The 228959-nt window shown below is 60.5% G+C and carries 207 protein-coding genes, 1 other RNA gene and 1 pseudogene (2 of these 209 cut by a window edge); 129 read left to right on the plus strand and 80 right to left on the minus strand.

Features of this window, described 5'->3' with window-relative positions:
- On the plus strand, positions 1–694 hold the 3' portion of the coding sequence (locus IV109_RS00960; protein ID WP_296691007.1) for an acyl-CoA dehydrogenase family protein. It extends 581 nt beyond the left edge of the window; the window shows 694 of its 1275 coding nt (coding positions 582–1275); its start codon lies off the left edge, out of view; the stop codon is at positions 692–694.
- Between the two features lie 24 nt (positions 695–718).
- On the opposite strand, the gene IV109_RS00965 is transcribed toward IV109_RS00960, so the two are convergent.
- From IV109_RS00965 to IV109_RS01000, 8 genes are read right to left on the minus strand one after another with little or no spacing between them, the layout of a single operon-like run.
- Entirely contained in the window at positions 719–1147 is a 429-nt protein-coding gene (locus IV109_RS00965) for a nuclear transport factor 2 family protein (protein WP_296691010.1), read from the minus strand.
- The gene (locus IV109_RS00970) at positions 1144–1914 is read right to left on the minus strand and encodes an SDR family NAD(P)-dependent oxidoreductase (RefSeq protein ID WP_296691012.1); all 771 of its coding nucleotides are present in this window, start codon (positions 1912–1914) and stop codon (positions 1144–1146) included. The genes IV109_RS00965 and IV109_RS00970 overlap by 4 nt, the downstream gene beginning before the upstream one ends.
- 2 nt (positions 1915–1916) lie before the next feature.
- Positions 1917–2462, minus strand: coding sequence for a DUF3833 domain-containing protein (locus IV109_RS00975; RefSeq protein WP_296691014.1), 546 nt, complete (start codon positions 2460–2462; stop codon positions 1917–1919).
- Complete coding sequence (locus tag IV109_RS00980) at positions 2459–3745, minus strand: MFS transporter (protein ID WP_296691016.1); 1287 nt, start codon at positions 3743–3745, stop codon at positions 2459–2461. The genes IV109_RS00975 and IV109_RS00980 overlap by 4 nt, the downstream gene beginning before the upstream one ends.
- Positions 3746–3763: 18 nt before the next feature.
- Positions 3764–4312: a chalcone isomerase family protein gene (locus tag IV109_RS00985; protein WP_296691018.1), complete on the minus strand. Its 549-nt coding sequence runs from the start codon at positions 4310–4312 to the stop codon at positions 3764–3766.
- Positions 4309–5550 carry a cyclopropane-fatty-acyl-phospholipid synthase family protein gene (locus IV109_RS00990; protein ID WP_296691019.1) on the minus strand — a complete coding sequence of 414 codons (1242 nt, stop codon included), beginning with the start codon at positions 5548–5550 and terminating at the stop codon, positions 4309–4311. The genes IV109_RS00985 and IV109_RS00990 overlap by 4 nt, the downstream gene beginning before the upstream one ends.
- Positions 5551–5597: 47 nt before the next feature.
- Positions 5598–6389: a DUF1365 domain-containing protein gene (locus tag IV109_RS00995; RefSeq protein ID WP_296691020.1), complete on the minus strand. Its 792-nt coding sequence runs from the start codon at positions 6387–6389 to the stop codon at positions 5598–5600.
- Positions 6386–7708, minus strand: coding sequence for an FAD-dependent oxidoreductase (locus IV109_RS01000; protein WP_296691022.1), 1323 nt, complete (start codon positions 7706–7708; stop codon positions 6386–6388). Before IV109_RS01000 ends, IV109_RS00995 begins: the two co-directional genes overlap by 4 nt.
- 122 nt (positions 7709–7830) lie before the next feature.
- Between IV109_RS01000 and IV109_RS01005 the strand changes: the two genes are divergently transcribed.
- Together IV109_RS01005 and IV109_RS01010 are read left to right on the plus strand one after the other, a co-directional pair.
- Positions 7831–8457 (plus strand): TetR/AcrR family transcriptional regulator, encoded by a 627-nt coding sequence (locus IV109_RS01005; RefSeq protein ID WP_296691023.1) that lies wholly within the window; start codon positions 7831–7833, stop codon positions 8455–8457.
- A 138-nt stretch (positions 8458–8595) separates the two neighbouring features.
- Positions 8596–12117, plus strand: a complete 3522-nt coding sequence (locus tag IV109_RS01010; protein WP_296691024.1) for an EAL domain-containing protein — start codon at positions 8596–8598, stop codon at positions 12115–12117.
- An 11-nt stretch (positions 12118–12128) separates the two neighbouring features.
- Here the strand turns inward: IV109_RS01010 and IV109_RS01015 are convergent, their stop codons facing one another.
- Complete coding sequence (locus tag IV109_RS01015) at positions 12129–13193, minus strand: alpha/beta hydrolase (RefSeq protein ID WP_296691027.1); 1065 nt, start codon at positions 13191–13193, stop codon at positions 12129–12131.
- A 50-nt stretch (positions 13194–13243) separates the two neighbouring features.
- A complete protein-coding gene (locus IV109_RS01020) occupies positions 13244–15190 on the minus strand; it encodes an acyl-CoA synthetase (protein ID WP_296691030.1) in 1947 nt (648 codons plus the stop codon).
- Positions 15191–15373: 183 nt separating this feature from the next.
- Between IV109_RS01020 and IV109_RS01025 the strand changes: the two genes are divergently transcribed.
- Positions 15374–16354, plus strand: a complete 981-nt coding sequence (locus IV109_RS01025; protein ID WP_296691033.1) for a tripartite tricarboxylate transporter substrate binding protein — start codon at positions 15374–15376, stop codon at positions 16352–16354.
- A gap of 18 nt (positions 16355–16372) precedes the next feature.
- On the opposite strand, the gene IV109_RS01030 is transcribed toward IV109_RS01025, so the two are convergent.
- A complete protein-coding gene (locus IV109_RS01030) occupies positions 16373–17134 on the minus strand; it encodes a 16S rRNA (uracil(1498)-N(3))-methyltransferase (RefSeq protein WP_296691035.1) in 762 nt (253 codons plus the stop codon).
- 55 nt (positions 17135–17189) lie between these two features.
- Entirely contained in the window at positions 17190–18287 is a 1098-nt protein-coding gene (locus IV109_RS01035) for a phosphotransferase (protein ID WP_296691037.1), read from the minus strand.
- Between the two features lie 90 nt (positions 18288–18377).
- Here IV109_RS01035 and IV109_RS01040 point away from each other — a divergent pair, with 90 nt between their 5' ends.
- From IV109_RS01040 to rsmA, 3 genes are read left to right on the plus strand one after another with little or no spacing between them, the layout of a single operon-like run.
- The gene (locus IV109_RS01040) at positions 18378–20756 is read left to right on the plus strand and encodes an LPS-assembly protein LptD (protein WP_296691038.1); all 2379 of its coding nucleotides are present in this window, start codon (positions 18378–18380) and stop codon (positions 20754–20756) included.
- Positions 20757–20762: 6 nt separating this feature from the next.
- A complete protein-coding gene (locus tag IV109_RS01045) occupies positions 20763–22136 on the plus strand; it encodes a peptidylprolyl isomerase (protein WP_296691039.1) in 1374 nt (457 codons plus the stop codon).
- Entirely contained in the window at positions 22133–22942 is an 810-nt protein-coding gene (rsmA, locus tag IV109_RS01050; RefSeq protein ID WP_296691040.1) for a 16S rRNA (adenine(1518)-N(6)/adenine(1519)-N(6))-dimethyltransferase RsmA, read from the plus strand. The genes IV109_RS01045 and rsmA overlap by 4 nt, the downstream gene beginning before the upstream one ends.
- A gap of 103 nt (positions 22943–23045) precedes the next feature.
- Here the strand turns inward: rsmA and IV109_RS01055 are convergent, their stop codons facing one another.
- The 4 genes from IV109_RS01055 to IV109_RS01070 all read right to left on the minus strand — a co-directional run bounded on the left by IV109_RS01055 (position 23046) and on the right by IV109_RS01070 (position 26589).
- Positions 23046–23189 (minus strand): hypothetical protein, encoded by a 144-nt coding sequence (locus IV109_RS01055; RefSeq protein WP_296691041.1) that lies wholly within the window; start codon positions 23187–23189, stop codon positions 23046–23048.
- A 56-nt stretch (positions 23190–23245) separates the two neighbouring features.
- On the minus strand, positions 23246–23695 hold the full coding sequence (locus tag IV109_RS01060; protein WP_296691043.1) for a barstar family protein: 450 nt from the start codon (positions 23693–23695) through the stop codon (positions 23246–23248).
- Between the two features lie 35 nt (positions 23696–23730).
- Entirely contained in the window at positions 23731–24123 is a 393-nt protein-coding gene (locus IV109_RS01065) for a ribonuclease (RefSeq protein ID WP_296691045.1), read from the minus strand.
- Positions 24124–24279: 156 nt separating this feature from the next.
- Complete coding sequence (locus IV109_RS01070; protein ID WP_296691046.1) at positions 24280–26589, minus strand: NADP-dependent malic enzyme; 2310 nt, start codon at positions 26587–26589, stop codon at positions 24280–24282.
- 450 nt (positions 26590–27039) lie between these two features.
- On the opposite strand from IV109_RS01070, the gene IV109_RS01075 reads away from it, so the two are divergent.
- Together IV109_RS01075 and IV109_RS01080 are read left to right on the plus strand one after the other, a co-directional pair.
- Positions 27040–27822, plus strand: coding sequence for a hypothetical protein (locus IV109_RS01075; protein ID WP_296691049.1), 783 nt, complete (start codon positions 27040–27042; stop codon positions 27820–27822).
- Positions 27819–28751 (plus strand): hypothetical protein, encoded by a 933-nt coding sequence (locus IV109_RS01080; RefSeq protein WP_296691051.1) that lies wholly within the window; start codon positions 27819–27821, stop codon positions 28749–28751. Before IV109_RS01075 ends, IV109_RS01080 begins: the two co-directional genes overlap by 4 nt.
- Before the next feature lie 45 nt (positions 28752–28796).
- On the opposite strand, the gene IV109_RS01085 is transcribed toward IV109_RS01080, so the two are convergent.
- The 6 genes from IV109_RS01085 to IV109_RS01110 form a co-directional block, all read right to left on the minus strand.
- Positions 28797–29957, minus strand: coding sequence for an FAD-dependent oxidoreductase (locus IV109_RS01085; protein WP_296691053.1), 1161 nt, complete (start codon positions 29955–29957; stop codon positions 28797–28799).
- Between the two features lie 36 nt (positions 29958–29993).
- Positions 29994–30158 carry a rubredoxin gene (locus tag IV109_RS01090; protein WP_296691056.1) on the minus strand — a complete coding sequence of 55 codons (165 nt, stop codon included), beginning with the start codon at positions 30156–30158 and terminating at the stop codon, positions 29994–29996.
- A gap of 27 nt (positions 30159–30185) precedes the next feature.
- Positions 30186–30668 carry a rubrerythrin family protein gene (locus IV109_RS01095; RefSeq protein WP_296691059.1) on the minus strand — a complete coding sequence of 161 codons (483 nt, stop codon included), beginning with the start codon at positions 30666–30668 and terminating at the stop codon, positions 30186–30188.
- Positions 30669–30880: 212 nt separating this feature from the next.
- Complete coding sequence (locus IV109_RS01100; RefSeq protein WP_296691061.1) at positions 30881–32341, minus strand: efflux transporter outer membrane subunit; 1461 nt, start codon at positions 32339–32341, stop codon at positions 30881–30883.
- Positions 32334–35483 (minus strand): multidrug efflux RND transporter permease subunit, encoded by a 3150-nt coding sequence (locus tag IV109_RS01105; RefSeq protein ID WP_296691063.1) that lies wholly within the window; start codon positions 35481–35483, stop codon positions 32334–32336. The genes IV109_RS01100 and IV109_RS01105 overlap by 8 nt, the downstream gene beginning before the upstream one ends.
- A gap of 14 nt (positions 35484–35497) precedes the next feature.
- Complete coding sequence (locus tag IV109_RS01110; protein ID WP_296691064.1) at positions 35498–36757, minus strand: efflux RND transporter periplasmic adaptor subunit; 1260 nt, start codon at positions 36755–36757, stop codon at positions 35498–35500.
- Between the two features lie 96 nt (positions 36758–36853).
- Between IV109_RS01110 and IV109_RS01115 the strand changes: the two genes are divergently transcribed.
- On the plus strand, positions 36854–37492 hold the full coding sequence (locus IV109_RS01115; RefSeq protein ID WP_296691066.1) for a TetR family transcriptional regulator: 639 nt from the start codon (positions 36854–36856) through the stop codon (positions 37490–37492).
- 5 nt (positions 37493–37497) lie between these two features.
- Here the strand turns inward: IV109_RS01115 and IV109_RS01120 are convergent, their stop codons facing one another.
- The 3 genes from IV109_RS01120 to IV109_RS01130 all read right to left on the minus strand — a co-directional run bounded on the left by IV109_RS01120 (position 37498) and on the right by IV109_RS01130 (position 39091).
- Positions 37498–37950, minus strand: a complete 453-nt coding sequence (locus tag IV109_RS01120) for a pyridoxamine 5'-phosphate oxidase family protein (protein ID WP_366834216.1) — start codon at positions 37948–37950, stop codon at positions 37498–37500.
- Between the two features lie 283 nt (positions 37951–38233).
- Positions 38234–38758 carry an OsmC family protein gene (locus tag IV109_RS01125; protein WP_296691071.1) on the minus strand — a complete coding sequence of 175 codons (525 nt, stop codon included), beginning with the start codon at positions 38756–38758 and terminating at the stop codon, positions 38234–38236.
- Positions 38759–38815: 57 nt separating this feature from the next.
- Positions 38816–39091, minus strand: coding sequence for a DUF4242 domain-containing protein (locus tag IV109_RS01130; protein WP_296691073.1), 276 nt, complete (start codon positions 39089–39091; stop codon positions 38816–38818).
- A gap of 120 nt (positions 39092–39211) precedes the next feature.
- Here IV109_RS01130 and IV109_RS01135 point away from each other — a divergent pair, with 120 nt between their 5' ends.
- Positions 39212–40738, plus strand: coding sequence for a winged helix-turn-helix domain-containing protein (locus IV109_RS01135; protein ID WP_296691075.1), 1527 nt, complete (start codon positions 39212–39214; stop codon positions 40736–40738).
- Positions 40739–40837: 99 nt separating this feature from the next.
- Here IV109_RS01135 and IV109_RS01140 read toward each other — a convergent pair whose 3' ends face one another.
- The 4 genes from IV109_RS01140 to IV109_RS01155 all read right to left on the minus strand — a co-directional run bounded on the left by IV109_RS01140 (position 40838) and on the right by IV109_RS01155 (position 43453).
- Positions 40838–41854 carry a dienelactone hydrolase gene (locus tag IV109_RS01140; RefSeq protein ID WP_296691076.1) on the minus strand — a complete coding sequence of 339 codons (1017 nt, stop codon included), beginning with the start codon at positions 41852–41854 and terminating at the stop codon, positions 40838–40840.
- Between the two features lie 205 nt (positions 41855–42059).
- Positions 42060–42329: a DUF2798 domain-containing protein gene (locus IV109_RS01145; RefSeq protein ID WP_296691078.1), complete on the minus strand. Its 270-nt coding sequence runs from the start codon at positions 42327–42329 to the stop codon at positions 42060–42062.
- Positions 42329–42910 carry a flavodoxin family protein gene (locus IV109_RS01150; protein WP_296691080.1) on the minus strand — a complete coding sequence of 194 codons (582 nt, stop codon included), beginning with the start codon at positions 42908–42910 and terminating at the stop codon, positions 42329–42331. The genes IV109_RS01145 and IV109_RS01150 overlap by 1 nt, the downstream gene beginning before the upstream one ends.
- 42 nt (positions 42911–42952) lie before the next feature.
- Positions 42953–43453 carry a DUF2938 domain-containing protein gene (locus tag IV109_RS01155; RefSeq protein ID WP_296691081.1) on the minus strand — a complete coding sequence of 167 codons (501 nt, stop codon included), beginning with the start codon at positions 43451–43453 and terminating at the stop codon, positions 42953–42955.
- 84 nt (positions 43454–43537) lie between these two features.
- Between IV109_RS01155 and IV109_RS01160 the strand changes: the two genes are divergently transcribed.
- The 7 genes from IV109_RS01160 to IV109_RS01190 all read left to right on the plus strand — a co-directional run bounded on the left by IV109_RS01160 (position 43538) and on the right by IV109_RS01190 (position 51253).
- Positions 43538–43945 carry a helix-turn-helix domain-containing protein gene (locus tag IV109_RS01160; RefSeq protein WP_296691083.1) on the plus strand — a complete coding sequence of 136 codons (408 nt, stop codon included), beginning with the start codon at positions 43538–43540 and terminating at the stop codon, positions 43943–43945.
- Positions 43946–44024: 79 nt separating this feature from the next.
- Positions 44025–45056, plus strand: a complete 1032-nt coding sequence (locus IV109_RS01165) for an SPFH domain-containing protein (protein WP_296691086.1) — start codon at positions 44025–44027, stop codon at positions 45054–45056.
- A gap of 39 nt (positions 45057–45095) precedes the next feature.
- A complete protein-coding gene (locus tag IV109_RS01170) occupies positions 45096–46622 on the plus strand; it encodes a DUF4178 domain-containing protein (RefSeq protein WP_296691089.1) in 1527 nt (508 codons plus the stop codon).
- Positions 46623–46683: 61 nt separating this feature from the next.
- On the plus strand, positions 46684–46905 hold the full coding sequence (locus IV109_RS01175; protein ID WP_296691090.1) for a DUF350 domain-containing protein: 222 nt from the start codon (positions 46684–46686) through the stop codon (positions 46903–46905).
- A complete protein-coding gene (locus IV109_RS01180; RefSeq protein WP_296691093.1) occupies positions 46902–48458 on the plus strand; it encodes a polyamine aminopropyltransferase in 1557 nt (518 codons plus the stop codon). Before IV109_RS01175 ends, IV109_RS01180 begins: the two co-directional genes overlap by 4 nt.
- A complete protein-coding gene (locus IV109_RS01185) occupies positions 48458–50071 on the plus strand; it encodes an FAD-dependent oxidoreductase (protein WP_296691094.1) in 1614 nt (537 codons plus the stop codon). The genes IV109_RS01180 and IV109_RS01185 overlap by 1 nt, the downstream gene beginning before the upstream one ends.
- Before the next feature lie 36 nt (positions 50072–50107).
- The gene (locus IV109_RS01190; protein WP_296691095.1) at positions 50108–51253 is read left to right on the plus strand and encodes a M14-type cytosolic carboxypeptidase; all 1146 of its coding nucleotides are present in this window, start codon (positions 50108–50110) and stop codon (positions 51251–51253) included.
- Here IV109_RS01190 and gshA read toward each other — a convergent pair.
- Together gshA and IV109_RS01200 are read right to left on the minus strand one after the other, a co-directional pair.
- Complete coding sequence (gshA, locus tag IV109_RS01195; protein WP_296691097.1) at positions 51244–52806, minus strand: glutamate--cysteine ligase; 1563 nt, start codon at positions 52804–52806, stop codon at positions 51244–51246. The genes IV109_RS01190 and gshA overlap by 10 nt on opposite strands.
- Before the next feature lie 115 nt (positions 52807–52921).
- On the minus strand, positions 52922–54358 hold the full coding sequence (locus tag IV109_RS01200; RefSeq protein ID WP_296691098.1) for a serine hydrolase: 1437 nt from the start codon (positions 54356–54358) through the stop codon (positions 52922–52924).
- Between the two features lie 65 nt (positions 54359–54423).
- Here IV109_RS01200 and IV109_RS01205 point away from each other — a divergent pair, with 65 nt between their 5' ends.
- Positions 54424–55917: an AMP nucleosidase gene (locus IV109_RS01205; protein ID WP_296691099.1), complete on the plus strand. Its 1494-nt coding sequence runs from the start codon at positions 54424–54426 to the stop codon at positions 55915–55917.
- 82 nt (positions 55918–55999) lie between these two features.
- The gene (locus IV109_RS01210) at positions 56000–57628 is read left to right on the plus strand and encodes a PQQ-binding-like beta-propeller repeat protein (RefSeq protein ID WP_296691101.1); all 1629 of its coding nucleotides are present in this window, start codon (positions 56000–56002) and stop codon (positions 57626–57628) included.
- 45 nt (positions 57629–57673) lie between these two features.
- On the opposite strand, the gene purT is transcribed toward IV109_RS01210, so the two are convergent.
- Positions 57674–58900, minus strand: a complete 1227-nt coding sequence (gene purT, locus IV109_RS01215) for a formate-dependent phosphoribosylglycinamide formyltransferase (RefSeq protein ID WP_296691104.1) — start codon at positions 58898–58900, stop codon at positions 57674–57676.
- Between the two features lie 87 nt (positions 58901–58987).
- On the opposite strand from purT, the gene IV109_RS01220 reads away from it, so the two are divergent.
- Both IV109_RS01220 and IV109_RS01225 read left to right on the plus strand, forming a co-directional pair.
- Positions 58988–59911, plus strand: coding sequence for an ATP-binding cassette domain-containing protein (locus IV109_RS01220; protein WP_296691107.1), 924 nt, complete (start codon positions 58988–58990; stop codon positions 59909–59911).
- A gap of 1 nt (position 59912) precedes the next feature.
- A complete protein-coding gene (locus IV109_RS01225) occupies positions 59913–60746 on the plus strand; it encodes an ABC transporter permease (RefSeq protein ID WP_296691108.1) in 834 nt (277 codons plus the stop codon).
- A 2-nt stretch (positions 60747–60748) separates the two neighbouring features.
- Here the strand turns inward: IV109_RS01225 and IV109_RS01230 are convergent, their stop codons facing one another.
- The 3 genes from IV109_RS01230 to IV109_RS01240 all read right to left on the minus strand — a co-directional run bounded on the left by IV109_RS01230 (position 60749) and on the right by IV109_RS01240 (position 64782).
- Complete coding sequence (locus IV109_RS01230; RefSeq protein WP_296691111.1) at positions 60749–61924, minus strand: phosphoglycerate dehydrogenase; 1176 nt, start codon at positions 61922–61924, stop codon at positions 60749–60751.
- Positions 61925–61970: 46 nt separating this feature from the next.
- The gene (locus IV109_RS01235; protein ID WP_296691113.1) at positions 61971–63086 is read right to left on the minus strand and encodes a phosphoserine transaminase; all 1116 of its coding nucleotides are present in this window, start codon (positions 63084–63086) and stop codon (positions 61971–61973) included.
- A 97-nt stretch (positions 63087–63183) separates the two neighbouring features.
- On the minus strand, positions 63184–64782 hold the full coding sequence (locus IV109_RS01240) for a choline dehydrogenase (protein ID WP_296691115.1): 1599 nt from the start codon (positions 64780–64782) through the stop codon (positions 63184–63186).
- A gap of 171 nt (positions 64783–64953) precedes the next feature.
- On the opposite strand from IV109_RS01240, the gene IV109_RS01245 reads away from it, so the two are divergent.
- From IV109_RS01245 to IV109_RS01290, 10 genes are all read left to right on the plus strand, one after another.
- Positions 64954–65763 (plus strand): crotonase/enoyl-CoA hydratase family protein, encoded by an 810-nt coding sequence (locus IV109_RS01245; RefSeq protein ID WP_296691117.1) that lies wholly within the window; start codon positions 64954–64956, stop codon positions 65761–65763.
- A 93-nt stretch (positions 65764–65856) separates the two neighbouring features.
- Positions 65857–66312, plus strand: coding sequence for a MarR family transcriptional regulator (locus tag IV109_RS01250; RefSeq protein WP_296691119.1), 456 nt, complete (start codon positions 65857–65859; stop codon positions 66310–66312).
- Positions 66313–66370: 58 nt separating this feature from the next.
- On the plus strand, positions 66371–66799 hold the full coding sequence (locus IV109_RS01255; protein WP_296691121.1) for an organic hydroperoxide resistance protein: 429 nt from the start codon (positions 66371–66373) through the stop codon (positions 66797–66799).
- 92 nt (positions 66800–66891) lie between these two features.
- Positions 66892–68010: a DUF2855 family protein gene (locus IV109_RS01260; RefSeq protein ID WP_296691124.1), complete on the plus strand. Its 1119-nt coding sequence runs from the start codon at positions 66892–66894 to the stop codon at positions 68008–68010.
- A gap of 82 nt (positions 68011–68092) precedes the next feature.
- Positions 68093–68845, plus strand: coding sequence for a metallophosphoesterase family protein (locus IV109_RS01265; protein ID WP_296691127.1), 753 nt, complete (start codon positions 68093–68095; stop codon positions 68843–68845).
- On the plus strand, positions 68842–70317 hold the full coding sequence (locus IV109_RS01270) for a bifunctional serine/threonine-protein kinase/universal stress protein (protein ID WP_296691130.1): 1476 nt from the start codon (positions 68842–68844) through the stop codon (positions 70315–70317). Before IV109_RS01265 ends, IV109_RS01270 begins: the two co-directional genes overlap by 4 nt.
- A gap of 60 nt (positions 70318–70377) precedes the next feature.
- Positions 70378–71445 carry a serine/threonine protein kinase gene (locus tag IV109_RS01275; RefSeq protein ID WP_296691132.1) on the plus strand — a complete coding sequence of 356 codons (1068 nt, stop codon included), beginning with the start codon at positions 70378–70380 and terminating at the stop codon, positions 71443–71445.
- Positions 71446–71588: 143 nt separating this feature from the next.
- Complete coding sequence (locus tag IV109_RS01280) at positions 71589–72050, plus strand: hypothetical protein (RefSeq protein ID WP_296691135.1); 462 nt, start codon at positions 71589–71591, stop codon at positions 72048–72050.
- A gap of 97 nt (positions 72051–72147) precedes the next feature.
- On the plus strand, positions 72148–73632 hold the full coding sequence (locus tag IV109_RS01285) for a methyl-accepting chemotaxis protein (protein WP_296691136.1): 1485 nt from the start codon (positions 72148–72150) through the stop codon (positions 73630–73632).
- A 16-nt stretch (positions 73633–73648) separates the two neighbouring features.
- On the plus strand, positions 73649–74938 hold the full coding sequence (locus tag IV109_RS01290) for an ATP-binding protein (RefSeq protein ID WP_296691138.1): 1290 nt from the start codon (positions 73649–73651) through the stop codon (positions 74936–74938).
- 13 nt (positions 74939–74951) lie between these two features.
- On the opposite strand, the gene IV109_RS01295 is transcribed toward IV109_RS01290, so the two are convergent.
- On the minus strand, positions 74952–75356 hold the full coding sequence (locus IV109_RS01295) for an FKBP-type peptidyl-prolyl cis-trans isomerase (RefSeq protein WP_296692471.1): 405 nt from the start codon (positions 75354–75356) through the stop codon (positions 74952–74954).
- 129 nt (positions 75357–75485) lie between these two features.
- On the opposite strand from IV109_RS01295, the gene IV109_RS01300 reads away from it, so the two are divergent.
- From IV109_RS01300 to IV109_RS01310, 3 genes are all read left to right on the plus strand, one after another.
- Complete coding sequence (locus IV109_RS01300) at positions 75486–77000, plus strand: bifunctional aminoglycoside phosphotransferase/ATP-binding protein (RefSeq protein ID WP_296691141.1); 1515 nt, start codon at positions 75486–75488, stop codon at positions 76998–77000.
- An 81-nt stretch (positions 77001–77081) separates the two neighbouring features.
- Positions 77082–78266: a YncE family protein gene (locus IV109_RS01305; protein ID WP_296691142.1), complete on the plus strand. Its 1185-nt coding sequence runs from the start codon at positions 77082–77084 to the stop codon at positions 78264–78266.
- A gap of 103 nt (positions 78267–78369) precedes the next feature.
- Positions 78370–79410 (plus strand): alpha/beta hydrolase, encoded by a 1041-nt coding sequence (locus IV109_RS01310; protein ID WP_296691144.1) that lies wholly within the window; start codon positions 78370–78372, stop codon positions 79408–79410.
- Between the two features lie 57 nt (positions 79411–79467).
- On the opposite strand, the gene htpG is transcribed toward IV109_RS01310, so the two are convergent.
- Positions 79468–81438, minus strand: coding sequence for a molecular chaperone HtpG (gene htpG, locus IV109_RS01315; RefSeq protein ID WP_296691147.1), 1971 nt, complete (start codon positions 81436–81438; stop codon positions 79468–79470).
- Positions 81439–81716: 278 nt separating this feature from the next.
- On the opposite strand from htpG, the gene IV109_RS01320 reads away from it, so the two are divergent.
- Positions 81717–84269, plus strand: a complete 2553-nt coding sequence (locus IV109_RS01320; RefSeq protein WP_296691149.1) for a PAS domain-containing sensor histidine kinase — start codon at positions 81717–81719, stop codon at positions 84267–84269.
- Positions 84266–85207 (plus strand): diguanylate cyclase, encoded by a 942-nt coding sequence (locus tag IV109_RS01325; protein ID WP_296691151.1) that lies wholly within the window; start codon positions 84266–84268, stop codon positions 85205–85207. Before IV109_RS01320 ends, IV109_RS01325 begins: the two co-directional genes overlap by 4 nt.
- Here the strand turns inward: IV109_RS01325 and IV109_RS01330 are convergent.
- Together IV109_RS01330 and IV109_RS01335 are read right to left on the minus strand one after the other, a co-directional pair.
- The gene (locus IV109_RS01330) at positions 85187–86482 is read right to left on the minus strand and encodes an alpha/beta hydrolase (protein WP_296691153.1); all 1296 of its coding nucleotides are present in this window, start codon (positions 86480–86482) and stop codon (positions 85187–85189) included. The two genes, IV109_RS01325 and IV109_RS01330, sit on opposite strands and share 21 nt — an antisense overlap.
- Before the next feature lie 119 nt (positions 86483–86601).
- On the minus strand, positions 86602–87546 hold the full coding sequence (locus tag IV109_RS01335) for a pseudouridine synthase (protein ID WP_296691155.1): 945 nt from the start codon (positions 87544–87546) through the stop codon (positions 86602–86604).
- Positions 87547–87724: 178 nt separating this feature from the next.
- On the opposite strand from IV109_RS01335, the gene IV109_RS01340 reads away from it, so the two are divergent.
- From IV109_RS01340 to IV109_RS01365, 6 genes are all read left to right on the plus strand, one after another.
- Positions 87725–89248 carry a caspase family protein gene (locus IV109_RS01340; protein ID WP_296691158.1) on the plus strand — a complete coding sequence of 508 codons (1524 nt, stop codon included), beginning with the start codon at positions 87725–87727 and terminating at the stop codon, positions 89246–89248.
- A gap of 63 nt (positions 89249–89311) precedes the next feature.
- Positions 89312–89809 (plus strand): hypothetical protein, encoded by a 498-nt coding sequence (locus IV109_RS01345; RefSeq protein ID WP_296691159.1) that lies wholly within the window; start codon positions 89312–89314, stop codon positions 89807–89809.
- A 3-nt stretch (positions 89810–89812) separates the two neighbouring features.
- Positions 89813–90349: an OmpA family protein gene (locus IV109_RS01350; RefSeq protein ID WP_296691160.1), complete on the plus strand. Its 537-nt coding sequence runs from the start codon at positions 89813–89815 to the stop codon at positions 90347–90349.
- Between the two features lie 169 nt (positions 90350–90518).
- Positions 90519–92198: a CHASE2 domain-containing protein gene (locus IV109_RS01355; protein WP_296691163.1), complete on the plus strand. Its 1680-nt coding sequence runs from the start codon at positions 90519–90521 to the stop codon at positions 92196–92198.
- A gap of 12 nt (positions 92199–92210) precedes the next feature.
- Complete coding sequence (locus IV109_RS01360) at positions 92211–94202, plus strand: caspase family protein (RefSeq protein WP_296691164.1); 1992 nt, start codon at positions 92211–92213, stop codon at positions 94200–94202.
- Entirely contained in the window at positions 94199–94687 is a 489-nt protein-coding gene (locus IV109_RS01365) for a hypothetical protein (protein WP_296691166.1), read from the plus strand. The genes IV109_RS01360 and IV109_RS01365 overlap by 4 nt, the downstream gene beginning before the upstream one ends.
- Before the next feature lie 18 nt (positions 94688–94705).
- Here IV109_RS01365 and IV109_RS01370 read toward each other — a convergent pair whose 3' ends face one another.
- The gene (locus IV109_RS01370; RefSeq protein ID WP_296691167.1) at positions 94706–95440 is read right to left on the minus strand and encodes a Crp/Fnr family transcriptional regulator; all 735 of its coding nucleotides are present in this window, start codon (positions 95438–95440) and stop codon (positions 94706–94708) included.
- A 178-nt stretch (positions 95441–95618) separates the two neighbouring features.
- Between IV109_RS01370 and IV109_RS01375 the strand changes: the two genes are divergently transcribed.
- The 9 genes from IV109_RS01375 to IV109_RS01415 all read left to right on the plus strand — a co-directional run bounded on the left by IV109_RS01375 (position 95619) and on the right by IV109_RS01415 (position 106206).
- Complete coding sequence (locus IV109_RS01375; RefSeq protein WP_296691169.1) at positions 95619–97565, plus strand: AMP-binding protein; 1947 nt, start codon at positions 95619–95621, stop codon at positions 97563–97565.
- Between the two features lie 17 nt (positions 97566–97582).
- Positions 97583–98368: an ABC transporter ATP-binding protein gene (locus IV109_RS01380; protein ID WP_296691170.1), complete on the plus strand. Its 786-nt coding sequence runs from the start codon at positions 97583–97585 to the stop codon at positions 98366–98368.
- A gap of 9 nt (positions 98369–98377) precedes the next feature.
- The gene (locus IV109_RS01385; protein WP_296691171.1) at positions 98378–99307 is read left to right on the plus strand and encodes a branched-chain amino acid ABC transporter permease; all 930 of its coding nucleotides are present in this window, start codon (positions 98378–98380) and stop codon (positions 99305–99307) included.
- Between the two features lie 29 nt (positions 99308–99336).
- Complete coding sequence (locus IV109_RS01390; RefSeq protein ID WP_296691172.1) at positions 99337–100413, plus strand: branched-chain amino acid ABC transporter permease; 1077 nt, start codon at positions 99337–99339, stop codon at positions 100411–100413.
- Positions 100414–100471: 58 nt separating this feature from the next.
- The gene (locus IV109_RS01395) at positions 100472–101788 is read left to right on the plus strand and encodes an ABC transporter substrate-binding protein (RefSeq protein ID WP_296691175.1); all 1317 of its coding nucleotides are present in this window, start codon (positions 100472–100474) and stop codon (positions 101786–101788) included.
- A 113-nt stretch (positions 101789–101901) separates the two neighbouring features.
- Positions 101902–102711 (plus strand): ABC transporter ATP-binding protein, encoded by an 810-nt coding sequence (locus IV109_RS01400; RefSeq protein ID WP_296691178.1) that lies wholly within the window; start codon positions 101902–101904, stop codon positions 102709–102711.
- Between the two features lie 11 nt (positions 102712–102722).
- Positions 102723–103979: an AMP-binding protein gene (locus tag IV109_RS01405; protein WP_296691181.1), complete on the plus strand. Its 1257-nt coding sequence runs from the start codon at positions 102723–102725 to the stop codon at positions 103977–103979.
- Positions 103980–104109: 130 nt separating this feature from the next.
- Positions 104110–105093, plus strand: coding sequence for a tripartite tricarboxylate transporter substrate-binding protein (locus IV109_RS01410; protein WP_296691184.1), 984 nt, complete (start codon positions 104110–104112; stop codon positions 105091–105093).
- Between the two features lie 102 nt (positions 105094–105195).
- Positions 105196–106206, plus strand: coding sequence for a tripartite tricarboxylate transporter substrate binding protein (locus tag IV109_RS01415; protein ID WP_296691187.1), 1011 nt, complete (start codon positions 105196–105198; stop codon positions 106204–106206).
- On the opposite strand, the gene IV109_RS01420 is transcribed toward IV109_RS01415, so the two are convergent.
- Genes IV109_RS01420 through IV109_RS01430 form a run of 3 tightly spaced genes read right to left on the minus strand, consistent with a single transcriptional unit; the run spans position 106203 to position 109011 of the window.
- Complete coding sequence (locus tag IV109_RS01420; protein ID WP_296691190.1) at positions 106203–106538, minus strand: DUF1840 domain-containing protein; 336 nt, start codon at positions 106536–106538, stop codon at positions 106203–106205. The two genes, IV109_RS01415 and IV109_RS01420, sit on opposite strands and share 4 nt — an antisense overlap.
- 6 nt (positions 106539–106544) lie before the next feature.
- Positions 106545–107390: a creatininase family protein gene (locus tag IV109_RS01425; protein WP_296691192.1), complete on the minus strand. Its 846-nt coding sequence runs from the start codon at positions 107388–107390 to the stop codon at positions 106545–106547.
- Between the two features lie 4 nt (positions 107391–107394).
- Complete coding sequence (locus IV109_RS01430; protein WP_296691194.1) at positions 107395–109011, minus strand: DUF4080 domain-containing protein; 1617 nt, start codon at positions 109009–109011, stop codon at positions 107395–107397.
- Between the two features lie 145 nt (positions 109012–109156).
- Between IV109_RS01430 and IV109_RS01435 the strand changes: the two genes are divergently transcribed.
- The 10 genes from IV109_RS01435 (at position 109157) to IV109_RS01480 (ending at position 119663) form a co-directional block, all read left to right on the plus strand.
- A complete protein-coding gene (locus tag IV109_RS01435) occupies positions 109157–109342 on the plus strand; it encodes a hypothetical protein (protein ID WP_296691197.1) in 186 nt (61 codons plus the stop codon).
- Positions 109343–109446: 104 nt separating this feature from the next.
- Positions 109447–110640, plus strand: a complete 1194-nt coding sequence (locus tag IV109_RS01440; RefSeq protein ID WP_296691200.1) for a Fic family protein — start codon at positions 109447–109449, stop codon at positions 110638–110640.
- A 169-nt stretch (positions 110641–110809) separates the two neighbouring features.
- Complete coding sequence (locus IV109_RS01445) at positions 110810–111151, plus strand: DUF167 family protein (RefSeq protein WP_296691202.1); 342 nt, start codon at positions 110810–110812, stop codon at positions 111149–111151.
- Between the two features lie 52 nt (positions 111152–111203).
- A complete protein-coding gene (locus IV109_RS01450; protein ID WP_296691204.1) occupies positions 111204–113372 on the plus strand; it encodes a thioredoxin family protein in 2169 nt (722 codons plus the stop codon).
- Positions 113373–113374: 2 nt separating this feature from the next.
- On the plus strand, positions 113375–113800 hold the full coding sequence (locus IV109_RS01455) for a CoA-binding protein (protein ID WP_296691206.1): 426 nt from the start codon (positions 113375–113377) through the stop codon (positions 113798–113800).
- A 20-nt stretch (positions 113801–113820) separates the two neighbouring features.
- The gene (locus IV109_RS01460; protein ID WP_296691208.1) at positions 113821–114744 is read left to right on the plus strand and encodes a fatty acid desaturase family protein; all 924 of its coding nucleotides are present in this window, start codon (positions 113821–113823) and stop codon (positions 114742–114744) included.
- Between the two features lie 109 nt (positions 114745–114853).
- On the plus strand, positions 114854–115390 hold the full coding sequence (locus IV109_RS01465; RefSeq protein ID WP_296691209.1) for a response regulator: 537 nt from the start codon (positions 114854–114856) through the stop codon (positions 115388–115390).
- 35 nt (positions 115391–115425) lie between these two features.
- Positions 115426–116535, plus strand: a complete 1110-nt coding sequence (gene hemE / locus IV109_RS01470) for a uroporphyrinogen decarboxylase (protein WP_296691211.1) — start codon at positions 115426–115428, stop codon at positions 116533–116535.
- A 350-nt stretch (positions 116536–116885) separates the two neighbouring features.
- Positions 116886–119018: a primosomal protein N' gene (gene priA, locus IV109_RS01475; RefSeq protein WP_296691212.1), complete on the plus strand. Its 2133-nt coding sequence runs from the start codon at positions 116886–116888 to the stop codon at positions 119016–119018.
- A gap of 162 nt (positions 119019–119180) precedes the next feature.
- A complete protein-coding gene (locus IV109_RS01480; RefSeq protein WP_296691215.1) occupies positions 119181–119663 on the plus strand; it encodes a MarR family winged helix-turn-helix transcriptional regulator in 483 nt (160 codons plus the stop codon).
- Here the strand turns inward: IV109_RS01480 and IV109_RS01485 are convergent.
- Positions 119629–120315: a FecR domain-containing protein gene (locus tag IV109_RS01485; protein WP_296691217.1), complete on the minus strand. Its 687-nt coding sequence runs from the start codon at positions 120313–120315 to the stop codon at positions 119629–119631. The genes IV109_RS01480 and IV109_RS01485 overlap by 35 nt on opposite strands.
- 178 nt (positions 120316–120493) lie before the next feature.
- Between IV109_RS01485 and IV109_RS01490 the strand changes: the two genes are divergently transcribed.
- The 3 genes from IV109_RS01490 to IV109_RS01500 are packed head-to-tail and all read left to right on the plus strand — an operon-like array spanning position 120494 to position 123094.
- Positions 120494–121513: an aminopeptidase gene (locus IV109_RS01490; protein ID WP_296692476.1), complete on the plus strand. Its 1020-nt coding sequence runs from the start codon at positions 120494–120496 to the stop codon at positions 121511–121513.
- Positions 121506–121838, plus strand: a complete 333-nt coding sequence (locus IV109_RS01495; protein WP_296691220.1) for a polyhydroxyalkanoic acid system family protein — start codon at positions 121506–121508, stop codon at positions 121836–121838. Before IV109_RS01490 ends, IV109_RS01495 begins: the two co-directional genes overlap by 8 nt.
- Complete coding sequence (locus IV109_RS01500; RefSeq protein ID WP_296691222.1) at positions 121835–123094, plus strand: CaiB/BaiF CoA-transferase family protein; 1260 nt, start codon at positions 121835–121837, stop codon at positions 123092–123094. The genes IV109_RS01495 and IV109_RS01500 overlap by 4 nt, the downstream gene beginning before the upstream one ends.
- 13 nt (positions 123095–123107) lie before the next feature.
- Here the strand turns inward: IV109_RS01500 and IV109_RS01505 are convergent, their stop codons facing one another.
- Entirely contained in the window at positions 123108–123362 is a 255-nt protein-coding gene (locus IV109_RS01505; RefSeq protein WP_296691224.1) for an acyl-CoA-binding protein, read from the minus strand.
- 138 nt (positions 123363–123500) lie between these two features.
- Between IV109_RS01505 and IV109_RS01510 the strand changes: the two genes are divergently transcribed.
- On the plus strand, positions 123501–125021 hold the full coding sequence (locus IV109_RS01510) for a wax ester/triacylglycerol synthase family O-acyltransferase (RefSeq protein WP_296691227.1): 1521 nt from the start codon (positions 123501–123503) through the stop codon (positions 125019–125021).
- Positions 125022–125024: 3 nt separating this feature from the next.
- Here IV109_RS01510 and IV109_RS01515 read toward each other — a convergent pair whose 3' ends face one another.
- The 5 genes and pseudogenes from IV109_RS01515 to IV109_RS01535 form a co-directional block, all read right to left on the minus strand.
- Positions 125025–125798: a hypothetical protein gene (locus IV109_RS01515; protein ID WP_296691230.1), complete on the minus strand. Its 774-nt coding sequence runs from the start codon at positions 125796–125798 to the stop codon at positions 125025–125027.
- 22 nt (positions 125799–125820) lie between these two features.
- Positions 125821–126483 (minus strand): TetR/AcrR family transcriptional regulator, encoded by a 663-nt coding sequence (locus IV109_RS01520; protein WP_296691232.1) that lies wholly within the window; start codon positions 126481–126483, stop codon positions 125821–125823.
- Complete coding sequence (locus IV109_RS01525) at positions 126477–127736, minus strand: patatin-like phospholipase family protein (protein WP_296691235.1); 1260 nt, start codon at positions 127734–127736, stop codon at positions 126477–126479. Before IV109_RS01525 ends, IV109_RS01520 begins: the two co-directional genes overlap by 7 nt.
- Positions 127737–127896: 160 nt before the next feature.
- Positions 127897–128517: a phasin family protein gene (locus IV109_RS01530; RefSeq protein WP_296691238.1), complete on the minus strand. Its 621-nt coding sequence runs from the start codon at positions 128515–128517 to the stop codon at positions 127897–127899.
- A gap of 307 nt (positions 128518–128824) precedes the next feature.
- Positions 128825–129178: pseudogene (locus tag IV109_RS01535) on the minus strand (IS5/IS1182 family transposase); the annotation flags it as partial.
- A 474-nt stretch (positions 129179–129652) separates the two neighbouring features.
- Here IV109_RS01535 and IV109_RS01540 point away from each other — a divergent pair.
- From IV109_RS01540 to creC, 16 genes are all read left to right on the plus strand, one after another.
- Positions 129653–131527 (plus strand): nucleoside-diphosphate sugar epimerase/dehydratase, encoded by a 1875-nt coding sequence (locus tag IV109_RS01540; protein ID WP_296691240.1) that lies wholly within the window; start codon positions 129653–129655, stop codon positions 131525–131527.
- An 85-nt stretch (positions 131528–131612) separates the two neighbouring features.
- Entirely contained in the window at positions 131613–132503 is an 891-nt protein-coding gene (gene argB / locus IV109_RS01545) for an acetylglutamate kinase (RefSeq protein WP_296691242.1), read from the plus strand.
- Between the two features lie 57 nt (positions 132504–132560).
- Positions 132561–133238 carry a response regulator transcription factor gene (locus IV109_RS01550; protein WP_296691243.1) on the plus strand — a complete coding sequence of 226 codons (678 nt, stop codon included), beginning with the start codon at positions 132561–132563 and terminating at the stop codon, positions 133236–133238.
- Between the two features lie 18 nt (positions 133239–133256).
- The gene (locus IV109_RS01555) at positions 133257–134648 is read left to right on the plus strand and encodes a sensor histidine kinase (RefSeq protein WP_296691245.1); all 1392 of its coding nucleotides are present in this window, start codon (positions 133257–133259) and stop codon (positions 134646–134648) included.
- A gap of 61 nt (positions 134649–134709) precedes the next feature.
- On the plus strand, positions 134710–135375 hold the full coding sequence (slmA, locus tag IV109_RS01560; protein WP_296691248.1) for a nucleoid occlusion factor SlmA: 666 nt from the start codon (positions 134710–134712) through the stop codon (positions 135373–135375).
- Positions 135376–135378: 3 nt separating this feature from the next.
- Positions 135379–136227, plus strand: coding sequence for a fumarylacetoacetate hydrolase family protein (locus tag IV109_RS01565; protein WP_296691249.1), 849 nt, complete (start codon positions 135379–135381; stop codon positions 136225–136227).
- A gap of 113 nt (positions 136228–136340) precedes the next feature.
- Positions 136341–137054: a TetR/AcrR family transcriptional regulator gene (locus IV109_RS01570; RefSeq protein ID WP_296691251.1), complete on the plus strand. Its 714-nt coding sequence runs from the start codon at positions 136341–136343 to the stop codon at positions 137052–137054.
- 5 nt (positions 137055–137059) lie between these two features.
- Positions 137060–138856: an acyl-CoA dehydrogenase C-terminal domain-containing protein gene (locus tag IV109_RS01575; RefSeq protein WP_296691253.1), complete on the plus strand. Its 1797-nt coding sequence runs from the start codon at positions 137060–137062 to the stop codon at positions 138854–138856.
- A 54-nt stretch (positions 138857–138910) separates the two neighbouring features.
- Positions 138911–139345 carry a DUF2147 domain-containing protein gene (locus IV109_RS01580; protein ID WP_296691255.1) on the plus strand — a complete coding sequence of 145 codons (435 nt, stop codon included), beginning with the start codon at positions 138911–138913 and terminating at the stop codon, positions 139343–139345.
- A 20-nt stretch (positions 139346–139365) separates the two neighbouring features.
- Entirely contained in the window at positions 139366–141765 is a 2400-nt protein-coding gene (locus IV109_RS01585; RefSeq protein WP_296691257.1) for a 3-hydroxyacyl-CoA dehydrogenase/enoyl-CoA hydratase family protein, read from the plus strand.
- A 23-nt stretch (positions 141766–141788) separates the two neighbouring features.
- Entirely contained in the window at positions 141789–142985 is a 1197-nt protein-coding gene (locus IV109_RS01590) for an acetyl-CoA C-acyltransferase (RefSeq protein ID WP_296691258.1), read from the plus strand.
- An 87-nt stretch (positions 142986–143072) separates the two neighbouring features.
- Positions 143073–143924, plus strand: coding sequence for a thioesterase family protein (locus IV109_RS01595; RefSeq protein ID WP_296691260.1), 852 nt, complete (start codon positions 143073–143075; stop codon positions 143922–143924).
- A gap of 32 nt (positions 143925–143956) precedes the next feature.
- On the plus strand, positions 143957–144550 hold the full coding sequence (locus IV109_RS01600; RefSeq protein WP_296691263.1) for a 2-hydroxychromene-2-carboxylate isomerase: 594 nt from the start codon (positions 143957–143959) through the stop codon (positions 144548–144550).
- 14 nt (positions 144551–144564) lie between these two features.
- Positions 144565–145329 carry an enoyl-CoA hydratase gene (locus IV109_RS01605; RefSeq protein WP_296691266.1) on the plus strand — a complete coding sequence of 255 codons (765 nt, stop codon included), beginning with the start codon at positions 144565–144567 and terminating at the stop codon, positions 145327–145329.
- Positions 145330–145404: 75 nt separating this feature from the next.
- Positions 145405–146133, plus strand: coding sequence for a winged helix-turn-helix domain-containing protein (locus IV109_RS01610; protein WP_296691268.1), 729 nt, complete (start codon positions 145405–145407; stop codon positions 146131–146133).
- Between the two features lies 1 nt (position 146134).
- Positions 146135–147532: a two-component system sensor histidine kinase CreC gene (creC, locus tag IV109_RS01615; protein ID WP_296691269.1), complete on the plus strand. Its 1398-nt coding sequence runs from the start codon at positions 146135–146137 to the stop codon at positions 147530–147532.
- A 57-nt stretch (positions 147533–147589) separates the two neighbouring features.
- Here the strand turns inward: creC and IV109_RS01620 are convergent, their stop codons facing one another.
- Complete coding sequence (locus IV109_RS01620; protein WP_296691271.1) at positions 147590–149920, minus strand: penicillin-binding protein 1A; 2331 nt, start codon at positions 149918–149920, stop codon at positions 147590–147592.
- A gap of 134 nt (positions 149921–150054) precedes the next feature.
- Here IV109_RS01620 and creD point away from each other — a divergent pair, with 134 nt between their 5' ends.
- The 6 genes from creD to IV109_RS01650 all read left to right on the plus strand — a co-directional run bounded on the left by creD (position 150055) and on the right by IV109_RS01650 (position 155998).
- Positions 150055–151491, plus strand: coding sequence for a cell envelope integrity protein CreD (gene creD, locus IV109_RS01625; RefSeq protein WP_296691272.1), 1437 nt, complete (start codon positions 150055–150057; stop codon positions 151489–151491).
- Between the two features lie 68 nt (positions 151492–151559).
- Complete coding sequence (locus tag IV109_RS01630; protein WP_296691274.1) at positions 151560–152246, plus strand: TetR/AcrR family transcriptional regulator; 687 nt, start codon at positions 151560–151562, stop codon at positions 152244–152246.
- Entirely contained in the window at positions 152246–153148 is a 903-nt protein-coding gene (locus IV109_RS01635; RefSeq protein WP_296691276.1) for an SDR family oxidoreductase, read from the plus strand. Before IV109_RS01630 ends, IV109_RS01635 begins: the two co-directional genes overlap by 1 nt.
- The gene (locus IV109_RS01640) at positions 153145–154305 is read left to right on the plus strand and encodes an acyl-CoA dehydrogenase family protein (protein ID WP_296691279.1); all 1161 of its coding nucleotides are present in this window, start codon (positions 153145–153147) and stop codon (positions 154303–154305) included. The genes IV109_RS01635 and IV109_RS01640 overlap by 4 nt, the downstream gene beginning before the upstream one ends.
- A gap of 17 nt (positions 154306–154322) precedes the next feature.
- Positions 154323–155498, plus strand: coding sequence for an acyl-CoA dehydrogenase family protein (locus IV109_RS01645; RefSeq protein WP_296691282.1), 1176 nt, complete (start codon positions 154323–154325; stop codon positions 155496–155498).
- An 11-nt stretch (positions 155499–155509) separates the two neighbouring features.
- Positions 155510–155998, plus strand: a complete 489-nt coding sequence (locus tag IV109_RS01650) for a thioesterase family protein (RefSeq protein ID WP_296691286.1) — start codon at positions 155510–155512, stop codon at positions 155996–155998.
- Between the two features lie 43 nt (positions 155999–156041).
- Here IV109_RS01650 and IV109_RS01655 read toward each other — a convergent pair whose 3' ends face one another.
- From IV109_RS01655 to IV109_RS01690, 8 genes are all read right to left on the minus strand, one after another.
- On the minus strand, positions 156042–157238 hold the full coding sequence (locus tag IV109_RS01655; RefSeq protein WP_296691289.1) for an ABC transporter substrate-binding protein: 1197 nt from the start codon (positions 157236–157238) through the stop codon (positions 156042–156044).
- Between the two features lie 103 nt (positions 157239–157341).
- Positions 157342–158508 carry an ABC transporter substrate-binding protein gene (locus IV109_RS01660; protein WP_296691291.1) on the minus strand — a complete coding sequence of 389 codons (1167 nt, stop codon included), beginning with the start codon at positions 158506–158508 and terminating at the stop codon, positions 157342–157344.
- 126 nt (positions 158509–158634) lie between these two features.
- On the minus strand, positions 158635–159798 hold the full coding sequence (locus IV109_RS01665) for an ABC transporter substrate-binding protein (protein WP_296691294.1): 1164 nt from the start codon (positions 159796–159798) through the stop codon (positions 158635–158637).
- A gap of 25 nt (positions 159799–159823) precedes the next feature.
- Positions 159824–161680, minus strand: a complete 1857-nt coding sequence (locus IV109_RS01670; RefSeq protein WP_296691296.1) for a long-chain fatty acid--CoA ligase — start codon at positions 161678–161680, stop codon at positions 159824–159826.
- A gap of 4 nt (positions 161681–161684) precedes the next feature.
- Positions 161685–162482, minus strand: coding sequence for an ABC transporter ATP-binding protein (locus tag IV109_RS01675; protein ID WP_296691297.1), 798 nt, complete (start codon positions 162480–162482; stop codon positions 161685–161687).
- Positions 162479–163315, minus strand: coding sequence for an ABC transporter ATP-binding protein (locus tag IV109_RS01680; RefSeq protein ID WP_296691300.1), 837 nt, complete (start codon positions 163313–163315; stop codon positions 162479–162481). Before IV109_RS01680 ends, IV109_RS01675 begins: the two co-directional genes overlap by 4 nt.
- A gap of 8 nt (positions 163316–163323) precedes the next feature.
- Positions 163324–164400, minus strand: a complete 1077-nt coding sequence (locus tag IV109_RS01685) for a branched-chain amino acid ABC transporter permease (RefSeq protein ID WP_296691302.1) — start codon at positions 164398–164400, stop codon at positions 163324–163326.
- Between the two features lies 1 nt (position 164401).
- Complete coding sequence (locus IV109_RS01690; protein WP_296691303.1) at positions 164402–165277, minus strand: branched-chain amino acid ABC transporter permease; 876 nt, start codon at positions 165275–165277, stop codon at positions 164402–164404.
- A gap of 163 nt (positions 165278–165440) precedes the next feature.
- Here IV109_RS01690 and IV109_RS01695 point away from each other — a divergent pair, with 163 nt between their 5' ends.
- Positions 165441–166259: a crotonase/enoyl-CoA hydratase family protein gene (locus IV109_RS01695; RefSeq protein ID WP_296691305.1), complete on the plus strand. Its 819-nt coding sequence runs from the start codon at positions 165441–165443 to the stop codon at positions 166257–166259.
- Between the two features lie 71 nt (positions 166260–166330).
- On the opposite strand, the gene IV109_RS01700 is transcribed toward IV109_RS01695, so the two are convergent.
- Positions 166331–166771, minus strand: coding sequence for an acyl-CoA thioesterase (locus IV109_RS01700; RefSeq protein WP_296691308.1), 441 nt, complete (start codon positions 166769–166771; stop codon positions 166331–166333).
- Between the two features lie 41 nt (positions 166772–166812).
- Here IV109_RS01700 and IV109_RS01705 point away from each other — a divergent pair, with 41 nt between their 5' ends.
- Complete coding sequence (locus IV109_RS01705) at positions 166813–168624, plus strand: ABC transporter ATP-binding protein/permease (protein ID WP_296691310.1); 1812 nt, start codon at positions 166813–166815, stop codon at positions 168622–168624.
- A 126-nt stretch (positions 168625–168750) separates the two neighbouring features.
- On the opposite strand, the gene IV109_RS01710 is transcribed toward IV109_RS01705, so the two are convergent.
- Entirely contained in the window at positions 168751–170328 is a 1578-nt protein-coding gene (locus IV109_RS01710) for a methyl-accepting chemotaxis protein (RefSeq protein WP_296691313.1), read from the minus strand.
- Positions 170329–170446: 118 nt separating this feature from the next.
- Positions 170447–172111: a diguanylate cyclase gene (locus IV109_RS01715; protein WP_296691315.1), complete on the minus strand. Its 1665-nt coding sequence runs from the start codon at positions 172109–172111 to the stop codon at positions 170447–170449.
- Between the two features lie 198 nt (positions 172112–172309).
- Here IV109_RS01715 and IV109_RS01720 point away from each other — a divergent pair, with 198 nt between their 5' ends.
- From IV109_RS01720 to htpX, 4 genes are all read left to right on the plus strand, one after another.
- Positions 172310–173284, plus strand: coding sequence for a LysR substrate-binding domain-containing protein (locus tag IV109_RS01720; RefSeq protein WP_296691318.1), 975 nt, complete (start codon positions 172310–172312; stop codon positions 173282–173284).
- Between the two features lie 41 nt (positions 173285–173325).
- On the plus strand, positions 173326–174357 hold the full coding sequence (pyrC, locus tag IV109_RS01725; protein WP_296691321.1) for a dihydroorotase: 1032 nt from the start codon (positions 173326–173328) through the stop codon (positions 174355–174357).
- Positions 174342–175088: a DUF3025 domain-containing protein gene (locus IV109_RS01730; protein ID WP_296691326.1), complete on the plus strand. Its 747-nt coding sequence runs from the start codon at positions 174342–174344 to the stop codon at positions 175086–175088. The genes pyrC and IV109_RS01730 overlap by 16 nt, the downstream gene beginning before the upstream one ends.
- A 106-nt stretch (positions 175089–175194) precedes the next feature.
- Positions 175195–176070: a protease HtpX gene (gene htpX, locus IV109_RS01735; RefSeq protein ID WP_296691329.1), complete on the plus strand. Its 876-nt coding sequence runs from the start codon at positions 175195–175197 to the stop codon at positions 176068–176070.
- Between the two features lie 15 nt (positions 176071–176085).
- Here htpX and IV109_RS01740 read toward each other — a convergent pair whose 3' ends face one another.
- On the minus strand, positions 176086–177783 hold the full coding sequence (locus tag IV109_RS01740) for an NAD(P)/FAD-dependent oxidoreductase (protein WP_296691331.1): 1698 nt from the start codon (positions 177781–177783) through the stop codon (positions 176086–176088).
- A 36-nt stretch (positions 177784–177819) separates the two neighbouring features.
- Here IV109_RS01740 and IV109_RS01745 point away from each other — a divergent pair, with 36 nt between their 5' ends.
- Positions 177820–180246 carry a GGDEF domain-containing phosphodiesterase gene (locus tag IV109_RS01745; RefSeq protein ID WP_296691334.1) on the plus strand — a complete coding sequence of 809 codons (2427 nt, stop codon included), beginning with the start codon at positions 177820–177822 and terminating at the stop codon, positions 180244–180246.
- On the opposite strand, the gene cysK is transcribed toward IV109_RS01745, so the two are convergent.
- On the minus strand, positions 180220–181137 hold the full coding sequence (gene cysK, locus IV109_RS01750) for a cysteine synthase A (RefSeq protein WP_296691337.1): 918 nt from the start codon (positions 181135–181137) through the stop codon (positions 180220–180222). The genes IV109_RS01745 and cysK overlap by 27 nt on opposite strands.
- A 124-nt stretch (positions 181138–181261) precedes the next feature.
- On the opposite strand from cysK, the gene rnpB reads away from it, so the two are divergent.
- An RNA gene (gene rnpB / locus IV109_RS01755) (RNase P RNA component class A) lies at positions 181262–181615 on the plus strand.
- 17 nt (positions 181616–181632) lie between these two features.
- Here rnpB and IV109_RS01760 read toward each other — a convergent pair.
- Positions 181633–182148 (minus strand): Rrf2 family transcriptional regulator, encoded by a 516-nt coding sequence (locus IV109_RS01760; protein WP_296691339.1) that lies wholly within the window; start codon positions 182146–182148, stop codon positions 181633–181635.
- Positions 182149–182284: 136 nt separating this feature from the next.
- On the opposite strand from IV109_RS01760, the gene nhaR reads away from it, so the two are divergent.
- On the plus strand, positions 182285–183181 hold the full coding sequence (gene nhaR, locus IV109_RS01765; protein ID WP_296691341.1) for a transcriptional activator NhaR: 897 nt from the start codon (positions 182285–182287) through the stop codon (positions 183179–183181).
- Positions 183182–183183: 2 nt separating this feature from the next.
- On the opposite strand, the gene IV109_RS01770 is transcribed toward nhaR, so the two are convergent.
- From IV109_RS01770 to IV109_RS01780, 3 genes are all read right to left on the minus strand, one after another.
- Entirely contained in the window at positions 183184–183999 is an 816-nt protein-coding gene (locus IV109_RS01770; protein ID WP_296691343.1) for an RNA pseudouridine synthase, read from the minus strand.
- Between the two features lie 27 nt (positions 184000–184026).
- Positions 184027–184845, minus strand: a complete 819-nt coding sequence (locus tag IV109_RS01775; protein WP_296691345.1) for a M90 family metallopeptidase — start codon at positions 184843–184845, stop codon at positions 184027–184029.
- A gap of 92 nt (positions 184846–184937) precedes the next feature.
- On the minus strand, positions 184938–186593 hold the full coding sequence (locus IV109_RS01780) for an MBL fold metallo-hydrolase (RefSeq protein WP_296691347.1): 1656 nt from the start codon (positions 186591–186593) through the stop codon (positions 184938–184940).
- Positions 186594–186725: 132 nt separating this feature from the next.
- On the opposite strand from IV109_RS01780, the gene IV109_RS01785 reads away from it, so the two are divergent.
- The 5 genes from IV109_RS01785 to IV109_RS01805 all read left to right on the plus strand — a co-directional run bounded on the left by IV109_RS01785 (position 186726) and on the right by IV109_RS01805 (position 190113).
- Positions 186726–187703 carry a tripartite tricarboxylate transporter substrate binding protein gene (locus tag IV109_RS01785; RefSeq protein WP_296691349.1) on the plus strand — a complete coding sequence of 326 codons (978 nt, stop codon included), beginning with the start codon at positions 186726–186728 and terminating at the stop codon, positions 187701–187703.
- A gap of 161 nt (positions 187704–187864) precedes the next feature.
- On the plus strand, positions 187865–188578 hold the full coding sequence (locus IV109_RS01790; protein ID WP_296691350.1) for a YebC/PmpR family DNA-binding transcriptional regulator: 714 nt from the start codon (positions 187865–187867) through the stop codon (positions 188576–188578).
- A gap of 59 nt (positions 188579–188637) precedes the next feature.
- Entirely contained in the window at positions 188638–188967 is a 330-nt protein-coding gene (locus IV109_RS01795; RefSeq protein WP_296691353.1) for a DHCW motif cupin fold protein, read from the plus strand.
- Between the two features lie 4 nt (positions 188968–188971).
- On the plus strand, positions 188972–189679 hold the full coding sequence (locus tag IV109_RS01800) for a VOC family protein (RefSeq protein ID WP_296691354.1): 708 nt from the start codon (positions 188972–188974) through the stop codon (positions 189677–189679).
- A gap of 41 nt (positions 189680–189720) precedes the next feature.
- Positions 189721–190113 carry an MAPEG family protein gene (locus tag IV109_RS01805; RefSeq protein ID WP_296691355.1) on the plus strand — a complete coding sequence of 131 codons (393 nt, stop codon included), beginning with the start codon at positions 189721–189723 and terminating at the stop codon, positions 190111–190113.
- An 18-nt stretch (positions 190114–190131) separates the two neighbouring features.
- Here IV109_RS01805 and IV109_RS01810 read toward each other — a convergent pair whose 3' ends face one another.
- Positions 190132–190677 carry a carboxymuconolactone decarboxylase family protein gene (locus IV109_RS01810; protein WP_296691357.1) on the minus strand — a complete coding sequence of 182 codons (546 nt, stop codon included), beginning with the start codon at positions 190675–190677 and terminating at the stop codon, positions 190132–190134.
- Positions 190678–190722: 45 nt separating this feature from the next.
- On the opposite strand from IV109_RS01810, the gene dapF reads away from it, so the two are divergent.
- The 27 genes from dapF to IV109_RS01945 all read left to right on the plus strand — a co-directional run bounded on the left by dapF (position 190723) and on the right by IV109_RS01945 (position 219910).
- Entirely contained in the window at positions 190723–191598 is an 876-nt protein-coding gene (gene dapF, locus IV109_RS01815; protein ID WP_296691360.1) for a diaminopimelate epimerase, read from the plus strand.
- Entirely contained in the window at positions 191595–192281 is a 687-nt protein-coding gene (locus IV109_RS01820) for a DUF484 family protein (RefSeq protein WP_296691363.1), read from the plus strand. The genes dapF and IV109_RS01820 overlap by 4 nt, the downstream gene beginning before the upstream one ends.
- Before the next feature lie 3 nt (positions 192282–192284).
- Positions 192285–193250, plus strand: coding sequence for a tyrosine recombinase XerC (locus IV109_RS01825; RefSeq protein WP_296691366.1), 966 nt, complete (start codon positions 192285–192287; stop codon positions 193248–193250).
- Between the two features lie 34 nt (positions 193251–193284).
- Positions 193285–193596 (plus strand): hypothetical protein, encoded by a 312-nt coding sequence (locus tag IV109_RS01830; RefSeq protein ID WP_296691369.1) that lies wholly within the window; start codon positions 193285–193287, stop codon positions 193594–193596.
- A 65-nt stretch (positions 193597–193661) separates the two neighbouring features.
- The gene (locus tag IV109_RS01835; RefSeq protein ID WP_296691371.1) at positions 193662–194843 is read left to right on the plus strand and encodes a class I SAM-dependent methyltransferase; all 1182 of its coding nucleotides are present in this window, start codon (positions 193662–193664) and stop codon (positions 194841–194843) included.
- A 112-nt stretch (positions 194844–194955) separates the two neighbouring features.
- Positions 194956–195999: a GTP-binding protein gene (locus tag IV109_RS01840; RefSeq protein ID WP_296691374.1), complete on the plus strand. Its 1044-nt coding sequence runs from the start codon at positions 194956–194958 to the stop codon at positions 195997–195999.
- Positions 196000–196231: 232 nt separating this feature from the next.
- Positions 196232–197335 carry an RNA polymerase-binding protein DksA gene (gene dksA / locus IV109_RS01845; RefSeq protein ID WP_296691376.1) on the plus strand — a complete coding sequence of 368 codons (1104 nt, stop codon included), beginning with the start codon at positions 196232–196234 and terminating at the stop codon, positions 197333–197335.
- Positions 197336–197379: 44 nt separating this feature from the next.
- Positions 197380–199185 carry an STAS domain-containing protein gene (locus tag IV109_RS01850; protein WP_296691378.1) on the plus strand — a complete coding sequence of 602 codons (1806 nt, stop codon included), beginning with the start codon at positions 197380–197382 and terminating at the stop codon, positions 199183–199185.
- Positions 199186–199257: 72 nt separating this feature from the next.
- Positions 199258–199803: an ATP-dependent protease subunit HslV gene (hslV, locus tag IV109_RS01855; protein ID WP_296691381.1), complete on the plus strand. Its 546-nt coding sequence runs from the start codon at positions 199258–199260 to the stop codon at positions 199801–199803.
- Positions 199804–199860: 57 nt separating this feature from the next.
- Positions 199861–201192 (plus strand): ATP-dependent protease ATPase subunit HslU, encoded by a 1332-nt coding sequence (gene hslU / locus IV109_RS01860; RefSeq protein WP_296691383.1) that lies wholly within the window; start codon positions 199861–199863, stop codon positions 201190–201192.
- Between the two features lie 257 nt (positions 201193–201449).
- Positions 201450–201878 carry a division/cell wall cluster transcriptional repressor MraZ gene (gene mraZ, locus IV109_RS01865; protein ID WP_296691386.1) on the plus strand — a complete coding sequence of 143 codons (429 nt, stop codon included), beginning with the start codon at positions 201450–201452 and terminating at the stop codon, positions 201876–201878.
- A gap of 9 nt (positions 201879–201887) precedes the next feature.
- Entirely contained in the window at positions 201888–202829 is a 942-nt protein-coding gene (gene rsmH / locus IV109_RS01870; protein ID WP_296691388.1) for a 16S rRNA (cytosine(1402)-N(4))-methyltransferase RsmH, read from the plus strand.
- On the plus strand, positions 202826–203167 hold the full coding sequence (gene ftsL, locus IV109_RS01875) for a cell division protein FtsL (RefSeq protein WP_296691391.1): 342 nt from the start codon (positions 202826–202828) through the stop codon (positions 203165–203167). Before rsmH ends, ftsL begins: the two co-directional genes overlap by 4 nt.
- Positions 203164–204897 carry a penicillin-binding protein 2 gene (locus IV109_RS01880; protein ID WP_296691393.1) on the plus strand — a complete coding sequence of 578 codons (1734 nt, stop codon included), beginning with the start codon at positions 203164–203166 and terminating at the stop codon, positions 204895–204897. Before ftsL ends, IV109_RS01880 begins: the two co-directional genes overlap by 4 nt.
- Positions 204897–206414 (plus strand): UDP-N-acetylmuramoyl-L-alanyl-D-glutamate--2,6-diaminopimelate ligase, encoded by a 1518-nt coding sequence (locus IV109_RS01885; RefSeq protein WP_296691394.1) that lies wholly within the window; start codon positions 204897–204899, stop codon positions 206412–206414. The genes IV109_RS01880 and IV109_RS01885 overlap by 1 nt, the downstream gene beginning before the upstream one ends.
- Before the next feature lie 5 nt (positions 206415–206419).
- Positions 206420–207847, plus strand: a complete 1428-nt coding sequence (gene murF, locus IV109_RS01890) for a UDP-N-acetylmuramoyl-tripeptide--D-alanyl-D-alanine ligase (RefSeq protein ID WP_296692479.1) — start codon at positions 206420–206422, stop codon at positions 207845–207847.
- A 21-nt stretch (positions 207848–207868) separates the two neighbouring features.
- Positions 207869–209047, plus strand: a complete 1179-nt coding sequence (gene mraY / locus IV109_RS01895; protein WP_296691395.1) for a phospho-N-acetylmuramoyl-pentapeptide-transferase — start codon at positions 207869–207871, stop codon at positions 209045–209047.
- Position 209048: 1 nt separating this feature from the next.
- Positions 209049–210566 (plus strand): UDP-N-acetylmuramoyl-L-alanine--D-glutamate ligase, encoded by a 1518-nt coding sequence (murD, locus tag IV109_RS01900; RefSeq protein WP_296691397.1) that lies wholly within the window; start codon positions 209049–209051, stop codon positions 210564–210566.
- Positions 210563–211819, plus strand: a complete 1257-nt coding sequence (gene ftsW, locus IV109_RS01905) for a putative lipid II flippase FtsW (protein ID WP_296691400.1) — start codon at positions 210563–210565, stop codon at positions 211817–211819. The genes murD and ftsW overlap by 4 nt, the downstream gene beginning before the upstream one ends.
- Positions 211816–212910, plus strand: coding sequence for an undecaprenyldiphospho-muramoylpentapeptide beta-N-acetylglucosaminyltransferase (murG, locus tag IV109_RS01910; protein WP_296691402.1), 1095 nt, complete (start codon positions 211816–211818; stop codon positions 212908–212910). Before ftsW ends, murG begins: the two co-directional genes overlap by 4 nt.
- On the plus strand, positions 212907–214316 hold the full coding sequence (gene murC, locus IV109_RS01915) for a UDP-N-acetylmuramate--L-alanine ligase (RefSeq protein ID WP_296691405.1): 1410 nt from the start codon (positions 212907–212909) through the stop codon (positions 214314–214316). The genes murG and murC overlap by 4 nt, the downstream gene beginning before the upstream one ends.
- A 20-nt stretch (positions 214317–214336) precedes the next feature.
- Positions 214337–215329: a D-alanine--D-alanine ligase gene (locus IV109_RS01920; protein WP_296691407.1), complete on the plus strand. Its 993-nt coding sequence runs from the start codon at positions 214337–214339 to the stop codon at positions 215327–215329.
- Positions 215326–216111, plus strand: a complete 786-nt coding sequence (locus tag IV109_RS01925) for a cell division protein FtsQ/DivIB (protein WP_296691409.1) — start codon at positions 215326–215328, stop codon at positions 216109–216111. Before IV109_RS01920 ends, IV109_RS01925 begins: the two co-directional genes overlap by 4 nt.
- A gap of 35 nt (positions 216112–216146) precedes the next feature.
- Entirely contained in the window at positions 216147–217376 is a 1230-nt protein-coding gene (gene ftsA, locus IV109_RS01930) for a cell division protein FtsA (protein ID WP_296691410.1), read from the plus strand.
- Positions 217377–217519: 143 nt separating this feature from the next.
- Positions 217520–218755 carry a cell division protein FtsZ gene (gene ftsZ / locus IV109_RS01935; protein WP_296691413.1) on the plus strand — a complete coding sequence of 412 codons (1236 nt, stop codon included), beginning with the start codon at positions 217520–217522 and terminating at the stop codon, positions 218753–218755.
- A 31-nt stretch (positions 218756–218786) separates the two neighbouring features.
- Positions 218787–219710 carry a UDP-3-O-acyl-N-acetylglucosamine deacetylase gene (lpxC, locus tag IV109_RS01940; RefSeq protein ID WP_296691414.1) on the plus strand — a complete coding sequence of 308 codons (924 nt, stop codon included), beginning with the start codon at positions 218787–218789 and terminating at the stop codon, positions 219708–219710.
- A gap of 23 nt (positions 219711–219733) precedes the next feature.
- Positions 219734–219910, plus strand: coding sequence for a hypothetical protein (locus tag IV109_RS01945; protein WP_296691417.1), 177 nt, complete (start codon positions 219734–219736; stop codon positions 219908–219910).
- Here IV109_RS01945 and IV109_RS01950 read toward each other — a convergent pair.
- The 11 genes from IV109_RS01950 to IV109_RS02000 all read right to left on the minus strand — a co-directional run.
- A complete protein-coding gene (locus tag IV109_RS01950; protein ID WP_296691419.1) occupies positions 219907–220695 on the minus strand; it encodes a dienelactone hydrolase family protein in 789 nt (262 codons plus the stop codon). The two genes, IV109_RS01945 and IV109_RS01950, sit on opposite strands and share 4 nt — an antisense overlap.
- 357 nt (positions 220696–221052) lie before the next feature.
- A complete protein-coding gene (locus tag IV109_RS01955; protein ID WP_296691421.1) occupies positions 221053–221499 on the minus strand; it encodes a GNAT family N-acetyltransferase in 447 nt (148 codons plus the stop codon).
- Between the two features lie 22 nt (positions 221500–221521).
- Positions 221522–221950: a GNAT family acetyltransferase gene (locus tag IV109_RS01960; protein WP_296691423.1), complete on the minus strand. Its 429-nt coding sequence runs from the start codon at positions 221948–221950 to the stop codon at positions 221522–221524.
- 145 nt (positions 221951–222095) lie between these two features.
- The gene (locus IV109_RS01965) at positions 222096–222617 is read right to left on the minus strand and encodes a GNAT family N-acetyltransferase (RefSeq protein ID WP_296691426.1); all 522 of its coding nucleotides are present in this window, start codon (positions 222615–222617) and stop codon (positions 222096–222098) included.
- 11 nt (positions 222618–222628) lie between these two features.
- Positions 222629–223189: a crossover junction endodeoxyribonuclease RuvC gene (ruvC, locus tag IV109_RS01970; RefSeq protein ID WP_296691429.1), complete on the minus strand. Its 561-nt coding sequence runs from the start codon at positions 223187–223189 to the stop codon at positions 222629–222631.
- Position 223190: 1 nt separating this feature from the next.
- Positions 223191–224180, minus strand: coding sequence for a phosphatidate cytidylyltransferase (locus IV109_RS01975; RefSeq protein ID WP_296691430.1), 990 nt, complete (start codon positions 224178–224180; stop codon positions 223191–223193).
- A 17-nt stretch (positions 224181–224197) separates the two neighbouring features.
- Positions 224198–224809 carry a lysophospholipid acyltransferase family protein gene (locus tag IV109_RS01980; protein WP_296691433.1) on the minus strand — a complete coding sequence of 204 codons (612 nt, stop codon included), beginning with the start codon at positions 224807–224809 and terminating at the stop codon, positions 224198–224200.
- A 51-nt stretch (positions 224810–224860) separates the two neighbouring features.
- Complete coding sequence (locus IV109_RS01985; protein WP_296691437.1) at positions 224861–225619, minus strand: transglycosylase domain-containing protein; 759 nt, start codon at positions 225617–225619, stop codon at positions 224861–224863.
- Between the two features lie 13 nt (positions 225620–225632).
- Positions 225633–226472: a shikimate dehydrogenase gene (gene aroE / locus IV109_RS01990; RefSeq protein WP_296692483.1), complete on the minus strand. Its 840-nt coding sequence runs from the start codon at positions 226470–226472 to the stop codon at positions 225633–225635.
- Complete coding sequence (locus IV109_RS01995) at positions 226469–227320, minus strand: energy transducer TonB (RefSeq protein ID WP_296692484.1); 852 nt, start codon at positions 227318–227320, stop codon at positions 226469–226471. Before IV109_RS01995 ends, aroE begins: the two co-directional genes overlap by 4 nt.
- 2 nt (positions 227321–227322) lie before the next feature.
- Positions 227323–228959: the 3' portion of an RNB domain-containing ribonuclease gene (locus IV109_RS02000; RefSeq protein ID WP_296691439.1), read on the minus strand. 439 nt of this gene lie beyond the right edge of the window; 1637 of the gene's 2076 nt are visible here — the last part of the coding sequence; its start codon lies beyond the right edge, outside the window; it ends in the stop codon at positions 227323–227325.

The following is a 228959-nucleotide window of genomic DNA, read 5'->3' on the forward strand; positions in this document are numbered from 1 at the left end:
CGCTCAGCACAGCATGGTGCTGGTGCCCATGGACACGCCGGGCGTCACGTTGGTGCGCAATATTCCGATCATGCAGCATCACTCGCCGGAAGGGCATTGCGAGATTTTGTTCCGTGACGTGCGGGTGCCTTTGACGAATTTGCTGGGCCAGGAAGGCGCCGGTTTTGCCATGGCGCAGGCACGTCTGGGGCCGGGGCGCATTCACCACTGCATGCGCACCATTGGCCAGTGCGAACTGGCGCTGGCCCTCATGTGCGACCGTACGCTGGAGCGTCACGCCTTCGGCAAGTACCTGGCCGACTTTGCCAACGTGCAGGAGTGGATTGCCGAGTCGCGGCTGGAAATTGACCAGGCTCGCCTGCTGGTTTTGCGTGCCGCCTGGCGGCTGGACCAGGGTGAGCGCGCCCAGGCCAGGGTCGATGTGTCGGCCATCAAAGTGGTGGCGGCCCGCTTGCAGACGCGCGTGGTCAACCGGGCCATGCAGGTGTTCGGTGCCATGGGTTTGTCGCCTGATACGCCCCTGGCTTATTTCTGGACCTGGGGCCGTGCCATGCATTTGCTGGATGGCCCGGATGAGGTGCACCTGCGCACGGTGGCCCGCCATGAGCTGGAGCATGCGCGCGAGATTCGCGGATCAACCTCGGCGTACTTCACCTTGCCCGATCAGTTGCTGGCCGAACCGCGGATCCGGTAGCACGGGCTCAGCGAGCACCGTAGTTCAGGCGTTGGCACGTTTTTTAAGCCAGCGCATCAGGCCGCCCAGGTAGGGGATCTTTTCATACAACTCCTCGGCGGCATCCCAGTAGTCGCGGTGCAGGATGATGCGGCCATCCGGATTGAGCATCAGGTGCGAGCCACCCAGCACCACCTGCTCGACGCCTTGATGAAAACGGCGAAAGCGAAAGCGAAACTCCCAGGTGAGAAAGCACTGATGCCCCTCGACGATACGGTGGGTGATGATGAAGCGCGGCGACTCCAGGCTCACATACATATGCCGGAAGATGCGCTGGATTTCTGCCAGACCACGCACATCATTGAACGGGTCCTTGAAGCGGGCATGGGCTGCATAGAGCGTGTCCAGCCTCTCCACGCTTTCGGGCGTGAGTTGCTCGAAAGCCTGCACGATGGAGTCAACGGTGTTTTTCATAGGCGGGTGAAGCGGCGTATGGCCGCAAAGGATAAGCGATAGGGCAGGAGTTGCAGGAGCTTCATCCAGAAGGAAAATCGCTTGGGGAAATGAATCTCAAACTCACCGCGCGACCAGCCACCCAGAATTTCCTGTGCCGCCTGTTCCGGGCTGATCAGGGCCGGCATGGCGAACTGGTTTTGAGCCGTCAGCGGCGTGTCGACGAAGCCCGGCGAGATCAGTGACACGCCGATATGGGCGTCGCGCAGGTCCAGGTAAAGTGTTTCGGCCAGATTGACCAAGGCGGCCTTGGTCGGGCCGTAGGCCAGGCTTTTGGGCAGCCCGCGGTAGCCTGCCACACTGCCCACCAGGCTGATGTGGCCGGCGCTGCGCGCCAAAAAGTAAGGCAGTACAGCATCCAGCACATGCAGTGCGCCCACATAGTTGACCTGAACGTGGCGCAGCATATCCGCCAGATCCATCTTCGGCGCTGTCATTTCCCGGTAATGCCCGGCGCAGTACATCACGCAGTCCAGTGCGCCCGAGCTGACAATGCTGTGGACCGCATCCTTGACGGCCTGTGCGTCGCCGGCGTCCAGCGGCATCGCGCGTGCGCCAGGGTGCAGGGCAGCGAAGGCCTCCAGCGCGTCGGTGTTGCGGGCGGACACAATCACCGAAGCGCCGTGCGCATGCAGGGCCGATGCCGTGGCGCGCCCGATGCCGCTGGATGCCCCGATCAGCCACACGGTGCGGCCGCGCCAGTCGGTGATCGGCGGGTTCAGCGACATGCTTATCGCTTGGTGAAGGACAGCGTCACTTCACCCAGTCGCACGCCGAACTTGGACATGGTGGCTTTGTTCAGCATCACCTTGTCGTTCACCAGGTACATCCAGTCGTCAAACTGCACCTCGTAGACGCGGCCATCCACGGGCAGGGCCATGGTGTAAGTCCAGTTGAAGGCATTGCCGCTTTGCTGGCCGAAGGCGTTGCCCACCACGTCATCCGCGCTGCCGCTGTACTTGCCATCGGCCAGTTTTCGCAGGCGCCAGACCCGCCTTTGCTGCGTGCCATCGGAGTAGGTGAAAGCCTCATTCAACAGGCCCTCGTTGCCTTGCCAGCTGCATGTCATCACCACGACAAAGCGTTTCACCACCTGACCGGAGCGGTCCGTGAACAGGCCGTAGGCATCGAGCGTGCCGTTGAAGTAGTCCTGCAGTTCCAGCACCGGCTTCTCGCGCGCGTAGTCATCAAGTTTTTGCGAGCCGCAGCCGCTCAGCGCAGCGACCGAGGCGAGCAAGGCCAGAGCGCCTCGATTCAGAAGTTGACGTCGTTTCATGGTGCTCGCAGTCTTTGGGCGGGTTGAATGATGAGGGTGTAGAGCGCCAGGGCCGCGCCCGCCTTGAGCAGGCAGGGCAACAGGCAGTAAGCCGTCGTCAGGGCGGACAGGGCCTGCGCATCGCGCGCGCCAGGGGCGTAGCCGAAAAGGCTCAGCAAGGGCAGCGCCAGACCGGCGGCCAAGGCCAGATTGAGTTTGGTAGCTAGGCTCCACCAGCCAAAGTAGGCACCCTCTGCGCGGCCATGGTCGGCCGCATGGACGATCACGCCAGCCAGCATGGCGCCGGGCAAGGCCAGGTCGCTGCCCAGGGCCACACCGGACAAGGCGCACACCACGAGGAAGGCCGCAGTGTCGTTGGCGCCCAGTTGCATGGCCCACAGGAAGACGCTGATCGACAGGAGCATGCCGATGAGCCAGCAGCGTGCCAGCCCCCAGCGCCGCACGCCTTGCAGCCACAGGGGAATCGACAGCGCACCACAGACAAAGTAGCAGCCCAGAAAGGCAGGCTCCATCACGGCGGGCGCCTGCAGCCGGTCTTGCACGAAGAACAACACCAGCGTGGCCGGTATTGCACTGGCGATGCCGTTGAGCATGAACACGGCTAGCAAGCGCCGGAAGGCCTGGTTGTGCCACGGACGCCAGGTGCTGTGGGTCGGATCTGCGGCACCTGCCTGGCCACCAGAGAAGGGAGCGGGCGTCAAGGCGCGCGTCCACGCCAGCCAGCCGACCACCAGGCTGAGCACAAACAGCCCCAGCATGGCGGGCAGGCCCAGCACGGAGGGTGTCACCGCAGCCAGGATCACGCCCATCAGACCCAGGCCCTCGCGCCATGCCACAACGCGGCTGCGTTGCAACTCGTTGCCGCCCAGTCGTGCGCCCCACGATTGATGCGCAATGGTCAATGCACTGTAGGCCGCATAGGTCACCACCAGCAAGGCCGTGGCGACGACCAGCAGCGTTTGCGGGTCACGTGTGGGCGGCGAGAAAAGCAGTACAAAGCCCAGCCCCAGGACCAGGCCTGCACCTGCGCCAAATGTCAGCACGGCGCGCCGGGATCGCCGGAACAGCTTGTCGCAAACGCGCCCCAGCAAGGGGTCAATGAGGGCATCGAACAGTCTGGCGCCGAGCAACACGGCACCCAGGGCTGCCAGCGGCACACCAAACTCCCGGGCGTACAGATTGGGCAGCATCACATACAGGGGCAGGGCGCAGAAGGCCAGCGGAAAGCCCAGCAGGCCATAGCGCAGTCCCTCCAGGGTGGTCCATGGGGTGGGTGAATTCATGCGCGAGTGCCGATCCGCTCAGGGCTGCAACAGGGCCAACAGCGCCTGACGCATCCCGGGCTCGGAGGTCAGGGGCGAGAGCCAGATGCCGAAGAACAGCCGTGCCAACTCAGGGTCGCGGATGCTGGCACCGGCCTGTCCGTTGACAAGAAACTGAAGGCCCAGGCCAGGGGTATGCACCCCCGTGATCCGGTCGCCGGTTTTGACGTCGGGCAAGGCGGCCTTCAGTTGCGCGGTCCAGACCGCCTCCTTGCTGTCGCCAAGCTCGGCCTGGCGGCGCATTTCGCTGATGCTGCGTTTGGCGATGGCGTCGCCGCTCAGGTTGCGCAGATAGGCCAATTCCAGTGCGAAGCGGTGACTGGCATAGTCGCCGGCCTTGAAGCCGGGGGCAACCCACAAGCTTGCGTTGTAGACCTCCAGGCCCCATACCGTCAGCTTGGCGCGTCCCGCAAGTTCCGCCATGGGCAAGGATGCGCGCAACTCCACAGGGAGGGTGCTGGCCCCTCCGTGTGAATGAAATAGGCCCATGGCCAGCGTCAATATTGCGCTGGAAGCTATGTTTTTCATAGCGGCGGTTTAACCAGTGTGAATTGCACCAGATCAATGTCTCCGGCGTCAAACGCGGCTTCGCAGTAGCACAGGTAAAACTCCCAGATGCGCATGAAGCGTTCATCGAAGCCCAGTGCGCTCACCTCTGCACGTCGCTGCACAAAAGCAGCGCGCCAGCGTCGCAGCGTCTCCGCGTAGTCCGCGCCAAAGGTAAACTCGTCCTCGACCTGCAAGCCGGCGGCCGCGGCCTGGCGGCGGAACTCGGCCGGGCAGGGCAGGCAACCGCCCGGAAAGATGTACTGCTGGATGAAATCGGTGGACTGGATGTAGCGGGCAAACAGGGCGTCATCAATCACGATGCTCTGGATGCAGGCGCGTCCGCCCGGCTTGAGCAGGCGTGCCACGGTCTGAAAGTACTGCGGCCAGTAGGCGCGGCCCACGGCCTCGACCATTTCAATCGAGCAGATCGCATCAAAAGGCGGGTCCTGGATGTCCCGGTAGTCCTGAAGGCGCAAATCTGTTGGGTGTACCTTGCCGGCGGCAACACCCAAGCGCTTCATGCGGGCATTGGCATAGGCCAGTTGCTCGTGGCTCAGGGTGACGCCGACGATCGATGCGTCGAAATGGGTGTGGGTCTGCTCCGCCAGGGCGCCCCAGCCACAGCCGATTTCCAGCACCCGGTCGCCCGGCTTGACCCGTGCCATCCGCAACGCGCGCCGGACCTTGGCATTCTGGGCGTCCTGCATGGGCTGGGTGCGGTCACCCTCGAACCAGGCCGACGAATAGTTCATCGTGTCGTCCAGCCAGAGCTGGTAGAACGCATTGCCCAGGTCGTAGTGCGCATGGATGTTCTTGCGGCTGTTGGCGCGGCTGTTGTGGTTGAGCAGGTGCTTGATGCGGTACAGCAGCCGTCCGGCCCAGGTGCCAAAAATCACTTCGTCCATTTCACGGCGGTTGGCCGCAAATACCTTGAGCAGCTCCGTCAGGTTGGGCGTGCTCCAGTCGCCGGCAATGTAGCTCTCCGCAAAGCCGATGTCGCCGGACTTGAGCGCCGCCGCAAAAACGTTCCAGTTGCGCATCATGAGCGAGGCGGTGAGGTTGGGGTGCCCGTGTTCGCCAAAGCGCTGCACCGAGCCGTCGGGCAAGTGCAGGGTCAAGGCGCCATGGCGCAGGCGCTGCAGCAGTCGCAGGGCCGTGCGCGCACTGGCCGGGGCGTTGCGCGGAAATGACAATGGGGCGGCGGTGGCGGTGTTCATGATCGGATCAAGCCAGTAACGTGAAGGAGAGGTTTCAGCGGTCTTGCCTAGCGCGTCACAAACGCGTCGGGCGTGTCAGGTTTGCGGTGAAACCTGACCTTTTTGAGCCACAGGCGCGCGGCCTGCAAGTGAATATGGAAAACCACACCCAGCGTCATCGCGGGGTAGCGCCACAAGGCTTTGCGCAGCGCCGCACGGGTGATCGGCTCCAGCGTGCCGCTGACACTGGTCTGCAACAGCGGGCCGGTCGCATCGTCATGGTCAATGCGGACCACGGTTTTGTCACGGCCGTCACGCAGACTGCGCATGAAGCGAAACCGGTAGCCGCCCTCGACCTGGCAAAAGGGCGATACGTGAAACACCTTGGGCGCGGTCAATTCCACGCCCCAGCGAGGTGCGTCGAGCAGGTAGCAATGGCGCTCGCCAAAAGTGTTGTTGACTTCCACCACAATCGCGCGCAGCGCACCGCCCTGGTCGTTGGCCGCCCGGTGGCAGTACCAGAAGCTCACGGGCTTGAAGGTGTAGCCCAGCACGCGCGGGTAGCAGTGCAGCCAGACTTCGCCGCAGGCGTCGTCAATGCCTTCGCTGGCCAGCAGTTCGTCGATCCAGGCCAGCGCGCCACCCTGCTGCGGCGTGCGGCCATCGCCATGATCGCGGTCGAAAAAACTGATCGCCCCCGCGCGGTTGATGGCCAGTGGGCCACGGCGTACCTGCGGGTCCTGCTGCAGCGTGCGCAGGGGCAGCATCAGGAAGTAGGTCGGGTAGGCAAAGGCGTTGCGCAACGGCGCCAGGCGGGTGTGGCGCACCTGTCCGAAGCCGATCAGGGGTGTGTTGATCATGCGCAAACCTTTTGAGCCTGTCGCCTCTCACCCAGCAGTCTCTGGGCTGCTCCCCGGCCCGCTTTCAGACCATCTTCGTGAAATCCGTAGCCCATCCAGGCGCCGCAGTAGTAGGTGTCTTGCTGGCCCTGCAGTTCGGGCATTTGCCCCTGCGCCTGGAGGGCTGCCTGGTCAAACACCGGATGGTCGTAGGCGTACTCACCCAGAATGTGACGCTTGGCGATGGGACGTATCGGGTTGAGCGACACCACAACGGCTTGTTGCCACGGCAGGGGCTGCAGGCGATTGATCAGGTAGTGCAGACAGACTTCGGAGGAGGTCGCCGTGGTGGGCGCCGCGCGTTCGTAGTTCCAGGCCGCCCAGGCTGCTTTGCGTTGCGGCAGAACCCCGCTGTCCGTGTGCAGCACCGCGCGGTTGGCGTGGTACTTGATGGCGCCCAGTGTCCTGGCCTCCAGCGCTGATGGCTTGCTGAGCATGGCCAGAGCCTGGTCGGGATGGGTGGCAATGATGACCTTGTCGAAATATTCGCTGCCCTGGTCGGTGGTGATGCGAACCTCTGCACCCACGCCTGGCGTCTCGCCGCTGCGTTCGATCAGGCGCACCGGCGCGTTCAGGCGTTTGTCGCTGATCTTCGCCATGATTTTCTCGACATAGTGTTTGGCACCGCCGCGCACGGTCCACCACTGGGGCCGGTTGCTGATCTGGATCAGTCCATGGTTGTGGCAAAAGCGGATCATGGTGGAGACGGGGAAGCGCAGCATCTGCTCGGTCGGGCAGCTCCAGATGCAGGCCATCATGGGCATGAAGTACCAGTCGCAAAACTCCTTGCTGAAACGCTGCTCCCGCAGGAAATCACCCAAGGACTGCGTCATTTCTCCCTCGGTGCCACCCAGGGCGATGCGGGTGGTCAGCTTGTTGAAGCGCAGCAGGTCGCGCAGCATTTTCAAAAAGCGCGGATTGAGCAGGTTGCGGCGCTGCGTAAACAAGGTGTTGAGATTGCTGCCGCTCCACTCCAGTGCCTGTCCCGCGCGTGCGCTGTGGGCCTGGACCGAAAACGACATGTCCGACTTGGCGGTGCTCACATCCAGCTCGGCAAGCAGTCCGATCAGAAGAGGGTAGGTGCGCTCGTTCAGGACCAGGAAGCCGGTGTCCACCCCATGCGTCACATTGCCTTGGGGTGTGGGCAGGGTCACATCCACCGTGTGTGTGTGGCCACCGAAATAGCTGCCGGCTTCAAAAAGCGTCAGGTCGGCTTTGCCTGTCAATGTGTGGGCTGCGGCCAGGCCGGAGATGCCTGTGCCGATGATGGCGACCTTCATGTTGGATCCTGCGATTAAAACTTGCTTAGCTTTTTAAATACTGATTGGTAATTATTCTAACCATAAAGTATTTATTTGTCCTTGTCGTTTATTTTTTCCTCGAAACTGGCTAGAATCAAGCCATGGTCACTAGCAAGGTCGTTAAAGTTTCATTCAAGGAGCAGATGCTTCAGGCGCGTGAAGACGCCATCATCCGGGCGGTCAACCACCTGCTGGCGGAAAAGGGCTTTGATGCCATGACCGTGGATGAGGTGGCCGCTGACGTGGGCATTGCCAAGGCCAGCCTGTACAAGCACTTTCCCAGCAAGGAAGATCTGGCCGCCGCCGCCATGGTCTCGGTCATGCGCCGTGCACAGGCCTTCCTGCTTTCCCTGCCGCAGGCCGCTGCACCGATCGAGAACCTGCGCGCGACCGTGGCCTGGACCATGAGCTTGAAACTGGCGGGTGAAATGCCGTCGCTGCCCAGCCAGAATTCCAGCCTGCGCGCCACCCTGATGGGCAACAAGGACTATATGGACGGCTTGATGGAAGTCAGTGACCGTCTGGGGGCCTGGATCGAGGCCGCGCAAGCCCAGGGCGCGCTCAATCCCAAACTTCCGGCGATTGCGGTGCTCTACACCATCTTTGCGCGGGCCTGTGACCCCGTGCTGGAGTTCCTGAAAATGGGCCAACTGCACACCGATGACGAGATCATTGAACTGGTGCTGAGCACCTGTTTTGATGGTCTCAGCGCGCGCGCTGTCGCATAGGGCCATTCCTCGCGGTAATGGGCCTCCCGATGGCCCCGGTCTGGTCCATGATGGGTGGATGCTGCTATCCTAGCGCTGCGACAGTTCACGCAAGCGCTGTCGCCTCCAAGGAAATCCCACCTGCGTTGAAAAACCGGCATGAACTTTCGCATCTTTCAACCAAGGTCGCTCAAGACAAAAATTACCTTTTTCACGCTGGCCGTGTTTTTGATCAGCATCTGGTCGCTTGCACTTTACGTGAGCAAAGTGTTGCGGGACGACATGCAGCGTTTGCTGGGCGAGCAGCAGTTCTCGATTGCATCCATATTGGCCGCCGAGGTGGATCAACAGCTCAGTGACCGATTGAGCGCGCTGGAAAGCGTCGCTGCAAACATCACCCCCGAGATGCTCGGCAACCCCTCAGCCATGCAGGCGCTGCTGGAGCAACGCCCGGTTCTTCAGGGGCTGTTCAACGCGGGCACATTCACCACCGGGCTGGATGGCATTGCAACGGGGTCTGTGCCCCTGGCCGCAGGCCGGTTCGGCGTCAATTACAGTGACCGGGATTACATACAGGCGGCACTGCAGCAGGGCAAATCCACGATTGGCAAACCGGTCAAGAGCAAAGTGTTCGACAGCGTGGTGTTCGCCTTCGGGGTCCCCATTCGCGATGGGCAGGGGCGCACCATGGGTGCCCTGGCCGGGGTTGTTGACTTGGCCAAGCCCAACTTTCTGGACCGCATCGCGCAGGGTCGTTACGGGCAATCAGGCATTTATCTGGTAGCGGCGCCGCAGCATGGTGTGTTTGTCACCTCCTCCGACAAGAGCCGTATCCTGCGGCCCCTGCCTGCGCCGGGAGCCAATCCCCTGCACGACAAGTATGCAAATGGCTTTGAAGGCTATGGCTCGCTGGTGAATTTCCGCGGCGAAGAGGAGCTGACCGCAGCGAAAGGCATTCCCGTGGCAGGGTGGTTCATGGGTGTTGCGCTGCCCGCCAAGGAAGCCTTTGCGCCGATTCGGACCGTGGAGCAGCGCATGCTCCTGGCGGCACTTCTCCTCACGGTTCTGGCGGGCGGGTTGACCTGGTGGATGCTCAAACGCCAGTTCTCCCCGATGCTGGTCGCCGCCAAAGCCCTGCTGGAGATTTCCGGCACCAGCCGGTCTGTGCAACCCCTGCCCGTGACCAGCGACGATGAAATTGGTGAACTGATCGGCGGGTTCAATCGCCTGCAGGAAACTGCCGTGCAACGCGAGGCCCTGCTTAGGCAGATCCTGGATACCTCCAGCGTGGCCATTTTTCTGGTCAGCATGGAGGGACGCATCACACAGGCCAACTTGCGCATGGCCGAGATGTTTGGCTGGAACCCCGACAGCCTGGAAGGGCAGGAGTATGTGGCGCTGGTGCATCCCCGGGAGCGCGAGATTGGCAGAGAAAAAATGCTCGCCCTGCTGGGAAGTGACATTGCCTCCGTGGATCTGGATCGTCTCTATTGGCGCGCGGATCAATCGGAGTTCTGGGGCCATCTGACGGGCAAGAGTTTTTACGACGTCAATGGCAAGAAGCTGGGGCTGATTGGTGTCATTGCCGATATCACCGAGCGAAGAAACGCCGATGAAAAATTGCGTGAAAGCGAACGCAAGCTTTTTGAAATCCTGGAAAACGTCGACGCCTACATTTACCTCAAGGACATGGAGGGACGTTACCTTTTTGCCAACCGGCCCGTTCGCACATTGTTTGGTGCTTCCATGGAGCAGGTGGTGGGCCAGAGCGATGAAAAATTCTTCGATACCAAGACCGCCCTCCAGATTCGCCATAACGACCGGCAGGTTCTGGACAAGGGTGAAACGCTGAGAACGGAGGAAACCAATGTCAATCTGAAGAGCGGAGGCTCTTCAACCTACTTGAGTGTCAAACTGCCGCTGCGCAATACCGCAGGGGAAATATACGCGCTATGCGGGATCTCCACTGACATCACCACGATCAAGGACCATGAGAAGCAGCTGGAGTACTTTGCCCATTTCGACATGCTGACCAGCCTGCCCAACCGTGTGCTCCTCGCGGATCGGCTGCACCAGGCCATGGCGCAGGCCCATAGGCGTGGGCAGAGGCTGGCCGTGGCGTATCTCGATCTTGATGCGTTCAAGGCCGTCAATGACAGTCACGGGCATGAAGCCGGGGATCAGTTGCTGATCAGCGTGTCGGAACACATGAAGCAGGCATTGCGCGAGGGAGATACGCTGGCGCGCATTGGCGGCGACGAGTTCGTGGCCGTGCTGGTTGACCTGCATGACAATGCCGCGGGCGATGCCATGCTCAGCCGCCTGCTTGCGGCTGCGGCCCAGCCTGTGCCGTTCGGGAATCATGTGCTCCAGGTGTCGGCCAGTCTGGGCGTCACCTATTATCCGCAGGCCGATGAGGTCGATGCCGACCAGCTCATGCGCCAGGCGGATCAGGCCATGTACCAGGCCAAGGTGGCGGGAAAGAACCGGTGCCACGTGTTTGATGCGGTGCAGGATCTCAGCGTGCGTGGACACCATGAAAGTGTCGAGCGCATCCGCACGGCGCTGACTCAGCGCGAATTTGTGCTTTATTTCCAGCCCAAGGTCAATTTGCGGACCGGGGCGGTCATCGGTGCCGAGGCCTTGATTCGCTGGCAGCATCCGCAAAGAGGCCTGTTGTCACCGGCTCTGTTTCTGCCACTCATCGAAGATCATCCGCTGGCCGTTGACCTTGGCGAATGGGTGATCGATTCGGCCTTGACGCACATGGCGCATTGGCACGAACAGGGGTTGGTCATTCCGGCCAGCGTCAACATTGGCGCGCGCCAGCTGCAGCAAGTGGATTTCGCCGAGCGCCTGAGCGTCATACTCGCCAGGCATCCCCATGTCCGGCCGGACAACCTGGAGCTGGAGGTGCTGGAAACCAGCGCGCTGCAAGACCTGGCGCACGTGTCCCGGCTTATCGAGTCCTGCCGGCAGATCGGGGTGATGTTTGCCCTGGACGACTTTGGCACCGGTTATTCCTCCCTGACCTACCTGAAGCGTTTGCAGGTGTTTCAGCTCAAGATTGACCAAAGCTTTGTGCGCGACATGCTGGAGGATCCCGATGACCTCGCCATTCTGGAGGGTGTGATCGGTCTGGCCGCGGCGTTTCGCCGCCAGGTCATCGCCGAGGGCGTTGAAACCGTGGAGCACGGTGCCATGCTGCTGCAGCTTGGCTGCGAACTGGCCCAGGGCTACGGCATTGCGCGCCCCATGCCTGCGAGCGATCTGGTGGCCTGGGCCGCGCAGTGGCGGCCTGATCCGGCCTGGGCCGAGGTGTCCTTGCTGAAACGGGACGATTTGCCGCTGCTCTTCGCCCGCGTCGAGCACCGGGCCTGGAGCAACGGGGTTGAAAGCTATCTGCGGGGCGAGCGGGCACTGGCGCCGCCGCTGGACCGCCAGCAGAGTCATTTTGGCCGTTGGCTGGGTACAGAGGGCGTGGCCCGCCATGGGCAGCAGCCGTATTTCATCGGCATCGATACCCTGCACCGTCAAGCGCACGAACTGGCCGTTGAGCTGTGTGCACTGCGCGTTCGGGGGCAAGCGTCGGTGGCCCTTGAGCGGCTGGACGAGTTGCGCAAGCTGCGGGATGCCTTGCTGGAAGCGCTGACAGGCATCTTCCGCGAAACCCCATCCTGATTTGTTCTGGCCTAGCCGTGGGCCTGAAAAAACTTCCGGATGTTTTCCAGGGCGTCGCGTGCTTCGGGTAATTCCGGATGAAAAATGTGCCAGACATGCACCATGTCAGACCAGGTCTGCAGGGTGACGGGCGAGCCGGCTGCGACGGCCTTGTTGACGTAGCGAAGGCTGTCGTCAAACAGCATTTCCGATTCGCTGGCATGCAACAGCACCGGAGGCAGTCGGGACAGGTCGCCGTAAACCGGTGAAACCACGGGATCACTCGGTCGAATACGGGTTTGAAGCCAGGCCGCCCAGAGCAGCACTGATCGCGGAATTTTGGCCAGGGACTTGAACAGCGGACCGAGCATGGGGTCGGTTTCGATATGGTTTTTCAGGCTGGGGCTGCCCAGCGTGGCGTCGGTTGCCGGCGACAAGGCCACTGCCGCATTGGGTGCGCGCAGGCCCTGGTCGCGGACCCAGGCGATCAGTGACAGTGTGAGGTTGCCGCCGGCTGAGTCGCCAGCCACGAACACCGCGCTGGCAGGCGACAAGCCGGTCGGCCCGTTGTCGAGCAGCCAGCGGTAGCCGGTACGGCTGTCTTCAATACCGGCCATGCGCGGGTATTCGGGCATCAGGCGATAGTCGATGGCCAGCACGGCGGCATTGGCGATCTCGGAAAATTTGCTGGTCAGGCGCCGATGACTTTGGGGACTGCCCATGGTGTAGGCACCGCCATGAATGTAGAGCAGGCGCCGGCGCGGATCGGCGTTGGGCGCCAGCACCCATTCGGCAGGTACGCCGCCAGCATCCACGGCGATGATTTGTATCCCCGATTCGTTGCTGGGGAAGGCGTTGTTCATGTAGTTGCGCAGCAGCGCAATGTGCTGGCTGCGTGGCGTGCTTTGCAGGGTTGCTGCAATACCGTCAAGGGAGCTGAGCACACCCCGGTAGGCTTCGCTGGTGGCACTCCCTTGGAACCTGCCTTGGGCTGCGGGCTGGTCGAATACGCTGAGGTTTTTTCCCCGCAGGTAAAAAATCTCGATGGCCCAGATGATGGCTGCAAGGGCAAGCAGGCCCCAGATGATGTTGCTCAAGTTCGTCTCCTAAAACGAGGCATCCACCAGGGAGCCACTTGCAGGCCATGCTACTGCACTTGAACGCGTACTTTGACCGGTAGCCGCGCCAGGGTGTCATTCAAAACCGTCTGCAGTCGCGCGGCCTGTGCGCCGGCCTGGCTGGTGTGCAGTATCACACGCACGCCGTCCTGCGTGTCGGATGAAACCTCGGCACGGGTGAGATGCTCGCAGCCGGCATCGCGGTACACCTGATCGACCAGTGCGCTGACCACCGCGTGTGTCGCCAAAAGGCGCAAATCGGGCTTGTAGATTTTGCCCACGTTGGTCATGGGCATGTTTTGCAGAATGGTCACCGCCTTGGGCCGGGCCGGGGCCTCATCGACCCGTTCGCCGACAAAGGCCAGGAGTTCGGCTTCGGTGGCTGTGGTGCCGGGCACCAGCGTGACAAACACGACGGGCAACTCGCCTGCATAGGCGTCGGGTGCACCCACGGCGGCGCAAAGCTGGATGGCCGGATGCGCGCTCATGGCGTCTTCGATCGTCTTGGGGTCAATGTTGTGACCGCCGCGGATGATCAGGTCCTTGGAGCGGCCGCTGAGGTTCAGGCGGCCCTCGCTGTCAAGCCAGCCCAGGTCGCCGGTGGCGAGCCAGCCGTCGTGCGTGAATGCGCGGGCGGTGTCCTCGGGGTCCAGAAATCCGGGGATCACATTGGGTGCCTTGAACAGCACCATGCCTTGTTCGCCCGGGGGCAAATCGGTGTCGCTGGCGCCACCCGTCTCGTCCAGCGCCACAATGCGCAGGCGTCCATAGGGCAGTGGAAAACCGACGCAGCCCGAAGGCCCCACCACGCCCGGCGGCGTGACACTGGAGATACCGGCCATCTCGGTCATGCCGAAGCTCTCATGCACATGCAGGTGGAACTGGCGCTCAAAGCGCACCGCCAGCTCGGCGGGCATGGGGGCAGCACCGGTTCGGCAGTAGCGCACCGAAGAAATGTCGGCGTCGCCCACGGGCACATTGGCCAGAGCGGCCAGCACTGTGGGTACACCGGACACTGCTGTGGCCTTGTATTTTTCAACCAGACGCCAGTAGTTGGCCATGACCTCGCGGTTGCGCATCAGGGCGGTGGTGGGAATCACGGTTTCTGCACCGGCCGACAAGGCGGTGAGCGAGCCGGGCAGCACGCCCGCCACGTGAAACAGCGGGTAACCGTTGATGCCGACATCGGTCGATTTGACGCCTTGCATCATGACGCAAACCCAGGCGGTGAACACTTGGTTGCCATGGGTGTGGCGCGCCAGCTTGGGTGCGCCGGTGGTGCCGCCCGTGTGAAAGTAGGCGGCAACATCGTCTGGCTGGATATCGCGCCCACTCACCAGCCGGTCTGCGGGCTGTGTGGCGCGCAGCGCTGCAAAGTCAGCGACGCCGGCGGGCAGATCGCCAGCACTGCCTGGCGATTCATCATGCGGGGCGACGCGTAACACCGTGGTCAGCGTGGGCACTTGCGTGCGAAGGCGAAGGGCTTTGGACCAGAGGCCGGCATCGGCATCGCTGCCGTAGGCAATCAGCACCTTGGCGCGGGCCACGGTCATCAGCGACACCAGTTTTTCATCGCTGAGCAGCGGGTTCAGGGGCTGCACAATGCCAGCGGCTTCGCCACCCCACAGGGCCAGGTGGTATTCCAGGCAGCCCGGTAGCAACACCGCCACCGCGTCATTGGGGCCTACGCCCAGGCTGTTCAGCAGGTTGGCCGTCTGGTGCACATAGGACAGCAGTTCGGCGTAGGACCAGCGAATGGGCGCGTCTTCGGGGTCGGCCGTGCGCAGGAATGTCAGGGCGGGTTTGCTGCCGAAGGCGCGTGCCGAATTGCACAGCAGTTCGTAAGTGCTGCGCACGGTGAGCGTCTGCGCCAGTGGCAAGGCCTCCAGCCGTCGGACATCGGCCATGTTTCTGATCGGGGGCGGGGCGACAAAAGGCTGGGCAGAAGAAGGAACCGATGGTGTGGGGCTGTTCATGGTGTGCGCTCAAAAATCGAAAACGGGTCGTGCCAAGGCTGTGACTGGGCCGAGGCGGCTGAACTATAAACGTATCAAGCCGCAGGGGGAGTCGCCACCGTGTCCCGTGCGTGCAATCCCGAATTTACAAGCCCGTCATGAGCGACTAGGATCCGAAAATAACATCCATAGGAGCCACCTCTCATGCCTCTCAAGTCCTTTCGAAAGCTGCCCGTCGTCCTGGGCCTCTTGTTTGCCCTGGCCTTGCCTTCGGTCCATGCGCAAAGTGGTGCATGGCCGACCAAGCCCATCAAGATTGTGGTGACCTTCCCCGCAGGCGGTGCGCCCGACACGCTGGCACGGGTGCTGGCGGACAAATGGGGTCAGTCGACGGGGCAAACCGTGACGGTGGACAACAAGCCGGGTGCGGGTGGCAATATCGGCTCCGACTTTGTCGCCAAGAGTGCAGGGGATGGCTACACCCTGCTGATCGCCACCGTGGGCACCCACGCGATCAATCCGGCCTTGTATGCCACCATGCCCTACAACCACGTCAAGGATTTCACGCCCATCAGTTTTCTGGCGGCAACACCCAATCTGCTGGTGGTCAACAACACGGTGCCCGCCAAAAACGTCAAGGAGTTGATGGCCCTGGCGGCCAAGACGCCTCTGACCTTTGGCTCCTCGGGCAGCGGCACATCGATCCATCTGTCGGGTGAACTGTTCAACACCCTGGCCGGCGTCAAGATGCAGCACATTCCCTACAAGGGGCGCGCGCAAGCCGTGCCAGATTTGCTGGGCGGGCGTATCTCGATGATTTTTGACAACATGCCTTCCGCTCTGCCACTGGTGAAGTCGGGTGATGTGCGTGCCATTGCCGTGACCAGTGCGACCCGCTCCGCTGCTGCGCCGAATATTCCCACCATTGCGGAGTCGGGGTTGCCTGGTTTTGAAGCCACGTCCTGGTTCGCCCTGATGGCCCCTGCCGGCGTGCCCAAGGATGTGCTGGCCCGTATCAATGCCGAGACCGTGCGCGTGATGAGCCTGCCGGATGTGCGTGAAAAACTGACGACGCTGGGTCTGGATGTGAAGCCCGGCAGTCCGGAAGCGCTGGCTGCTTACATCCAGTCTGAAACCGCCAAGTGGGCCAAGGTGGTCAAGGAGTCCGGCGCCAAGCTCGATTAAGTGGCCTGTCTGGTGTCGTCATGACACCAGCAGCGCAGCCAGGGCCGCCAGTGCGGCCGTTTCCGAACGCAGCACGCGCGGGCCCAGCGTGACCGGCGCAAAACCACGCGCCAGCGCGAGATCTTCTTCGGCGCTGCTCAAGCCGCCCTCTGGACCCGACAGAAAGGTGATGGCTGCTTCGCGCTTGCCAAGAAGAATGCGGGTGGCTTCGTGCAAGCCCTGTGTGCCCGGCCGCAGGGACAGCAGCAGTGACAGACCCGACGCTGCTGGGTTCGTGCCCTTGGCCCAGGCGGCAAACGTCATCACCTCCTGAATCAGTGGCACCCGGTTGCCGCCGCATTGCTCACAGGCGGCTATTGCCACGCTTTGCCAATGCGCCACTTTCTTGTCTGCCCGCTCGCCGCTGAGCCGCAGTACGCTGCGCTCGGTCATCAGCGGCTGGATGCTGGCGACGCCCAGCTCCGTTGCTTTTTCCACCAGCCAGTCCATGCGGTCGTTGGCAGGCATGCCCACCAGCAGATGGACCGCCCGCGCCGCCTCACGCTCTACCGCATGGTGCGGGCCTACTTTCACTTGCACATCGCTGCGCCCCATGTGGGTGATGGTGGCCTCATATTCGCCACCCAGCCGGGTGAAGTCGCCGCCGCCCGGTCCCCCATTGAAGAGGGTGATGCTGTCCCCCGGTTGCAGGCGCAGCACCTGCACATGGCGTGCGGCACCGGGGGGCAGGTCCAGCACCGCATCGGTGGCGAGAGGGGCAGGACAGTAAAAGCGGGGCATGAGTTGTGCTATGAAAAGTGTAGCTTTTTGCGTAATATATGTGCGGGCTAGCGCACTATTTGACTGTGGGCCTATTGAAGCCGAGGGTATTGGTGGGCGCTATGCCTTCTATGTTTTCTACCAGGCGCAACAGGGGCCGGAGTTCGCGGTAGCGCGCGCAAGTGGCGCGGATGTAGCCAATGAAACGCGGTGTGTCCGCCAGGTACTGGGGCTTGCCGTCGCGCAGGGTCAGCCGGGCAAAGATGCCGGCCACCTTGAGGTGGCGTTGCAGGCCCATCCATTCCACGCCCCGGTAAAACTCGCCAAAATCATCGCCCACCGGCAGGCCGGCCTTGCGCGCCTTGTCCCAGTAGCGGATCGTGACGTCCAGGCAAAAATCCTCTTCCCAGCTTAGAAATGCATCGCGCATCAGGCTGGCAATGTCGTAGGTGATGGGGCCATACACCGCGTCCTGGAAATCCAGTACGCCCAGACGTGGCTGGGATCCCCCGGCCGAGATCATCAGGTTTCTCGGCATGAAATCGCGGTGAACATACACACGGGGCCAGGCCAGGTTGCGCTCGATGATGAGTTTGAAGGCTTCGTCCAGCGTCTTGCGCACATCGCCCTCAAGCGCCACGCCGCGGTGACGCGCCAGATACCATTCGGGAAATAATTCCAGTTCCCGTCGCAGCAGCGCTTCGTCATAGGGCGGAAGTACATCCGGTTTGGACGCGGTTTGCCAGGCGACCAGGGCATCCACGGCCTGCAGGTACAGGCCCAGGTTGGCTTGAGGGCTCTCCCGGTTGATCGCCTGCATCATGGTTTGCCCGCCCAAATCGGTGAGCAGCATGAAGCCCCGGGCCTCGTCCCAAGCCAGCACCTGCGGTACGTGGATCTGGGCCTGCGCCATCAGTTGGGCAACTTTGACGAAGGGCTGGCAGTTCTCTTTGTCCGGCGGCGCATCCATGATGATGAGGCTGCCCTGCGCAGAATCCACCCGGAAGTAGCGTCGGAAACTGGCGTCGGCAGAGGCCATTCGCACCGAATGGAGCTGCAACTGGTGAGCCGGGACCAGGCTTTTCAGCCAGGCGTTGAAATCGGCTTCGCGCTGCGCGTCAGTCCAGACGGGGGCAGCGAACGGGGTGGGTTCGGGGTGGGGGGCTTGGCTCATGGATAATCCATTCTACAAACCCGAACGCTAAAGCCTTCGTTTCCCACCTGTCCGAACAATCGATACTGTCCCTGCCCGATGCGCTTTTTGATGCTCGACCTGAAAAACAGGGCGTTCCCAGTCCGTTTTCCTCGAAGCCCGATCGCACTGGTCACATGGGCTTTGCTGCAGGGCGTGTCTGCTGGCGCGCAGCCGGCGCCAGCGGACGCCGACGATGCACCCATGCTGCTCAGAAGCAGTCCTTTGTTGCAAGAGGAGATTGCGCCCGCGACGCGCAAGGCACTGCCCACGTTCATTCAGGGCGAGCGCACGTTCGGGCGGCCCGATCTGGAAACGGTGGTCGAAGGCAATGCAGTGCTGCGCCGTGGGGACATCGTGATCAAGGCCGATCGACTCGAGTATTACCAGCCGGACGATCAGGCCAAAGCCCGTGGCAACGTCCATATCAACCGGGCCGGCAATGTGTACGAAGGCCCTTTGCTGGAGCTCAAGCTGGATGCTTTCGAGGGCTTCTTCAATGAGCCGCGCTATCACTTCATCAAGAACGATTCGCATGGCCAGGCGGATCGGGCCGACTTCATTGATGACAAGCGCATGGTCATCAAGAACGCCACGCTGACCACCTGCCGGCGCCTGCCAGGCCCGAGCTGGATGCCGGACTGGATTCTGCGTGCGGCCACCATCACCATGGACAACGAAGAAGATGTCGGCACCGCCGAAGGCGCGATGTTGAGCTTCAAAGGCGTGCCCATACTGCCGATTCCCTACCTGAGCTTTCCCCTGAGTGACAAGCGCAAGTCGGGCTTCATGCCGCCGACCCTCGGACTGGACAACGTGAATGGGGCCGAGATATCAGTGCCGTATTACTGGAACATCGCGCCGAACCGCGATGCCACCATCACCCCGTCGGTGATGAGCAAGCGCGGCTTGAATCTGGGCAGTGAATTTCGCTACCTCGAAGCGCAATATTCGGGTCAGTTGCGCCTGGATTACATGCCATCGGACAAGCTGCGCGACAGCGATCGCTGGGGTTTTGCCTATGGGCATCAGGGCACGCTGAAAAACGCCTATACGAACAGCGGCATTGGTTTGAGTTTGAATTTGAACCGCGTCAGCGATGACAATTACTGGCGCGACTTCACCCGTACGTCCACCACACTGACCCAGCGTCTGCTGGCCAATGACGCGACACTGTCCTGGTCCAATGGCGACTTCTCAAACAGCGTGCGTACGCTCAAGTGGCAGACCCTGCAGGATGCTGCTGCGCCCATTGTGCCGCCCTATGACCGTTTGCCCCAGCTGACGACACGGTATGCCCGCAACAACATCAACGGCTTCGATTACGGAATCGAAGCTGATTACACGCGTTTTCAAGCGGATCGCGTGCGCACGGGGCAAGCCAACGCCGAACGCGTTTATTCGCTCCTGCAGGTGAGCCGGCCCATATTGGCTGCTGGCGGATTCCTGACGCCCAAGCTTCAGCTTCACGTCAGCAACTACCAGTTTGATGCGCCGCTTTCCAACGGCGCGAACACCGCCAGTCGCGTGGTGCCGACCTTCAGCCTGGACAGTGGCCTGGTGTTTGAGCGTGAAACCAGCTATTTCGGCAAAGACCTTTTGCAAACACTGGAGCCTCGCGCGTTCTATGTCAAGACACCGTACCGCGAGCAGAATTCGCTGCCCAATTACGACTCAGGAGCGAACGATTTCAACTTTGCCACCATCTACACGGAAAATGCCTTTGTCGGCAACGATCGCATCTCGGACAGCAACCTGCTGACGCTGGGTGTCACCTCTCGGTTGCTGGATCGGGCGACCGGTGCGGAGTCCGCCCGGTTTGGCATTGCACAGCGTCTGCGTTTCACCGACCAGAATGTGACTTTGCCTGGCGGTGTGCCGATTGCCGATCGGCTCAGCGATGTCCTGGTGGGCGCCTCGGTGAACTGGGATTCGAAATGGGCGTTTGATTCGACCGTGCAGTTCAACCCGAAAACGGAACAGTCGGTTCGCTCCACCATTGGCGCGCGTTACAGTCCCGGCAATTACCGCACGGTGACGGCCGCTTACCGCTTCCAGCGCGATGTCAGTGAACAGCTGGATGTGGGCTGGCAATGGCCGCTGAATGACCTGTGGGGCGATCGGGGACGGGATCTGGGCGCGGGGCGCGGCCAGGGCGAAGGACGTTGGTACAGCGTCGGACGACTCAATTACAGCTTGAACGAGCGCAAGCTGGTCGATGCCGTGATCGGTTTTGAGTACGATGCGGGTTGCTGGCTGGGCAGGGTGGTGCTGGAGCGGCTGCAGACCAGTACTTCCTCCGCGACCCAGCGCATCATGTTCCAGCTTGAGTTTGTCGGTTTTTCCCGCCTGGGGGTCAACCCCCTGAAGTCCCTGAAAGACAATGTTCCCAACTACCAATACCTGCGTGAGCAAACCAGCCCACCCAGTCGTTTCAGCAATTACGATTAATCCATCATGATCCATCGCCTCGTGGCCCTGTCCCTGGCCAGCCTAGCCATTTTTGCTGCCCTGAGTTCGCAGGCGCAGGGCTTGCGTCCTGCCGCCGGTTCTGCGGCGATCCCGGCTCCGGCCCGCATGCCTTCGAGTGCGCCGCTGCAGGCGGACTACATTGTGGCCGTGGTCAACTCTGAACCCATTACCAACAACGAGGTGCGGATGGCGGTGCAGCGCATCAGCCAGCAGTTTGCGCAACAGCGCAGACCTTTGCCCGATAGCCAGCAGCTCACGCGTCAAGTGCTGGAGCGCCTCATCAATGACAAGGCCCAGTTGCAACTGGCCCGTGAGACCGGTATTCGCATTGACGATGCGGCTGTTGATCTGGCAGAGCAGAGCGTTGCGCGCCAGAATCAGATGGATGTCGCGCAGCTGCACAAAACGATTGTTGCCGACGGTCTGCAGGTCAGTCAGTTCCGCGCCCAGTTGCGGGACCAGCTGACCCTGACGCGTCTGCGTGAGCGTGATGTAGAGGCTCGCGTTCGGGTTTCTGACTTGGAGGTCGATCAGTACCTGAGCGAGCAACAGCAAAAGAGCGGCGATCCGGCCGCTCAGGAAATCCACCTGGCCCACATCCTGATCGTGGTGCCGGATGCGGCTACGCCCGAGCAGGTTGCCGTCTTGCAGACCAAGGCCCAGAAGTTGCTCGAACGGGTTCGCGCGGGTGAGGACTTTGCGACTTTGGCACGCGAACTCTCCGAGGCTTCGGACCGCGCCAATGGCGGCCAACTCGGATTGCGCTCGACCAATCGATATCCGCCTCTGTTTCTGAGTGCAACCCAAAATCTGAATGTGGGTGGTGTCTCTGAATTGGTGCGCTCGGGGGCTGGTTTTCACATCCTTAAGGTCCTTGAGCGCAAACAGGCTGGCATGCCGGCCATGACCGTGACGCAGAGCCGCGCGCGGCATATCCTGTTGCGCCTCAGTCCGCAGCTCACCGAGGTCGCTGCCCGCGACAAGCTCGGTGATCTGAAGAAACGCATCGTCGCTGGGCAAGCCGATTTTGCGGCCATGGCGCGCGAAATTTCACAGGATGCCAGTGCCGAGCAGGGCGGTGACCTGGGTTGGGCCACTCCGGGCATGTTTGTGCCCGAATTCGAAGAGAGCATGAACCGTCTCGCCCCGGGCCAGATCAGTGACCCGCTGGTGTCAAGGTTTGGTGTTCACCTGATTCAGTTGGTGGAGCGCCGCAATGTGGCAATGAGCCCGCGCGAGCAGCAGGAGACCGTGCGAGCCATGCTGCGCGAGAAGAAATTCGAGGACGCTTTTATCTTGTGGGCGCAGGATGTACGCGGTCGTGCCTACGTGGAAATACGCGAGCCACCCGCTCCATGAAACACATTCCGCGCAAGCGCTTCGGGCAACATTTCCTGGCCGACGGCGGCATCATTGACGCCATCGTCGATGCGATTGCGCCCAAGCCGGGACAGCTGATGGTCGAGATCGGGCCTGGCCTGGCCGCGTTGACGCAGCCTTTGGTCGAGCGTCTGGGTCACCTCACGGTGATTGAGCTGGATCGGGACCTGGCAACGCGCCTGCGTGCGCATCCCCAGTTATCGGTCATTGAATCGGATGTGCTGCGGGTCGACTTTGCCCAGTTGGCGCAATCGATGATGCAAGGGCGTGAGTCCGCGCAAGGGGCCGATGAGCAGTCGCCCAGGTTGCGCGTAGTGGGCAACTTGCCCTACAACATCTCGACGCCCATCCTGTTCCATTTGCTGGATTGCGTGAAGGTCATTGAAGACCAGCATTTCATGCTGCAAAAGGAAGTGATCGACCGCATGGTGGCGCGTCCGGCGACCTCGGACTACGGCCGCCTGAGCGTCATGCTTCAGTGGCGCTATGCCATGGAAAACGTGCTGTTTGTGCCACCGGAGAGTTTTGACCCACCGCCGCGCGTAGACAGCGCCGTGGTGCGTATGGTGCCGCGTCCGAACCCGGTGGATGTGGATGTCAAACTGTTGAGCGAAATTGTGCAGGTGGCTTTCAGCCAGCGTCGCAAGTTGATACGCCACACCCTTGGCCGCTGGCTGCAGGAGAAAGCCTTTTCTGGCACCTTTGATGTTCAGCGCCGGGCCGAGGAAATCCCGGTCGCTGAATACCTGGCATTGGCCGAGCAGTTGAAAGCCGCACCGGTCTAGCGTTTGTTCAGGGCAACGCCATGCGGCATTTGTATATCTGCTGAATCGTCAGGCATGAAAAAACCCACCATATGGTGGGTTTTTTGTTGAGTGGCCAATGCGCTCAGGCCGCGTTGAGCCAATATCCCGCATTGAAGGGGCTGCTCATGCGCAATGCCAGGGGAGATACATCCAACAGCTTGTCGGTTGGCATTTTTTCGCCTGACTCGGTGTTGAGTTCAATACCGGCCACGGCCTGGCTGGCCATGTCGGTGCTCTTTGCCTCGTTCGCCCGTTCTGCTTGGCTGGTGTGTGCAGAACGGGCTACAGAAAAGAATAGAAGCACCGGAAGGGGATTTTTCGATCCCCCCAGTAATCGGCTGCATCGCGGAAGATGTCCAGCAATTGCTCGCGCGCTTCCTTGTCAAACTTGGCGTTGGCAGGGATATGTTCCAGTACCGCAATAAAGCCTGGCTGAGGGCCGGATTTGTGTACGGGGTCGGTCATGCTGTCATACAGCGCGTCAAAGTTCTTGCCCACATGCACGGCCAACTTGAATTGCTGGCCGATAAGGTCGAGCACGTCCTGCTTGGTCTGGGCATTGGCCAGGTTGGCGTACAGGAAATGCTGACCCAGGGACTGGGCAGCATCCTGCAACTCCTGTACCCGGAAGGCACGGATGGATTGGACGATATTCGGACGCACGCCGCGTAGCGGCACGTCCGTTGCGGCACGCTGAGGTGCTGCAGTTTCTTGACTAAGTGACATATTCATTCCTGCTTCACTCTTCAAAATAATAAAAACCAAAATCAGGGCACGATCTTGCTGAAGCTCGCATAGTGATCGGCTGTGTAATAACAGGCGTCGGGTGTTTGGGGGACTCCCCCGCACACAATGCGCCGGGCTCCCCGGTCGCGCGACCCAGGTGTTTTGACGGTGTACTCACGGTAATAACCGCGCTTATGGATCGGCAGCAAACGCTCACGATTTCCAAATACAACGCCATCTTTCTCATGTGCAAACGGGCCACCCCGGTGAATCAGCTCATAGGTTTGCACGCCTTGCCTGGGCAATTCGGACACCGAAATCGTGGCACTGCGGGCTGCAACGACAGGCTCTTTGGCCTGGACCCAACCAGAAACTGAAACTGCTGCAAGCAAAAAGCCAGTAAGCACTAACTTTAGGCTTGTCAGACGCGACATGAAAAACACCTTCAATAACACTCCGGGTTAACCCGGAAATTTCAAGGTTCGTAGTGTCGCGTATTTAAGAGAAAAATGCAAGCACATGCTCAAAAAATAGGCAGGATAAAAGGGTCTTTTCCCGTTCTAAGTTGGCGCTAACTTGAGATTTATCAATTATCGGACGGCGTTTGCGTCCGCCACAGTCAGAGCTGTCATATTGACAATTCGACGCACCGTGGTGCTGGCGGTCAGGATATGCACCGGCTTGGCTGCACCCAGCAGCACGGGCCCGATGGCAATATTGCCGCCCGCCGCAGTTTTGAGCAGGTTGTAAGCAATATTGGCGGCATCGATGTTGGGCAGCACCAGTAAATTGGCGTCGCCGGACAGGGTGCTGTTGGGCATCAGGGTGGCGCGGGCCTTGCCGTCCAGCGCCACGTCACCGTGCATTTCGCCGTCAACCTCCAGCCAGGGGGTCTGGCTGCGCAGCAACTCCAGGGCCTGGCGCATCTTGATGGCACTGGGCTGGCAGCTGCTGCCAAAGTTGGAATGCGACAGCAGGGCCGCCTTCGGGCGGATGCCGAAACGCATCATTTCCTCGGCCGCCATGGTGGTGATTTCGGCGAGCTCTTCAGCCGTGGGGTCGTAGTTGACGTGAGTGTCCACCAGGAATATCTGGCGATCCGGCAGCATCAGGCCATTCATGCAGGCATAGGTATTCACGCCTGCGCGTTTGCCAATGACCTGGTCCAGGTATTGCAGGTGCATCGCTGTGCTCCCCCAAGTGCCGCAAATCAGGCCATCGACGTCGCCCTTGTGCAGCAGCATGCCGCCAATCAGGGTCAGGCGGCGGCGCATCTCGATCTTGGCAACCTGGGCGGTCACGCCTTTGCGCTCGGTCATGCGGTGGTAGGTTTGCCAGAAATCGCGGTACCGATGGTCTTGCTCGACGTTCACCACGCTGTAGTCAACACCTTGGCGCAAGCGCAGTCCAAATTTTTCGATGCGCTCGGCAATCACCAGGGGCCGGCCAATCAGGGTCGGCAAGGCCAGGCGTTCGTCCACCACAATCTGCGCGGCGCGCAGCACGCGCTCCTCTTCGCCCTCGGCGTAGGCCACACGCTTCTTGAGTGCTTTTTTGGCTGCTGTGAAGATCGGCTTCATCACGGTGCCGGAGGCGTAGACAAAGCTCTGCAACTTCTCGCGGTAGGCGTCCATGTCCTTGATCGGCCGCAACGCTACGCCGCTGTCGGCCGCCGCCTTGGCCACCGCCGGTGCGATCTTCATCATCAGGCGTGGATCAAAGGGTTTGGGGATCAGGTACTCGGGTCCGAAGGCCAGTTGTTCACCTGCGTAGGCGGCTGCCACCACCTCGCTCTGCTCGGCTTGCGCCAGCTCTGCAATCGCGTGCACCGCCGCAATTTCCATCTCGACCGTGATGGTGGAGGCACCGGCATCCAGCGCGCCGCGAAAGATGTACGGGAAGCACAGGACGTTGTTGACCTGGTTGGGGTAGTCAGAGCGGCCGGTGGCCATGATGGCGTCGTCGCGCACCGCCTTGACCTCTTCGGGAAGAATCTCGGGCGTTGGGTTGGCCAGGGCAAAGATCAGCGGATTGGCCGCCATCTTTTTCACCATTGCCGGCTTGAGCACACCGCCTGCCGAGAGGCCCAGGAACACGTCGGCACCTTCGATGACGTCGCTCAGTGTGCGGGCGCTTGTCTTCTGGGCAAAGACAATCTTGTCCTCGTCCATCAGTTCGGTGCGGCCTTCATAGACCACGCCGGCCAGGTCCGTCACAAAGATGTTCTCGCGCGGGATGCCCAGCTTCACCAGCAGGCCCAGGCAGGCCAGCGCCGCTGCGCCGGCGCCCGAGGTCACGAGTTTGATCTTGGCGGGGTCTTTGCCCACCACCTTCAAGCCGTTCAGAATGGCTGCACCCACGCAGATGGCAGTGCCATGCTGGTCATCGTGGAACACGGGAATTTTCATGCGTTCGCGCAGCTTGCGCTCCACATAAAAGCAGTCTGGTGCCTTGATGTCTTCCAGGTTGATGCCGCCAAAGGTTGGCTCCAGCGAGGCGATGATGTCCACCAGCTTGTCCAGATCGTGTTTTTCGTTGATCTCGATATCAAACACGTCAATGCCGGCAAACTTCTTGAACAGCACGCCCTTGCCTTCCATCACCGGCTTGGCAGCGAGGGGGCCAATATCGCCCAGGCCCAGCACAGCCGTTCCATTGGTGATAACAGCCACCAGGTTGCCCCGGCTGGTGTACTTGAACGCGTTGTTGGGGTCTTTGACGATTTCCTCGCAGGGGGCGGCAACCCCGGGCGAGTAGGCCAGCGCCAAGTCATGTTGATTGACCAGTTGTTTGGTGGCCGCAATGGCAATCTTGCCGGGTGTGGGGAACTCGTGGTACTCGAGCGCGGCGCGGCGCAACTCCGCACGTTTTTCTTCGGCTTTGGCCGTTGATAGGGGCATGTTTGTCTCCTGCTGTGATCAGTATGACCGAAAGGCCAGACCGCCAGCGGTTGGGGGAGCGAAATTGTAGACCGTTGCGCCGAATAATCCTAGTCTATGAATTTCACTTTTATATTATGAAAAAACGAGCGACTGACTACAGCACCAATTCGCTCTGCTCCGCATGCCGGGCGCAACGGTCTGCCAATCATTGGGACGCCAACACAATGGATGCAAACGGGGATATCGTTAGGAGTCGGCGGGATCGCTACCCCCATTCCCAATCCTCGGTCCGGCGGTGTACGTAGGGTGAGCGTCTACGGTACGTCATAATTATCTGGCTGTGCCGAATATTCTTGGGAAGTGGTGGCTGGCTATCAATCTCATTTGAAATGTCAGAGCACCATGCAACCAAACAATCAAGTGCGGTTTGTTCGAAACGAAATACATATAAATTCTTGGGAGTGGTCAATGTTGAAAATATCTTTGAGCCTAATGCTTGTCGCGACGGCGGCTTTTACCAGCGGATGTGCTTCCGTAAAGCAGACGCCAGTGGCTCTTTCGAAGGCCGTCGACGGACAAGCAGGTCGAGTTGGAGTTGTAATGACCGCTCTGCCGAAATTGGATACTCAATTGCCCGGTGCGGGTTGCCTGTTATGTTTGGCTGTGGCAAGCGTTGCTAACTCAAAGCTCACTGCGCACGCAGTGACGCTTTCGTATGAGGATCTTCCAAAGTTAAAGGGCGACATGGCCAGTTTGTTGCGAAAAAACGGAGCGAATGTAACTGTAATCGAGGAGCCACTGGACCTTAAAGCAGTTCCGGACTTCGCGGCCAAAGGACCCAATATTCCAAGCAAGAATTTCTCATCACTGCAACAAAAGTACCACCTTGACAAGTTGCTGGTCATTGACATTACTGCTTTAGGTTTCACACGGGCATATTCAGGATACCTGCCTACAAGCGATCCCAAAGGGCTGTTTGAGGCAACCGGATATATCGTCAACTTCAAAAGCAATACCTACGATTGGTATTTGCCGGTGAACATAGTCAAAAGCGCTGACCTGAATTGGGACGAACCCCCGAAATTTCCGGGTTTGACAAACGCCTATTTCCAATCACTTGAACTCGGTCGTGACGCCCTTTTGCGGTCATTCGTCGAGAGCGCCAAGCCAGTCACTTCACCTCAAGCTAAGGCTACACCAACCGCGTCAGTCAGTGTTAATGTCGCTCCGGTTCAGACTGCAGTTAAATGAGCAAGCGATGGCTTAGAACGATTGTTCTGGCGGCATGCGTAATTGGGGGGCTGTTGGCGACGACATTTGTATTTGCGGACGTCGTTGCCGTTGCCCGACCTCCGGCGGTCTTGCCTGGGTTCATCGCAAACTCAAAATGGCTCCTAAGGCTGCCTTTAGATGAGCCTGTTGTATATCGAGGGGTGGTCGGATTTGACGGTGCTGGTGCCAACAGCCCGTCAATTTTGTATCCTGCGCCAAACTTGGTGGGTTTGTTGGCCGCAGTGCTTACGCATGGCGCCATCATTGAATCGACGAAGAATGATCAAAAAAGTAAATTACAACAGGACGCGGATAAAGTACTTTCACCGTACCGTGACATTCTGGCCAAATTCAGTTCGCGTGACCTCTTGCGAAGGGCCTTGACTAAAACTGCAAATAGCGCCAACGGGGCTTCAATTGAGAAGTCAGAGGATTCTGGAAGCGTGGTTGTTGTCGCGAGCGATCCGGTCTTTTCTTTGACGCAGGATCAAAAGGCAATCGTGCTCGACAACACGATCGATATCCAATTGCCCGGTACGTCTTCGGTTGCAGCCTATCGAAATGTTATACGTATTGTCTCGATGCCCCTCAATGTGGCAGAGCCCTCGTCCCTTTGGTTGGCCAACGATGGTCAGCAACTCAAGGACGAGAGCGTCGAGTTGGTGGCTGTGTCAATTGACATCGCTTCCCTCGATGCCGCTATCGGCACATCTCAAGAAAGCCTCCCATATCGCACCGTTCGATATCGCGAAGGCTCTGTAGAGAAGATGGAGCGAGCTCAAATACTCAATAATCGGTGTGGAAGACTGCTCATCAGGACCTTGCGTGGAATGCTTTTGTCTGTTCCAGCTTCAGTGCAGGATGTGGATGGTGTTGCTGGTCAATGTGCACTGCGTGCGGGTTCTTAGAGCAAACAGATGAAGGAGTCTCAACTGCCAAAGTAGGCGAGTACTTCAAAACGCGGGCGACGAAATACATTTGCTCTGTTCCGCACGCCGGGCGGTCTGTTTGCCGGTCAGCACAAAGCCTCTGGTCTGCGCCTTCGGGTCGAGAAAGTGCCACAGGCCCGGCTCAATGGCGTGCCAAGCCCCGGGTGTGCCGGGGGCGGGGGGCGCCACCACAACAGGCAAGGCCGGCGTTTTGATTGCGACCGGCATCACCGGGAAGACGATGTCGGTGCGCGTGCCTGCCAAGGTGGCCGCCAGCGCTTTGGCCGCGCTCATGATGGGCATCACATAGGGCAGGGTGCGTTCGCCTGCGCTGGCGTACTGCGCGTTGTCGCCCAGAGCGAAGACGTGCGGCGCACTGGTCTGCAAGGTGGCATCGACCACAATGCCGCGTTCATGCGTCAACCCCGCAGTCTGCGCCAAGCTGGTGTCCGCTCTTAAACCGATAGCACTCAGGACAATATCGACGAGGGCCTTCTGCCCATTTGATAGCTCAACTTGAAGCCGGTCGCCATCAGCGGTGTTCACCGCCTTGACGGTGGTACCCAAGTGCCAATTCACGCCCAGACCCGTCAGTGCGTCGCGCAGGTCCATGCTGGCCTGCGCCGGCAGCAGCGCCGCCATCGGGCTGGTGGCAGGGTCCACCACCGTGACCTGATGGCCGCTGGCGGCGAGGTCATTGGCAAACTCACAGCCAATCAAGCCGGCGCCCATGATCAGCACGTGCTTGCGGGAGCTGTCCCCCGCGCCCAAGCGCGCGTGGAACAACGCAAAGTCATCCAGCGAGTTGATCGACAGCAGCTTGTCCGCCGCGTCGCCCGCCACGGGCACCCGAATGGGCTGGGCGCCTGTGGCCAGCACCAGCTGGCTGTAGCTGAACATGCCGTTTGAGCTTGCGATGGTCTTTGCCACTGTGTCAATGGATTCCACCCGGGTGTGCGCAAGGAGGGTCACGTTCAGCGTCTCGGCCATTTTGGCGGCTGGTGTGCTCACCAGTTGGGCTGGCGTGCGTTTCTGCGCGCAGGCATTGGACAGCGAGGGTTTGGCGTAAAAGTCGCCGCTGTCCAATGTGATCACCATCAGCGGCGTGTTCGTGTCCAGCTTGCGAAACTCGCGCGCCGTGGTCCAGCCGGCCAGGCCGGCGCCAATGATGATGACTGGGTTCATGACGATGGTTCCTCGTTGACGGGGCAAATGGGGGTGTCAGATTTCGACCGGTTCGAAGTCGGCCTTGGCAACGCCGCACTCCGGGCAGGCCCAAGCCTCGGGCACATCGGCCCACTTGGTGCCGGGCGCGATGCCGTCCTCGGGGCGGCCGGTGGCCTCGTCATAAATGAAGCCGCAAACAATGCAAAGATAGGTTTTCATAAGAAGTTCCAATAAATAAAAGTCAAATCAGGCGGTAACTTTGGCCAACTGGGTCTTGTAGTGGTTGGCGTGGCGCTCTTCTACCTTGGCCAGTGCGGCAAAGCGCTTTTGGGCCTTCTCCAGCGTGGCCTTGAATTGAGCGGCGTGTACTTTGCTCTCTTCGATCTGCTCGCCCATCTCGGCCACGGCAGCGGCATTGCCTTCTTCCTCGGCGGTCTTGCGAAAGCCGGGATACATCTCGGTGTATTCGTAGGTTTCACCGTCAATGGCTATTTGCAGTGCCTTGGCCGGCGTCATGGTGGCTTTGGGGTAGAGCAGATCAAGGTGGCCGAAGGCGTGCATCACTTCCTGGTCGGCGGTGGCTTCAAAGGCGCGGGCCGTGTCCTCGTCCCCCATCTCGCGGGCAATCTTTGCGAAATAGCGGTACTTGATGTGGGCCATCGATTCGCCGGCAAATGCCGATTCGAGGTTGGCCATGGTCTTGATTTCGGGTCGTTGTGTCGCACTCATCTTGGGCTCCTTTGGGTTGAATCAGTTACCGATAGCGTTTTTCGATCGGCATGGAGCGAATGATAGACCCTGTTAATTCATTTGGGTAATTGAAATTTACTAATCGATTGATAGAGGCTATCCAGAGGTGGGCCTGAAGTGGGTCGCCGGCGCCAGCACAGTGCCCGCCTGCGATGCGCGTGCACTGGGCTTCCCGGCTATCCCCCGTTCAGCTAGCTCCCCGTCTGTGCCACCACACTGCTGGCATCCCAGCCACCGCCGAGTGCCTTGTACAGGCTCACTACAGCGTTGAGCTGGCTGCGTTGCGTGTCGATCAGGCCGGACTCGGCTTGCGACAGATCGCGCTGGGCGTTGAGCACTTCCAGGTAGCTGGAATACCCGGCCTTGTAGCGCAGGTCGGCCAGGCGCAGGGTATTGCGCAGGGCGTCGATGCGCTTGGTCGTGGTGGTGCTGATTTCGCGGCCAGCTTCGACGTTGTTGAGTGCGTCATGCACATCGCGGAAGGCGTTCTGCACCGTCAGCGTGTACTGGGCCAGCGCCTGTTGCTGGCGGGCATTGGCGGCCGCCACCACGGCGTCGATGGCGCCGGCGCGGAAGATCGGTTGCGTGAGATTGCCAATCATGTTCCAGAACAGCGAGGCCGGGTCGAACAGGGTGGAGAGGTCTTTGGACTGCTTGCCAAGCCCGGCGGTGAGGCTCAGCTTGGGAAAGTAGGCGGCGCGGGCCTGTCCGATGTCGGCATTGGCGGCGATCAGGTTTTGTTCGGCGCTGATCACATCAGGGCGGCGGTTCAGTAAATCGGAAGGCAGGTTGGCTGCAATCGCCTGTCGCGCGTACAACGCGCCCAAATCGGCGCCTCGGGCCAGCTCGGGGCGGGCAATCTCCGTGGGTTTGCGACCCAGCAGCACGGTCAGCGCCGACTCGGCGTTGCGGCGGTTCTGCCGGGTGAGTTGCAGCGTGGCTTCGACACCGGCGGCTTCGGACTCGGCCTGGCGCAAGTCCAGCTCACCCACCACGCCGCCCTGGAAGCGGCGCTGTTGCAGGCGCAGATTTTCCTGGCGGGTTGTCAGGGTCTGTTCGGCCAGCACGGCTTGTGCGTCGAGTGCCCGCAGGGCGAAGTAGCTTTGCGCCACGTTGGCGTAGAGGGTGGTCAGCACCGTGCCGCGGCTGGCGGTCTGGCTCAGCAGGCGGGCACGGGCTGCTTCGTCGGCACGGGCGTATTTGCCCCAGAAATCGATCTCGTAGCTGGCACTCAATCCCAATTGGCGGTCGTTGGAGATAGGGTTGCTGCCGGGGCTGAAGCTGGCCGATGTTTCGCTGGCGCGTCGACGCGTGGCGCTCGCGTTCAGGTCCAGCGTGGGGTAGAGATTGGACTGGTTTTGATCCAGCGTGGCACGCGCTTCGGCAACGCGGGCGCTGGACAGGCGCAGGTCCTGGTTGTTGTTGGCAGCCTCAGCCAGCAGGGCGTCAAGCACGGGGTCCTGAAAGCCTTTCCACCACACCAGCGCATCGGTTGGGACCGTGGTGCTAGCGGCGCCGGGTGCCGCGGCCGGCACCTCCAGCGCGGGACGCTGGTATTTGGGACTCAGGGAAAAACTGCCGCAGGCCGACAGTGCGCAGGCCGCGATCAATGTGAGCGCGATGGAGGGATAGTTGGCGTAGCGCTTAGACATGGTGCACTCCTTCGCCGTGGGCTGGTTTGTTCAAGTATTTAAAGTCTTCAGGCTGGCTGCGGAAATGCCAGTCGTTCACCAGTTTGAAAAACAGGGGAACCAGAAACACCGCCAGGAACGTGGCCGCCAGCATGCCGCCCAGCACTCCGGTGCCAATGGATTGGCGCGCCGCTGCGCCCGCGCCAGTGGAAAACGCCAGTGGCACTACGCCCAGGATGAAGGCCAGCGAGGTCATCAAGATCGGCCGAAAGCGCAGGCGTGCGGCTTCCAGCGCAGCTGCCACGGGTGACAGGCCTTCGTGCACCTTCATCATGGCGAACTCGACGATCAAGATCGCGTTCTTCGCCGACAGGCCCAGGAGTGTGACCAAGCCGATCTGGAAGTACACGTCGTTGGCAAAGTTGCGCAGGTACACCGCCACCAGCGCCCCAAAAATACCGAAGGGCAGCGCCAGCAGCACTGACAGCGGCAGCGACCATTTTTCATACTGCGCAGCCAGAATCAGGAAAATCATCACAAAACCTGCAATGAGTGCCAGGCTGCTGGAGCCACTGCTGCGCTTTTGCTGGAAGGCCGAGCCACCCCAGTCGTAGCCCATGTCGGCGGGCAGCACATTGGCTGCTGCACGCTCCATCGCCGCGATGGCCTGACCGGAGCTGTAGCCCGGTTTGGGGTCGCCCAGAATCTTGATGCTGGGCAGGGCGTTGAAATGCTGCACCGACTCGGGGCCGGCCACGAAGGAGACATCGGCCAGCGCACGGATCTGAACCATCTGGCCTGTTTTGGAGCGCACGTACAGCGCGCCGATGTCGTCCGGCTTGGATCGGTACTGGCCTTCGGCCTGCATCAGCACCTGGTAGATGCGTCCGCTCTTGTTGAAGTCGTTCACGTAGTAGCTGCCCAGTGTGGCGGACAGGGTGTTGTAGATGTCCGCCACCGCAACACCCATGGAGCGGGCTTTCTCGGTGTCCACATTGACATAGAGCTGGGGTGAGCTGGCTTGCCACAGCGTCTTCACGCCCTGCAGCTCAGGCTGCTTGTTGGCCTCCTCCAGCAGGACCGGCAGCATTTGTGCCAGCCGCCGCACGCCGCCGTCGCCCTTGTTTTGCAGGTAAAACTCAAAGCCGCCGGTTTGGCCCAGGCCCTGGATCGCCGGGGGCGAGAAAGCCAGCGGAAGGCCCTCCTTGATTCCGCCGGTTTTCATGTAGGTTTCCTTGACCAGGTCCTTGGCGGTCTGGTCGCGCTCAGCCCATGGGATGAGCGGGAAGAACATGGTCGCGGACGATGACTTCAGGCCGCCACCGCCCAGAAAGTTCAAGCCGACCAAGCTGAACACCGTGTCAATGTTCTTGTTGGGCGACATGGCCGCTTCCACCTGTTTGACGACCTGGTTGGTACGTTCCAGCGAGGCCCCTTCGGGCAGGATCACCGCGCCCAGAAAGTAGCCCTGGTCTTCGTCGGGGACCAGGCCGCCGGGGACGATTTTGAACAGAACCCCAGTGAGCGCACCCATGGCCACGAACAACATCACGCCCAGCAAGCCACGCTTCAGGAAGAAGGCCACGCCCTGGGTGTAGTGCAGCGTAAAGCGCGCAAAGCTGCGGTTGAACCAGTCAAAGAAGGCATTCTTGCGCTCGGCGCCGGGCTGCAGAAACACCGCGCACAGGGCGGGCGTCAGGGTCAGCGCGACGATGCCCGAGAGCACCACGGCGATGGTGATCGTAACCGAGAACTGGCGGTACAACTCGCCGGCGAGGCCACCCATGAAGGCCACTGGAATGAAGGCTGCGCACAGCACCAGAACGATGGCAATCACCGGCCCCGTCACTTCACGCATGGCTTCGATGGCGGCTTCGCGCGGCGTCATGTTTTCTTCGTACATGAGGCGCTCGACATTCTCCAGCACCACGATGGCATCGTCCACCACGATGCCGATGGCCAGCACCATGCCAAACAGAGTCAGCGTGTTGATGCTGTAGCCCAGCAGGTGCAGGCCCGCCATGGTGCCGATCAGGGATACCGGCACGGCCAGCGTCGGGATGATGGTGGCGCGCCAGCTTTGCAGGAACAAATACACCACCAGGAACACCAGCACCATGGCCTCCGCCAGGGTCTTGACCACTTCGCGGATGGACTCCGTGACGAAAGGCGTGGTGTCATAGGGCGTGGAGTACGTCAGCCCCTCGGGGAACTTGGCCTTGAGCTCCACCAGGGTTTTCTCGACAGCGACGCGGGTGTCAAGCGCATTGGCGCCGGTTTGCAGGAACACCCCCACTGGGACGGCCGGGTGACCATTCACACGGCCATAGAAGTTGTAGTCCTTGGAGCCCAGTTCGACCCGGGCCACGTCCTTGAGACGCACCATGGCGCCCTTTTCGCCACTGCGGACCACGATGTCGGCAAAGTCCTCGGGTGCGAGCAGACGACCCTTGGCCGTGACGGTGAGCGTGAGTTCTTCGGAGTTGTTGGGCGGAGCCCCGATCTTGCCTGCTGCGTACTGGGCGTTTTGCTCACTCACCGCGGTGGAAATGTCACCCACGGTAATGCCGAGTTGCGCCATGCGGTCGGGGCGTAGCCAGATGCGCATGGCGTAGTCCTTGGCGCCAAAGATCTGCACATTGGTCGTGCCGGGGACGCGCTTGATGGCGTCGAGCACGTTTTGTGTCACGTAATTGGAAATGAACAGCGCGTCATACCTGTCATCCGGCGAGTAGATCGCGGCCACCGTCATGAAGCTGGCCGAACTCTTGGCCACCGTGACACCCTGGCGCTGTACCTCTTGCGGCAGTTTGTTCAACACCTGGTTGACACGGTTGTTCACGTTGACGGCTGCAATGTCCAGATTGGTGCCGACGTCAAAAGTCACGTTGATGGTGACGGCGCCATCGCCTGACGAGGTGCTGTCCATGTACAGCATCTTCTCGACGCCATTGATGGACTGCTCGATGGGTGCGGCCACTGCAGACTCCAGAACCTCCGCGGAGGCGCCAGGGTAGACCGCGCGCACGTTGACGACCGGCGGCGAAATCTCCGGGTAACGCGAGATCGGCAGTATGCGCATGGCAGCCAGACCCGCCAGCACCAGAAACAGTGACAGCACCGTCGCAAAAATCGGTCGATCAATAAAGAATTTGGAAAACATGGCTCAAGCGCTCCTTATTTGGAAGGGGCTGATGCAGCAGGGGCGGGGGCGGCGGCAGAGGGCGGCACGTAGGGCACGGGCTTGACCGTCATGCCCGGGGTATTCGCCTTGATGAAACCGTCGACCAGCACCCGCTCGCCATCGGCCAGGCCTTTGGTCACGAGCCACTGGCCCTGGGTCCAGCCGTCCAGCTCCACGGGACGGGGCACCAGTTTGTTGTCCGGGGTCACCACAAACACCATCTTGCCCATCGGACTGTCGATCACGGCGCGCTGTGGCACGCTCAGGCTGTTGGGCCGGCTCGCACCGCCCAGCAGCACACGCACAAACTGGCCGGGGCGCAGGCTGCCCTCGGGGTTGGGGATTTCGGCCCGAACGTCAAAGCTGCCGGTTTGCGGGTTGACTTTTTCGCTGGCGAAGTTGAGCTTGCCGGTGCGCGGGTAGGTGCTGCCGTCGGCCAGTTTGACGCTGACGCTGAAGCCCAGGCTGCCGTTGGCTGCGCGCTGACCGGGTACGCTGAGCAGCCCGCTTTTCACCTGCTGTGTCATGAGCAGCAAATCACGTTCCGAGACGCTGAAGTTCACATACATCGGGTTGGTCTGCACCAGGGTGGTCAGCAGGCTGTCGGCGCCCGAGACCAGGCTGCCGTCCGACTTGGTGGCTGCGCCGGTGGTGCCGCTGATGGGCGCCAGCACCTTGGTGTAGCTCAGGTTCAGTCTGGCCTCACTGGCTTGCGCCTGCACCTGCTTGAGCGTTGCTTCGGCCGATTCCAGGATGGACTTGCTGTCGTCAAACTCCTTCTGGCTGATGGCTTTTTCTGCCACCAGCGGGGCCAGGCGAGCCTGATCGCGCCGCGCCTGGTTGACCCGGGCTTGCGCCACCGCCACGGCGGCTTCGGCCGAGGCCACCTGGTTCTCAAAAGTGGCGGGGTCGATCTGGAACAAAGGCGTGCCCGCCTTCACCACCATGCCCTCCACATACAGACGCTTTTGCAGGATGCCGGTGACCCGCGCGCGAACTTCGGTTTCACGCGAGCCTGCGGTTTGCCCGGTGTATTCCATCTCCACCGGCTGTGACTTGACCTGCACCGTCACCACCGCCACCTCGGGTGGTGGCATGGCGCCACCGGGGCCACCTGCTCCGCTGCCTGATTTGCCACAGGCCACCAGCGCCAGAGGCAGTGCTGCGAGCAGCAGGGGTGTCATCCAGCGCTGGCGCAGGGCGCGAGGATTGTGAGAGTCTTTCTTGGGCGCGCCAGGCAGTGCAATTGACATAGGTCTAGTTAAATTGGAATGAGGTGCCCTAGTATTACATACATTCGTGAATGTATAATTTACTGCGACAGTAACCTGAGAACAAACCCGGATCCCATGGCCAGAAAGACAAAAGAAGACGCGGAGCGCACCTACATTGCCTTGCTGGATGCCGCAGAACAGCTGTTTTTCGACAAGGGGGTGGCGCGCACCACCCTGGCGGACATCGCCGCTGCGGCCGGCATGACCCGTGGCGCCATCTATTGGCACTTCAAGGACAAGTCTGCCGTGCTGCGAGCGCTATTCGAGCAGGCGATGCTGCCGATGGAGGCCATGCTGGCCGAACTGGACATTTGCTCCGAAGTCGATCCCTTGGGCGCGCTGCGGCATATGAATGTCCAGTCTTTGATTACCCTGGCGCAGTCACCCCGGCAGCAGCGAATTTTCAGCATCATGTTTCACAAGTGCGAGAACCTGGGCGAGGTCATGGGTGTGATGGATCACGAGGTGGCCTGTCGCGACGAATGTCAGACCCGGGTCGAGCGCCTGCTGGGAAAAGCCGTGGCCCTGGGCCAGTTGCCCGCAGATAGCGACACTTTCATGAGCCAGCAGATCATCCAGAACTTCATTGTTGGCACCATGCGCGAATGGCTGCTCAACCCGACCCGCTATGCGCTGGACAAGGCCGCGCCTGCCATGGTGGATGTGTTGCTGGCCGGCCTGCGGGCGAGTCCGCCGCGCCTTGTAACTGGCTGACAAGATCAGCACATAACGAGGTCCGTATGCCCGAAGCCCTTGGCGTAATCAAGGACGGAAATGACCGAGGGCGTTACGCGGAACACGCGAACCTGGCCAGGGCTGGGCATCTCCATTGGCAAAGGCCGTGACTCAGGGTATTTCAGCGGGAGCAGACGCAGGACTTTCTCCGCCTCGGCGCGATCATCCACCGCATGCGCGCGTGCTGCCATCGACAGGCCGGTGATCGCCATCAAATCGGCCGTGTCGTGATCAATCGTCAGCGAGAGCCGATCATCTTGCGCCAGGTTTTTGGCCTTCTGACTGTCCAGCCCGCAGAGAAAATACAGGGTCAGGCCCTCGTTCACGTAGCCGACCGTCGTTGCCTGTGGCCAGCCATCGGGCCGCAGCGTCGCAACGGTCATGATGCGATGCTGGTCCAGCAGAGCCAGGATCTTGCGTTTCATTGCATCGTCCACGAGTCACCTCCACAACCGTCATTAGCTAAAGTTTCACAACAAGGTGGGTTTGTTCAAACGCCTGGCCTGTGCCGCCATTCGGCTGCGCGCTTCAACGCCGAAATTCTGCTGCGCGAATATCGCGAACGCTTGACAATTGACAAGAAAATCTGAACGCACAGACCGGGCCGGTAGTCACTTCAGGCTGTCTACAGCTACTCAGGTTTGGCGATCATGCCTATTGAGCCTCTGTCAGTCCGAGATGCTGTAATATTTTTGTGCATCCCTTTCAGAATGGCTTACGTCAGGTATGAAACGTGGTTTGAATGGCGGGTGGAGCCTGCAGCGTTTGCCCGACCACACAGCATCTTTCTGCAGCAATGCGAAGTTTCTCCAGCATTTCGGGTGGCGTACCCTCCTTGGCCTTGAGATGGATGTCGGACGTGATGGATTGGAAGCCCACAGGGACATCCTTTTGAATGCCCATCGCTCCGCGCACATCGACAGTTGCTTTGACCTGAACCTCCAAAGCGATCAGTTCGATCCCCATCAGATTGGCAACCATTCGGACAGAGGAATCCTTGCAGGCCGCCAAGGCGGCGCACAGCAGGTCCCCAGGGCAAGGCGCATCATAGGGACCACCAACCGCACTATGTACGCCGAAGGGCACAGTAACGCCGCCTCCGTGCATCGGCGTTACCAGCGAATGAAAAGGGTCAGACAGATCGAATCCGCACGTGAGCGCTTGATCTGTGACCATGGCCAGTTCTGGTGTCTCTTTGTATTGGGCTCGCAAGGTTGCCTGGGCTTCGTATACGCTGTTTCTCATCGCAATTCTCCATATCAAAAAGTAAGGGATAGACACATCTGGCAGAAGGGGTGTGGCTCACACATCAGCCGTGGTTGGATCGATGGTTGTCACGACGCGCGCCACGCTGTCTATCGGGAATCCTCCAAGTCGGGCATGATCGCGTATCAACTGTTCACTGGCCGCGTTGTAGACGCAGTAAATCTTGTCACCTGTCACGTAGCTATGGACCCATTGCACTTCAGGCCCCAGATCGCGCAGCACGTCGCACGATTTCTGGGAAATGGCTTGAAGATCACCGGCGCTGACTGCGCCAATACTGGGGATAGTGCGTTCGATCAAATATTTGGGCATGATGATTTCCTTGAAGAGTTGGGGTGCAACTCAACAGTAAAGGACTGACCAATCCCAGTCCTTTAAAGTTGTAAAAAATCTGCTAAATGTTCCTAACGATGTCATCCTTGAAGAAGTCTCATGCAAGACCATTACCACTTTGATCGCTTTGAAGTCAGGCCGGCCGAGCGCTTGCTGCTGGTGAACGGCGTCCCGACGGTGGTTGGTGCCCGTGCTTTCGATTTGCTCTTGTGCTTGCTGGCGCACCGGGATCGGGTGATCTCCAAGGGTGAGATCCTTGAAATCGTCTGGCCAGGCCTCGTGGTGGAGGAAAACAATTTGTCGGTGCAGATTTCGACCCTTCGCAAGTTGTTAGGCTCCAATGCGATCTCCACGATTCCTGGACGAGGCTACCGGTTCTCTCTGGATGTAAGGCAGGTCAGCGTGTCACAACAGGGCGATACACATCTGCCCCGAGCAGCCGCTGTCGCCAAGCCCACGATTGCTGTTCTACCGTTCACTGTCCTGTCTGATGATCCTCATATCAACTTTCTGGCCGACGGCTTGGCTGAAGACGTCATCGCGCTGTTGGCGCGTGTCCCAGGCTTTTTGCTTATTTCTCGCGCGTCCTCGTTCGCCTTTCGTGGTCACGATGTCACCGTGCCTGAAGTCGCCCTACAGCTCGGTGTTCGTTTCGTTGTCGAGGGTAGCGTGCGTCTGAACAACGATACCCTGAGGATCTCGACTCAGCTGATCGACGCAGCATCGGGACATGTCCTGTGGAGCGGTCGCTTCGATCGCCGTCGTGATCAAGCTGTCGATTTGCAGGAAGACATTGCGCGCGGGATTATTTCGGAACTTGAACCCGAACTCACCCGTGCCGAAATTGCCCACATTCGTCGCCAGCGCCCGGAGAATCAGGATGCCTGGGCTCATTACCACCAGGCGATTGGATCGATTGCGCTTCAGGGTTGGGGCAGGGAGGCTATGGCCGAGGCGCGGTCGCAGCTTCAAAAAAGTGTTGCTCTTGACCCGGCATTTGGTCTGGGGCACGCCCATTACGCTTTGTTGACCGCCTTGTCCATGAATATCGGACTTCTGCCTGACGATGCGAGTCTGGTGGCAGGGGCGCTGGGCGCGGCCAACTATGCGATTGAGCTTGATGACGGAAGCTCTGAGGTCTTGGGCTATGCTGGCTGCGCCTTGTGTGACCTGGGACAACACGCTCGGGGCGTTGAAGTACTTCATCAAGCCCTGGAAATCGACCCCAGCAATGCGCAGGCGCATGTCGCGCTGGGCGCCTCGTTGGTCTTGACGGGAAAACTGGAGGCGGGCATTGAGAAAATGCGGTTCGGGATGAAGATCAGCCCACGAGACCGTCGCCTTGGATTTTGGGGCTGGGCGTTGGGTACTTTCCTGTTCAGGGCTAGTCGATTAGACGAGGCCCTGGTCGAGGCTCGCACTTCGAGTCGGCGTGATCCAAAGTTCCATTTCGCGCGCGTTCTTGAAGCTGCAGTTCTGGACCGTCAGGGACACCTTGTTGACGCCGGCGCCTCACTTGCGATTGCTCGCCAGTTGTGTACGACTCTCACGTTGAACGAAATAGCCTTGACCCACGGCCGTCGTGTTAGTGAGAGGATGGCTTTGCTTTGGAATTCGGTCACCTAGCATTTGTGAAATTCGGGTTGCACTTCAAAGCAGTGAGAGATCGCTGTCTCGGTCAGCAGACGTCGGGGCACCCTTCTATCCGCCGCAGCGTGCTTACCGTTATCGCAAACTCTTGTCGAAAAACGTGATCGACTCTTGTGCAACACGGTCCAGGAACGCAGCCCGGTCGAAGCCTTGCGGGTCGTGGGCCACGCTGCCGTCCGGTGAGGGCAGGTCCATCGTCGGTGTGTTCATGAACGCGTAGTGTCCTGCATTGGGCACGAGTTGCAGCGTAGCGTTGGCGCCGCGCATGTTCTGCATGACCCATTGCGCGTGGAAGCGCGGCACGAGAAAGGTGTCTTTTTCGCCCGCGTAAATGGTCACCGGCACGGTGATCGATGCCAGCGAGGACGCGCTGAACGCCACGCCCATCGGCGCCAATGCCATCACGGCACGCACGCGGGTATCGGCCTGCACCGGCTCTTCCTGCCCGTCTGCGGCAGCGCCGGCCGGCATCGAAGCTCCGCCCAGGGTGTGGGACAAGTTGCACAACACAGGATCCAGCGCCGCTTCGGTCTCGCAATGCGTGCGCATGCGCGAGAGCACCGGCTTGCCGCCTGCCAGCGCCAGTACCGTGTAGCCACCCGCCGAATGGCCCAGTGCACCGATCAGCGGCCGCCCGTCGGCACCATTGGCAATGCGTGCGCGCCATTGCGGGTCGGCGAGCAGGGTGTCGATCACACGCGAGGCCTGGCGCGGCCGCTCGGCAAAGTAGCGCACCGGCGTGGCGCGCATCGACTGGTCCTGCCAGGTATCGCCCACGTGCTCGACACTGGCGACCAGGTAGCCGTTGCGCGCCAACGCCTGTGCCAGCGTGGAAAAGCCAATCTCGGTGGAGACCGTGCCATGACTGATCACAATGAGGCCCTTGAATTTCGACTCCGGTGCCCCGTTGACTGCCACGGTCTGCGGAAACGGCCCCATGGCAATCACCCGGGCCGTATCAGGTGTCGGGTAATAAAGCGCGAAGTGGGCCGGCCTGGCATCCGCGCTGTGGGCGGCCACCGTCATCTTGCGAAAGCCCGCCTCGGCGGCGTTGGCGGCAGGCGGTAACAGCAGGGCACAGGCCGCTGTCATGACAAGCGGGAGGGCACGAAAAGCACAGATGGAACGGGCAAGCATGGATGGATACCTTTCGGGTGGGGTTGTGTTGAGGGGATGAGCGGCGAAGTATCTACGTGTGTTTGCGCGGCGTCGCGGACCGTGCGACGAAATGCCGATCAGGCGGCGCCAGATGCAGAAAACGCGCTCGAATGGGCCAAGTACTGCCGCCGCAGGCACCTCATAGTGGTCCACGCTCAAGTGGCTTTGAATGTCCCGCTTGCGCAGATGTGCTCACCAAGCGTTGCACGATGCGGCGCGTGATCGGCGCTACGAGCAAAACCAATGGAAAAGCAATCAACCAGGCCATAAGCCATGTACCCATCCAGAGTTCCAGGAGATTTACACCCGGACCGGATGCCCGAACAGTGGAAATTCCGGACACGACCAGCGACATCAGTCCCGACAGGATGAGGCCGAATAAGGCCGGGGCAAAACGTGCGGGAAGCATCAAAACACCTCCTCAAGCTGTTCGGTCATGCGTGCCAGCACACTGGCGAAGTTCTGACCAAAGGCCTCGGCTGTCCGTACGTCACCCGGTGCATAGGTTTGCCCGGCGGCCGAGTGGCCAGCCTGCGCCATCATGCCTGTCCAGGAACCGAGTCGGTTCAGTGCCTGGTCGTAGGGCACGCCATTGTGCTGTTCCGGCAGGAAGGGGTTGCCCACCCAGATCATGCCGTGCTGCATGGAAAAGGTGAGCATGGACAGCAAGGTCGTCTGTTTGTCACCGGAAGGAAGCGCCGAGACGGTAAAGCCGCAGGCGAACTTTCCTTTAAGTTGTTGGGTCCGCCAGAGCCTCCCCGTGGCGTCCATAAAGGACTTGAAGGTACCGCTGACCCCGCCCAGGTAGGTGGGTGAACCCCAGACAAAGCCGTCGAAATCCAGAAGTTGATCGGGATTGCCAGTGAGGGTGTCGGCCTTGATCAGGCTGACCTCGGTGTCGGATACGCTTTGTGCACCGGCAACAATGTGTCGGGCAAAGTGCTCTGTATTGCCTTGCGCGCTATGGAAGATCACGGCGATTTTTTTCATGGTTACTCACTCCTTTAGATGTGGTGGGGCAGAATCGGGGCTTTAAGCCCTGGCTGAAAAAGAAATGGCCCGGGCTGCGACATACAGTCCAAGCCCGAAGACCGTGTGGTTGCCCAGGCTTTTGATGCAGTTCAGGATGGGCGTCTTGGTTCGAGAGGAGGCAACCCCGGCCCCCATCGCGGGCTGCATGACGAACAGCGGAAGGATCACCGTTGCCATGCCAAAAAGCAGCGCCGGGGCCAGGGTTGGCGCACGCAGCCATCCCGGGCCAGCCACACTGGCCAGCAACGCCGTAAAAGCGAGACCGGTGGCGTAGTGGACGGCCCAGCCTAGCGCCCGTTCACCTTGCACTGGCGACGCCTGCGCGATTGCGGCATGCATCCATTGGCCACGAGGCATGTGCCCGACCCAACGTCCGAGGAGTGTGAAGTTGAGCGTGGGAACACCCGTAGCTTTGAGCAGCAGCAGCCACAGATCCATCACAGCGGTTGCCCCAATGCCGATGGTGATAACCCGCAGAAAAGTTTCGTTGAAGAGAGTCATAGAGAGCCTTTCCGGTTGACAAATTGATTTGTTGAAAGTAGTGTGCAACCTCAAGCCAACTTGAAGTCAAGACATTTTTTCAACATGGATATTTCCGAAGTTGCCAAACGATCGGGCCTCCCCGCCTCGACATTGCGGTACTACGAAGAGCGCGGACTCATAGCCTCAGTGGGCCGTCAGGGATTGCGTCGACGATTTGATCCTGAAGTCCTTGAGCAGCTCGCCCTGATTTCACTGGGTCAAGCGGCTGGTTTTTCTCTGGATGAGATTTCGCAGATGTTCTCGGCGGACAGACGCCCCAGCATTGACCGCAAGATGCTGGCGTCCAAGGCAGATCAGATTGATGCCATGATCACGCGGCTACACGCGATGAGCAACAGCCTGCGACATGCGGCGAAATGTCCAGCTCCAAGCCATATGGAATGCCCATCGTTTCGTCGATTGCTGAAGGCCGCGTCCACTGGGACACTGGGCAAACCGCAAGGTGACTGAATGCGGCTTTTGAGGGCGCAGAAATGCCGGCGCACCGGGGGGTATCATTCCACTTCCTTCTCACCTACCGGAGCTGCACATGGGACTGATGGACTTCGTCAAAAAACAGTTCATTGACATCATTCAATGGACGGAAGACTCGGATGGCACGCTGGCCTGGCGCTTTCCCATGGCGGACATGGAGATTCAGAACGGTGCCTCGCTTACCGTGCGCGAGTCGCAGATGGCCCTGTTTGTCAACGAGGGCAAGGTGGCCGATGTGTTTGGCCCCGGTACCCACAAGCTCACCACGCAGACCTTGCCGGTACTGACCTACCTGAAGAACTGGGACAAGCTGTTTGAGTCGCCCTTTAAAAGTGATGTGTACTTTTTCAGCACGCGCCAGCAGGTCGATCAGAAGTGGGGCACGCCCCAGCCCATCACGATCCGTGACAAGGATTTTGGCGCGGTTCGCCTGCGCGCCTTCGGCAACTACAGTTTTCGTGTGGTCGAGCCCAAGCTGTTTCACACCGAGATTTCCGGCACGCGTGACAGCTATGGCGTGGGTGATCTGGATGGTCAGCTGCGCGGCTTGGTGCTGCAAAACATCAGCAATGCCATTGCTTCCAGCGGTATTCCGTTTCTGGATCTGGCCTCGAACCAGCTGACCTTTGCCCAGGCACTGACCACGCAACTGGCGCCTGAGTTCGCCAAAATCGGCTTGAAGCTCGAAGGCATGACGGTGCAAAACGTGTCGTTGCCGGAAGAGTTGCAAAAAATTCTGGATCAGAAAATCGGCATGGGCATGGTCGGTAACGACATGGGCAAGTTCATGCAATACCAGACCGCACAGGCCATTCCGAAGTTTGCCGAAGGCGCAGCCGGTGGCGGCGGTGGCATCGCGGGCGACGCCATGGGCCTGGGGGCCGGGGTGGCCCTGGGCCAGGTGCTGGCGCAAAACCTGGCAAGTGGCTTGCAGGGCGGTGCGGGTGCCGCGGCGCAGGCTGTGGGCGTGAAAGCCGAGGACGTGATGGCCACCCTGGAAAAGCTGGGCGACTTGAAGACCAAGGGCATCCTGACCCAGGAAGAGTTTGACGCGAAAAAGGCAGAGCTACTCAAAAAGCTGGTGTGAGCGGGTGGGCCTCACTGACCTGACCCAGACCTGCTGAGCGTGGCAACCCAAAGCTTCCAGCGCAGCTACCGGGCTCCGTGCCCGGGCTGTGGTGCGCCGGTCGAGTTTCGCAGCGCACAGTCCACCCACGCGGTGTGCAGCTACTGCCAGAGCACGGTGGTGCGCAGTGGCGAGACCTTGTCGCGCATCGGCAAGATGGCCGAGCTGTTTGACGACCACAGCCCGCTGCAGCTGCAAGCCAGCGGCACCTGGAATGGCAAGGCGTTCACGCTGGTGGGGCGACTGCAGTACAAATACCCTGAAGGCACCTGGACCGAGTGGCATGCGGTGCTGGTGGACGGCAGCAGCGCCTACCTGAGCGAAGACAACGGCGCCTACGTGTTCAGCACCCCCGTGGACATGCAGCGCGATTTGCCTGAGGCCGGGCGCTTTCGGGTGGGGGGCACCACGGCCATCAACGGCAAGTCCTACGGCGTTGCTTCCAACCAGCAGGTGAGCCTGTTGTCTGCGCAGGGCGAGTTGCCGCGCCTGCCGGAGCAGAGCCGACCCTTTGCCGTGGTGGAGTTGCGCAGCCAGGGCACGGGCACCATCGGACGCGACGAGTCGGTGCTCAGCATCGACTACGGCACCCAGCCGCCCAACGTGTCCATCGGCAAACCAGTGCTGCTGGATGATCTCAAGCTCTCCGGCCTGCGCGACGAATCCACGAAGGACGAGAAAGGCGGGCGCCAGTTCAGCTGTCCGAATTGCGGCGCGTCGCTGACAGTGCAGCTGGCCACCAGCAAGAGCATGAGCTGCAGCTCATGCAACAGCCTGATTGACCTGTCGCAAGGCATTGGTGGCGAGCTCAAGCATGCCATCCAGGACGAGCCGGTGAAGCCGCTGATTCCCCTGGGCAGCCTGGGCCAGTTGCAGGGCATGGAATGGCAGGTGGTGGGTTTTCAGCACCGCATGGGCACCGACCCGAGTGACCCCGATGAACATTTTGGCTGGGAAGAGTACCTGCTCTACAACCGGCAACGCGGGTTCACCTTTCTGGTGGATTCGACCGAGGGCTGGAGCGTGGTCAAACCCGCCACGGGTGCGCCGGTGATGGCCGCCAATGGCCAGAGCGCCAGCTACCTGGGTACGCGTTATCAACTGAAGGAAAGCTACAGCGCACAGACCACCTATGTGGCCGGCGAGTTCTACTGGCAAGTCACGCGCGGGCAGAAAACATCGAATCGCGATTTTGCAAGCGGCAAAAGCCTGCTGTCGATGGAGCAGTCCGCCAATGAATTGACCTGGTCCGTGGGCAGCAGGATCGAGAGCGATGCGGTAGCCAAGGCGTTCAAGCTTGACGACAAGAAGGCGCTGCTCAAACGCAGCGATGCCGGTCCGGGCAGCGCGGCGTCGGGGGTCGGCATCGGTACCATCGTGATCCTGTTTCTGATCATCCTCCTGTTCCTGCTTGTGATCAGTCGCTGTTCCCGCTGCGACCCGAACGTCGAGAATTGCACAAGCACCAGTTCACGCAGTTCAGGCGGTTCGTTTGGCGGATTTTCCAGTGGCGGTGGGCACAAATGAAGCAGCAGGCCTTGTACCAGATGACACGCCACGCGGTTCACTATTTTTGAAGGAGATCACCATGGGTATGGAATGGTTGAAAACGGGGGCTTTCTTTGGCTCCATCATGTTTGCGCTGATGGGCGTCGTCATTTTCTTGCTGGCCTTCGTGATCATTGACAAGCTCACCCCCTACAACCTGTGGGAAGAGATTGTTGAAAAGCAGAACAGGGCGCTGGCGCTGGTGGTGGCCGCCATGTCACTGGGTATTTGCATCATCGTGGCCGCCGCCATCCATGGATGAATAGCGACGAGCGGGCCGGGCCGCGCCCGGTCGAAGTAGCCCTGCTGGCCTCGGTCTTTGTCGTGTCCGCCTGCGGGCTGGTGTATGAACTCGCCGCGGGTGCTCTGGCGTCCTACTTGCTGGGCGACTCGGTCTTGCAGTTCTCCACGGTCATTGGCACCTACTTGTTTGCCATGGGCGTGGGCTCGTACCTGTCGCGCTTTTTTGAGCGCCAGTTGCCAGCCCATTTTTTGCGCATAGAACTGATCGTAGCCCTTGTCGGAGGCTTTTTGCCCGCTCTGCTTTTTGTGGCAAATGCCTGGTTGCCAGGCTCTTTTCGATTTCTGCTCTATGCCCTGGTGCTGCTGGTGGGCACGCTGGTGGGACTGGAGATTCCGCTGGTGATGCGCATTCTCAAGCGCAACGTGGCGCTCAAAGACCTGGTGTCGCAGGTGCTGACCTTTGACTACCTCGGTGCCCTGGCCGTGTCGCTGGCGTTCCCCCTGGTGCTGGTGCCTCAGCTGGGCCTGATTCGCACCGGCTTGCTGTTTGGGCTGATGAATGCCGCCGTGGCTGTTTGGGCGCTATGGCTGTTTCGCCATGAGCTGCGCCAGCTCAAGGCCCATGCCCTGGTGTGCTTTGCCACGCTGGGTGCGCTTGCCGGGGGCATGGCCGGGGCGGAGCACATCACCAGCTGGGCCGAAGACAAGATGTACCAGGACCGTGTGGTGTTTGCCAGTACCTCGCCGTATCAGCGCATCGTGGTCACCCACGGCGGCGGCGAAGGCCGCGCCGGTTACCGGCTGTTCCTCAATGGCAATCTGCAGTTTGCACAGCGCGATGAATACCGCTACCACGAGGCTTTGGTGCATCCCGTGATGTCAGCGTTTTCTGCCTCCGGGGGCACGCCGAAAAAGGTGGCGGTGCTGGGCGGCGGTGACGGCATGGCGGTGCGGGAAATTCTCAAGTACCCCGGGGTGGAAAGCGTGACCCTGGTCGAGCTGGACCCGGCCATGACCACGCTGTTTTCCACGCAGCCCATGCTGGTGCAACTCAATGACGGCGCCCTGAAGTCGCCCAGGGTCAAGGTCATCAACACCGACGCCTTCAGCTGGCTGGAGAGCACCACTGATAGTTATGACGTGATCATCGTGGACTTTCCCGACCCCACCAATTTCTCCATCGGAAAGCTCTATACCAATTCGTTCTATGCCTTGCTGGACAAGCACCTGGCGGCCAGCGGCTATGCGGTGATCCAGACCACTTCGCCCCTGGTGGCGCGCAAGAGTTTCTGGACCGTGGTGGGAACCATTGAATCGGTTGGGCTGAGCGCCACACCCTACCACGCGCACGTGCCCAGCTTTGGCGAGTGGGGCTTTGTGGTGGCCAGCCGTCGGCCCTACCGTTGGCCCACGACGCTGCCCGCCGGCCTGCGGTTTTTGGACACCCACAGTCTGCCACCGCTGTTTGACTTTCCCTTGGACATGGCCCGCGTGCCAACCGAGGTGAATCGTTTGTCAAACCAGGTGCTGGTGACGACCTACGAGGCGGAGTGGGGCAGGGTCGGGCATTGATGCAGCGGCGTCACTTTCTGGCAGCCTCCTCCCTGCCCTTGTTTGGTTGTGCCGAGCCAGGTCAGATCACAGGTGGCTTCACCGGTATCAACCACGAACGCGGCCACTTGCTGCGTGACGGGAAAGCATGGCCCGCCCCCTCGGTGGTTCGCAAGACCCGTGTGCTCATCGCGGGTGGTGGTGTCGCAGGTCTGGCCGCAGCGCGGGCCTTGCGTCTGCGCGGCATCGACGACTTTGCTTTGCTGGAGCTGGAAGATGCCGCCGGTGGCAACAGCCGTGGCGGTGCCGTCAACGGTATCGCCTGCCCCTTGGGTGCGCACTACCTGCCGGTGCCGGGCGACGATGCACACGAGGTGCAGGATGTGCTTGAGGAGCTGGGGTTGCGCAAGCGTGTGGCGGGCCGTTGGGTGTATGACGAACGCCACCTGTGCCACAGCCCGCAGGAGCGGCTGTTTTTCAAAGGCGAGTGGCAGGATGGCTTGCTGCCGCTGCAGGGAATCAATGCCTCCACCCTGGCGCAGTACCAGCAGTTTTCTGCTTTGGTCGAGGTGGCCCGAAAGGCCTCGCATTGGCGAATTCCTGCGTCGAAATCACCGCTGTCCAGCGTGCAAATAGAATTAAATGCCATTACTTTTGTAGCATATCTGGATCGCAATGGATTGACCGATCAGCATTTGCGCTGGTACCTCGACTACTGCTGTCGCGACGACTACGGCGCGGGCATCGCCACGGTGTCGGCCTGGGCAGGTATTCATTACTTTGCCAGCCGCCACGGTTTTTCTGTGCCGGGTGCGGCCAGTGTGGAGCGCGAAGGGGTGCTCACTTGGCCCGAAGGCAATGCGTGGTTGACCCGGCGCATGGCCGCACCATTGAAAGAGCGGCTGCACACCGGGCAGATCGTGCTGCGCATCGCCAACACCCGGGGTGGTGTTGAGCTGGACGCCTTCAACACAGCGACCCGGGCGGTGGAGCGCTGGCAGGCCAGCCATGCGATTGTGGCGCTGCCGATCTTTGTGGCCGCGCGCGTGGTGCAGAACCCGCCAGAGTTTCTACGCCTGGCGGCGCAGCGCACCGTGTATGCGCCCTGGCTGGTGGCCAATATTCACATCAAGACAGCCTTGCACGACCGTCCCGGTCCGGCCCCCAGTTGGGACAACGTGTTGTACGGCACCGCGGGGCTGGGCTATGTGGACGCCAGTCACCAAAGCCTGCGACCGGTGCCCGGCGCCACGGTGCTCACCCACTACCGCGCGCTCGGTGATGTGCCCGGTGGTGCGCTGGCCGGGCGCCGCCTGTTGATGAACCAGTCCTGGGATACGTGGCGCGACGAAATTCTGGCCGAGTTGTCGGTGGCCCACCCCGACCTGGCCGGCAAAACCACCCGCATCGACATCACCCGCTATGGTCACGCCATGGCGGTCCCGGTACCCCGAAATATGAAAAAAATCGGGCTGCAGCCTCCGAATAGTAAGCATGGTTTGCTATTGAAAAAAGAGCGATTAGTCTTGTCCGATGATCGCCTGCGCTTCGCGCACAGCGACTGGGCGGGCTACTCGGTATTTGAAGAAGCGTTCACGCTGGGGCATGGGGCGGGCACTTCTACAATGAGCTGATCAGACCACCCCCGGCCGCCTTGGCAGACGATCCGCATGACACAACTCCACATCTCCACCCAATTCGATTCCGGCGCCATTGAAGTCCTCAGCCTGGCTGACCCAGGCGATATCCAGCTCAACATCCGGCGTGACAACGCAAGTGAATTTGCGCAGTGGTTTCACTTCTCGTTGCAGGGTGCTGCGGAAGTTCCTGTAAGCCTGCACTTCATGAATGCGGGCGGTTGTGCCTATCCCAAAGGCTGGGAGGGCTATCGGGTGGTGGCCAGTTACGACCGGCAGAACTGGTTTCGCATCGACACGCGCTATGACGGACAGGTCTTGTCGGTGGACATCACCCCCCGTACCCAGATGGTGTACTTTGCCTATTTCGAGCCTTATTCCCATGAGCGGCACCTGGACCTGATCGGTGCCACGGCCATGTCCGACAAGGTTCAGGTCCGGCATCTGGGTCAAACCCTGGATGGTCGCGACATGACCATGCTGCGGCTCACCGACGAGTCTGCGCCAAACCCCTTGGCGCAGAAAAAAAAGGTGTGGCTGATTGCCCGCCAGCATCCTGGCGAAACCATGGCCGAGTGGTTCATCGAGGGCTTTCTGGAGCGCCTGCTGGACGAGGACGACGCGGTGGCGCGGGTGCTGCTGGCCCGCTGTGTTTTTTATGTGGTGCCCAACATGAATCCCGACGGCGCGGTGCGTGGCAATCTGCGCACCAACGCGGCGGGTGCCAATTTGAACCGCGAGTGGCAAAGCCCCAGCATGGAAAGATCACCCGAGGTGTTTCTGGTACGCCAGACGATGCTGGAGACCGGTGTGGACTTGTGCCTGGATGTGCATGGCGATGAGGGCTTGCCCTACAACTTTTGCGTGGGCACCGAGGGCAATCCGGGCTACTCGCCTCGCATTGAGGCGCTGGAAAAAGCATTCACGACGCTGTGGCAAAACACCTGCCCCGATTTTCAGACCCGGCACGGCTATGGCCGCACCCCACCGGGCGAGGCCAACCTGACGCTCGCCACCAACTGGGTCGGCCAGCAATTCAATTGCCTGGCCTTCACCATCGAGATGCCTTTCAAGGACAACGCAGATTTGCCGGACGCCCTGGTCGGCTGGAGCGGCGTTCGATCGAAAAACCTGGGTGCCAGCGTGCTGCTGCCGATCCTGGCGCTGACTCAGGCGTAGTAGTTGGCGACAAAGTCTTCAAAACTCCCCTTGTCCTGCGCTTCCAGTTGCTGGTGCTCAAGCAGGGAGGTCTCCACGCTGGCGACAAACTTTGCCATGTCTGCGGTGTTCAGTGCCTGAGCCTGCAGGTTTTGCGTGTGCTGCCTCGAGAGATGCATGGCGTATTTGAAAAAGCCACCGTGTTCCCGCGCTCCGGCCAGCACTCGCGCTGAAGGTGTGAGATCGGGATTGTCGATGCGCGTGCGCAGGCTTTGCAGGGTGGTCGTGTAGCGGCTGCCTCCATAGGCGGCATCCAGCATTTCGGCAAAGGGCTGCATGTCGTCGAACAACTCATGCGCCATGGGGCGAAAGGGCTGCTCGCGGTTGTGCACCAGCAGGTGCAGGTCGGGTTGGCGTCCACGGTTCACCACACGGCGCTTGTTTTCGTCGTTCTCGCTTTGCTCGCGGCTGGAGATGGGGGGGCTGTCCCGGAACAGGCACATCATCAGCAGCACGTCGGCAAAAGTGCCTTGCTCGGGGGTGATACCGATGTCGACAAACGGGTTCAGATCAAACAGGCGCACCTCGACGTATTCGACACCGTATTTCTGCAACGCCTTGGCTGGACGCTCGCCGAGCTTGCCAATGCGTTTGGGACGAATGCCGGCATAGAACTCGTTTTCAATTTGCAGCAGGTTGGCGTTGAGCTGCTTCCAGTGGTCGCCGTCTCGCACGCCGATTTCCTCGTAAAACGGGTCGGGTGTGCGAATGGCTGCATCCAGCGCTTGCGTGTACTCGGCCAGCGAATTGAAGCTGACATGCAGGTTGGCCTGGGCCCGGTTCTGGTAGCCCAGGTCACTCATGCGCAAGCTGGTGGCGTAAGGGCCATACAGCGTGCCTGGCACCAGTTCCTGCAAGTCGGATTTGCGCCCCTGCAGGAAGGATTGGCAAATGGCAGGGGAGGCCCCGAACAGATAGGGAATCAACCAGCCGTAACGCAGGAAATTGCGGATCAGTCCGAAATAGCGTGCGCTGATGAATTCGTGGTCAGGGCCGGAGGCGGCGCAGCAGGTCTTCAGCAATGGCCAGAATTCATCGGGCAAGGACCAGTTGTAATGGGCGCCTGCAATGGTTTGCATCTGGCGGCCATAACGCAGCCCCAGACCCTCGCGGTAGGTGTACTTGAATTTGGCGGCGTTGGACTTGCCATAGTCGGCAATCGGGATGTCCTTGTCGTCGCCCAGCAGGCAGGGCATGGAGCCTGCCCAGAGGAATTCACCGTCGATTTGTCGTGCGCTGAAGCGGTGGATATCCGTCAGAAATTTCAGCGGAAACTCGGGGTCCTGCGAGGGCGGTGTGATGAATTCCAGCAGCGCTTCGGAATAGTCGGTGGTAATCCACGGGTGCGTCAGCTTGGAGCCCAGTGCTTGGGGGTGAGGCGTTGTGGCCAGCTTGCCATGGGCATCGACGCGCAGGCATTCCCGCTCATAACCACGGGTGATGCCGCGCAGAACTTGAGCTTGGCCGCTGCGGGAAAATTGCTGGACGGCGTCGCAGCAGGTGAACTTCAACATGGACTCTGATTCCTTGACAAAACGGCTGGCAGTATGGCAGTTTTTGGGGTTCCTCGCCCGCAACTGTGCAGAGAACCGATTCCGGGGTTCAGCTTCTTCACTGCCGTGGCAGTCGCTAGCGCGGCAAAGTCCGAAGTACGGCGGCCACAAAGGCGCAGTTGTCAAACTGTTTGCGTTTGAAGGTCCAGCCCAGGCGCACGATGACCGCTTCACGGGAGGGCACCATGGCCACTATCTGTCCCCAGTGCCCCATCATGGCCACGGTGTCAGCCGGCACATCGTGACCCCGGCAACTGCCCGCCAGCGGGTCACCGATGCGCCAGGTGTGCGCGCCATAACCCAAGCCTTCGCCTTGCGGTGTGGCCGGCATCGCCGCACGCTGCAGCCAGCCGGGCGGCAACACCTGTGCATCGCCCCAGCGGCCATCGTTGAGCATCAGCAGGCCCAGGCGACCCCAATCTCCCGCGCTGGCCCACAAGTAAGACGAACCCACCCAGTTGCCATCGGCATCGGTTTCCATGACCGCGCTGCGGGCGCCTATGGGCTCAAACAAGGCTTTGGCCGGGTAGGCCCAGTAGTCGGCGTCGCTGGCGAAGCGCCCGCGGGCCACGCTGGCCAGCAGGTTGGCGCTGGCGCTCAGGTAGCGCCAGCGCGTGCCCGGCGCGGCTTGCAGCGGTGCGGCAGCGGCGAAGGCGGGCGCACTGGCTTGTCCCCAAAGCATCCTGGGCACTGAGCCCCAGGGTTCGTAGTCCTCGGTGCTGGCCAGGCCGTCGCGCATGTAGAGCAGATCCGATACCTTGATGTTCTTGCGCTCATCGCCGCGCCAGGCGCCGACCCACGCCGGCTCGCGCGCCTTGGGGAAGGCGTTCACCACGTTCGAATCCAAGTCAAGCCGGGTGTCTGCTGCGAGTTTGTGCAGCAGCATGCCGTTAACCGTTTTGGTCATGGACCAGCCGTGCAGCGGGGTGTTGGCCGAGAAGCCCGGTGCGGTGCGCAAGGCCAGCAGCCTTCCCTTGTGGATGATGGCCACACCCCGCGCGTTGGCGGCAAGTGGATCGCCAGCACCGACAAAGGCCTGGTCCAGTGCGGCTTGCAGGGCCGGGGCGTCAACGCCCGGTCCCCAATGGGCCATCGGCACCGGGGACTCACCCTGCGGCCAGGGTTTGCCGGCATCCGGTGCCGGGCCTTGTGACGCCGGCATGGGGGCACTGGCGGGTGCCAGACCCAGCACGCAACCGCGGTTCGGCAACAGCACGGCGCGGCGCTCAAACAATCCTGCAAACCTGGCTGTGACGGCGCGGGCTGGCTCATCGACCGTCACGCTGATCAGGTTCAGTACCGGGCTGGCCGGTAGCACATCGTCGGCCAGCATCTTCTGCCAGGGTCGTCCGGCTACAAAGGTGGCCGAGCAGACGCCCTTGGCGGCCATGCCCGCTGCATTCTGCGGAATGCCCAGGTACAGCAGCGCCGCAATAGCCACGGCCATCAGAGCGAGCAGCAGGCCCAAGACCAATTGCAAGCCATGCCTGATCCAGCTTGACGCGTTTGCCATGGTGGTCCCCGATAGAAATCGAAGCGTTCACTCTACCCGAGGCCAGACCGTGGAACAATAGCGTTATGCCTTACCTGCCCGCCTTTATTGCCCCTTCCCGTTTCACTGACCCGGCTGCTGCACTGGCCAAAGTACGCGAGATTTACGATGGCAGCATCGCCCATCTGCGCAATGCCATGCAACGCTTTGTGGCGGGCGAAACCCTGCCCGGCCATGTGCGTGCCTGCTATCCGTTTGTGCGGGTACAGACGGACACCGTCTCGCGCCTGACCTCCCAGGATGGCGCCCAGTTAAGCTACGGTTTTGTGGCGGGCCCCGGCCGCTTTGAGACCACCCTGAGCCGACCGGATTTGTACGCTGATTACTACCTGGAACAGTTTTCCCTGCTGCTGAAGAACCACCAGGTGGAGTTGGAAATTGGCACCAGTTCACAGCCCATCCCGGTGCATTTTTCCTTTGCGGAGAACGACCATGTCGAGGGCAGTCTGAGTGCGCAGCGCCGTCAGTTGATGCGAGATGTGTTTGACCTGCCCGATCTCGCTGCCATGGACGATGGCATTGCCAACGGCACCTACGAGCCGCGTCCTGGTGAACCCCAGCCTTTGTCACTGTTCACGGCACCGCGGCTTGACTATTCGCTGCAGCGCTTGCGCCACTACACCGGCACCGCGCCCGAGCATTTTCAGAACTTCGTGCTGTTCACCAACTACCAGTTTTACATTGATGAGTTTGTGCGCCTGGGGCATGAGGCCATGGCCGATCCAGACAGCGACTATGTCGCCTTCGTCGAACCCGGCAATGTGGTGACGCGCCGCGTTGGCATGCCCGCCGGGGCAGGCGATGAGCTCGGCAAGGTGCCGCCGCGCCTGCCGCAAATGCCGGCCTACCACCTGATGCGCGCGGACCGCACCGGCATCACCATGGTCAACATTGGCGTCGGCCCGGCCAATGCCAAGACCATCACCGATCACATCGCCGTGCTGCGTCCTCATGCCTGGATCATGCTGGGCCACTGTGCCGGCCTGCGCAACACGCAGCAGCTGGGCGACTATGTGCTGGCCCATGGCTATGTGCGCGAAGACCATGTGCTGGACGAAGAACTGCCCCTGTGGGTGCCGATTCCCGCGCTGGCGGAAATCCAGGTGGCCCTGGAGGCCGCGGTGTCGCAGGTGACGCAGCTCAAGGGAGCGGAACTCAAGGGCATCATGCGCACCGGCACCGTGGCCAGCACCGACAACCGCAATTGGGAACTGCTGCCCGACAACGGCCCGCAGCGCCGCTTCAGCCAAAGCCGCGCGGTGGCGCTGGACATGGAGAGCGCCACCATAGCGGCCAATGGTTTCCGCTTTCGGGTGCCCTATGGCACGCTCTTGTGCGTCAGTGACAAACCCCTGCATGGCGAGATCAAGCTGCCCGGCATGGCCAATCACTTCTACCGCGAGCGGGTGGACCAGCATTTGCGCATCGGCATCCGCGCGATTGAGCTGCTGCGCGAACAGGGCGTTGACCAGCTCCACAGCCGCAAGCTGCGCAGCTTTGCCGAGGTGGCTTTTCAGTAGGTTTTGGCGTTTGTCTCACGGGTGACTTTCAGTCGGTGTGCCGACTACTAGACTGGTTCTCCCCATAACAAAGGAGACAACCATGATTCGACCATTCGCCGCGAGCTTGCTTGCGGCATCCCTGCTTCTCAGTGCCTGCACTTCCATGGCACCCTCCCGACCCGCAGCCTGGTCTGCGCCGGAGGTGCTGGTAGCCCCCTCATCGTTCACTGGCGTTCACGGCCTCGCCGTGGATACCAAGGGCCGCCTGCTGGCCGGCTCGGTCGTGGGCAGCACCTTGTGGGAAGTGGACCGCAAGACCGGCGCCGCCCGCGTAATGGTGCCCGCGCCTGAGGGACAAGCCGACGATATCGCCGTAGGCCCCAAGGGTGAGTTGGCCTGGACCAACTACATGATGGGCATGATCCGCTACCGCGAAAGCGACGCAGCCCCCTTGCGCGTGCTGGCCAAGGATTTGCCCGGTATCAATTCGCTGGACTTCGACCGTCGCAACGGCAAGCTCTACGCATCGCAGGTATTCCTGGGCGATGCGCTGTGGGAGATTGACGTGGCTGGCAAGGCCGCCCCGCGCTTGATCAAAAAAGACCTTGGCGGTTTCAACGGCTTTGAAGTCGGCCCCGATGGCATGCTGTACGGGCCTTTGTGGTTCAAGGGTCAGGTCGTCAAGATCAATCCGGCCAATGGTGATGTGACCGTCATCAACAGCGAATTCAAGGTGCCCGCCGCTGCCAACCTCGATGGCAAGGGCAACCTGTGGGTGCTGGACACCAAGACCGGCGAATTGTGCCGGGTGGAGCTGGCAACGGGCCGCAAGACGGTGGTCAAGCAGCTCAAGCCCGCGCTGGACAATCTGGCGATTGCGCCGGATGGCACGATCTATGTGTCCAACATGGCGGACAACTCGATCGAGGCCTACAACCCGGCCACCGGTGCTGTCAGCGTGGTGACGGGCGGCAAGGTCGCAGTGCCCGCAGGCCTCAAGGTGGATGGCGATGACCTGTGGGTAACCGATATTTTCGGTTTCCGCAACGTCAATACCAAAACCGGCGAGGTGAAGGATATTTTCCGCATGCAGGCCTCCGACATGGAGTACCCGTTTGCCGTGGGCGTCTCCGCCACCCACTTTGCCTTGACCTCCTGGTTCACCGGTACCGTGCAGATGGTAGAGCGCAGCACGCTCAAAACCAGCGCCATGCTGCATGGCCTGAAGGCGCCATTTGATGCCATTCCGATGGCCGACGGTAGCGTGGTTTACGCTGAAATTGCCACCGGCAGCATCACCCGTGCCAGCGGCGACAAGTTTGCCGACAAGAAGGTCATTGCCCAGGGGCTGGCCGGTCCGGTGCAAATGGTGCTTGGCAAAGACGGTGCCCTGTATGTGACCGAGGCAGCAGGCAAACTCACCCGCGTCAACATGGCGGATGGCGCCAAGACCACCGTGGCCGATGGGCTGGCTTTGCCTGAGGGCTTGGCTCAAACCCCCTGGGGCAGCTTCATCGTGGCCGAAAGCGCTGCAAAACGCCTGGTGGAAATTGACCCGGCCAACGGCACGCGCCGTACGGTGGCAGAAAATCTGCCGATCGGCATGCCCGGTGGACCCGGTATGCCACCGCCCTACATCGTGACGGGCGTTGCGGTGGGTGCCGACGGCAGCATCTACATGTCGGCCGACATGAATAATGCGATTTATCGCATTCGCCCACAGCGTTAGCCCTCGTCCAGCGGACCTGGTCCGCTATTGATTTGAAAGCAAATGTCAAGCCGCCTTCGGCTTGACCTTGGAGGCCGCCAGCTTGGCATTCTGGCGTGCCACTTCCACATCGGCATCAAATGCCAGCGCCACACCCATGCGGCGCTTCAAGAAGCTCTCAGGCTTGCCAAACAGGCGCAGGTCGGTGTTGGGTACCCGCAGGGCCTCGTCCACACCCTCAAACACGATTCCCCTGGCTTCGACGCCACCGTAGATCACGGCACTGGCGCCGGGGCTGCGCAAGGCGGTGTTGACCGGTAGCCCCAGGATGGCGCGCGCATGCAGCTCGAACTCGCTCTGGATTTGCGTGGTCAGCGTTACCAGGCCGGTGTCATGCGGACGCGGTGACACTTCGCTGAACCAGACCTGATCGCCCTTGACGAACAGCTCCACGCCATACAGGCCCTGGCCACCCAGGTTGTCGGTCACAGCTTTCGCTATTTGACGGGATTTTTCCAGCGCAGCCGGCTGCATGGGGTGCGGCTGCCAGCTTTCCACGTAGTCGCCGCTGACCTGGATGTGGCCGATGGGCTCGCAGAAATGGGTTTCGATCTGGCCACCGGCGCCTTCCTTCGACGATATGGCCCGCACGGTCAATTGGGTGATCTCATAGTCGAAGTCGATGAAGCCTTCCACAATGATGCGCCCGCCCGTCACGCGGCCGCCCGCCATCGCATAGTCCCAGGCTTTTTGCACGTCTGCGGGGCCATCAATCTTGCTTTGGCCCTTGCCGGAGCTGCTCATCACCGGCTTCACCACGCAGGGGTAGCCAATGCCTTTGCCGTTTGCGCCATCAATGGCCGCCTGCAGTTCGACCAGTGAATCGCAGAACTTGTAGGGGCTGGTGGGCAGCCCCAGGGTTTCAGCGGCCAGGCGGCGGATGCCTTCGCGGTCCATGGTCAGGCGCGCGGCGCGGGCGGTGGGGATGACGCGCACCACGCCTGCGGCTTCGAGTTCTTCCAGCATCGGGGTGGCAATGGCCTCGATTTCGGGCACCACCAGGTGTGGGCGCTCGGCTTCGATCAGGGTCTTGAGCTGCGCGGGGTCGCTCATGGTAATGGTGCGTGCGTGATGGGCTACCTGCTGGCCTGGGGCATTGTCGTAACGATCCACTGCGATGGTTTCCACGCCCAGGCGTTGCAGGGCGATGAGGACTTCCTTGCCAAGCTCGCCGGAGCCCAGCAGCATCACTTTGGTGGCCTGGGGTGAGAGGGGGGTGCCGAGTGTGGTCATGTCAAAAACGCCTTGCTGCGTCCAGGTTGGGGTGGAAAGTAAGGCTTGCGTCTGCCCGGGGCTTGCGGCCTGGGTCACAATCAAACCATGGAAACGTCAATTTTATCTGTGCAGGGTTTGCGCAAGCGCTACGGCGACAGCACGGTGGTCGAGGATCTGTCTTTTGTCATCCGTCCCGGTGAGTGCCTGGGTGTGATCGGGCCCAATGGGGCCGGAAAAACCACCACCATCCGGATGTGCCTGGGCCTGAGTGTGCCGGATGCGGGCAGCATCACCGCCTTCGGCTTGCAGATGCCGCGAAACGCCCTGGCCATCAAGGCCCAGCTCGGCGTCGTCAGCCAGATGGACACGCTGGACCCCGACTTCAGTTGCGCGGAAAACCTGCTGGTGTATGGCCGCTACTTTGGCATGAAAGACGCGCAGATCCGCACCCGCATTCCTGAGTTGCTGGAGTTCGCCTCCCTCACGCACAAGGCGAATGCCAAGCCGGGCGAGCTGTCCGGCGGCATGAAGCGTCGCTTGAGCCTGGCGCGCGCTTTGGTGAACGATCCCCGGTTGCTGATGCTGGATGAGCCCACTACCGGGCTGGACCCGCAGGCGCGCCACCTGATGTGGGAGCGACTGCAGCTCTTGCTGCAGCAAGGCAAGTCCATTTTGTTGACCACGCATTTCATGGACGAGGCCGAGCGCCTGTGTTCGCGTCTGCTGGTGTTGGACCATGGCCGGAAAATTGCGGAAGGCGCACCGCGCGACCTGATCGCCCAGCACCTGGAGCCGGATGTGGTGGAGGTCTATGGCAACGGTGCGCAGACGCTGCTGGACGCGCCGCTGAAGGCCCTGGCCGCCCGTGTGGAGGTGAGCGGCGAAACCGTGTTTTTCTACACGCAGGACGCCCAGCCGTTGCTGCAGGCGCTGACCGCTTATCCACAACTGCGCACCCTGCACCGGCCCGCCAATCTGGAGGATCTGTTCCTCAAACTCACCGGTCGCCAAATCAGGGAGGATGCCTAACATGACGACTCGCACATTGAATGCCACTACACAAAGCGTGTGGCGCGCGCCCCAGCTTTCCCTGCGCTTTTGGCCGGTGTTCCTTCGCAATCTGCTGGTCTGGCGCAAGCTGGCTATCCCGAGTCTGGTGGGTAACATCGCCGAGCCTTTGATGTGGCTGGTAGCTTTCGGCTACGGCATGGGCGCGCTGGTGGGTCAGGTCAACATGCCCGGCGTGGGCGGCGATGTGAAGGTGCCCTACATACTGTTCCTGGCCAGCGGCTCGATCTGCATGAGCGCCATGCAGGCAGCCTCGTTTGAGGCGCTGTACTCCGCCTTCTCGCGCATGCATGTGCAGAAGACCTGGGACGGCATCATGAATGCGCCGGTGACGCTGGACGACGTGGTGCTGGCCGAAATGTTGTGGGCAGCGTTCAAGTCCCTGTTCACGGTGACGGCCATTCTGGGCGTCATGCTGGTGCTGGGTATCAGCTATTCGCCGAAGTTGCTGGTGGCCTGGCCGGTGTTGCTGGGGGTGGGTATCACCTTCAGCTGCATTGCGCTGATTTTCAACGCGTTGGCCAAAGGCTACGATTTTTTCACCTACTACTTCACACTGTTTCTCACGCCCATGATGTTCCTGAGTGGCATCTTCTTTCCGCTGGACCAACTGCCGCAGGTGGTGCGCACCATTTCGCAATGGCTGCCATTGACCAACGCCGTCGAGCTGGTGCGCCCCCTGTTCATGGACCAGTGGCCGACGCATCCGTTGCGCCATTTTCTGGTGTTGACTGGTTACGCGGTTGGCGGTTTCTGGATTGCTTTGGCGTTGACCCGAAGACGATTTCGTGGATAGGGTCAGTGAATGACCCGGACCCGAATCACGTGCTCTATGGCCTGAATGGCAGCGGCGACTGAGTCACTCGGTGTGCTCGCCACGTCAATGATGTTGTAGGCCAATTCGCCCCGGCTTTTGTTGACCATGTCGATCACGTTGACCTTGTTGTCAGCCAGGACCGACAGCACATGGCCCAGCACGCCCGATACGTTGTCGTTCAAGAAGGTGATGCGGGTGGTTCCCGGGGTGCGGCCCATGTTCACCGCAGGAAAGTTCACCGAGTTGCTGATGTTGCCATTTTCCAGGTAGTCAATGAGCTGGTTGGCCGCCATCACAGCGCAGTTTTCTTCCGATTCCTCGGTGCTCGCGCCGATATGCGGCATCGCGATGACCTTGGCGTGGCCCAGCATGGCGGGTTCGGGGAAGTCGCACACATAGCGGCCGAGTTTGCCGTTGTCCAGGCACTGCAGTACCGCGGTCGAGTCGACGATGGTTTCGCGTGCAAAGTTGAGCAACACCGCGCCTTGGCGGATGCCAGCCAGGGCTTCGGCGTTGATCATGTGGCGCGTGGCGTCCATGGCAGGCACATGCAAAGACACATAGTCAGACCGCGCCAGCAGCGAGGGCAGATTTTCCATGCGGGTGACTTCATTGGACAGTCGCCAGGCCGCGTCGATCGACAGGGCCGGATCGAAGCCCACCACTTTCATGCCCATGGCCAGCGCCATGTCGGCCACCATGGAACCAATGGCCCCCAGGCCCACGATGCCCAGCGTTTTTCCTTTGATTTCGCCGCCAACAAAGCGTGCCTTTTCTTTTTCAAGGAGCTGCGACATTTCACCGGCATCGGTCATGCTGGTCAGGGTCTGCACATATTGAATGCCGCTCAAAATGCCACGCGTGGCCAGCAACATGCCGGCCATGACCAGCTCCTTCACTGCATTGGCATTGGCGCCCGGTGTATTGAAGACCACAATGCCCTGCTTGCTGTACTCTGCGATCGGCACATTGTTGGTGCCCGCACCGGCGCGTGCCACCGCCACCAGGGATGCTGGCACCGGCTCGCCGTGCAGTTTCTGGCTGCGAATCAGAAACGCATCGGGATGCCCGATGTCGCTGCCCACTTCATAGAACTGTCTTGAAAACCGGTCCAGGCCTTTGACCGAGATCTGGTTGTAGGTTCGAACTTTGTACATGGGCGGTGACTTTCAGTGGGGGTGTGGGCGGTACGTTGACCGTCGGTCAGCTGCTGACCTTTTTGTAGGCCCAGGTGAGCCAGGGCATCAGGGCTTGCAAGTCGCTTGACTCCACGGTGGCGCCGCACCAGATGCGAATGCCGGCCGGCGCGTCCTTGTACGCACCCACGTCGTAGGCTACGCCCTCGGCTTCGAGCAACTTGACTACTTGCTTGACCTGGTCCTCGGCGAGCTTCAGCGTCAGGCAGACGCTGGTGTTGGAGCGTGTGGCTGGGTCCCTGGCCAGGAAAGAGATCCAGTCGTTGGCGGCCACGAAGTCGGAGATGACTTTCAGGTTGGCTTCGCTGCGGGCCATGGTGGCCTTTACGCCGCCAATGCGCTCCACCCAGGCCAGTGCGTCCAGATAGTCGGATACGCACAGCATGGAAGGGGTGTTGATGGTCTCGCCTTTGAACAGGCCCTCGGTGAGCTTGCCGCCCGAGGTCATGCGAAACAGCTTGGGCATGGGCCAGGGCGGGGTGTAGCTCTCCAGCCGCTGCACGGCGCGCGGGCTCAGGATCAGCATGCCGTGGGCGCCTTCGCCTCCCAGCACTTTCTGCCACGAATAGGTGATGACGTCGAGCTTGTCCCAAGGCAACTCCATGGCAAATACAGCCGAGGTCGCATCGCAAATGGTCAGGCCCGCGCGGTTGGCAGGAATCCAGTCGCCGTTGGGTACTTTCACGCCGGAGGTGGTGCCGTTCCAGGTGAACACCACATCGTTTTCAAAGTTGACTTTGGACAGGTCGGTGATGTCGCCATAGCCCGCCTCCAGCTTGTTGACATTGGGCAGCTTGAGCTGCTTGACGATGTCGGTGACCCAACCCGAACCAAACGATTCCCAGGCCAGCACATCCACGCCGCGCGGCCCGAGCAAGGACCACAGCGCCATTTCCACCGCGCCCGTGTCAGAGCCGGCCACGACGGCTACCCGGTAGCCTTCAGGCAAACCCAGCAGCCGCGCCGTTTCGGAGCAGGCCAGACCCAAGGCCTTTTTGCCCAGTGCCGAGCGGTGCGAACGCCCCAAGGTGTTGAGCTGCAAGTCCGCCACGTTGTAGCCGGGACGTTTGCTGCAAGGGCCGGATGAGAAGTTGGGGTTTTGGGGTTTTGCCGTGGGTTGCATGGTGGTCGTTTCCAGGGAGCATTGAAGCGGGACAGGGCGGCTGGCTACTGATGTCAAAGCAGCAGCGCCCAAGCGAAAAATCATTGTATTGCAGGTGTCAGGCCGCCTGCTGCGCGGCCTTGATCATGTCCGCGGCCTTCTCCGCGATCATGATGACCGGTGCATTCGTGTTGCCGCCCACCACGCTTGGCATGATAGAGGCATCCACCACGCGCAGGGCCTCAATGCCGTGCACCCGCAGCTGCGCGTCCACCACGTCCAGCGGGCCATTGCCCATGCGGCAAGTTCCAACGGGGTGGTAAATGGTGTCGGCGTTGTCGCGGATGAAGTTCTCGATCTGTGCATCGGTTTGGGCGGCGGCAGATGCCGGCAACTCCTTGCCGTAGCGCCCCCCCAGTGCAGGTTGCGAAAGAATATGGCGCATCAGCTTGAAGCCGCGAACCATGCGGTCCATGTCGTCGCGGTCGCCCAGAAAATTGGGATCGATCAGGGGTGCGGCCAGTGGATCTTTGCCCGCCAGCTTGACGCTGCCGCGGCTGCGCGGACGCAACAGGCACACGTGACACGAATAGCCGTGGCCAAAGGTGGTGGTACGCCCGTGATTGACCAGCTTGCCGATGACAAAGTGCAATTGCAGATCCGGAACAGGCTCGCTGGGCTGGCTCTTGATGAAGCCGCCCGCCTCGGCGAAATTGGTGGTCAGCATACCGGTGCGGTGATTGCGCCACTCGAAAATGCCTTGGATGGCCCGGACCACGCCGCTCAGCGACAAGCCAAACAGCTCCTTGGCCTGTGGCGCATCGGCAATCTGCACCACGTCCACGTGGTCGTGCAGGTGCTCGCCCACGCCGGGCAGATCATGCACCGTGGCAATGCCGTTTTCCAGCAGGTGGGCGTGCGCTCCAATGCCGGAGAGCATGAGGATCTGGGGCGATTGCAGGGCGCCCGCGCACAGCAGCACCTCGCGCGAGGCCTTGAGTTGTTTCACCTGGCTGTCCTGATGAAATTCAACACCCGTGGCGCGTTTGCGCTCCATCAGGATGCGGGTGGTGTGAGCACCAGTGAAGACATGCAGATTGGGTCGCGACAGGTTGGGTGTCAGATAGCCCTTGGCGGCACTGAAGCGCTCTCCGTTTTTATGCGTGACCTGGTACATGCCCACGCCTTCCTGGCTCGCACCGTTGAAGTCGGGGTTGTGCGTATAGCCGGCCTGCTTGCCCGCTTCGACAAAGACCGGACCAAAGCGGTTGGGACTGCGCAAATCCATCACATTGAGCGGCCCGCCGCTACCGTGAAAGGCATCTGCGCCGCGTTCATTGTGCTCGGCCCGTTTGAAATAGGGCAGCACGTCGTCATAGCCCCAGCCAGGATTGCCCTGAGCGGCCCACTGGTCATAGTCATCACGGTGGCCACGGATGTAAATCATGGCGTTCACCGAGCTGGAGCCCCCGAGCACCTTGCCGCGCGGCTGGTAGCCGCTGCGGCCGTTCAGGCCGGGTTGGGGCACCGTGTCAAACTTCCAGTTGGCTTCGCCACTCTTGGCCATCAGGGCCAGTCCGGCGGGGCAATGAATCAGAACGCTCTTGTCGACCGGGCCCGCTTCGAGCAGGGCCACATTGACAGAAGGATCTTCAGACAGCCTTGCGGCCAGCACGCAGCCGGCAGAACCGCCGCCGATGATGATGTAGTCAAACATGAATTTCTCCGGGGCGTCCTGTGCATCAAGTCGATCATCTGGTGAAGCCCGCACCGCACGTTAACGCAAACACCTGCAGGCGGGTATAGGGTTGTCCCCCGGGTGACGTGCAAAGGGGTTGATTTCGATCACGATTCAACGTTTCAGATTTGACGCAGAGGAGCGATAGACATGAATGACGCCACAATTCCTTTCGATGGCTGTATTACCTGCGAGCGGCGCGGCCATGTGCTGATGATCGGGATGAATCGCCCGGCCAAGCGCAACGGCTTCACGCCCGCCATGTTTCGCCAGTTGGGCGAAGCCTACACCTTGCTGGATGATGACCCCGGGCTTCGCGTTGGCGTGCTGCATGCGTTTGGTGCGCATTTCACGGCCGGGCTGGACCTGCCGACCATCGCCCCCCTGATGCGCCGGGGCGAAAAGGCGATTCCCCTGGGCCTCGTGGATCCTGTCAACCTCGGGCTGCCCGGCTACCGACGCCGGACCAAACCCATGGTGGCTGCCGTCAAGGGCATTACCTACACACTGGGCATCGAACTGATGCTGGCGGCCGACATTGTGGTGGCTGCAGATGATTGCCGCTTTTCGCAACTGGAGGTCAAGCGCGGCATCATGGCCACCGGGGGCGCCACCTTGCGCATGACCGAACGGGCTGGCCTGGGCAATGCCATGCTGCATCTGCTGACCGGCGACGAGTTTGGCAGTGCCGAGGCCTTGCGCCTGAACTTCGTACAAAAAGTGGTGCCGGCGGGCGAGGAACTGGCTGAGGCCTTGCGCCTGGCCGACACCATTGCCGCCCAGGCACCCCTGGCTGTGGTGGCGACGCGCCTGAATGTGCTCAAGGCCGTCGAGCATGGGCCGATGGTGGCCGTGCAGGACTTCTTTGATGTGCAGCAGCGTCTGTCCAACAGCGACGATGCAATCGAAGGCGTGAACTCGTTCGTCGAGAAGCGTGACGCCCGGTTTACCGGTCGCTGATCCGCCCCCCCCCGAATCCCTGATCCATGCACGCCCTGGGTCAGATTTCCAAATTAAATTGCACGCAATTTAATTGCACACTATAATTCGATCATGCCTTCGCAAAATTCATCCGTCAAATCCGATCCCGCACTGCTGCTGGATAACCAGTTGTGCTTTGCGCTGTACTCCACCTCGCTGGCCATGACCAAGCTCTACAAGCCGCTGCTGGAAGCGCTGGAACTGACCTACCCGCAGTACCTGGTGATGCTGGTGCTGTGGGAGCAGGATGACGTGTCGGTCTCGGAGTTGGGCGAGCGGCTGTTTTTGGACTCGGGCACGCTTACTCCCTTGCTGAAGCGCATGGAGGCGGCCGGCTTGCTGGCGCGCGTCCGGTCCCCGCAAGATGAACGACGCGTGCAGATTTCTCTTACCGCCGCAGGCCGCAAGTTGAAAACGCGGGCGGCCCAAGTCCCGGCCTGCGTGCTTGGTACGACCCGGCAATCGGTGCCCGATCTGGTGGCGCTGACCCAAAAAATTCAGGCCTTGCGTCGCCAGCTCGTTGGCTGACAACTTACCCATTTCACAACCCGCTTCGCAACAAGAAGCATTCTTTTCAGGAACCACCATGGTCGCCAAAGTCGAAAAAGTCATTTACAAAGCCCACGCCACTGCTACCGGCGGCCGTGACGGCACGGTCAAGTCTTCCGATGGTCTGCTTGACCTCAAACTCAGCGTGCCCAAGGAAATGGGTGGTGCCGGCGGCGGCGTGAATCCCGAGCAGCTGTTTGCCGCTGGCTACAGCGCCTGTTTCATTGGTGCAATGAAATTTGTGGCTGGAACGCAAAAGTTGGCCATGCCCGCAGATGCCTCCATCAACGCCACGGTTGGCATTGGCCAGATCCCGGCCGGTTTTGGTATTGAAGTCCAACTGGTCGTGAGCCTGCCAGGAATGGATCGTGCCGTGGCCCAGGCGCTGGTCAATAAGGCGCATGAAGTTTGCCCCTATTCCAACGCGACGCGCGGCAATATCGAAGTCACCATTACCCTGGCCTGACCCGAATTCCCTGGCTTGCCAGGGATGGCGGCCTGTCACCTTGGCGGCCTGTTCCGATTGCCGGCGCAGGCCGTTTCGTTTATCGTGTAACCATGAATACCCTTGATTTTTTGGTTCGCAAGGACCAGCTCACCACCACCGAATTGCGCAGCACCCCGCAACAGCCCCTAGCTGACGGCGAAATCCGCCTGCGCATCGATAAATTCGCGCTGACCTCCAACAACATCACTTACGCCGCTTTCGGCGATGCGATGAACTACTGGTCATTTTTCCCTGTTACTGCACCCGATGGCGCAGCATGGGGCCGCATCCCGGTGTGGGGTTTTGCCACGGTGGTGGAGTCCACGCATCCCGATCTGGCGGTGGGTGAACGGCTGTACGGCTACTACCCCATGTCCAGCAGCGTGGTGCTGCAACCCAAGCGCGTGTCGCCAACCGGTTTTTCGGATGGCGCCCCGCACCGTGCGGAACTTCACCCCGTCTACAACCAGTATTTGCGTTGCAGCGCTGATCCGTTTTACAAGGCGGACACCGAAGACACGCAAGCCCTGCTGCGCCCCCTGTTCATGACGTCGTGGCTGATTGACGACTTCCTGGCCGATAACGACTTCTTCGGTGCGGTGGTCCCTGGTGGCAAACCCGGCGTCATGCTGCTGTCCAGCGCATCCAGCAAAACGGCTTACGGTACGGCGTTCCAGATGGCGCAGCGCCAGGGTATCGAACTGGTTGGTCTGACATCGCCCGGCAATGTGGCATTTTGCGAGAGCCTCGGTTGCTACCACCGCGTGCTCACTTATGACCAGCTCGATCAAATTGACGCCAATGCACCTTGCATCTACATCGACTTTGCCGGCAACTCAGACCTGCGCATGGCGATTCATACGCGATTCAAAAATCTGAAGCACAGCAGTTCCATCGGTGGGACGCACGTCGAAAATCTTGGCGGCTCCAAAGGTCTGCCCGGTCCCCGGGCCACTCTGTTTTTTGCGCCAGCGCAAATCAAGAAGCGCAACACCGACTGGGGCGCTGAAGGCTTGGGTCAGCGCCTGGTGCAGGCCTGGAAGCTGTTCGTGGCCAAGGTCGGCAATCCGGTCAACCCCTGGCTGGTGGTGGACCATCACCAGGGCGTGGCTGCGGTTGAGACCGCCTACCGTCACGTGCTGGGTGGGCGGGGCGATCCGCGCCGTGGACATATGCTGACCCTGAATTGAGGGGTTGAGCTCCGCCACGACACTGCAATTTTGTCGTCAGCCGCTTCAGGCATGATGTTTCCTTACGCACACAAGGAACATCATGAAGCTGGCTTTGCTGTCAGACATTCACGCCAATATTCAGGCCTTTGAGGCCTGTCTGGCGCATGCCCGCAGCCAGGGGGCGGAGCAGTTTGCCCTGCTGGGCGATCTGGTGGGTTATGGTGCCGATCCGGTCGCTGTTGTCAGTCGGGCGCAGGGCCTGGCCGGTGAGGGGGCCCTGCTCATCAAGGGCAATCATGATGAGATGGCGGTTGAGCCTCCGGTAGAGGTCCGAACCATCGGCGACAGCACTGCCGCCTGGACCCACCTGCAGCTCAACGACAGCCAGCGAAAATTCCTGGACGATTTGCCCATGACCCTGCAACAGGGGACTGCCTTGCTGGTGCATGCCAGCCTGGATGGCCCCGAGCTTTGGCGTTATGTGTATGACGAGCGCGCGGCCAAGGCCAGCCTGGATGCGGCGGCCGACATGCCCGAGGTGCGCCATGTGTTTGGTGGCCATGTGCACATGCAGACCCTCTATTACCGTGGCGTGGACTCCGGCTTGATGAAGTTTGCGCCCACCCCCGGCATCGCCGTGCCCGTGCCCCGGCATCGCCATTGGCTGGCCACGATCGGCTCGGTCGGGCAGCCGCGCGATGGCAATCCACAGGCCATGTATGCCCTGTTTGACAGCGTCAAATTGCAACTGAGCTTCCAACGCGTTTCCTATGACCACCAGGCCGCTGCTGCCGCCATCCGCAAGGCTGGCTTGCCGACCTTCTTCGCCGACCGACTGGAGGTGGGACGATGAAACTTTTGGAGCCTGGCGCGGAGCTCGATGGTTTTACGATCGAGGAGTGCATCCATTCCGGCGGTATGGCCCACATCTACCGCGTGCGTTACACCCAGGGCGCGCGCGACCCCGGTTTCCCGCTGGCCATGAAGATCCCCCGCATGACGGCAGGCGATGGGGCCGAGAACATCGTCAGCTTCGAGGTGGAGCACCAGATCATGCAGGTGCTGTCAGGCCCGCATGTGCCGCGCTTTGTGGCTGCCGGTGATCTGGAAAACGTGCCCTACCTGGTGATGGAGTATGTGCAGGGCAAGACCCTGCAGCATTGGCTGGATGCACCCGAGCGACCGGGTGTTGACGAGCTCGCGCGCCTGGGGGCTTCCGTGGCGCTGGCGGTGCACAGCTTGCATCAGCAAAACACGGTTCATCTGGATCTGAAACCCGCCAATGTGCTGATCCGCCCCGACGGCAGCGCTGTTTTGCTGGATTTCGGTCTGTCCTGCAACGCCATGTACCCAGACCTGCTGGCCGAGCAACTGCGTAAAGCGGTAGGCTCGCCTGCCTGGATTGCACCGGAGCAAGTGGTGGGTGTGAGAGGCGATCCGCGCAGCGACATTTTTGCCATTGGCGTGATGCTTTACGAACTGGCCACCGGCAAGCTGCCGTTTGGCGTGCCCCAAACCGAAGGCGGCTTGCGCCAACGCTTGTGGGTTGATCCAACACCTCCGCGCAAGTTGCAGCCGCAATTGCCGGAGTGGTTGCAGGAAGTCATCCTGCGTTGCCTGGACCCTGTGGCCGCCAAGCGCTACCCTTCGGCCGCGCATCTGGCGTTTGACCTGCGTCACCCTGAGCAGGTGACGGTGACCGAGCGCGGGCGAAATGTCGAAGGCACGGGGTTTGGCACCCATTTCAAGCGCTGGCTCAGGGCTGCGGGCATGCAGTACCAACCCAGCCCGCTTCCGGCCCAGCAGATCGAGGAAGTGCCGATTGTCATGGTGGCCCTGCCGCATTGGGATGTGACGGACGCGACGCTGTATTCACTGCGGCAAGCCGTGGGCAGGACGCTGGGCACGCGTCCGGGCGCCAGGCTGGCGTGCGTCACCGTTATCTCGTCCGGCGACACCAACGCCTCAAGCGACGAAAAAAGCGAAACCAGTGTGCATCGCCGCTACCTGGCCAATCTGCGCCAGTGGGCTCAGCCGCTGGACCTGATGGGGCATCAGACCTCGTTTCACGTGATTGAGTCGGGCGACGTGGCGCAAGCCTTGGTGAACTACGCCGTGGGCAATCGGGTCAGTGTCATCGTCATGGGCGCGGCCACGCATGGCCTGAAAACACAGCGTTTCGTGGCCACCGTGCCCATCAAGGTGGCAATGGATGCACCGTGCACCGTCATTCTGGTCAAGCAGAGTCTGCCGTTTGAACAACTGGTGGAGGCGGCCGCGAAATTGAAGCCCGTCTGGAACCCCGATCTGGACGCGCCGTTTTAGCAACCCACGCGGTTCAGCGCCGATTTCGGAGGCTTTCCATGCAAGCACGACAATACGGGCATGGTGTCACTCTCTTCCTCTTCTGCCTTGTCCCCTGCGGGCCGTCATCCCTTTGAGTCGCTCACGCCCGATGTGGTCATGGATGCACTGGCCAGCGTGGGGCTGTATGGTGATGGGAGGCAGCTCGCGCTGAGTTCTTACGAAAACCGCGTCTACCAGCTGCACCTGGAAGACAGCACCGTGGTGGTCGCCAAGTTTTACCGGCCCGAGCGCTGGAGCGAGGCGCAAATTCTGGAGGAGCATGCATTTTCTGCCGAGCTCATGGCTGCCGAAATTCCTGTCATCGGCCCGCTTGTGCTGAATGGCGCGACCCTGCATCATTTTGCGGGCTTTGCCTTCAGTGTCAGCCCCAGTCGTGGTGGTCGCCCCCCCGAGCTGGACGACCCCGACGTGCTGGAGTGGATTGGCCGTTTTCTGGCCCGCATTCATACCGTGGGTGCCGCCCGCCCCTTTGTGAGTCGGCCCGCGCTGGACCTGCAAGGCTTTGGCATTGATTCGCGCGAGTGGCTGCTGAAGAACGACAAAGTGCCGCTCGATGTGCAATCGGCCTGGGCCAAGGCATCACAGGGTGCTATTGATTTAATAGCTAACTATGCATGTTTAACTGGGGGTAGAGGCCAAAATGAACCAGATGTCGAGCCGATCCGGCGGCTGCGCCTGCATGGCGACTGCCATCCCGGCAACATCCTCTGGACGCCACTGGACTCACCGGCCAGCAAAGGTCCGGGCCCGCACTTTGTGGACCTGGACGATGCGCGCAGTGGCCCTGCGGTGCAGGATCTGTGGATGCTGCTCAGCGGGGACCGCCAGCAGCGCACGCGCCAGCTCGGCGCGCTCGTCGACGGCTACGAGCAGTTCCGCGAGTTTGACCGGCGCGAGCTGGCCCTGATTGAGCCCTTGCGCACCCTTCGCCTGATCCACTACAGCGCCTGGCTGGCACGCCGCTGGGACGATCCGACTTTTCCCATCAACTTCCCCTGGTTTGGCTCCAGCGACTACTGGCAAGGCCAGGTGCAGATGCTTGAAGAGCAGATGGAAGCGATGCAGGAAGATCCGCTGATCGTTTGAGCACATCACGATTTCGCACGTTGCATGCCAATGCGGCCAGCCAGCTTTAGTGCACCTGATCTACCGGCTGCACGTGGTGATCTTTAGAATGTCGGTGCCGCACGTTTCTGCGGCACAGATACCAATGTAGTTGTTGCAAAGACATGCCCGGATCCCATTCAACCGACGATTTTGCCGATGGCAGATACAGGCCCCACGGGCGCCTGGAGGTGCACGTCGAAGAAAATATCTGCATCTACCGTGCCGAAGGCCCTTTCAATCTGGAAGCGATTTTGGCCTTGGGCAAGGCGCGTCGCGCCATCGTTGAGGAATGGGGCGACCGGGGCCCCGCCTCCGCGACCATTGTGCAGTTCTACACCAGCATGCTGATGTCCCAGGATGCACTGGACGCCTATACAATGGGCATGCAGATGCACCTCACGAAAACCAAGCCGAATGTGGCGGTGGCCTGGGTGGTCGCACCCACGGTGGAGGGGCGCAGCATCATGCTGCGGCATTTTGAGAAGATTTTTGCCAGTCTCAACGTGCCGTGGAAGTCATTTGAAAGACTGGACGAAGCAAGCGCCTGGGTTCAGTCCAAAGTGGATGCTGCCCTCCGCCCTTGACGGACAGGCAGCGCATTGCCTAAACACGATAGCAGGCGCATACTGATCCAGCAGAGCACTTTCTCTGCGCGTTGGCCTTTTTGTGAAAGACCCCCCTATGTCAGAAAATGCTGTTAACAGGGGTGCGTCGTCACTCACCCACCTGGGCGATCGGATTTTGCTGGTAGCGATCGGCATGAGTGCCGTAGCGAGTGCCGTTCTCGGGCTTCAATTTGTTGAATCGGGGCTGGCCATCGGCACCACCATCGCCCTCCTTGCGATCGCGGGCGTGGGCTTCGCCTTGACCAGGAACTCGGGCGCAAGTCGGTATGTGCTGACCTTTGTCCTGGTGTCATTTGTCGCGCTGCATATTCAGCTGGCGCGCGGCATGATCGAGTTGCATTTTGGCGTTTTCGTGGTGCTGGCGTTTTTGCTGGTTTACCTTGATTGGAAAGTCATTATTTTTGGCGCGGCGCTTTTTGCCGTGCACCATGTCGTATTCGATCGCATGCAGGCGGCGGGGCTGGGCGTGTATTGCACCACCGAAGCGAGCTTCATGCGTATCTTGTTGCATGCGCTGTATGTGGTGATTCAGTCTGGCGTCGAGGTTGTCCTTGCTGTACAAATGAGCCACGCCGCGCGCGAGGGTGAAGAGCTGGGACATCTGGTTGCCAGCGTGAACCGCTCCGATGGCATCTCGCTCAATGTGGCCGGCGTTTCTTCGACGACCGACGGCGGCAATGCATTGAAAGCGACGCTCCATCGCATGGAGGCAGCGGTGGCCAGTGTGCGATCCGGTGCCACGGGGATTGAAGTCGCCTCGGCCGAGATTGCAAGCGGCAATCAGGACCTGAGCGACCGGACCGAGCAGACTGCCAGCAATTTGCAGCGCACGGCCAGCAACATGTCGACCTTGACCAGCACCGTGAAGCAGTCGGCGGAAAGTGCGCGTCAGGCCAACCAGCTGGCCATGAGTGCCAGTGCCGTTGCCATCAAGGGTGGCCAGGTCGTGGCCCAGGTGGTTGAAACCATGCAAGGCATCAACGATGCCTCGCGCAGGATTTCCGACATCATTGGTGTGATTGACGGCATTGCGTTCCAGACCAACATCCTGGCACTGAATGCTGCAGTCGAGGCCGCACGGGCCGGCGAGCAGGGCCGTGGCTTTGCGGTCGTGGCCTCGGAAGTCCGCAGCCTGGCTGGCCGTTCGGCTGAAGCGGCGAAAGAAATCAAGAGCCTGATTGGCGCCAGCGTAGAGCGCGTGGAGCAAGGTTCCGCCTTGGTGGGCCAGGCCGGTACCACCATGACGGAGGTGGTCAGCAGCATCAGCCGGGTGACCGATATCATGGGTGAGATCAGTGCAGCCAGCTCAGAGCAGGCTGCAGGGGTTGCGGAGGTGGGCGATGCCGTCACGCAGATGGACCAGGCAACCCAGCAGAATGCCGCGCTGGTGGAGGAAATGGCGGCTGCGGCCAGCAGTCTGAAATCGCAGGCGCAAGAACTGGTACAAACGGTGTCGGTGTTCATCCAGTCGGGCGATCACAGTGGCATGCCTTCTTTGCTGGGTGGCCAACGACTTTCGACAAGGGCGCATGCCCGTTAAGGAGGGGTAGTACAAGATGGAGTCCGAGGGGAATTTGCTAGGGACGGGCGAGGCCCGCAAACGCGAAGCAATTCTGGCCAAAGTTTTTGATCTTGTCCCGGACACCCTGACCATCACGCGGGTTGCGGACGGCCGTTTTGTCGAGGTCAATGGCAACTGGGAGGCCTTGACCGGCTACCCACCCGAGGAAGCCATTGGCCACACCTCCATGGAATTGCAGGTCTGGGCTGTGCCAGAGCAGCGCACAGAACTGCTGGCCCAACTTCGCCGGGATGGCGAGGTGCGCAGTTTCGATGTCACGTTCCTGCACAAGCAAGGGCATTTGTATTACTGCAAGGTTTCTGCCAGTCTCTTTGAGTCGGACGGTGAAAAGTACATGCTTCTTGCGGTGCAGGACGTTACCCGGCAGCGGGCGGCTGAGATGGAGATTCGTGAACTCAACCAGGAGCTGGAAGACCGCGTGCAAAGGCGCACTCTCAAGCTTGAGCAGGCCAACACCGAATTGGCCCATGCCCTGGAAACGCTGCAACACGCCAAGGACGAACTGGTGCGCACGGAAAAAATGGCGGCGTTGGGTTCACTGGTGGCGGGTGTTGCCCATGAGCTCAATACCCCCATTGGCAACGGCCTGACCGTAGCCAGCACGCTGGAGCACAAGATTTCCGCGTTCAACCAGGCCATGGCCGATGGCCTGAAACGCTCTGTTCTGGATCAGTTTGTTACAGACACGCGCAACGCCAGCGCCATTTTGTCGCGTAACTTGACCCGCGCCGGGGAACTGGTTCGCAGTTTCAAGCAGGTGGCAGTTGACCAGACCAGCGCGCAACGACGGAAGTTTGGCCTGCAGGAGGTGGTGTCCGAGATTGTGTTGACCATGGGCCCCACCATTCAAGAGGGCGCTTGCACCGTGGACACATCCATCGCGAGCGACCTGGTGCTGGACAGCTACCCGGGGCCGCTGGGGCAGGTGCTGAGCAATCTGATCAGCAACGCCATGATTCATGCTTATGTCCCGGGTCAGGGCGGTGTGATCGGCATTCATGCGCGCGCGCTGGAGCGCGACGAAATTGAGCTGACGGTGCGTGACCAGGGCCGAGGCATAGAGCCTGCCAACCTGAAGCGCATCTTTGAGCCGTTTTTCACGACCCGAATGGGCCAGGGTGGGTCTGGTTTGGGTTTGCACATCGTGCACAACATCGTGACCGATGTGCTGGGTGGTCGCATTGACGTGCAAAGCGTGCCCGGGCAGGGCACGACGATGACTCTGCGTCTGCCGCGCACTGCGCCGGTGGCGCTTCCCAGATAGCGGGGACGTTTGACTACTTGCCGTTGATCCCCAGCAACTCGACTTCAAACAGCAAAGTGGCATTGGGCGGAATGACGTTGCCTGCGCCGCGCTGGCCATAGGCGATGCCTGACGGGCAGGTGAGTTTGGCTTTGCCGCCGACCTTCATGCGCTGCACGCCCTCGGTCCAGCACGGAATGACATTGCTCAAGGGGAATTCAATGGCGTCATTGCGTTTATAGGAGCTGTCGAATTCGCGGCCATCGGGGAAGGTGCCGCGGTAGTGCACCTTGACGGTGTCGCTGGCCTTGGGGCTGGCCCCTGCGCCGTCCTTGAGCGAGCGAAACACCAGGCCACTGGGGGTGACCACGGCACCGGCTTCTTTGGCCGCCGCCGCGGTCACAGCGTCAGCGGCCCCGGCTGAGGGCAGGAATGCCATGGTGGCGATGAGGGCGGCCATACAAAGCGTAGTTTTCATGGGCAGTTTTTTCTATTGAGTTCAAGCACGGCTGGCCATTGTCGCAGGCCGGGTCCGTCAGTGCTGACCTTGTACCTTATCATGGGTTTCATGAACCCCAACTTGCCTCCGCTCATCCAGGCCCTGCTGGAGCCGCAGCGCTATCCGGCTGCGGTACAGCGGGTTGAACTGGTCCAGACTCATATCTCGTGGGTGCTGCTGGCGGGCGATTTTGCCTACAAGATCAAGAAGCCGCTGAAGTTGCCGTTCCTGGACTTCAGCACGCTGGCGCAACGCCGGATTTTCTGTCTGGATGAGTTGCGCCTGAACAGCCGTTTTGCGCCGGATATTTACCTGGACGTGGTCGGCATTTTCAACACACCGGACGATCCGCAATTTGGCGGGCCGGGGGCGCCGATTGAATACGCTGTCAAGATGCGGCGCTTCGATGAAGCCGGACGACTGGACCGGGTCTGTGCCCGCGGCGCGCTGCAGCCTTCGCACCTGTCCGATCTGGCTGACACGCTGGTTGCTTTTCACGGGGCGGCAGCGATAGCGCCGCTGGCGTCGCGCTTCGGCTCACCCGCGCAAGTGCTGGCACCGGTACGGGACAACTTTCATGACCTGTTGCGACTGCTACCCGAAGCGGAGATGCAGACCCGGCTTGCCGCTTTACAGACCTGGAGCGAAGCTCAATTCAAGCAACTCAAGCCGCTGATGCAAGCGCGCAAGCAAGCGGGGCGGGTGCGCGAATGCCACGGCGACCTGCATCTGGCCAATCTGGTTTTGATTGATCAGCGCGCGCGGATGTTCGACTGCATCGAGTTCAACGAAGACCTGCGCTGGATCGACGTGGCGAGCGAAATCGCCTTCACCTATGTCGACCTGCTCGCGCACGGTCAGCCGGGGCTGGCTGACTGGTGGGTGGACGAGGTGTTGAGCCGCAGTGGCGACTACGAGGCCGCGCTGGTGCTGCGTTTTTATGCGGTGTACCGGGCCATGGTGCGGGCCAAGGTGGCGGCGATTCGCGTGAGTCAGGCAGGCGGCGACGGTAGCGAGGCGCTGGCTTATATCGCGCTGGCAGAACGCCTGGTGGCACCACCGCCCGTGCGGCTGGTGATCACGCACGGGCTGTCGGGCTGCGGCAAGTCCGTTGTCTCCAGCCAGCTGCTGCAAAGCGACCCCCATGCATCGACCTTGCGCCTGCGTTCGGATGTGGAGCGCAAACGTCTGTTCGGGCTGGCGAGCACAGCGCGCAGTGGCTCCACCACGAACACCGGCATTTACGCGCCCGACGCCCACGCCAGTACCTACGGCCGTCTGCACGAGCTGGCCGCCCTGTTGCTGCGCGCCGGCTGGTCGGTCATTGTGGACGCCACATTCCTGAAACGTGCCGACCGCGACGCCTTCCGTGCGCTGGCCCGGGATGCCGGTGCGGTATTTGCCATCCTGGCGCCGCAGGCCACGCCGGCGCAACTGCGTGAACGCATCCTGGCGCGCAACGCCCTGGGGCGCGATGCGTCCGAGGCGACGCTGGAGGTGCTGGCGCAACAGATGCGCGCCATCGAGCCGCTGGGGGCGGAGGAAGTGCCCATGACCACCCGGACTCCTAGAGGAAAGCCCTAGGTCTTTTATGTTGATTCGGTGCGTACCATCGGAATCAGCCCGCCGGGCCTGTTGAACTTTCCAAACGTAAAGGTGAATACCATGAGATTTCGAATTTCAATCGTTGCAGTTGTCAGCGCGTTGGTGCTCGCGGGTTGCGCCAACGTGGTGCCTGCAGGCAAACGCGAACTGATGATTGTGGCCAACGACGAGAAGCAGGCCTGGGACAGCACGGGCAAGGTGGTGCTGAGCGCCCCCGGCCGGGATACCGTGTCGATCATCGACATTGGCACCGATCCGCTGGCGCCCAGAATCATCACCAACCTGGCTTTGCCCAACACGATTGCCGGGCCACCGGTCAATCTTGCGATCACGCCCGACGAGACGCTGGCCATTGTGGCGAATTCGCTCAATGTGATCAATGAGAACGGCGTATTCAAGCAAGTGCCGGACAACCGCCTGTGGGTCATTGACCTGACGACCACGCCGCCCAAGCTGATTGACACGGTGCTGGTGGGCAAGCAACCCTCCGGTCTTTCCATCAACCGGGCAGGCAATCTGGCCCTGATTGCCAATCGTGCTGACAACTCGGTCAGTGTGCTGCGCATTACCGGCAAGAAGGTGGAGCTGATTGACACGGTGCCCATCGGTGAGTCGGTCGCCCATGTGCGTTTCACGCCCGACGGCAAGCGAGCCCTGGCGGCCAAGTTTCCGGGGCACAAAATTGCATTTCTGAACGTGAACGGTGAAAAGGTCACCTACAGCAAACAGGACGTGCCGGCCGGGCTGTGGCCCTACAACGTTGACGTGACACCGGACGGCAAGCTGGCACTGACGGCTGACAACGGCAACTCTGGCGCCTCGGACGGTCATGTGGATACCGTGAGTGTCATTGACCTCGAGATGAGTCCACCCAGAGTGATTGACAAAGTCGTGGTCGGCGACGGGCCAGAAGGATTGACGATCAGCCCGACCGGAAAAATGGCGGTGGCGGTGCTGCTCAAAGGCAGTAATTCAGCCGCAACCGCGCCGTTTTACAACCGCAACGCGTCCGTGGTTGCATTGAAGATTGAGGGTAAAAAAGTCACACGCGGCAACGAGGTGGAGGTGCGCGGCCTGCCCGAAGGTGCGGTGTTCAGCCAGGATGGCCGTTATCTCTATGTGGGCAATTTCATCGACCAGGACATCTCTATCCTGCGTGTCGACGGTGACCAGCTGGTGAACACAGGCAAGTCCTTACAACTGCCGGGGCATCCTGCCGCAATGCGCGGGAAGCTGACCCACTAAGCGCTATCCCGAATCGCTGCGTCGCGCCAGGTGCCTTTCTGTTCCCGGACTGGACCTGGCGCTGCGATAGACGGGGTTTTTTCATTCAATCAGAGAGATATCCATGACTGCTCGTTTACTGCATGCCACCCTGTTCCTGTTTGCCGCCTTGCTGGCTGGCTGCGCCACTTCTCAGGCGCCGTCGGCTCCGGCCGCGCTACCCACTTACGCCGACGCTGAACCCCTGGGCGCAGCGATGGAGGGCTGGGTCTATCCTTACCCGGTAGAGACGCTGCAGTTCGAACAGGAAGGCCGCCTGCTGCGCATGGCCTACATGGACGTCAAGCCGGCCAAGCCCAATGGCAAGACCGTGGTGCTCTTGCATGGCAAGAATTTTGGCGCGGAGTACTGGGAGAACACGCTGCGCTCGTTGTCGGCCCAGGGCTATCGCGTAATTGCACCGGACCAGATCGGTTTTGGCAGGTCGTCCAAGCCCGAGATGCGCTACACCTTTCCCATGCTGGTCGATAACACCGTGCGCCTGCTTGACCACCTGAAAGTGGATCGGGTGGCCATCGTGGCCAACAGCATGGGCGGCATGTTGGGCGTGCACTTCGCGCGCAGCCACCCCCAGCGCGTCTCCGCTCTGGTGCTGGAGAACCCGCTGGGCCTGGAAGACTACGTGTCGAGCATCCCGCCGCAGCAGACCGCCAACCTCGTGAAGCTTGAAATGGCGCAGACGACCACAAGCTACCGAAGCTTCATCAAGAGCTATTTCAAGGACAACTACCGCCCGGAGTTCGAACGCTTCGTCGAGCAGTTCGCGCGCGTGCAGCAAAGCAGCGAGTATCCGCGTTTCGCCCACGTCTCGGCGCTGACCTACCAGATGATCTACGACGGCCCGACCTATAACGAACTGCCCAAGCTGACGGTGCCCACGCTGCTGGTCATCGGCCAGCTCGACCGAACGGTCTTTGGCCGCCGCTTCGCGCCGCCCGAGGTGGTTAAGCCCCTGGGTAATTTCCCGCAATTGGGTAAGGCTGCGCAGAAGCGCATCCCGGGCGCCAGGCTGGTGGAGTTTGACAACGTGGGCCACGTGCCGCATCTGGAAGCACCCGAGCGCTTCCACGCTGCGGTGCTGGAGTTCCTGGCTGACAAGCGCTAAGCATGGCAAACGAGGTCACCCGGCGCACGGGTGGCCTCGCATGATCCCTCCAAGAATTCAAATCAGCAGGGCATTCACCCGTTTCACATAAGCCGCCGGGTCGGCCGGCAGGCCGCCTTCGGCCAGCAGGGCCTGGTCAAACAGGATGTGCGCCAAATCGTTGAAGTGCACGGATCCGTCGAGCTTTTTCACCAGCGCGTGTTCAGCGTTAACTTCCAGCACCGGCTTGACGTCGGGTGCCGCCTGACCGGCCTGCTTGAGCATGCGAGCCAGTTGCGTGCTCATGCCGTGGTCCTGGACCACCAGGCAAGCGGGCGAGTCGACCAGACGGGTGGTGACGCGCACATCTTCTGCCTTGTCTTTCAGGGCTTCCTTGAGCTTGGCCAGCAGGGGTTTGAAGGTTTCGGCTGCTTCTTCGGCGGCTTTCTTTTCGGCCTCGTCCTGCAGTGAGCCCAGATCGACCGCGCCTTTGGCCACGCTTTGCAGCGGTGTGTCGTCAAAGTCCTGCAGGTAGTTCAAGGCCCACTCGTCGACGCGGTCGGTCATCAAAAGCACCTCAATGCCCTTTTTCTTGAACACTTCGAGTTGCGGGCTGTTTTTGGCGGCAGCGGCGGTGTCGGCGGTGATGTAGTAGATGGCCTCCTGGCCTTCCTTCATGCGCGCCTTGTAGTCGGCAAAGCCCACGCTCACGGTGTCGGTGGTGCTGGAGGCAAAACGCAGGAGCTTGGCCAGGCGTTCCTTGTTGGCAAAGTCTTCGCCCAGGCCTTCCTTGAGCACGGCACCGAATTCAGCGTAGAACTTGCTGTATTTGCCCTCGTTGGCCTTGTCTTCTTCCGACACCACATCCGTCACGCCGTCGGCGGACGGTGCCGGCAGCTTGTCGTGCTTGGCCAGGTCTTCCAGCATGCCCAGCACACGCTTGGTGCAGCCTTCGCGGATGGCTTTCACATCGCGGCTTTCCTGCAGCAGCTCACGGCTCACGTTCAGCGGCAGGTCGGCGGAATCGACCACGCCTTTGACGAAGCGCAGGTAGGTCGGCAACAGCGCCTCGGCATCGTCCATGATGAAGACGCGCTTCACATACAGCTTGACGCCGGCTGATTTCTCGCGGTTGTACAGGTCCATCGGCGCTTTGCCCGGGATGTACAGCAGCTGGGTGTACTCGGTGCTGCCCTCCACCCGGTTGTGGGTGTAGGCCAGTGGCGCTTCGAAGTCGTGGCTGATCTGCTTGTAGAACTCCGTGTACTCGTCAGCGGTGATGTCTTTCTTGGCGCGCGCCCAGATGGCGTTGCCCTTGTTGACCGCTTCCCACTCGCCGGTCTTGACCATCGCGCCGGGCTGGCGACCGCCGGCCTCATCACCGGGGTTGATCAGCTCGCCGTCTTTCCACTCTTCTTTTTCCATCAGGATCGGCAGGCTGATGTGGTCGGAGTATTTGTTGATGATGCCTTTGAGCTTCCAGGCACTGCAATAGTCCATCGCGTCTTCGCGCAGGTGCAGGATGACGCTGGTGCCGCGCGGGGCACGGTCGATGGTCTCGACTTCAAAGTCGCCCGCGCCACCGCTGATCCAGCGCACGCCCTCCGTGCTCTTCATGCCGGCGCGGCGGGACTCGACCGTGATCTTGTCGGCCACGATAAAGCCGGAGTAAAAGCCCACGCCAAACTGCCCGATGAGCTGCGAGTCAGCCTTCTGGTCGCCGGAGAGCTTGGACACGAAATCCTTGGTGCCGCTCTTGGCAATCGTGCCCAGATGGTCAATGGCTTCCTGCGCGCTCATACCAATGCCGTTGTCGGCGATGGTGAGCGTTCGGGCGTCCTTGTCAAAGGATACCCGCACTTCAAGCGTGGGCGAGTCTTCGTACAGGCCACTGTCGTTGATGGCCTCATAGCGCAGCTTGTCACAGGCGTCCGACGCGTTGGAGATCAGCTCGCGAAGAAAGATCTCCTTGTTGGAGTAGAGCGAGTGGGTCACAAGATGCAGCAGCTGGGCTACTTCGGCCTGAAAGGAAAGGGTTTGCTTGGTCATTGTGGTCTTGAAGGTCTAACAAATGAAAAGCGGTGGTCGGGAAACCGGCGCCGCGAACCCTCAATTATGGGCGATATCACGAGGTTTCAAGGGCCAGTTGCAGCGTCCGCTTCGGTCTGTGACTTCGAATAAAGACGTGCTATGTGCGCTGGCGCACGCAGCCCTGCATGCCTGACTGATATTCTGGGACATTCATGCTGTTCAAGGCAGGGAGTTTTCCACACGCTCTTTCAGCCACGCGATTTGTCAGATTCATTGCGTGTTTACCAAGATTGATCATGTCAGAAAAAACGTTGAGTTTCACCACGCAGAATGCGGTTGTCGCCGTGGCCGAGGGCATCACCGAGGTCGGGCGCCAGGAGGCGCTGCTGATCACGGGCGCCTTGCAGAACGCGATCCTCAACAGCGCCAACTTCTCCAGCATCGCTACCGACGCGAAGGGGGTCATTCAGCTTTTCAACGTGGGTGCGGAGCGGATGCTGGGCTACAAGGCTTCCGACGTCGTGAACAAGATCACGCCGGCTGATATCTCTGATCCTCGCGAATTGATTGTGCGGGCCAAGGCGCTGAGTCTGGAGCTTGAAACCGCCATTCAGCCCGGATTCGAAGCCCTGGTGTTCAAGGCCTCGCGCGGCATTGAGGATATTTACGAACTGACCTATATCCGCAAGGATGGCAGCCGCTTTCCCGCCGTGGTGTCGGTCACGGCGCTGCGCGATGCGCAAAACACCATCATCGGCTACTTGCTGATTGGCACCGACAACACGGCACGCAAACAGGCTGAAGAAGCGCTGCTCAAGGCTGGCGCCTTGCAGAGTGCGATTTTCAACAGCGCCAATTTTTCGAGCATTGCTACCGATGCGAAAGGGGTCATCCAGATTTTCAACGTGGGCGCTGAGCGCATGCTGGGCTACGCGGCAGCCGACGTGATGAACAAGATCACGCCCGCGGACATCTCCGATCCCAAGGAAGTGATCTTGCGTGCCCAGACCCTCAGCTCCGAACTCGGAACCCAGATCGAGCCGGGCTTTGAGGCCCTGGTGTTCAAGGCCTCGCGCGGTATTGAGGATATTTACGAACTGACCTATATCCGCAAGGACGGCAGCCGCTTTCCCGCTGTGGTGTCGGTCACGGCGCTGCGTGATGCGCAAAGCACCATCATTGGCTACCTGCTGATCGGTACCGACAACACGGCGCGCAAGCAGGTTGAGGCGCAGCAAAAGCTGCTGGACCAACGCTTGCGTGATCAACAGTTCTACACCCGCTCGCTGATTGAATCCAACATAGACGCAATCATGACGACCGATCCGCAAGGCATCATCTCAGATGTCAACAAGCAGATGGAGGCGCTCACCGGCTGCACGCGGGACGAGCTGATTGGCGCACCATTCAAAGACTACTTCACCGATCCGGATCGGGCAGGCGCCGCCATCAACCTGGTGCTGCGCGAAAAGAAAATCACCAACTACGAACTCACGGCCTGTTCCCGGGAGGGCCGCGAAACGGTGGTCTCCTTCAATGCGACCACCTTTTATGACCGGGAACGCAGGTTGCAGGGTGTCTTCGCTGCTGCGCGCGACATCACCGAGCGCAAGCTGCTTGACCAGGTGCTGCACGAAAACAACCTGGAGCTTGAAAGCGCCAGAGCCGTAGCGGAAAAAGCCAATCTCGCCAAATCGGACTTCCTCTCCAGCATGAGTCACGAGTTGCGCTCCCCGCTCAATGCCATTCTGGGTTTTGCCCAGCTCATGGAGTCGGGCCAGCCCCTGCCCACACCCAGCCAAAAGGGCAGCATCGACCAGATTCTCCAGGCTGGCTGGTACCTGCTGGAGTTGATCAATGAAATCCTGGACCTGGCTCTGATCGAGTCCGGCAAGCTGTCGCTGTCGCTCGAGCCGATATCACTACCGGAACTGCTGCTCGATTGCCAGGCCATGATCGAACCGCAAGCGCAGAAAAGCGGTATCCGCATCAGCTTCCCGCAGTTCGACGGCCCTTATTTTGTCAAGGCCGACCGAACCCGCATGAAGCAGGTGCTGGTCAATCTGCTGACGAACGCTATCAAATACAACCGCCCCAGTGGAACTGTGGAGGTGACGTGCCATGCGCTTGACGCGCAGCGCCTGCGCATCAGCGTGAAGGACAGCGGCGAGGGCTTGTCCGCAGAAAAGCTGGCCCAGCTTTTCCAGCCTTTCAATCGCCTCGGGCAAGAGGACGGTACGGAGGAAGGCACCGGCATTGGCCTGGTGGTCAGCAAGCGGCTGGTGGAATTGATGGACGGCGCAATCGGTGCGCAAAGTACGGTGGGTGCGGGCAGTGTGTTCTGGTTTGAACTGAACCAGGCCGCGGCGCTACAGGTGCCGGCGCTCGACGAGGAGCCCGTGGCGTTGGTGCAAGCCGGTGTGCCGGAAGGCGCTGCGCTGTGTACCCTGCTGTACGTGGAGGACAACCTGGCCAACATGCAGCTTGTGGAGCAACTCGTTGCGCGACGTCCCGACATGCGCCTGCTCCGCGCTGGCGATGGCGTGAGTGGCATTGCGATGGCGCGTATTCATCAGCCCGATGTCATCCTGATGGATATCAATCTCCCTGGCATCAGCGGCATTCAGGCGCTGAAAATATTGCGTGAAGATCCGGCCACCCGGCACATTCCGGTTCTGGCCCTGAGTGCCAATGCCATGCCGCGTGATATCGAAAAAGGTCTGGAGGCGGGATTTTTCCGCTACCTCACCAAACCCATCAAAGTGGGTGAGTTCATGCTGGCACTGGACACCACCTTCGCCTTTGTGCGCAGTGGACCGGACCACGCGGCATTGGGAGAATCCGTTTGACGGTTGACCTGACCGATATCCTGGGCGCACGCATTCTGATCGTGGACGATCTGGCGGCTAACGTGCAGTTGCTGGAGAGAATGTTGCATGAAAGCGGCTATCGGTGCCTGACGTCGACGATGGACCCGCGAACCGTGTGCGCACTGCATGCCACCCACCACTACGACCTGATTTTGCTGGATCTGCAGATGCCTGGCATGGATGGCTTTGCGGTCATGGATGAGCTGAAGAAAATTGAAACCGAGGGCTATGTTCCGATACTGGTCATCACGGCTCAACCCGGGCACAAGCTGCGCGCGCTGACTTCGGGTGCGAAAGACTTCATCAGCAAACCCTTTGATCTGATGGAATTCAGGATGCGCGTTTACAACATGCTGGAGGTTCGCCTGTTGTACAAAAAACTCAAAAACAGCAACCGCATGCTGGAGTCGCTGGCCTTGCATGACCCGCTGACGGGACTGCCCAACCGGCGGTTGCTGATGGACCGGCTTGCCCTGGCCATTGCGCATGCCAAACGGCACAACCGTACGATGGCGCTCATGTTTCTGGACCTGGATGGGTTCAAGCAGGTCAATGACACTTTGGGTCACGACGTGGGCGATACGCTGTTGCAAATGGCGGCAAAGCGCCTGGTGGGCGCGGTACGACAAGGTGACACCGTGGCGCGGTTGGGGGGCGACGAATTCGTGGTTGCGCTGCCGGATCTGAAGCATGGTGATGATGTGGTGGAGCTGGTTGCCAAAGTCGTGCAGGCCATGGCGCAGCCCTATCGCATTCAAGGCCATGGCGTGAATGTCACCGCCAGCGTCGGGGTCAGTGTCTATCCGGCGCACGGTGAGGATGTGCAGACGCTGATGAAGAGCGCTGATCTGGCCCTCTATGAGGCCAAGAACTCAGGCAAGAACGATTGCCGTATCTCAGGCCATGCCGAGTTGTGATGCGGGTTCCCCGGGAGTCAACCACCGCACCATTTGCTTCGCCACCTCGGGACTGCTGAGCAGGGCCATATGACCGGTGTGATAAACGATCAGTTGTGACTTCTTCGCAAAGCTCAGGTTGCGCGGTGCTTCCTCATGCTGGCCCAGCGCGCTGGGCAGGGGCACCAGGCCGTCGCCCAGCAGTCGGTCGGCCAGCGTGCCACGTTGGGGTGCCATGGTCGCCGCCACGGCATAGCAGGCCACGCCCTCAGGCAAAGGCAATATCTGCCGGTCATCGGGCTTGCGGTGAAAGCGGTCGTGACCGACCCAGTCTTCGTCCAGCACGTGGCCGTAGCGCAGGTCGGTGATGCCAGCGCTGCGCAGCTGACCCAGTTTGGCAAAGGGTTTGGTGTAGGGCGTGCTGCCCAGGATGACGTCCACCCAGTTGCCAGCCCGCTCCAGTGGTGCGCCATGGTGTGGCGTACCCAGAAACACGATGTTCTTCAAATACCCGGGCCATCGCAAACCCTGTTGTCTGGCCATGTGGAACGCGCTTCGCGTCAGCAGGCCGCCCATGCTGTGGGCCACCACCGTCAACTCCTCCATTGGCACGGGCCAATGGGCGAGCAGTTGCTCCAGTTGGGCGGTAAGCTCGCGGCCGTTTTGCGAGACATGCAGGCCGGTGTTGTAGCGCAAATAGACCGGCGTGTAACCCAGCGCCGAAGCCAGGGTTGCGCCATGGTCGCGCACCTGCTCCTTGTCTCCCTTGTGATGGCCTCTGTGCCGGGTGTGCCATTGCAGGTCATTCATGCACAAGCCATGGATCAGCAAGAGCACCTTGCCCGTGGCTTCGGGCATGGACGGCATGGCCTGCCAGTCCAGCGTCTGGCCCTGATAGCGCAGGCTCATGGGGGTGGCAAAAGGGCTGTTGCTCTCCAGCAGACGGTCGCCCATGACGCCGTTGAGTGCCGCCAAGATGGCTTCACGCTCGGGCGTCGCGGCCTTGGCCGCATCGGACGAGGCAAGCAGGGGCTCCAACCGGGCCAGCAGAGTTTCCATGCCCTTGCCCAGCAGGTGTGCGACGCCATTCACGCTTTTGTAGACCATGCCGGTCAGGCCGCGCGTCTGTCCGGGCTTTGTGCCGCCGGGCATACCCATGGTGCTCAACACCGATTGGTGCACGCCCTCGGCAATGCGGGCCACGCCCGTGGTCGCCTGGGTGGCGAGTTGGGCGATGCCCCGGAGGTCGGATGCGCGCAAATGTTTGAGCGCGGATTTGCTTGCAGGTTCTGTCATGTCAGTCGACGCAGTGGATAAAGAATCACCCGGCGTTCGCGCATTGTGGACAACAAATCAGCCGCGCACTAGAGGCGCCTGCCTAGGCTGATGCGACAGGTTGGCACCTGCAGCGCCTGTCAGAAGCGTTCGTGCGGCGCCAGGTAGCGCCACTGGCCCAGAGGCAAATTGCCCAGCATCACGTGGCCAATGCGCACGCGCTTCAAGCCCACGACTTTGAGGCCGACCAGCTCGCACATGCGGCGAATCTGGCGTTTCTTGCCCTCGGTCAAGACCACGCGCAACTGCTCGGGGTTTTGCCAGCTTACCTTGGCGGGCTTCAAGGCCTGACCGTCCAGGCTCAGACCATGGCGCAGCAGGCGCAACTTGTCGGCCGGGAAGACGGACTGCACATCGGTGCTCACCGGGTCGTCGTCGTCAATACGGCTCAGTTGCGTGGGCTTGCCGCCGTACGTGGCCGCGGCGGAGTTGGCTGCCGCCACGTTCTCGGTGCCGGTGTACACCACCCGCACCAGATACTCTTTCTCCATCACCGAGTCTTCGCCAATCAGCTGGCGCGCCACGCGGCCGTCCTGTGTCAGCACCAGGAGACCTGTGGAGTCAATGTCCAGCCGCCCCGCCGGGACCAGATTTTTGAGCTGGCTGGGGTGAAAGAAAAAGCGGGCATTGTCCTCAGCCCAGCGGTTTTGTGGCTGCACCAGCGTGATGGCGGGCTCGTGGCCATCTTCGGCCTGCCCGCTGACCAGGCCGAGCGGCTTGTTGATCAGCACCGTGACCTGGTTGGCCTGTTGGCCCTGGGCCTGTTTGTTGATCTCGATGCGGACATCGGGCATGACCTGCATGCCCATGGTCGCGATTTCGCCATTGACCTTGACCCAGCCTTTGGCAATCCAGTCGTCGGCTTCACGTCGCGAGGCCAAGCCCAGTTCGGCCATACGCTTGTTCAGGCGCAAGGTGCCATTGGGGCCGATGGCCGCCGTATTGCTTTGACCTGCCGGAGCGGGCGTGCGGCCGGAAGGCGGTGCAGCACGACGGAATACAGGAGTGGGCTTGGGGTCTGTCATTTGCTATATCTTTTGTAGCTTAAGGTGCATATTTTACGAGGGCTATGGGCCAATATCTCGTCTAACCCGAAATCGTTGACCCCCCGGCCTGCAATATTCGATACAGTTTGGCATAAGCTGCTCCATTTGCTGGACATGTTCGCCCAAGTGCTTGCCTGCCAAATATCAAACAGAATCCATGAAAAATCAAGTAACCCTGCTCAAAATCACAGCCGTGGCGATGCTGGCGCTCACAGGCCTGTGCGTCCCGGTTCAGGCTCAGGCTCCGCTGGACATTCGGGTGGCGCTGGTGATCGGCAACTCGGCCTATGCCGGTGCGCCGCTGCTTAACCCGGCCAATGACGCACGCGCCATGGCGGACACTTTGCGTGGACTGGGGTTCACGGTGGTAGAACTGCGCGATGCCAGGAAAGAGGAGATGAATGCGGCCATCGCCAAGGTGCGCGAATCACTCAAGGGCAAGCAGGGCGTGGGCATGCTGTATTACGCCGGCCATGGGCTGCAGCTGGACTGGCGCAACTACATGGTGCCGGTCAATGCCAACCTGTCAAAGGCTTCGGATGTGGTGGAGCAGACGATTGACATCAGCAGTGTGATTGATGCCTTCAAAACGGCAGGCAATCGCATGAATATTCTGGTGCTCGATGCCTGCCGCGACAACCCGTTCGCCGGCACGGCCACTGGCAAGGGTTTGGCGCAGCTGGACGCGCCGCCGGGGACCTTTCTGGCCTATGCGACGGCACCTGGCAATGTGGCCGAGGACGGTGACGTCAAGAGCGGCAATGGCCTGTACACGCAGTATTTGCTGCAAGAGCTGAAGAAGCCAACGGCTGCCATTGAAGATGTCTTCAAGCGGGTTCGGCTGCAGGTTCGGTTGAAGAGCCAGGGGCGCCAGATTCCCTGGGAATCCACCAGCCTGGAAGAGGATTTCTATTTCACCAAAGGCAAGACCCCCGGCCGAAAGGGCGAGCCGCTTGATGATGCGGCACTGGAGCGGGAGTCGGGTCTGTGGGACAAGACCAAGCAGCTCAATACCGTGGATGCTTTTGCGGCCTACCTGTCGCAATACCCCGGTGGCCTGTATTCGGAAATAGCGCAGGCCAAGCTGGACCGACTGCAAAAGCCGCTGGTGGCCCCCCAGTTCAAGACGGGGGACACCTTGGCCAACGATTCCAGCACCGAAAGATTCAGGGTCGGGGATGTCTATGAATACCGTGTCGACGCATCAGGCGTGTCGGCCAACGGCGTTATCACAAGGCGGATGAAGGTGACGGCTATTCGCGACGATGTGGTTGAAATCAATGGCGGCGCTCGCAAGCTGGACCTGCTGGGCAATACCCAGACTGTGCGTGACCACGTTTGGCGCGATGCCCAGTTCTTCCCCGCCAACTACCAGGCCGGGAAGAAATGGGTGCTGCGCGCACAGATCGATACCGACGCGCGCGATGACACGGTTTCACTTGACGCACGCATCGGCGCGCGAGAAAAAATCAGCGTCACTGCGGGGGAGTTTGAGGTCTACCGGGTGGATATCAGCGGTTTTGGAAAGGAGGGCCATCGCTACAGTTGGACTTTCTGGATGAATCCGAACTACGGCATGCCCATCAAGTCCCTGGTGACCATCTCCAACCCCAAGGGCAAGATGCGCAAGAACGAAAAAAGCGAATTGGTGGCTCTGAATGCTGTGCGCGATGGGCGTTAGACTGGCATGGATGCCAAATTTGGCATAGCCAATATCCATAAGCGAATCCAAGGAGCGAATTCAATGATCAAAGGCACCGCACAAAAGTTGGTATTCACCGCAGCACTGGCGCTGACGCTGGTTGCCTGCGAATCCAACCCCGGGCAGACCCAAAGTGCTGCGCCGCCCAAGGCCGAGATTGCGTTCGTGGACTTGCAGGCCTTCGATCGGGATTTGTCGGGTTCACTTGGTGCGCCTTTGCCCAAGGTGGATGTGGCTTTTTACGACCGCATTGTTCCCAGCGCACTGCCCGAGCGTTTGCAGCACTGGATGGCTTCGGTGGAGGCGGGTGGCGGTACGGTGAAGGTTGTGCCACCCAAATCCAGTGTGACGGCGAAGAGCCCGCTCCTCTTGCTGAGCGCGATCAGCTCCCTCTGGTCGGCCTCCAAAATGGCCAAAGAGGTGTCTGCCAACGCCCAGTTCAAGGCCGCGCAGGCCTATGACGCGGAAATCATCCTCAAGCAGGATGGCAAAGGTGAGTCGGTGGTCGATAAAGTGGTGTTCACCCAGCGCAAGAAGTAGATCATGATCCTCAGCGTTTTCAGAATTTTTGCCTGGCTGGCGTGTGCTTGTTTGCTCGTTCCTGCATGGGCGCAAACCGCCGCACCGAGCGCAGAGCAGATGATCGAGCAACTCAAGGCGCCGCGGACGCGCAGTCTGCGCAATCTTTCGGTGGAGGCCGTGTCGGCGCAAACCGACGCTGCGTCGGCGGGAACACCGGGACGTCCTTCGCTGTCCTTGCTGATCCAGTTTGATTTCAATTCAGCGCGCGTGCGGCCCGAGAGCCAACAGGCCCTGGCCAATTTGTCCCAGGCACTGCAGTCTGCCGAGCTGGGGGCTTCCAGGTTCGCCGTCGAAGGCCACACCGACGCCAAGGGCAGCGTGGACTACAACCTCAAGCTCAGCCAGCAGCGCGCCCAAGCGGTGCGGGATTTCCTGAAGACCCAGGGCGTGAACGAAGCACGCCTGGTGGCGACTGGCAAAGGTTCTGCGGAGCTTGCCAATGCCGCCGAACCTTTTGCGGCAGAAAATCGGCGTGTGCGCATCGTCAATCTGGATTGACGCGGTGCTGACCACGGTCCGAGCGCATCCAGGGTAAGTTCCCAGTGAAAAATATGCCATTGACCAGTGGATTGATTGCACAGTGCGCTACTAAATTTAGAGCATTGACCGTGCTTCTGTGGGGCGGCTTGTTGTCGTCCGCTTGCGCGCAACGTTGAGTCTCCCTGCAATGCAGTTTCTCCAGGGTATCGCGCACCGGCTTGGCGCCTTGCCGGCCCGGCGCGTGACCTGGGGCCTGGTGCTGTTCTTCTCCATCTGGGTCGTGCTGGATGTGTTCGTGCTCAAGCTCAGCGGCGGCGTGGCGCAATCGAGTTACGACGCCATGGTGCGGGCGCGCCTGGTCGCCGCCGCCCCGGACCCGCGGATTGTCATCGTCGACATTGACGAGGCATCGCTGGCGCGCATGGGGAAAGAGTTTGGCCGCTGGCCCTGGCCGCGCGACACGCTGGCCACGGTGTTGCAACATATCGAGGCCCAGCAGCCGGCGGCGGTGGTTTGGGATATTTTGTTTTCCGATGCGGATCGGCTGAGCCCCGGTGGCGATGCGGCTTTCAACGAGGCGGTGCGGCGCAGCCAGCGCAGCCACTTTTCGGTGGTCAGGTTGCCCCGCTCCAACGATTCCGCCAGTCAGATCACACGTGCCGCTTTGCCGGGCCTGTGGCTGCTTGCGCCGCCTTCGCCAAACGTACCTCCACCCGTTGCCGGTGAATCCACTGTGGCCAAGGCCGCCACGGTGGCGCTGATCCCGCCAGCGCTGCCTGCGGTGGCGAGCGCCCGTCTGGGTTTCAACAATGGCTATGTCGATCAGGATGGCGTGTTGCGCCGCTATCGCTTCGTGGAGCCCCTGGCCGATGGCACGGCGATCCAGTCGATCGCCGCCAGTGTTTTAAGTGCTACTAATTTGGACGCATACAAAGACTATTCCGAAAGGGCTGGCGGCGCGTTTGATTCAAGAGGCGAGCTGATTTCCTGGCGCAAGCGAGGGGATGCCTATCCGCATATTTCGTTTGCCGACGTCTTTGAGCAGGCCGAAGGTGTCAAGCCTGTGGCAGGGCAGTCCACCTTTGCCGGCAAGGTCGTCATCGTGGGTGCCACAGCGCCCAGTCTGCATGACATTCACCCGTCGCCGCTGTCCAACATGCAGGCCGGGGTGGACTCGCTGGCCACGGTGATCGACAACGCACTGAACCGGCGGCACCTGCATGAACTGCCGCGTTGGCTCCAGGCCGGGCTGGCTATCGCGCTGTGCGTGGGCCTGGCCCTGTGGGTTCAGTTCAAAAGCGTGGCCTCCCTCGTGCCGGCCTTGCTGGCCCTGCCCGCTGCTCTGCTGGGCATCGGGTACCTGAGTCTGAACGGTTTGCCGGTATTTCTGGACCTGCACCTGGCGGCGGGTCTGGCGCTGGTGTTTCTGGCGGTATTGCGCTACTGGAACACATTGCGTCGCAACTACTGGTGCTCGCCGCCCTCCTCGACCGCACAGGCGCTGGCGATCTGGCCCTGGGAGCGAAGCGATGCCTGGCTGGAAGGCGCGCTGGACCGTTTGATTGATGCCGTGGAGCGCCATGCGCCGACCTGCCGTGTGGTGGTGTGCGATGCCAACGTGATCTGGCCCGCAACGCTGCGCTGGCCTGAACTCGCGCGCTTCGCGGCGGTGGTCGGACCGCAGGAGGCTGTGTTGGAAGCCCGGGACAAACTGGAGCCCGCGCTCCGGCGCCTGGCCCGGCGCAGCGGCGAGCCGGTGCTGCTTGATTCTTCGCCAAACCGTGCAGAGTTGGCAAAGACTATATTCATGGTATGGGCAACGTTTCAGAAAACGGATACAAACCAGGAATCCAGACCGAAAGGTTGAAAGGGAGACACGATGAAATTGAAAGCTGTTGGGTTGTTGTTGGGTGGGCTGGCGAGCTTGGGTGCCCAACTGGGCGTGCAAGCGCAAACGGCGCAAACCGCCGTGCCCGGTCAGGCGCTGACGGCGTTGCGCGCCACCGATTTGCGCGCGGACAAGCTGGCGTCCGCACCGGTACTGCGCAGCCTGGCAGCGGGCTCAGCCTTGCGCCTGGTCAGTGTGGAGGGCGGTTGGGCCCTGGTGGAGGCGGCAACCCCTGCTGACAAGCCGGGGGCAAGAATGTCGGGCTGGGTGCGCGCCAGCACGGTGAACTGGCAGGCCGGCAGTTCACTTGCGTCGGGTCTGGCCAGCGGTCGTGAAGCATCAGGCAATACGGCCCTGACATTGGGCGTGCGCAGCCTGCCCCCGCGTATCAATCGCCACGCCTTGATCATCGGCATCAGCCGCTATGCGGACGCAGGGACACCGCCGCTGCCCGGTGCGCGCATTGACAAGGAAACGGCCACACAAATGGCGCAGGCCATGCAGGTGCCGGCGAGCAACATCCGGTATTTGCAGGATGAGCAGGCGACCGGCAACAGCATCCGCCAGGCGTTGCAGGAGCTGACCGACAAGGTGCAGGACGGAGACCGGGTGTTTATTCACTATTCCGGGCACGGCACCCGCTACAACGATCCGGCGGCCGGTGGCTGTGTCGAGGCCTTGCTGGCCTATGACGGAGGCCAGAGCGGCATGATCACCAATCGCGAGATGGCCGACATGCTCAAGACCATCACCAACAAGACGGACAAGCTGTTTGTGATGTACGACGCCTGCCATTCCGGTGGCCTGGTGCAGAACGCGGCATCGGTGCGAACGCGTGGCCTGACTAACGCCAATGACGACGGTGTTCTGCGGCCGAAGTTCTCCAGCATTTCCGAAGAGTGCGGACGTCCTGTCAATATCAAGACCCGCAACCTGATGGTGGAGGCCGTCGCGAAAGGGGGGTTGCCACAGGACATCATCCACGTCAGCGCCTCGCGGGACAACGAGATCAGCTTTGACGATGAACTCAAAGGTGGCCTGGCCACCCAGTTCATGCGCGACTGCATGCTGCGCGATGCCAAAGACCTGGACAACTCCGGCGCCATCAGCATGGAGGAAATAAAAATGTGCGCCCAGGAGAAAATCAACAAACGCATGGCCAACGATGCGAACTACAAGGCGCACAACCTGGTGCTCAATGGCAATGCCGCGTTTGTGCCCGCCTGGTTCAGCCAGGTCAGTGCAGCCCCGCTTGCCTTGGTGACGCAAGCGCCTGCCGCGGCCGTTGTGTCTATTGCGCCAGCCCCCGTGGCGACGCAAGTCAAACCGACAGCCGTCAAGCCGACACCTGTCGTGGCTGCGCCGACCCTTGCAGTGCCTGCGGTGGTGACAGCCGCTGCACCTGTCGCCGTTGCGTCAGCTCCGGCTCCGGTAGTGCAGCCTGCACCTTTGACCGGCGAGCAGGCTTTGCGCCAGATGTTTGACCAGCGCGATGCCAAGCGCCGGGTGCAGGTGGTGGCGAGCAAGGACAAGCTCAAGATCGGGCAGGACGTGCTGGACTTCTCGGTGCAGTCGGACCGTGGTGGCTACGTGTATGTCGCCCTGGCAGGCTCCGACAACAAGTCGGTCTATCTGCTGTTTCCCAACGACCTGGACCAGAACAACAAGATCGAGGCCGGGCAGCAGCTTCTGTTGCCGCGCCCCAACTGGCGCGTCAAGGCTGGCGGTCCGGCGGGCACAGACAACCTGCTGGTGATGGTGGCTGACGGTCCGCGAGACCTTGCTCCGCTGGCGGCGAGCAAGGCGGGCGCCTTCGTCTCCTCGCTCAATGACGCACAGGGCCGCGCCAAGCTGGGGGCACTGATGTCCAGCTCGCGCGCGGTGACCAGCCAGTCCTGTGCCAATGCAGGCGCAAGAAAGAACAACCCCGTGTGTTCGGACGCCTATGGGGCAGCCATGGTTTCAGTGGAGGAGATTCAATGAGTGATTCGAAAGCAAAATTTGTTGCTGCATTTTTGATGGCATCTTGCGCAATCAGTGCGCAGGCCCAGGGCGTTTTAACGGCTGTTCCGCAGGGTTGGCTGATTACCGCAGCCGAGGCGATTGAGTTCAAGGGCGAGGACGGCTTCAACGAGCCGCCCGCCTTGCGTCCGCGTGCGGTCGTGCCGCTGATCGACATCCTCAAACCCGAGCCGGTTTCCGATCTGAAGGTTAAGGCGCCGTTCGCGATTGCGGTGCAGTTCAAGAGCCAGGCGGATGCGCCGATTGACCCGGGAACCTTCAAGGTGATGTATGGCACATTCAAGGTCGATATCACCAGCCGCATTACCAAGTACGTCAAGGTCACCAAGGAAGGTTTTTCGCTGGAGAACGCGCAGATCCCGACGGGAAAGCATCGCCTGACCATGCAGGTGCAGGACGAAAAGCAGCGTGTTGCAGAGCGGGAACTGCGGCTCGAAGTCGAATAAGCCGCTGGCGGCGGGTTGTCAGTCCAGCGGCAGAGCCGCTGGAGGCGCGGAGCCGCTTGAGCGCAAGGCGGCCAGATTCAGCACACGCAAGCCGCCATACTCGACGCGAATGGAGTCCTGCCCGGCCAGCGCCGTTAGTGCTTCATTCACGCGCTGACGCGACAAACCCACCAGATACGCCAGCTCTTGCTGGGTGATGCGCAGTACCTCGCCGACGCCGGGGTAGAGCACCGGGTTGAACAGCGCCGCCAGGCTTCGAGCCACCCGGATGTCGGGGTTGGTCATGCGGTCAATTTCACGCGCAGCAATGAATTGGCCCAGGCGCTCGTTGAGCTGGTTCATCACAAACCGGTTGAAGCCGATGGAGTGGTCCAGCAGCCAGTGGAAGGTGTCCACATGCAACCCGGCCACCATGCTCTTGCGCAGCGCCTGGATGTTGTAGCGGTAGGTCTCGCGTTTGAGGGCCGTGCCCTCGCCAAACCACCCGCCAGGCGGAATTCCCGTGAAGGTCATGGTCTGGCCCTCGGCGTTGTCGCTGCTCATCTTGAGCAGGCCATCCACCACGCCAAACCAGTAGGTGACGGGGCGACCGGTGCGGCAGATGTATTCGCCAGGGATGGCATCGGCGATTTTCAGGTCGCCCACAGCGCGCTCGCGTTCATGCGGCGCCAGCAGGCGCATCCAGGGAATCGCATCCAGCTCGGCGGCAGTCAAGGAGCGGCGGCGTTGGTGAAGCGCGGAGTCGGTTGCCATGAATGGGTCAGAAGTGCTGTAAGTTGGAAGACAGTGAAGGGAAAACACCTAGCGGGAAACCTTCGAATTGTCGTCCAAACGACAACTTGGCGTCAAATGAATGTCTATTATTCGGGTCATTCCAGCAGTCCCTGGGCAACTTGCCCATATTGCTTTCATTTGACGACAAGGTACCGGGATGCAGACCACTTTCCCTCGACTTCTTTTGAACCATGCCACTCAGCGGCCGGCTGAACCTGCCATGCGTGAAAAGGAATATGGCATCTGGCAGGCCCTGTCCTGGGCGGATCTGGCCACGCTGGTGGAGCACCTGGCCTGCGGACTGCACCAGGCAGGTTTGCGCCGCAATGAGCACATGATCGTGGTCGGTGCGAACCGCCCCCGTCTTTACGCCACCATGCTGGCGGCCCAATCCCTGGGGGCGATCCCGATTCCCCTGTACCAGGACGCGGCGGCGGCGGAATGCGTTTTTCCGATTAATAACGCTGACGTGCGCTTTGCCTTTGCCGAAGACCAGGAGCAGGTGGACAAGCTGCTGGAGATTCGTGAGCAATGCCCCCAGTTGCAGCACATCTACTTCGACGATCCACGGGGTCTGCGCAATTACGACGAGCCGGGTCTGGCTGCGCTGGATGAGTTGCTGGCTTCGGGCAAGGCCTTTGCCGGCTTGCATGCGGATTTTTTCAAGACCGAAGTGAGCCTGGCCAAACCAGATGACGTCGCGGCCATGTTCTTCACCTCGGGCACCACCGGCAACCCCAAAGGCGTGGTGCACACCCACAACTCGTTGCTGAACCGGGCCAAGGCAGGGGCTGATTTTGACAAACTGACCCACGCCGAAGAAGTGCTGGCCTATTTGCCCCCCGCCTGGATTGGTCAGAATATCTTCAGCTACTCGCAGTGGCTGGCGTGCGGCTATGTGGTGAACTGCCCCGAGTCGGCGGCCACGGTCACCATCGATCTCAAGGAAGTGGGGCCCACCTATTACTTCGCCCCGCCCCGGGTGTTTGAAGGCCTGCTCACCAGTGTGATGATTCGCATGGAGGACGCCGGCGCCATCAAGCGCAACATGTTCCACTCCTTCATGGGTGTGGCGCAACGCGTCGGCCCGGCCCTGATGGATGGCAAACCCGTGTCGCTGGTGGATCGCGTGCTGTATGCACTGGGCAATGTGCTGGTGTACGGTCCGTTGCGCAACAACCTGGGTATGAGCCGGGTGCGCGTGGCCTACACGGCCGGTGAGGCCATTGGCCCGGACCTCTTTACCTTCTATCGCTCTATTGGCATCAACCTCAAGCAGTTATACGGTTCCACAGAGACTGCCGTGTTCGTGTGCCTGCAGCCCGACCACGAAGCGCGCGCCGACACAGTAGGTGTGCCCTGTGCGGGTGTCGAGATCAAGGTCGCCGACAACGGTGAAATCCTGGTCAAGTCACCAGGGCTGCTCAAGGAGTACTTCAAGAACCCGCAAGCCACTGCCGAAGTCATGAGTGCCGACGGCTGGTACCACACCAGCGACGCCGGCTTTCTGGACGCGCACGGCCACCTGAAGATCATCGACCGCGTCAAGGATGTAGGGCGCATCAAGGGTGGCGCCAATGACGGCGCCATGTTTGCGCCCAAGTATGTGGAGAACAAGCTCAAGTTTTTTCCGCACATCAAGGAAGTTGTGGCCTATGGGGATGGACGCGAAAAAGTCTGCGTCATGATCAACATCGACTTTGATGCCGTGGGCAACTGGGCCGAGCGCCGCAACCTGCCCTATGCCGGTTACACCGACCTGGCGCAAAAGCCCGAGGTCTATCAGCTCATCAAGGAATGCGTCGAGAAAGTGAATGCCGATCTGAGCGTGGACACGCTGCTGGCGGGCAGCCAGGTCAGCCGTTTTCTGGTGTTGCACAAGGAACTGGATGCCGATGATGGCGAGCTGACCCGGACCAACAAGGTGCGACGCGGTTTCATTGCCGAGAAATACGATGTGCTGGTCGATGCCCTGTACGGGGGCAAGACCTCACAGTTCATCGAAACCCAGGTCAAGTTTGAAGATGGCCGCACCGGCAGCGTCAGCGCCACGTTGCGCATCGATGACGCAAAGACTTTTGCCCCGGTCAAGGCCGCAGCCTGAACACACACTGAAGCATCATGGCGACAAAAAAAATCGGCGACGTCATTCTGGATGTCAAAAACATTTCCCTGAGTTTTGGTGGCGTCAAGGCGCTGACCGACATCTCCTTCGATGTGCGCGAGCATGAAGTGCGCGCCATCATTGGCCCCAACGGTGCGGGCAAGAGCTCCATGCTCAACTGCATCAACGGGGTGTATACGCCGCAGCAGGGCTCCATCACCTTTCGCGGCAAGACCTTCAGCCACATGGACAGCCATGCGGTGGCCGTGATGGGCATTGGGCGCACCTTCCAGAACCTGGCGTTGTTCAAGGGCATGAGCGTGATTGACAACATCATGACCGGGCGCAACCTCAAGATCAAAAGCAATCTGTTGTGGCAGGCCCTGCGCATTGGCCCGGCGCAAAGGGAAGAGGAAATGCACCGCGAGGCGGTGGAGCGCATCATCGATTTCCTGGAGATTCAGGCCTACCGCAAAACCCCTGTGGGCCAACTGCCGTATGGTCTGCAAAAGCGCGTGGACCTGGGGCGCGCCCTGGCCATGGAGCCGCAGGTGCTGCTGCTGGACGAACCCATGGCCGGCATGAACGTGGAAGAGAAGCAGGACATGTGCCGCTTCGTGCTGGATGTGAACGAGGAATTCGGCACCACCGTGGTCTTGATCGAGCACGACATGGGGGTGGTGATGGACATTTCCGACCGCGTGGTGGTGCTGGACTACGGCAAGAAGATTGGTGATGGCACACCCGATGAAGTACGCAACAACGAAGAAGTGATCAGCGCCTATCTGGGCACCAGTCACTGAGGAAACAAAATGGCATTCTTTCTTGAAACATTGTTGGGCGGCCTGATGGCCGGCATGTTGTATTCGCTGGTGGCGCTGGGCTTTGTGCTGATCTATAAGGCCTCGGGAGTCTTCAACTTTGCCCAGGGCGCCATGGTGCTGTTTGCCGCGCTGGCGATGGCACGCTTTGCCGAATGGATTCCGGCATTGACCGGCATTTCCAATCCGATTGCCGCCAATGTGATCGCTTTCCTGGCCGCTGGCGTGGTCATGTTTGTCGTCGCCTGGGTGATCGAGCGACTGGTGTTGCGCCACCTGGTCAACCAGGAGGCCACCACCTTGCTGATGGCAACGCTGGGCATCAGCTACTTTCTGGATGGCATGGGGCAAACCATTTTCGGCAGTGCCATTTACAAGATCGATGTCGGCATGCCCAAGGAACCCATCTTCGCGCTGGAGAGCGTATTCCCGGGCGGTATCCTGATCAACAAGGAAGATCTCTATGCGGCCCTGATCGCTGCCGTACTGGTGACGCTGCTCAGCGTTTTTTTCCAGAAAACCAGCACCGGTCGCGCCTTGCGTGCCGTCGCCGACGATCACCAGGCGGCACAAAGCATCGGTATTCCGCTGAACCGCATCTGGGTCATCGTCTGGTGCGTTGCCGGTGTGGTGGCGCTGGTCGCCGGCATGATCTGGGGCAGCAAGCTCGGCGTGCAGTTTTCGCTTACCACCGTGGCCCTGCGTGCCCTGCCCGTGGTGATTCTGGGTGGACTCACTTCGGTGCCCGGCGCCATCATCGGCGGACTGATCATTGGCGTGGGTGAAAAACTCTCGGAAGTGTTTCTGGGGCCTTATGTGGGCGGCGGCATCGAGATCTGGTTTGCCTATGTGCTGGCACTTGTGTTCCTGATGTTTCGTCCGCAGGGCCTGTTCGGTGAAAAGATCATCGACCGCGTCTGAACCCTGCACCCTATTCATAGAGAAACCACATGTTTTACAGAGAAAACGGCCAATTCAAAACAAGCTACCGGGCGGATCAGCAGATCTTCACGATTGCCCAGGACCGCTGGGCCATGCTGGCCATGCTGGTGGTGGCCATCGTGGGCGTGCCCTTGCTGGCCGATGAATACCTGCTGCGTGCCATCTTCATCCCGTTTCTGATCCTGTCGCTGGCCGCATTGGGGGTCAACATCCTGGTGGGCTACTGCGGCCAGATTTCGCTGGGCTCGGGTGCCTTCATGGCGGTAGGCGCCTATGCCGCCTACAACACCTTTGTGCGCATCGACGGCATGCCGGTCATCGTGGCCTTGTTGTCCGGCGGTTTTTTCGCCACGCTGGTGGGCATGTTCTTCGGTATTCCCAGCCTGCGTGTAAAGGGCTTGTACCTGGCGGTGGCCACACTGGCCGCGCAGTTCTTTTGTGACTGGGCCTTTCTGCGCATCAGCTGGTTCACCAACAACAGCTCGTCCGGCTCGGTGGCGGTATCGAGCTTCAATGTCTTCGGTGTGCCGATTGATTCACCGGTGAACAAATACCTGTTCTGCCTGGCATTCCTGCTGGTGTTTGGTTTGCTGGCCAAGAACCTGGTGCGTGGCGCCATTGGCCGGGAGTGGATGGCCATTCGCGACATGGACGTGGCGGCCGCCGTCATTGGCATCCGGCCCATGTACGCCAAGCTCAGTGCCTTCGCGGTCAGTTCGTTCATCGTGGGTGTGTCAGGCGGGCTCTGGGGCTTTGTGCACCTGGGGTCCTGGGAAACTGCGGCGTTCTCGGTGGACCGTTCCTTCCAGCTGTTGTTCATGGTGATCATTGGCGGTCTGGGCTCGATCATGGGCAGCTTTTTTGGTGCCGCCTTCATCGTCGTGCTGCCCATCATCCTGAACCAGTTCCTGCCGGCCCTGGGTACCCTGATCGGGGTTGAAATTTCCACGGCGGCGATCTCACACACCGAGGCCATGATCTTCGGTGCCCTGATTGTCTGGTTCCTGATCGTCGAGCCGCACGGCCTGGCCAAGCTCTGGAGCATTGGCAAGCAGAAGATGCGGCTGTGGCCATTCCCCCACTGAGTTCATTGTTTTTTTGTCAACCACTGGCATGCGAGTGCCACAACTTTAGGAGACTTTCATGAAAATCCGCAACATCGTCGTGGCCAGTGTGCTGGCCGCTGCCGGGGCCGGGGCATTCGCGCAGGCCAAGGAGCAGTTCTTCCCGGTACTGTCCGGTCGTACCGGTCCTGTGGCACCCAACGCCACACCTTGGGCCAATGGCCACAACGACTACATGAAGCTGGTGAACGCCCGCGGCGGCATCAACGGCGTCAAGACGCTGGTGGAAGAGTGCGAAACTGCCTACGCAACAGACCGTGGCGTGGAGTGCTACGAGCGACTCAAGGGCAAGCACGGTGGCGCCACCGTGTTCCAGCCTTTGTCGACCGGCATTACCTTCGCCCTCACGGAAAAGATTCCCAATGACAAGATTCCCATGATCACCTCCGGCTATGGCCGCAGCGACTCCGCAGACGGTGGCATCTTCAAATGGAATTTCCCGCTGATTGGCCACTACTGGGTGGCTGGCGATACCTTGCTGCAGCACATCGGTAACAAGGCCGGTGGGATGGACAAGCTCAAAGGCAAGAAGATTGGCGTTGGCTACCACGACAGCGCATTTGGCAAAGAGCTGCTGCCCATTCTCCAGGAGCGTGCTGCCCAGTACGGCTTCAACCTGCTGTTGTTGCCCATTGCTGCCCCCGGGGTTGAGCAAAAAGCGACCTGGCTCCAGGTGCGCCAGCAACAGCCCGATTACATGATTCTGCAAACCTGGGGTGTGATGACGGCTGCCGCCATCAAGGAAGCTCAGGCCGTGGGCTATCCACGTGAAAAGATGTTCGGGACCTGGTGGTCGGGCGCTGAGCCGGATCTGAAGGACGTTGGCCAGGGCGCCAAAGGCTACAGCGCCGTGATGATGCAGCACGGTGCTGAGCCGCAGGCTGTCGTGGTCAAGGAGATCCTGGAAAAGGTCCATGCCAAAGGTCAGGGCACTGGACCCAAGGAAGAAGTGGGTACCGTGCTCTACATGCGTGGGGTGCTTGGTGCCTTGCTGGCCACTGAAGGCGTCCGTTCTGCTCAAGAGCGTTTTGGCAAGGGCAAGGTCATGACCGGTGAGCAGGCTCGCTGGGGCTATGAGAACCTGAACCTGACGCAAGCCAAGCTCGACGCGCTGGGCTTCAAGGGTGTCATGCGGCCGGTTTCCACCACCTGTGTCGATCACATGGGCTCGGCCTGGGCCCGTGTGCACACCTGGGACGGCAGCAAGTTTGTCTGGGCCTCTGACTGGCTGCAGGCTGATGAGCAGGTCATTCGTCCTCTGGTCAAGAACTCGGCTGAAAAGTACGCCGCAGAGAAGAAGCTGACGCGCCGTAGCAGCGCCGACTGCCAATCCTGATCGTACCCACGTCCGCCACCTGAGCACTTGCCCGGGTGGCGCGGAGGTTCTGTTGAGCCTCCAGCCGAAAGCGCAGCATGGCCGCGCTTTCGGCTGCTAACCAAACTTTCATCATGAGCACACCAAACATCGTTCTCAACGTCAATGGCATCGAGGTCATTTACAACCACGTCATTCTGGTGTTGAAGGGGGTTTCCCTTCAAGTGCCGGAGGGAAAAATCGTGGCCATTCTGGGCGGCAACGGTGCGGGTAAAACCACCACCCTGCGCGCTGTCTCCAATCTGCTCAAGGGCGAACGCGGTGAGGTGACCAAGGGGTCGATTGAGCTGCGCGGCGAGCGCATCGAAAATCTCTCGCCAGCCGATCTGGTGCAGCGCGGCGTGGTGCAGGTCATGGAGGGGCGCCACTGTTTTGCGCATTTGACGATTGAAGAAAATCTGCTGACTGGCGGCTACACACGCAAGGACAAGGCCGAGATCGCGCGCAACCTGGAGAAGGTGTACACGTATTTCCCGCGTCTCAAAACCCGCCGTACATCGCAGGCGGCCTACACCTCGGGTGGCGAGCAGCAGATGTGCGCTATTGGTCGCGCCCTGATGACCAACCCCAGCATGGTGCTGCTCGACGAGCCCTCCATGGGGCTGGCGCCGCAGATCGTGGAAGAGGTGTTCGAGATTGTCAAAGACCTGAATCAAAAAGAAAAAGTAACCTTCCTGCTGGCTGAGCAAAACACCAACATGGCTTTGCGCTACGCCGACTATGGTTACATCATGGAGTCCGGCCGCGTGGTGATGGATGGTGTGGCCAGTGATCTGGCGAACAACGAAGACGTCAAGGAGTTCTACCTTGGCGTGGGCGGTGGCGAACGCAAGAGCTTCAAGGATGTCAAGAGCTACAAGCGGCGCAAGCGCTGGCTGGCGTGAGGAATTTACACATGAACAACTACTTTGATGCGCTCGAAGCGCGCGATGCCAGCGTCCGCGAAGCGGCCCTGATGGCTGCACTGCCGGGCCAGGTGGCCCATGCCCGGAAATCCTCTGCGGCCTTGGGGCAGATATTGAAAGATGTCGATGCGGCGCAGGTCAACAGCCGAGCCGCCCTGGCACGCCTGCCGGTCACCCGCAAGCATGAATTGCTGGATCTCCAGAAGGCCAGTCGCAACGCTGGCGGCGATGTGTTTGGCGGTTTCAGCACCCTGGGTTTTGGCAGCCTGATGCCGCGGGTATTTTCCAGCCCGGGTCCTATTTACGAGCCGGAAGGTGCAGCCAGAGATTATTGGCGCATGGCCCGTGCGATGTTTGCCGCGGGCTTTCGCCCGGGGGAGCTGATTCACAACTGTTTCAGCTACCACTTTGTCCCCGCCGGCTCGATGATGGAGTCCGGTGCCCACGCGCTGGGTTGCACCGTGTTTGCAGGGGGGACGGGCCAGACCGAGCAGCAGGTTCAAGCGGTGGCCGAGTTGCAGCCGGCAGGCTATATCGGCACGCCGAGTTTTCTCAAGATCATTGTCGACAAGGCTGCGGACATGGGGGTGGCCCTGCCAAGCCTGAAGAAGGCCATGTTCGGTGGTGAAGCGTTTCCGCCATCGCTGCGCGACTGGTTTGCCGAACGCGGCATTACCGGGTACCAGTGCTATGCCACCGCGGACCTGGGCTCGATTGCCTACGAAACACAGGCCCGCGAAGGCCTGGTGATCGATGAGGGTGTGATTGTCGAGATCGTGCGCCCCGGCACGGGTGACCCCGTGGCTGAAGGCGAGGTGGGGGAGGTCGTGGTCACGTCCCTGAACCCCGTCTATCCTTTGATCCGTTTTGGCACCGGTGACTTGTCGGCGGTGCTGGCGGGTGCGTGTCCGACCGGGCGCACCAACACCCGCATCAAGGGCTGGATGGGACGGGCGGATCAGACCACCAAAATCCGGGGCATGTTCGTGCACCCGGGGCAGGTGGCTGATATCGTCAAGCGCTTCCCTGAAATCGCGCGGGCGCGCCTGGTGGTAACCGGTGAGATGGCCAATGACGCCATGACGCTCAAGGTCGAGACCGCGTGCGGCGGCCCGGATGCACTGGCCGCCAAGATTGGCGAGGCCATTCGCGATGTGACCAAACTGCGAGGGAGTGTTGAATTTTTCCTGCCCGGCAGTCTGCCCAATGACGGCAAGGTCATTGAAGACGCGCGCAGCTACAAATAGGAACTGAAGACATCCATTGACGAGCGTCAATGGATGTCTTGAATCCGCAGAATGTAAGTGGTATCCACAAGGCACAACAGGGCGCAATGCCCTACGCTTGGGTCATTACATTTATCGTTGGAGTCTTGTCATGAAACGTATTCTGGTTCTGGCAGCCGCAGTGACGGCGCTGTTTGCAAATGCCCAGGGCTTTCCTGGTACGAAGCCCATCTCTTTCGTCGTGCCGTTTGCTGCGGGTGGTCCGACTGACCGCGTGGCGCGGGATCTGGCCGAAGCCATGCGCAAGACTTTGCCGGGCGGCAATTTCGTTGTGGAAAACGTCAATGGGGCCGGTGGCACGATCGGCGCGACCAAGGTTGCCAAGGCCACGCCGGATGGGCATACGCTCCTGCTCTGGCACATTGGCATGGCCTCGACTGCTGGCTTGTACCGCAAGCTGCAGTACAAGCCGCTGGAAGATTTCGAGTACCTGGGCATGGTCAATGATGTGCCGATGACGCTGATCGGCAAGCCCCAACTGCCAGCCAATACCTACCGCGACTTTGAGAACTACATCCGGGCCAACAGCGGCAAGCTCAATATTGCGCATGCGGGGCTGGGCTCAGCGTCGCATCTGTGCGGCCTGATGTGGCAGTCGGCGGTCAATGCCAAAGAGGCCATGACCACCATCCCGTTTGGCGGCACGGCGCCGGCCATGACCGCGCTGATTGGCGGGCAGGTGGACTTGATGTGTGACCAAACCACCAACACCACAGCCCAGATCGAAGCAGGAAGGGTCAAGGGGTTTGCTGTCACCACGGCGGGCCGGCTCAACAACCACAAGCTGCTCAAGGATTACCCCTCTTTGCAGGAGATGGGCCTGAAGGGTTTCAACCTCACGATCTGGCATGGCCTGTATGCGCCCAAGGGTACACCGGCACCGGTTCTCAAGCAGCTGAACGACGCCTTGAAGCTGGCTTTGAAAGACCCCGAGTTCCTCAAGAAGCAGGAAGGGCTGGGCGCCATCGTTGTGACCGACAAACGTATGGAGCCCGAGGGGCACAAGGCCTTTGTGACAGCCGAGATTGCGAAGCTCAAGCCCGTGATTGAAGCTGCAGGCAAGTTTGCCGACTGATTTTTGCGCACTTTTTTGCAAGCCGCCTGATTCGCCTCTGGCGGCTTTTTTCCTGGTGATTGGGGTATCGTGCGTCATTGTCAATAATTAAAGGAGACTTTCATGGCATCAGGTTTCACACAATCCCGCAGAACGGTTGTCGCCCGTTGCGTTGCATCCGTTTTTGTTTTATTGGCGCCCACCGTTTTTGCCCAGAGTGCATGGCCAAGCAAACCCGTGAAAATCGTGGTGCCGTTTGCGCCCGGCGGAACCACGGACATCCTGGCCCGCGCCGTAGCGCCCGAGCTGTCCAGGGCTTTCGGTCAACCCTTCATTGTTGACAACCGCGCGGGCGGTGGCGGAAATGTGGGGGCCGACATCGTGGCCAAGTCGCCGGGTGACGGCTACACCCTGTTGATGGGAACGGTCGGTACCCACGGCATCAACAAGTCGCTCTACAGCAAGCTGCCGTACGACCCGCAAAAAGACTTTGCACCGATTACCCTGGTGGCGGGCGTACCCAACGTGATGGTGATGAATGCCGAACGCGCCAAGTCCCTGGGCATCAACAATGTGCTGGATTTCATCAAGTACGCCAAGGCGCACCCCGGACAACTCAATATGGCGTCCAGCGGCAACGGAACCTCCATCCATTTGGCCGGCGAGTTGTTCAAGTCCATGACCGGCACTTTCATGACGCACATTCCCTATGGCGGTTCCGGCCCGGCCATGATGGGCATGGTATCTGGCAGTGTCGATGTGATGTTTGACAACTTGCCCTCGGCCATGCCCCAGATCAAGGGCGGCAAGCTCAAGGCTTTCGCCGTGACCAGCGCGCAGCGTTCAACGGCCATGCCTGATTTGCCCACCATTGAGGAAGCCGGCAAGCTCAAGGGTTTCGAGGCGAGCAGTTGGTTTGGCTTGCTGGCCCCTGCGGGCACCCCGGCCGATATTGTCTTGAGGATTCAACAGGAAACCGCCAAGGCCTTGAACTCGCCCGCGATCAAGGAAAAGCTGCTGGCGCAGGGGGCGATTCCCAGCGGCAATACGCCTCAGGAATTTACCCGGCTGATTGATTCAGAAATCAAAAAATGGGCGCCCGTGGTGAAGGCGTCCGGCGCCAAGGTGGACTAAACGCCCCAGACGATCTCTTTGCCGGCCTTCTCGCAGCGGCGCAGCATGTCGATGAAGGGCTTGGCTCGTTGACGCAGCGCGATGGCCTCAGCGTAGGGTTCTGGCTCGTTGCGGGCCAAGGCCTGTGCGGCGGCTGCCTTGCGGTCGGCCTCCTCTTTGACGATGGCGGCTTCCAGTGCGGCGATGGCGGCGGGTATCTGCTCGGGCAGGATGATGCCCTTGTCGCCCGAACCAATCTGTGTGTCTTTGCCGATGATCTCCAGCACCTGTCGGCCATTCGGTTGCAGCATGATGACATCGCCGGTCACTTTGGATTTGAATTTGTAGAGCATGCTCAGCTAGTCCTGTGTAGGTTTGTTGACCAGTGTGCTCAAGGGCAGTTGCTCGATCTCTGCCAGCAACCTGGCCAATGCCCGCCCTGCGACATCCACCAGCGTTTGCCCCTTGGCTGCGGTGGCCGCAGCGGCATTGCCTGCTGCACCGGCTGCGTTGTAGTCCTGCATCTGCCAGCCCAGCTTGGCGCTTTTGCCATTGCCCAGAATCGCATACGTGCGTGCCCGCTCCTGGGCGGTCGATGCAAAGTCGTGTGCGTTCTCCATCCGCACATGCGCCGGGTCCAGTGCCAGCATCATGGAGGTTTCGATGTCGCCAGCATGAACACCAAAGCGGTGTTCGTCGGCGCCAAACAGCGCATTTGCATCCTGTCCCTGGTCATCCGACAAAGGCAGGTTGAACCAGCTGGCGCTGTACACCAGCATGTCCAGGCGGGCCCGCAGATCGCGCGCCACGATGTCCATCACACTGACCTGGCCGCCGTGTGAGTTGAAGATCAGCAGTTTCCGGATGCCTGCAGCCGCCACCGATTCGCCAATGTCAGCCCACAGCCGCAGAATGGTTTCTGCTTTCAGCGTCAGTGTGCCGGGAAAGCGTGCGTGCTCGGGGCTCAGGCCCACAGCTTGCGTGGGCAGGAACAGCACATGGGCCTCCGGCGCGATGTGTGCAAGGGACGCGGCCACCACGCCCTCCACCAGCACGGTGTCCACACTCAAGGGGAGATGCGGCCCATGCTGCTCGGTCGCCGCGACCGGAAGCACCGCGACCGTGCGTGCTGCCTCGCCACTGGTCTGTCGCTGCGCGAAGTCTTGAGTGGACAGGTTGGCCCAGAATCTTGATGTGCTTGTCATGGGTCTATCTTAGAGCCTGATCCTGAAGCAGGTGCTGCGCCTGGCGTTGTGTCAACCCTTTGCCGGCCGTGCCCTGCGGTGCCTCGCGTTTGGGAAGCAGCCCTTGGAGTGCCTGCGGGTTGGCCCGCGCGCCGCTGGCCACATAGTCGCCCAGCAGGGCTTGCCGCACCAGCTCGGTGGGCAGGCCGCGCTGGGCGCTCAGATAGTCAAACAGCGCATCCACCAGCGCCTCGGGCGAAAGGCCATTGGTTTTGCCCGTGGTCTGCCACAGCCAGTCGGCAAAGCCAAGGAAGGCCGCAAAAGGCGAGGGCGCTGCGGCGCCAGCCTGCGTGTGTCCATCCAGCAGAATATCCAGTGTCTGTTTGAATCGGCCCGAGTTGGCGATCATGTCCCAGTAGCGTGAAAAGCGGGTGAAGCGCTGCATCGTGGCCGCGTCCACGGCCGCGGTCTGCAGCACGGTGTAGGGCGGAGTTGGCTGGTACACCATGGCGTATTCATCCGTATGTCGGGTAATCGGTGTGCCGCGCAGGCGCTTCAAAATCCCCAGCTGAATTTCGTGCGGCCGCAGGGCGTGCAGACGGTCAAAGCCGATGGCAAAGCTCTGCAGGCTCTCTCCGGGCAGGCCAAAGATCAGATCGGTATGCAGATGGGCGTTGGACTCATTGACCAGCCAGCGCAAGTTCGCCTCGGTTTTGGCGTTGTCCTGCCTGCGCGAGATACGTTGCTGGACTTCGACGTTGAAACTCTGGATGCCCACCTCAAACTGCAGCACCCCCGGCGGGAACCGCGCAATCATGGCCTTGAGGCGATCCGGCAACTGGTCCGGAATCACCTCGAAATGCACAAACAAATCGTCAGACATCCGGTCCAGGAAAAACTGCAGAATGCGCACCGAGGCCTCAATCTTCAAATTGAAAGTGCGGTCGACAAACTTGAAGTTGCGTGCGCCCCGCTGGTACAGCAGGTCCATCTCGGCCAGAAACGTCTCCAGCTCAAACGCCCACGCGGTCTTGTCGAGCGAACTCAGGCAAAACTCGCATTTGAACGGGCAGCCACGCGACGCTTCCACGTAGAGCAGGCGGTGCGCCAGATCGGCGTCGGTGTATTCGCCGTAGGGCAGTGCAATTTCATCCATGGGCGGCTGCAGGCCCGCGATGATCTTCATGAGCGGCTGCGGTCCGTGCAGCAGGGCGCGGCACAGCTGGGGAAAGCTCACATCGCCCCAGCCGGTGATGACATGGTCGGCCAGGCCGACGATCTCCTGCTGGTCGACCTCATGGCTGACCTCCGGCCCGCCCAGAACCACTTTGACGCCTGGGCACCGGGTTTTCAACAGGCGCAGCACTTCAGTGGTCTGCAGCACGTTCCAGATGTACACGCCAAAACCGACGACCTGCACCGCGCCTGCCTGGGGTTCACCCAGAGCTGCCAGCAACTCGTCGGCGATCTCTTGCGGTTGACGCGCAATCGTGAACTCATACAAGGCCGTGGTGGCCCGCAGATCTCCCATGTTGGCCAGCAGGTAACGCAATCCCAGCGAGGCGTGAATGTACTTGGCATTCAGCGTGCACAGGATGACGGAAGGTGCAGCAGGCTGGACAGGGGATTCGGGGTGAGGCATGCCGGTATTATCAAACCTCCGGCAAGCTGGCCGTGGACGGGCTGGACATCCGGTTTCCACCGGGGATGTCACTCGCTGCCAAGTCATTTGCTATGTTTTTAGTAGCGCATCGCGAATATCCGACGGGGATGGAGGCTAATTTGACTTGAATTCTGGAGGGTTTGTGGTTTTCACCTTCATGAGTGCCAAGTCTTTCGCCGTACTGATGGCGCGGCGCATGGGCACCTCACCCGCGTACATCACACGGCTGTTTCGCGGTAACGGCAATCTGTCGGTGCAGACCATCGCCAGCTGGCGGGGGTCGTGGGTGCCACGCTGGAACCAGGGCTGACGGAATAGGTTGGCAAAAATGTACGCAAAATACTTGGCAAAAAACCGCAAAATAACAATTAAATCAAACGTTTACAAACTTTTATAAGTTGGCAAAATATGGGCATGTACACGGAACCCCATCAGTTTGAGCCCCTGCAGCCCTCGGACGCGCACATCGAGCCGATGCTGACCAAAGCGCATGACCTCTCACGGCTGGCCACCACACTGGCGGGCACCCGCGTGCCGCCTGAATTGCGCAGCCTGCTGCGCAGCATGAATTCGTACTACACCAACCGCATTGAGGGGCAGCACACCCGGCCCCGCGAGATTGACCAGGCCTTGCGCCAGGACTTCTCCAAAGACGCCACTCTGGCCACCAAGCAGCGCCTGGCCGTGGCCCATATCGAGGCTGAGACCGTGCTGGAGCAGCGTTACAGTGGGATGGATGGCGCACGTGCCCTGTACACGGTTGAGGCTGTGCAGGATTTGCACCGAGAGCTGTTTGGCCGGCTACCCCAGGCAGATCGGGTCACTTCAGAAAACGAACCCATCGTGCCGGGGCAGTTGCGCACGCGTGAGGTCAAGGTCGGCCAGCATGTGGCGCCGGCCCATGCCAGCGTGCCGCAGTTCCTGGCGCGCTGGGCCTCCTTCTATGGCAATGTGCGACGGGGCGAGGCCGCGCTGGTGGCCATGGCCGCAGCGCATCAGCGCTTGGGGTGGGTTCACCCCTTCATTGATGGCAACGGGCGGGTCATGCGGCTGCACACCCATACCCAGCTTAGCGCCCTGGGTTACACCGGGGGGCTGTGGTCGCCGCTGCGCGGCTATGCGCGCAGCACAGAGAGGTATTACGCGCTGCTGGCCGATGCCGACAGCCTGCGCCGGGGTGATCTGGACGGGCGTGGCAACCTGAGTGAACAGGCGTTGATCGCCTGGATCGACTATGTGCTAGACACTTGCCTGGATCAGGTGAGCTTCATGGCCGGCATGCTGGACTTTGAGACCATGAAGGCGCGCATTGAGGCCTGCCTGGTGTATGAGGCCACGGTGCTGAAGTCGGGTGTGCGTCAGGAAGCGCTGCGCGGGTTGCACTACCTTTTTCTGAGCGGCGAAGAAATGACCCGTGGCGACTTCAAGGCCATGCTGGGCATGAGCGAGCGTGGCGCCACCGATGCGCTGGGGGCGCTCATCAAGCGTGGACTGCTCAAGACGGACACGCCGCAGGGCAAGGTACGCTTCGGCCTGCCGCAGCACGCCTTGCGCTTTTTATTCCCACGGCTTTGGCCGGAGGCCGAGGCAGACGCCGCCACCCTCTAACATTGCGCCACCATGCCCAACTTCATTTCCGAAGACCAGATCGAGCAGGCGCTGATGCACCGCTTGCAGGATGAATCGCCCAGGGTTCTGGTGCAAGACCATGCAGCGCAGGGGCGAAAATGGGCGGTATGACGCAAGACATCTTTCGCGCGGACGCTTTGGGGGCTGCATGAGCCGCGGGCAAGTCAGAAACGCCACCGGCGATTCCTTTTTTGTCTGGGAGGGGGATGTGCTGATCGTCAATATTCTGGGCAAGCCCAGCGCGGCCAAGGACGCCATTGGCAAACCCAAAGGGACTCAGCTCAAGGTCAGTGTGACCGCCGCCCCGGTGGCCGGCAAGGCGACCGACCACATGGTGCGCTTTCTGGCTCCCCTGTTTGGCGTAGCCGTTGCCGATATCGAGGTGGTGTTTGGCCGTGAGAATGTGAACAAACAGCTGCGCATCAAGTCGCCCCGCAAGCTGCCGGCGGTGTTTGCGCAGGCCTCCCTTCTGACCGATGATGACGAATGACCCGCGCCGCGCGAACCGGAACTTTGCCCCCCCGCCTTACTCCGATAGGGATATGACATTTTCAAAAATCGCACGCCACGGCTTGTTTGCTACATTTTTAATAGCTTTTGGGGCAATATCCACGCTGGCCACAGCTCAAATTTCTTCGAAATCAGTGGTCAGCACGCCGCAAGTGCGCGCCGAACTGATGGCCCATGCGCCGGAAGGCGCCGACCCGGGCAAAACCGTTTGGGTTGGCCTTCAACTGGCCCATCAGCCCGAATGGCATACCTACTGGAAGAATTCCGGGGACTCCGGCCTTCCCACCTCGCTGCAGTGGACGCTGCCGCCAGGCGTGATGGCGGGCGACATTGCCTGGCCTGTGCCGAAGAAGATACCGATTGGCAATCTGGCCAACTACGGTTACGAGGGCACGGTGCTGCTGCCGGTGCCGCTGACCGTGACGCCGGATTTCAAACCCTCGGTGCTGAACAACGACATCGAAATCAAACTCAGGGCGGCCTGGCTGGTGTGCCGCAAGGAATGCATCCCGGAGGAGGGCGAGTTCACGCTGCGTGTGCCGGTGCGTGGCTCTACGGCGCTCAATGGTGCGGCCTTTGACGCTGCCCTCAAAGCACAGCCCATCGCCTTGACTGGCGCCAGCCGCGTGGAGATCCATGGCAATGCGCTTCAGGTTTCCGTTGTCGGGCTGCCGCCGGCGCTGCAGGGCAAAACCCTGGACTTGTTTCCCGAGACCCCCGAGGTGATAGAAACTGCCGCCCAGTGGACACAAGGCTGGCAGGGGGCGGTGTGGACAGCCCGTCTGCCCCTGTCGCCGCAACGCAGCCAAAGCCCGGCCCTGATGCCTCTGGTGCTGGCTGCAGATGTTGGCGGTCAGCGCCAGGGCTATCTGGCCCAGGCCCAGGTCGTTGGCACCTGGCCTGGGGTGGCTGCCGCTGAAGGTGTGTCGCCAGCCTTGGCGGCCGCACTCAAGGCGAACGCCAGCGCCGCTACAGCGCCCGCCCGCCCGGCGGCTGCGCTGGCTTTGTGGGCGGCCGTGCTGGGGGCGCTGCTGGGCGGGCTGATTCTGAACCTTATGCCTTGCGTGTTCCCGATCCTGGCGATCAAGGTGATGAGCTTCACGCGCCATGCTGATGACCGGCGTGGCCACCGCACCAGCGGTCTGGCCTACACGGCGGGCGTGGTGCTGTCCTTTGTGGCGCTGGGGGCGCTGATGCTGGGGCTGCGCAGTGCGGGTGAGCAACTGGGCTGGGGCTTTCAGTTGCAGTCGCCTGCGGTGGTGGCTGCATTGGCCGTGCTGTTCACGGTGATGGGCCTGAATCTGGCTGGCTTGTTTGAGTTTGGCCAGTTCCTGCCGAGCCGTGTGCTGCTCCTGGAATCGAAGAACCCGGCTGCCAACGCGTTTCTCTCGGGCGTGCTGGCGGTGGCGGTGGCTTCACCTTGCACTGCGCCCTTCATGGGGGCGTCGCTTGGCTTGGCGCTGGGTCTGCCGGCCCTGCAGGCGCTGTTGATTTTTGCGGCGATTGGCTTGGGCATGGCCCTGCCTTACCTGGCGGCCAGCCTGATCCCGGCGGTGGCCCGGCTGTTGCCGCGTCCCGGCGCGTGGATGGACACTTTCCGCCGCGCCATGGCTTTCCCGATGTTTGCCACGGTGGTCTGGCTGGTGTGGGTGCTGGGCCAGCAAAGCGGTATTGATGGCGCGAGTGCGCTGCTGGCCTTGCTGGTGGCCTTGAGCCTAGTGATCTGGTCGCTCACCCTTGCGGGGGCCGCACGGGGCGTGATTGCTACTGTTTCAATAGCTATTGGCGCAATGTTGCTGCTGGCTATTGGCCAAAATGTTGTTAAGCCTTTAGATGTGCCTGCAACCACCGCCGCCCGTGCGGACCGTTGGCAAAGCTGGGCGCCGGGTCGGATCGATCAGCTGCTGGCCACCGGCAGCCCGGTGTTTGTGGACTTCACGGCCGCCTGGTGCGTGACCTGCCAGTACAACAAAAAGACGACGCTGGCCAACCCCGAGGTGCTGGCCGCCGTAGATGCCCGCAAAGTCGTCTTGCTGCGAGCAGACTGGACGCGGCGGGATCCGGCCATCACCGCCGCCCTGAGTGAGTTGGGGCGCAACGGCGTGCCGGTGTATGTGCTCTATAAAAATGGTCGCGCTCCCGTGGTACTGTCAGAAATACTGAGCGTGGACGAGGTTCGCGCGGCACTGGAGTCTCTGTAGCCATGTTCGAATCTGAAAGCGAAAACATCCGCCATATCCTGCGTACCTGCCGCACCGTGGCTGTGGTGGGCCTGAGCCCCAAGCCGCACCGGGCTAGTTTTGAAGTCTCGCAGTACATGCAGGCCCATGGTTGGCGCATCATTCCCGTCAACCCGGTTGTAGCGGCCAGCGGCAAGCCCATTTTGGGTGAGCGCGTGTATGCCACGCTCACGGAGGCGGCCAGGCACGAAAAAATTGACCTGGTGAATGTGTTCCGCAATGCGCAGGACGTTCCCCCGGTGGCGGCCGAGGCCATTGCCATTGGTGCGCCGGCCTTGTGGTTGCAGTTGGGTATTGAGCATGAGGCTGCGGTCGCCGCAGCCCGGGCCGCCGGCTTGTGCGTGGTGCAGAATAAGTGCCTGAAGGTAGAGTACGCCGTCAGTGCGTGATTGTTCAAGAGGGGTCTTTCATGACTGTTGCCGCCCGCGTCAAACCCGAGGAATTCTTTTCCCCCGAGGAATGGCGCGTGCTGTCCGGCCGATCGTCCTGGAAAGGCCTGGCCCTGGTTGCGCATTGCTGGCTCACGATTGCGGCCGCCATGGCCGTGGGTGTGATGTGGCCAGCCACGATCGTGCTGGCGATCATGTTCATAGGCACACGGCAACTGGGCCTGTTCATCCTGATGCACGATGCGGCCCATGGTGCCTTGCACCCGAACCGCAAGGTCAACGACTGGGTGGGCAAATGGCTTTGCGGCTTTGATCTGCAGGCCTACCGCAGTTACCACCTGCAGCACCACCGTTTTGTGCAACAAACCGAAGACCCGGATCTGGTCTTGTCCGCGCCGTTCCCGGTCACGGCGGATTCACTTCGGCGCAAGATCGTTCGCGACCTGACCGGGCAGACCTTTTTCAAGCAGCGTTTTGGCCATTTGATGCAGCAGCTCAAGTCCCGCCCTACGCAAGCTTCTGTGTGGCACATCCTCGCTGCGGAGTTCAAACGGCAAGACTTATTCCTGGTGTCCAACGCCATGGGCTTTGCGCTGTTTTGCGCGGCCGGCCTGTGGTGGGCTTGGCTGGTGATGTGGCTGCTGCCCATGGCGACCTGGCTACCGCTGGTCAGTCGCCTGCGCAACATCGCCGAGCATGCCCTGGTGGCCCAAAACGAACCCAATCCCCTGCGCCACGCCCGCACCACCCAGGCCAACCTGCTGGAGCGCATGCTGCTGGCCCCCTACTGGGTCAACTACCACTGCGAACACCATATGTTCACCCAGCTGGCTTGCTGGAACCTGCCTGCGGCACACCGTCTGCTGGCCCAGCGCGGGGTGACTTCGGGCATGGAGTTGCAGCCTGGCTATGTCACGGTACTCAGGCTCGCCGCAGCGGCTTGACGGCATTGCCGATGCCGTCGATACTGCAAACGCTACACTTCATTTTTTTGTAACCCCTGCCAGCGTCCGCCTCCGGGCAGCCTGATACCACCGGTTTGATTCGACCTTCATGATTCCTGATATTGTCCAATTGCTTCAGGTGTACATGGTTCCGTTCGCCATCGGCGTTCCCATTGTCTTGTTGCTGTTCTTTTTTGGTTCGCGCTGGACCGCCGAGCCCGCCTTGCCGGTGGTGCCCAACCGCGTGCCGGCTGCACCTGTCAAGAATTCTGTGCTGGTGGTAGACGACTCCGCCGTGGTGCGCGCCAAGCTGAAAAAACTGTTTGAAGGCCAGGGCTACCGGGTTGAAACCGCGAACGACGGGTCCCAGGCGCTGGATGCCCTTTCCAAGTCACACATCTCTGTGATCGTGACCGACCTGGAGATGCCTGTCATGAACGGCTTTGAGCTGATCACGGCCGTGCAGAGCAATATGGAGACTGATGACATCCCGATCATCGCTGTCACCGGTGATGAGGAGCTGCATGGCCGCGTCAACGATTGCAAGGGCCTGTTTGGCATTTTCAAGAAGCCCTGGAACGACCGCGACCTGCTCAAGCGGGTCGAGACGCTGTCGACCCTGCGCAAGCAGCCCAGCACGGTCTAGCAAGTTCGCTGCTTTGTTGCTGCGACAATTGGGGCATGAACGCACAAGCCCCTTCCAGCGCATTCGCGCCACTCCAGAACGACACCTTCATTCGCGCCTGCCTGCGCCAGTCCACCGACCACACGCCAGTGTGGCTGATGCGCCAGGCGGGTCGCTATCTGCCCGAATACCGTGCCACCCGCGCCAAGGCTGGCAGCTTTATGGGCCTGGCGACCAACACCGACTACGCCACTGAAGTCACGCTGCAGCCGCTGGAGCGCTACCCGCTGGACGCCGCCATTCTGTTCAGCGACATCCTCACCGTGCCCGATGCAATGGGCCTGGGCCTTTCCTTTGCGTTGGGCGAAGGCCCCAAATTTGCCCATCCGGTGCGCGACGAAGCCGCCGTGGCCAAACTGGCCGTGCCCGACATGGGCAAGCTGCGCTATGTGTTTGACGCTGTCACCTCCATCCGCAAGGCCCTGAATGGCCGCGTGCCGCTCATCGGTTTTTCCGGCAGCCCTTGGACCTTGTCGTGCTACATGGTCGAAGGAGCGGGCTCCGATGACTACCGGCTGGTCAAGACCATGATGTACAGCCGCCCGGACCTGATGCACAAGATGCTGCAGATCAACGCCGATGCCGTAGCGCTCTACCTCAACACCCAGATTGAAGCCGGCGCCCAGGCCGTGATGATTTTTGACAGCTGGGGCGGCGTGCTGGCCGATGGTGCGTTTCAGGAATTCAGCCTGGCCTACACGGCCCGGGTGCTGGCGCAGGTCAAAAAGGAGCACAACGGGGTGCGCATTCCCCGCATCGTCTTTACCAAGGGCGGCGGACTCTGGCTGAAAGACATGGGCCAGCTCGACTGCGAGGTGCTGGGGCTGGACTGGACCGTCAACCTGGCCAAGGCCCGCGCCCTCGTGGGTGAGAGCAAGGCGCTGCAGGGCAATATCGACCCGAACGTGCTGTTTGCCAATCCGCCCCAAATCGAGGCGGAAGTGGTCAAAGTGCTCAACAGTTTTGGCACGCCGTTCATCGGCGAGGGCACCGGCCCCACCCATATTTTCAATCTCGGCCATGGCATAAGTCAGCACACACCCCCAGACAATGTGGCGGTTTTAGTGAAGGCGGTGCACGAGCACTCGCGTCGACTGCGGGCCTGATATTCCGGGCAAAAAGGCCTTAGCATTTTTTTGCCCGGTTTTGTCAGTGAGCTACCACTTATTCACAAAATTTTTGCTGCGGTGCGCAAGAGAGGCCCTTTGGAGGGCCTCTGTGCTATAAAACCAATAGCGATCGTAAGTCCTTGATTTATATAAAGTTAAATTTTTGCTTTTTTTGTGGGCAGTCCAGTAAAAGCCTTGATTTTCAAGGGCTGGACGGCACTGAAGGCAGGATATCAACAAAGTTATCCACAGAAACTCTGGATGTCGTTCAAATCTCTTACAAATCAAAGACTTAAGCGCTATTTCGCAAGTTCACATCAACTAAAAGCCTCAACTCGCTCCTTTGCATGACGCACCTGCTTTCGGTTCTGGTTCACACCCCTGCGCACAGTCAGGTGGACGGGCCGCTTACCTACCGAAGTGAGCTCGCACTCAGTCCCGGCGTGCTGGTGCGCGTGCCGCTGGGCAAGCGCGAGATCCTGGGTGTAGTGTGGGATGCCCCGGAGTGCGTCGCCAGTGTGCTGGATCCGGGCAAATTGCGCCCCATTGCAGGCGCGCTGGACGGCATTGCGCCCTTGAGCCTGGCTTGGCGGCAATTGCTTACCTTTGCCGCCAGCTATTACCAGCGCTCGGCGGGCGAGGTGGCGCTGGCGGCCTTGCCGCCCCAGCTGCGCGACCTGAATACCCAGCAACTGGCGCGCCGGCTCAAGCGCCATGCCAAACCTGCCGAGCCGGATTCGGATGAAAATCGATCTGCTATTGATTCGCTAGCGTTAACACCAGAGCAAACGAGGGCCATCAACCAATTTGATGCTGAAACAGGGCCGTTTTTACTGTTTGGCTCGACCGGCAGCGGCAAGACCGAGGTCTATTTGCACTGTGTGCAGCAGCTGCTGGCACAAGACCCCAGCGCCCAAGCCATGGTGATGGTGCCCGAGATCAATCTCACCCCCCAGCTTGAGGATCGCTTCATGGCCCGCTTCAAGCCGCTCTATGGCGACAGCGCGGTGGTCTCCCTGCACAGCGGCATGACCCCCGCGCAGCGCCTCAAGAGCTGGCTGGCAGCCCATAGCGGCCGCGCCCGGATTGTCTTGGGAACCCGCATGGCCGTCTTTGCATCCCTGCCGAGCCTGAAGCTGATCATCGTGGATGAAGAGCACGACCCCAGCTACAAGCAGCAGGAGGGCGCCCGCTACTCGGCGCGCGACCTGGCGGTGTACCGCGGCCGGCTGGAAGGCGCCAAGGTCATGCTCGGCTCGGCCACCCCGTCACTGGAGAGCTGGCACCACAGCCGCCCGGCCTGTGAAGGCGGGCGTTATGTGCGCCTGGAAATGCCCAGCCGCATCGGCAGCGCCAGCCTGCCTTTGGTGCGCCGGGTGGACATGAACCACCAGCCCAAGAAGTGTGTGTTTTCCCCGCCCTTGCTCGACGCCATCACGCAGCGCATCGCACGCGGCGAGCAAAGCATGGTGTTCCTGAACCGGCGCGGCTATGCACCGGTCTTGCATTGCAGTGACTGCGACTGGAAAAGCGAATGCCCGCATTGCAGCGCGTTTCGCGTGTTTCACAAAATTGACCGTACCCTGCGTTGCCACCATTGCGGCTTCACCGAGCGGGTGCCACGCGCCTGCCCCGCTTGTGGCAACCCGGACATCGCCCCGCTGGGGCGCGGTACCGAGAAGCTTGAGGAGCATCTGGCGGAACTGCTGGCGGCGGTGCGCCGTCCCAACTCGGTCAGCCCTGAATGGCCCGAAGGCGAACCGGTGCGCATTGCCCGCATTGATGCCGACACCACCAAACTCAAAGGCGAGCTGGAGTCTCAACTGGCCCGGGTGCACTCGGGCGAGGTCGATGTGCTGGTGGGCACGCAGATGATTGCCAAGGGCCATGATTTTCGGCGCATCACCCTGGTTGCGGCCGTCAATCCGGATTCAGCGCTTTTTTCCAGCGATTTCCGGGCACCTGAGCGTTTGTTCAGTCTGTTGATGCAGGCCGCAGGCCGTGCCGGGCGTGATGCCGATATCAGCGGCCAGAGCGAGATGTGGGTGCAAACCTTTCACCCCAAGCACGCCCTGTTTGAAGCCCTCAAGCGCCACGATTACCCGGCCTTTGCGGCGCAGCAGCTTAAGGAGCGCGAGCAAGCCGCCATGCCGCCGTTCAGCTTCCAGGCCCTGGTGCGGGCCGAGGCGCGCACGCAGGAGGTGGCGCAAGGGTTTCTGACCCGCGCCAGTGCGGCGGTTGACGAGATGCCGCAGGCCCAGAGCATCCGCAACAACATCTCCCTGTATCCTGCCGTGCCCATGAGCATTCAGCGCATCGCCAACGTCGAGCGGGCTCAAATGTTGATCGAGAGTCCGTCGCGTGCCGCGCTGCAGCTTTTCCTGACGCAATGGCAGGCGGTGTTGCACGCCACCCGCCACCAACCTGAGGGCAAGGGTCTGATCCGCTGGGCGGTGGACGTGGACCCGCTGGCGATTTAAGTTGCCAATCCCTGCAACCGGCTCGCCCTGCTGGTCCAACTACCCGGACTGTCACCGATTGACGTCGAATAGTTCAGGTTTAAACTGTTTCTTCATGAATAGCTTTCGCATCAACTGCGCAGCTTGCTGCTGAATCAATAGCCCATCAGGAGATTGCGACTTATGGACAAGAAAGGCCGCCTGCCCGATCCCTCTTCTGCGGAGCACCCCGACGCACTGCGTGTCTGGCTGCGTCTGCGCACCTGCACCCAGCTGATCGAGAATCAGATTCGCGCCGGGCTGCGTGATCGCTTTGGCTCCACCCTGCCGCGTTTCGATTTTCTGGCCCAATTGGCGGGCGCCCCGGATGGGCTGAAGATGAACGAGCTGTCCCGTCGCCTGATGGTGACTGGGGGTAACGTGACAGGTGTCACCGATCAACTGGTTTGCGAGAGTCTGGTTGAGCGTGTAGCGGTGCCGGGCGACCGCCGCGCCTGCCGAATCAAACTCACAGCCAAAGGGCGCGAGCAATTGAGCGAGATGGCGAGCGAGCATGAAGCCTGGGTGGCAGATGCGTTCACCGGCCTGAGTACCAAAGACATTGCCAGTTTGCAGCGATTGCTGAGCCGGCTCAGCGCATCAGCTTGTCCAGCGCCCCGGACTTGAAGACGCTGCCCACGGTCGTCTCCAGCTTGCGCCCGGCAGGGCGTCGCTTGCCCGTGAAGCCGCGCGGCACCAGTTCGGGTTCGCCGCCAAACGCCACCTGACCGGGGTCGACACTCACCTGCGTACCGTCGACCGCCAGCAGCGTGGCCGCCCCCGTGTTCACCTTGAGGTAAGTGCCGGTGGGCGCGTCATTGACGCTTTCGGGGGTGACTGAAATTTCGATATCGGTGCCGCGAATGCCGATGGTGGCAGTGTTGCTGGCAAAGGACACCCGTTGGCGTCGAGTTGCTTTGCCCGAGATGTAGCGCAGCCCGCCCTTGACGATGGCGATGGTTTTTTGGCGCTTGCTCACGGGACCTTTGAGGCGCAGTTCCTTGAGCTGGATCGCTGAGTCAGGCCGCAGGGCCATGCGGGCGCCATCGTCAAAGCGCAGCAGCGCCTCACTGTCGTCGTTGCTGAGCAATTCATCACCCTGTTCCAGTTGTGTGCCCACGGCCAGCGGCATGCGCACGTCGCCGCGCTGCACAGTCACCTCGCCGGTGACGGCCAGAACCCGTGCCGCCTGGGCTGGCAGGGCCAGCGCAAGCGCCAGAGCGGCAAGCGGTAGGGCATCCCGGCACTTGAGCCGGGTCGAGCTGAGGAGTTTGATCATGGTCTTGAATATCTGGAAAAATTGGGGGCACTAAACCTTAAACTCCCGTGAACAGCATATGCCGACCGCCATGGGATCCATTCTTGAATATACAGCGACAAGCCGCTGCGCCTGGGCGCGGGGTGGGGCGTGGGCTGGGGCATTGCTTGTGGCAGGCTTGCTGACGGGTTGTGCCGACATGGGCTACTACCTGCAGTCGGTGGGGGGGCACCTGCAGCTCATGCAGGCGGCCCGGCCTGTGCCGCAGTGGCTGGCCGATGAAGAGGTTTCCCCGGTCCTGAAAGAGCGTCTTGCCCTGGCCCAGCGTATGCGTCAGTTTGCGGTGAGCCGTTTGGGCTTGCCGGACAATGCCAGCTACAAGGGTTACGCGGATTTGCAGCGCCGCTCTGTGGTGTGGAATGTGGTCGCGGCTCCGGAGCTGTCGCTCACCCTGAAGACCTGGTGCTTCGCGGTCACAGGTTGTGTCGGTTACCGCGGCTATTTCAGCGAATCGGAGGCTCGTGCGCAGGCCGCCCATCTCAAAGCGCAGGGGCTGGAGGTCAGTGTGTACGGCGTGCCCGCCTACTCCACGCTGGGCTGGATGAACTGGGCTGGCGGGGACCCCCTGCTCAATACCTTCATCCATTACCCGGAGGGTGAGCTGGCGCGGATGATTTTTCATGAACTGGCGCACCAGATCCTGTACGTGAAGGACGACACCCTGTTCAACGAGTCCTTTGCAACTGCCGTGGAGCGGCTGGGCGGCGAGCGCTGGCTGGCCGAGCAGGGCTCGCAAGCGGCCCGGCGTGACTACGCGGAGTTGGACGCCCGACGCCGCCAGTTCCGCTCCTTGTGCCTTGCCACGCGCCAGCGTCTGGCCCACATTTACAAGCAAAATGAGCTTCAGGCCCTCGACACACCTACGACTTTAGCTATGAAAAATGAAGCGATGCAGGTTTTCCGGGATGACTATGCCAAGTTGCGCGCCAGTTGGAATGGCTACGCCGGGTACGACATCTGGGTGGCTGGCGCCAACAATGCCGCATTGGGTGCCCAGGCGGCCTACGACGAACTGGTGCCGGCTTTTGAGGCCTTGTTCGTGCGCGAGGGCCGTGATTGGCCCCGGTTTTATGATGTGGTCCGACAGCTGGCGAATCAGCCGGCCGTCCAACGGACCGAAGCCTTGCAAAAAATACGAATGGAGCGAACAAGTGGCTGATCTTCACATCCTGCGTCAACACGCACTGGGCCTGGACGAGGCTCGATCCATTGCCTTCAAATGGGCCGAGCATGCCGAAGAGGAGTTCGGCATGACCTGCATTTACGAAGAGGGCAAGACCGAGGATGAAGTTACGTTCAGTCGGTCCGGCGTCCATGGAACGCTGCATGTCACCAAGGAAAAATTCGAACTCAATGCCAAGCTCGGTTTTCTGGTCGGCGCCTTCAAGGGGCGTATTGAGAGTGAGATTGTGAAAAATCTCGATGACCTGCTCAATGCTGAACCCAAGGCCGCTGTGAAGGTGCTTGCCCCCCGAAAGAAATGAGCACAGCGCCTGCGGGGCCTCTGGCGGGGCTCAGGGTCATCGAACTCGGACAACTGATTGCCGGGCCGTTTGCCGCCAAGACGCTGGCTGATTTTGGTGCCGATGTCATCAAGATCGAACCACCCGCGGCCCCAGGCGCGCCACCCGACTCAGGCGGCGACCCGCTGCGCAAGTGGCGACTGCTCAAAAATGGCACCTCCGTGTGGTGGCAGGTTCAGTCGCGCAACAAGCGTTCGGTGGTGCTGGACCTGAAACGACCCGAAGCGCAGGAGATTGTGCGCAAGCTGGCCGCCGAGGCAGACGTCCTGATCGAAAATTTTCGACCTGGGGCCATGGAAGGCTGGGGCCTTGGCCCCGAAGTACTGCGTGCTGCGAACCCGGGGCTGGTCATGCTGCGCATCAGCGGCTACGGGCAGAGCGGTCCCTACCGTGATCGCCCCGGTTTCGGCGTTGTGGCCGAGGCCATGGGCGGCATGCGCCATCTGACCGGCGAGCCCGGGCGGGTTCCGGTTCGAGTTGGGGTGAGCATTGGAGATACCCTGGCGGCTTTGCACGGCGTGATTGGGGTGTTGATGGCCTTGTACCATCGCCATGCCACGGTCAGTGCCTCGGCACCCAAGGGGCGAGGTCAGGTGGTCGATGTGGCCTTGTACGAGGCCGTGTTCAATTGCATGGAAAGCTTGTTGCCTGAATACAGCGCATTTGGTGCGGTGCGTGGCCCGGCAGGCAGTGCCATGCCCGGCATCGCGCCAACCAACGCCTACCGCTGCAAGGATCGTGGGCGTGGCGATGAATACGCCCTGATTGCCGGCAACGGCGACAGCATTTTCAAGCGACTGATGCAGTGCATTGGCCGGGCGGATCTGGCCCGCGATCCTTCCTTGGCGGACAACGCCGGGCGGGTTCGGCGCGTGCAGGAACTGGATGAGGCCATCGGGGTTTGGGCGCAATCCCGTCCGGTGGACGAGGTGCTGTCAGCGCTGGAGCAGGCGGGAGTCCCTGCCGGAAAGATCTACACCGTGGCAGATGTGGCTGCCGACCCCCACTATGCGGCCCGGGGCATGCTGGCCCAGGTCCGCATGGACGACGGCAGCAGCTTGACGGTCCCGGGCGTGGTACCCAAACTGTCCGATACCCCAGGCGGTCACCGACGGAACGCGCCGAACCTGGGGCAGGACACCGATGCGGTGCTGCGTGAGGTCGGGCTGACGCCCAGCCAGATCCTCGCCTTGCGTGAGCGTGGCGTGCTGGCGTAAAAGCCGGGTGTGATCAGCTCAGTGATTTGATCAGGTCGATGTACTGCTGCATCGCATCTTTCTCGCTGGTGCCTTTGAGTCCGTTCCATGCATCCCATTTCGCGCGCCCGACCATGTCGGTGAAGCCCGGTCGTTTTTCCGTGTTGTCGCCCACACTGCCTTGTTTGTAGAGTGCGTAGATCTTGAGCAGGGTGGCGTTGTCGGGGCGTTCGGTCAGGTTTTTTGAACTGGCTGCAGCGGCTTCAAATTTGGCTTTGAGTGCGGACATGGGTTTCTCCGGATAGGGGCAATACCCCACACAATTGGGGTACTTGCGCTGTATCTTACGGGGCGTTTTGCCTACAGAATAGGGGGTCTTCCCCAAGCACTGTCTTTGCGACATCACATCGTCCCGCCAGGAGTTTTCATGGTTACCAGAATCGTTGCCCAAAAAGCCGCCAAGAAGGCCACCCGTCAAGTGGCCGCCGCTGTCAACGGCACGCTGGGGTTGACGGGGGAGCGCATGAGCAAGGTCGACACGGCCTGGTTGCGCATGGATTCCGCAGCCAATCTGATGATGATCGTCGGTGTCTGGATACTCAAGCCGGGCGTCAGTCACAAGGCGGTTTGTGAGCGCATTGAAGATCGCCTGCTCCGCTACCCGCGTTTTGGCCAGCGTGTCGAGCAGGATGCCGCAGGCGCCACCTGGGTCATGGATCAGGACTTTGATATCAAGCGCCATGTGGTGGTCGAAAAGCTGGCGCACAAGTCCAAGGGGCATGAGCAACAGGCCTTGCAGGATCGCCTGGCCGCACTCGCCATGCAACCGCTGGACATGCATTACCCCTTGTGGCAATTTCATTTGGTCGAGCACTACCAGGGTGGCTCCGCACTGATGGTGCGCATTCATCATTGCATTGCCGACGGTCTGGCCTTGGTGGCCGTGACGCAGTCGCTGGTGGATGGCGGATCCCTGCCGCCCCTGCACATCCCCAAGCATCCCCCTCATGGCGGGCTGGAAGGGGCTGAGGACTGGATTGCCGACACCCTGATCAAACCCATGACGGAAGTTGCAGTCAAGGCGCTGGATGCAGCCGGTCATGGCGCTGCCAATGCCCTGGAAATGATGACCGAGCCGCAAAAAGGCGTTGAAAAAGGTCTGGCCGGTTCGGTGGATCTGGCGAAGATGGCCTACCAGGTGATCCGTGATGGTGCCGCGCTGGCGCTCATGCCGGATGACTCACACACCCGGCTCAAAGGCATTCCCGGGTCAAGTAAACGCGTGGCCTGGTGCGAACCGATTCCGCTGGAAGAAGTCAAGGCGGTCAGCAAGGCCTTGAACTGCTCAATCAACGACGTCCTCCTGAGTTGCGTCGCGGGTGCCATTGGCGAATACCTGCGATCGTTTGGCGATGACACGGCGGGCAAGGAGATTCGGGCCATGGTACCCGTGAACCTGCGCTCGCTGGAGGACCTGTACAAGCTGGGCAACCGTTTCGGCCTGGCACCGGTGGTATTGCCCATTGGTCTGGACAACCCGGTGGAGCGTGTGTACGAAGTGCGTCGCCGCATGCGCCACATGAAAGGCAGCATGCAGCCGCTGATGGCCTATGGCCTGCTGGCCGTGGCGGGTCTGTTGATCAAGCCGGCGCAAGACGCCATGCTGAGCCTGTTTTCCAAAAAAACCACCGCCGTCATGACCAATGTTCCGGGACCGCGCGAGAAGCTCAAGTTTTGCGGCGCAACGATGGATCAAAGCCTGTTTTGGGTACCCCAGTCGGGCACCGTCGGCCTGGGCGTCTCCATACTGAGTTACGGTGGTGGCGTTCAGTTTGGCATCATGAGCGATGCGACGCTTTGTCCTGAACCCCAGAAAATCATTGATGAATTTGAACCGGAATTCGCCAAGCTGGCCATGGTGACCCTGATGTTGCCTTGGGGCGAGTAGCCGTCAGTCTTCCAGCTCGACCCGGGCCATTTCCACGTCCAGCCGCTCGGTGGCATCCATGGGGTGCGTGGCGGCGGCTTTGCGGTAAAGCCGCGTGGCATCCCCCATCATCTTGTCGCCTTCAAGCATCAGCATGGCATTGGCATATTCGATCATGCCAATGACGGAGTCGAAGTTCAACTTGAGAGCCTCCTGAAACAGGCGCAGACCCGTATCTTTCTTGGCGCCGTAGGTCATGCTGCCAATGAGCGATCCCACCTTGTCAATCACCTCGGCATGAAAAGTGCCCAGTGCGATGTGCGCATCCGCATGGTTGGGCTCCAGCTTGATCACGTTTTCCAGTGAGCCCTTGACCTTGGTTCCCAAACCCTGAGCCAATGCCTTGGCCACGCTGATGCCCTGGCTGTAGCGCCCCAGAGCGTAAGCCTGCCAGTAATGGGCGTTGACGTTGCCGGGGTCTTTTTCCGCCTGGGCGCCGGCGCGACGGGCCACCTCCATGAAAAGGTCAAGGCGAGCCTTCTCTTTTTTCTCAAGGTAGGTGGCATAAATGCAGGCAGCCTTGTTGGCAACCGTGAGACCGGCGCCGCCAATTCTGAGGCCCATGTCCATGGCCTTCTGGAATTCACCGCTGTGGAACAGCGCCCAGGCTTGCAACACGTTGATGTCCTGGGGCAGTGGCTCGGCATCGCCTGCGTGTAGACGAGCCCAGTTTTTCCTGACACTGTCGACATCAAAAACATAGTCGCCTACGTAAGGAAAGGCGGTCCATTGGGCCATCGTTGTCTCCTCTGCCTGGTTTTTATTTTTCACCGTTATTGTAGGCGCCCACCAGTTTGAGCAAATGCATGCGCTGGGCCGGTTCCAGGTATGGCACCAGCAGGTTCAACACGTGTTGCGCCCCCCGCAGCAAAGCCGACTGCGCGTTTTCCGGTTCCAGCGCCTTGCGTGGGTCGCGGACGTATTCAAAACTCAACCAGTAGGTCAGCACGACCACCATGCTGGTTGCAGTGGCCTCGACCTCTCGCGAATCGATCTGCACCGAACCGGCGCGGCTCATTCCGTCCAGCAGTGCTTTCACCGCACGCGTCTTGTTCTTCAGCACTGCCTGGAAATGGGTTTCCAGGCGCCGGTTCTTGCTGAGCAGGTCATTCAGGTCGCGGTACAAAAACCTGTATTGCCAGATCAGTTCGAACAGGGTGTGCATGAAGAACCAGGCGTCCTCCACATCGCGCACACCGTCACTGGCGTTAAGCAGTTCGTTGAGGGCCCGCTCATACCTGTCAAACAGGGAGTTGATCAACTCGTCTTTGGCCGGGTAATGGTAGTAAAGGTTGCCCGGGCTGATGCCCAGTTCGGCAGAGATCAATGTGGTGGACACATTGGGTTCTCCAAAACGGTTAAACAGCTCCAGCGTCACTTCCAGGATTCGCTCGGCCGTTCGCCTGGGGGCTTTTTTTACCATGCGGGGTGTTCCTTGTGGGCTGCGGACCGCACCACATGGCCCAGATCGTCCATGATTTCCTGCAGGTTGGCAATGGCCCGACCGACCTGGGTGGGGGCTCTGGCAGGGCCGCACAGGTGCCGTTTGGGATCATCCAGTGCCTCATGGTGCAGCGTGATACCGTGGCGCCACAACTTTTCTGCCAGACCCGTCTTGCGTGAGCGCAGCATTTGCCGCGTCTGCTGGTAGGCGTGCTCGGCCAGATAGCGGCGTTGGGCGTAACTGAAGGTATTGGCCAAATACAGTTCGGGATCGCGGTGATCCGGTTCAATCAGGATGATGTCGGTGTTGGGGTAATTGCGTTCGTACTGTTTCATGCCCAGCACCATGCGCGAATGGATCATGGAGCGAAAGGTCTGGCTCAACACCGCCGGCAAGCCACCGTCCACAATCCTGGGAATATGCTGCCGTTTGGGGGGAAGTCCCCGCAACATCACTTTCGCCACCTGGGGCGCCGTCGCGTCGAAAGGCACCAGCGGGTTCAGGCAGAGCAAAAGATCAACGCCCTCGTCCAAGGCAACCGATGCATGAAGGGTTTTCTTCAAGGCGCCGTCAACATAGTAGTTATCGTCGATCTCCACCGGTGGAAAAAGACCGGGCAGGGCCGCGCTGGCCTGGACCGCCTGTGAAATGGGAACGTGATCCCACCCCGGCTTGCCAAAAGGCGCCGCCTCACCGCTGTCCAGATTGGTGGCCACCAACGTCAGTTTTGTCTTCAGCTTGCGGAAGTCGTTGGTACGGCCTTCGCGAGAAAACAGATCGCTTAACTGGGTATGGATTTGCTCGCTGGAGAACATGCCCGCGGGCAGTGCGGGTCCGAGCAACTCCAGGGCGTGGGTCAATGACTTGCGACCTGCTGTGACTTGCCACAGGGCAGACAGCAGCAAGCCAGGCAGCATGATGCCGCGACGCACGAATTCACCGTAGGCCGGCACCAGCAGTCCGGACGGGTCAAAAATATCGGACGGCTTGCCCGTGTTCTCGTTTTCGATGAATGCCGCACACAGGGCGCGAGGTGAAATCCCGTTCGCCAGACCGGCGGCAATGAACCCGCCTGCCGATACGCCCACATAGTGCTGCAGCTTGGTGAAGTCGAGACCGTTGAGCGACTCTTCCAGTGCGCACAGTGCACCGATTTCATAGATGGCACCCAAAGGGCCGCCTCCCGCCAAGGCCAGGGCAATTTTGGGCGGCTTTGATGTTTTACGATTCATAAACGCAAAGTGTAGAGGTGATAGGTAAATCGGTATGCTGCATCGCAGCACGAGTTCAAGACTCAAATATCAAAAAAGGGCGCCTAGGCGCCCTTTTTGAAGGATGCTTCTTCGCAGCGTGCAAAGAAAGCTTCACCAGGGGGTTCCAACCAACTCAGGGTTAGGCCGGAGTCGCAGGTGTGGCCGTTTTGCGGGACGCTGGGCGTTTGGTGGCTGGCTTGGCCACAGTGTTGACCTCCGTCTGAGGCGCGGCATTGACGACCGGCTTGGCAGTCGTCGTCTTGCGGGCCTTCTTTGCAGCAGGCCTGGAAGCCGTTTTGGGAGCTGTTTTGGGAGCTGTTTTGGGTGTGGTTTTGGCAGTTGTGTCTTTGGTTGACAGCCTTTGCACGCTCTTGTTCAGTTCTTCAATGCGGGCGATCAGTGCGTTCACATCCTTGGCCGAGGGCACGCCCAGTTTGTTCAGGGCTTTGGCCACGCGTTCTTCAAAAATGCTCTCCAGCTTGTCCCATTGGCCAGATGCCTTGGAGGAAATGTCCGTGGCCATATGGGTCATTTTGTTGGTGGCTTCCGAAATTTTCTCTTCCGCAACCGACTGCGTCTTGCGCTGCAGGCTCACGCCTTCCTTGACCAAGGCTTCAATGGCTTTGGTGCCTTCCGCCTGCGCCTTGGTAAAAGCGCCCAGGCCCGCCTGCCAGATTTGCTGAGCCGAGTCTTTGACCGAGCCGCTGAGTTGAATGCCCGGTTTTTTAGATGTTTTTGATTTTTGCAGTTTTGTGACCACGGGAGGCTCCTGATAAAAGTTAAATCGCTTATCCGCAACTGACATGCTTGTGCCGATGCCGCGAAACTCAATGTACAGCCTGCACTCTAAAGCGCGGCTGTCTCCGCGTGTAGGTGGGGCTTTCTAAATCTGCGCTCGGCCATGGATTGACCGGATTGCTTGACGGCGAAAACTTGACCTTGCTTTTGATCGCCTATCAACGCTCCGCGATAATGATTCAAGGCGTCGGAGCAATCGGTGTGTGAGCTCCACAGCGCCAATGGACTTTGGAGATTTGGCGGCGCGTTTTGCCCCAACTTTTTGGGCTTCATTGGCCCGCTTTGCGCCCCCATGGACGTATCTGTGCCATCAGCCGTTGACGGCTGAGATAGATGTTAGTCAGTGAAAGTACTGTGAATGCTCGAGTCACGTTCTTCTGCAGGCCCCGGTGGCGCACCTTGCCAAATCCCCAAAGGCGCTTGACCACGCCAAGGACGCGTTTTACCCGTGCCCGAATCCGCGACTTGTTGCGGTTCTTTGATTTGAGTGCTTCGTTCGAAACACCGTTGCGACGGGTGCATTGATTGGTGAAGTCGTGCGCGTCGGGCGCTGTACTGTGGATCAAGTCCTTTGGGCTGGCGTAGGTTGAGCTGTCATACAGGCGCTGCTTTTTGCTATGCAAACAGTGTGTTACTTGTTGAACGCATCGGTTCAATCGCGACGCCCCAACACTTCACATGTGATGGAGCAATAGTAAGGCCATTCCCACTACAATTAGCAAAAATCCCAGTGAGTTCGTTCCGAATGTAGACGGTCTATTCGGGGCGTGGCTTATGTTTGGCGCAGCAATTCAGGATTTCAAAGGGGCGCTATTGGGCTGTGCCTGTGGACTCAGACCATCCGCAATTGTAAGTCAAATTGGAAGCTCGAAATTGGCCGGTGATGCTTCCGCATGGTAATTTGGTGTGGCGTCACATAAAGGTCCATGACCTTGATCGATCGTCTCAGGTGTTTGCATGGAAAGCAGTGCTTCAATTCGTGTGAATAGTATATTTGGTCGTCAGTTGACGGACAGCCCTATAAGTAGTCATACGAAACGTGTGGTCGTGTAGTTTTTCGCGTTGCCAATGATGAGGTATTGGGTTCAGGGAGTTAAATGCAAAATAAAGTTTTAGCGTGGCCGCGTTGGGTCAAGCGTTCTGTGGTTGTCGTGCTGGATGTGCTGATGGCACTGGCTGCGACTTGGGTGGCTTTCACGCTTCGGTTGGATACGGTGGATTGGCCGTCTGGCGCTCAATGGTGGGTCTACGGACTGGCACCGGTATTGGCGGTGCCCGTATTTGTCAAATTTGGTTTGTACCGGGCTATTTTTCGCTATACAGGTCAGGCTGCGTTGCAGGCTACCGGTCAGGCTGTGGCCGTGTATGGCTTTGTTTTGCTGGTGATTTTGGTGTGGCGCCAATGGCCAGGCGTGCCGCGCAGTTTGGGCGTTCTGCAGCCATTGGTGTTTCTGCTGATGGTTGGGGCGAGCCGGGCCGTCGCGCGGTTTTGGCTGGCCGATTTAGGCCGAGCCCAAGGAGACACTGAAGGTCGGTTGTTGATTTTTGGAGCCGGTACGTCCGGGGTTCAAACTGCTTCGGCGTTGGGCGTGTCAGGGCAGTTCGTGTTGATTGGTTTTGTGGACGATGATCCTGCAAAGATTGGCCGCAGCATCAATGGCATTCCTGTTTTCTCAATGGCTCAGGTGCCTGGTGTGGTGGCAGACCAAGGTGTGACGGACATCCTGCTGGCCCTGCCCAGTGCTTCGAGAGACCGGCGCAACAGCATTATCGACAGCCTGCGCTCTTGCCCGGTTCATATTCGCACCCTGCCGGCATTTGGCGATTTGGCGAGCGGTCGTGTCACTGTCCAGGATATTCGCGAACTGGATGTGGAGGACTTGCTGGGGCGCGATCCAGTGCCGCCTGATGTCGAACTGTTGGCGCGTGATTTGGCGGGGCAGGTGGTCCTGGTGACCGGGGCTGGCGGCAGTATCGGCGGTGAACTGACGCGGCAAATCGTGCTGCAGGGGCCGCGCCAGTTGCTGCTGTTGGATCACAACGAGTTCGGCTTGTACAGCATCCACCAGGAATTGCAGGGAATCTGCGTTGGCCGCGGCTTGTCGGTCGAATTGGTGCCGCTGTTGTGCAGCGTTGCCAACTACGCACGCCTGCGCTCCATCTGCGAGGTTTATCGCCCGGCCACGGTGTACCACGCAGCGGCTTACAAGCATGTGCCGATGGTAGAGGGCAACCCGGGCGAAGGTGTTGCAAACAATGTATTTGGCACGCTGAACATGGCTCTTGCGGCGCGGGATAGTGCCGCCAACCGTTTCGTGCTGGTGTCCACAGACAAGGCGGTTCGACCCACGAACGTGATGGGGGCCACCAAGCGCATGGCTGAACTGGTGTTGCAGGCCTTGGCCGCAGACTCGCTGCATACCTGCTTCACAATGGTCCGTTTTGGCAATGTGCTGGATTCGAGTGGCAGTGTGGTGCCCCTGTTTCGCCGGCAACTGGCAGCGGGGGGGCCGCTGACGGTCACGCATGCCGATGTCACCCGCTATTTCATGACCATACCGGAGGCGGCGCAGTTGGTGTTGCAGGCAGGGGCCATGGCCAGGGGCGGTGATGTGTTCGTGCTGGACATGGGTGAGCCTGTGAAAATCATGGACCTGGCACGTGGGATGGTGCAGCTGTCTGGTCTGACTGTCCGGGACGAAGCCTGCCCAACGGGCGACATTGAAATAGCCATCACCGGCCTGCGTCCGGGCGAAAAACTGTATGAAGAGCTTTTGATTGGGGACAACCCGGAGCCTACCGTTCACTCTCGCATCATGAAAGCGCATGAGCCTTTTGTGCCGTGGGTGCAATTGAGCGAGGAGTTGAAATCGCTTGAAACCGCCGCCCGGCTTGACGATGACGCGGCGATTAAAGCGTTTCTTCAGCAGCATGTACATGGCTATCAGCCAAGTGAATTGCCGGCAATCTGACACACAGGGGGATGGTGCTGTGGGCGAGGCAGAACATGCGGCACAATTTACACCTTGACCTTTTGAGCGATCAGCGCAACACCCCATGACCGATGTCTCCAATATCTCCCCCCGCGACAAGGCTGAAATCCTGGCCCAGGCGCTGCCCTATATTCGCAAATTCCATGGCAAGACCATGGTCATCAAGTATGGCGGCAACGCCATGACCGATCCGGCCTTGCAGGCCGACTTTGCCGAAGATGTGGTCTTGCTCAAGCTGGTGGGTATCAACCCGGTGGTCGTGCATGGTGGCGGTCCGCAGATTGAAACGGCCCTGAAGCGTTTGGGTAAAAAAGGCGAATTCATCCAGGGCATGCGCGTCACGGACGCCGAAACCATGGAGGTGGTGGAGTGGGTGCTGGCTGGGGAGGTCCAGCAGGACATCGTGGGGTTGATCAACCAGGCTGGCGGCAAGGCCGTGGGCCTCACGGGGCGCGATGGCGGCATGATCCGCGCCCAGAAACTCAAGATGATGGACAGTACCGACCCCACCAAAGAGCATGACGTGGGTCAGGTGGGCGACATTGTCAGCATCGATCCCAGTGTGGTCAAGGCCTTGCAGGATGATGCCTTCATTCCCGTGATCAGTCCGATTGGCTTTGGTGAGAACAACGAGAGCTATAACATCAACGCGGACGTGGTCGCAGCCAAGCTGGCCACTGTGTTGCAGGCAGAAAAGTTGATGATGCTGACCAACATCAGCGGTGTGCTCGACAAGTCCGGCAAGTTGCTCACCAACCTCAGTGCGCGCCAGATCGACGAGTTGTTTGCCGATGGCACTATCAGCGGCGGCATGTTGCCCAAGATCAGCGGTGCGCTGGATGCGGCCAAAAGCGGTGTGAATTCGGTACACATCATCGATGGCCGGGTACCGCATGTGCTCCTGCTGGAGATCCTGACCGATCAGGCGTTTGGGACCATGATTCGTTCGCACTGAAAAGCTACGTTCTTTATAGCGCCTCAGGCAATAACTACGAGGGCTGGTGGCCTGTTTATGAGACTTCTTCTCGTTGAGGATGATGTCATGGTGGCCAGCGGCATCAAGCTGGGGCTCACCGATGCCGGCTATGCCGTGGACTGGGTGGGCAGCGCTGAGCGTGCCCTGGAGGTTGTGCGATGCGAGACCTTCGACGCCGCCATCATCGACATCGGCTTGCCGGGCATGGATGGCCTGGCCTTGACCCAGCGCCTGCGCAAAGATAGCCATGCTATGCCCGTGCTGATTCTCACGGCCCGAGATGCGCTGAACGACCGTGTGCAGGGCTTGGACAAAGGCGCTGATGATTACATGATCAAGCCCTTCGAGTTGCCCGAGTTGCTGGCGCGCTTGCGGGCACTTTTGCGTCGTTCGCAGGCCGCTACCTCATCGGTGCTGAGTTTTGGGCCGCTGGAGCTGGATACCGCCACAAGGCTTGCCTGCGTCCGTCCAAGTGGTCAGCCCGTTGAGTTGGGCCCGCGCGAGTGGACGGTTATGGAGTATTTGCTTATCCATGCGCCCAAGCCGGCCAACAAGGACAAATTGCTCCAGGCCCTGACTGGATGGGACAAGGAAATCACCCCCAACGCGGTGGAGGTCTACATCTCGCGACTGCGGGGCAAGTTGGAGCCGCATGGGATCGCGTTGCGCTCGATTCGTGGCTTTGGCTACCGGCTTGAGATGGCCGTCGATTGACCGATGCAGATCGCTGCCATGTCCGCGGGCCTGCAGCGACGTTTGTTGCTCTTGTTGCTGGGCCCGCTTTTTTTCCTGGCTTGCATCAATACCTGGTTTGACTACCGGTCGGCAGACACCGCTGCCCTGCAACAGGATAGGCAGTTGCTCAAACTGGTACCCCTGCTGGCGGACTCGGTGGTGGCCAGTGGCAAAACCCCAAATGCTTTGCCGGTGATGCTGGCGGCCCCCGTCATTGAGGAGTTTCTCAAAGACGGGGCGAGCCTCTCGGCCTTTGCCATCGCTGATTTGTCCGGGCAGGTCCTGTTGGGGGAGGCCTGGTTGAGTCTGGTGCCGCCAGCGACCTATGAGCCGGAGTTCTCCAGCGAGGAAGAGGGCGGCGTGACCTACCGTATTGTGTCGCAGCGTGTCCACACCGCCGCTGGTGAGCTGGTGGTTCGTCTGGCCGATGGCTCGGACCCGCGCCAACAGTGGCTCAGGCAGGTTCTCTTCAGGGTATTGCTGCCCAACCTGCTGCTCATGGTGGGCGCTGTCTTCGCGGTCAATTGGGCCGTCAGGCGCGCCTTGCGCCCTTTGCTGGAACTGAAAGAGGCGGTGGAGCATCGTTCGCCCCGCGACCTCAGTGCGATCGACGTCCACGCCTCCCCGGAAGAAGTGCGCCCTTTGGTGCAGTCGCTCAATCGCCTCTTTGATCTGGTCAACGCGCAGGCCGAGAGCCAGCGCCGTTTTGTGGCCGATGCTGCGCATCAGTTGCGCACGCCGCTTGCCGGTTTGCAGGCGCAAGTGGAGGCATGGGCGCAGGCCGTCAACATGCCCTCTGCGGCCCCTCAGTCTGCGATTCAATTGGAAGCGAGTCAGATCAATCGCCTGCGTGATGCTGCGCGTCGCACGTCGCAACTGGCCAATCAGTTGCTGGCGCTCTCACGTGCTGATGCGCGCAGCCTGGATGCACAGCCCTTGCATCGGGTGGATTTGAAGGACTTGTGCGAAACCTTGCTGGAAATGCATCTGAACGCCGCCTCGGAAAAGCGCATCGATTTGGGTCTGGAGCTTGAGGCCGTGCATGTCACGGGTCATGAATGGCTGTTGCGGGAACTGGTGGGTAATTTGCTGGACAACGCACTGAAGTACACGCCAGAAGGTGGCATGGTCACCCTGCGTTGTGCATGGGCAGCCAGCGGCGAGCGCACGGTGTTGCTGGAGGTTGAGGACGATGGCCCCGGTGTGCCGGTGGCCGAGCGATCTCGCGTGTTCGAGCGCTTCTACCGGGTGCCGGGAGCCAGCGGCGAAGGCAATGGACTGGGCTTGGCGATTGCCGCAGAGATTGCGCGGGTGCACCGGAGTCAACTCTTTGTGGACACCGGCCGGGGTGGGAAAGGCGCGCGTTTTACCTTGTTGTTCACGACCTGACCCCTCGAAAACCCTTGGTTGCGCTGTGAGAGAATGAATTCATCCATTCGCCCTGTGCACCATGTCTGACGCCGAACCCACCCCCTCCTCAAGCTCTTCAGGCAGTGAGATTGCCGCCCCGGTTCGCAAGCGCCCCAAGCCTGGCGAGCGCCGGGTGCAGATCCTTCAGGCGCTGGCAACCATGCTGGAACAACCGGGTGCCGAGCGCATCACGACAGCGGCCCTGGCAGCGCGCCTGGATGTGAGCGAAGCGGCCTTGTACCGACATTTCGCCAGCAAGGCGCAGATGTTTGAGGGCTTGATCGAGTTCATAGAACAGACTGTGTTCTCGCTGGTGAATCAGATTGGCGAACGCGAAAGTGCGGACGCTGCCACAGACAGTGCATCCGGTACACGCCAGGCCGGAAAAGTGGTCGCCATGCTGATGCAGTTCGCCGAAAAAAATCCCGGCATGACCCGCGTCATGGTGGGGGATGCGCTGGTGTTTGAGAACGAACGCCTGCAGCAGCGCATGAACCAGTTCTTTGACAAGATTGAAGCCACCCTGAAGCAGAGCCTTCGTGGCAGCGCTGAACTCAGTGGTTCGGCCACTCCCAGCGTAGATGTCCAGGTGCGGGCCTCTGTCCTGACCGCCTTTGTGGTTGGTCGCCTGCAGCGTTTTGCGCGCTCTGGTTTCAGACGCCTGCCCTCCGAATTCCTTGACGCCAGTCTGGCACAAATGCTTTAAATCATGAAACTTGTACGCTATGGAAATCCGGGCAAAGAAAAGCCTGGTCTGGTCGATGCTGATGGCAAGCTGCGTGATTTAAGCGCCGTCATCGCCGACCTGGGTCCAGACCAATTGAGTGACGCTGCGCTTAAGCGCCTGCGCAAACTGGATGCGTCCAAATTGCCGCTGGTTCGCGGCAAGCCGCGCATGGGCTGTCCGGTGGCGGGCATTGGCAAGTTTGTCGCCATCGGTCTGAACTATTCAGACCACGCCGCGGAAATTGGCGCGCCAATTCCCAAAGAGCCCATTATTTTCATGAAGGCCACTTCCTGCATCCAGGGGCCCAATGACCCGGTCATGTTGCCCAAGGGGTCCACCAAGACCGACTGGGAGGTGGAGTTGGGTGTGGTCATCGGCACGCGCGCACGCCATGTCTCGCAAAAGCAGGCGCTGGAATTTGTGGCCGGTTATTGCCTGGTCAATGATGTCAGCGAGCGCGAGTACCAGATTGAGCGTGGCGGCACTTGGGACAAGGGCAAGGGTTGTGACACTTTTGGCCCCATTGGGCCCTGGCTTGTCACCCGTGATGAAGTGCCCAACCCCCAGAAACTAGGGCTGTGGCTGAGCGTGAATGGCAAAAAGGTTCAAAACGGCAGCACCAAAACCATGATTTTTGGCGTTGCCAAGCTGGTCAGCTACGTGAGCCAGTTCATGACCCTGATGCCTGGTGACGTCATCACCACGGGAACTCCGCCCGGCGTGGGCATGGGCATGAAGCCGGCCGTGTTCCTCAAAAAGGGGGATGTCGTGACTCTGGGGGTGGACGGTTTGGATGAGCAAAGCCAGATCGTCGTTCCATTTAAGCTTTGAATTCAGGGTAAACCCTCGGCTTCCTTAGAAAAAACTCTCTAGAACTGCTTTTTTGTCACATGTAGATCGCTGGAAGTGTTGCAGAATAGAACGATCGTTCTTTTCTGTACACCATGTCTATCTCAGAATTGCCAGTTAAATCCTCCGGCCCGGGCGCTCGCCAGGGGCCGCGAGGCGCTCGTGCCTCCCAGAAAGGCCAACAGACCAAGCAGGCGATTGTTGATGCCGCCTTGGGCTTGGCATCGCAAATTGGGCTTGAAGGCCTGAGCATTGGGGCTCTGGCCGAGGTCACCCAGATGAGCAAGTCCGGCGTATTTGCGCATTTTGGATCGCGCGAAGAGTTGCAGATCTCGGTGGTCCGCGAGTATTACGCCCGATTCGCCGACGAGGTCTTTTTCCCGGCGATGGAAGAAGAGCGAGGCCTGCCCCGCGTCAAGGCCTTGTTTGACAACTGGATGAAACGCGTTGCGGTCGAACTTCAGTCCGGGTGCATCTTCATCAGCGGCGCGGTCGAATACGACGATCGACCCGGACCCGTACGCGATGCCTTGGTCAGCTCCGTCAAAAGCTGGCTGGCCGCCGTGTTCCGTGCCGTTGTGCAAGCCAAGGAGTGCGGCCACCTCAGCGACGACTCCGACGAAGATCAAATGGCCTTCGAAATCCATGGCCTCATTCTGGCCCTGCACTATGAAGCTCGATTCCTGAAGAATCCCAACTCGATCAGCCATGCCAACAAAGGCTTCGAAAACATTCTTGCGCGGTACGGCAAGTTCGTCCGTACCCCATCCCCCCTTTCCGTCAAATCCATCTCATCCTCCAAGGAGTAACCAGCATGCCTACCTACAATCCACCCCTGCGCGATATGCAGTTTGTGATGCACGAACTGCTCAATGTCGTGGACGACTTCAAGCAGATTCCGCAGCATGCCGACATCGACGTTGACACCATCAATGCCGTGCTGGAAGAAGGTGGCAAGTTTGCCGCCGAAGTGACCTTCCCACTGAACATCAGCGGTGACAGCGAAGGCTGCACGATCGACCAGACCACCCACGCCGTGACCACGCCTAAGGGTTTCAAGGAAGCCTACGAAAAGTACGTTGAAGGCGGCTGGGCCGCACTGGGTTGTGACCCCGCCTTCGGTGGTCAAGGCCTGCCGCTGGTGGTGAACCAGATGTTCTACGAGATGCTCAACAGCGCCAACCAGTCCTGGACCATGTACCCTGGCCTGACCCACGGTGCCTATGCATCCCTGCATACCCATGGCACCGAAGAACAGAAGCAGACCTACCTGCACAAGATGACCAGCGGTGAGTGGACCGGCTCCATGTGCCTGACGGAACCCCATTGCGGCACCGACCTGGGCCTGATGCGCACCAAGGCCGAGCCTCAAGCGGATGGCACCTACAAGATCACGGGCAACAAGATCTTCATCAGCGCTGGCGAGCATGACATGGCCGCCAACATCATCCATTTGGTGCTGGCACGCCTGCCTGATGCGCCTCCCGGCATCAAGGGCATCAGCCTGTTCGTTGTTCCCAAATTCCTGGTCAACAAGGATGGCTCGCTGGGCGCACGCAACGGCATTTACTGTGGCGGTCTGGAGCACAAAATGGGCATCAAGGCCAGTGCCACTTGCCAGATGGTGCTCGAAGGTGCTGTGGGCACCATGGTGGGCCAGCCCAACAAAGGCATGCAGGGCATGTTCGTGATGATGAATGCCGCGCGTCTGGGGGTGGGCAACCAGTCCCTGGGCCTGACCGAGGTGGCCTACCAGAATGCAGTGGTGTATGCCAAGGACCGCATCCAGATGCGTTCCCTGTCCGGCCCCAAGGCCAAGGACCTGCCGGCCGACCCCATCATCGTGCACCCCGACGTGCGCAAGATGCTGCTCACCGCCCGGGCCTACGCCGAAGGTGGCCGCGCACTGACCAGCTACTGCTCCATGTTGCTCGAAAAAGAGCACAACCATCCGGATGAAAAAGTGCGCAAGGACGCCGGCGAAATGCTGGCCATGCTCACGCCCATCGTGAAGGCCTTCCTGACCGACAACGCGTGGACGGCTACCTCCGCTTGCCAGCAGGTGTTTGGCGGTCACGGCTACATCAAGGAGTGGGGCATGGAGCAGTTTGTGCGCGATGCCCGCATCAACATGATTTACGAAGGCACCAACACCATCCAGTCGCTGGATTTGCTGGGCCGCAAGATTCTGGGTAACAACGGCGCCACCTTGCGCAAATTCGGCAAGCTGGTGGGCAAGCTGGTGGAAGAAGAAGGCGTCAACGAGAAGATGGCCGAGTTCATCACCCCGATCGCCATCCTGGGTGAGCAGATGACCAAGTTCACCACCGAGATCGGTTTCAAGGGCTTCCAGAATCCGGATGAAGTCGGCGCAGCGGCCGTGGATTATCTGCGTGTGGCGGGTCACCTGGTGTTTGGTTACTTCTGGGCCCGCATGGCGCAAGTCGCCTTGCGCGAAATTGCGGCCGGCAATACCGACCAGTTCTACCTGGCCAAGCTGCAGACAGCGCGCTTCTACTTCGCCAAGTTGTTCCCGGAAACTGCGACCCTGATGCGCACGGCCCGTGCCGGAGCGAAGGTGTTGATGGATACGGACGCTGTGTTTGCCTGAGTGTCTGCCCCGCTCTGTAACGGTTTTTTTAGTATTTTGATCAAGGAGCCCCCCGTGTACAAATCGTTGTTCGCTATTGTTTTTGCAGCAATTTCTTTGCCGGCACTGGCCCAGATGACGCCCGCCGGTGTGTGGCGAACGATTGACGACAAGACGGGAGAGGTGTCCTCGGAGGTGCGCATTGTCGACAACGCAGGCGTGCTCTCCGGCACCGTTGCCAAGCTCCTGCGCAAAGATGCCAAGCAGGACGATGTGTGCGAGAAGTGCACGGACGATCGCAAGGACAAGCTGGTGTTGGGGATGGAGATCATCCGGGGCGCCCGCAAAGCCGAGGGCAAAGACGTCTGGGAGGGGGGCAAGATCCTTGACCCTGAGAACGGCAAGGAATACACCTTGAAGCTGACGCCCATCGAAGACGGCAAAAAACTGCAGGTACGGGGCTACATCGCATTTCTATACCGAACCCAAGTCTGGGTTCGCGCGCAGTAATTTAATTATCAGGAACAACCATGTCCCGTTTCCAAGTCAAAAAAGTCGCCGTGCTGGGTGCCGGCGTGATGGGTGCGCAGATTGCCGCCCATCTGGTCAACGTCAAGGTGCCGGTCATTTTGTTTGACCTGCCCGCCAAGGAAGGTCCCAAGAACGGTATCGTGACCCGCGCCGTGGAGGGGTTGAAAAAGCTCAAGCCTTCGCCGCTGGGCGTGGCTGAAGACGCCGTGCTGATCCAGCAGGCCAACTACGAGGAGCACATGGACTTGCTCAAGGGCTGCGACCTGGTGATTGAAGCCATCGCCGAGCGCATGGACTGGAAGCTTGATCTGTACAAGAAGATCGCGCCATTTCTCGCGCCGCGCGCCATCGTGGCGTCCAACACCTCGGGACTGTCCATCACCAAGCTCAGCGAGGCTTTGCCTGAAGAGATCAAGCCGCGTTTCTGCGGCATCCATTTCTTCAACCCGCCGCGCTACATGGCGTTGGTTGAGTTGATCAACACGCCCACCACCGAATCCGCCAATCTGGATGCGCTGGAAGCCTTTGTCACCAGCACGCTGGGCAAAGGCGTGGTGCGCGCCAAAGACTCTCCCAACTTCATCGCCAACCGGGTCGGCATCGCCGGCATGCTGGCCACCATGAAGGAAGTGGAGAACTTCGGCCTGAGCTATGACGTGGTCGATGACCTGACCGGCAAGAAGCTCGGTCGGGCCAGTTCCGGCACCTTCCGTACCGCCGATGTGGTGGGGCTGGACACCATGGCCCATGTCATCAAGACGCTGCAAGACACCTTGAGCATCGAGACCGATCCGTTTTATGAGAGCTTTGCCACACCGGCCGTTCTCAAGACCCTGCTGGAAATGGGCCACTTTGGCCAGAAGACCCGCGCCGGGTTTTTCAAGAAGGTGGGGCGCGATGTGTCCCGCTTTGATTTGGCGTCCAAAGCGTATGTGCCTGCCGGGCAAAAGGCCGACGAAGTGTATGGCCGCATGCTGAAGAAGCCTGCGGCTGAGCGCCTGAAACTGCTGCGCAACAGCGAAGGCGCACAAGGACAATTTTTGTGGGCGATTTTGCGCAATGGTTTCCACTATGCGGCGGTTCACTTGGCGTCCATTGCCGACAACGCCCGCGATATGGACTTCTGCATGCGCTGGGGCTTTGGCATGAAGCAGGGCCCGTTCGAGCTGTGGCAAGAGGCTGGCTGGCTGGAAGTGGCCAATATGGTCAAGGAAGACATTGATGCGGGCAAGGCCTTGTGCAAGGCGCCCTTGCCTGACTGGGTGTTCAAGGGCCCGGTGGCCGATGCCGGTGGCGTGCACACGCCCCAGGGTTCGTGGAACCCCACCTCGGGCACCTTCGTGGCACCGCGCAGTCTGCCCGTGTATGCGCGTCAGTATTTCCCGGAAAGTGTGCGGGGTGCGAATGCGCCTTCGGCCACTACGGCGGGCAAGACCCTGCAGGAAGACGAATCCATGCGCCTGTGGACGCTGGATGATGAAGTACTGATCGCCAGCATCAAGACCAAGATGCATGCCATCGGTGGCGGCGTGATTGAGGGGCTGAACAACGCCATCACCCTGGCCGAGAAGGACTACAAGGGCCTGGTGATCTGGTCGCCCGATGACATGTTCTCGGCCGGTGCCGACCTGCAGTCCATGCTGCCGGGCTTCATGATGGGCGGCGTCAAGGCCATTGATGGCGCGGCGCGCGAGTTGCAGAAAGTCATGCTCAAGCTGCGCTATGCCAACGTGCCGACCATCTCCGCGATCCGCGGTCTGGCCTTGGGCGGTGGCTGCGAAATGGCGGTGTACTCGGCCAAACGCGTGGCCGCCATGGAAAGCTACATTGGCCTGGTTGAAGTCGGCGTGGGCCTGGTGCCCGGCGCTGGTGGCTTGACCTACATCGCCCGCCGTGCTGCAGAGAATGCGGCCGCCTCCACCGGCAAAGATATCGTCCCCTTCCTGACCGAAGGCTTCACCGCCGCGGCCATGGCCAAGGTCGGTACCAGCGCGCTGGAGTCGCGCAAGCTGGGTTACCTGCTGGACAGCGATGTGGTGGTGCCGCATAAGGATGAGCTGCTGTATGTGGCGATCAACGAAGCAAAAGCCATGTACAACTCGGGCTACCGTGCGCCGCACAAGCGCCAGTTTGCAGTGGCCGGACGCAGCGGTGTGGCCACCATCAAGGGCTCCTTGGTGAACATGCGGGACGGCGGCTTTATCAGTGCGCACGATTTCCATATTGCCAGCCTGATTGCCAACGTGGTGTGCGGTGGCGATGTGGATGCAGGCAGTCTGGTGAGTGAAGAGTACCTGATGACCCTGGAGCGCCAGGCCTTCTGTGCCTTGCTCACGCACCCCAAAACACAAGAGCGCATCATGGGCATGATGTCCACCGGCAAGCCGGTTCGCAACTGAAGCTGAAGTCGAGAAAGACCTCCATGAAACAAATTCAAGAAGCCTATATCGTTGCCGCCACGCGCACCCCCATCGGGCGGTCGCACCGTGGATTTTTCCGCAACATGCGTCCGGACGATCTGCTCGTCAAGGCCCTGCACGCTGCGCTGGCGCAGGTGCCCAGCCTGGACCCCAAGTCCATCGAGGACCTGATCTGCGGCTGCGCCATTCCCGAGGGCCAGCAAGGCCTGAATATCGCGCGCATCGGCGCGGTGCTGGCGGGCCTGCCTACCAGTGTGGGTGGCATCACGGTCAACCGCTTTTGCGCCTCGGGTTTGAGTGCGGTGCAAATGGCGGCCGACCGCATTCGCGTCGGCGAAGCCGACGTGATGATCGCAGCCGGCGTCGAGAGCATGAGCATGGTGCCCATGATGGGTAACTCCCCATCCTTGTCGCCCACCATGTTTGAGCGCGACGAGAACATCGGCATTGCCTATGGCATGGGTCTGACCGCTGAGAAAGTGGCCAACCAGTGGAAGGTCAGCCGCGATGCACAAGATGCCTTCGCGGTGGAATCCCACCGCCGCGCTCTCGCCGCCATGGAAGCCGGCCATTTTGCCGATGAGATCACGCCAGTGGAAGTGGTTGACCGTACGCCCAATCTGCAAACCGGGGAAGTGATCGAGAAGCGTCGCCTGGTCAGCCTGGACGAAGGTGCCCGCCTGGACACCACTGTGGAAGGCCTGGCCAAGCTCAAGGCGGTATTCGCTGCGCGCGGCTCCGTCACTGCCGGCAACAGTTCGCAAACTTCGGATGGCGCGGGCGCGCTGATTTTGGCGAGCGAAAAAGCGGTTAAACAATTTGGTCTGAAACCGCTGGCGCGCTTTGTGAGCTTTGCCTCCAAGGGCGTGCCGCCGCACATCATGGGCATTGGTCCGATCGAGGCCATTCCTGCGGCCCTGCGCTACGCTGGCTTGAAGCAGGACGACATTGACTGGATCGAGCTCAACGAAGCCTTTGCCGCGCAGTCCCTCGCGGTGGTGAATAGCCTGGGTCTGGACCCCGCCAAGGTGAACCCCATGGGTGGTGCGATTGCTCTGGGTCATCCACTGGGTGCCACCGGTGCCATTCGTTCGGCCACGGCCATCCACGCCTTGCACCGCAACAACCTGAAGTACAGCATGGTCTCCATGTGCGTCGGCATGGGGCAGGGGGCAGCCGGAATCTTTGAACGTGTGTAAGCACAAGGGGCCACTTTCGAGTGGCCTTTTTTTCGTCGTCACGCAAATGACTGCCACTTGGCCCATGTGCTGCGACACTCCAAATTAATGAGTACACATTCTTTTGACGCGGCGCTTCATTTGACGCCGGATTTTGATGCCCAGCCGGATCAGTTTGTGGGGCACACGCACCCGGACTGGTGGAATATGGTGGGACCGTTTGGCGGCATGACGGCGGCCATTGCCCTGCATGCTGTCATGTCGCACCCTTCCCGGCTGGGAGATCCTGCTGCGGTCACGGTGAACTATGCCAGTGCGCTGGCAGATGGACCTTTCAAGGCGGTGGCCCGACCCGTGCGCACCAATCGGTCCACCCAGCATTGGGTGCTGGAGATGCGCCAGGCCGATGCCCATGGTGTGGAGACTGTGGTGCTGACCGGCACCGCCATGACCGCTGTGCGCCGCGAAACCTGGAGTGCCACGGACATGCCCATGCCCGACGTGCCGCACCCCGATGCGGTGCCCCGGCCGTCACTGCGCACGGGTGCTGTGAAGTGGTTGCAGCGCTATGACATGCGGCCGGTGCACGGTTCGATTCCCGCCAAGTGGGATGGCAGCGCGGCCAGCGAAGATCCCTTGCGCGCCAGCCTGACGCAACTTTGGGTGCGTGACGATCCGGCCCGCCCGCTCGACTTTGAATCCCTGATGGCCATGGCCGATATCTTTTTCCCGCGCATCTGGCTGCGCCGCTCCACGATGGTGCCGGTAGGCACCGTGTCGCTCACCGTGTATTTTCATGGTGGCAAGGAGCAGCTCGCAGCGTCAGGCGATGGCTATCTGCTGGGGCAGGCGCGCGGGCAGGCGTTTCGCAATGGTTTCTTCGATCACACTGCGCAATTGTGGAACGAAGCCGGTGTGCTGCTTGCCACCACCCACCAGCTTGTCTACTACAAAGAATAGTTATATTTGAAACCCCAACAGGAGAAGTTCTGATGAGCAAGACCGTGGATTTCTATTTTGATTTTGGCAGCCCCGCTGCCTACCTGGCCTGGACGCAGTTGCCCAAAATGTGTGCCGATGTCGGCGCGCAGCTCGTCTGGAAGCCCATGCTGCTGGGCGGTGTGTTCCAGGCCACCGGCAACCGTGCGCCCATGACCGTGCCGCTCAAGGGCAGCTACCTGTTTGTGGACCTGGCCCGCTTTGCCGGCCGCTATGGTGTGCCGCTGAAATTCAACCCCAATTTCCCCATCAACACTCTGACCCTGATGCGCGCTGCCATGGGCCTGCACATGCGCAAGGATCCGCGATTTGAAGGCTACTGCGCCGCCATGTTTCGCGCCATCTGGGTGGATGCGCAGAACATGAACGACCCCGCCGTGGTCGGCGCTGTACTCACCCAGGCAGGCTTTGATCCGCAAGCTCTGCTGGCTTTGAGCAGCGAGCAGGCGGTCAAGGATGAATTGAAGACCGTGACCGAAGCCGCTGTGCAGCGCGGCGTCTTTGGCGCCCCCACCATGTTTGTGGGCGAGCAGATGTTCTGGGGCCAGGATCGACTTGATTTCGTGCGTGAAGCACTGACCGCTTAACTTGAGGAAGCACCATGACTGACATTTTGAAAGACATCGCCAACGGTGTCATGACCATCACCCTCAATCGGGTAGACAAAAAGAACTCCATCACCAGTGCCATGTACGCGGCCATGGCCGACGCGCTGGAGCAGGCGCAGAACGATGCTGCCGTGCGCGTGGTGGTGTTTCAGGGCCACGAGACAATTTTCAGCGCGGGCAACGACATTGGAGATTTCCTCAATGGCCCCGCCTCCACGCAAGAGTCGCCGGTGTTTCGCTTCCTGCGCGGCATCAGCACCTTTCCCAAGCCCGTGTTGGCGGCGGTTTGCGGCCCGGCAGTGGGCATCGGTACCACCATGCTGTTCCATTGCGATCTGGTGTACGCCGGTGACAATGCTGCGTTCTCCATGCCTTTCGTGAACCTGGGTCTGTGCCCGGAAGCCGCATCGAGCTATTTGGCGCCACAGCTCATGGGCTATTCCCGTGCAGCCGAAGCGCTGCTGCTGGGTGAACCGTTCATGGCCGAGGCCGCATTGGAGATGGGGCTCATCAGCCGTATCGTGCCGCCCACCGAAGCGGCCGCCTTGGCGCAGCGCCAGGCCCAAAAACTGGCCGCGAAGCCTTTGAGCTCCTTGATTGAAACCAAGCGCCTGATGAAAAAAGGGCAGGTCAACATCGTGGCCGAACGCATGGCCGAAGAAGGCGCCAGCTTTGGTCGCCTGCTGCGTGAGCCAGCCGCCCGCGAGGCGTTCACCGCGTTCATGGAAAAGCGCAAGCCTGACTTTTCCAAGGTCTGACGGCAGAGGGGGGGGCACAGCGTGCCTTTATTGCTACGGGTCTGCAATCGCCAGCGCACAATCGACACCGAATAAATGATGCCGTCTGTCACACCCCACCTCCTGCTCCTCGAAGACGACCCTGCCATCGCTAAAACGGTGGTGTATGCCATGGAGCGCGCCGGTTTGCGTGTCACGCACAGCCTGCTGGTGCGCGATGCCATGCGCCAGCTGGAAATCACCGCTTTTGATGCCCTGGTGCTGGACGTGGGCTTGCCCGATGGCAGTGGCCTGGACGTGTGCCGTGCCGTGCGCGCCCATGTCACCCGCAATACCTTGCCTATTCTGATGCTCAGCGCCCAGGGCGAGGAGATCGACCGTGTGCTGGGCCTGGAGCTGGGCGCGGACGACTACGTCACCAAACCCTTCAGCCCACGCGAACTGGTGGCACGCGTGCGTGGCCTGCTGCGCCGGGGCAACGGTGCGGTCCATGGCACGCCAGCGCCAGCCCATGCGGTGCCGGGTCTGGTGCTGGACGAGCCCAGCCAGCGCGCGGTGCTGCTGGGTCAGTTGCTGCCGCTCACGCGGCGCGAATTTGGCCTACTGGTGCAGCTGATGCGCCAGCCCGGGCGCATCTACAGCCGCGAGGCCTTGCTCGACGCGGTGTGGGGCTTTGACGCCGACAGCACCGAGCGCACGGTGGACACCCATATCAAAACCCTGCGCGCCAAGCTGGAGCAGGTGCAGCCCCAGCGCGAGTTCATCTCCACCCACCGGGGCATGGGCTACGCCATGGCGCTGCCCACCGCACAGGGCCGGGGCTGATATGCGCCTGGGCATACGCCTGCTGTTCGGCTTCTTCCTCATCACCGGGCTGGCCGGTTTTTTTGTGCTGCGTGTCTTCGTCACCGAGGTCAAGCCCAGCGTGCGTGAGGTGATGGAAGACATGATGGTGGACACCGCCAACATCCTGGCCGAAATCGCGGCCGACGACTTGGCCGCAGGCACCATCGCAACCGGCCGCTTTACGCAGCAGGTGAACGACTACGCCCACCGCCGCATAGACGCCAAGATCTGGGGGCTGGGCAAGCAATCGCTGGACTACCGGGTGTATGTGACGGACGCCACTGGCAAGGTGCTGTTTGATTCCACCCATGTGGCCGAGGGGCAAGACTACTCGCAGTGGCGCGACGTGGCCCTGACCCTGCGCGGTGCCTACGGTGCCCGCGCCACCCGCGAGGTGCAGCACGACGACCGCAGCTCCGTCATGTACGTGGCTGCCCCGGTGAACCACGGCGGGCGCGTGATCGGCGTGTTGACCGTGGCCAAGCCCGTGGCCACCGTGCAGGCGTTCATCGACCGGGCGGAGCGCAAAATTCTGCTCAGTGGCCTGTGGCTGTTGGTCCTGTCTGCCGCAGTGGGGGTGGCGGTTACCCTGTGGGTGGTGTGGAGCGTGCGCAAGCTGCGCCGCTACGCCAACGCCGTGGAGTCCGGCAAGACCGTGCCCGTGCCCCAGGTTCCGGGCGAGTTGGGTGAACTAGCCCGCGCCATGGAGGCCATGCGCCAGCGCGTGGAGGGGCGTGAGTATGTGGAAGCCTATGTGCGCGCCCTCACCCATGAACTCAAAAGCCCTCTGGCCGCCCTGCGCGGCGCGGGCGAGCTGCTGCACGACGAATTGCCCGCGCCGGACCGCGAAGCCTTCGCCCAAACCGTGCTCGACCAAACCGGGCGCCTGCAGCACCTGGTGGAGCATATGCTGGAGCTCAGCAAGCTGGAACACCAACAAGGCCCCCTGGTCACGCAGGCCGTGCCTGTGGCTGCATTTTTAGAGCGTTTTGCGGCTCTAGCCACCGTGGAACGTACCCAAGAAGCTATTAAATTGATAGTGGATGCGGACGATTCGGTGGTGCAAGCCGCCCCCGACTTGCTCACCCTGGCACTGGCCAACCTGGTGGACAACGCGCAAGCCTTCGCCCCAGCAGGCAGTGTGGTGACCCTGCGCGCCCGCAACGGCGTCATCAGCGTGCAAGACCAGGGCCCCGGTGTGCCCGACTACGCGCTGGCTAAGCTGGGCGAGCGTTTTTTCTCTACCGTGCGCCCCGATGGCACGAGCAAAGGCTCAGGCCTGGGCCTGGCCATCGTGCGCCAGATCATGGCGCTGCATGGGGGGCGCATGGAGGTGCGCAATACGGGGGATGGGTTCTGTGTAGAGTTGGGGTTCTGAGGGGCCGGTCAGGCTCGGAGCCGTCGTTCTAACCGCAGGACTCAGGCGAACGGGCAATTACTGCGTCGCCGGCACCTCAACCACCGGCACTTTCGGAATCAACCCCGGCCCGATCACCTGGTTGTCCAGCCCCAGGCTGGCGATGCCGCCGCCCAGCGCCCATTCGGCGTAACGCCAGTTGCCGTCGATCTTGAGCACGCCTTCGGGTGGGCTCAACTCTCTCACCGGCACATCCTTCAGCGCCGTGGCCATGAACTCGATCCACGCGGGCAGGGCCAGCGATGCGCCCGAGGCGTGGCTGCCAAGGCTGCGCGGGTCGTCATGGCCCAGCCACACCACGGCCACCAAGCCGGGTTGGAAGCCTGCGAACCAGGCATCCACCACCTCGTTGGTGGTACCGGTTTTGCCATACAGGTCGGGGCGCTTCAGTGTGGTCTGGGCGCGCGCCGCAGTGCCAGCGCGGGTGACCTCTTGCAGCAGGCTGTTGGTGATAAAAGTGTTGCGCTCGCTGGTGACGCGCAGGCTCTCATTCAGCACCTGTGCTGGTGCTTCAAAAATCACTTCCCCCTTGCTGTTCGCAATGCGCTTGATCATCGTACTGGGGAGCAAGTAGCCGCCGTTGGCCAGCACGCCGTAAGCGCTGGCCAGTTGCAGCGGGGTGGTGGCGCCGGTGCCCAGGGCGAGCGTGAGGTTGTCGGGTTGGCGCTGTGCATCGAAGCCGAAGCGTGCGGTCCATTCGCGCATGGCGGGTGCACCCAGTAGCTGCACCAGGCGGATGGTGACCAGGTTCTTGGAGTGGGTCAACGCCTCGCGCACGGTGATGGGGCCGTCGGTGCTGCCGTCGGAGTTGCCGGGGTTCCAGTCGCCCACGTTGGCGAGGGGCATGTCGTTGACCAGGGTCTCGGGCATCACGCCGTGGTCCAGCGCGCCGGCATAGATAAATGGCTTGTAGCTGGAGCCGGGTTGGCGCCAGCCCTGCGTGACGTGGTTGAACTGGTTGTGGGCAAAGTCAAAGCCGCCCACCAGTGCGCGCACTGCACCCGTGGCGGGGTCCAGTGCCACCATGGCACCCTGGGCTTGCGGCCATTGGGCGATGTGCCAGGCTTTGCCCTGTTGCATGACGCGCACAATGGAGCCGCGCCTCAGGGCCAATGCCTTGGGGGCCTTGGGCGCCAAGGCTGCTTGCGCCAGACGCAGCCCGGTCTTGTCCAGCTTGATGATTTCACCCGAGGCCAGCACCACGGTCACGGCGCTTTGGCTCGCGCTGGTGACGATGGCCACGCGCAGGTCTTCGTCGTCTTCCAGGTCGGAAAGGGCTTGGGCCACGGCGGGGTCGTCGTCTTGCAGATCGGCGGGCAGGTTTTCATGGTCTTGCGGGCCGTGCCAAGGCTGACGCTGCGCGTGCTCGATGAGGGTACGGCGCAGAGCCTGGTAGGCGGCCTGCTGCTCGGCGGCCACAAGGGTGGTGGTGACGTCAAAGCCCTGGGTATAGGCCTTTTCGCCAAACTGTGAAAATACTTGCTGACGTGCGGCTTCGGCCACGTATTCGGCGTGTATCTCCGCGCTGGCAGATTTTCGTAGTACCAGTTTTTCGGCTTTGGCAGCGGCGTATTGCGTGTCGTTGATCACACCTTGTGTGTGCATGCGCGCCAGAGCAACACGTTGGCGTGCATGGGCGCGCTCAGGGTTGCGGATCGGGTTGACGTTGCGCGGGTTTTGCGGCAAGCCCGCCAGCATGGCGCATTCGGCCGGGCTGAGTGTGGCAAGTGTCTTTCCGAAGTAGGTTTGCGCCGCCGCCTCAAAGCCGTAGGCGCGCGAGCCCAGGTAGATCTGGTTCATGTACAACTCCAGCACCTGGTCCTTGCTCAGCGCGGACTCGATCCGCAGCGACAACAACGCTTCCTTGAACTTGCGCGATACCGTGCGTTCGTTCGTCAGCAAAAAAGTGCGGGCCACTTGCTGCGTGATGGTGGAGCCGCCACTTACGCGGCGCACCAGTCCGCCCGAGAGTACCGAGACCACGGCGCGAGCCACGCCGATGGGGTCTATGCCTGCGTGCTCGTAGAAGCGCGAATCTTCCACCGCCAGCAGGCTGTCTTTCATGAGCTGGGGAATCTGGTCGATGCGCTGGTACACGCGCCGCTCGGTGCCAAAGCTGCCAATCTGCACACCATCGGCGGTGAATACGCGCAGGGGCTGCTTGGGCTGGTAGTGGGTGAGTGAGTCCAGGTCGGGCAGCTGCGGGTAGATCACTGCGGTGGCTAGCATCAGCACCACGGCACTCAACGCCAGCAGCGCTGCCAGGGCCTTGAGTGCACGCCTGGGCCAGGGGCCGCGGCACACCTGCATGGTTTTGGAAAGAAACGACTTGGAAGCGGTGGATGTCATGCGTGGGGCGGTAGATGAAGTGCCGCGATTATCTGCAAAAGAGACACTTCACGCTGACTTCATGCAGCCCACACTGACTTCACCGCGCGATTGGACACTTGTCGGATGAACAGCATTTATCCAAGGAGTTGACGATGAAAAATGAGGCACGGGGAAAATTAATCGGCATCGCAGTGGTCGTGGTGTTGCTGCTGCTGGGCTTGGGTCAAATCACTGATCTGGTCATGCAACGCCAGTCACAGCGACAAGTGGCTATCAACAGCGTGGCGCAGAGCCTGGCCGGCAGTCAGACGCTGGTAGGGCCTTTGGTACACATGGCGTGCACGGAAGAGTGGGCCGTTGTTGAAACACCTGTTGGCAAAACAGACGAAGAGCGCAAAGGGGGCAAGGCAGAGGGCGTGCGTACACGCGCCTTCACACTCATGGCGCCGCCTGCAACGCTGACTGTGTTGGGTAGCAGTCAGTTGGAGCCACGTGCGCGGGGGCTGCACACGACGCAGGTGTTCAACTTCAAATCCACTTTGACCGCCCAGTGGAATGATTTGAGCAGCCTCAAAGCAGAGCGTGAACACCCAGGCTCACGCTTGCAGTGCGGCCCGGTCCTGCTGATGCTGGCGGTGTCCGACGCACGCGGCATACGGCAAATAGACCTCAAGCTCAACGGTGTGGCGCAAGCGGTGCGGGCGGGTACGTTTTTGGGCAGCCATCCACGCGGCATTCATACCGCGTTGCCATCCGGAGTGGACCTGGCCGCCCCGCTCACGGCGGAGTTGCAACTGGAGTTGGTGGGTACCGAGCAATTGGCGCTGGTGCCTGTGGGCACCGCGAATACCATTCAGTTGCGCTCCAACTGGCCGCATCCCAGCTTTGGCGGTCAGTTTCTGCCGCTTGAGCGCCACATTTCCGACAGCGGCTTTGATGCGACTTGGCGTGTATCTGCTCTGGCCAGTACGGCGCAACAAGAGTTGCGCGCATTGCACCGCCTCTGCGTTTTGGGCGGGGTGAACGCGGGCGAAGAGCCCGTAGGGGCGTCTCAAACCGGCTGTATTGAAACACTTGGCGTGACATTCATGGATCCTGCCAATACCTACGCGCTGTCCAACCGCGCCACCAAATATGGTTTGCTCTTCATCGTGCTGACCTTTGTGGCGGTCGGACTGTTTGAGTTGATGCGGTCCCTGCGGGTGCACCCGGTGCAGTACTTTCTGGTGGGGGCGGCTATCGCCTGCTTCTTCTTGTTGCTGGTGAGTCTGTCGGAGCAATATTCCTTTTCGATGGCATATGCCATTGCTGCCAGTGCCTGTGTGTCGCTGCTCACCTACTACGCGAGCCACATATTGCACAGCTGGAAGCGCGGAATGCCTTTTGGCGCGGGCATTGCCACCTTGTATGGCTTGCTCTATGTCCTGCTGCGCCTGGAACAAAAGGCGCTTGTTGTAGGCGCCGTCGCATTGTTCCTGGTGCTGGCATCGGTCATGATGCTCACACGCCGGGTGGACTGGTATGCGCGGCTGCAACCGTCGGGTGGCTCTTCAGCTCTTGGTAAGCCCGAAACAGAAACGCCAATGTAGTGGAGTGCACATAATTTCACAAAGCAAGCGCTTGCTAAAAATAAATATTGTGGTTATGCTTCGCCGCAATGACCGCTTTAGCCACGCCCCGCAATTCAAATTCCAAGTCGCCGCCTGAGCCTGCAGCCAAGCGCCCGCGCGGGCGGCCGCGCAAGACGCAGGGGGAGCGCGATGACGGCAATCGCCGCCATGAACTCTTGACAGCCGCTGCCCGGTTGTTTCGCCAGCAAGGCTTTGACGCCACCAGCACGCGCGACATTGCGGCGGCCGTCGGTATGCACAGTGGCTCGCCGTTCTACCATTTCAAAAGCAAGGATGCCTTGCTTTATGCGGTGATGGAAGAGGGCATGCACACCGCCATTGCGCGGCAAACCAAGGCTTTGCAGGGTGATGACGCAGCAACGGGCAAGCCAGGTGCGCCGCTGATGCAGATGCGCCGCCTGATTCGCTCGCACTTTGACACGCTGCTGGGGCCCGGCAACGATTTTGTACCCGTGATGTTGTATGAGCACCGCTCGCTGAGTGCCTGGCAGCTGACTTCACTGGCCAAGCTGCAGACGGAGTACGAAGCCGCCTGGACGCCGGTGCTGGAGGCCCTTCATGCGAGCGGGCATTTGCGCGCGCCGGTCAAATTCTCGCGCTTGCTGATTTTGGGGGCGCTGAATTGGTCAGTGCAATGGTTCGATCGGAAGAAGGACGCGTCGCTGGATGACCTGACCGATGCGGCCATGGCTTTGTTTTTAAAGGAGTGTTGATGAGCTACGGATCTGTTTACGCAAAGGGTTTGTTCGCTGGCAAGGTGATGCTGGTCACCGGTGGCGGCTCCGGCATTGGCCGCTGTGTCGCGCATGAACTCGCGGCACTGGGCGCGCACACCGTGCTGGTGGGGCGCAAGCCCGAGAAGCTGCAAACGGTGATGGATGAAATCGTGCAGGACGGGGGCGTCGCCAGTTTCTTTGTCTGTGACATCCGTCAGGAAGACGTGGTGAAGCAGACGGTGGCCGCCATCGTTGCCGCACACGGCCGCATTGATGGCTTGGTGAACAATGCCGGCGGCCAGTACATGACGCCACTGGAAGCCATCACGGCCAAGGGCTGGGAGGCGGTGATCAACACCAACCTTACCGGCGGCTTCCTGATGGCACGCGAGTGCTTCCTGCAGTCCATGAACAAGAACGGCGGCAGCATTGTGAACATCGTGGCCGACATGTGGGGTTCCATGCCCGGTATGGGGCACAGTGGTGCCGCACGTGCAGGAATGGTTAGTTTCACCGAAACCGCCGCCATCGAGTGGGCGAGCAAAGGCGTGCGCGTGAACGCGGTGGCGCCGGGTTACATCGCGTCCAGTGGCATGGACCACTACCCCGAGGCGATGCGGCCCATGTTGCGTGAGATGGCCAAGACCATTCCCCTGGGGCGCTTTGGCACCGAGGCGGAAACCTCTGCCGGTATCGTCTTTTTGCTGAGCCCGGCTGCGGCCTTCATCAGCGGCAGCACACTGCGTATTGATGGCGCCCGCCCCCAGGTGCGCATGGGCTGGCCGATGCGGGTGGCCGATGCGAAGGCGCAGGAACGCGATTCCATCAAGCCGTTCAACGGCTTTCACCGAGCCACAACGCCCAAGGTTTTTTCCACCGAAGAGCCCAAACAGCCATGAACTACACACACGAACACCTGGAAATACAGAAGACACTCAAGCGTTTCATCGACGCTGAAATCAACCCCCATGTGGATGAGTGGGAGGCAGCCGAGATATTCCCGGCGCATGAGGTTTTCAAAAAAATGGGGAACCTGGGCCTGCTGGGTTTGACCAAGCCGGAGGCCTATGGGGGTTCCGGGTTGGACTACTCCTATGCCGTGGCCATGGCCGAAACCCTGGGGCATATCGACTGCGGGGGCATCCCCATGGCCATTGGTGTGCAGACCGATATGTGCACGCCGGCCTTGGCCCGCTTTGGCAGTGATGAGCTCAAGCGCCAGTTCCTGGCGCCGGCCATCGCCGGTGACATGGTGGGTTGCATTGGGGTGAGTGAGCCGGGTGCCGGTAGCGATGTGGCGTCCATCAAAAGCCATGCGCGCAAGGATGGCGATGACTACGTGATCACCGGCCAGAAGATGTGGATCACCAACAGCCTGCAGGCCGACTGGATGTGCATGCTGGTCAACACCAGTGATGGACCCCAGCACAAAAACAAGAGTCTGGTGATGGTGCCCATGGACACACCCGGTATCGAGAAAGCCAAGAAGCTCAAGAAGATTGGCATGAACGCCAGCGACACCGGCCTCATTTACTTTGACGAAGTGCGTGTGCCACAGCGCTACCGCATTGGTGAAGAGGGGCAGGGCTTCATGTACCAGATGATGCAGTTTCAGGAGGAACGTTTGTGGGCCGCATCGAGTTGCCTTCAGAGCCTCACCAATTGCATTCAGTGGACGGTGGAGTGGGCGCAGGAGCGCAAGCTGTTCGGGGCCACCCTGGCGGACCAGCAATGGGTGCAGTTCAAGCTGGCGGAGATGAAGACCGAGCTGGAGAGTCTGCGCGCGTTGACTTACCGGGCCTGCGAGCTCTACATCCAGGGCCAGGACGTCGTGGAGCTGGCCTCCATGGCCAAGCTCAAGGCCGGGCGCCTGAACCGCATCATTCCCGATGGCTGTCTGCAATTCTGGGGCGGCATGGGCTTCACCTGGGAAAACAAGGTGTCCCGCCTGTACCGCGATGGCCGCCTGGGCTCCATTGGTGGCGGTGCGGACGAAGTGATGATGGGCATCATTGCCAAAAGCATGGGCGTGACCAAGCGCCCGACTCGCAGTTAACTATTTCAGGAATAAGCATGTCAGTGACAGATATCGATGCAGAAGACATCACCCAAATTGAAGATGCGGCCCGTCGTTTTATCCAGACCGAGGTGGCCTCGCATCTGGGTGATTGGGAAGAGGCGGGCGAGTTTCCGCGTGCACTCTACAAGCGGGCTGCTGAAATGGGTTGGCTGGAGATGGGCTACCCGGAAGAATTCGGTGGTACACCCAGCCCCTGGACCCTGCGCAACGCCATGACCATCGCCCTGGCGCGCCATGGCGGCAGCGGGGGCTTGATGGCCAGTCTGTTCAGTCACAACATCGGCCTGCCGCCGGTGGTGCGCCATGGCAGCGCGGAGTTGCAGCGCCGGGTCATTCCTGATGTGCTGCAAGGCAAAAAGATTTCGGCCTTGGCCATTACCGAACCCGGTGGCGGCACCGACGTGTCGGCACTCAAAACCACGGCCCGCCTGGAGGGCAATGAGTATGTGGTGGATGGCGAGAAGGTGTTCATCACCTCCGGTATGCGCGCCGATTGGCTCACGGTGGCGGTGCGTACCGATCTGAAGAACAAAGGCCCCATGGGTATCTCCATGCTGATGGTGCCGGGTGACGCCGTGGGCTTGTCGCGCAGTCCGCTGAAAAAAATGGGCTGGTTGTGTTCGGACACTGCGCACCTTCGCTTTGACGGCGTGCGCGTGCCGGCCAGCAATCTGGTGGGCGAAGAGGGGGCCGGCTTCAAGATCATTTTGACCAACTTCAACGGCGAGCGTCTGTCCATGGCGGCCATGGCTCTGGGTTTCTCCGAGTGTTGCTATGACGAGGCTTTGTCCTGGGCACGTCAGCGCAAGACCTTTGGCACGGCACTCGTGGATCACCAGGTGATTCGTCACAAGCTGATGGACATGAAGATGCGCATTGAGTCCACGCGGGCCTGGCTCAATGCGGTGTCGGCCCGTGCCGATGCGGGCGACCGTGGTGATAAGTCTGCCAAGGGCGCCGAGTGGGTGTCCCAGGTGTGCCTGCTGAAAAATCACGCGACCCAGACCATGCAGTTTTGCGCGGACCAGGGTGTGCAGATTCTGGGTGGCATGGGCTTCATGCGCGGCACTGCCTGCGAGCGCATCTACCGTGAGGTCAAGGTGATGATGATTGGTGGCGGCGCCGAGGAGATCATGAAAGAGTTGGCTTCGCGTCAGCTCGGTCTGTGACAATCGGGGCCATGAGCAAACACCTGGAAGTTGACGCGGAGATTGAGTTCGAAGAGGAATTCGTCGTCGGATTGAAAAAAGTCTTTGAGGAGATGATTGTTTTCAATCAGATACTGGGTTTGAAGATCACATCCCTCAAACCCAGGCAGGTCACGGCGCGCATCGACATGAAGCGTGACCTGATCGGACACTTCAGCTACAACCGTATTCATGGCGGCGTCATCAGCGCTGGCCTGGATGCCATGGGCGGCCTGGCCGTGATGGCTGCGATTGGCGCGCGGCATATGGATGAAACACCGGTGCAGCGTCTGCATCGTTTTGGCAAGCTCGGCACTATTGATTTGCGTATCGACTACCTGCGCCCCGGCATTGGGGAGTATTTCGAGCTGCGCGCCGAAGTCATGCGACTGGGCTCCCGCGTGGCCTCGACCCGCATGGAGTTTCTCGGGGCTGACGGCAAGCTGTTGTCCACGGGCGCGGGTGCCTACATCGTGTCATAAAAAAAGGCCACCGTGTGGTGGCCTGTGGGTCAGGGCTGCAGGATTATTTTTTGACGGGTATCGCACTGCCACCGACGTAGTCGGACACGGTCTTCCACTTGCCGTCCTGAATCTGTGACAGGCGCGATGCGTCACTTCCCAAGCGCTTGGTGGGTGAGTAAGTGGCCGGCGCTCCGCCAAACATGTCGGGCGGAATGACCATGGTGTCCATGACCTTGATGAAGCTATCCGTCGTCAGATTTTTGCCCGCTTTGGTGGCGGCCTTGGCAAACGAGTCGATGATGATGTAGCCGTAAACCGAGAACACGGTGGGGTCTTCATTGAACTTGGTTTTGTACTTGTTGGCCCAGAAGCGAATCGGTTGTGACTGCTCATCGGTATACGGGTGCTGCACGGTCATGGTGGCATACAGACCGTCCATGGCTTTGCCGCCGAGCTTGTGAATCAGGTCGGTATAGCCGGCACTGGATGCCAGGAAGGTCGGGTTGTAGCCCAACTTGCGCGCGGTGGCGATGGCGCCAATGGTTTCACGAATGATGGTGCCCAGCACGATCATGTCGCAACCAGAGGCCTGCATTTTGGATACCTGGGAGGAAAAATCGGTTGCCCCGCGCTTGTACGAGGTTTTTTCGGCGAACTCCATGCCGAGTGTTTTCAGTCCAGCCTCCCCGCCTCGCTGTACCTCCAGTCCGAAATCGTCATCCTGGTACATCGTGCAGACTTTTTTAGCCCCTTTATCCTTCACCAGTTTGGGTACCGCATTGCGCATCTGGTCATAGTAGGTGGCCGCAAAGGAGTATTTCAATTTGTGAAACGGCTCGTACATCTCGCGTGCGGCAGTGATCGGGAAGAAGTTGATCACGTTCTTTTCAAACTGCACCGGCATGGCCGCCATGTTCTGGGCCGTGCCGATGTGGCCGACCATCATGAATATCTTGTCCTGATTCACCAGTTTTTGGGCGGCCAGCACGGCGCGTTTAGGGTCGTAAGCGGAGTCTTCGACAATCAGCTTGACCTTGCGGCCGTTGATGCCCCCCTGTTCATTGATTTCATCGACGGCCAGCATCATGCCCAGTCGGGCCTGCTTTCCAAAACCGGCAATCGGACCCGACAGGTCCTGAATCGAGCCCAGTGTGATTTCAGTCTTGCTGACACCTTGAGTCGGGGCTTCCTTTTGCGAATGCACCAGCGTGGCCGAAAACGCCAATGCGGCGAGTACCGCAGTTGCTTTGAATTTCATGACGGGTCTCCATTCAGGGGTTGAAAAAAATGCGTGGGGTGAGCACGCATTTTTGACCTCACAGGAATCCTGTCAAGCTGTCGTAAACCCCCAAGGGAAACTACTAGTTCTTGGCGTAGTCGATGACCACTTTCCACTTCCCATCCTGGATCTGCGACAGTCGGGAGGCATCGCTTCCCAAGCGCTTGGTGGGTGTGAATTTTTGCGGTGGGCTGCCAAACATGTCGGGAGCTGACTGCATGGTTTCCATGGCGCGGATGAATTTCGAAGTGGTAGGACGGGGTCCCGAAGCTTGAACAGCCTTGGCAAAAGTGTCGATGGTGGTGTAGCCAAACACGGACATTGAGGATGGATCCTCATTGAACTTGGTGATGTACTTGTTGGTCCAGAACCGAACCGGTTGCGAAGGAGAGTCCGCGTAAGGAATCTGCGTCGTCATGGTGGCATACATGCCTTCCACCGCCTTGCCGCCGAGCTTGTGAATCAGCTCGGAGTAGGCTGCGCTGGAGCCCATGAACATGGGGTTGAAGCCGGTCTTGCGTGCTTCGCCAATGGTGCCCACGGTTTCGCGGATGATGGTGCCCAGCACCACCAGTTCGCAGCCAGAGGCTTTCATTTTGGCAACTTGTGACGAGAAGTCGGTGGCGCCGCGTTTGAATGAGGTCTTCTCGGTCAGGGTCATGTTCTCCAGCTTCAGGCCATCTTCGGCACCGCGCAGCACTTCCAGTCCAAACTCGTCGTCCTGGTAAATGGCGCAGACTTTCTTGATGTCTTTTTGCTTGACCAGCTTGGGCAGTGCACCTTTAAGTTGCTCGTAGTAGGTGCTGACCACGGAGAACTTCAAGCGATGAAAGGGTTCGTACATTTCGCGCGCTGCAGTCAACGGGAAGAAATTGATCACGTCCTTTTCGAACTGGATGGGCATGGCTGCATTGTTCTGCGCCGTGCCGATGTGACCGACCATCATGAAGATCTTGTCTTTGGAGACGAGTTTTTGCGCGGCCAGTACGGCCTTCTTGGGGTCGTAGCCATGGTCTTCGACCAGCAGCTTGATTTTCCGACCGTTGATGCCACCCTGCTCGTTGATCTCGTCAATCCGCAACAGCATGCCGTTGCGCGCCTGTTTGCCGTAGCCGGCCAGCGGGCCTGACAGATCCTGAATGGTGCCGATCAGAATTTCGTCTTTGCTGATGCCCTGTTGTTGCTGGGCACCGGCCAGCGTGGCGGACAGCGCCAAGGTCGTAAGTATCGCGGTGGTTTTAAATTGCATAAATTTTCTCTGGTATGAAAAGTAAGGGAACACTGATAAAGAACTGTATGACGGCCAAGCGGCACTCGATGATGGCCACCAAGGTGGTCATCATCGAGTGCCCGCGAAGACCTCAGGGAAATGCCGTTAAGGCTTGACGTAGTCGGAGATGACCTTCCACTTGCCGTCCTGGATTTGCGACAGGCGTGACAGGTCGCTGCCCAGTCGCTGTTTCGCGCTGTAGGTCAGCTTTGGCGCACCAAAGATGTCCGGCGGAATCGTCATGCTGTCCATGGCTTTGATGAAGCTGTCCGTCGTGAGTGCAGGCCCCGCTTTCTGTGCGGCCTGGATCAGGATGTCGATCATGGTGTAGCCGTAGGCCGAGAACACGGTCGGGTCATCGTTGAATTTGGTCTTGTATTTGTTGGCCCAGAAGCGGATCGGTTGTGAGGCTTCATCCAGATAGGGGTTTTGCACAGACATGGTGGTGTACATGCCGTCCATGGCCTTGCCGCCGAGCTTGTGAATCAGGTCGGTGTAGGCTGCAACCGAGCCGAAGAACACCGGATTGAAACCATTTTTGCGGGATTCGGCGATGGTGCCAATGGTCTCGCGGATGATGGTGCCCAGCACCACGAGATCACAGTTGGCCGCCTTCATCCGGGCAACCTGGGACGAAAAATCGGTGGCGCCGCGTTTGAACGAGGTCTTCTCCGTCATCTCCATCGAGACCGACTTCAGGCCCGCTTCGGCACCGCGCAAAACTTCAAGGCCAAATTCATCGTCCTGGTAAATGGCGCATACCTTCTTGGCATTTTTATCCTTGATCATTTTGGGCAAGGTGGTGCGCATCTGATCGTAGTAGGAGCTCAGCAAGGCGTATTTCAGGCGGTGCGTTGGCTCGTACATTTCACGCGCGGCTGTGAGCGGCATGAAATTGATGACATTTTTTTCGAATTGAACGGGCATTGCCGCGTTGTTCTGGGCTGTTCCCAGATGGCCGGCGAGGATGAAAATCTTCTCCTGATTCACCAGCTTCTGGGCTGCCAGGACGGCCTTCTTCGGGTCGTAGCCGGAGTCCTCGGTCACGAGCTTGAGTTTTCGGCCATGCACACCGCCTTGTTCATTGATCTCGTCAACGCGCAGCTGCATGCCGTTGCGTGCCTGTTTGCCATAGCCTGCCAAAGGGCCGGACAGATCCTGGATGGTGCCAACCAGGATCTCGGTCTTGCTGACGCCTTGTTGTTGCGCAGCGCAAAGTGACGATGCGGTGGCAAGGGCCACAAAGAGAAGAGACAGCTTGAGTTTCATGGGATCTCCAACGGGGTAGTGGGGCTTAACGGTACATGGCTTCGATCTGAGCCGTGTATTTTTTCTCAACCAGTTTGCGTTTGAGCTTCATGGTCGGGGTGAGTTCTTCGTCTTCGGCGGTCAGCTGGTTTTCCAGAAGGAAGAACTTCTTGATTTGTTCCACCCGGGCAAACTTCTTGTTGACCCGTTCGATCTCTTCCTGAATCAAGGCCTGCACTTCAGATGCCTTGGTCAGGCTGGCGTAGTTGCTGAAGGGAATGTCCTTGTCCTGGGCGAATTTCTCGACGTTTTCCTGGTCGATCATGATGATCACCGTGAGGTAAGGGCGTTTGTCGCCGATCACCACCGCGTCGGTGATGTAGGGCGAGAACTTCAGATCATTTTCCAGCTCGCTGGGGGTGACGTTTTTGCCCCCTGCCGTGATGATGATGTCCTTCATGCGGTCGGTGATTTTGTAATAGCCATCCGCGTCCACCACCCCCACGTCGCCGGTGTGCAGCCAGCCATCCTTGTCAATGGTCTCCGCTGTTTTTTCCGGCAGGTTGAGATAGCCGGCAAACACATTCTTGCCACGCACCAGGATTTCGCCAGTGGCAGGATCCAGCCGCACTTCGTTGAAGCCCGCAGCCGGCCCGATCGATCCGGGTCTCATGCGGTCGGCAGGAACGCCGGTTGATGCGCCGCAGGTTTCGGTCATGCCCCAGACTTCCAACATCGGGACTCCCAATGCCAGGTACCAGCGCACCAGATCGGGTGATATCGGGGCGGCACCGGTGACCAGGAAGCGGGCCCGGTGAATGCCGATGAGCTTGCGCACATTGTTCAACGCCAGCCACTGGGCCAGGGTGAACTTGAACTTGAGCCAACTGCCGACCACTTCCCCGGCCAGTACCTTGTTGGCGATCTCGGTACCCACACCGATGCCCCAGGCGTAGGCCGCCTGCTGGATGGCACTGGCTTCCTTGAGGCTGATCATCACGCCGGAGTAGAACTTTTCCCAGACACGCGGCACGCCGGTAAAAACCGTTGGCGCAATCTCGCGCACGTTCTCGGGAATGGTCTCCGGGTTCTCGACAAAGTTGAGTTTGGCCCCGGTGTACAGGGCGAAGTACTCGCCACCCATGCGCTCGGCAATGTGGCACAGCGGCAGGAAGCACATGCGCTCATCGTTCTGGTCTTGTGCCACCAGCGTGTTGTAGCCGCGCACGGTGTACACCAGGCCCGCATGCAGATGCATCGCGCCCTTGGGCTTGCCCGTGGTGCCGGAGGTGTAAACCAGGATGGCCAGATCTTCGGGCTTACAGGCGTCAACGCGTTCTTTGAGTTCGTCCGGATGCTGGGCCAGGTACTTGCGGCCCAGTTCGCGCAGGTCATCCAGGCTGATGATGTTGTCATCCTTCAGGTCACGCAGCCCGGTCATGTCGAACACCACGATCTTGCGCAGCTTGGGCAACTGGTCGCGGACCTCCAGGGCCTTGTCCAGTTGCTCGTCGTCTTCCACAAACAAAATGACGGTGCGCGAGTCTTCGCACAGGTACTGCACCTGGGACGCTGCATCGGTTGGGTAAATGCCGTTGGACACCCCCCCGCAGGAGAGCACCGCCAGATCGGCCAGCACCCATTCCACTACCGTATTTCCAAGGATGGAGCTGCATTCGCCTTTGGCGAAACCCAGACTCATCAGGCCATAAGAGATTTCCCGAACCGCCACCGCGGTCTGGTTCCAGGTCCAGCTGCGCCAGATGCCCAGATGCTTCTGGCGCATCCAGACATTGGGGCCGCGTTGCTTCACCGCGTTCCAGAAAATCGCCGGAATGGTTTCGCCCGGCATCACGATATCGTGATTGGGCTGGATATCGATCAGGTCCCAGAGTTGGCTCATCGTCTTATCTCCAGGTTTTTTTCTTTTTCCAGCGACGCTCACCGCGAACGCCGTCTTCCTTGAGCCCCAGGTAGAACTCCTTGATGTCGTCCTTCTCGCGAAGGTGTGCGCAGGTGTCTTCCATCACAATGCGGCCGTTCTCCAGCACGTAGCCGTAGTCGGCGGCATTCAGGGCCATGTTGGCGTTTTGTTCCACCAGCAAGATCGTGGTGCCACGCTCGCGGTTGATGCGCACCACAATCTCGAAAATCTCTTTGGTGAGCTTGGGCGAGAGGCCCAGGCTGGGTTCGTCCAGCAAGATGAGGTCCGGGTTGGCCATCAGCGCGCGCGAGATCGACAGCATTTGCTGCTGACCGCCGGAAAGCAAGCCCGCATCCTGCAAGGCGCGCTCACGCAGAATCGGGAAATAGCCATAAACGGCTTCGATGTCCTTGGCAACGCCATCGCGGTCTTTGCGCGTGTAGGCGCCCATGAGCAGGTTGTCACGCACGCTGAGCAATGGAAAAACCTCACGGCCTTCGGGAACATGGCTCAAACCCTGCTGCACTATGAATGCGGGGTCCTGGGCGGTGATGTTGGTGCCCTTGAATTCAATCGAACCCTTGCGGGGATCGATGATGCCGGAGATGGTCTTGAGAATGGTGGTCTTGCCAGCGCCGTTGGAGCCGAGCACCGTGGCTATTTCACCGCGACGGACCTGAAGGCTCACGCCACGAATGGCTTTGATGGGGCCGTATGCGCTCTCGACGTTGAGCAGCTTGAGCACCGGCAGATCGCTCACAGGAGGTGGGGAGGTGCTCATGCCACTTGCCTCCGCAGGGATGACACATCGTCGACCGAGCCCAGATAGGCTTCGATCACGGCGGGGTCGGTCTGCACTTCGCGTGGAGTGCCCATGGCGAGTACTTCACCCTGGTTCATGGCCAGCACGCGGTCTGAAACCTTGGACACCAGTGTCATGTCATGTTCCACCATCAGTACGGTAATGCCGAGTTCATTTTTGATGTCCTGAATCCAGAAGGCCATGTCCTCGGTTTCCTCCACGTTCAGACCGGAAGAGGGTTCGTCCAGCAGGAGCAGCTTGGGCTCGGTGCACAAGGCACGGGCCATTTCCACCACCTTGCGCACACCATAGGGCAAGCCTGCCACCATGGCGTCGCGGTGATGTTGCAGATCCAGAAATTCGATGACCTCTTCAGCTTTCTCACGGGCCTTCAGTTCGGCTTCGCGCACGGCGCCGGTAAAAAACAGGTCCTGCCAGAAGCCGGTCTTGCGTTGTGTATGGCGACCGATCAGCAGGTTGTGCAAAACAGTGGCGTGTTCAAAGAGTTCAATGTTCTGGAACGTGCGCGCGATGCCCAGGCCGGCCACGTTCTGCGGTGGTTGCTCGGTCAGCCGCATGACGCCGTTGGGGCCCATGTAATCGATTTCGCCGGTCGTGGGCGTGTATATGCGACTGATCAGGTTGAAGACCGTGGTCTTGCCCGCGCCGTTGGGTCCAATCAGGGTGAAGACCTCGCCCTGTTTGACATCAAAGCTGACTTTGTTGACCGCCAGCACGCCGCCAAAGCGCACGCTCAATTGCTTGGCGGACAACAATGGGGCTGCGCCCGACTGACCAGGAGTGGAGTTCATGGCGGTGCTCATTTCAGCCGATCCGATTTCTGGAAGGATTTTTGCCGTTTGAACATGCCTTTGCGGTAGAAAGGGAACATCTGCAAATAGGTGCGGATCTTCAGCCAGCGGCCGTACAGACCCAAGGGTTCAAACAACACAAAGGCGACCAGGACGGCGCCATACACCACACCCTGCAGTCCTGGGGCCTGGCCAATCGTGGCGGGCAGGTAATCCTTGAAGATGGCAATCGCTTGCGGCATGGTGATCAGGAAGATGGCTCCCAGGAAGGCGCCGTGCACCGAACCCAAGCCGCCAATCACGATCATCAGCAAGAGGTCAATCGATTGCAGAATGTTGAATTGATCCGGCGAAATGAATTGCAGTTTGTGTGCGTACAGGGCGCCGGCGATGCCCGCCAGGGCGGCTGACAGTGCAAACGAAAGCGTCTTGTAACGCGCCAGGTGAATGCCCATACTCTGCGCTGAAATTTCAGAGTCGCGGATAGCGACGAAGGCGCGGCCTGTGGGCGCGCGCAACAAATTCAGTATGCCCAGCGTGGCCAGCACCGTGATGATCAGGCACAGAAAGTAGAACTCTTCACCCGAATTCAGGGTCCAGCCAAAAAAGTCGGGCTTCTTGATATGAATGCCCGCGTTGCCGCCTGTGACCGACTCCCAGCGTGCCAGCACTTCTTCCACAATAAAACCGAAGGACAAGGTGGCCATGCCCAGGTAGATGCCTTTGACCCGCAGTGCGGGCAAGCCCACCACCAGGCCAACTGCGGCAGACAGTCCCGCGGCGCAGATCAGTGCAATAGGGAAGGGCATGCCCGCATTGGTCAGCACGGCCTGCGAATAAGCGCCAACACCCAGAAATGCAGCATGCCCCAGAGAGAACAGGCCGGTGAAGCCGGCCAGCAGCATCAGCCCCAGGCCGGCAATGGCATAGATCAGGACGAAGGTGAGTTGCGCCAGCCAGTATTCCTCAACCATCCAGGGCGCAGCGACCAGGGCCAGCATGAGCAGGCTGTACCAAAAGATGTGGCCGCCATGTTTGGCGAGTTTGATGTCTTGCCCGTAATCGGTCTTGAAGATGAAACGCATGTCAGACCTTTTTACGCAATTTTTCGCCGAACAAACCGTTGGGTTTGACAACCAGCATGATGAGCACCACGATGTAAGCGGCCGTGTCCTTGAAGCCATCTGGCAAATAGAAGCCCGACAGCGACTCCACGATGCCGATGATCAAGCCGCCCACGATGGCGCCAGGCAAGCTGCCAAAACCACCCACCACGGCAGCCGGCATGGCCTTCAGGCCAATGAAGCCCATGTTGGCATGAACAAAGGTGATCGGGGCAAGCAAGAGCCCTGCAATCGCCGCGACAGCTGCCGCCAGTCCCCAGGCAATCCCGTTGAGGCGCTTGACCGGAATGCCCATGTAGTACGCGGCCAGCTGATTCTGCGAAGCGGCCTGCATTGCAATGCCGAGCTTGCTGTAGCGAAACAGCATATACAGCAGCACACAGAGCACGGCCGTGGCGCCAATCACCACCATCTGCTCGACGTTGAGAACCAGGCCCGCCAGGTTCCAGATCTGATCTTTGTAGGGCACTGGCAATGCGTGCGTCTCGGTGCCGATATTGGGGATCATGGTGATCAGTCCACGCGCCACATAACCGATGCCGATGGTCAGCATGACGATGGAGAACGCGGGCTGTCCCAGGATGGGGCGCACCACCGCGCGTTCCAGAATCACGCCAAACAGCGCCATCGCCGCAATGGAGGACACCACGGAAAGCCAGAACGGAAAACCCAGCATGGTCATGCCGCCCAAGCCCCCGAACGCACCCAGCATCATCAGCTCGCCCTGGGCGAAGCTCACGGTCTCGGTGGCCTTGTAGATGAGCACGAAGCCCAGCGCAATCAGGCCGTAAATGCACCCTTGTGCGATTCCGCTGATCACCAGTTGTAGAAGCTGCACTTTGTCTCCTGTTGCATAGCCGCTCGTTTATAGCGGTAAATCCCTGGAGCCCTGACAGGGTTTGTACTGATCACTTGTCGTGCAACGGACAAATGGGAATGGTCTCTTCGCATCCTCTGCGAATTCTCTTCGCGCAGCGCAAATTGGCGGCATCATGGAGGCCATGAACAATTCGATTGATGTTTCTCAGCATGGTGCGGTCCGTGTGGTAACTCTGAACCGGCCGGATGTTCGCAATGCCGTGGATGCAGCTACTGCGCGAGAACTGCACGCGGCCTTTCTGGCTTTTGATGCTGACGAGGATGCACGCGTGGCTGTGTTTCACGGGGCCCACGGTCACTTCTGTGCAGGGTGGGATTTGCAGGCTGGCGCGCAACTGGCGCGAGATTCCGCCAACGGTCAGCAGGATCTGGTGGCGGGGCTTGCGTTCTCGCCGCAGGACTGCGCAGCCCCCGGCCCGCTGGGTCCGATGGGGCCCTCGCGTTTGCTCTTGTCAAAGCCGGTGATTGCCGCGGTCAGCGGTGCAGCAGTGGCGGGGGGCATGGAGTTGGCGCTGTGGTGCGACATGCGTGTGATGGAAGCCGACGCCTACTTTGGCGTCTTCTGTCGCCGCTTTGGCGTGCCCCTGATCGATGGCGGCACGGTGCGCCTGCCGCGGCTCGTGGGCATGGGGCATGCCATGGACCTGATCCTGACGGGTCGCAAGGTGGAGGCAACAGAGGCTCTGCAAATCGGCTTGTGCAATCGGATCGTGCCAGCGGGCCAGGCGCTGGAAGCAGCGCTGACGCTGGCACAGCAGTTGGCCAGCTTCCCGCAAAAAACCATGCTGGCAGACCGCATGAGTGCCTACACCCAGTGGGACCTGCCGCTGGCGCAGGCCCTGCATCAGGAGTGGGAGCGTGGCAAGCAGTGCATTGGCGAGGGTCTTGCCGGGGCTGTGAATTTCTCCGCCGGCGCCGGCCGGCACGGCAAGTTTGAGTAAATCCGGCCCCTGGCCTTTATCGAATATGCGCAGTTAGCTATAAAAATAATAGCATCCGGAATCGCTAAATATCAAATCGTTGCTTTGGGCACTTCACGCGGATGACCATTCTCGTCAATGGCCACGTAGGTCAGCGAGGCTTCGGTGACCTTGATGTATTTGCCCTGCGAGCCGAAGCGCTCGGCATAGACCTCCACCTTGACCGTGATCGAGGTGCGTCCGATGCGGGTCAGTTTGGCAAAGAACGACAGGATGTCGCCCACCCGCACGGGCTGCTTGAAGATAAATTCATTGACGGCCACCGTGGCCATGCGGCCGCCCGCATACCTGGCCGGCACCACCGAGCCAGCCAGATCAACCTGGGCCATCACCCAGCCACCAAAGATGTCGCCATTGGCATTGCAGTCGCCCGGCATGGGAATGACTTTGAGCACCAGTTCCTGATCGGTCGGCAATTGGACACTGGTTGCAGGGTTGTTGGCACCGGGGTTGGCGCTTGGCGTTGTAGACATGGGGGACAATCCGGGGTAATTAAGTTTCGAGATTGTCACCCATGCGCCGCTCTGGCGAATACATCCCTTCTTCCCCTTCAAGCCCCGGTGCGACACCCCGTTCGGACTGGACTACGCTCAAACGCCTGTTTCCCTACCTGTGGCAGTACAAATGGCGGGTGATGGCTGCGCTGGCCTTCATGGTGGGTGCCAAAGTTGCCAATGTCAGCGTTCCCCTGTTGCTCAAGGAACTGGTTGACACCATGAATCCCAAAGGCGGCATCGACGCCAGCGCCTTGTTGGTGGTGCCGGTGGCCTTGCTGTTTGCCTACGGACTGCTGCGCCTGTCCACGACCCTGTTTGCCGAGTTGCGCGAGTTGGTGTTTGCCAAGGCCACCGAGGGGGCTTCGCGCACGATCTCACTGCAGGTGTTTCGGCATTTGCATGCCCTGAGCCTGCGCTTTCATTTGGAACGCCAGACCGGGGGGCTTACCCGCGACATTGAGCGTGGCACGCGCGCTGTGAATTCGCTGATCTCCTATTCGCTGTACAGCATCATCCCCACGCTGATCGAGGTGGCCATGGTGCTCACGCTGCTGGCCGTCAAGTTTGATGTCTGGTTTGCCTGGATCACCGTCATTGCGCTGGTGTTTTACATCGGCTTCACGGTGACCGTGACCGAATGGCGCACCAAGTTCCGCAAGGAGATGAACGAGCTGGACTCCAAAGCCCACAGTCGGGCCATTGATTCGTTGCTGAACTACGAGACAGTCAAGTACTTCAACAACGAAGAGTTCGAGGCCCACCGCTACGATGAAAACCTGGAGCGTTACCGCCGCGCCGCCGTCAAGAGCCAGACCACCTTGAGCCTGCTCAATACGGGCCAGCAACTCATCATCGCGGCTGGCCTGGTGGCCATGCTCTGGCGCGCCACGCAAGGTGTGGTCGATGGCCGCATGACGTTGGGCGATCTGGTGATGGTCAATGCCTTCATGATCCAGCTCTACATTCCGCTGGGCTTTCTGGGTGTGCTGTACCGTGAGATCAAGCAGAGCCTGACCGACCTGGACAAGATGTTCAACCTGATGGAGCGTGAACGCGAAGTGGCTGACGTGCCGGGCGCCCAGCCCTTGACGGTGGATGGGGCCAGCGTTGCGTTCAAGCATGTCAACTTCGCCTACGATCCCGCACGCCCCATCCTGCATGACATCAGCTTTGAGATTCCTTCGGGCAAGACTGTGGCGGTGGTTGGCCCGTCCGGCTCGGGCAAGTCCACACTGGCGCGGCTTTTGTTTCGTTTTTACGATGTGCAGCAGGGGCAGATCCTGATTGCCGGGCAGGACATCAAGCAGGTCACGCAATCAAGCGTACGACAGGCCATTGGCATCGTTCCCCAAGACACGGTGCTGTTCAATGACACGGTGGAATACAACATCGCCTATGGCAAGCCCGGTGCCACGCGAGAACAGGTTGAAGAAGCCGCACGCGCCGCCCACATTCACGACTTCATCATTGCCACACCCAAACGCTACGCCACGATGGTGGGCGAACGCGGCCTCAAACTCTCGGGGGGTGAAAAGCAGCGCGTAGCAATTGCCCGCACGCTGTTGAAAAATCCTCCGATCCTGATCTTTGACGAGGCCACATCAGCACTCGACTCGGCGAATGAGCGCGCCATCCAGGCCGAGCTGCAAAGCGTGGCCCAGAACAAGACCACGCTGGTGATTGCGCACCGACTCTCCACCGTGGTGGATGCCCACGAGATCCTGGTGATGGAGGCCGGACGCATCATCGAGCGCGGCTCACATGCGGAACTGCTCGCTGCCAATGGGCGCTATGCACAGATGTGGGCACTGCAGCAGAGCTCGGAATAGCCGGGTCTGGTGTGCCGTCGGCAGATCGCGGATAGTGTGCTTTGACCGGTTGAATCCAGGGGCGGCTGTCAACCGAACCGGCCTAAGGGCGCGCACGACGGTCGACAAACAGGTAGCACGAGAACGCTATCGTCCCGCGATAGACAGCATGCTTCGTCCAACACTGCTTGCTGCGTCGCTGTCGTTAGGCAAGTGAAATACTGAGACAGTCTGTACCATGTCGTTGGACTGCCCGTTCAGGCTTGCCGCAGCGGCGGCCATTTGTTCCACCAGTGCGGCGTTCTGCTGGGTCGTCTGGTCCATCAGCGACACTGCTTCGCCCACCTGGGCGACGCCTAAGGACTGCTCCGCGCTGGACGCATTGATCTCCCCCATGATGTCGGTTACTCGGCGAATTGAATCCACCACTTTCGACATCGTGGCGCCCGCCTGATCCACGAGCACCGTGCCTTGCTCTACACGTTCGACACTGGCGTTGATCAGGCCCTTGATCTCTTTGGCTGCTTCGGCGCTGCGCCCGGCGAGTGAACGCACTTCTGATGCAACTACGGCAAAGCCTCGGCCCTGCTCGCCGGCACGGGCGGCTTCGACGGCTGCGTTCAGGGCCAGGATGTTCGTTTGGAAGGCAATGCCGTCAATGACACTGATGATGTCTGAAATTCGGCGGGAACTTTCATTGATCCCTTTCATGGTTTCCACCACCTGACCGACCACTTCACCGCCTTGCACCGCCACAGTGGATGCATTCATTGCCATTTGATTGGCCTGCCGTGCGCCGTCCGCGTTTTTCTGGACGGTTGAGCCCAACTCCTCCATGGACGCGGCAGTTTCTTCCAGGGCGCTTGCCTGCTGCTCAGTGCGGTTACTCAGGTCCTGGCTGCCGGCCGCAATTTCGTGCGTGGCAGTGGCAATGCCGTTGGCCGACTCCCGCACACCTTTGACCAGCACCTGCAGCGATTTTTGCATTTGCTGCATCACGCCCATTAAGCTAGCGCTATCTCCCTGGTTCGGGATATGTGAAGTCAAATTCCCTTGTGCGACCTGGGCCAACGCTTCGCGGGCCGTCGCAGGATCTCCACCGAGCTCCTTACGCACAGTGGCTTGTAGTAAGAGGTTGAGTACCACGGCAACCAACGTGGCAAAAACTGCAACCCCTACGGACACCCAGGTAGCCCAAATTGCGCGTGAATTGACCTGCTCCTGCGCCGCTTGCGAGGCCTTGACGGCGATTTCACGCTGTTTCAATAGTGCGCCACGCAGTTCACGCCACGCCGGAGTTTCCTCTTTATTTAGCAATGGAATGGCATCACCCTTCTCCACGACGAGGGCCAATACCTTGTCTTGTGCTTTGGCATGGCTTGCCCTGAGCGCCGGTAACTGCGACAACCCGGACTCAAACTCACGGCCCTTGGCGCTTGCAGAGGTCTGTACATAGGCCGCCTCATACGCGGTCTGTGCTGCGTTGAGATTTTCCAGCGCTTTTGAGTTACCCGGATCCAGCACAATGTTGCGAAGGGCTTGCCCCATCTGCAGCCCCTGCGCGTACATTTCGGATAAGCCGCGTTCTACGGCCTGCTCTGCATTGATGTATCGGTCAAATTCCGCGCGGGTGGTTACCAGCGAGGCGGTACTACTCACCAACCCCAATAAGAACAAAACGGCGGGAATGGCTGCAAAACTAATGATTTTGGCGTTGAAGCGCATTGAACACCTTGTTGTTTGTTTGGAGGAAGAATACACGGCCCATCTGGGATGTCAAGGAAGGCCTCTAATATCCGAAGGGACAGAATGCGCTCCTTGGCGGCACAAGATATCTTCCAACTCAGTGTGGCAAAGCCCTTAGGATGTCGTCGATCGCGGGTTCCGTGGTGTCGCTGCGGCGCAGGCAGTGTTTGCCTTCATTTTTCCCCGCGTACATGGCTGCATCGGCCCGTTTAAGCAGGCTGAGGCCGTCGCGTCCATCCAGTGGTGCCAGCGCATAGCCAATGGTCAGGCCGATGCGGCATACCTTCTCCGAGAGCGCGAAAGGATGATCGAAGGCCTTGAGAAGTTGTTCCCCGCGGTCATGGGCCTGTTGCTCGCTGTGCAAGCCGCTGGACATCACCACGAATTCATCACCGCCGAGGCGCGCAATGATGTCGCTGCTGCGCACGTTGGCCTGCAGGCGCGCGGCAACGGCGATCAGCAATTCATCGCCGACGTCATGCCCATACTGATCATTGACCTGTTTGAATCCATCGAGGTCGAGCATGTAAAGTGCCACCATTTTTCCTGGCGCAGCGTATTGCAGGGTTTCTGCCATGGATGCATTCAACCCCCGGCGGTTGGGTAAGCCGGTGAGCGAATCGGTATGTGCCAGTGAATGCAGGCTGTCTCGTTCGCGCCGGGCGTGCTGCACTGCGGTTTGCAAGGCCTGGGTGCGCAAACCCAGTACCCGCATGAAGATCAGCATGTCAAATGTGGCCCCGAACTGGAAGGAGTGCAGGGTCCAGAAGTTCACCCCGACACGCCCCTTGATGACTTCAATCAACACCGCCGTGGTCAGGAAGTAAACCGCCCACGCCAGCAGGAAATAGGCGCCGACGCTTTCGCCGCGGCGAGCCTTCGCAATGGCGCCCGGCAATCCAAGCAGCGCAGGTGCCAAACCCAGTGCGCTGATGATGGCGGTGACGATGGACAGGTCGATCAGGTCGAATGAAAAACAAAAGGCAAAGAAGACGGTCAGGCCGGCCCCGGCTTTCATGAGCCAACTGAACCAGCGCTTGCTGCCAGGGCCGGCAAGGGCCTGTTCGATAAACAGGAAGGAGCCCGTGGCCGCTATCAGCGCAGACAAACCGCCTGCATGGATTTCCATCCACGAATTTCCGCGCCATAGGTACTGTGCGCCAATGCCAAACTGGAACAATGAGAACAGCAAACTGCCTGATATGAGGATGGCATATTTGACGTACAGATGATCGCGCAGGGTGATCCATTGCGTCAGGCTGTACGCCAGCAGGCACAGTGCAAGGCCTGTGAGGAGACCCTGCAGCATTTGCTCGGACAGGGCCCTGGTCAGGAATGCATCGGGCTTGTTCAGGGTTATCGGCAATATCATGGCGCCCGTGGTTTCAACCCTCAGGTACAAGTCGTAATCAGTGCCTGCGCTCATGGTCAGTCCCAGCGCATGGGAGCGGCTGTGCAGGAGTCGATCCAAATGGGGCTGCAGGCTACCGAGGGTGCTTTGCTGGATGACCTTCTTGTCGTGGGTCAGGTAGATGTCAATGCGGTTGAGCACCGGGTAATCGATGTCCAGGACCCACAGTCCATTGCTTTGGCCGTGTACCGAGATGGGGATGCGCAGCCACACGGCATCTTTGCGCAATCCCAGGGTGCCATCGGCGGTATCTGGTTTCTTGAATTGATCTTCTGCACCCATGACCGCCTGGATGCTGAGCGTCTTCTGCGGGTCAGCGCGCACGGTCACGGCCCGCCAGACCGCTGTCAACGGGACCGAATCGTTCAAAACAACAGGCGCGCGGATGGGCAGTTCCGCTGCGGGAGCGGCGAAACACAAAAATGGGCAAAGCATCAGTACGCCCTGCAAAAGGATCGCTAGTCGACGTCTCAGTTGGTACATTCCTGTTGCCCCGGGGGTGTGCCCCGCTATCGTAACGCCAGACGCTATCCGCGCATAATTCCCGCCATGGAAACCAAATGGCTTGAAGACTTCGTCTCCCTGGCTGAAACACGCAGTTTCAGTCGTTCTGCCCAACTGCGGCATGTAACCCAGCCCGCGTTCTCGCGACGTATCCAGTCGCTGGAGGCTTGGGCCGGCACCGATCTGGTGGACCGCAGCAGCTACCCCACGCGACTCACGCCTGCGGGTGAAACCCTTTACGACCAGTCTCTTGAAGTGTTGCAGGCCCTGCAAAGCACCCGAGCCATGCTGCGCGGGCATACCGCTGCCGGACAGGATGTGATCGAATTTGCCGTGCCGCACACGCTGGCCTTCACATTTTTCCCGGCCTGGGTGTCGAGCCTGCGCGAGAAGTTTGGCCCCATCAAGAGCCGCCTGATTGCGCTCAATGTGCATGATGCCGTGATGCGTCTGGTGGAGGGCAGTTGTGACCTGCTGATTGCCTACCACCATCCATCGCAGCCTTACCAGCTGGATGCTGACCGTTATGAAATGGTCAGCCTGGGAGAGGAGGTGGTGGCGCCCTACGTCAAGCCGGATGCCAATGGCGCGCCTCTGTTCCAGTTGCCCGGGCGGGTGGGGCAGCCCTTGCCCTACCTGGGCTATGCGCCGGGGGCCTACCTGGGGCAAATGGTGGATTTGATCCTCAAGCAATCGGGTGCAGCGATTCACTTTGACCGGGTCTATGAGACTGACATGGCCGAAGGCCTGAAAGCCATGGCGCTGGAAGGCCATGGCATTGCTTTCCTGCCGTTCAGTGCGGTCAAGAAGGATGTGCGCGCCAAAAAGCTGGTGAGCGCAGCGCCGCCTGACATGAAGAATCTCCAGATCACCATGGACGTGCGGGCCTACCGCGAGCGACCCTCGGGCAAGGAGCCCGGAAAAGCGGGCATCCATGCCAACCGCAGCAGCACGCCGGCGCCCAAGCGCAACACGCAGGCCTTGTGGGACTACTTGCTGGCGCAGGCCCTGCCCAACTAGATTTTTGGAGGGTGCCAAAGCGTATTTGGGACAATAGCGGCATGACACAAGAAATTACGCTCACCCGCCCCGACGACTGGCACTTGCACGTGCGCGATGGCGACGCCCTGAACACGGTGGTCCCGCACACGGCCGCGCAGTTTGGCCGCGCCATCATCATGCCCAATCTGCGTCCCCCCGTGACCACGGCCGAGGCGGCGTTGGCCTACAAGGAACGCATCAAGGCCGCCGTGCCACCAGGCCTGCAGTTTGAGCCTTTGATGACGCTCTACCTCACCGACAACCTGCCCGCCGATGAAATCCGGCGTGCCCGCGACGCCGGTGTGGTGGCCGCCAAGCTGTATCCCGCCGGGGCCACCACCAACAGCGACGCCGGGGTGACCGACCTGCGCAAGACCTACAAGACCCTGGAAGCCATGCAGCGCGAAGGCCTGCTGCTGCTGGTGCATGGTGAAGTGACCTCACCCGAGATTGACCTGTTTGACCGCGAGGCGGTGTTCATCGACACGCAACTCATTCCCTTGCGGCGCGACTTCCCCGAACTGAAGATCGTGTTTGAACACATCACCACCCGCGAGGCGGCGCAGTATGTGCAGGAAGCCGATCGCTTTACCGCGGCCACCTTGACTGCCCACCATCTGCTCTACAACCGCAACGCCATTTTCACCGGCGGTATTCGCCCGCATTACTATTGCCTGCCGGTCTTGAAGCGCGAGACGCACCGTCTGGCCCTGGTGGCGGCGGCCACCAGCGGCTCAGACAAGTTTTTCCTGGGTACCGACAGTGCCCCCCATCCTGCTCATTTGAAGGAGCACGCCACCGGTTGCGCCGGCTGCTACACCGCGCATGCCGCCATCGAGATGTACGCCGAGGCCTTTGATGCCGCTGGCGCGCTGGACAAACTGGAGGCTTTTGCCAGCTTCCACGGCGCTGACTTCTATGGCCTGCCGCGCAACAGCGGCACCATCACCCTGAAGCGTGAGGCATGGACCCCGCCCGAAAGTTATGCCTTTGGCCAAGCCGAACTCAAGCCCCTGCGATCTGGCGAAGCCCTGCCGTGGCGGATGGTTTAGACGCAATCGACTGGGCTGCCCCCTGGCTGGCACCTTATGCGCCCATCGGGCAGGGTGTGGCCTCGGCTGTCGCGGCAGGTGCATCCAGTGCCATCGCCTTGAATGCCGCGCTGGCACCGGTTGCGCCGCCGGTGCGGTTTGTGCCACAAACCGACCTGCCACCGGGTGAGGCCTACGAGCGCTATATTTTTAATAGTGGCTGCTGCCCGACCCGCGAGGGCCTGCACGACTTTTTCAATGGATTGGCGTGGCTGCGGTTTCCCTTGACCAAGCGGCGGCTCAACCAGTTGCACGTGGCACAGATTGCCCAAACCGGCATCCAGCCAGTGCGCGGTCCGGCGCGCGATGGTTTAACCGTGTTTGACGAAAACGCTGCCTTCATCCGGGCCCCTGATGCCTTGTGGGACGCTCTGGCCGCCAAAGACTGGCAGCGACTGTTTGGCGAGCTGCGGCCCCTGTGGGCGCAGGCCCATCTGGTGCTGTTTGGCCATGCCTTGCTGGAAAAGCTGGTTTACCCCAGAAAAGCCATCACAGCCCACGTCTTTCGTGCTCGATCCGCTACTGATTCGATAGCGGATCTGGATGCTTGGGTGGCGAGTGACTTGAGTGCGGAAAAGCTGGCACGCAAGCCCTTTGCGCACTTGCCGGTACTGGGTGTGCCGGGATGGTGGTCTGCCAATGAAAGCCCGGTGTTTTATGACGACCGGGATGTGTTTCGCTTACCCAAATAAGCACAATATTTGTGGAATTACGGGTGGCCACGCTTGATTTCGGTCCGATCACCCCTAACATTCGCGTCAACGGCTCGCTGGTCGCGGGCAGTCATCTAAGGAAATCATGAAACGCATTATTTTGTTTGTCCTGACCAATGTGCTGGTGGTCGCGGTGCTGGGCATCGTGGCCAGTTTGCTGGGCGTGAACCGGTATCTGACACCCAATGGCCTGAACCTGGGCTCGTTGCTGGGCTTCGCCCTGGTCATGGGCTTTGGTGGCGCCATCATCTCGCTTCTGATCAGCAAGCCCATGGCCAAATGGACCTCCGGCGTGCGCATCATCAACCAGCCACAGAATTCCGACGAAGCCTGGATTGTGGAAACCGTGCGCAAGCTGGCCGAGAAGGCGGGTATCGGCATGCCCGAGGTGGGCATTTTTGAGGGTGACCCGAATGCCTTTGCCACCGGCGCGTTCAAGAACTCGGCGCTGGTCGCGGTGAGCACCGGTCTGCTGCAGGGCATGACGCATGAGGAAATCGAGGCGGTTATCGCCCACGAAATCGCCCACGTGGCCAATGGCGACATGGTCACCATGACCCTGATTCAGGGCGTGATGAATACCTTCGTGGTGTTCCTGAGTCGCGTGATCGGCTACGCGGTGGACAGCTTCCTGCGCAAGGGCGATGAGCGCTCAAGCGGCCCCGGCATTGGCTACATGATCACCACCATCGTGCTGGACATCGTGCTCGGCTTTGCTGCGGCCATCGTGGTGGCCTGGTTCTCCCGTCACCGTGAATTTCGCGCCGACGCGGGCTCGGCTCAACTGATGGGGCGCCGTCAACCCATGATCAACGCGCTGGCCCGCCTGGGTGGCATGGCGCCGGGCGAACTGCCCAAGAGCGTGGCGGCGTTCGGTATTGCGGGTGGCGTGGGTCAACTGTTTGCCACTCATCCCCCGATTGAAGAGCGTATTGCTGCGCTGCAGGCTGCGCAGTCCTGATCCGTTTGCAGTCGTTCAGCCCAGCAGGCTTCTCGCCACCGCTTCGGCCACCTTGATGCCATCTACCCCTGCGGACAAAATGCCGCCGGCGTAGCTGGCACCTTCACCTGCCGGGTACAAGCCGCGGGTGTTGATGCTCTGAAAATCCTCGCCGCGTGGAATCTTCAGCGGTGACGATGTGCGTGTTTCCACCCCCGTCAGCACTGCGTCCGGCATGTCAAAGCCCTTGATCTTGTGGGCAAAGGCGGGCAGCGCCTCGCGGATTGCTTCAATCGCATAGCGGGGCAGGGCCGTGGCCAGATCGCCGAGGTTGACGCCGGGTTTGTAGGACGGCTCCACATCGCCCAGTTGGGTCGATGCCTTGCCCGCAATGAAATCCCCTACCAGCTGCCCTGGCGCGTCGTAGTTGGCGCCACCCATCACATAGGCATTCGACTCCAGCTGGCGCTGCAGCACGATACCCGCCAGCGGGTGGTACGTGGTGCCCGGAACCAGTTCGGCTGATACCTGCTCGCCCAGCGTGGCATGGAAGGCCGCTGCATCCGTGGGGTAGTCGCTGGGGTCAATACCCACCACAATGCCGGCGTTGGCGTTGCGTTCGTTGCGCGAGTACTGGCTCATGCCATTGGTCACCACGCGCCCGGGTTCTGATGTGGCCGCCACCACCGTACCGCCAGGGCACATGCAAAAGCTGTACACCGAGCGGCCATTGCGGGCGTGGTGCACCAGCTTGTAGTCGGCCGCACCCAGCAACGGATGACCCGCATGGCGGCCCCAGCGGGCACGGTCGATCACGCTCTGCGGATGCTCGATACGAAATCCGATGGAGAACGGCTTGGCATCCATGGCCACGCCGCGTGCATGCAGCTGCGTGAAGGTGTCGCGTGAACTGTGCCCCAAGGCCATGACGACCTGGTCGGCGCGCAGTTCATAAGCTTGACCGGTGGCCTGGTCCAGCACGGTCAGGCCACGCACATGGCGTCCATCTGTTGCGTCTTCAATCAGCACATCGGTGACCCGCTGCTCGAAGCGGATCTCGCCACCCAGTGCAATGATTTGCTCGCGCAGGTTTTCCACCACCTTCACCAGCTTGAAGGTGCCGATGTGCGGGTGCGCTTCCACCAGAATTTCGGGCGGTGCGCCAGCCTTGACGAATTCGTCCATCACCTTGCGGCCCAGATAGCGCGGGTCCTTGATCTGGCTGTAGAGTTTGCCGTCCGAGAACGTGCCCGCGCCGCCTTCGCCAAACTGCACATTGGATTCGGGGTTGAGCACATGCTTGCGCCACAGGCCCCAGGTGTCCTTGGTGCGCTGTCGCACGGTCTTGCCGCGCTCCAGCACAATGGGTTTGAAGCCCATCTGCGCCAGCACCAGTGCGGCAAAAATGCCGCAAGGGCCAAAGCCCACCACGACGGGGCGTAGCGGCAAACTGGCGGGAGCCTGTCCGATCGGGCGGTACGCCATATCCGGAGAGGGACGAATATGCGGGTTGCCCGCAAACTTTGCGAGCAGCGTGGCCTCCAGTGTGGGGGACAGGCCCACATCCACGATGTAAACCTGTACCAACTCGGCCTTGCGGGCGTCAATGCTGCGTTTGAAAACAGTATGGCTCTGCAGTTCATGGATTGCCACGTCCAGCGTCTTGGCAATCAATTTCAGTACCGCGTCATCGGCGTGTTCCAGCGGCAATTTGAGTTCGGTCAGGCGGATCATGTCAGGAGGCTTGTGTTGATCAAGCAGAAGGCCACTATGATAAGCGCTGACCTTGGTCCAACGCCGGACGGCCACAATGGCGTCAAGTTGCTATATGAATTGCCATTTTGTGAGGAATGTTTTGTGAGTCTGTTTCGGCAGTCCGGTTCAAATTCAGCGGTCCGCATCAGTCTGATGTATGCCGCTTTTGCTGCGCTCTGGATTTGGTTATCTGACAATGCGCTGCAATGGCTTGCCCCGAACAGTGCGAATTCGACCTGGCTCCAGTCGGCCAAGGGCAGTTTCTTTGTCCTGGTCACTTCCTTTCTCTTGTACATCTTGATTCGGCGCGATGTGTTGGCGCAAAAGGCCCTGGCCGACAGGCTCAAGCAAGAGGCCGAGCGCCTTGGCCACTTCATGGCGGTCAACCCGGCCGTGATCTATTCGCTGATGAAGGACCCACAGATCAAGAATGGTTTTGTCGTTGAGTATGTCAGCCCCAAAGTCAGGGAAGTCACGGGCTACTCGCCCGCTCAATGGCTGGCCAGGCCCAGTTTGTGGCTGGAGCGGGTGCATCCGGATGATCGTCCGGCGGTGGTGTTGGCCCAGCAGCAGTTGCTGGAGAAGGGCGTGTTGCAGCATGAATACCGGTTTTTGCATGCGGACGGAACCTGTCGCTGGATCTATGACCAGTTGGTACTCACCCACAATCCATCGGCGAGCGCCACCATAGCCGTGGGCGCCTGGCTGGACATCACGGATCGAAAGCATGCGCAGGAGCAACTGCAACTGACCTCTCAGGTTTTCGAGTCAAGCCGCGAGGGGATCGTAATCACGGATGGGGATAACAACCTGCTTTCGGTCAATCGGGCTTTCTCGGAAATCACGGGCTACACCATGGACGAGGTCGTGGGACGCAGTCCGAAGTTGCTCGCCTCCGGACGCCATGACAAGGCTTTTTTCGAGGACATGTGGCGCACCATCAGATCGCAGGGGCAGTGGCAGGGTGAAGTCTGGAACCGTCGCAAGAATGGCGAGATTTACCCTGAATGGCTTTCCATCAGTGCGATTCGCGATTCGAATGGTCAATTCAAACAACATATTGGCATCCTGACTGACATCTCCAGCCGCAAGAGCGCCGAGGAGAAGATCAGGTTCCTGTCCAACTATGACCCCCTGACCCATCTGCCCAATCGGGCATTGCTGCATGATCGGGCGCAAGTTGCACTGGCAGCCGGGCAGCGTTCGCAGACCAAAGTCGCCCTGATGTACATCGATCTTGACCGGTTCAAGAATATCAACGACTCGTTGGGTCACGCGGTCGGTGACCGGGTGCTGCAGGAACTCGGCGCCCGTTTGACCGCGCATCTGCACAAGGACGACACGATTTGCCGTCCCGGGGGTGATGAGTTCATCCTGTTGCTCCCCAATACGGACTACCAGGGCGCTGCGCACGTGGCGCAGCGGACCCTGGCAATCATGGAAGAACCGATTCTCATTGATGGACAGCAACTGAGACTGAGCGCCAGTGTCGGCATCGCGCTGTATCCAGACAATGGCACTGACTTGGCTCGGTTGTCACAGTGCGCAGATTCGGCCCTGTTTCGGGCCAAGCAGAATGGCCGTAACAGCTTCCAGTTCTTTGAGCAGCAGATGCATGAACGCGCGAACGAGGTCTTGCGCATCGAAAATGATTTGCGCCGTGCATTGAAAAATCAGGAGCTCCTGCTTTATTACCAGCCGCAAGTCGATGCGATCAGTTTGAAAATCGTGGGCGCAGAAGCGCTTGTGCGCTGGCAACACCCCGAATGGGGTCTGGTGTCACCCGCGCGTTTCATCCCGATTGCCGAAGAAAGCGGCCAGATTCGCGAGATCGGCAACTGGGTTTTGCATTCTGCAGTGCAGCAGAATGCAGACTGGAAAGCGGCTGGTTTGCCCATTGTGCCGGTGGCCATCAATTTGTCCGTGATTCAGTTCAAGGACCCAAGCCTGTGCGATACCGTTGTAGAAGCACTGCAACTGAGCGGACTCGATCCTGCCAAGATGGAGCTGGAGCTGACGGAAAGCATTGCCATGGAGGACTCCTCTTTCACGATCGACACGGTCGCGCGTCTGCATGCACTTGGAATTGCACTGTCCATAGACGACTTCGGAACGGGTTACTCCTCGCTCAGCTACCTGAAGCGATTCAAAATTGACAAGCTCAAGATCGATCAGTCCTTTGTCCGCGACCTCCACCGAGATTCGGATGACGCGGCCATCGTGACTGCCATCATTGGTTTGGCGCGGAGTCTGGGATTCAAGACCATTGCCGAAGGCGTGGAAACTCAGGAGCAGCTGGACTTTCTGCGCGCAAACCAATGCGATGAGATACAGGGGTATTTGTTCAGCAAACCGGTTCCCGCTGATGAATTCGCCCGAATGCTTGAACGCGAACGGGACGTCCCGGCATGGGCTTCAAGCGGGCAGAAAGCCTTCGATTGACAGGTAACGCTCACCCGTGTCGTAGTTGAAGCCGAGCACGGTCGCTCCGGCGGGCAACTCGGGCAGCTTCTGTGCAATGGCGGCCAATGTCGCACCGCTGGAGATGCCCACCAGAATGCCTTCTTCGCGGGCGCAGCGGCGCGCCATTTCGCGGGCGGGTTCTGCGTCGACCTGAATCACGCCATCGAGCAGGTCGGTGTGCAGGTTCTTGGGTATAAAGCCTGCGCCAATGCCCTGGATCGGATGGGGTGAAGGTGCACCGCCGGAAATGACAGGGGACGCAACTGGTTCCACCGCATAGACCTTCAACTTGGGCCATTTGGCTTTGAGGACCGTAGCGCAACCGGTCAGGTGACCACCCGTGCCCACACCCGTGATCAGGGCGTCAATGCCATTCGGAAAATCGGCCAGGATTTCCTGTGCTGTGGTGCGCACATGGGCGTCGATGTTGGCCGGATTTTCAAACTGTTGCGGAATCCAGGAACCGGGGATGGACAGGGAAAGCTCATAGGCGCGGGCAATGGATCCCTTCATGCCCTTTTCACGCGGCGTCAAATCGAAGGTGGCGCCATAGGCCAGCATCAGACGGCGGCGCTCTACCGACATGCTGTCGGGCATGACCAGTATCAGTTTGTAGCCTTTGACGGCAGCCACCATGGCCAGCCCGACGCCTGTGTTGCCCGAGGTGGGCTCAATGATGGTGGCGCCGGGCTGCAAGGCGCCGCTCTTCTCAGCCGCCTCTACCATTGCCAGTGCAATACGGTCCTTGATCGATCCGCCCGGGTTGCTGCGCTCGGATTTGATGTACACGTTGCTGCCAGCGCCAAACAGGCGGTTCATGCGCACATGCGGTGTGTTGCCAATGGTTTGCAGGATGTTGTCGACTTTCATGAGCGGCTCCAGTAGATGGGTGACAGTTTAGGGTCAAGGCTGACAGTATGAAAGTTGATATTTTCAACTACTTCATCAACGTGTTTCGATATATGGTTATCGATAGCCGTGATAATTGGGGTGTGAAGCCCGCCAGACTGCCGCTGGTGCAATCTGGGAAACCAGGCACTGGAGGAACGTCCGGACTGCATAGGGCAGCGTAGCAGCTAACAGCTGTCCACTGAAAGCCCGCCGCGCAAGTGGTGGGTATAAGGTGAGGATTAGAGCAACAGAGACGAGCCGATTCAGTTCGGGTGAAACGGGCAATCTCTACGCGCAGCAATACCAAGTAGGCCAGCGTTGATGGGGCCCCCAGAGCTGGCGGGTAGGTAGCACCGAGCCGTTGGGTGACCAACGGCCCAGATTAATGGCAGTCACTTCTGCAGGCCCGCAAGGACCTGCCGTTGCACAGAATCCGGCTTATCGGTGGGCTTCACACTTTTATGATTGGCACGATCAGGCGGTGCCTCTGGCCAGCAAGGACTGACCGAGTGCAAACACGGAATTGGGCGTGCTTGGCCGAAGCGGTTCTGCTGCTGGCTTCTTGAAAACCCCCCGGTTGGTCACAGGTGCTTCTTCCACCTGAAATCCGTGGGCGCGCTGATCGGTGGCCAGACTGTGCAGGGTGATGGACTGCATGTAGTCCAGCATCTTGGAGTTCAGGGAGTCCCACAGCGCCTGCGTTGCATCCTCCGTCGCGTCCTGCGTCTTGGTTTCGCCTTCGACCGCTTCAATGATGTCGGCCACTGTGATGGCGTCGCCGCGATGGCCCAGCGCATAGCCGCCGCCGGGTCCGCGCGTGCTTTCCACGAGGCCATGCTGGCGCAGTTTGCTGAACATTTGCTCCAGGTACGAAATCGAAATCTGGTGGCGCACCGCGATATCGGACAGCGGGACGGGCCCGGCGTTCTCGCGCAGCGCGACGTCGATCATCGCAGTTACGGCAAATCGGCTTTTGGTACTGATACGCATGGTGCTAGCTCCTGTCAGCGTCACGACGTTTGTGACATAGCGAACTGTAGGGCTATTATTACTTCGCGTAAATTCGTATTTTTAACAATTTAACTTCGAAAATTGCGAATAGTTAAGTTGCCAATCGGGGTCAGCCATGAATTTCAAGCATCTGCATTACTTTTGGGTCACGGCCAAGGCTGGCGGCGTGATGCGCGCCGGCGAGCAGTTGCACACCACGCCACAAACCCTGTCCGGCCAGATCAAGTTGCTGGAAGAGTGGCTGGGCCGCAAACTGTTCCGCAAGAGTGGCCGTCAGCTGGAGTTGACGGACGATGGCCGGTTGGCGCTGGACTATGCCGACCAAATCTTCACCCTGGGGGCTGAACTGGAGGCCGCGGTGCGGCAACCGCACGGCGGTCAGCGGGTTCTGGAGTTCCGGGTCGGGGTGGCCGATTCTGTGGCCAAGTCGGTGGCTTACCGCCTGCTGGAGCCCGCCCTGTCGGTGTCAGAGCCGGTCCGGCTGATCTGCAGTGAAGGCAAGTTCCCTGATTTGCTGGCGCAGCTGGCCCTGCATCGTCTGGATCTGGTGATCGCGGACGAGCCGATGTCGCGGCGCATCAGCGTCAAGGCCTTCAACCATGCCTTGGGCAACACGCCAATGAGCTTCTTTTGTGCCCCACAGCTCAAGCCGCAGCTGCAAGGTCCATTTCCCCAGTGCCTGAATGGCATGCCGATGCTGATCCAGGGTGCCTCGGCCTCCGTGCGTCAGCAACTGGAGGGCTGGCTGACCCGGCACCAGCTTCACCCCAGGGTGATTGGCGAATTTGATGACGGTGCCCTGATGACCGCGTTTGGACGCCAGGGGCGCGGGGTGTTCATGGCGCCCACGGTGCTGGAGGCCGAAACGGTGTTGCAGTTTGGCGTGGAGGTGATCGGCCGCACCGATGAGCTGGTGGAAGAGTTTTTTGCCGTGTCGGTGGAGCGGCGCATCACCCACCCTTGTGTGGTTGCCATCACCGACGCAGCCCGTGGGCAGCTCTTCAGCGCCTGAGTTCAGAAGCGTTCGTGTGGCAGCAGGTAGCGCCAGCGCCCTATGGGCAGCGTGGTCAACAAAACGCGTCCGACGCGGATCCGTTTCATACTCAGAATTCTCAGGCCAACCCGCTCGCACAGGTAGGCAATCAGGCCGGGATGCGTGCCTTTGACGGCGAAACGCAGTTTGCTTTTGCCCTCGCCGCTGCTGTTGACGCTGACTTTGACGCGTGGCAAGGGGTGGCCGTCCGAGCTGAGCCCCTGATTGAGGCGCAGCAAAGTCTCCGGGGCTGCTTCGCCCTCTATCTCGACGATGACCTCGTGCTCGATCACCCCTGCGTCCTCCGTGAGCTTGCGCTCCACGCGCCAGTCCTGGGTGAATACCAGCAGGCCACCCGCACCCACCTCCAGCGGGACGGGCGCACTCAGGCCGGTAAAGTGCCGCTTCAGCAGGGTGATGCCCGAGGCGTCGTCGTCGGCACGATGGGCGGCTGTGAGGAGCTGGCGCGCTGAACGCGGTGGCGTCTTCTTTTCGCGCCTCTGAGCCGGTACGTCTTCGTCGTCATCGTCTTCACCATCGGCATAACCTGGGGGCTTGTGCAGCACCAGCGTGACCTGCGTGTTGCCCATCAGGGTGGCATTTTTGTCGAGTTCTATGACCTGGTTGAGAACCCGGAACTGGGGTTCTTCCACCAACTGCCCGTCCACGCGAACCCAGCCACCCTCGATGTATTGCTCGGCTTCGCGCCGTGAACAGGGCACCATCTCGGCGACACGCTTGGCCAGGCGCTCGCCGGGGCGCGGCGCTGGGGGAACAGGATTTCTGGGGGACGTCATTGCAGGGATGTTAACCGTCCCGCTGTCCTACCAGCTCAGCGGGTCCAGCCGGTAGAACCGTGCCAGCTCGTTGTACAAGGCCGGGTGCTCGCTGGCCATGCGCTGCGGCTGCTCGAAGAACACCTCCGAGATCACCGCAAAAAACTCCGCCGGATCGGTGGCGCCGTAGTCGCTGAACAAGGACGTTTCATCACCGGATGGCCGAACCTGCAGCTGCCGGTACTCGGTCCCCAGCACCTGCGACCAGCGCACGTACTGGTCGCGCCGCGCCAGCACCGGCGCCCCATTGGCGGCACCAGTTTCCTGATCAAGCTGGTGAGCGAACTCGTGGATCACCACATTGTGGCCATCGTCCGGTATGGCAGCACCTTGCAGCGTATCGTGCCATGACAGGATCACCTGCCCCTCGGACCATGACTCGCCCGCCAGTACCTGACGCCCGTGGTGGGCAATACCCATGCCATCCATGTGTTCGCGCTGCACCACAAAGCTGCCGGGATACACCAGAATCTGGCGCAGCCCGGGGTAGTAGCCGCGCGGGCGGTTCAGCAGCAGCAAGCAGGCCTGGGCGGCGATCGTGACGCGAATCTCGTCGGTGATCTCCAGCCCGTCGCAGCCGATAAAGGCCTTTTCGGCCAGGAAGACCTGAATGTGCTGCTTGAGCTGCAACTGTAGGTCAGCGGGCAGCGCGCGGATATAGGGCACCCGCCGCTTCAGCACCTCGCGCCACGCTGGTGGAAACGGCGCGGCCCGAAGCTTCCTGCGCTTGCGCTCGGTCAGGTAGGGATCACCCAGCAGCCACAGGACAAAGAGCAGGGCCAGGCAGGAAACAATCAATGCTGGCACAGCGTGCCCCCAAGGGTGAAAGTTTGACAGCCCTTCAGCTGGGCCCAGAACCTGCCGATTTCAAGAGGCCGGGCCTTGTCGCACGAACACGGTCAAGACAAAGCCGCTTCAATGCGCGCCACATGCGCCATCAGCGAGCGCTTGGCAACAGGCCACAGGCGTGGCGGTACATCGTCGTAGGCCTGGGTGACCCAGTCTTCCAGCGTGCCATCGGGGTGCGCCTGCATCACCTTGATGATTTTGGCTTCGCGCTTCAGGCGATGTGCTTTGAGGTGTGTGATGGCGCCAGCAGCCTCGCCGGCATAGCCGCCGATGACATAGCCATGCGCAGGCAGGATGAATTCGATCTTGTGCTCGATGCATGCGGCGCTGAGGGTGTCGAGCGAGTCCAGGTAGGCGGTCATGTCGCCATCGGGCGGGTCGATCACCGTGGTGCTGCCATTGAGGATGTGGTCGCCACTGAACAGCAGGCCATCCTCCAGCAACACGAGGCAGAGGTGGTTGGCCGCATGGCCGGGGGTGTGGATTACCTGCAGGGTATGGGTCAAATCACCCTCAGGCCCGCGTCCTTCAAGCTTGAGCAGCTCTAAATTTCGTAGCGATCGATCGGGTGTGAATTCACTGGCCTTGCGCGCCGTGGGTGCCGAGGGCAGGCCCAGAATTGGGGGGTGCTTGCTGCACAGGGCTTGCAGGGGCTTGGCGCCGGGGGAATGGTCAGCGTGGGAATGGGTGCAGACAATCATGCGGATGTTGCCGCCGGCTGCGCGCCACAGGCGTTCAATGTGCTCGGCGTCGGCTGGACCCGGGTCAATGGCGATGTAGCCGGTGGCCGGGTCGCCCACCAGATAGCTGTTGGTGCCCGGGCCGGTCATGGCGCCAGGGTTGGGCGCGGTAAGGCGTATCAGGTTTTTCAGCAAGGGTACCGGTTGTTCCGACTGCCAGTCCAGTGCGTGCCCGATCTGGCCGTCGGGGCAAACCAGCGCCAGTTCGCCGTAGGGCTGCTCATGCTCCATGTAACGGGCTTCGTGCCCGGCCAGCATGCCAGCGCGCGGGCAACTGGTCCACAGCGGCTGCTCGGTTGCGGCACAGGCCTGCAACACGGCGTCGACCGTGGCGTAGTCCTGTAGCCGCTCCAGTGTGCGTATGGTCGGGAAAATAATGAAGAACTGCCCGGCCTTGTGCTGGGTCAGTGCGTCGACCGGACGCACCCACACGGGTTCGAATTGCTCGGACTCATCGGCCACCGGCGTTTGGCCCTCAGGCATGCGGGCCACCAGAAAGGGCACGTCAAAGCGGCGCGGCAGGTCCCGATCGGTGATCCAGTGGGCCAGCACAAACACCTCACGGGCCGCCAGCGTCAGGCCTCGGGCCTGGCATTGCGCGGCAAAGGGGGCTTTGCGGTCCAGCGCCGCAATGTCGTCGTGGCCAGCGCAGGCGCCATCTGACCGGCGCGCCAGTAGCACGCCCAGTTCTTCAAAACTCTCGCGGATGGCGGCAATGGCTTGTGTCAGGTGCAGGTCACTCTGCGTGGCACGTCGCGTGGCTTGGCCATGACTTGCGGCGTCCAGCGCATCCACGCCGCCGCCCGGGAACACATAGGCACCCGGGGCAAAGCTGGCGGTCATGGAGCGGCGCGTCATCAGTACTTCGATGCCGGTGGTGCCGTCTCGCAACAGCAGCACAGTGGCGGCAGGTCGGGGGGACGCGGGTTCGCGCTGGGGGTGAAGGAGTTGGGTGGGTCGTGCCATACCCTGAATTCTGCCGCCAAAAGCTGGCTGGGGTTGCCGGGCGGTCAATGTGCGGGTAAACCCGATAAGCAAATCACCCATGCCCAAGCGGGGCTGGCAGGGGGATACTGATCTTTTTGCCGGAGGTTAATCATGAGATCTCATCCTTTGCGTTCGCTGTTGGCAGCGCTTGGCATCGTTTGTCTTGGGGCCCCGCTGAGCGCGCAGGCGCAGGCCTGGCCCGCCAGACAGCCGATCAAACTGGTGGCCGTGTTTCCGCCCGGTGGCTCGGTAGATCAGGTCGCGCGCCTGTTGGCGCAACCTTTGTCTCAGCAGTTGGGGCAAAGCGTCGTTGTGGAAAACAAGGGTGGCGCATCGGGCTCGATTGGTGCCGCCGCAGTGGCTGCAGCACCTGCTGACGGCTATACCTTCGCCGTGGTGTTCGATACCCATGGCGTCAACCCCAGCCTGATTCCGGGCCTGCCTTTTGATTCGAGGAAGGACTTGACCCCCCTTGTGTTGATTGGCACCGCGCCGATGGTGCTGGCGACCCATGCGGGCTCTGAAATCAAAACCTTTGCCGACGCCGTGAGCGCTGCCAAAACCAAAAAGGGTGTGAGCTACGGCACCATTGGTTCGGGCAGCCTGGGACACCTGGCCATGGCGCTGCTGAGCAAGAGCAACAGCCTGGACTTCCAGCACATCCCTTACAAAGGTGGCGGTCCTCTGATGAATGATGTCGTTGCCGGGCATGTGCCCTTGTCGATTGGCTCGGTGTTTTTGCTCAAGCCCCATATCGACAGCAAACGCCTGCGCCCCTTGGCGGTCACGACCAGCAAGCGCTCCGCCGATTTACCCGATGTGCCGACCATGGCCGAGAGCGGCTTTGCCGGCTTTGACGCGCCGGCCTGGTGGGCCGTTCTGGCGCCGGCCAGGACGCCGCCCGACATCCTCAAACGCATGAACGAGGAACTCAACAAGGTCCTGAGGCTTCCCGATGTGGCCAAGCGGCTCGATGCCCAGGGCATTCATGTGGTGGGTGGCTCGGCGGATACGGCCCGCGTTTTCATCGAACAGCAAATGGACATCTGGGGCAAGGTGGTGAAAGACAACAACATCAAGGCCGATTGATATCGTTTCTGCCGCGGTGCCTGAGTGACCGGGAGAGGCATGGGTGTATAACCTAGGCCTTCTTCGGTCATGCGCCAGCGCTTTCAGTCAGTGCGCATGCCCCGAGCATCGACAATAGAGCCAAGCGCAGACAAGCGCTACAACACCAAGGAATATCCGACATGGGCGCGCAGTGGAAAGCAAAAGGTAAGGAACTGGCGGCAAATGCCAAAGGCAAATTGTTCGGCCGATTGGCCAAAGACATCATGATCGCGGCGCGCAGCGGGGCTGACCCGGCTTCCAACTCGCGTTTGCGGCTGGTGGTGGAACAGGCGCGCAAAGTCTCGATGCCCAAGGAAACGCTGGAACGCGCCATCAAGAAAGGCGCGGGCCTGACCGGTGAATCGGTCAATTTTGAGCACGTGATTTACGAAGGCTTCGCGCCGCACCGTGTCGCCGTCATGGTTGAGTGCCTGACCGACAACGTGAACCGCACCGCGCCCGAGATGCGCGTGCTGTTTCGCAAGGGGCAACTGGGAACCTCCGGCTCAGTGTCCTGGGATTTTGACCATGTGGGCATGATCGAGGCCGAACCTGCTGTGGCGGGCGCTGACCCCGAACTGGCCGCGATCGAAGCCGGCGCGCAGGACTTTGAGCCGGGTGAAGAGGGTGGCCCCGCCACGTTCATCACCGATCCCACCGATCTCGATCTGGTGAGCCGCGCGTTGCCTGCGCATGGCTTTACCGTCTTGTCTGCCAAACTCGGCTACAAGCCGAAGAATCCCATTGATCCGGCCAGCCTCAGTGCCGCAGACCTGGAAGAGGTGGAAGCTTTCCTGGCCGCCATCGATGGTAATGATGATGTGCAGAATGTTTATGTAGGCTTGGCGGGATAGGCAGAGCCTGCGGTGGTCGCACCGACGCGCTTGAAGAATTCATCTCAACAGGAGGCGTCATGCAGATGTCCAGCATCCCCTTCGGAACCACCGACTGGTCCAGCGTCGAGCCAACGGAACACCGAGGCGAAACCGGGGTGGCCTACTGGCGAACCCGGCAATTCGGAAGCATTCGCGTGCGCAGTATTGAGTACTCACCCGGCTACTTGGCAGATCACTGGTGCGTCAAGGGTCACATCCTGCTTTGCCTTGAAGGTGAATTGCATACCGAACTGCAAGACGGACGAATCTTCACACTGCGCCCAGGCATGAGCTACCAGGTGGCCGACAATGCAGAGCCGCACCGCTCCTACACCGAAATCGGTGCGAAGCTGTTCGTTGTAGATTGAGATTATGAAAACACAAATTGATCACTTGGTCGTCGTTGCGAAAACACTTGAAATGGGCGTGCAGTGGTGCGAGGCCACGATGGGCATCACGCCCGCACCGGGCGGGGAGCACGCCCAGTACGGCACCCACAACCGTCTGTTCAAAATCGCGACACCGGCCAATCCGCTGGCCTACCTTGAGCTTATTGCCATTGATCCAGGCGCAAAAAGGCCTGCTGGCGCATCGGCTGCACGCTGGTTTGATATGGATGATGCAGCGTTGCAGGCCGCCGTGGCGACTGAACCACGTCTGGTGCATTTTGTGGCCAACACCGACGACATCCAGGCGGCTCGTACCGCCTTGAAAGCGCAGGGTATTGACCGCGGTCCGGCGGTGCATGCCAGCCGCCATTCACGCCGTGGCGTGCTGCAATGGCAAATCACGGTGCGCGAGGATGGGCAACGCCTGTTCAATGGTGCCCTGCCCAGCCTGATTCAATGGGGCAAGCCCGATGCGGCCGAGCCCTTGCGCCTGCACCCTCGCAACAGCCTGCCGCGCTCAGGCGTGACGCTGCACAGTCTTGCGGTCACCCATCCCACGGCGGTCAAGCTGCAAGCCGCCTATGAGGCTATTGGCCTCACGGGCATTGCGCTTCAGACCGGCCCCGCCAACCTGATTGCAACCCTGCATACCCCCAAAGGCATTGTGACCCTGCAAAGCCTGGGCATTTAGCCTGCCTCCAACCTCCACGGCAACAATTCAAGGACCGTTCTATGTCAATTGCCAACTGGTGCGTACTGGCCGCTTGCGTTTTGCCCACCCTGACCATTGGTTTGGCCAAGGCCAGCACGGTCAAAAAATCCATCTCAAACGGGGGGTACGACAATCACGATCCCCGTGGATGGGCTTCCCATTTGAGCGGGTGGCAGGCGCGCGCGCATGCGGCGCAGAACAACGGGTTTGAGGCTTTGCCCTTGTTCATTGCCGCTGTGGTGCTGGCGCAGCAGGCGCATGCAGACCAGAGCCGAATCGATACTCTGGCGCTCCTGTTCATCGGCATTCGTGTGGTGTACGTGGCGATGTACCTGATGAACCTGGGTTCGCTGCGCACTCTGGTGTGGACGGCTGGCCTGGCCACCTCCATTGCCATCCTGGCCATGGCCTGACCCGTTTCACAATTTGGGTCAAGCTTCCGGGGTTATGCCCAGCGCCACCAGGAAACGGGCCACCATGTTGTACGTGGCAATGGCGCTGGTCAGTTCCACAATCTGTGTTTCGTCAAAGTTTTGTCGCAGCGCGGCAAACACCTCATCGCTCACCTTCACGTCCAGCGTCATCTGCGCGGCGTAGCGGACCACCAGTGCCTCCACCTCACCCAGTGAACCGATCTGCGGGATGCCGCGCGGGTCGGCTTTGACGAAGGCGTGGAGGGCGTCCAGTTGAGGCTGGGTGCCGCCGGCCGCGAGAAAATCGGGCGCGTGGTGGTGGTACTCGTACTGGGCGCCGGTGAGCAGGGCCACGGTGCAGATGCCGAGCTCGCGCAGGCGTCGGCTGGTCGGCAGTTCGGTGCGCACGGCTTTCAGATAGACGTTCCAGCCGCGGGCCAGAGGCTCGCTCCAGAGCAGTGCCTTGTCCAGGTTCAGCAGCGCGCCACCGCGGCGGGCCAGGATGGCGTCGACCAGTTCCTGGGGTTGGGGCTTGAGGGCAGGGGTCCAGTCAGGGATGCGCATGGTCTTCCTTCATTGAAGTGCCTAGGATAAGGGGATAATTCGCCGATGCGAATTCCGTTTACCAAAATGCAGGGTGCCGGCAATGACTTTGTGGTGCTGGACGAGACGCGCGGGCGGCTTGGCCTGTCTGCCGCGCATTACCGGTTTCTGGGCGACCGCCACTTCGGCGTCGGTGCGGACCAGATATTGACGGTTCGCCCCGCACCCTCATTAGGGATCGATTTTGAGTACGTTATCCACAATGCCGATGGCGCCGAAGTGGAGCAGTGCGGAAATGGCGCACGCTGCTTTGCCCGTTATGTGCGTGACCGGGGTCTGACGTCGAAGGACCTGATCCGGGTTCAGACTCTGGGCGGCGTGATTGAGCCGCAACTCACTCCCGATGGACGGGTCACGGTGAACATGGGGGCTCCGGTGTTCGCCCTGGTCGATATCCCGTTTGAGGCGGCTGGCGTGCTGCCCGAAGTTTCCGGCTCATGGGAAAAATGGCCTCTGGCCCTCGTGGATAAAACACAAATTGCTACTGTTTTTGTAGCGGTCTTGTCCATGGGCAATCCGCATGCAGTGCAGGTGGTGGACGATGTGGACACGGCGCCGGTGCTGGTGCACGGCCCCCTGATTGAGCACCACCCGAGCTTCCCCCGGCGCGTGAATGCCGGCTTCATGCAAATTGTGGACCGCCGCCATATTCGCTTGCGTGTGTATGAGCGGGGTGCAGGCGAAACGCTGGCGTGCGGCTCTGGCGCGTGCGCGGCCGTCGTAGCAGGCATCCGTCTCGGGCTGCTGGACGACACTGTGGACGTCCAAACCCGCGGCGGCGGATTGACGATCTCCTGGGCTGGCGGCGCATCATCGGTGATGATGACAGGCCCGGCTACCACGGTGTTTCACGGCGAAATTGACTTACCTGACAACCTATGACCACCTCTTTTACCAATCCCATCACCGAAGACGATATTGCCAACTACCTGGCCAATACCCCTGACTTTTTCGAGCGCCACGCCGAGTTGCTTGCGGCCGTGCACCTCACCAGCCCGCACAGCAGCCGTGCCGTGAGCCTGCAGGAGCGTCAGGCCGAGATGCTGCGTGAAAAGATCAAGGGCATGGAGCATCGGATCATGGACATGATTCGCAACGGCAACGAAAACGTGCTGCTTTCCGACAAACTCCTGCGCTGGGCTTGCACCCTGTTCCAGAAAACGGATCTGCTGACCTTGCCCGATCAGATTGCCATGGAGATCCAGGAACAGTTCTCGGTGCCCCAAGTGGGTCTGAAAGTGTGGGGTGTGGCGCCTGAGTTTGCCCATGCCGACTTCGCCGCAGGTGTCAGTGAAGACGCCAAGCTGTTTGCCTCCTCATTGACCGAGCCGTTTTGCGGCGTGAATACGGGTTTTGAGGCGGTGAGCTGGTTGCCTGATCCGCTGGCCGCGACCTCGCTGGCGATTTTGCCCTTGCGCATGGGGCCGCTGAGTGGTGTGGCACCGGCTTTTGGCCTGCTGGTGCTGGCGTCGCCGGACGCACAGCGCTTCAACAGCACCATGGGCACTGATTTCCTGGAGCACATTGCCGAGCTGGCCAGTGCCGCGCTGTCGCGCTTGAGGTAATCGGTGGAGGCTGCAGCTGACGCCGTAGCCAGTGTGGAGAGCGCACTGATTCAGCGCTACCTGGCGCATGTGCGCTTTGAGAAGCGCCTGGCCCACCGCACCGTCGAGCTGTACGCCCTGGATCTGGAAAAACTTGCGGGCTACGCTGCGCTGGCCGGGGTCGAACTCGTCAAAGTTCAGAGCCACCATATTCGCCGCTGGGTTGGCCAGATGCATGGCGGAGGTCGCAGTGGCCGCGGCATTGCCCTCATTTTGTCGGGTTGGCGCGGCTTCTACACCTGGCTGGGTCGCGAGGGGCTGGTGGCCAGTAACCCGGTGCAGGATGTGCGCGCCCCCAAGGCTGGCAAGCCCCTGCCCAAGGCATTGAGCGTGGACGATGCGGTGCAGCTCGCCAGTTTTGACGGCGACAGCAACGACCCGTGGCTGGAAGCGCGCGATGCCGCGATGGTGGAGCTGCTCTATGGTGGCGGCTTGCGCGTGGGTGAGCTGACCGGGCTTGATGCCGTGGCGAGTCCCCAGGCGCGGGGCTGGATTGATTTGCAGAGTGGCGAGGCGCACGTGTTGGGCAAAGGCAGCAAGCGGCGTACCGTGCCGGTCGGTGCCAAGGCGGTCGAGGCCTTGCAACACTGGATGACACTGCGGGATGCGACCGGGGTACACGCTGGGCAGTCGGCGCTTTTCATGGGCCGCAATGGCACACGCCTTACTGCCCAGTCGATCTGGCAACGGCTCAAGCGCCGCAGCCTGCAGGCGGGGCTTGCCACGCCGGTGCATCCGCACATGCTGCGTCATTCGTTTGCCAGCCATCTGCTGCAGTCGAGCAGCGATTTGCGTGCCGTGCAGGAACTGCTGGGTCACGCCAATATCACCACCACACAGGTTTATACCCGGCTGGATTTTCAGCATCTGGCCAAGGCGTACGATGCGGCCCATCCCAGGGCCAAAATCAAGGGCTCGGACTCAAAATAGGCCACACTGCAGGTCTGCACTAGAAAGGTTCTCCATGCGCAATCAGATATTCGTGGTTTTGGACAAGGGCGTTGAGCTTCACTTCCCGGTGGACGATGCTTCCGCCATGAGCAACGAGGCCGCCCGTGTCTGGCTTGACGCGCAATTCACCGCGCTGGATTGCGAGCCCCTGCGTGCCAGTGGCAAGGTCCTGACGGCTGACAAGGTGCTGGTGGTTACCCAGGCTGCCGGTCAGGCCCTGTTTGCCGATGAAAAATGGGCGGCCGACTATGTTCGCGCCGTGCATGCCGCCCTGGCGAAGCCGATGATTCGTGTCGATGTGCCCGCGATGGCCGTCACTTACTGATTTGCTGAGCCTCTGAGTCTGGCCTGCAGGCCGAAAAGAGGCGGCAAAAGCCTCACAATCGGCGCATGAAAACGATTCGCTTACGACTTGGCAAAGAGCGCTCCCTGTTGCGTCGCCACCCCTGGGTATTTGATGGCGCCATCGCCAAAGGCAGCGCCGATGCGGGTGAGACCGTGCGCGTGGAGTCACACGAAGGTGCCTTTCTGGCTTGGGCTGCCTACAGCCCCGCTTCCAAAATCCGTGCCCGGGTCTGGAGCTTTGATGAATCCCAGCGCATTGATGATTCATTTTTGATAGCAGCTGTATCAAGTTCTGTAAGGGCCAGGAGTCGATTTGATATAGAAAGTGATGGCGTGCGGCTGGTGCATGGCGAGTCTGACGGCTTGCCTGGTCTGATTGTCGATCGCTACGGTGATACGCTGGTTGCGCAGTTCCTCTCCAGCGGCGCTGAACGCTGGAAGGGCGTGCTGGCAGATGCCTTGCTGGCGGCCACCGGCTTGAACAAGTTGTATGAGCGCTCGGATGCGAGTGGCCGCGCACTGGAGGGCTTGCCGGAACTTACCGGCTGGTTGCGCGGCAGCGGTCCTGTCGACCTGGTGTTGCAAGAGCATGGCTGGAAGCTGGCGGTCAACATCGAGACGGGGCACAAAACCGGGTTTTACCTGGACCAGCGTGACAGCCGCAAGCGGTTTGCAGACTACGCCCAGCGACTGAAGTTCCAGCGCGTGCTCAACTGTTATTGCTACACCGGCGGTTTCACAGTGGCCGCGCTCACGGGCGGCGCAGCCCATGTAACCTCCATCGACTCTTCGGGGCCTGCCATCGAGAAGGCTGCGGCCAACGTGGCCTTGAATGGTTTTGCCCCCGACCGGGTCGCCTTCATGGACGCCGATGTGAACGCCTGTCTGCGCCAGTTTGCGACTGAGGGCAGAACCTTTGACGCGATCGTGCTCGATCCGCCGAAGTTTGCGCCCACTGTGACGCATGCCGAGCGTGCAGCAAGAGCCTACAAGGACATCAACCGCTTGGCTTTCAAGATTCTGGCGCCAGGCGGCGTGTTGTTCACCTATTCCTGCTCGGGAGGTGTCAGCGCGGACCTGTTCCACAAGATCGTGGCTTCCGCCGGGATTGATGCCCAGGTCGATGGCTACATCACCGAGCGCATGGGCGGCGCGCCAGACCACCCCATGACCATCAATTTCCCGGAAGGCGAGTATCTGAAGGGGCTTGTGGTGATGCGGAAATGATCCTGTAGGAATTGGCCGCTACACTCCCCACCTTCTGAATCCCGGATTCACCCTGAACAAGCCGCCACCAAACGGTTGACCGGGTCTTGCCTTCAACCCCTTGAGAGAAACGATGAGTCTCATTCCTGCAACCATCCTGACGGGCTTTCTCGGCTCCGGCAAAACCACGCTCCTCAAACGCGTGCTGCAAGAGGCGCATGGACAGAAAATCGCCGTGATCGAGAACGAGTTCGGCGAGGAGAACATCGACAGCGACATTCTTGTGTCAGACACCCAGGAACAGATCATCCAGATGAGTAATGGCTGCATTTGCTGCACCATCCGCGAGGATCTGCGCGCCACATTGCGCGACCTGGCCGAGAAGAAGCGAAAAGGCGAGTTGGACTTTGATCGTGTGGTGATCGAGACCACCGGCGTGGCCGACCCCGGCCCCGTGGCGCAGACTTTCTTCATGGACGATGAAATTGCGGAAAGCTACCTGCTGGACTCCATTTTGACGCTGGTGGACGCCAAACATGCGGCAACCCAGCTCAATGAACGCCAGGAAGCCCGGCGTCAGGTAGGTTTTGCCGATCAGATTTTCATCAGCAAGACGGATCTGGTGGCCAAGGATGAAGTTGATGCCCTGATGCATCGGCTCAAGCACATGAACCCCCGCGCGCCACAGAAAGCAGTGCATTTTGGCGAGGTTGCCCTGTCCGAGGTATTTGACTTGCGGGGTTTCAACCTCAATGCCAAGCTCGACATTGATCCTGACTTCCTCAAGGATGAGTCGCATGATCATCACGATCATGTCCACGGTGAGCATTGCGACCATCCTTCGCACGACCATGAAGGCGGACATCACCATCACCACGACGATGACGTCAAAAGTTTTGTTTTCAAGTCGGATCGGGCTTTTGACCCGGCCAAACTGGAAGATTTCCTGGGTGCGATTGTTAATATCTACGGCCCGCGCATGTTGCGGTACAAGGGTGTTCTTTATATGAAGGGCACCGATCGCAAGGTGATTTTTCAGGGTGTGCATCAACTGATGGGTAGCGATCTGGGCCCCTCCTGGGCGCCGGAGGAAGCGCGGTCCAGCAAAATGGTGTTCATTGGCATTGACCTGCCCAAGGACATTTTCTTGCAGGGCATGGAGCAATGCCTCGTTTGACGGGAAACTAAATTTAGAGGGTGTGAGCCAGATGATTGTCTCGATTTTGCAACTGATGGGTTTTTCCGTGGGTAAACCGGTAAACTCGCGCGCCAGTGAAAATCCTCAAAGCAAGCCCTCAAAAGCTCGTATTGGGGGTATAACGGCAGAGACTTCGGAGCGTGCTGAACGCACAAAACAAACATCCGCCAATGAAGTGCATGCGCAGGCAAATTCTGCGAGGAGGCAAGAAGTGAAAGCTCAACCCGGAAAAGCCAAAGCGGCGTCCAAAGTGACCAAGGCGGTTGTCAAGACCCAGCCAGCGGCCAAAGCCGCAGCCAAATCCAAAGCAAAGCCGGTGGCCAAAGCGCCGCCTCCTGCCAAAAAAGCAGTGCCGAAAGCAGCTCCCAAGGCGATCGCCAAGGTCAAGCCGGCGGTCAAAGCCGCAGTCAAACCCAAAGCAAAGCCGGTGGCCAAAGCGCCGCCTCCTGCAAAAACCGTGGCCAAGGTCGTTAAAACTGCCCCCGCCAAAACCGTCAAGGCATCTCCGGCTGCGAAAGCAGCCAAGCCGGTAGCCAAAGTTCAATCAAAGGATGCAGTGAAAACAACGATCGAGAAAACCGCCAAACTCGCGGTGCCGGTGCCCAAGCCCAAAGCGGCGCCACCTGCGACCTCTGGCAAAGTGGTGACACCTGTTGCGTCCGTCAACGTCGCAACGCCCCCCGCGCCAGTGGCGGCCCCGGCCTCATCCGTGCCCGCCCGGGCAGGTCGTCCGTCCTCGCGCCTTGCGCAACTTACCGTTCCCTCCATGGCGCAATCGGTGGCCTCAACGGCCGCCAAAGCCAGTTACACACAAACCATGTCATCTCCAACCATCGTTCCCTTAATCGCCGCAGCCATCAAAAAAGACCCCAAACTCGTCAACAACTGGAAAATCAAGCCGGTTGAGCAGTTGACCGATGCCGATCTGATCGCCATGCCCGATGAGGAGTACATGAACAGCACCCAGATGGCGTATTTCCGTCTGAAGCTGTCCCTGCTGAAGCAGGACATCCTGAGCAACGCTGGCGAAACCACCGAGCATCTGCGTGAAGAAACGGTTGTGGTGCCCGACCCGGCTGACCGGGCCACCATTGAGGAAGAGCACGCCCTGGAGTTGCGTACCCGCGATCGCGAGCGCAAACTGTTGAAGAAGATCGAACAATCCATTGTTCGCATCGATGCCGGCGACTATGGCTATTGTGATGAGACCGGTGAGCCCATTGGTGTCGGTCGCCTTCTGGCGCGTCCGACGGCAACCCTGTCCCTTGAGGCGCAACAACGCCGCGAGCTCAAGCAGAAGATGTTCGGGGATTGACCAGCGCTTGCAGGCATCTTCTTTTTATCCCGGGCCTCAGTTTCATGGCAACCAAAGACAATAGCACTGGCTTGCTGTCCAAGATGGCCAAGTTCGTTCGCAATCCAACGAAGGATTGGTCTGAGCTTGACACGCCTGAACCGGAGTCGGAGCAAGAGAGTGGGTACAGCAAGCAGGCGCTCAAGGAAATGATCGAGCGCAAGCGGCAAAATGACTTTGTGCGTCGTCGGGAGTTTGATCAGCTCCGAAAACTGCGGCGCAATGAGCCCTCGATCAACCCGGATCTTGCCGGACGGCCTTCATTCTTTCAGAGCAGCATGGCATCGCACCCGGATGAGCGGGCCGTCACACTGAAGAAGATCGACGAAATCGAAGCCCAGATGTCCAAGCAGTGGTGGAAGGGCAAGCAGGACGAGGCCTCGGTGCAGGGCAGCAACTTTCCGATGTCCTCCAAGCCGCCTTTGGCGGCCGAACAAGTCGAATCCCCGGATGTGGCTGAAAAAGACGGCGAAAACGTCTTCTCCTCGACCCAGCCTTCCGAACTGGTTGCAGACCTTTACCAGCAGCAAGGTGCCGATTACGAGCCAACCCAAATGGGCTTGCCTGAGCCCGCCAGTCTCGCTACACCTGCGGGCTTGCCTCGTGGCGGAAGTGTTTACGCCGGCAGCGTGAGCCGCAACTTTGACGCCGGTATCAGCGGCTACTCGCATTCCCAATTGTTGTCGGTTGAGATGGGCGAGGGTTTGGCGGACCCTGACCTTGAAGAGGCCGCGATTCGCTTCGCCAACGGGGACGATGCGGGTGCTGAACAAGGCCTGTTGAACGCGCTGCAGGGCGACAACGTGCAGCCGGACCTGGCTGATCGATGGGCGGCCGCTTTGTTTGACCTGTACCGGGCAACCGGGCAGCAACTCAATTTTGACCGTGTCGCCATCGATTACGCCCAGCGTTTCGGGCGCTCCGCGCCAGCATGGTTTTCAACGCCCGAATTGCTCGGGCGTTCGGGGGGGGCGTCGCCTGCAGGTCGCGCAGTGACGCCAGTTCCAAGTGACCAGAGTGTCTGGGAGTGCCCCGCCGGACTTGATGCGCAGGCCGTACAGGGCTTGCGTGCGGTAGCGTCGCGTGTGGGTGTGCCTCTGCATTTGAACTGGAGTCGGCTGGGTGGCATTGCGCCGGACGCCGCAGTGGCCTTGGCCGAGCTCTTTGCGCAGTGGAGCACGCAGCCTTTGAAACTGTATTTTGGAGGTGCCGACGTTCTCGAAAGGGTGTTGCGCGCGTCTACGCCCTCGGGCGACAAGCGGGTGGATGCCTGCTGGTGGCGGCTTCGGCTGGACGCCTTGCGCATGATGCGTTTGCAGGATGAATTCGAACTGGCGGCGCTGGATTATTGCGTCACTTTTGAAGTGTCGCCGCCCGCCTGGACCGATGCCCGGTGTGAGTACTATGTTGAAAGGCTTGCATCCAGTAACACGTTTGAAAATGGATTCGGTGTGGCCGATGAAAGCGTGCCAGTCCCGTATGTCGATATGAGCCAGGCCCCCACGGCATTGATGGGGCTGGACACCATTCCCGCAGCGGTCGTGGAGTTGACTGGCGAGGTGCTGGGTGATGCAGCAGACGCCTTGGACAAGCTTCAGGCGGGACTCAAAGGCGCTGACCGCCTCGTTATCTCCTGCGCCCGTCTGATCCGGGTGGATTTCTCTGCGGCGGGAAGCATTCTCAACTGGGTGGCAGTCCGCGAGTCGGAGGGTTGCCATGTCCAGTTTCGTGAAGTGCCGCGCCTGGTGGCTGCATTCTTCAACGTGATCGGCATCAACGAGCACGCGCGGGTCGTATTGCGTACCAGTTGATCTGGGATTTTTAGCGAACGTTCCCCCACTCCAGACTTGTTTTTGAGCTGGCGGACCTGAATTACAACAAGCATGGAACAATTTCACGGTACTACGATCATCAGCGTCAGGCGCAAGACGCCCGAGGGTATGCAAGTCGCCATTGGCGGCGATGGGCAGGTGACTCTGGGGAACATTGTTGTCAAGGGAACTGCCCGCAAGGTACGCAAGCTCTACCACGGCAAGGTGCTGGCGGGCTTTGCTGGCGCCACTGCTGATGCCTTTACGCTGTTTGAGCGCTTTGAAGCCAAGCTCGAAAAGCACCAGGGCCATCTTGTGCGTGCGGCTATTGAACTCACCAAAGACTGGCGCACTGATCGCGTCCTGCGCCGCTTGGAGGCCATGCTGGCCGTGGCGGACATGGATGCCTCCCTCATCATCACAGGCAATGGTGATGTGCTGGAGCCGGAAAATGGCATCGTCACCATTGGTTCGGGCGGTGCCTATGCGCAGGCCTCGGCGATTGCGCTGCTGAACCACACCGAAATGTCAGCGCAGGACATCGTCAAGAGATCGCTGGAGATTGCCGGCGAGTTGTGCATTTACACCAACATGAACCACACCATTGAGACGCTCTGACAGCGATGGGCAAGAGCTTTCGTGTCGTCACAGCCGTTTTATATTTGAATTGAAATTATGTCTTCCATGACTCCGCAGGAAATTGTTTGTGAACTGGACAAGCACATCGTTGGTCAGCAGCAGGCCAAGCGCGCCGTTGCCATTGCCCTGCGCAATCGCTGGCGTCGTCAGCAGGTGGAGGCCGAACTGCGAGCGGAAATCACACCCAAGAATATTTTGATGATCGGCCCGACAGGGGTTGGCAAGACCGAGATTGCCCGGCGCCTGGCCCGTCTGGCGGAGGCGCCTTTTATCAAGGTTGAGGCGACCAAGTTCACCGAAGTGGGCTACGTCGGCAAGGATGTCGATGCCATCATTCGCGATCTGGCGGATATTGCCGTCAAACAGACCCGTGTGACCGAGATGAAGAAAGTGCGTAACCGCGCTGAAGATGCCGCTGAGGAACGCGTCCTCGATATCCTGGTTCCGCCGCCGAGAAGTGATTTTGGGGTGGTTCAGGGCGTCGAGCCCGAGAGCACGGCTCGCCAGACCTTTCGCAAAAAGTTGCGTGAGGGGCAATTGGCCGACCGCGAGATAGAAATTGATGTGGCGCAGTCCGCCCCGCAACTGGAGATCATGGGTCCGGCCGGCATGGAGGAGATGACCGAACAGCTGCGTGGCATGTTTGGCCAGATGGGTTCGCAAAAGCGCCAGACCCGCAAGCTCAAGATCAGCGAAGCCGTGAAGCTGTTGATTGAGGAGGAGGCGGCCAAGCTGGTCAATGAGGAAGATATCAAGACCCAGGCACTGCATATGCTGGAGCAAAACGGCATTGTGTTCATCGATGAGATTGACAAGGTCACATCGCGCTCTGAGGGCAGCGGTGCCGAAGTGTCGCGCCAGGGTGTGCAGCGTGATCTGCTGCCGCTGGTGGAGGGCACAACCGTGTCCACCAAATATGGCATGGTCAAGACCGACCATATCCTGTTCATCGCTTCGGGCGCCTTTCATTTGAGCAAGCCCAGCGATCTGATTCCCGAGTTGCAGGGGCGCTTTCCGATCCGTGTGGAATTGCAGTCCCTGTCGGTACAGGACTTCGTTGCCATTCTCACGCAGACGCACGCGTCGCTGGTGAAGCAATACCAGGCCTTGCTGGCAACCGAGAATGTTCACATTGAATTCACGGAACAAGGCATTACGCGGCTCGCGCACATTGCCTATGATGTGAACGAGCGCACTGAGAATATCGGTGCCCGGCGCCTCTCCACCGTCATGGAGCGACTGCTGGATGACGTGAGTTTTGACGCAGCCAACTTGGGTGGGCAGACGGTTCTGGTCGACGCCGCCTATGTCGACGCCCGTTTGGGGGAACTTAGCCGGGATGAAGATCTCTCACGTTACATCTTGTAAACGTTTTCTTGCGGGAGTCAGTGCCGCTTCAAGCATCACTTTCACAACACGCGCTAAGTGCTTAATTTAGAACGAATTTTGTTCTTTTTAATCTTCAATATCGCTTCTAAGTCCTTGATTTCATTGAAAAAATTTGTTGCAAGCCCTCTTGTGTAGAACGTTTTTGCTGATACAGTGCAAAAAAGTGCAATTAAGTGGAAAAAAGTGTCTTTGCACTTTCATTTTTTCGCATGGTTACCAAAAGAGGTTGCATAGTCGTGTTTCAAGGGGCTTCGTCATTGAGTCTGGATGCCAAGGGGCGGCTGTCTGTGCCGACCCGGCATCGTGACGTCCTCAGCGCAACCGCCTCTGGCCAGCTCACCATTACCAAGCATCCGCACGGCTGCCTGATGGTCTTTCCGCGGCCTGAGTGGGAAAAATTTCGCGAGCGGATCGCTGCCCTGCCGATGTCGGCACAGTGGTGGAAGCGAATCTTCCTGGGCAATGCCATGGATGTCGAGATGGATGGTACCGGTCGCGTACTGGTCTCGCCCGAATTGCGCGAGGCCGCCGGGATTGCGAAAGACACCATGCTGCTGGGCATGGGGAACCACTTTGAATTGTGGGACAAGGCCACCTACGATGCCCAGGAAGCGAAGGCGATGCAGGGTGAAATGCCCGACGTCTTCAAGGACTTCTCTTTCTGAAGGCCGGCGGTGGAAACCTCATGGAAGCACACCACCGTATTGTTGAACGAAGCCATAGATGCTCTATTCAGCAATCCGGATGCCGAGCCGGGCGACGAGAGCGCTGCGGCTCAGACCTACGTCGATGCCACCTTTGGTCGAGGCGGTCATACCCGCCTGATTTTGTCCCGGCTGTCGCCGCAAGGGCGTCTGATTGCCTTCGACAAGGATTTGGACGCCTTGGCCGAGGCTGCCACCATCACCGATTCGCGGTTTTCCATCCGGCATCAGGGGTTTTCGAATCTGGGCGAATTGCCTGTGGCCAGTGTGGCCGGCGTGTTGCTCGATCTCGGCATCAGCTCACCCCAAATCGACAATCCGGCACGCGGTTTCAGTTTTCGCTTCGAGGGTCCGCTGGATATGCGCATGGACACGACGCGTGGAGAAAGTGTTGCGCAATGGCTGGCAACAGCAGAGACGAATCAAATCGCGGAGGTGATACGTGAATATGGTGAAGAACGGTTTGCTGGCCCCATTGCAAAGGCGATTGTTGCTCGCCGACAAGAACGGGGCCCAATTTCAACCACCTCCGAGCTGGCCCAGCTCGTGGCTGACACGGTCAAAACCCGCGAGCCGGGCCAGAACCCTGCAACGCGCACATTTCAGGCTTTTCGGATTTTCATCAACGCCGAGCTTGAAGAGCTGCAACAGGCGCTAGAGGCCAGTCTTCATGTGCTTCAACCCGGAGGGCGGCTGGTGGTGATCAGTTTCCATTCGCTGGAAGACCGCATCGTCAAGCAGTTCATTGCGAAGCATTCGCGCGACGAGTACGACCGTCGCGCACCTTTTGCTGCACCCAAGGTCATGCAACTCAAGGCGCTGGATCGCATCAAACCCAGTGCCGCCGAGGTCGCGGCCAACCCCCGTTCACGCAGTGCGATCATGCGTGTGGCGCAGAGGACTTCGGCATGATCCGGCTGAACCTCGTGATGCTGCTGGCCGTGCTGGCCAGTTCGCTGTACCTTGTCAACGTGCAGTACGAGTCGCGCAGGCTGTTTTCCGAGCTTGACAAAGCCCGCTCCGAAGCTCGCCGCCTCGTTGCGGACAACGAGCGCTTGCAGGTGGAAAAGCGGGCGCAGGCCACACCATTGCGCGTTGAGAAGCTGGCCAAGGACAAGTTGCAGATGCGTTCGGCCACACCGGCCATCACGCACTATGTGACCTACAGTGCCGATGCTTCGTCCGCCGTCAGTTCGGGCAATGCGGCGCCGTTACCGGTGGGCACTGGTGCTGCGGGGTTGGTGCAATGAGCCGTAGTATTGTCTATACATCGAGTCCGCTTCTGGCGAGCAGGACTCCGGTTTGGCGTAGCAAGTTCATTGTGGCGGCCATTGCGCTGGCATTTTTCGGGCTGGCCGCGCGGGCGGTCTATATCCAGGTGATCGCGAACGACTTTTTCCAGAAGCAGGGCGAGGTCCGCTTTGCGCGTACGCTGGATCTGCCGGCCAATCGGGGCCGCATTCTGGATCGCAACGGCCTGATCCTGGCCTCCAGCGTGCCAGCGCCCAGCATCTGGGCCATACCAGAAGATGTGGAGCGGGACAAGCCTCGCCTGAAAGAGCTGGCCCGCCTGCTCGAAATGCCGCTGGCCGAGCTCAACAAGCGGCTCGAAGACGAGGACAAGACCTTTGTCTGGCTTAAGCGCCAGGTGGATGAGTCGGTGGCGCAGGAGATCACGGCCTTGGGGCTCAAGGGCATCTACCAGCGCAAGGAGTACAAGCGCCAGTACCCGGAAGGGGAGGCTGCGGCGCATGTGGTGGGCTTCACCAATGTGGAGGACAGCGGGCAGGAGGGTATCGAGCTCGCGTTCAACAAGCAGCTCGCGGGTCACAGTGGATCACGCAGGGTCATCAAAGACCGGCTTGGACGCGTGGTGGAGTCGGTCGGCGAACAGATCGCACCGCTGGACGGCCCGGATCTGCAATTGAGCATTGACAGCAAGATTCAGTTCTTTGCCTATCAAAAGCTGCGTGACGCCGTGCTGCAAAACAAGGCCAAGGCCGGTAGTGTTGTGGTACTGGATGTGTTGACCGGTGAAGTATTGGCCTTGGCCAATTTCCCCAGCTATTCACCTGCCAAACGGCAAAACCTGAGCGGTGCCCAGTTGCGCAACCGGGCCCTGACCGACACTTTCGAACCGGGCTCAACCATGAAGCCCTTTGTCATTGCTCTGGCGCTGGAAAAAGGCCTTGCCAGGCCGGAAACCCCGATTCAGACTGCGCCCGGACGCCTCACCATCGGCAGTGCCACCATCAGCGACGCCCATCCTCACGGCGTGCTCACCGTCAACGAGGTAATTCAGAAGTCCAGCAACGTGGGCACCGTCAAGTTGGCCATGCAGATGCAGCCTCGTGAAATGTGGGATATGTACAGCCAGGTCGGCTTTGGACAGAAGCCGCAACTTCCCTTCCCGGGCGCGGTGAGTGGCCGGCTGCGTGCTCACAAGACATGGCGCCCCATCGAACAGGCAACGATGAGCTACGGCTACGGTCTGTCCACCAGCCTGTTTCAGTTGGCTCACGCTTACAGCGTGTTTGCGCGTGATGGCGAACTGGTGCCGGTCACCATGATCAAGTCGAATGACCGTGCTGCGGGTGTGCGCGTCATGAGTCCGCAAAATGCCAGCGCCGTTCGCAACATGCTGCACATGGTCACCGGACCAGGCGGCACGGCCCCCAAGGCACAAACCATGGGGTATTCGGTGGGTGGCAAGACCGGTACGGCCCACAAGCAGGAAGGCCGCGGCTATGCAGACAAAAAATACCGCGGATTCTTCGTGGGTGTGGCGCCGATCGACAAGCCGCGCATCGTTGTGGCAGTCATGATTGATGAGCCGAGCAACGGCAAGTATTTTGGTGGCGACGTTGCGGCCCCCGTATTCAGCGAAACGGTTCAACAAACGCTCAGGATGCTTGGCATTCAGCCCGACATGTCGGTCAAACCCCAGATCGTGGCACAGGCAGAGGAAGAGAGTTTCTGATGCTTGTATTCCATACGCCCGCAGACGCCGCCAGCTGGCTTCGCAGCCGTGTTGCCGGCACGATTCATACCGACAGCCGCAAGGTGCGTGCAGGAGACGGATTCATCGCCTGGCCTGGTGCTGCCACCGATGCCCGTCAGTACGTCGCCGCTGCACTGAAGGGCGGGGCCAAGGCCTGCCTGGTGGAGCGCGCGGGGGCCGATCAGTACGCGTTCAGCAGCGACAGCGTTGCGGTTTATGCCGGTCTCAAAGCGGCCAGCGGTCCCATTGCTGCCGCCTATTTCGACCACCCCGCGGACCATCTGGCGGTGTTGGCAGTGACGGGCACCAATGGCAAGACCTCCACCGCCTGGTGGCTGGCGCAGGCGCTGAGCAATCTGAAACAAGTCCAGCCATTTCCTTGTGGGCTGGTGGGTACTTTGGGCATTGGTCGGCCACCGTACGATCTGGTGAGCACTGGCATGACCACGCCCGACCCGGTTCTGCTGCAGCACACCTTTCGCCAATTTGTGGATAAGGGTCTGACCGCCTGCGCCATTGAAGCCTCGTCCATCGGCATGGAGGAGAGCCGGCTGGACGGTACCCGCATCCGCATCGCGATTTTCACCAATTTCACGCAGGATCATCTCGACTACCACGCCACGATGGACGCTTACTGGCAGGCCAAGGCGCAGCTGTTCCAGTGGCCCGGCCTTCAATCCGCAGTGATCAACGTTGACGATGCCCAGGGTGCTGAACTGGCGGCGCAACTTGCCGGTACTGTGTCCGATATCTGGACCGTGTCATGCACCGGCCCGGCACGGTTGCAGGCCCGCGACATTCGCTATGACGCACAGGGCTTGAGTTTTTCCGTGATGGAAGGTGAGAGCGGAGCAGTGCACGTACTGCATACGCGCTTGATCGGCACCTACAACGTCGCCAATCTGCTGGGTGTGATGGCGGCCATGCGTGCCCTGGGCGTGCCGTTGGCTGCTGTCATGGCGTCCTGTATGGATTTGACTCCTGTGCCGGGACGTATGGAGTGCGCCGGAGGCCAGGGCCAGCCTCTGGTGGCGGTGGATTATGCGCACACGCCGGATGCCCTGGGCAAGGCTCTGATGGCGCTGCGCTCCCTGGCGCAGCAGCGCGGTGGCCGGCTCTGGTGTGTTTTTGGCTGTGGTGGTGACCGCGATCCCGGCAAGCGCCCCCTGATGGGTGCCATGGCCGCAAGCCATGCCGATTGCGTGGTGCTCACCAGCGACAATCCGCGCAGCGAAAAGGTCGAAGTCATCATCAGCCAGGTTCTGCTCGGCTTGACCGGTCGCTCCGAGGTCACTGTCCAGGCAGATCGCGCGCTGGCCATCGCGGATGCGCTGGCCCAGGCAGCAGCCAATGATGTGGTGTTGGTGGCAGGCAAAGGCCACGAAGATTACCAGGAAGTGGCGGGCAAGCGGACACCTTTTTCCGACATGGCTCATGTGCATCGCGCCCTGGCTGCCTGGAGTGCCGCAACTGCGGATCAGGGGAGAGTGTCATGACTGACATGATGACCCTGCAACAAACCTTGCCCTGGCTGCCCAACGCGCGACTCATTGAAACGGATGCGGGTAGTGCGTCAGTTGTTTTCCGCCGGGTGCATACCGATACCCGCACGATCGAGCCGGGCGACCTGTTCGTGGCGCTCAAGGGCGAGCACTTTGACGCCAATGATTTTCTGATGGAAGCCAAGACCAAGGGGGCCGTCGCGGCCCTGTGCCAAGGTGATGCCGATGTGCGCCTGAAAGCCGCGGGTCTGCCAGGTATTGTGGTGCCCGACGCCAAGCTGGCGCTGGCCGCGCTGGCCACGGGATGGCGTGCCCAGTTCAAGTTGCCCCTGATGGCGGTTACCGGCAGCAATGGCAAAACCACGGTGACCCAAATGATTGCCAGCATCTTGCGTGCGTTCAAGCCGGATGCCTATCTGGCGACGCAAGGCAATTTCAACAACGATATCGGCGTGCCACTGACCGTGCTGCGCTTGCGCAGTCATCATGAGGTCGCGGTGGTGGAGTTGGGCATGAACCATCCCGGCGAAATTGCGAAGCTGGCGGCCATTGCCCAACCTACCGTGGCACTGGTGAACAATGCACAGCGCGAGCATCTTGAATTCATGGAAACCGTGGAGGCCGTGGCCCTGGAGAATGGCTCGGTGATTGATGCCCTGGCGGGCAACGGTGTGGCGGTGTTCCCTGCGGATGAGTTTTACAGTTCGCTCTGGGCGGCCAAGGCTGGCCAGCGCGCAATACTGCGGTTTTGCGCAACGGACGACGCAGCGCATCAGGCGGATGTGCGGTGCACCGAGTCCGGGTGGTCGGGCGATGCTTGGCAAGTATCCGTGACCACGCCCGTCGGCAAGCTCTCCTATGCCCTGCACATTGCGGGTTTGCATAACGTCAAGAACTCCACTGCGGCGGTTGCCTGTGCTCTGGCGGCAGGCGTTCCATTGGAAACAATTGCCCGGGGCCTGGCGGCGTTTGAACCCGTCAAGGGGCGCTCCCGTGCGCTGCTGGTCAAGCAGGGCACCAGAACGATCACTCTCGTGGACGATACCTACAACGCCAATCCGGACTCGGTGCGCGCCGCCATCGATGTGCTGGCAGCTCTGCCCGGCCCCCGCTTGCTGGTGTTGGGTGATATGGGCGAGGTGGGCGATCAAGGTCCGCAATTCCACGCGGAGGCGGGTCAACTCGCGCGTGAGCACGGCATTGAGGCGCTGTTTACCCTGGGTGAACTGTCCGCTTCTGCCGCGGCCAGCTACGGCACGGGGCGTCATTTTTCAGATATTGAGGCGATTCAGTCCGCCGTTCTCGCGGAATTGCCCGGCATCGGCAGTGTGCTGGTGAAAGGGTCGCGCTTCATGAAGATGGAGCGGGTGGTGCAGGCCATCACCGCCCATGCGCAACAAGATAAGGAACAAAGTCATGCCGTCTAATTTCAACCACAGGAGTGCCTCATGCTCTTGAGCCTTGCTCAGTGGCTACAGTCGCAGTCGCCTGGATTCGGATTCCTCCGTGTCTTCCAGTACCTGACTTTTCGCGCCGTCATGGCCGCCATGACGGCTTTGCTGATGGGGCTGGTGGCTGGCCCTTACGTGATCCGTCGTCTGGCAGAACTCAAGATCGGCCAGCCTATTCGCGGGTACGGCATGGCATCACACATGAGCAAGAGTGGCACTCCCACCATGGGCGGTGTGCTGATTCTCCTGTGCATCGCTGTCTCTACGCTGTTGTGGTTTGACCTGACCAACCGTTTCGTCTGGATCGTACTGCTGGTCACACTGGGTTTTGGCGCGATTGGCTGGGCAGACGACTGGCGCAAAGTGGTTAACAAGGACCCCGAGGGCATGCGTTCCCGCGAAAAGTACTTCTGGCAGTCCCTCATTGGCCTGCTGGCTGCGCTGTACCTGGTGTTCAGCATTTCGGAAAGCTCCAATATGCGGGTGGTGGAGTTGTTCTTCAAATGGGTTCAGTCCGGGTTTGACATGGACCTGCCGCCCAAAGCCGGTTTGATGTTGCCTTTTTTCAAGGAAATCAGCTATCCGCTGGGCGTGCTGGGCTTTGTCATCCTCACCTACCTGGTGATCGTGGGCTCCAGCAACGCGGTGAACCTGACGGATGGTCTGGACGGACTGGCCATCATGCCGGTGGTGATGGTGGGCTCCGCGCTGGGCGTGTTCGCCTACGTGACGGGCAGCTCGGTGTTCTCCAAATACCTCTTTTTCCCTCATATCCCGGGCGCTGGCGAATTGCTCATCTTTTGCTCGGCCATGGCCGGGGCAGGGCTGGCATTCCTCTGGTTCAACACGCACCCGGCGCAGGTGTTCATGGGCGACGTGGGCGCATTGGCCCTGGGGGCCGCACTGGGCACCATCGCGGTGATCGTGCGTCAGGAAATCGTGCTGGCCATCATGGGCGGCATCTTTGTGGTCGAGGCCCTGTCGGTCATGCTGCAGGTGACATGGTTCAAGTACACCAAGAAAAAATACGGTGAAGGACGGCGCATCCTGAAGATGGCTCCTCTGCACCACCACTTTGAGAAGAGTGGCTGGAAAGAGACCCAGGTCGTGGTCCGTTTCTGGATCATCACCATGCTGTTGTGCCTGGTCGGCCTGTCAACCCTGAAGCTCAGATAACGTGGACAAACTCAAAGACCAACACGTTCTCATCCTGGGCCTGGGCGCATCCGGCCTGGCGATGGCGCGTTGGTGCGCACGCTGCGGCGCCACGGTCACGGTGGCCGATACCCGCAGTGCCCCACCCCAGTTGGAAGCCTTGCAGCGTGATGTGCCAACTGCGCGCTTTGTCAGCGGTGCATTCGATGCCGCTCTGGTGCTGGGCTCGGATGTGCGCGCCGTGTTCAGGAGTCCCGGCTTGGCTCCTTTGGATATTGCTATTGTTTTTGAAGCTGCCAAAGCAATGGGCTTGTGGGCTTCGGGTGAATTGGGCTTGTATGCGCAGGCCTTGAGCGAGTTGAAGGCGACGCAGGGTTACGACCCCAAAGTGCTGGCTGTGACGGGTACCAACGGCAAGACCACGGTGACCTCGCTCACGGCGCAACTGGTCAGCCGGGCTGGCAAAACGGTGGCGGTGGCGGGCAATATTGGCCCGACACTGCTGGATACGCTGTCTGCGTGTCTTGACGCGCAAGCCCTGCCTGAAGTGTGGGTGCTTGAGTTGTCCAGTTTTCAACTCGACGGTGAAAAGACGTTTGAACCCAGTGCCGCCACGGTGCTCAATATCACGCAGGATCATCTGGATTGGCATGGTTCGATGCAGGCCTATGCCCAGGCTAAAGCGAATATCTTTGGCGAACAGGGGCTGATGGTTCTCAACCGTGAAGACCCTGCCGTCATGGCGATGCTGCCGGAGCCCGTTCGGGTGAAGCTGCAGCGCCCCATGGTTCGCGCCTATGTGACCTTCGGCGGTGATATGCCCCAGCGCCCCGGCGACTTTGGCATCGAGCAGGTGAACGGCATGGTGTGGCTGGTGCGCGCCCTGGAGGCCGATGAAACCCGGCGCAAACGCAGTGAGGCGGCAGAAGAAATTCACATCCAGCGCCTGATGCCGGCAGACGCCCTGCGCATTCGCGGGCGGCACAACGCCATCAACGCGCTGGCGGCGCTGGCGCTGGTGACGGCTGCGGGCTGTGCCCTGGGGCCGGTGTTGTATGGATTGCGTGAATACCGGGGTGAGCCGCATCGGGTTGAGCCCATTGGCATCTTCAACGAAGTGGAGTTCTTTGATGACAGCAAGGGCACGAACGTAGGCGCCACAGTGGCCGCTTTATGTGGGTTGGGCGTGGACCGCAAAGTTGTCACGATCATGGGCGGAGAAGGCAAAGGGCAGGACTTCTCGCCGCTGGCCGAGCCTGTGTCGCGCTACGCACGGGCGGTGGTGCTGATAGGCCGGGATGCGCCGCAGATTCGCGCGGCTTTGGCGTCGACCGGCGTCACGCTGGTGGATGCCGAGTCCATGGCGCAGGCTGTCATGCAGGCCAATCGACTGGCCCACGCCGGTGACGCGGTTCTGCTGTCGCCGGCTTGTGCAAGTTTTGACATGTTTGACAACTACGAGCACCGTGCCCAGGTGTTTATCGAGGCTGTCACTGAAATTGCCGCTGCGGCTGGCATGCAGATGGAGGGCACTCTGTGAGTGCACTGAAACAACGCGTTTTCGGATGGTTCGGTCGCCTGGCCACGCCGGTGGGTGATGTCCTGCCGGTGCGCCTGGGCGCAACCCGCCGTAGCGCGACCGGTAGCGCTCCGATGCGCATGCTGGGCTTTGACCAGGCACTGGTCTGGGTGACGGTTGCCTTGCTGGCCTGGGGCTTGGTGATGGTCTATTCGGCCTCGATCGCAATGCCTGAAAACCCCCGCTTCGCCAAGTACACCCACACCTATTTCCTGATTCGCCACATGATGTGGCTGGTCTTGTCGTTTGTCGCGGCCTTGCTGGCTTTCCAGGTGCCGCTTGCCATGTGGGAGAAGGCCGCGCCCTGGATTTTTGTGGTGTCTCTGATTTTGTTGATGCTGGTGTTGATCCCGCATGTCGGCAAGGTGGTTTACGGCGCCCGTCGCTGGGTATCGGTGGGCCCCTTGAGCTTTCAACCTTCGGAGCTGGCGAAGTTCGCTGTGCTGCTCTATGCCGCCGACTACATGGTGCGCAAGATGGATGTGAAAGAGCGCTTCTTCCGCGCGGTCGCCCCCATGGGGCTGGCCGTGGGCGTGGTGGGCCTGCTGCTGCTGGCCGAGCCCGATATGGGCGCCTTCATGGTGATTGCCGTCATCGCGATGGGAATTTTGTTCCTGGGTGGCGTCAATGCCCGCATGTTTCTGCTGATTGCAACCGTGCTGGTGGTGGCGTTCGGGCTGATGATTGCCCTGAGCGACTGGCGCCGGGAGCGCATCTTCGCCTACCTGGACCCCTGGAGCGAAAAGAACGCATTGGCCAAGGGCTATCAGCTCACACATTCCCTGATCGCTATCGGACGCGGCGAGATTTTTGGCGTCGGACTGGGTGGCAGTGTTGAGAAGCTCCACTGGCTGCCCGAAGCCCACACCGACTTTTTGCTGGCCGTCATCGGTGAGGAATTTGGTTTGGTGGGTGTGATCTGCGTCATTGGCCTGTTCCTGTGGCTGACCCGCCGCATGATGCACATCGGGCGCCAGGCCATTGCCCTGGACCGCGTTTTTGCCGGGCTGGTGGCGCAGGGCGTGGGCATCTGGATGGGTTTCCAGGCCTTCATCAACATGGGGGTGAACCTCGGTGCCTTGCCCACCAAGGGGCTGACATTGCCGCTGATGAGCTACGGCGGCTCTGCCATTCTGGTGAACATGGTGGCCATTGCTGTCGTGCTGCGGATCGATTATGAGAACAGGCAGCTCATGCACGGAGGCCGCGTATGACCCGTGTGAGCTCATCTTCGCGCTGCGCTTTGGTCATGGCCGGAGGGACTGGCGGGCACATCTTCCCCGGACTTGCTGTGGCGCAGGCGCTGCGCGAGCGCGGCTGGCGCGTGCATTGGCTGGGCGGCACGGGCAGTGCGGCTCAACCCAGCATGGAAAGTCGTCTGGTGCCGCCCCAGGGATTCCCGTTCGAGACAATCAATTTCTCGGGTGTGCGTGGCAAGGGTGTCGTGACATTGCTCATGTTGCCGGTGCGCCTGCTGCGGGCGTTCTGGCAAAGCGTTCGAGTGCTGCGTCGCGTCAAGCCCGACGTGGTCGTGGGTCTGGGTGGCTACATCACCTTGCCGGCCGGACTGATGAGTGCCCTGCTGGGCAAGCCGCTGGTGCTGCATGAGCAGAATTCCATTGCCGGCATGGCCAACAAGTTGCTGGCGGCGGTGGCCAAGCGGGTTTTCACGGCCTTTCCCGAGGTCATGCCCCAAGGTCGCTGGGTGGGTAACCCCTTGCGTTCTGCGTTCATTGGTGCAGCCGACCCTGGCCCTCGCTTTGCCGGGCGCAGCGGCCCTTTGCGTCTGTTGGTGGTTGGCGGCAGCCTGGGCGCCCGCGCCCTGAATGACATCGTGCCGCAGGCCCTGGCCCTCATTCCAGCGGCGCAGCGCCCGGTCGTGCTTCACCAAAGTGGTGCCACGCAGATTGAGGCTCTGCGGACCAACTATGCAGCCGCTGGCGTGCAGGCTGAACTGACGCCCTTCATTGATGACACCGCGCAGGCTTTTGCTGATGCAGATCTGGTGATTTGCCGTGCAGGGGCCAGCACCGTGACCGAGATCGCTGCCATTGGCGCCGCCGCTTTGTTCGTGCCCTTCCCGGCTGCGGTGGATGATCACCAGACCCACAATGCCCGCTTTCTCGTCGACCAGGGGGCCGGTTGGTTGTTGCCGCAAAGCGAGTTGACGCCCCAAGGCTTGGCCGCCCTGCTGCAAAAGCTGGATCGCCCGGCGCTGCTGGCGTGTGCATTGCAGGCGAAGAAGATGGAAAAAATTGACGCAACCACAAAGATTGTGGCTGCATGCGAGGAATTGACCCAATGAAACACGCCGTCCGTCACATCCATTTCGTGGGCATCGGTGGCTCCGGCATGTCGGGCATTGCCGAGGTGCTGCTGAACCTTGGCTACACCATTTCCGGTTCGGACCTGGCCGATAGCGCGACCCTGAAGCGCCTGGGTAGCCTGGGCATCAAGACTTATGTGGGACACGCCGCCAGCAATGTGGATGCGGCCGATGCCGTGGTCACCTCGACCGCCGTACAGTCCGACAACCCCGAAGTGCTCATCGCCCGCGAGAAGCGTATTCCCGTCGTGCCACGCGCCTTGATGCTGGCCGAGCTGATGCGCCTCAAGCAGGGCATTGCCATTGCGGGCACCCATGGCAAGACCACCACGACCAGCCTGGTGGCGAGTGTGCTGGCTGAAGCCGGACTGGACCCCACCTTTGTGATCGGTGGGCGGCTCAACAGTGCCGGCGCCAATGCGCGCCTCGGCCAGGGTGACTACATTGTTGTCGAGGCGGACGAGTCGGACGCCTCGTTCCTGAACCTGTTGCCGGTCATGGCGGTGGTAACCAATATCGACGCCGATCACATGGAAACCTACGGGCATGACTTCGGTCGTCTCAAGCAGGCTTTTGTTGATTTTCTGCATCGCATGCCCTTCTATGGGACCGCCATTTTGTGTACCGACGATGCTGCGGTGCGCGATATCGTGCCGCAAGTCACCTGCCCCATCACCAGCTATGGCTTTGATGAAGGCGCCGAGGTGCGGGCCGTGGATGTGCGTGCGATGGCCGGTCAGATGCACTTCACGGTGCAGCGCCGCAACGGCGTGATCCTGCCCGATCTGCCCGTGGTGCTGAACCTGCCGGGGCGTCACAACGTGCTCAATGCCCTGTCGGCCATCGCCGTGGCCGTGGAACTGAATGTGCCAGATGCCGCCGTGCAAAAGGCGCTGGCTGGTTTCAAGGGGGTGGGTCGCCGCTTCCAGCGCTATGGCGAGGCGGCAGCGCGCGATGGCGGCACGTTCACGCTGGTCGATGACTACGGCCACCACCCGGTTGAGATGGCGGCCACGCTGGCAGCCGCGCGCGGCGCGTTTCCCGATCGCAGACTGGTGCTGGCGTTCCAGCCGCATCGCTACACCCGTACCCGTGATTGCTTTGAAGACTTTGTCAAAGTCATTGGGCAGGCCGATGCCGTGTTGCTGGCCGAGGTCTATGCCGCTGGCGAGGCGCCGATTGTTGCCGCCGATGGTCGCAGTCTGGCACGTGCCTTGCGGGTGACAGGCCGCATCGAACCGGTGTTTGTCGACGACATCGTGGACATGCCTCAGGCCATTGTGGACAACGCCCGGGCCGGCGATGTGGTGCTGTGCATGGGCGCAGGTTCCATCGGGGCGGTGCCAGGGAAAGTGCTTGATTTGCTACAAAATAGTGAGCAATAAATACAGGATATATGAGGGCTATGAGTCGCATTGATCAAAATTTTGGAAAAGTTGCCGTGCTGACAGGCGGGGCTTCTGCCGAGCGCGAGGTTTCCCTCATGTCGGGACAAGGCGTGTTGCAGGCTTTGCGCTCGCAAGGCGTGGATGCGCATGCATTCGATCCGGCCCAGCGTGATTTGAGTGAACTCAAGCGCGACGGCTTTGCACGTTGCTTCATCGCCTTGCATGGTCGCTTTGGTGAAGACGGCACAGTGCAGGGCGCCCTGGAATTGCTTGGCATTCCCTACACCGGCTCGGGCGTCATGGCTTCCAGCATCGCCATCGACAAGGTGATGACCAAGCGCATCTGGCGCAGCGAGGGTCTGCCCACACCGGCCTGGCATCAGGTTGACGGCGCGGCAGCCACCCGGCTGGCCTTTGCCGAGTTGGGCAGTCCGATGATCGTCAAGCCGGCACGGGAAGGCTCCACCATCGGCCTGACCAAGGTCACTGCCGCGGACCAGTGCGAAGCTGCTTATGTGCTGGCCGCCCAACACGATACCGAGGTGCTGTGCGAGCAGTTCATCAGCGGTGACGAGGTGACCATCGCGGTACTGGGCTCAGGCGCCACTGCCAAGGCCCTGCCGGTGATCCGCATCGTAGCGCCCGGCGGCAATTACGATTATCAAAACAAGTATTTCAACGACACCACCCAATACCTGGTGCCTTGCGGACTGCCGGCCGGCGAAGAAGCCCACATCCAGGACATCGTGCTCAAGGCCTACCGTGTGCTGGGCTGCCGTGGGTGGGCACGTGCCGACGTCATGATCGATGCGCGCACGCGCAAGCCCTACCTGCTGGAAATCAACACTTCGCCGGGCATGACGGGCCACTCCCTGGTGCCCATGGCGGCCAAGGCAGCTGGCTTGAGCTACCCCGAATTGTGTGTCGAGATCCTGCGTCATACCGAACTTGACTATGCGACAGCAGACGCACAGTCAGCTGATTCAACTCAAGCAAAGGCGTCAGTGTGAAAGAAGTCCTGTCCGCTCCTGTTGACGTCAAGCTCATGAACACGATGGCCACCATCCTGTTCGTCGGGTTTGCGTTGATCGCTGCGGTCGCGTTGGCTGGCTGGGCCTCGCGCCATTCGGCATTCGCCTTGCGGGGTATTTCTGTCGGCGGAGAGGTGACGCACAACAGTGCCGTCACCCTGCGCGCCAATGTCACGCCTAAACTGACCGGTACTTTCTTTACTCTGGATCTGGCCCAGGCGCGCCAGGCCTTCGAGGCCGTGCCATGGGTGCGCACAGCGCTGGTGCGGCGCGAGTTTCCGAATCGGCTCAAGGTGACACTGCAGGAGCACAAGGCCCTGGCCTATTGGGGCGTGGAGGGTGACTCCCGTCTGGTGAACACGTTTGGCGAGGTCTTTGAAGCCAACGTGGGCGAGGTTGATCAGGACGCCTTGCCCCGATTGAACGGGCCCGACGGTCAGGCCGCGCAGGTGCTGGAGATGTACCAGACGCTGCAGCCAGAATTTGAATCCGTGGACGTGTCGCTTGAGCAGCTTGATCTGACGGGTCGCGGTGGCTGGCGCGCCAAGCTGGACACGGGTGCTGTCATTGAACTGGGCGGTGGCTCGGTGCCGGAAGTGCTGGCACGTACACAACGATTCCTCAAAACGCTGACGCAAGTGACGTCGCGTTACGGGCGCCAGGTGGATGCCCTGGAGACGGCAGATTTAAGGCATCAGGACGGATATGCCATTCGGCTGCGGGGCGTGACCACGCTCACGGCGGATGTGCAGAAGAAGTAACGGCGATAGCGGCAACAGAAGCAACAGGTGAATATATGGCGAAAGAATACAAAGATCTGGTCGTAGGGCTGGACATTGGCACCGCCAAAGTGATGGCGGTGGTGGCCGAAGTGCTGCCCAATGGCGAGCTCAAGCTGGCCGGGCTGGGCATTGCCCCGAGCAATGGACTCAAACGCGGCGTGGTGGTGAACATTGACGCCACGGTGCAAAGCATCCAGCAGGCGCTGAAAGAAGCCGAGCTGATGGCGGACTGCAAGATCACCCGTGTCTACACCGGCATCACGGGGAGCCATATTCGCGGCATCAATTCCAGCGGCATGGTGGCCATCAAGGACCGTGAAGTCACCGCCGCCGACGTGGCGCGCGTGGTCGAAACCGCCAAGGCCATCAACATCTCGACCGACCAGCGTCTGCTGCTGGTGGAGCCGCAGGAGTTCATCATCGATGGCCAGGATGTCAAAGAGCCCATCGGCATGAGCGGTATCCGCCTGGAGGCCAAGGTGCACATCGTGACCGGTGCGCAGAGTGCCGCAGAAAATATCATCAAGTGCGTGCGCCGTTGCGGCCTGGAAGTGGAGCAGCTGATGCTCAATCCGCTGGCCAGCAGCCTGTCGGTGCTGACCGAAGACGAGCGTGAACTGGGTGTGGCGCTGGTGGACATTGGCGCGGGGACCACCGATGTGGCGATTTTCACCAACGGTGCGATCCGACACACGGCGGTCATTCCGATTGCCGGCGATCTGATCACCAGTGACATTGCCATGGCGTTGCGCACGCCCACCAAGGACGCCGAAGACATCAAGGTGGAAAGCGGTTTTGCCAAGCAGTTGCTGGCCGATCCCGAATCACAGGTAGAGGTGCCTGGCCTGGGCGACCGTGGCCCGCGCATGCTCAGCCGCCAAGCGCTGGCGGGTGTCATCGAGCCGCGCATCGAAGAGATTTTTTCACTGGTGCACCAGGTCATGCGTGACTCTGGCTACGAAGAGATGCTCTCCAGCGGCATTGTGTTGACCGGTGGCAGTTGCATCATGCCCGGTATGGTGGAGCTGGGTGAGGACATCTTCCTCAAGCCGGTGCGCCGCGGTATTCCCAAGTACTCCAGCGCCCTGGCAGACATGGTGGCCCAGCCTCGGGCAGCCACCGTGATGGGTCTGCTGGAAGAAGCCCGCCTTGCCCGTTTTCGGGGTTTCAAGGTGGCGCAAAAAAATGGCTCCATGAAAACTGCATTTGGCCAGGTCAAAGACTGGTTTGTGGGGAACTTCTAGCCATGCAAGACAAGATCTGGCTCACACGCGCAAGCCCCCATTGGCGATGGCGGGGTACGGACCCGCCCCCCAAATCCGGTGCACCAAGTAATTAAAACAATTTCGGCAACTGTCAACTATTTGAAACTTCAGGAGAGCAAAAAATGCCTATCGAAATGATTGAAGAAGAAGCGTTTAACCAAGGCACCCAGATCAAGGTCATCGGTGTCGGCGGAGGTGGTGGCAATGCAGTGGGTCACATGATCGACTGCGATGTGCAAGGCGTGGAGTTCATCTGTGCCAATACCGATGCGCAGGCTCTGACCCGCAGCGACGCACACCGCACCATCCAGCTCGGCACCAGTGGCCTGGGCGCTGGCAGCAAGCCTGATAAGGGCCGTGAAGCCGCTGAACTGGCGGTGGACGACATCCGCGCTGCCATCGAAGGCGCACACATGCTTTTCATCACTGCAGGCATGGGCGGTGGCACAGGTACCGGCGCGGCACCCGTCATCGCCCGCGTGGCGCGTGAAATGGGCATCCTGACCGTGGGCGTGGTCACCAAGCCCTTCGAGTTTGAAGGGGGTCGCCGCATGACCAACGCAGATGGCGGACTGGCCGAGCTCGAAGCCAATGTGGACTCGCTGATCGTGGTGCTCAATGAGAAGCTGCTTGAAGTGCTGGGCGACGACGTGACCCAGGATCAGGCCTTTGCCCATGCCAATGACGTGCTGAAAAATGCGGTGGGCGGTATTGCCGAAATCATCAATGTGCCCGGCCATGTGAACGTCGACTTTGAAGACGTCCGCACCGTCATGGGCGAGCCTGGTAAAGCGATGATGGGTACCGCTGTGGCCGCTGGCCCCGACCGTGCCCGCATCGCGGCCGAGCAGGCTGTGGCCTGTCCGTTGCTCGAAGGCATTGACCTCTCCGGCGCCAAGGGCGTGCTGGTGCTGATCACTGCGGCCAAGGGTTCCCTGAAGTTGAGCGAGTCCAAGCTGGCCATGAATACCATTCGTGCCTATGCTTCGCCGGACGCGCACGTCATCTACGGCACCGCCTATGACGACAATTTGGGCGAGGAAATTCGCGTGACGGTGGTGGCCACAGGTCTGAGCCGTCAGGGTGTGCGCCGCACAGCGCCCCCGCTGCAGGTGCTTCGTACCGGCACCGACAACGTGCCTTTCCATGTCCCAACGATGAACATGCAGGCGGGTGGCCAGAACGTTGCTTCAGCTGCCCCCGCCGGCATGGCCCAGCCGGACTACCACGCCATGGCCACTCCCAGCGTCTGGCGCACGCGTGACCGCACACAAGCGGCCGCCAAGGTGGATGCGCTGGCCTCCGGTGGCATGGACGACTTCGAGATTCCCGCGTTCTTGCGCAAACAGGCGGACTGACCGGGAATCGATGGCCTTTTACAATAGGCGGGTGCTGCAACAACGTACTCTCAAATCCCTGACCCGCGCTGTAGGCGTCGGGCTGCACAGTGGCCAGCGGGTGGAACTCACCCTGCGCCCTGCGTCGCCCGACACCGGCATCGTGTTTCGGCGGGTTGACCTGCCCGAACCGGTGGACATTCCGGTGTCCGCCACTGCTGTGTCGGACACCCGACTCGCGTCCACTTTGTCCAGTGGCGATGCCAAGGTGCACACAGTGGAGCACTTGATGTCGGCCTGCGCTGGCCTGGGTGTGGACAATATGTACGTTGACATCACCGCCGAGGAAGTGCCGATTCTGGACGGTTCGGCCGCTTCGTTCGTGTTCCTGCTGCAAAGCGCGGGTATCGAGTTGCAAAACGCCCCGCGGCGCTTTATCCGTTTGACCAAGCCGGTGGAAGTGCGTGAAGGGCAGGGGGCTGCCGAGAAGTGGGCGCGACTGGAGCCCTACCACGGCTACAAGCTCAGTTTTGAAATCGACTTTGACCATCCGGCGGTGGACTCCACCGGCCAGCGTGTGGCCTTCGATATGAGCACCGACTCGTATTCCAAAGACATTGCTCGCGCCCGAACCTTCGGGTTTACCAAGGACGTGGAGATGATGCGGGCCAATGGCCTGGCTCTGGGTGGCGGGCTGGACAACGCCATTGTCATGGACGACTACAAAGTGCTCAACTCCGAGGGTCTGCGCTACGACGACGAGTTCGTCAAACACAAGATTCTCGATGCCATGGGCGATCTCTACCTGGTGGGCAAGCCCTTGCTGGCCAGTTACAGCGCCTTTCGCTCCGGTCACGCACTCAACAACAAGCTGCTACGCGAGTTGCTCAAGCGCACTGACGCCTGGGAAGTCGTGACCTTTGCTGACGAAAAGCAGGCTCCCAAGGGCTTTGCACAGTTGGCCCGGGCCTGGTAGCGCAAGAGAAAGCCAGTTCAAGCATGCTGCTCTTTCGCTGGCTCATTTTGTTGCTGCTGCTCGGCGCGGTGGTGTCGTTCATGTTCTATGCCGCCACCGGTCAAGCCCGCTTCAAACGCTATGGTCTGCTCACACTCAAGTGGACACTGATCGCAGCCTTTGGGTTCTTTGCGGTGTTGATCCTGGAACGCATTGCCTAGAAAACGCTGCCGAAAAACTTGGTGGCTTCAGCCTTGGCCTGCTTGTCGGCCTCAGGGTGATAGGCCAGCGGCAAGTTGAACTGTTTGCCCTTCTCAGTGGCTTCCGGGTTGGTAAAGGCATGCACCGCGCCGGGATAGCTGATGTAGCGGTAGTCCACGCTGGCCGCAGTCATTTCCTTCTTGAAGGCATCAATGGACTCGGGTTTGATGAAGGGGTCGGCCTCGCCATTGAGCACCAGTATTTTCGCTTTGACCTTGCCTGCAGCTGCTGGGGTTGCTGCGGCACCCAGACCAGCATGGAAGGCTGCAACGCCCTTGAGGTCAACCCCCGCGCGGGCCGCATCCAGCACCACCGAGCCGCCAAAGCAATAACCCGAAGCCCCGATTTTTGAGGCCTCTACCGTGGCGTGTTTGGACAGTGCGTCCTTCGCCGCGCTGAAGCGGCTCAGCATGGCCGCCGGGTCTTTGCGCACTGCGCCAGACAGCGCGCCTGCGTCTTTGGGGTTGTCCGCTGTTTTGCCATCGCCATACATGTCGGCCACGAAGGCGGTGTAGCCCTGGCCCGCAAATTTGTGCGCCTCATCGCGCACATGCTTGGTGATGCCCCACCACTCGTGCACCACGATCACGCCCGGCCGTCTGGCCGTGCTGGCATCGTCGTAAACAATAAAGCCCTTCATCACCGTGTCCCCATCCTTGTAGGTCACGGCCTCTTCCTGGATCGCGGCAAACGCTGTGCTGCCGAACAACAGCGCGATGGACGCGCCAGTTAACAAGTTGCGCATTTTTAACTCCTGTGTGATGTGGATATCCGCCATGTGGCCCAAGTGCCCCCATCTTGAACGATGGGCGATGTCGGGATGCATTGCCAATAACAACGCAAAAAATATCATACGTGGCCGGGGAATGCACGGTTGAATGCCCCGGTCTTGCCCACACCACTAGCCGGGCTTTCGCTGGACCGGCCATACGCCGCGCTCTCCGACCCAGCGTCCGAAGCTGTGCAATAGGCCCGTCGGTAGATGTGCAGTCTGTTCGCGTTGTACAGCGGCTTCACCACGCGCCAGCGCAGGCAACACCCGTTATCCGAGGAAAACTTGGCGCAAACAGATACTGACTGCGAGAAAAGCCCCGGCAAAGGGTTAGGCCACCGGCTTGGCAATGAAGGCTTGCTTTTCATGACGGTCGAACCCCGCTGACTCGTAGAATTGAAATGTGGCCTGATCTTTTCTGCCCGTGAGCAGCATGACCTTGTAGCACCCGACAGACCAGGCATGGGCAAGGGTGTGTGCAAGCAAAGCTTTGCCGTAGCCTCGATTCCTGTGGCTTGCATGAGTAACAACGTTTTCTATCACGCCATATGATTTACACCCTCGCGTGAGATTCGGGATGACAGTGATGGTGCAGCTTGAGATCAGAGCTTCTTCCACGTAGCCACCGAAGTATTTGTAGCGCGGGTTTGCCTGAAGCTCTTGCCAGATCGCTTCGACGACCGCGGGCTCAGGCAGAGCTTCGTCCGAGTGATGGAGATGCCCATACAACGCAAGCAATTCATTCAGCTCGCTCGGTTGAATCAGTCGTATCTTCATGGAGTTGAGCGGTAAGTTGATGTTAGACCGCTGGTGCATCCGGGGTAAGACGTTTACCCAAGCTGACCACGTCATCTTGCGCATAGCCAGTGCGTTTGTAAAACTCCAAGGCTTGAGTGTTTGACGCTCGAACCTGAAGGTTGATTTTGGGGCAGCCGGCTTCACGCAACAACTGTTCCACACGGTGCATCAACTCCGAGGCGCGACCTTGGCTGCGGTGAGCAGGTCCAACAGCCAGGTAATTGACCCATCCGCGATGACCATCGTAGCCCGCCATGACGGTTGCCACTACCTCACCACCAAATGTACCCACCAAGAACAACTCACGCTGGACACCAAGCTTTCTCGCTATGTCCTTTCGAGGATCGTTCCATGAGCGTGTCAAACCGCACTCTTGCCAGAGTGCGACAACCTGGGACTCATCTGATTCTTCGTAAGGCCGGATCTGCATAGGAGTGATCTAATTTGAGATCCAGCGCGCAAGGCGCTCGATAAACCGAATCGTGCTCGACGTGCTGGTCATGAAATCCCCCTGAAAGTGACTTGCAGCCTTGTTTTCTATTTTTCTTGTGTGTGAATTCTAGGTGTCTTAGAACTCAGCCGTCCATCGGATCAGCCGGGGTGTCAAGCAGCAACTGGTGAAAGCCGAGATCCAGCCACTGGCCAAATTTGAATCCAGCTTGGCGGATGGTTCCGGCGTGAACAAAACCGAGCTTCTGATGCAGCGCAATGCTGCCCGCATTGCTCATGTCGATGCCGCCCACCATGGCGTGGTACTGCTGCTCTCGGGCCGCATTGATCAGCCGCAACAGCAGCGCCTCGCCCAAACCTCTGCCGCGGTGATCTTTGTGCACGTAGACTGAATGTTCCACCGAGTATTTGTACGCCGGCCAGGCGCGGAAGGTGCCGTAGCTGGCAAAGCCCAGTAGCTGGCCGTCCGGGTTCACGACGCCAATCACCGGAAAGCGCCCAGCCTCCTTGGTTTTGAACCAGCCGATCATGCTTTCGGGTGTTCGGGGCTGGTAGTCATAAAGCGCTGTCGAATGGGCGATAGCCTCGTTGAAGATGTCGAGGATGGCGTTGGCGTGGGTATCGAAACTGCAAGCGATGAACTGCATACGAGGTCTTCCTAGCGGCTGCGCCCCGCCTTGTAAGCGGCCTTTTGCGTTTGCACTTGCGTCCCGCCAATGCCTTTGGCCTGCGCCAGCCGCGCCACTGCTTTGCCGGCGTGGGCGTGGGTGATGGCCAGCCCCAGCGCGTCGGCGGCATCCGGGCCGGGCAGGCCGGGCAGGGTGAGCAGGCGGCGCACCATTTCCTGCACCTGGGTTTTCTCGGCGCGGCCGTAGCCCACCACGGCCTGCTTCATTTGCAGTGCCGTGTATTCCGCCACCGGCAAATCAGAATGCACCAGCGCCGTGACGCAGGCGCCGCGCGCCTGCCCCAGCAGCAGGGTGGATTGCGGGTTGACGTTGACGAAAACAATTTCCACCGAGGCGGAGTCAGGTTCGTAGCGGGCCACCACTTCGCGAATGCCGTCAAACAGCACTTTGAGTCGCGCTGGCAAGAGATCTTTTTCAATATGGATGGTGCTGATGGTGCCGCTGGCCACGTAGCTCAACGCCGAGCCGTTCACGTCGATCACACCAAAGCCGGTAGTGCGCAAGCCGGGGTCGATGCCAAGGATTCGCATGTTAGAGCCCAAAATACCATCGAACCGAATGGAAGAAGACCGGCGCGGCAAAGCACAGGGCATCGACCCGGTCCAGTAGGCCACCGGCGCCGGTGACGGCCGAGTCCTGGCCGCGCCAAATGGGGATCCCGCGGTCGCGTTTCAGGGCCTTCATCACCAGGTGCCCCAGAGAGCCGGCCACACAGGCCACAAAGGCCATGGCAAAAGCCTGGCCCGGCACAAAGGGGGTAATGCCGGCCAGCAGGCCGCCCAGCACGCTACCCACCGCAATGCCAATCCACCAGCTGGGCCAGTTGAAGCTCTGGCTGATATGGGGGGCTGTCGGCGGCTTCTTCAGGCGGCGTGAGGCCAGGTGCTGGGTGATCATGCAGGTCTGCACCACCAGCACCAGGAAGAAGACCAGAAATGCGCTTTTGTTGTCGTAGTTCGGGAAATCCAGCAGCAACAGGGCCGGCACGTGGCTCATGCCGTAGATGCACACCATGATGCCCCACTGCAGCTTGGCGTTGCGCTCCAGGAAGCGCTGCGGATCGTTGGCCAGCGCGCTGACCACGGGGATGGCCAGAAACACATAGACCGGGATGAACACGGTGAACAGGTTGAAGTATTCGGCGCCCACCAGCCAGTACTGCAGGGGCAGCACGACAAAAAAAGCCAGCACCAGGCTGCGGTGGTCGCCGCGGCGGGTGGGGGACAAGGTCATGAACTCACGCAAGGCAAACAGCGACACAAAGCCAAACAGCATCAGGGCGACCCAGTCACCGGAAATCCAGCCCACCCAGAACACCAGCACCATCAGCCAGCTGGTGCGCAGCACACCTTCCAGATCGTGCAGGTTGTTGCGTCGTTGCTCGCAGGCGGGCGTATCGTCGAACTCACGCAGAGACATCAGCACGGCAGCGATGCTGGCCAGCAGCAGGAGCCCGAACACGATGATGAACAAGGCGCCGACTTGCTGGCTGGCGGTGAGATTTTTCAGGTACTGGTACATGGTGCCAAGTGGTTCACTCAGACGTCGCGCAGGGCAATGACGGCGTTGCGAGCGCGGTCCAGGAAGGCGCGACGCTCTTCGCCGGCCTGCAGTTTGATCGGGGCTCCGAATGTGACCGAGCACAGTACCGGCACCGGCACCACTTCGCCCTTGGGCATCACGCGCTGCACATTGTTGATCCAGGCCGGCACCAGCACCACGTTGGGAAACTTGACGGCGAGGTTGTAGAGCCCGGCCTTGAAGGGTTGCGGTTCTTCGGCGTTGCCCCGCGTGCCTTCGGGGAACAGGATGATGGAATCGCCATGGCTCAGGGCTTCAAACAGGGGTTCCAGCGGGTCTTCTTCGGCGCTGCGGTCGCGGGATACGTAAATCACGTTGAATACCGCTGTGGTGATCCATTGCTTGAACGGGGTCTTGGTCCAGTAGTCTTTGGCGGCGATGGCCCGGGTGCAGGCACGCAGTTCTTTGGGCAGTGCCGCCCAGATCATCACCAGATCGGCATGGCTTTGGTGGTTGGCAAAGTAAATGCGTTGCTCGGCTTTGGGTGGGCAGCCGTACCAGCGTGCCTGTGAGCCGGTCAGTACGCGGACCAGGCCCAGAAGAAAATAACCCATCAACTTTGCAAGCATGGCACTCATGATACAGAGGGCTTGTCACGACCCGCCCCGCGCCGCGCTGACTCAGGGCAATTCGGCGCTACCCAGGCGTGCAGCGATCACGCCCGAGCGCTCGGCCAGGTAGCTGGAGTTGGGCAGTTTCTCAAAATACCGGGGACGTGGCAGCATCACCGCCAGACGCGCCGCCTCATAGGTGCTGAGCTTGCTGGCGGGTTTGCGAAAGTAGTGTTGGGCGGCGGCTTCGGCGCCAAACACACCCTCGCCCCATTCCACACTGTTGAGGTAAATCTCCAGAATGCGCTCCTTGCTCAGCAAGGCTTCCAGTAGCAGGGTCAGTACAAATTCCTGGCCCTTGCGCAACAAGGTGCGTTCGCCAGACAAAAACAGGTTCTTGGCCAATTGCTGGGTGATCGTGGAGCCGCCCACCACCTTGGGGGTGCGGGTGGCGGGCTTGCCTTTGGCGGTGGGTGCTGCGGCCTTCTTGCCGGCCTGGGCTTTGGCGATCTGGGCTTCAGCCTTGGCATTTTTCTGCCAGGCCTTTTCCAGCGCGTCCCAGTCCACGCCATCGTGGTAGCTGAAGCCGTCGTCCTCGCTGGTGATAACGGCGCGCTTGAGGTTATCGGAAATTTGTGCGTAAGGCACCCACTGTTGGCGCCAGCGCAAGCTGCCTTTCTCGTTCAGGATGCGCCAGGCCTCAGACCGTTCGAAGGCGGTGGACTGCGGCGCTACCACCGCCATCGTGGCAATGCGTGCCACAAAGAAGAACTGCAGTGCCAACACGGCAACAAGTACCAAGCCGAGCCAGCGCAGAAATGGCTTCATGGGCGTTGCCGTTTCAGCCCAGGGTGGCGCGCAATTCTGCCAGCACCTGCTGCGAGGGTGGCAGTACGCCGCGCCAGATCAGGAAGGCCTCGGCCGCCTGTTCCACCAGCATGCCCAGGCCATCGCGCGCCACGGCACCGTGTTCGCGTGCCCATGTCATGAAGCCTTGAGCGGCAGGGCCGTACATCATGTCGTAAGCCAATGCGCCGGGTTTCAACGTGCTGGCGGCTACTGGCACAGCCGCACCACTCAGGCTACTGGCGGTCGCGTTGATGATCACATCAAAACTACCTTCAAGCCCTTGAAGATCCGAAGCAAGCAGCTCTGTTTTTTGTAGCAAAGCGAGGGCGGCGTGGCGTGTCACGAGGTCGCTGGCCTTGGCCAGAGTGCGGTTGGCCACGCTGATGCTGGCCGGGCGCGCGTCGATCAGCGGACCCAGCACGCCAGCCGCAGCACCACCTGCGCCGATCAGCAGCAGGCGGCGACCCGTCAACGCCATGCCAGCGTTGCGCTGGATGTCATTGACCAGACCAGCACCGTCAGTGTTGTCGGCGAAGATGCTGCCCTTGTCAAAGCGCAGCGTGTTGGAGGCCTGGGCCAGCAGGGCGCGCTCACTGGTGCGGGTGGCCAGTGCGGCGGCTTCGAATTTGAAGGGCACGGTGATGTTGCAGCCCCGGCCGCCTTCGACAATGAAGGCGCGTACGGCAGCTTCGAATCCGTCCAGCGGAATCAGGCGCTTGTCGTAGTGCAGGGACTGGCCGGTGAGTTCGGCAAAACGGGCATGAATCCACGGGGATTTGCTGTGCTCCACCGGGTTGCCCATCACGCAATAGAGATCCGTCTGCATAGTCAGTTGGCGGTGAGTTTGGTTTCCAGCGTTTCGTCCCGCGTGAACTTGAAGCGCGACACCACCATGATCTGGTCGGCCTTGCGGCGCATGGCCTCGTTGAAGCGGCCAAAGGGGCCGGCGCTGCGCACGATGACCTCGGCTCGCCGGTCCAGCGTGCGGCTGCCCGAGCTTTCCACGATTTCGGTCTTGAGGATGCGGCCGTCATGGTTCACCGTGACCACCATGGTGAGTTCGCCGTAGAGCTTTTTGCCGCCCGATTCGGGGAAATTCTCTGTGCCTTTTTCCTCGACGCTGCGCCGCAGGTGGTCGTAGTACACCGCGTACACCTCTTCGCGCGTGGCAGGGCTGATGTAGCGCTTTTTGGGGCGCGCGTTTTCCTGGTTGATGCGGCGCTCAATCTCCGCCAGCAGCTTGATCAGCTGACGCCGCTTTTCTTCGCGCTCCACCTGGTCCGGCGTGGTGTGGGCCTGCCTGGGATCGGCGGGTGGCAGGGCTGCCAACTGGCTCTTGACTTGGGCCAGCATCAGGTTTTGCTGTTCCTGCAGGTTCTGCAATTTGCGCTGAGCTTCTTCCTCGGCGGTGTCGCCTGTCTCGGACAGCAGGGCTGGCGGCAAGGGGCTGGTGGCGCGTCCCTTTTCCGCATCGCCACCACCAGCCATGGAGGCCTGGGCGATGGCGCGCGCCTTGTCCGGGCGTTCGTTGGTGCGTGCGTTGACCAGGATCACTTCCAGCGGCGTATCCTCAAACACCCGGTTGAAGGCCTCGGGGTCGACAAAGCGCACGGTCAGCAGCACCGCATGCACGGCGACAGAGACGCCGAGCGCGATTTGGAGAGTGCTGAAAGACCGCAGGTTCACGAGGCAGGATTATCGCTGGGGACGGGGGTGGCGTCACTGTCACTCAGGTCCACGGCAATCGCAATCGGGCCGGCTGCTGTGTCGTCTTCGTCGTCGCCCGCATCGCCGGCTTCGTCATAGGCCTGCGCATCCGCCGCCTCGGGGGCGTCCAGGCGTTCCACGACGGTGCCGCTGATGTCAAGGGTTACTTCGTCGATGTCGCCCAGGCGCACACGCACCCGCGCGCCGCGCGGAAAACCGCTGGCCCCGGCCACGGGCAGGATCAGCGGAAGGTCGTCGGCCCGCACCATGTTTTCCTTGAACAGGGCGCCGGTGATTTCGGTGATGGCGTTTTGCTGCACGTACTTGAGGGTCCAGAAGCGTTCCATCGCACCCTGGTAACCGTTGTAGGCCGAATAGGCGGCATCAAAGCTGGAGATGATCGAGAACAACTCGGCATCCTTGGGTTTGAACGGGGCCACCAGTGCAGCCGTCTTGCCATGGCGCGCGCAGGCAATGATTTGCCACTGGTTCACGAGATCGGTGTAGCGGCGCAGCGGCGAGCTGCTCCAGGCATAGCTTTTGACCCCGATGCCGGCGTGCGGCAAGGCTTTGGTGCCCATGCGGACCTTGACCCCCGGCAGAAGCGAGGCCTGGCTGCGGTAAATACCCGGCACGCCCAGTTCGGCCATCCAGGTGCCCCAGGTGCTGTTGGCCAGAATCATGGCTTCCGACACGATCAGGTCCAGCGGCGCGCCACGCTGGCGAATGCTGATCCGCACCTCTTCGCTGCCCTGTGGTTCGCAGCCGTCGTTGCCGACCAGCCGGAAGTTGTAGTCCGGCCGATTGAAGGTCTCGGGCTTGCCCCGCACCACTTCGCGTCCAGCCTTCAGGTGCTGCGCCAATCGGTGTAAAAATGATAGCTTGGGGCGCTTGTTCTGCAAGGGCTGGGGGTCCATTGCATGCTGAAACTCGGGGTTGTTCAGCCATTCGGTCGTCACGATGGCATCCAGCTGGTCGTGGCGCAGGTTGGCACCGATGTGCACGCGCTCCAGCCGGGTCTCGCTGGCTTTGATCTCCAGCGTGGCTTCGTCCAGCGTGACGTAAAGCGATACCGCCGGGCAGTCGCGCCCCTCGGCCAGGGTGTAGCTTTGCACCACGTCGTCGGGCAGCATGGTGATTTTGTAGCCCGGCATGTAGACCGTGGAAAGCCGGTGGCGACCCAGCTGGTCAATGGGGCTGCCGGGCATCACCGCCAGACCTGGGGCCGCAATGTGAATGCCTACCGTGACGGTGCCGCTGCCAAGTCCCTCCACCGAGAGCGCATCGTCAATCTCGGTCGTGGCCGAGTCGTCAATCGAGAAGGCCCGCGCGTTTGAAAGCGGCAGTTCGTCGCGAATGGCTGGCGCCTCCAGCTTGGGAAAGCCGGTGCCCTTGGGAAAGTTTTCCAGCAAAAAGCGACGCCAGTGAAACTGGTACGGTGAATCGATGGCACCGGCTTTGATCAGCAATTCCAGCGGGCCCAAATGGGTGGCACGGGAGGCCTCGACCACGGCCTTGTATTCGGGCGCATTTTTATCCGGTTTAAACAAAATCTTGTACAACTGGTCGCGCACCGGCTGCGGGCATGCGCCCTGGCTCAGTTCTTTGACCC

The organism is Rhodoferax sp. (assembly GCF_018780565.1).
GTDB lineage: Bacteria > Pseudomonadota > Gammaproteobacteria > Burkholderiales > Burkholderiaceae_C > Rhodoferax.

What these genes read in the sequence shown, in the direction of transcription:
- IV109_RS00965 (WP_296691010.1), bottom strand. Translation starts at nt 1,147, where the DNA reads ATGAAAAACACCGTTGACTCCATCGTGCAGGCTTTCGAGCAACTCACG.
- IV109_RS00970 (WP_296691012.1), bottom strand. Translation starts at nt 1,914, where the DNA reads ATGTCGCTGAACCCGCCGATCACCGACTGGCGCGGCCGCACCGTGTGG.
- IV109_RS00975 (WP_296691014.1), bottom strand. Translation starts at nt 2,462, where the DNA reads ATGAAACGACGTCAACTTCTGAATCGAGGCGCTCTGGCCTTGCTCGCC.
- IV109_RS00980 (WP_296691016.1), bottom strand. Translation starts at nt 3,745, where the DNA reads ATGAATTCACCCACCCCATGGACCACCCTGGAGGGACTGCGCTATGGC.
- IV109_RS00985 (WP_296691018.1), bottom strand. Translation starts at nt 4,312, where the DNA reads ATGAAAAACATAGCTTCCAGCGCAATATTGACGCTGGCCATGGGCCTA.
- IV109_RS00990 (WP_296691019.1), bottom strand. Translation starts at nt 5,550, where the DNA reads ATGAACACCGCCACCGCCGCCCCATTGTCATTTCCGCGCAACGCCCCG.
- IV109_RS00995 (WP_296691020.1), bottom strand. Translation starts at nt 6,389, where the DNA reads ATGATCAACACACCCCTGATCGGCTTCGGACAGGTGCGCCACACCCGC.
- IV109_RS01000 (WP_296691022.1), bottom strand. Translation starts at nt 7,708, where the DNA reads ATGAAGGTCGCCATCATCGGCACAGGCATCTCCGGCCTGGCCGCAGCC.
- IV109_RS01005 (WP_296691023.1), top strand. Translation starts at nt 7,831, where the DNA reads ATGGTCACTAGCAAGGTCGTTAAAGTTTCATTCAAGGAGCAGATGCTT.
- IV109_RS01010 (WP_296691024.1), top strand. Translation starts at nt 8,596, where the DNA reads ATGAACTTTCGCATCTTTCAACCAAGGTCGCTCAAGACAAAAATTACC.
- IV109_RS01020 (WP_296691030.1), bottom strand. Translation starts at nt 15,190, where the DNA reads ATGAACAGCCCCACACCATCGGTTCCTTCTTCTGCCCAGCCTTTTGTC.
- IV109_RS01025 (WP_296691033.1), top strand. Translation starts at nt 15,374, where the DNA reads ATGCCTCTCAAGTCCTTTCGAAAGCTGCCCGTCGTCCTGGGCCTCTTG.
- IV109_RS01030 (WP_296691035.1), bottom strand. Translation starts at nt 17,134, where the DNA reads ATGCCCCGCTTTTACTGTCCTGCCCCTCTCGCCACCGATGCGGTGCTG.
- IV109_RS01035 (WP_296691037.1), bottom strand. Translation starts at nt 18,287, where the DNA reads ATGAGCCAAGCCCCCCACCCCGAACCCACCCCGTTCGCTGCCCCCGTC.
- IV109_RS01040 (WP_296691038.1), top strand. Translation starts at nt 18,378, where the DNA reads ATGCTCGACCTGAAAAACAGGGCGTTCCCAGTCCGTTTTCCTCGAAGC.
- IV109_RS01045 (WP_296691039.1), top strand. Translation starts at nt 20,763, where the DNA reads ATGATCCATCGCCTCGTGGCCCTGTCCCTGGCCAGCCTAGCCATTTTT.
- rsmA (WP_296691040.1), top strand. Translation starts at nt 22,133, where the DNA reads ATGAAACACATTCCGCGCAAGCGCTTCGGGCAACATTTCCTGGCCGAC.
- IV109_RS01055 (WP_296691041.1), bottom strand. Translation starts at nt 23,189, where the DNA reads ATGGCCAGCCAGGCCGTGGCCGGTATTGAACTCAACACCGAGTCAGGC.
- IV109_RS01060 (WP_296691043.1), bottom strand. Translation starts at nt 23,695, where the DNA reads ATGAATATGTCACTTAGTCAAGAAACTGCAGCACCTCAGCGTGCCGCA.
- IV109_RS01065 (WP_296691045.1), bottom strand. Translation starts at nt 24,123, where the DNA reads ATGTCGCGTCTGACAAGCCTAAAGTTAGTGCTTACTGGCTTTTTGCTT.
- IV109_RS01070 (WP_296691046.1), bottom strand. Translation starts at nt 26,589, where the DNA reads ATGCCCCTATCAACGGCCAAAGCCGAAGAAAAACGTGCGGAGTTGCGC.
- IV109_RS01075 (WP_296691049.1), top strand. Translation starts at nt 27,040, where the DNA reads ATGTTGAAAATATCTTTGAGCCTAATGCTTGTCGCGACGGCGGCTTTT.
- IV109_RS01080 (WP_296691051.1), top strand. Translation starts at nt 27,819, where the DNA reads ATGAGCAAGCGATGGCTTAGAACGATTGTTCTGGCGGCATGCGTAATT.
- IV109_RS01085 (WP_296691053.1), bottom strand. Translation starts at nt 29,957, where the DNA reads ATGAACCCAGTCATCATCATTGGCGCCGGCCTGGCCGGCTGGACCACG.
- IV109_RS01090 (WP_296691056.1), bottom strand. Translation starts at nt 30,158, where the DNA reads ATGAAAACCTATCTTTGCATTGTTTGCGGCTTCATTTATGACGAGGCC.
- IV109_RS01095 (WP_296691059.1), bottom strand. Translation starts at nt 30,668, where the DNA reads ATGAGTGCGACACAACGACCCGAAATCAAGACCATGGCCAACCTCGAA.
- IV109_RS01100 (WP_296691061.1), bottom strand. Translation starts at nt 32,341, where the DNA reads ATGTCTAAGCGCTACGCCAACTATCCCTCCATCGCGCTCACATTGATC.
- IV109_RS01105 (WP_296691063.1), bottom strand. Translation starts at nt 35,483, where the DNA reads ATGTTTTCCAAATTCTTTATTGATCGACCGATTTTTGCGACGGTGCTG.
- IV109_RS01110 (WP_296691064.1), bottom strand. Translation starts at nt 36,757, where the DNA reads ATGTCAATTGCACTGCCTGGCGCGCCCAAGAAAGACTCTCACAATCCT.
- IV109_RS01115 (WP_296691066.1), top strand. Translation starts at nt 36,854, where the DNA reads ATGGCCAGAAAGACAAAAGAAGACGCGGAGCGCACCTACATTGCCTTG.
- IV109_RS01125 (WP_296691071.1), bottom strand. Translation starts at nt 38,758, where the DNA reads ATGAGAAACAGCGTATACGAAGCCCAGGCAACCTTGCGAGCCCAATAC.
- IV109_RS01130 (WP_296691073.1), bottom strand. Translation starts at nt 39,091, where the DNA reads ATGCCCAAATATTTGATCGAACGCACTATCCCCAGTATTGGCGCAGTC.
- IV109_RS01135 (WP_296691075.1), top strand. Translation starts at nt 39,212, where the DNA reads ATGCAAGACCATTACCACTTTGATCGCTTTGAAGTCAGGCCGGCCGAG.
- IV109_RS01140 (WP_296691076.1), bottom strand. Translation starts at nt 41,854, where the DNA reads ATGACAGCGGCCTGTGCCCTGCTGTTACCGCCTGCCGCCAACGCCGCC.
- IV109_RS01145 (WP_296691078.1), bottom strand. Translation starts at nt 42,329, where the DNA reads ATGCTTCCCGCACGTTTTGCCCCGGCCTTATTCGGCCTCATCCTGTCG.
- IV109_RS01150 (WP_296691080.1), bottom strand. Translation starts at nt 42,910, where the DNA reads ATGAAAAAAATCGCCGTGATCTTCCATAGCGCGCAAGGCAATACAGAG.
- IV109_RS01155 (WP_296691081.1), bottom strand. Translation starts at nt 43,453, where the DNA reads ATGACTCTCTTCAACGAAACTTTTCTGCGGGTTATCACCATCGGCATT.
- IV109_RS01160 (WP_296691083.1), top strand. Translation starts at nt 43,538, where the DNA reads ATGGATATTTCCGAAGTTGCCAAACGATCGGGCCTCCCCGCCTCGACA.
- IV109_RS01165 (WP_296691086.1), top strand. Translation starts at nt 44,025, where the DNA reads ATGGGACTGATGGACTTCGTCAAAAAACAGTTCATTGACATCATTCAA.
- IV109_RS01175 (WP_296691090.1), top strand. Translation starts at nt 46,684, where the DNA reads ATGGGTATGGAATGGTTGAAAACGGGGGCTTTCTTTGGCTCCATCATG.
- IV109_RS01180 (WP_296691093.1), top strand. Translation starts at nt 46,902, where the DNA reads ATGAATAGCGACGAGCGGGCCGGGCCGCGCCCGGTCGAAGTAGCCCTG.
- IV109_RS01185 (WP_296691094.1), top strand. Translation starts at nt 48,458, where the DNA reads ATGCAGCGGCGTCACTTTCTGGCAGCCTCCTCCCTGCCCTTGTTTGGT.
- IV109_RS01190 (WP_296691095.1), top strand. Translation starts at nt 50,108, where the DNA reads ATGACACAACTCCACATCTCCACCCAATTCGATTCCGGCGCCATTGAA.
- gshA (WP_296691097.1), bottom strand. Translation starts at nt 52,806, where the DNA reads ATGTTGAAGTTCACCTGCTGCGACGCCGTCCAGCAATTTTCCCGCAGC.
- IV109_RS01200 (WP_296691098.1), bottom strand. Translation starts at nt 54,358, where the DNA reads ATGGCAAACGCGTCAAGCTGGATCAGGCATGGCTTGCAATTGGTCTTG.
- IV109_RS01205 (WP_296691099.1), top strand. Translation starts at nt 54,424, where the DNA reads ATGCCTTACCTGCCCGCCTTTATTGCCCCTTCCCGTTTCACTGACCCG.
- IV109_RS01210 (WP_296691101.1), top strand. Translation starts at nt 56,000, where the DNA reads ATGATTCGACCATTCGCCGCGAGCTTGCTTGCGGCATCCCTGCTTCTC.
- purT (WP_296691104.1), bottom strand. Translation starts at nt 58,900, where the DNA reads ATGACCACACTCGGCACCCCCCTCTCACCCCAGGCCACCAAAGTGATG.
- IV109_RS01220 (WP_296691107.1), top strand. Translation starts at nt 58,988, where the DNA reads ATGGAAACGTCAATTTTATCTGTGCAGGGTTTGCGCAAGCGCTACGGC.
- IV109_RS01225 (WP_296691108.1), top strand. Translation starts at nt 59,913, where the DNA reads ATGACGACTCGCACATTGAATGCCACTACACAAAGCGTGTGGCGCGCG.
- IV109_RS01230 (WP_296691111.1), bottom strand. Translation starts at nt 61,924, where the DNA reads ATGTACAAAGTTCGAACCTACAACCAGATCTCGGTCAAAGGCCTGGAC.
- IV109_RS01235 (WP_296691113.1), bottom strand. Translation starts at nt 63,086, where the DNA reads ATGCAACCCACGGCAAAACCCCAAAACCCCAACTTCTCATCCGGCCCT.
- IV109_RS01240 (WP_296691115.1), bottom strand. Translation starts at nt 64,782, where the DNA reads ATGTTTGACTACATCATCATCGGCGGCGGTTCTGCCGGCTGCGTGCTG.
- IV109_RS01245 (WP_296691117.1), top strand. Translation starts at nt 64,954, where the DNA reads ATGAATGACGCCACAATTCCTTTCGATGGCTGTATTACCTGCGAGCGG.
- IV109_RS01250 (WP_296691119.1), top strand. Translation starts at nt 65,857, where the DNA reads ATGCCTTCGCAAAATTCATCCGTCAAATCCGATCCCGCACTGCTGCTG.
- IV109_RS01255 (WP_296691121.1), top strand. Translation starts at nt 66,371, where the DNA reads ATGGTCGCCAAAGTCGAAAAAGTCATTTACAAAGCCCACGCCACTGCT.
- IV109_RS01260 (WP_296691124.1), top strand. Translation starts at nt 66,892, where the DNA reads ATGAATACCCTTGATTTTTTGGTTCGCAAGGACCAGCTCACCACCACC.
- IV109_RS01265 (WP_296691127.1), top strand. Translation starts at nt 68,093, where the DNA reads ATGAAGCTGGCTTTGCTGTCAGACATTCACGCCAATATTCAGGCCTTT.
- IV109_RS01270 (WP_296691130.1), top strand. Translation starts at nt 68,842, where the DNA reads ATGAAACTTTTGGAGCCTGGCGCGGAGCTCGATGGTTTTACGATCGAG.
- IV109_RS01275 (WP_296691132.1), top strand. Translation starts at nt 70,378, where the DNA reads ATGGTGTCACTCTCTTCCTCTTCTGCCTTGTCCCCTGCGGGCCGTCAT.
- IV109_RS01280 (WP_296691135.1), top strand. Translation starts at nt 71,589, where the DNA reads ATGCCCGGATCCCATTCAACCGACGATTTTGCCGATGGCAGATACAGG.
- IV109_RS01285 (WP_296691136.1), top strand. Translation starts at nt 72,148, where the DNA reads ATGTCAGAAAATGCTGTTAACAGGGGTGCGTCGTCACTCACCCACCTG.
- IV109_RS01290 (WP_296691138.1), top strand. Translation starts at nt 73,649, where the DNA reads ATGGAGTCCGAGGGGAATTTGCTAGGGACGGGCGAGGCCCGCAAACGC.
- IV109_RS01295 (WP_296692471.1), bottom strand. Translation starts at nt 75,356, where the DNA reads ATGGCATTCCTGCCCTCAGCCGGGGCCGCTGACGCTGTGACCGCGGCG.
- IV109_RS01300 (WP_296691141.1), top strand. Translation starts at nt 75,486, where the DNA reads ATGAACCCCAACTTGCCTCCGCTCATCCAGGCCCTGCTGGAGCCGCAG.
- IV109_RS01305 (WP_296691142.1), top strand. Translation starts at nt 77,082, where the DNA reads ATGAGATTTCGAATTTCAATCGTTGCAGTTGTCAGCGCGTTGGTGCTC.
- IV109_RS01310 (WP_296691144.1), top strand. Translation starts at nt 78,370, where the DNA reads ATGACTGCTCGTTTACTGCATGCCACCCTGTTCCTGTTTGCCGCCTTG.
- htpG (WP_296691147.1), bottom strand. Translation starts at nt 81,438, where the DNA reads ATGACCAAGCAAACCCTTTCCTTTCAGGCCGAAGTAGCCCAGCTGCTG.
- IV109_RS01320 (WP_296691149.1), top strand. Translation starts at nt 81,717, where the DNA reads ATGTCAGAAAAAACGTTGAGTTTCACCACGCAGAATGCGGTTGTCGCC.
- IV109_RS01330 (WP_296691153.1), bottom strand. Translation starts at nt 86,482, where the DNA reads ATGACAGAACCTGCAAGCAAATCCGCGCTCAAACATTTGCGCGCATCC.
- IV109_RS01335 (WP_296691155.1), bottom strand. Translation starts at nt 87,546, where the DNA reads ATGACAGACCCCAAGCCCACTCCTGTATTCCGTCGTGCTGCACCGCCT.
- IV109_RS01340 (WP_296691158.1), top strand. Translation starts at nt 87,725, where the DNA reads ATGAAAAATCAAGTAACCCTGCTCAAAATCACAGCCGTGGCGATGCTG.
- IV109_RS01345 (WP_296691159.1), top strand. Translation starts at nt 89,312, where the DNA reads ATGATCAAAGGCACCGCACAAAAGTTGGTATTCACCGCAGCACTGGCG.
- IV109_RS01350 (WP_296691160.1), top strand. Translation starts at nt 89,813, where the DNA reads ATGATCCTCAGCGTTTTCAGAATTTTTGCCTGGCTGGCGTGTGCTTGT.
- IV109_RS01355 (WP_296691163.1), top strand. Translation starts at nt 90,519, where the DNA reads ATGCAGTTTCTCCAGGGTATCGCGCACCGGCTTGGCGCCTTGCCGGCC.
- IV109_RS01360 (WP_296691164.1), top strand. Translation starts at nt 92,211, where the DNA reads ATGAAATTGAAAGCTGTTGGGTTGTTGTTGGGTGGGCTGGCGAGCTTG.
- IV109_RS01365 (WP_296691166.1), top strand. Translation starts at nt 94,199, where the DNA reads ATGAGTGATTCGAAAGCAAAATTTGTTGCTGCATTTTTGATGGCATCT.
- IV109_RS01370 (WP_296691167.1), bottom strand. Translation starts at nt 95,440, where the DNA reads ATGGCAACCGACTCCGCGCTTCACCAACGCCGCCGCTCCTTGACTGCC.
- IV109_RS01375 (WP_296691169.1), top strand. Translation starts at nt 95,619, where the DNA reads ATGCAGACCACTTTCCCTCGACTTCTTTTGAACCATGCCACTCAGCGG.
- IV109_RS01380 (WP_296691170.1), top strand. Translation starts at nt 97,583, where the DNA reads ATGGCGACAAAAAAAATCGGCGACGTCATTCTGGATGTCAAAAACATT.
- IV109_RS01385 (WP_296691171.1), top strand. Translation starts at nt 98,378, where the DNA reads ATGGCATTCTTTCTTGAAACATTGTTGGGCGGCCTGATGGCCGGCATG.
- IV109_RS01390 (WP_296691172.1), top strand. Translation starts at nt 99,337, where the DNA reads ATGTTTTACAGAGAAAACGGCCAATTCAAAACAAGCTACCGGGCGGAT.
- IV109_RS01395 (WP_296691175.1), top strand. Translation starts at nt 100,472, where the DNA reads ATGAAAATCCGCAACATCGTCGTGGCCAGTGTGCTGGCCGCTGCCGGG.
- IV109_RS01400 (WP_296691178.1), top strand. Translation starts at nt 101,902, where the DNA reads ATGAGCACACCAAACATCGTTCTCAACGTCAATGGCATCGAGGTCATT.
- IV109_RS01405 (WP_296691181.1), top strand. Translation starts at nt 102,723, where the DNA reads ATGAACAACTACTTTGATGCGCTCGAAGCGCGCGATGCCAGCGTCCGC.
- IV109_RS01410 (WP_296691184.1), top strand. Translation starts at nt 104,110, where the DNA reads ATGAAACGTATTCTGGTTCTGGCAGCCGCAGTGACGGCGCTGTTTGCA.
- IV109_RS01415 (WP_296691187.1), top strand. Translation starts at nt 105,196, where the DNA reads ATGGCATCAGGTTTCACACAATCCCGCAGAACGGTTGTCGCCCGTTGC.
- IV109_RS01420 (WP_296691190.1), bottom strand. Translation starts at nt 106,538, where the DNA reads ATGCTCTACAAATTCAAATCCAAAGTGACCGGCGATGTCATCATGCTG.
- IV109_RS01425 (WP_296691192.1), bottom strand. Translation starts at nt 107,390, where the DNA reads ATGACAAGCACATCAAGATTCTGGGCCAACCTGTCCACTCAAGACTTC.
- IV109_RS01430 (WP_296691194.1), bottom strand. Translation starts at nt 109,011, where the DNA reads ATGCCTCACCCCGAATCCCCTGTCCAGCCTGCTGCACCTTCCGTCATC.
- IV109_RS01440 (WP_296691200.1), top strand. Translation starts at nt 109,447, where the DNA reads ATGTACACGGAACCCCATCAGTTTGAGCCCCTGCAGCCCTCGGACGCG.
- IV109_RS01445 (WP_296691202.1), top strand. Translation starts at nt 110,810, where the DNA reads ATGAGCCGCGGGCAAGTCAGAAACGCCACCGGCGATTCCTTTTTTGTC.
- IV109_RS01450 (WP_296691204.1), top strand. Translation starts at nt 111,204, where the DNA reads ATGACATTTTCAAAAATCGCACGCCACGGCTTGTTTGCTACATTTTTA.
- IV109_RS01455 (WP_296691206.1), top strand. Translation starts at nt 113,375, where the DNA reads ATGTTCGAATCTGAAAGCGAAAACATCCGCCATATCCTGCGTACCTGC.
- IV109_RS01460 (WP_296691208.1), top strand. Translation starts at nt 113,821, where the DNA reads ATGACTGTTGCCGCCCGCGTCAAACCCGAGGAATTCTTTTCCCCCGAG.
- IV109_RS01465 (WP_296691209.1), top strand. Translation starts at nt 114,854, where the DNA reads ATGATTCCTGATATTGTCCAATTGCTTCAGGTGTACATGGTTCCGTTC.
- hemE (WP_296691211.1), top strand. Translation starts at nt 115,426, where the DNA reads ATGAACGCACAAGCCCCTTCCAGCGCATTCGCGCCACTCCAGAACGAC.
- priA (WP_296691212.1), top strand. Translation starts at nt 116,886, where the DNA reads ATGACGCACCTGCTTTCGGTTCTGGTTCACACCCCTGCGCACAGTCAG.
- IV109_RS01480 (WP_296691215.1), top strand. Translation starts at nt 119,181, where the DNA reads ATGGACAAGAAAGGCCGCCTGCCCGATCCCTCTTCTGCGGAGCACCCC.
- IV109_RS01485 (WP_296691217.1), bottom strand. Translation starts at nt 120,315, where the DNA reads ATGATCAAACTCCTCAGCTCGACCCGGCTCAAGTGCCGGGATGCCCTA.
- IV109_RS01490 (WP_296692476.1), top strand. Translation starts at nt 120,494, where the DNA reads ATGGGCTACTACCTGCAGTCGGTGGGGGGGCACCTGCAGCTCATGCAG.
- IV109_RS01500 (WP_296691222.1), top strand. Translation starts at nt 121,835, where the DNA reads ATGAGCACAGCGCCTGCGGGGCCTCTGGCGGGGCTCAGGGTCATCGAA.
- IV109_RS01505 (WP_296691224.1), bottom strand. Translation starts at nt 123,362, where the DNA reads ATGTCCGCACTCAAAGCCAAATTTGAAGCCGCTGCAGCCAGTTCAAAA.
- IV109_RS01510 (WP_296691227.1), top strand. Translation starts at nt 123,501, where the DNA reads ATGGTTACCAGAATCGTTGCCCAAAAAGCCGCCAAGAAGGCCACCCGT.
- IV109_RS01515 (WP_296691230.1), bottom strand. Translation starts at nt 125,798, where the DNA reads ATGGCCCAATGGACCGCCTTTCCTTACGTAGGCGACTATGTTTTTGAT.
- IV109_RS01520 (WP_296691232.1), bottom strand. Translation starts at nt 126,483, where the DNA reads ATGGTAAAAAAAGCCCCCAGGCGAACGGCCGAGCGAATCCTGGAAGTG.
- IV109_RS01525 (WP_296691235.1), bottom strand. Translation starts at nt 127,736, where the DNA reads ATGAATCGTAAAACATCAAAGCCGCCCAAAATTGCCCTGGCCTTGGCG.
- IV109_RS01540 (WP_296691240.1), top strand. Translation starts at nt 129,653, where the DNA reads ATGCAAAATAAAGTTTTAGCGTGGCCGCGTTGGGTCAAGCGTTCTGTG.
- argB (WP_296691242.1), top strand. Translation starts at nt 131,613, where the DNA reads ATGACCGATGTCTCCAATATCTCCCCCCGCGACAAGGCTGAAATCCTG.
- IV109_RS01550 (WP_296691243.1), top strand. Translation starts at nt 132,561, where the DNA reads ATGAGACTTCTTCTCGTTGAGGATGATGTCATGGTGGCCAGCGGCATC.
- IV109_RS01555 (WP_296691245.1), top strand. Translation starts at nt 133,257, where the DNA reads ATGTCCGCGGGCCTGCAGCGACGTTTGTTGCTCTTGTTGCTGGGCCCG.
- slmA (WP_296691248.1), top strand. Translation starts at nt 134,710, where the DNA reads ATGTCTGACGCCGAACCCACCCCCTCCTCAAGCTCTTCAGGCAGTGAG.
- IV109_RS01565 (WP_296691249.1), top strand. Translation starts at nt 135,379, where the DNA reads ATGAAACTTGTACGCTATGGAAATCCGGGCAAAGAAAAGCCTGGTCTG.
- IV109_RS01570 (WP_296691251.1), top strand. Translation starts at nt 136,341, where the DNA reads ATGTCTATCTCAGAATTGCCAGTTAAATCCTCCGGCCCGGGCGCTCGC.
- IV109_RS01575 (WP_296691253.1), top strand. Translation starts at nt 137,060, where the DNA reads ATGCCTACCTACAATCCACCCCTGCGCGATATGCAGTTTGTGATGCAC.
- IV109_RS01585 (WP_296691257.1), top strand. Translation starts at nt 139,366, where the DNA reads ATGTCCCGTTTCCAAGTCAAAAAAGTCGCCGTGCTGGGTGCCGGCGTG.
- IV109_RS01590 (WP_296691258.1), top strand. Translation starts at nt 141,789, where the DNA reads ATGAAACAAATTCAAGAAGCCTATATCGTTGCCGCCACGCGCACCCCC.
- IV109_RS01595 (WP_296691260.1), top strand. Translation starts at nt 143,073, where the DNA reads ATGAGTACACATTCTTTTGACGCGGCGCTTCATTTGACGCCGGATTTT.
- IV109_RS01600 (WP_296691263.1), top strand. Translation starts at nt 143,957, where the DNA reads ATGAGCAAGACCGTGGATTTCTATTTTGATTTTGGCAGCCCCGCTGCC.
- IV109_RS01605 (WP_296691266.1), top strand. Translation starts at nt 144,565, where the DNA reads ATGACTGACATTTTGAAAGACATCGCCAACGGTGTCATGACCATCACC.
- IV109_RS01610 (WP_296691268.1), top strand. Translation starts at nt 145,405, where the DNA reads ATGATGCCGTCTGTCACACCCCACCTCCTGCTCCTCGAAGACGACCCT.
- creC (WP_296691269.1), top strand. Translation starts at nt 146,135, where the DNA reads ATGCGCCTGGGCATACGCCTGCTGTTCGGCTTCTTCCTCATCACCGGG.
- IV109_RS01620 (WP_296691271.1), bottom strand. Translation starts at nt 149,920, where the DNA reads ATGACATCCACCGCTTCCAAGTCGTTTCTTTCCAAAACCATGCAGGTG.
- creD (WP_296691272.1), top strand. Translation starts at nt 150,055, where the DNA reads ATGAAAAATGAGGCACGGGGAAAATTAATCGGCATCGCAGTGGTCGTG.
- IV109_RS01630 (WP_296691274.1), top strand. Translation starts at nt 151,560, where the DNA reads ATGACCGCTTTAGCCACGCCCCGCAATTCAAATTCCAAGTCGCCGCCT.
- IV109_RS01635 (WP_296691276.1), top strand. Translation starts at nt 152,246, where the DNA reads ATGAGCTACGGATCTGTTTACGCAAAGGGTTTGTTCGCTGGCAAGGTG.
- IV109_RS01640 (WP_296691279.1), top strand. Translation starts at nt 153,145, where the DNA reads ATGAACTACACACACGAACACCTGGAAATACAGAAGACACTCAAGCGT.
- IV109_RS01645 (WP_296691282.1), top strand. Translation starts at nt 154,323, where the DNA reads ATGTCAGTGACAGATATCGATGCAGAAGACATCACCCAAATTGAAGAT.
- IV109_RS01650 (WP_296691286.1), top strand. Translation starts at nt 155,510, where the DNA reads ATGAGCAAACACCTGGAAGTTGACGCGGAGATTGAGTTCGAAGAGGAA.
- IV109_RS01655 (WP_296691289.1), bottom strand. Translation starts at nt 157,238, where the DNA reads ATGAAATTCAAAGCAACTGCGGTACTCGCCGCATTGGCGTTTTCGGCC.
- IV109_RS01660 (WP_296691291.1), bottom strand. Translation starts at nt 158,508, where the DNA reads ATGCAATTTAAAACCACCGCGATACTTACGACCTTGGCGCTGTCCGCC.
- IV109_RS01665 (WP_296691294.1), bottom strand. Translation starts at nt 159,798, where the DNA reads ATGAAACTCAAGCTGTCTCTTCTCTTTGTGGCCCTTGCCACCGCATCG.
- IV109_RS01670 (WP_296691296.1), bottom strand. Translation starts at nt 161,680, where the DNA reads ATGAGCCAACTCTGGGACCTGATCGATATCCAGCCCAATCACGATATC.
- IV109_RS01675 (WP_296691297.1), bottom strand. Translation starts at nt 162,482, where the DNA reads ATGAGCACCTCCCCACCTCCTGTGAGCGATCTGCCGGTGCTCAAGCTG.
- IV109_RS01680 (WP_296691300.1), bottom strand. Translation starts at nt 163,315, where the DNA reads ATGAACTCCACTCCTGGTCAGTCGGGCGCAGCCCCATTGTTGTCCGCC.
- IV109_RS01685 (WP_296691302.1), bottom strand. Translation starts at nt 164,400, where the DNA reads ATGCGTTTCATCTTCAAGACCGATTACGGGCAAGACATCAAACTCGCC.
- IV109_RS01695 (WP_296691305.1), top strand. Translation starts at nt 165,441, where the DNA reads ATGAACAATTCGATTGATGTTTCTCAGCATGGTGCGGTCCGTGTGGTA.
- IV109_RS01700 (WP_296691308.1), bottom strand. Translation starts at nt 166,771, where the DNA reads ATGTCTACAACGCCAAGCGCCAACCCCGGTGCCAACAACCCTGCAACC.
- IV109_RS01705 (WP_296691310.1), top strand. Translation starts at nt 166,813, where the DNA reads ATGCGCCGCTCTGGCGAATACATCCCTTCTTCCCCTTCAAGCCCCGGT.
- IV109_RS01710 (WP_296691313.1), bottom strand. Translation starts at nt 170,328, where the DNA reads ATGCGCTTCAACGCCAAAATCATTAGTTTTGCAGCCATTCCCGCCGTT.
- IV109_RS01720 (WP_296691318.1), top strand. Translation starts at nt 172,310, where the DNA reads ATGGAAACCAAATGGCTTGAAGACTTCGTCTCCCTGGCTGAAACACGC.
- pyrC (WP_296691321.1), top strand. Translation starts at nt 173,326, where the DNA reads ATGACACAAGAAATTACGCTCACCCGCCCCGACGACTGGCACTTGCAC.
- htpX (WP_296691329.1), top strand. Translation starts at nt 175,195, where the DNA reads ATGAAACGCATTATTTTGTTTGTCCTGACCAATGTGCTGGTGGTCGCG.
- IV109_RS01740 (WP_296691331.1), bottom strand. Translation starts at nt 177,783, where the DNA reads ATGATCCGCCTGACCGAACTCAAATTGCCGCTGGAACACGCCGATGAC.
- IV109_RS01745 (WP_296691334.1), top strand. Translation starts at nt 177,820, where the DNA reads ATGATAAGCGCTGACCTTGGTCCAACGCCGGACGGCCACAATGGCGTC.
- cysK (WP_296691337.1), bottom strand. Translation starts at nt 181,137, where the DNA reads ATGAAAGTCGACAACATCCTGCAAACCATTGGCAACACACCGCATGTG.
- IV109_RS01760 (WP_296691339.1), bottom strand. Translation starts at nt 182,148, where the DNA reads ATGCGTATCAGTACCAAAAGCCGATTTGCCGTAACTGCGATGATCGAC.
- nhaR (WP_296691341.1), top strand. Translation starts at nt 182,285, where the DNA reads ATGAATTTCAAGCATCTGCATTACTTTTGGGTCACGGCCAAGGCTGGC.
- IV109_RS01770 (WP_296691343.1), bottom strand. Translation starts at nt 183,999, where the DNA reads ATGACGTCCCCCAGAAATCCTGTTCCCCCAGCGCCGCGCCCCGGCGAG.
- IV109_RS01780 (WP_296691347.1), bottom strand. Translation starts at nt 186,593, where the DNA reads ATGGCACGACCCACCCAACTCCTTCACCCCCAGCGCGAACCCGCGTCC.
- IV109_RS01785 (WP_296691349.1), top strand. Translation starts at nt 186,726, where the DNA reads ATGAGATCTCATCCTTTGCGTTCGCTGTTGGCAGCGCTTGGCATCGTT.
- IV109_RS01790 (WP_296691350.1), top strand. Translation starts at nt 187,865, where the DNA reads ATGGGCGCGCAGTGGAAAGCAAAAGGTAAGGAACTGGCGGCAAATGCC.
- IV109_RS01795 (WP_296691353.1), top strand. Translation starts at nt 188,638, where the DNA reads ATGCAGATGTCCAGCATCCCCTTCGGAACCACCGACTGGTCCAGCGTC.
- IV109_RS01800 (WP_296691354.1), top strand. Translation starts at nt 188,972, where the DNA reads ATGAAAACACAAATTGATCACTTGGTCGTCGTTGCGAAAACACTTGAA.
- IV109_RS01805 (WP_296691355.1), top strand. Translation starts at nt 189,721, where the DNA reads ATGTCAATTGCCAACTGGTGCGTACTGGCCGCTTGCGTTTTGCCCACC.
- IV109_RS01810 (WP_296691357.1), bottom strand. Translation starts at nt 190,677, where the DNA reads ATGCGCATCCCTGACTGGACCCCTGCCCTCAAGCCCCAACCCCAGGAA.
- dapF (WP_296691360.1), top strand. Translation starts at nt 190,723, where the DNA reads ATGCGAATTCCGTTTACCAAAATGCAGGGTGCCGGCAATGACTTTGTG.
- IV109_RS01820 (WP_296691363.1), top strand. Translation starts at nt 191,595, where the DNA reads ATGACCACCTCTTTTACCAATCCCATCACCGAAGACGATATTGCCAAC.
- IV109_RS01830 (WP_296691369.1), top strand. Translation starts at nt 193,285, where the DNA reads ATGCGCAATCAGATATTCGTGGTTTTGGACAAGGGCGTTGAGCTTCAC.
- IV109_RS01835 (WP_296691371.1), top strand. Translation starts at nt 193,662, where the DNA reads ATGAAAACGATTCGCTTACGACTTGGCAAAGAGCGCTCCCTGTTGCGT.
- IV109_RS01840 (WP_296691374.1), top strand. Translation starts at nt 194,956, where the DNA reads ATGAGTCTCATTCCTGCAACCATCCTGACGGGCTTTCTCGGCTCCGGC.
- IV109_RS01850 (WP_296691378.1), top strand. Translation starts at nt 197,380, where the DNA reads ATGGCAACCAAAGACAATAGCACTGGCTTGCTGTCCAAGATGGCCAAG.
- hslV (WP_296691381.1), top strand. Translation starts at nt 199,258, where the DNA reads ATGGAACAATTTCACGGTACTACGATCATCAGCGTCAGGCGCAAGACG.
- hslU (WP_296691383.1), top strand. Translation starts at nt 199,861, where the DNA reads ATGTCTTCCATGACTCCGCAGGAAATTGTTTGTGAACTGGACAAGCAC.
- ftsL (WP_296691391.1), top strand. Translation starts at nt 202,826, where the DNA reads ATGATCCGGCTGAACCTCGTGATGCTGCTGGCCGTGCTGGCCAGTTCG.
- IV109_RS01880 (WP_296691393.1), top strand. Translation starts at nt 203,164, where the DNA reads ATGAGCCGTAGTATTGTCTATACATCGAGTCCGCTTCTGGCGAGCAGG.
- IV109_RS01885 (WP_296691394.1), top strand. Translation starts at nt 204,897, where the DNA reads ATGCTTGTATTCCATACGCCCGCAGACGCCGCCAGCTGGCTTCGCAGC.
- murF (WP_296692479.1), top strand. Translation starts at nt 206,420, where the DNA reads ATGATGACCCTGCAACAAACCTTGCCCTGGCTGCCCAACGCGCGACTC.
- mraY (WP_296691395.1), top strand. Translation starts at nt 207,869, where the DNA reads ATGCTCTTGAGCCTTGCTCAGTGGCTACAGTCGCAGTCGCCTGGATTC.
- murG (WP_296691402.1), top strand. Translation starts at nt 211,816, where the DNA reads ATGACCCGTGTGAGCTCATCTTCGCGCTGCGCTTTGGTCATGGCCGGA.
- murC (WP_296691405.1), top strand. Translation starts at nt 212,907, where the DNA reads ATGAAACACGCCGTCCGTCACATCCATTTCGTGGGCATCGGTGGCTCC.
- IV109_RS01920 (WP_296691407.1), top strand. Translation starts at nt 214,337, where the DNA reads ATGAGTCGCATTGATCAAAATTTTGGAAAAGTTGCCGTGCTGACAGGC.
- ftsA (WP_296691410.1), top strand. Translation starts at nt 216,147, where the DNA reads ATGGCGAAAGAATACAAAGATCTGGTCGTAGGGCTGGACATTGGCACC.
- ftsZ (WP_296691413.1), top strand. Translation starts at nt 217,520, where the DNA reads ATGCCTATCGAAATGATTGAAGAAGAAGCGTTTAACCAAGGCACCCAG.
- IV109_RS01945 (WP_296691417.1), top strand. Translation starts at nt 219,734, where the DNA reads ATGCTGCTCTTTCGCTGGCTCATTTTGTTGCTGCTGCTCGGCGCGGTG.
- IV109_RS01950 (WP_296691419.1), bottom strand. Translation starts at nt 220,695, where the DNA reads ATGCGCAACTTGTTAACTGGCGCGTCCATCGCGCTGTTGTTCGGCAGC.
- IV109_RS01955 (WP_296691421.1), bottom strand. Translation starts at nt 221,499, where the DNA reads ATGAAGATACGACTGATTCAACCGAGCGAGCTGAATGAATTGCTTGCG.
- IV109_RS01960 (WP_296691423.1), bottom strand. Translation starts at nt 221,950, where the DNA reads ATGCAGATCCGGCCTTACGAAGAATCAGATGAGTCCCAGGTTGTCGCA.
- IV109_RS01965 (WP_296691426.1), bottom strand. Translation starts at nt 222,617, where the DNA reads ATGCAGTTCATCGCTTGCAGTTTCGATACCCACGCCAACGCCATCCTC.
- ruvC (WP_296691429.1), bottom strand. Translation starts at nt 223,189, where the DNA reads ATGCGAATCCTTGGCATCGACCCCGGCTTGCGCACTACCGGCTTTGGT.
- IV109_RS01975 (WP_296691430.1), bottom strand. Translation starts at nt 224,180, where the DNA reads ATGTACCAGTACCTGAAAAATCTCACCGCCAGCCAGCAAGTCGGCGCC.
- IV109_RS01980 (WP_296691433.1), bottom strand. Translation starts at nt 224,809, where the DNA reads ATGCTTGCAAAGTTGATGGGTTATTTTCTTCTGGGCCTGGTCCGCGTA.
- IV109_RS01985 (WP_296691437.1), bottom strand. Translation starts at nt 225,619, where the DNA reads ATGAAGCCATTTCTGCGCTGGCTCGGCTTGGTACTTGTTGCCGTGTTG.